This window comes from Leifsonia xyli subsp. xyli str. CTCB07, assembly GCF_000007665.1.
GTDB lineage: Bacteria > Actinomycetota > Actinomycetes > Actinomycetales > Microbacteriaceae > Leifsonia > Leifsonia xyli_C.
The window spans coordinates 795,535-1,023,082 of the sequence record NC_006087.1 but is presented as its reverse complement, the minus strand read 5'-3'; the positions used below and the strand labels follow the sequence as shown (position 1 = coordinate 1,023,082).

Sequence of the window (227,548 nt, the reverse complement as noted above, 5' to 3'; positions counted from 1 at the left end):
CATGAGCGAGAAGGCGAGGTAGGGGTTCGCGGCGGAGTCGATCGCGCGGTACTCTACGCGCGAGCTCTGGCCTTTGTTCGGCTTGTACAGCGGGACGCGAACCAGCGCGGAGCGGTTGTTGTGGCCCCAGCAGACGAAGCTCGGCGCCTCGTCGCCGCCCCAGAGCCGCTTGTACGAGTTCACGAACTGATTGGTGACCGCTGTGATCTCCGGAGCGTGCTTGAGCAGGCCCGCGATGAACTGCCGCCCGACCTTCGAGAGCTGGTACTGGGCGCCGGCCTCGAAGAAGGCGTTGGTGTCGCCCTCGAAGAGCGACATGTGCGTGTGCATCCCCGATCCCGGGTGCCCGGAGAGCGGCTTCGGCATGAACGTCGCGTAGACGCCCTGCTCGATCGCGACCTCCTTGACGACCGTGCGGAAGGTCATGATGTTGTCCGCCGTCGTGAGCGCGTCCGCGTAGCGGAGGTCGATCTCGTTCTGGCCGGGGCCCGCCTCGTGGTGGCTGAACTCGACCGAGATGCCGAGGTCTTCCAGCATCCGCACCGAACGCCGCCGGAAGTCGTGGGCCGTTCCGCCGGGAACGTTGTCGAAGTACCCGGCGGAGTCGACCGGTTCCGGGCCGTTCTCGCCGAACCTCGACGACGTGAGCAGGTAGAACTCGATCTCGGGATGGGTGTAGAACGTGAACCCGCGGTCGGCCGCCTTCTCCAGCGTGCGCTTCAGCACATTGCGGGGGTCGGAGACGGCGGGCTGCCCGTCCGGCGTGGTGATGTCGCAGAACATCCGGGCGGTCGGGTCGATCTCCCCCCGCCACGGCAGGATCTGGAACGTGGTGGGGTCGGGATGCGCTAGCAGATCGGACTCGTACGCCCGGGTGAGCCCCTCGATCGCCGAGCCGTCGAAGCCCAACCCCTCGTAGAACGCCCCCTCGACCTCGGCCGGGGCTATGGCGACGGACTTGAGCGTGCCCACGACATCGGTGAACCACAGCCTCACGAATTTGATCCCGCGTTCCTCGATCGTGCGAAGGACGAAGTCGCGCTGCTTGTCCATCCTGCCCCTTTCGTCTCCCCACCCAGACTAGTGGCAGACTGTGCCCCATGAGCGAGCAGCCCTCCGTGCCCTCCGTCCCTTCCGAAGCCCCGGCGTCGCCGTCGCCGAAACGCGTGCGGACCCGTCATTTCCAGGCGGCGAAGGAAGAAGGCTCCCGTTTCACGGGGCTCACCAGCTACGACACGCTGACGGCACAGATCTTCGACGAGGCCGGGATCGATTTTCTCCTCGTCGGCGACTCGGCCGCGAACACGGTGCTCGGCTACGACACCACCCTCCCCATGACGGTCGACGAGCTAATCCCCCTCACACGCGCCGTGGCACGGGCGGCGAAACGCGCGTTCGTCGTGGCGGACCTGCCGTTCGGATCGTACGAGACCGGCCCCCAGGAGGCGCTGCGCACAGCCGTGCGCTTCATGAAGGAGACCGGTGCGCACGCCGTCAAATTGGAAGGCGGCGAGCGCAGCGCCGAGCAGATCCGCCGCATCGTGGACGCGGGCGTTCCGGTCATGGGGCACATCGGCTTCACACCGCAGAGCGAGCATGGGCTCGGCGGGCACCTCGTGCAGGGCCGCGGCCAGGGAGCCGAGCAGGTGGTCGACGACGCGCACGCGGTCGAGGAGGCCGGGGCGTTCGCCGTCGTGCTGGAGATGGTGCCCGCGGACGTCGCACAGCGCGTGACACAGGAGCTGCGCATCCCGACGATCGGTGTGGGCGCGGGGCCGCACGTCGATGGCCAGCTGCTGGTTTGGACGGACTGGGCCGGGTTCACGACGGGACGCGTCCCGCGCTTCGCCAAACAGTACGCCGATCTGAAGGACGTGCTCACGGAGGCGGCACGGATGTACAGAGACGAGGTGGGCTCCGGGGTGTTCCCCGGTCCCGAGCACAGTTTCTAATGGGCGCCACCTGGACCGAATAATTGCCCAGGTGATTTTCATCACATCACGAAAAGAATGGAGTGATCATGCTCATTCGCAAGTGTGTAGCCGCGGCTATCGCCCTCGTCAGCGGCGTCGCCCTCTCTGCCGGAGTCGCCCTTTCCGCGCAAGCCGCAACGCCGTCATCCCTCCGCACTTTCCAGACGGAACCTGCGGAGGTCGGCGCCCCGGTTCCCCGCACCCCGCTTCCCGCACCCACGCGAGCGGACGCAGGAACGGAAACCTTCACAATCAGCGGTTCGCAGGCTCCGAGATGCGCGGGAACGCTGAAGTGCATCTCCTTCAACGGCACCGGAGTAGCGAGGCATTATGTGACGATCACCTACACGCTGATACCGGGCACACCATCGATCCTGAAGCGCGGTGTCGCCGGCATCGCCTATGTCGGTGACAACGGCAAGTGGCGGATAGACGCGAAGTTCCCCAACGTTCTCATCACGCAAGACCCTAAGACGGGTAAAATCGAGGTCGCTTACCACGCGGTCGAGTTCGACACGGACACATCTCTGGTTGAAAACGGCCGCTATGAGGGAGCTATCCCGCTCAGCTTCGGCGGCTGTCCGAACCACGTCTGAACACCACTGAGCGCCCCCGGTTCACACCGTTTCGCTCGTGGAGCGATGTGAACCGGAGCGTCGGCCTCTGCGCAGCCGGCCGGGTCACTGCCCTGACGGTGGAGGGCGTCTAGCGGTCGTCCTCCGCGTCCTCCTCCGCCCACTTGGCGCTGTTCTCGCGCAGCTTCTCCAGGGCGCGCTCCGCCTCGGCGTGGGTGTCGAACGGCCCGACGCGGTCGGGGGCGGGAGAGAGGAAACCCCGCTCAACCTGACCGGTCTTCAGGTTGTACCAGTACTTGTGCTCGGCGTCGTGCTCGATGCCGTCGGTGTCATCGGCCGTCATAGGCTTGATCCTATGCCCAAGGATTCCACCGGTCACCTGATTCCGGGTCGCGTCAGTGCGTCCCGTCCCGTCCCGTCCCACATCCCACAGCCCGAATACGTAGGGAAAGCGGGCCCGGCGCCATCGGACCGCGGGGATGTCTACTCGGCGGAGGAGATCGCTCTCATCCGCGAGTCAGCCCGGATCGCTGCGCAGGCGATCGCGCTGGTGGGCGAGGCCGCCCGTCCGGGGGTCACAACCGAGGAGCTGGACGCGATCGGGCACCAGTTCCTGATCGAGCACGACGCCTACCCGTCCACGCTCGGCTACCGCGGCTATCCGAAATCGCTGTGCTCCTCGGTGAACGAAGTCGTCTGCCACGGCATACCGGACGATACAGCGCTCGACGACGGCGACATCGTCAACATCGACATCACCGCGTACAAGAACGGATTCCACGGAGACAGCAACCAGACCTTCGTCGTGGGCACAGCGACCGAGGACGTGTCGCTGCTGGTCGAGCGGACGCGCGAGGCACTGAACCGCGGGATCAAGGCAGTCGCGCCGGGCCGGCAGGTCAACGTGATCGGCCGGGCGATCGAGTCCTACGCGAAACGCTTCGGCTACGGGGTCGTGCGCGACTTCACCGGGCACGGCGTGGGAGCGTCCTTCCACTCGGGGCTGATCATCCCGCACTACGACTCGGCGCCGCAGCACGACGACGTCATGGAGCCCGGGATGGTGTTCACCATCGAGCCGATGCTCACGCTCGGGACGCACGAGTGGGACATGTGGGCCGACGACTGGACGGTGGTCACCCGAGACCGAAGCGTCACCGCCCAGTTCGAGCACACGACCGTGGTCACCGAGCGGGGAGCGGAGATCCTGACGCTGCCATGACTGGGGCGGCTCCGGCGGGATGCTCGGTCAGGGCCGGGTCGAGGACGCTGAGAGGTCAGCGCGCCACATCGGCGGCAGGGTAGATTCGTGGGCATGAGCTCGAACCACGCAATCGGAATCGACATCGGCGGCACCGGCATCAAGGGGGGGCTGGTCGACCTCGTCAGCGGCGAACTCGTGAGCGACCGCGTCAAGCTGCCCACCCCCCAGGGCGGCGGTCCCGAGGACATCGTCGAGACGACCAGAGAGATCGTGCAGCAGCTCGCGGCCGAAGAGCCCCACGCCCCCGTCGGTGTCTGCTTCCCCGCGATCGTCAGCCGCGGCGTGACGCTCTCGGCGTCCAACATCAGCAAGAAGTGGATCGGCCTGGCGGCCGAGAAGCTGTTCGAGACGGCCCTCGGCCGCGACATCCACTTCGTCAACGACGCCGACGCCGCCGGCTACGCCGAAACCCGCTTCGGGGCCGCCAAGGGCCGCGACGGCCTCGTCATCATGACCACCCTCGGCACCGGCATCGGCTCGGCGCTCATCTATGACGGCGTCCTCATCCCGAACGCCGAGATCGGGCACCTGGAGATCGACGGCAAGAACGCCGAATCGCGCGCCGCCTTCTCCGCGAAGGAGCGTGAGGACCTGTCGTGGGAGAAGTGGGCCAAGCGCCTGCAGAAGTACTACTCGACCGTGGAGTTCCTGTTCACGCCGGATCTGTTCATCGTCGGCGGCGGCGTCTCGAAGAACCACACGGAGTTCCTTCCGCTGCTGGATCTGAAGACGGAGATCGTGCCCGCGGTCCACCGGAACAACGCGGGCATCCTCGGCGCGGCGGCACTGGCTGCGAACCCCTAGCGATCGGTTCCTCGCTCTTCCCGCACAGTCCGGTGGAAAAAATGAGGACGGACACCCCGCGGGGCGGGGAATGGGCCGGCTGATACGCCGGGTTCTGTCACGGCGCTTGCGCGCCGTGGACGGCCATCTCTCTCGGGACGACGTCGCCGCCGCCCTCTAGCGGTCTACCCGGGAACGGAGCGAGCCACCCCATCGTTCCCTGTCTGACCTTGCTCCGGGCGAGGTTTACCCAGCCGGCCGGGTCGCCCCGGCCGCTGGTGGTCTCTTACACCACCGTTTCACCCTTACCGCGGGCCGGAGCCCGTGGCGGTCTGCTCTCTGTTGCACTTTCTCGCGGGTTGCCCCGGGTGGGTGTTACCCACCGCCCTGCTCTGCGGAGCCCGGACGTTCCTCGGCGGCCCGCTGACGCAGACCGACGCGACCGTCTTGCCGACCCATTCCGGGCTCGATTCTAGCGCAGCGTTCCCGGGTCCCGCCGCCAGACGGGCGGCAGAGGTGGGCTACAGCCCGGACTCCTCGGTGCGGATGAGGATGGCCCCGCTGTCGGGGCAGAGCACGACATCGTCGACCGCCGCCCGGCGGATCTCGGCGAGATCGGACTCGGTGAGCGTCACATTCGAGCCCATCGACACCCCGCGCAGGAGCAGTGCGGCGCCGATGCCGTAGCGGGTGCGCTGCCGCTCGTAGAGCTCGATGAGGTCGGGCGGGAGCGCACCGGCGATCGCCGCCCGGTCGCGCGCCAGCCCCTCGCGCTGCGCCGCGATCCTGGCGGCTTCCTCGTCGCGAGCCGCCTCAAGCGCCTCGACGCGCGCGGTCAGCTCGGCGCGCTCGGCGTCGACGGCAGCGAGCGCCTGCTCGAGTCCGTCCACGCGCTCCATGACCGTCAGCTGGATCTCCTCAAGGTCGCTTTGACGCTTGGCGAGCGAGGCCAGCTCGGCCTCGAGCGCCTGGACGTCCTTGACGGAGGAGGTCCGCTGCACACGGTCGGTGTCTCGCTTGATCCGCGCTTCCACGAGCTCCACATCCGACTCGACGCGCTTCAGCTCTGCTCGCGCGTCCTCCAGCTCGCCGGTCGCCGCGATCCAACTGGCGCGTTTTACTTCGACGTCGGGCTGCAACGCCGCCCGTTCGGCGCTCTGCGGCAGCGTTCCCGCGACGTGGTCGAGCTGCGCGATGCGGGTGTCCGCGGTCTGGAGCCGCAGGAGTTCGTTCTGGTCGGCGGGACTGGCTTTCACGGTGCTCTGCTCTCTCGGAAAGGGATGGTCACGGCAGGATGGCGAAATCCCACGGATCGGTGCGCAGTTCGCTGACAACGACCTCGAGGCCGGGAAGGGCGGCACGCAGCTGCCCGGCGGCTGTCTCCAGCCAGAGCCACTCGCTGGCCCAGTGCGACACGTCAAGAAGCGCGGGGCCGCCGCCGGCCAGCGCCTGCTCTCGGGCTTCGGAGGCGGGATGGTGCCGGAGGTCGGCGGTGATGTAGACATCGGCGCCGAGCACGGCCGCCGAACCTAGCAGCGAGTCCCCGGCGCCGCCGCACAGGGCAACGCGGGAGACCGGCTGGTGGAAGTCGCCCGCAGCACGGACACCGCCCGCGGTGGGCGGAAGGAGGCCGGCCAGCGAGCGGGCGAGCGCACCGAGCGTCGAGGGCCGGGACAGTGTCCCGACCCGGCCGATGCCGGTGACGCCGTCGGCGGCGGGGACGATCGGCGTCGTTCCGGTCAGCCCGAGCCGCGCGGCGAGCACCGCACTGGTCCCCTGCGCGACGACATCGACATTGGTGTGCGCGGCGAGGAGCGCGCAGCCGCCCCGGATGAGCTTCGCGAGCAGCGCGCCTTTGTAGCGGTCCTCGGCGATCGAGGTCACACCGCGCAGCAGCAGCGGATGGTGGGCGATCAGCAGATCGCTTCGGGTTTCGATGGCCTCCTCGACGGTCGCGGCCACAGCGTCCACCGCCAGCAGAATGCGTTCGACGCTCGCGGCCGGGTCCCCGCAGACCAGTCCGGGCGCGTCCCAGCTCTCCGCCCCCGAGAGCGGCCAGAGCGTCTCGGCGGCCTCGCGGACGGTGAGAAGCGTGAGGATGGCGTTCGGCACCCCCTCAGCCTACCCGCCGGCGAGCCGCCCGCACTCGGGCCTGCGCGTCCCGGCTCCACGCCGGCGGCCACCGCGTCCCGCGGGTCAGCGGCCGTCCCGGCCTCGTGGGAAGTACCATCGTCTCGATGACCACGCCGATCCCGACCCCGTACGAAGACCTGCTGCGCGACGTCCTCGCGAACGGCAGCCACAAATCCGACCGCACCGGGACGGGCACGCGCAGCGTCTTCGGACGCCAGCTCCGGTTCGACCTCGCGGACGGCTTCCCGCTGATCACGACCAAGCGGGTCCACTTCAAGTCGATCGCGTACGAACTGCTCTGGTTCCTCCGCGGCGACAGCAATGTCGGCTGGCTGCGCGAGAATGGCGTGAGCATCTGGGACGAGTGGGCCGACGAGCGGGGCGAACTCGGCCCTGTCTACGGGGTTCAGTGGCGCTCCTGGCCGTCCCCGGACGGCACGCACATCGACCAAATCCAGCAGGTCGTCGACACGCTCCGCCGCGACCCGGACTCGCGCCGCATCATCGTCTCCGCCTGGAACGTCGCGGACATCCCGGATATGGCGCTCGCGCCCTGCCACGCCTTCTTCCAGTTCTATGTCGCCGACGGCAAGCTCTCCTGCCAGCTGTACCAGCGCAGCGCCGACATGTTCCTCGGCGTTCCGTTCAACATTGCGAGCTACGCGCTCCTCACGCTCATGGTCGCCCAGCAGGTGGGACTCGAACCGGGCGAGTTCGTCTGGACGGGCGGGGACGTCCACATCTACGACAACCACATCGAGCAGGTGAACGAGCAGCTGAGCCGTAACCCGTTCCCAGCTCCTGCGCTTCGCTTCGCGCGCAGACCGGAAAGCGTCTTCGACTACCGCTACGAGGACTTCGTGCTCGAGGGCTACCGGCACCACCCGGCCATCCGCGCCGCCGTCGCGGTATGAGCATCGCCCTCATCTGGGCGCAGGCCCGCAACCGCGTCATCGGCGCCGGCGGGACGATGCCCTGGCGCCTCCCCGAGGATCTGAGGCACTTCCGCGAGCTGACCGGCGGCGAGCCAGTCGTGATGGGACGCCGCACCTGGGAGTCGCTCCCCGACCGCTTCCGGCCGCTCCCCGGCCGGCGCAACATCGTTGTCACCCGCCAGGAGGGGTGGAACGCGCCGGGCGCGGAGGTCGCGCACGCCCTGCCCGGAGCTCTCTCCGCCGCCAGCGACGACACGGTGTGGGTCATAGGCGGCGGGGAGCTCTATCGTCAGGCGCTCCCTCTCGCCGACCGCGTCGAGGTCACCGAGATCGACCTCGCTGTCGCGGGCGACACGCCCGCGCCCGCGCTGGGACCCGAATGGCACGCGCAGCCCACCCCCTGGCTGACGGCGGAGAACGGGATGCGCTACCGCTTCCTCCGCTACCTCAGGTGAGCCCGGCCACCAGGTTCACCGACGCTGCGACGATCACCGTCCCAAACACGTACGAGAGCAGTGTGTGCCGCAAAACCGTCCGGCGAATGTGCGAGTTCGAGATGTTCGTGTCCGACACCTGGAAGGTCATCCCAAGGGTGAAGGAGAAGTAGGCGAAGTCGCTATAGCGCGGAAGCGCCTGCTGGTTGAAGTCGATGCCGCCACCCCGACGGTAGTACATGCGCGCGTAGCGCAACGCGAAGAGCGTGTGGACGAGTAGCCACGACAGCGCGACGCTCACGATGGCGAGCAGCGCGACGCCGAGCTGAGCGCCGCCCTTCAGCGTACGGGCGTCCATGAGCACGAACACGACCGCGAAGATGCTCGCCGTCGAGGCCAGGATGAGGACGAGGTCGGAGATCCGCCGTCCCGGATCCTCCAGCGTCACATTGGCTTGCGTCTGCGGGCCGTCCAACCGCCAGACGACCAGCCACACCCACACCACGTAGACGGCGCACGCCGCTGCCCAGCCGGCGAGGAGGGCATAGCGGACGACGGGGACGAAACTCATGCCGACTGCCACGATCGCCCCGACCGCCAGCGCGACGTAGATCCTCAAGCGGGTCCTGCCACGCTGTCGGTTCGCTTCACCGGTCACACTGTGAATGTTCGCACAGCCTGGCCGGGCGAGCACCCCCGCACGCCGGTACGATCGAAATGTGACCACCTCCCCCGCCCCCCTCGCCGACCTCGACACCGCAGGGCTCCGCGCCACGCACGCGGAGTTCGCCCGCGCCTACGATGAGCTGAAGGCCGCCGGACTCGCCCTGGACATCACCCGCGGCAAACCCTCCGCCGAACAGCTCGACCTCTCAGACGCCCTCCTCCGCCTCCCCGGCGGCGAATACCGGGACGCCGCCGGAACCGACCTGCGGAACTACGGCGGTCCGAACGGCCTCCCCGAGCTGCGATCGATCTTCGCCGGCGCACTCCGGGTGCCGGCGGCGCAGTTGCTCGCGCTCGGCAATTCGAGCCTCACGATCATGCACGACGCCATCGCCCAGGCGCTCCTGCACGGCGTCCCCGGCGGCGAGCTGCCGTGGGGCCGTCAGGCGATCAGCTTCCTGACACCGGTGCCCGGCTACGACCGGCACTTCACCATCCTGGAACGCTTCGGAATCCGCATGATCCCCGTCCCCATGAACGAGGACGGTCCCGACATCGAGACAATCGCCTCGCTGCTCGCCACCGATGACAGCGTCAAGGGGATGTGGTGCGTCCCGGTGTACTCCAACCCGACCGGGGCCGTGTACAGCGACGAAGTCGTCCGCCAGCTGGTCTCGCTGCCGGCCGCTGGCGACTTCCGCCTGTTCTGGGACAACGCCTACGCCGTCCATCACCTCAGCGATGACGTTCCGGAGCCGATCGACGTCCTCGCCCTGGCCGCCGAGGCGGGCAACCCGGACCGTCCGCTCGTCTTCACCTCCACCTCCAAGGTCACCTACCCCGGCGCCGGCGTCGCATTCATCGGCGGCTCCGAGGCGAACATCGCCTGGTTCCAGCGCAACAGCGCCGCGCAGAGCATCGGCCCGGACAAGCTCAACCAGCTCCGTCACGCGCAGCTGCTGCGGGACGAGGACGGCCTGACCGCGCACATGGCGAAGCACCGCGCTCTCCTGGAACCGAAGTTCGCCGCGGTGGACGAGGTGTTCCGGGCGCGACTGGAGCCGTGGGGCGCCGGGTCGTGGAACGCCCCGAAGGGGGGCTACTTCGTCAGCCTCGACGTGCTGAACCGCTGTGCCAAGCGCGCGGTGCTGCTCGCCAAAGAGGCCGGCATCGCGGTCACTCCGGCCGGCGCGACCTTTCCCCACGGCGAGGACCCGCGCGACGCGAACATCCGCATCGCGCCGACCTTCCCGCCCTTGAGCGAACTGCGCACCGCCCTCGACGGGCTCTGCACCGCGATCCTGCTGGCCGAGACCGAGGCACTGCTCGCCGAACGGAACTGACATGCCGGAATGACCGGAATGAACTGCCCCGCCGAAATGGGCTGACGGGCCGCGTGACACGACGCCGCGCTGGGCCGCCCCGACCGCCCGCTGAAACGGAGGACATTCCGCCCCCCGGCCTTTCCCGCGTCTCGCCTTTTCTCCGCTCCGATCCTCTCCCTTTCGGCTACACCTCGCCGAACCCGCTCTCGACCAGCTCCGCCAGCGCGTCGACGGCTTGCGCGCCACCGCGGTCCTGGGAGGAGATCGTCGCCGTCGCCCCGGCCGTCAGCCCGAGCGACATGACACAGAGCAGGCTCTTCGCGTCCTTGCCGTTCACGGTCACCTTCGCAGAGAACGTGCTCGCCAGCTTCACGAAATCGGCCGCGGGACGAGCGTGCAGCCCCTGGGGGTTGCGCACGAGCACCTCCCGCGAATAGCCGCCGTCCGGCTCGGGCGCGTTCGGGTGGGCGTCGTGGGAGGCCGGGACGGCATCCCACGCGGAACGCGCACTCTCGGCCGCAGCCGCCACCGCGTCCAGCCCGGCCCCGGTCTCCGCGACCACAGCCGCGGCGACGCCACCCTCGATGTAGGGGCCGTCGACGACGCGGACTCGCTCTCGCTCGTCCTTCGGCAGCAGGTCGAGCACAGTCTCGGCCGTGAGGAGAGCGGAGCCGAGGTCACTGACGACGACGGCCCCCGATCCGGTGTCCGCCTCACCCACTGCGGTCATCACCTTCGTGAAGCTGGTCCCGATCCCCTGGTCGTCCGTCCCCCCGGCCGCAACGAGAGGGACGGAGGGGGCCATCTGCGCCGCGACGGCCACGGCGCCCACCGCCAGCTGCGCGCTGTGCGAGACGAAGACGATCCCGACCCTGCTCTCCGGCACGGCCATCACGCCGCTGTCTCGCTCGCGGCGCGCAGGATCAGCGCCGTGGACTGGGCGCCGGGGTCGCGGTGCCCCGTCGACCGTCCGCCGAGGTAACTGGCACGGCCTTTCCGGGCGACCAGCGGCTCAGTGGCCTCCGCGCCCTTCTCCGCCGCGTCGGCCGCTGCGGCCAGGATCGCCGACGGAGACTCCCCCGCCGCCTGCGCGGCCGCAGCCGCGTCGACGGCGGGGGTCCACGCGTCGATCATGGTCTTGTCGCCCGGTTCGGCTCGGCCGCGGGACAGGATGCCGTCCCGCGCTGCGGTGAGCAGCGCGACCAGCGTCTCCCCGTCGATCGCGGCCTGGTCGACCACCGGCTCGGCCGCCTTGAGGAAAGCCGTACCGTAGAGCGGCCCGGAGGCTCCGCCGACCGTCGAGATGAGAGTCATCGCCACCGAGCGCAGAGCCGCGTTCGGCGTCGCGTCGTCCGGCAGCTTCCTCAGCGCCTCCAGCGCGGCGCGGACCCCGCGGTCCATGTTCTCGCCGTGGTCGCCGTCACCGATCTCCCGGTCGAGCGTGTTCAGCTCGGCCTTGCGCTCCCCGATCGACGCCGCGGCGGCCCCGATCCAGGCCTCGACCCATTTCGTGTCCAGCGTCATCGACGCTTCCTCTCTCCTCGGTCCCTGACCCTACAGACCCCAGCGCAGCGCGGCCGTGTAGACGGGCGCGTCCCAGAGGACCGTCAGCTCGCCGTCCAGCTTCAGCAGCGAGAGGGAGGCACCCTGCATCTCCAGCGAGGTGACATAGTCGCCGATGAGCGAGCGGGAGAGCACGATCCCGCGCTCGTCCAGGATCTCGGCCGCACGCCGGAACAGGATGTACAGCTCCAAGAGCGGCGTTCCGCCCATCCCGTTCACGAAAAGCAGCACCGAGTCACCGGAGGAGAAGGGCAGATCCGCCAGAATCGCGTCCATCATCCGGTCGACCAGCCGGTCCGCCGGTTCGATCGCGATCCGTTCGCGACCGGGCTCGCCGTGGATGCCGACGCCGAACTCGATCTGATCCTCCGGCAGCACGAACCCGGGCTCTCCCGCGTGCGGCACAGTGCTGTCGGTGAAGGCCAGCCCGATGGAGTGGACATTCGCGTTCACTTTCTCGGCGACCGCCGCGACCGCGTCCAAATCGTCGCCCCGCTCGGCCGCAGCGCCCGCGATCTTCTCGACCAGCACCGTTCCCGCCACGCCGCGACGGCCCGCCGTGTAGAGCGAGTCCTGCACGGCGACATCGTCGTTCGTGACGACGGCCCGAACCGAGATGCCCTCCGCAGCAGCCAGCTCGGCCGCCGTCTCGAAGTTCAGAACGTCTCCGGTGTAGTTCTTGACGATGTGGAGGACTCCCGCGCCACCGTCCGCGGCCTTGGTGGCCTCGACGATCGGCATCGGCGTCGGCGAGGTGAACACTTCGCCCGGCACGGCCGCGTCCAGCATCCCCTTTCCGACGAATCCGGCGTGGAGCGGCTCGTGGCCGCTGACCAGTCCGACCTTCCCCCTCACGGGGCCGTCGGCCCGGGAGACGAAACGAGGATCGTGCGACACTCTGACGAGGTCCGCGTGGGCTCGGCCGAATCCTTCAAGGGAATCGGCCACGACGTCGGGTACGTCGTTGATGAGCTTCTTCATTGAACGCCCTTCCTTTCACTTGCTAATCGGTGTGAGACACCTCAGCGCGTCGCCGCCACCCACTCCTCGAGCTTCGAGACCGCGGCCCCGGAGTCGATCGCTTCGGCAGCGACCGCCATATGCGAACGGAACCGGTCCAGAATGGGCTCCTGGACCCTCGACGGGTCGGCCGCGAGCTCGTAGGAGACGAGCCCGGCCGCCGCGTTGAGCACCACAATGTCGCGCACGGGGCCCTCCTGGCCCGCGAGCACAGCACGCACGACCGCCGCGTTGTGAGCGGCGTCCTTCCCGAGCAGATCCTCGATCTGAGCGGTGGGGAGCCCCAGGTCGCGGGGGTCGATGTCGTGCTCGGTGACGAGGCCGCGGGAGACCTCCCAGACATGGCTATGGCCGGTGGTCGAGAGCTCGTCCAATCCGTCGTCGCCCCGGAAGACCAGCGCGGTCGCGCCGCGGGTCTGGAAGACACCGACGATGAGAGGAACGCGGTCGAGCGGTGCGACGCCCACCGCGGACGCTTCGGGCCTGGCCGGGTTGCACAGCGGGCCGAGGATGTTGAAGACCGTCGGCACTCCGAGTTGCGAGCGCACCGCGGCCGCGTTGGCGAAGCCCGGGTGGAACGCGCTCGCGAACGCGAAGGTGATGCCGGTCGCCCGGAGCACCTCTGCCACGCGCTCCGGCGGCAGGGTGAGGTCGATGCCGAGAGCGGCCAGCACGTCCGAGGAGCCAGAGGAGGAGCTCGCGGCGCGGTTCCCGTGCTTGATGACGGGGACGCCCGCCCCCGCGGCGACGATGGCGGCCGTGGTGGAGATGTTCACCGTGCCGAACCGGTCGCCGCCGGTGCCGACGATGTCGAGCGCCATCGAGTTCACCGGCAGCCCCACGGCGTGGTCCAGAACGGCGTCGCGGAAGCCGACAATCTCGTCCACCGTCTCGCCCTTCGCACGGAGTGCGATGAGGAAAGCGGCGATCTGGGCGTCCGTCGCCTCGCCGGTCATGACCTGCCGCATGGCCCAGGACGCGTCCGCCACGCTGAGATCCTCTCGGGCGAGGAGCGCGATGAGCACGGACGACCAGGACTGCGTTTCGGACATAAAACGATCCTATTGCAGGGCGACACGCCACGGGAGCCGCATCTTCCACCACCACCTCAGGCTGCCCTCACCCTGGACCGGGCGAATTCACGCCACTCATGGTGAGAAAACCACGGTTTCTTTTCAGCCATAATAGGTTACGTGACGAGCACTTCCCTTATCCCTTCCACGAGCGCGCCGGCGATCAACCGGCCGAACGTCGTGGCCGTCGGCACCATCGTCTGGCTCGGCTCCGAAGTGATGTTCTTCGCGGGACTCTTCGCGATCTACTTCACACTCAAGTCGACCTCTGGCCCGTTGTGGGCCGCCGAGACGGCGCACCTCAACATCCCGTACGCGGCGGCCAACACCACGATCCTCGTGCTGAGCTCGGTGACGTGCCAGTTCGGCGTGTTCGCCGCTGAGCGTCTGCAAGCGCACCGGACCGGCGGTGTGCTGCAGTTCTGGAAGTGGGGCATGGTCGAGTGGTTCGTGCTGTCCTACATCCTGGGCGCGGTCTTCGTCTCGGGTCAGATCCTGGAGTACGCGACGCTCGTCAGCGAGGGGACCTCGCTCAGCTCCAACGCCTACGGCTCCGCCTTCTACCTGACGACGGGCTTCCACGGCCTCCACGTCACAGGCGGCCTCATCGCCTTCCTGCTCGTCGTCGGCCGCGCCTACGCAGTCAAGAGCTTCGGCCACAAGGAGGCCACGAGCGCCATCGTCGTGTCGTACTACTGGCACTTCGTGGACGTCGTGTGGCTCGGACTGTTCGCGGTCATCTACATCATCAGATAGAAATCAGGAGCTGACCTCACCTCATGCGTCCCCGCGTATCCGGTAACACCCCGTCTCACAACACGGCGAAGGCGCCCCGAAAGAGCGGTCGCCGTCATCCGCTCGCCACCGTCGCTCTGCTGGCGATCGGCCTCGGCCTCACTGGCGGCGCCTACGCCGCCTTCACCACCACCACCACCACCGCCGCGGAGCAGACAACCGTTCAGGCCGCGTCGCAGGAGTCGATCAAACAGGGTGAGAAGCTGTTCAATGACAACTGCGCCACCTGCCACAACTTCGACGCGCAGGGCACGGTCAACGCCCCGTCGCTCATCGGCGTCGGCGCCGCCTCGGTCGACTTCCAGGTCGGCACCGGCCGCATGCCGATGCAGATGCAGGGACCGCAGGCCGAGCAGAAGCCGGTGCAGTTCACCGACGAGGAGATCGCACAGCTGGCCGACTACGTCGCTTCCCTCGCTCCCGGCCCCTCGATCCCTGAGCAGAAGTACCTCGCTGCCGACGGCGACGCCGCCAAGGGCGCCAAATTCTTCCGGCTCAACTGCGCGATGTGCCACAACGTCGCCGGCGCCGGGGGCGCGCTCACCGAGGGCAAGTTCGCCCCGCCGCTGACCGGTGTGAGCGCCAAGCACATCTATGAGGCCATGATCACGGGCCCGCAGAACATGCCGGTGTTCAACGACCTCAACGTCGACCCGCAGGGCAAGGCCGACATCATCACGTACCTCAAGCACATCCAGAACAACCCGTCCCCGGGCGGCTTCGAGCTCGGCTCGCTCGGCCCCGTGGCTGAGGGACTCTTCCTGTGGATCTTCGGTCTCGGCGCGATCGTCGCTCTGACCGTGTGGATCACGGCGAAGTCCAACTGACGGACCATCTGGCGTACTTGTAGAAGCACAGCGGTAAGAAGGAGAACAATGGCACAGGACGAGAACGGCGGTCACGAGCTGACGCCAGCCAGTTCATCGGCCGTCGACGTGCATCGGACCGGCGACCCCGGAACGGCGGTGATCGTCCGCGACGCCGTCGCGAACCCGGGCTTCCCACCCCACAGGCCCCGCGTCACCGACCTCGACCCCACGAAGGAGCGCCGAGCCGAGCGGACGGTCTACACACTGTTCTACCTGTCGATCGCGGGCTCCGTCTGGGCCGTCGCCGCCTACATGGCCTTCCCAATCAACGACAGCGACCCTGGCTCGGTCCGGCTGAACAACCTCTTCATCGGTCTCGGGATCTCCCTCGCGCTCCTCGCCATCGGCATTGGCGCTGTGCATTGGGGCAAAGCCCTCATGCACGAGAAGGAGGGGGTCGACCTCCGTCACCCCGTCCGCGGCTCCGAAAGCACCACGGAGCGCGCAACGGAGGTCTTCCGTCAGGCCGATGAAGAGTCGGGCTTCAACCGCCGCACCCTGGTGCGCAACAGCCTCATCGGCGCACTGATCGCCTTCCCGCTGCCCGCGGTGGTCCTGTTCCGCGGCCTCGCGCCGCAGAACCTCGATCCTGTCGAGGAGCTCAGCCACACCATGTGGGCCAAGGGCATCCGCCTCACGCGCGATCCCTCCGGCACCCCGATCAAGGCGTCCGACGTCACTCTGGGCAGCGTTTTCCACGTCATCCCCGAAGGGCTCAACGACGTCGAGGACATGCTGGAACAGAAAGCGAAAGCCGTCGTCCTCCTCATGCGCCTCAAACCGGAAGACCTGCACGTCTCCGAGGGCCGCGAGACCTGGAACTATGACGGCATCGTCGCCTATTCCAAGGTCTGCACGCACGTCGGGTGCCCCGTCGCACTCTACGAGCAGCAGACCCACCACCTGCTCTGCCCGTGCCACCAGTCGCAGTTCGACATCACGCACGAGGCCGAGGTCATCTTCGGACCGGCGAAGCGGCCCTTGCCGCAGCTGCCGATCACCGTCGACGCCGATGGCTATCTGGTCGCCCGCAGCGACTTCCACGAGCCCGTCGGCCCGAGCTTCTGGGAGCGCCATTGAGCACCACGACCGCCGCAGCACCAGCGGCATCCGCACCGGTCAAGAAGGGTGGCTTCACGGCGGCGGCCGCGAACTACCTCGAAGACCGCACCAGCGTCTCGGGAGCCGTCAAAGAGTTTGGACGCAAGATCTTCCCGGATCACTGGTCGTTCCTCCTCGGTGAGGTCGCGCTCTACAGCTTCGTCGTCATCCTGCTGTCGGGCACGTTCCTGACCTTCTTCTTCCAGGCGTCGATGGCCGAGGTCGTGTACCACGGCTCGTACGTTCCGCTCAAGGGCATCCACATGTCTGCGGCCATGGAGTCCACCCTCAACATCTCCTTCGAGGTCCGCGGCGGGCTGCTCGTGCGCCAGATACACCACTGGGCGGCCCTGCTCTTCGTGGCCGCCATCGGGCTGCACATGCTGCGCGTCTTCTTCACGGGCGCCTTCCGCAAGCCGCGCGAGCTCAACTGGGTGATCGGCTTCACGCTGTTCATCCTCGCAATGGCCGAGGGCTTCACCGGCTACTCGCTCCCGGACGACCTCCTCTCGGGCAACGGCCTCCGCATCATCGACGGACTGATCAAGGGTCTTCCGGTGGTGGGCACCTGGATCTCGTTCCTGCTGTTCGGCGGCGAGTTCCCGGGCACCGCGATCGTCGGACGCCTCTACACGCTGCACATCCTGCTGCTCCCGGCGATGGTGCTCGCGTTCATCGCGCTGCACCTGGTGTTCGTGGTCGTCCACAAGCACACCCAGTACGCCGGCCCAGGCCGCACGCAGGGCAACGTGGTCGGCTACCCGGTGCTCCCGGTGTACGCGGCCAAGGCCGGCGGCTTCTTCTTCATCGTCTTCGGCGTCGTGGCGCTCATGGCATCGCTGTTCACCATCAACCCGGTGTGGAACTACGGACCGTATGACCCCTCCCCCGTCTCCGCGGGGACTCAGCCAGACTGGTACATCGGCTTCGCGGACGGTGCGCTTCGTCTCGTGCCGCCGGGCTGGGAGTTTGTGTGGCTGGAGCGCACCTGGTCGTGGAACATCATCGTCCCGGTCGCCATCCTCGGCCTGTTCATCGTGACCGTCATGATTTACCCGTTCATCGAAGCGTGGATCACCGGCGACAAGCGCGAGCACCACATCCTGGACCGTCCGCGCAATCAGGCCACCCGCACTGCCATCGGCGCCGCCGGTGTCACGTTCTACGCGGTGTTCTGGGCGGCGGCAAGCTCCGACCTGATCGCGACGCACTTCAAGGTCACGATGGAGGGGGTCATCCACTCTCTCCAAGCGCTGCTCATCGTCGGCCCGATCATCGCCTACTTCATCACGAAGCGCATCTGTCTCGCGCTCCAGAAGAAGGACCGGTCGATCGCGCTGCACGGGTTCGAGACCGGCCGGATCGTGAAGCTTCCGGGTGGCGAGTTCATCGAGGTCCACGAGCAGCTGAGCGACTACGAGCGCTGGCTTCTGGTCAGCTTCGAGGCGTACGAACCCCTAATGATCCGCCCGAACAAGCAGGGCAAGATCACCTTCGGCAGCCGGATGCGCTCAAGTCTGTCCCGCTGGTTCTTCGAGGACCGCATCGTGCCGCCCACCCGCGGTGAACTCGAGTCGGGCCACAGCGACCATTGAGCCGCACAACCGCCTCCGCGAAAGCGCCGGCCGTCCCCGACGGTCCGGCGCTTTCGCGCGTGGCGGGCCAGAGCACCCGGCGGATGACGCCAGCTCTCCGGCTCCTGCCCTCCGCCACGCCCCGATTGCGCCCATGACCGGTCTAGGTGTGATGTCCAGGGAGGTTGTTGTCGATTCTGCTAATGGGTGGGGCTCTGATGGCGGAGTGGTGCTGGTGATGATTGTAGAAGTGGGGCCAGCCGGGGAGTGCTTCTCGTCGTTCGGCCTCTGAACCATAGAACTGGGCGTAGGCCCAGCCGTCGGCGAGTGTGCGGTGGAAGCGTTTGATCTTCCCGTTGGTCTGTGGTCGGTATGGTCGGGTCTTCTTCGCCCTGATCCCGAGCTCTGTGCAGGCGTCTCGCCAGGCGTAGGACTTGTAGGCGGAGCCGTTGTCCGAGAGGACGAGTTCGACGCTGACATCCCGGTCGGCGAACCAGGCGACAGCACGCCGCAGGACACCGATCGCGGTGTCCGCCTTCTCGTCGGAGCAGATCTCGGCGTAGGCGACGCGGGAGTGGTCGTCGATGATCGTGTAGACGAACGCGGTGCCCAACCGTGGCTCGTAGCGGTGGTTCCTGCTCTTCGTGCGGGTGGCGGTCGCTTCCCGGTTGCGTTCGCCCTGGACGCGGCCGACGAATCGTCAGCCGCCGCCGTTGGGGATGTTGCCGAACTTCGTCACGTCGACATGGATCAGCGATCCAGGGTGGTCGTGCTCGTAGCGACGGATCGGCTCGCCCGTGACCCGATCAATGGTGCAGAGCCGGTTGATGCGGCAGCACACCAGGACGGCGTGGACGGTCGAGGCGGGAAGGCCAAGCTCGCCGGCGATCTGCACCGGCCCCAGGCGTCGTCGCCACCTCGCCCGCACGATCCGCTTGAGCACGGGCAACGGCGTCCGCGTTGGCATCGATCGTGGGCGGCTAGACCGGTCGGTCATCCCTCCCGTGCCTTACAAGCATTTGTGACCGCCTCGCCGATGTAGATTTACACAATCGAAATCAAAACGATCAATCGGCTTTACAAACATTCGTGATGTACTCGATCGCGACGCCGCTCCAGGAGGTTCCCGGGGCGCATCCACCGGTTCGCGCTGGCAGCGGGGTTTCCCTCCTCACTCACGGCCTCCCTTCGCGCGGTCAAAGACCGTCGGGGCCGGGGCGGGTCAGCGGGGGCGCTGGCAACGGGGGCAGAGATGGGAGCCGCGGTTCATGAACCGCTCGCGGACGAGGGGGCCGCCGCAGGGGGGCACGGCTTGCCCTGCTGACCGTAGACATTGAGACTGTGGGAGAAGTAGCCCGGCTACCGCAGTAACTCGCATTCATACGAAAACCTTGTCCGGACATGTCCGAGATAGCTCCAGATTGCAGGACCGGGACCATAGATGCCTACGAGTGGTCGGATACTGCTCAACGAGGCCTGCGTCGTTGGGCGCTCTCGCCACTCGGGGCACGGCTCTTTGTCACTGCAATCATGCAGTCCCATCCAGCCCTGAGACCGACTTGCGAGGCATGAGCCTGCGTTGTTGCGATCTCATTGCTCATCTGGGCGCTGGCACGACCGCACCGCCAACACCAGAGTCTCGACTGCGGCCAACGCTTCACGATGCACGTCAAGTTGGTAGACGCGCTGTTCTCCATTGCGGGTAACGCTGACGATTCCCGCATCCAGGAGCACGCGTAGATGCCGGGAGACGGTAGATTGCGGCATTTCGACAGTTTCCTGAAGGTCGCCGACGGTTGCCGCACCCTTACGTTCGATGAGCGCTGCCACGATACGAGCGCGGCTCAGTTCCACTAAGGCGCGGAAGATTAGCATCGCCGCGTCCAACGTTTGGGTGCTCATCGGCCACTTCTCTCGTTTCGAACGCTACCTTTCGATTCTATCGAGCGAAGGATTCTCCGTTCGGATCATGTACCTTTATCCGCATATCCGGATGAAAGGGCATAATGAGTCAACCAACCCGAAACACCACAGACCCGCATCGGGCATGGTCGCTAGACACTGGAAGGGTCAGGCCACAAGCAACTTCGGTGGCATTTTGGGCGCTCCTCGTATTGATCAATGGCCTCGGCCTGTGGTTGCGCTTCGCCTCGCATGACGTTGGCCCGCTTGATATGAGGGCAGATTTTTCGCCGGAGTATGTTCAGGCGTCGCTCGAGACATACGGAGAATCGAGATCGATCGACATTTACCGATTCTTCTTCATCCCCGCGGACTTCCTCTTCATCCTCAGCTACGCGAGGGTCAGCTCTTGCGAAACGATTGCAACCCAACGTCGCGTTTCTCATTTGGCTCCCGTAGGGGTCGGGATCGCAGACGCACTCGAGAACCTCACAGTGCTCTGGATGTTGAACAACGGGACGTCAGGGTGGTCGTTCGAAGCGCTCACGGTATTCATGCTGGTAAAGGACGCTGGCTTGGTCACTTACCTAGGCTGGCTATCCGTGAGTTGGAATCCGGACCATCATTGCCAAATCATCCGCGAGGAGAGCGCAATCCCCCCGTGACTCACAAACCGTGAGCCTAACGTCGATCACATCCGCTGGCACCTCGGGCAGAAGTGCGAACCCCGGTTCATGAAGCTCTCGCGCACGATCGCGGTGCCGCAGCGGTCACAGGGCTGGCCTTGCCGCCCATAAACGTGAAGGGATCGGGAAAAATACCCGGAGGCGCCGTTCACGTTGACGTACTGGGCGTCGAAGCTCGTGCCGCCCTCCGCGAGAGCCCTTCCGAGCACGCGGCGCAGCTCGGCGAGCAGCGTGCGCACCCTCGGACGGCTGAGGGCGGTCGCAGGGTGGTCGTAATGGATGCGCGCCGCCCAGAGCGATTCATCGGCATAGATATTGCCGATGCCGCTGATGAGTGTCTGGTCAAGGAGGACACGTTTGATGCCACTGCGGCGGCGCGCAAGAACGGCGGCGAACGCGGCATCGTCGAAGACGGGGTCGAGCGGGTCACGGGCGATGTGACTGACCTGAGCCGGGAGGAGCGCTTCGTCCGTCCCGAGCCCGGCGGGAGCGCCGTCCACCGTCGGGACGAGGGCGTCGACGGCCATCGAGCCGAAGAGGCGCTGGTCTACGAAGTGTACCCAGAGCTCACCGTGCTCAGGATGCTCGATGTACAGCCGGATGCGCAGCAGGCCATTCTCGACAGTGCCGGGGTCGCGAAGCAGAATCTGGCCGCTCATCCCGAGGTGGGCCACGATCGCACTCCTCGGTGAGCTGTCGAGGGGAATCCAGAGGAATTTCCCACGACGGGCCGGTGTCTGCATACTGCGGCCGGTGAGGAGCGACTCGAACGAGCCGGCCAGCGGGTCGTGGCGTTTCAGGGAGCGTAGCTCGAACACCTCGACGCCGAGGATGGTCGCGCCGGTGACCGCGGGGGCGAGGCCCGCGCGGACGACCTCAACCTCGGGGAGTTCGGGCACGGTGGTTCGTGAGCGCGGTCCAAGCGCTGAGGGCGGCGGCCATCTCGGCCTGCTTCTTGCTGGTCCCCTCACCGCTCGCGGTGACCAGACCGCCGACATCCACGGTGGCGTGGAAGGTCTTCGAGTGGTCCGGACCGGTGTTGATGACGGTGTAGACCGGCTGGCCCGCGCCGTGGTGGGCGGCGGCCTCCTGCAAGCTGGTCTTGGGATCCATCGCGGCCCCGAAACGATCGGGGTCGGCCAGGAGCGGACCGATCAGGCGGAGCACGAGAGCGGTCGCCTCATCGCCACCGGCGTCCAGATACACAGCGCCGATCACCGCCTCGACGGTGTCGGCGAGGATGGACGCCTTCTCGCGCCCGCCGCTCTGGTTCTCGCCGCGGCCGAGCAGCAGGTACTCCCCCAGCCCGATACCGCGGGCGACCTCCGCCAGTGCGACGGAGGAGACGAGGCTGGCCCGGCGTTTGGCGAGCTCTCCCTCGTCGAGGCCGGGGTTCTCCCGGAAGAGCTTGACCGTAACGGCCTGCCCGAGGATCGAGTCTCCGAGGAATTCCAGACGCTCGTTATTCGGGATGCCCCCGTTTTCGTACGCATAGGACCGGTGCGTGAGCGCAAGCTCGAGAAGCTCGGGGTCGATGTCGACCCCGAGCTTCTCGAGAAGTGCGCTGCGGTCAGTGTTCTCGCCGACCATTCGAGCGCCAATCAGACGTCGGCGACCTTGCGGCCCTTGTACTCGAGGAAGAGCGCGGTGCCCGCGGAGTCCTCGACGACCTTGGCGCGGTGCGGCAGGCTGTAGGTGACCTTGCCGTTCTCGACGGTCTTGACGAGCGTGGGGACCTCGGCCTTCCACTGCGAACGACGGGCGTGGGTGTTGGCGCGAGACTGCTTCCGCTTCGGAACGGCCATGACTATCTCTCTTCTCCGGCCCCGGCGTCCGGGGCATTACTCGTGTGCTCTGTCGATGTGACAGCGGTGTCGGAAGCCTGAAAACCGGCGAGCGCGGACCAGCGCGGATCGATGGCCTGCCCGGGTTCCCGGTCCGGTACATCCGCCAGGCGCTCGCCGGTCTCGGGATCGAGACCAGGGCAATCCGGCCGGCACACCGGCTGGAACGGCAGTGACAGCACCACCGCATCCCTGATCATAGGTTCAAGATCCACGTGGTCGTCGTGAACCTCATAATCGAAAGCTTCCTCAGCAGGATACGCGAAAAGTTCCTGGAAATCGACTCCGACCGGCTGCTCGATGTCTTTCAGGCAGCGCCCGCAGACGCCGGTCACCGTGGCTTCCGCCTCGCCGGAGACGAGGATTCCTTCGTGCATGGACTCCAGCCAGAGGTCCAGCTCCACGGTGCCACCCTCGGGCACCGAGAGCAATCCCTCGCCCAGTCGCTCGGTCACCGGGACGCTCAGCCGCCGCTCGCGCATCTCGCCTGGACGACGCAGCAGTTCGTACACATTGACCGTATACGGGTTCGTTCTTATCCTGGTCACAGTCTGCCATTTTACGCTGTCCGCCCCGTGTTCGCGGCCGACGGCCAGCCGTCTGGCAGGAGAGACACAGGGAGCAGTGCCACCTCGCTCCGGACGTCGGTCGATGGCCGCAAACGCGCGCTTCACGCCGCTGGACAGCCCGACTGGAATAAGGGACGGGTCCAGCCCGATCTTGTTCTCTTACCCGGTCAAGCTCCCGGCGCGGTCATGACGAGGACAGCAGCTCGGAGACGGCGGCGGGGACGTACGGGCTGACGTCGCCACCCAGAGACGCAACCTGGCGGACGAGCGAGCTGGAGACGTGCGCGTTGGCCGGATTCGGCAGCAGGAAAACTGTCTCCACCTCAGCGAGGTGACGGTTGACGATGGCCATCGGCGTCTCGTAGGCGACATCCACCTGCGAACGGATGCCCTTCACAAGAACGTGCGCGCCGATATCCGTGCAATAGTCGACCAGCAGGCCGACCGACCAGGACGCGACGATGTTCCCAGCGATGCCGGCGTCCTCGATCGACCGGTCCAGCAGCGCCACGCGCTGCGCGATGGGCAGCAGCGCGCTCTTGTCCGGGTTGTGGACCACCAAGACGTGGACCTCGTCCCACATCCTCGCGGCACGCTCGATCACGTCGAGGTGCCCGAGAGTGACCGGGTCGAACGATCCAGGTACTACGGCGATCCTGTGCATAGGACCTCACCCTATCCCGGAACCCCCGGCTCTCCGGGGTCCCTGCATTTCGTTGTCAATCCGTCATGCTCGCGGCCGCGGCGGGATCACGACTTTCCGAGGAAGGCCCGCTCGGTCTCGTCCAACCGACGCGCGAGAGCGGCAGCGAGCGCGGGCTGCGCGGCCAGCCCGTCCGGAGCGGAGAGCGTCTCCTCGGCCGCGACCCGCGCCTCGGCGATCAGTTCGCCGTCGCTGGCGACGCGCAGCAACCGGAGCGAGGAGCGTCCGCCCGACTGACGGCTGCCGAGCACATCGCCCTCGCGCCGCAGTTCGAGATCGATGTTCGCGAGCTCGAAGCCGTCCAGGGTGGCCGCGACGGCCTCCACCCGCTCGCGCGCCAGTGTGTCCTGCCCAGCCGCCGTGACAAGAAGGCAGAGGCCGGGGACGCCGCCCCGGCCTACCCGGCCGCGCAACTGATGCAGCTGCGAGACGCCGAACCGGTCGGCATCGAGGACGATCATGACGGACGCGTTCGGAACGTCGACGCCGACCTCGATGACGGTCGTGGCGATCAGCAGGTCGATGTCGCCGACGGCGAACGAGCGCATGGTCTCGTCTTTGGCCTCGGAGGGCAGCCCGCCGTGCAGGACGCCGATGCGAGCGGAGGCGAAAAGAAGGTCGGCGCGCACCTGCGCGGCGACAGACTCGACGTTCGCGATCGGGCGGGCGGGGGCGTCGGGCGAGAAAGCCGCCTCCGTCTCCTGCTCCGGCTGGCCTGTATCCTCCTCGGTCTCCTTCCCGGTGATAGCCGGGCAGACCACGAAAACCTGACGGCCTTTCGCGATCTCCTCCGAGGCGCGCTCCCAGATGCGACGCTCCCAGCCGGGCCGGTCTACGAGTGGGACAACAAAACTCTCGATCACCTGCCGTCCGGCCGGCAGGTGAGCGATGGTCGAGACGTCCAGGTCGCCGAAGACGGTCATGGCGACCGTGCGCGGGATGGGCGTCGCCGTGAGCACGAGCACATGCGGCGGCGTCCCGCCCTTGGCCCGCAGCTCCTCCCGTTGCTCGACCCCGAACCGGTGCTGCTCATCGACCACGACGAGCCCGAGGTCGTAGAACGTCACGGCATCGCCGAGCAGAGCGTGGGTGCCGACGACGAGGCGCGACTGGCCCGAGACCGTGCGCAGCAGAGCGCGCTTACGTTCCGCGGCGGAGAGCTGACCGGTCAGAAGCGTCGGCATCAGCTCGATGGAGAGGCCGGGGCCGAGCATGGCGGCGATCGAGCGGAGGTGCTGGGCAGCGAGCACCTCCGTCGGCGCGAGCAGAGCGGACTGCCCGCCCGAGTCCGCGACAGCGAGCATCGCGCGGAGCGCCACAAGGGTCTTGCCGGAGCCGACCTCGCCCTGCACCAGCCGGTGCATCGCGGCGTCCGCATCCAGATCCCGCGCGATCTCGCCACCGACCAGGGCCTGATCATCGGTCAGGGCGAACGGCAGCCCGGCGTCGAAACGCTCCAGGAGACCGCCGGGCACGGCGCGGCGAGGGGTGGCGGCGACGGCACGCGCGGCGGCCCGCTGCTGCAGCAGGGCCGCTTGCAGCACGAACGCCTCCTGGAAGCGCAGAGCGTCACGAGCGCGCTGCCACTGGGAGTCCTTCTGCGGCCGGTGGACGCCCTCCAGGGCGTCCCGGAATGAGATGAGCCCGCGCTCGGCGACAATGCCCGCGGGAACCGGGTCCTCGATGCGCCCGAGCGCATCCAGCGCCAGGCCAACCGCTTTCTGCACCTGCCAGCTGGCGACGGCGCCGGTGGCCGGGTAGATCGGGATCGGGGTCTGCGCCCACTCCTTCGCCGTTGCACTGCCCGAGTCCACCGTGTTGCCGGCGTCCGGCTCGAACAGCTCGTAGTCGGGATGCGCCAGCTGCAGAGCACCCCGATAGGCCGAGACCTTGCCCGCGAATATGCCGCGCGCACCGGGCGTCAGGTCCTTCGCCCGCCAGGACTGGTTGAAGAAAGTGAGGGTCAGGATGCCCTCGCCGTCGGAGATCTTGACTTCCAGGATGCTGCCGCGCCGCGCCCGCATCGACCGCTCCTGCACGCGCAGCACCTCGGCGATGATCGTCACGTTCTCGTCCAGCGGCAGGTTCGCCAGCGCGGTCAGCTCACCGCGGCGCGCGTAGCGGCGCGGGTAGTGGCTGAGGAGATCGGCGACGGTGCGCGTCCCGAACGCCTTCTCGAACGCGGCGGCAGTGCGTCCGCCGAGCACGCCCGTGAGCTTCGCGTCGAGGGAGACGACGCCGGCGGCCGGAGCGGGGACGGAGGTCATGGTTCGATCGTAGGCGTTCGTCCCTCCCCCTCGCCTTTGCCGGGCGGGAGGGCGGCGCGGCTAGGCTTTCGAGGGTTATGACTCGCATCGTCTCCGGTTTCGCCGGCTCGCTCGCCCTCCAGGTGCCGAAAAGCGGCACCCGTCCGACCAGCGACCGGGTGCGCGAAGCCGTGTTCTCCGCGTTGGAGTCGCGGGATGCCGTGCGCGGCGCGCGCGTGCTCGACCTGTACGCGGGTTCGGGCGCCCTCGGGCTGGAGGCGGCCAGCCGCGGATCGGGGGCCGTCGTGCTGGTCGAGAAAAGCGCTGCTGCGGCGAGTGTGTGCAAGAGGAACGCGGCGGCCGTCGTGCGGTCGGCGGGTCCCGGGGAACAGCCGAGCGTGGACGTGCGGACGACCTCCGCCCTAGCCTACCTCACGACCGCGACAGGCCGCTTCGACCTGGTGTTCCTCGACCCGCCCTACGATGCGCCGGACGCGGAGCTGCTGGCGGTGCTCACAGCGCTCGTCCCCCTGCTCGCGCCGGACGCCCTGGTCTGCGTCGAGCGGAGCGCGCGCGAGGGGGAGCCGAGCGTCCCCGACGGTCTGGAGCGGGTGTACTCGCGAACCTACGGCGAGACAGCGCTGCACTACCTGGAGCCGGCGGCCGGTTAGACGAAGAGCCCAGTCAGCCGGCGGAGCCGTCCCACTCGAGGTACGGGTCCCACCCCCCGCGCTCGCCGAACGGCCGGCCGCCGACGAAGAGCCCCTCACCTTCGAGGACCGCCCCGACGCGGCGGAAGCCGCCGGGCAGAGCGGCGTCCGGGGGGAAGGAGGCGAGCAGACTGTGGTCCTCTCCCCCGGTGAGCGCCAAGCGCGGGTCGGGACCGAGCGCGTCCGGATCGAGGTCGATCGCCACGCCACTCGCCTCCCCGACGCGGCGCGCGTCGATGGTCAGACCGTCGCTGAGGTCGAGCATGGCGGTGGCCCCGGCCTCGGCCGCGAGAGGCCCGTCCGCGATCGGAGGCGCCGGACGCAGCTGGGCGGCGACGAGGTCGGGATGATCGGCCGCGACACGCTCGAAGGCGGCACGGTCGGGCGCGCCCGCGGCATCCACCGCGTGCCGGAAAAGCAGACGGAGTCCCGCGGCAGCCGCGCCAAGCCGGCCGGAGACCGCGAGGATGTCGCCGGGCCGGGCGCCGCTGCGGAGAACCGGAGACCGGCCCCGGAGGTCGCCGAACGCGGTGACGGCGAGCGTGAGCGTCTCGGAGGCGGAGAGGTCGCCGCCGACGACCCCGCATCCCAGCGCGAGCGCCTCGCACGCGGCGCGGAGCCCTTCGGCAATCTCTTCGAGGGCGACGACGGGCAGAGCCGGCGGCGCGGCGATCGCGACCACGAGCGCCGTCGGCACCGCGCCCATCGCCGCGACATCGGAGAGATTCGTCGCGGCGGCCTTCCAGCCGAGATCCGCGGGACTCGACCAGGCGAGGCGGAAATCCGGCCCGTGAACCATCAGGTCGGTCGTCACGACATAGCGGCCGTCTGGCGCGACGAGCACGGCAGCGTCGTCGCCCGGGCCGACCAGCGCGGCCGCGGACCGGGGCAGCCGCGGGACGATACGCCGCAGCGCCTCCCGTTCGGACGTCTCGCCGATGGCCAGGCCGGTGCTCCCAGAGATTCCCATGAGTCAAAACGGTAGCCTGAAACCGATGTCCGCTCGACGCACCATCCTCGCCACCTTCCTCACCGCGGCCGTATTCGCCCTCACCGGCTGCGCGACCACGGTCTCCCTCGATCCCGCCGCCGACGCGAACGATCCCGGCTGCGCGGAGATCAGCGTCCGGCTGCCGGACGCGGTCGCCGGCAAGGCGCGACGCCAGACGGACGCACAGGCGACCGGGGCGTGGGGCGAGCCCGCCGCCGTCCTGCTCCGCTGCGGCGTCCCTCCGATCGGTCCGACCACCAGGCCGTGCGTCACCGTGAACGGCATCGACTGGGTGCTCATGTCAAAGCCGGCGGCCAAGACGGTCGTCTATCAAACGTTCGGCCGGAACCCGGCGACCGAGGTGATCATCGACCATGTCTCGGGCGCATCGGATTCGTCGGTGCTGCCGGAGTTCGCCTCCGCGGTCGCGAGTGTCGAGCAGAGCGAGAAGTGCCTGTCGACGCTGGACACGGAAGTGGCGCCAACATCCGCGCCGGCGAAGTAGGGGGGCGAGCTCAGGCCCGCGCCAGCGCCACCTGGATCAGCTCGCCGATCAGCTCCGGATAGCTCAGTCCGGTCTCCTGCCAGCAGCGCGGGAACATCGATATCGGCGTGAAACCGGGCATCGTGTTGATCTCGTTGACCACAAAACCCTCCGCCGTGAGAAAGAAGTCCACGCGCGCGAGCCCCTCGCCGCCGATCGCGTCGAACGCGCGCACGCCAAGCGCGCGCATCTGCACCAGCTCCGCGTCCGTGAGCTTCGCCGGGCACACCAGGTCGATGCCGGGCGCGTCCAGGTACTTCGCGGCGTAATCGTAGAAATCGCGGCCGGAGACGACGATCTCGCCCGCCACCGACGCACGCGCGGACTCGCCCGGGCGACCGCCAAGCACCGCGATCTCGACCTCGCGGCCGACGACACCCGACTCGATCAGGACGCGGTCGTCCTCGGCGAACGCGATGTCCATGGCCGCGTCTAGCTCGGGCCATTCCCTCACCTTGCCAACGCCCACGCTCGAACCGGCGCGCGCGGGCTTCACGAAGACGGGAAGGCCAAGTTCGCGCGCGGCGGCGCGGACGGCGTCCGCGCCGGTGCGCCACTCGTACGCGGTCACGGTCGTCCACGGGGCGACAGGGATGCCGGCCTGCTGGAGGACAGTCTTGGTGAAATGCTTGTCCATCCCGAGCGCGCTCGCGAGCACCCCGCTGCCGACGTAGGGCAGACCGACGAGTTCCAGCATCCCCTGCAGCGTCCCGTCCTCGCCCCAGGGGCCGTGCAGGATGGGGAACACCAGATCAAGATCCCCCAGCGAGGAGCGCGTGCCGTCCACGGCCACGACCGTGAGTTCCCGCGTCGCCGCGGACTCCGGCCACAGGACGCGGCTGCCGTTGTCCTCGACCTCCGGCATCCGCTCCGGGTTCAGTTCGAACGCCGCCGCGTCGTCCGGCTGAAGCGTGAAAGCGCCCTCGTGCGTGATGCCGATGGGGAGGACCTCGTAGGTGTCACGGTCGATCGCGGCGAGAACTCCCGCCGCCGTCGCGCAGCTGATCGAATGCTCGCTTGAGCGACCCCCAAACAGAAGTGCGACCCTGACCTTGTCCGTCATCCGTAGTCCTTTCGCCCCGTGTTCTTTCGCCCTGCGGCTCGTCATCGGTGGTGAGGTGCGGCGCGATATCCTTCGGAGCGAGTGTGCCCGCGAGCACCTGGCTCACCTGACGCACGATCGGCATCTCGACACCGCGAGCCTCCGCGAGGCTCAGGATGGGCGTCACCGAGGCCAGCCCCTCCGCCGCCTGATCCATCTGCTTCACCACGTCGGTGAAGCTGTAGCCCTGGCCGAGCAGCCGTCCGGCCGTGTTGTTGCGGCTGAGCGGCGACTCGCAGGTCGCGATCAGATCGCCGAGGCCGGCCAGCCCGGAGAGCGTCTGGGGATCCGCTCCGTAGGCGACCGCGAAATCGGTCATCTCGACCAGACCGCGCGTGATGATCGAAGCTTTCGTGTTCTCGCCGTAGCCGACGCCATCCACGATGCCGATCGCGACCGCGATGAGGTTCTTGAGCACGCCGCCGAACTCGGTGCCGATGACATCGGTGTTCACGAAGCTGCGGAAGTACCGGTTGGTGGCTGAGGTCGCCACGGCCACCGCTGTCGCCGGGCTCACCGAGGAGACGACAGCGGCCGTCGGCTGCTCACGAGCGATCTCGAGAGCCAGATTCGGCCCTGACACCACGGCGATCTGCTCCGGATCGATCGGCAGACCCTGGGCGATGACCTCGCTCATGCGCAGGCCCGTGCCCTTCTCCACACCCTTCATGAGGCTGATGACGACCGTCGCCGGGCCGAGGTACGGGATCATCGCGTCGAGATTCGAGCGCAGCGTCTGGCTCGGCAGAGAGACGAAAACCTGCTCCGCACCGCGCATCGCCTCACCGAGGTGCGAGGTCGCGCGCAAGCTGCGCGGGAGGTTGATGCCCTGCAAATAGTCGCTGTTGCGCTTCCCCTCGTCGATCTCGCGCGCCAGCTCGGGCCGGCGCGCCCAGACGACGACGTCGTTGCCCCCGTCTGCGAGGATCTTCGCAAACGTGGTTCCCCAGCTTCCGGCGCCGATCACGGCAATCCGACGGGACGGTGTGGTCGATCGGGCTCGTGCGTTAGCCATCGAAGCGGCCGGTCTCCTTCTGATTGTGCTGGGACGGGTCCCACCGGGTCTCGGGCGCCTTCTCTCCGCGGAGGTCCGCGAGCAGGGCGGTGATCGCAGCCATGATCACATCGGTGACCTCGTTCAGCGTCGCTGCATCCAGACTACGCCCCGTGAACGCCGACAGGTCGACCGGGTCCCCCACCTTCACCGCGATCGTCTTCCGGGGGAAGACGCTGATCTTCTTCGCATAGCGCGCCATCACCTGCTGGGCACCCCAGTGGGCAATCGGGACAACCGGGATGCCGTGCTCCAGCGCCATCCGGGCGGCCCCGGTCTTACCGCGCATCGGCCACATGCCCGGGTCGCGCGTGAGCGAGCCCTCCGGGTAGATGACGACCACACGACCGTCCTCCACGATCCTCTGCGCCGCGTCGAGCGGCGCGAACCCACGACCCGAACCGCCGCGCGCGACCGGAATCTGGCCGGACTTCCGCAGAAAGCAGCCCAGCACGGGTACCCTGAACAGACTCTCCTTCGCCAGGAACCGGGGCAGCCGCCCCAGCTTCCAGAGGACGAGACCCACCATCACCGGGTCGATCTCGCTGTAGTGGTTCGGCGAGACGATGAACGCACCGTGCCGCGGCAGCTTGTGCCCGTCCACGATCCGGAACCGCGCCAGCGGAGCCACGATGAGCGTGAGCACCCAGAAAATCAACGGACGGCTCTTCTCGGAGCGCGGGCGGGCGGGGGTCATGGGTTCGTCGGGCTGGGGCACCGTCCTATTATCCCGGACCTCAGCTCCCGAGGATGAAATCGGCCCCGAGCAGCTCCAGCTTGGCGATGAACTTCTCATATCCGCGGCTGATGATGCCGACGTTGCTCACGGTCGAGCGGCCCTCGGCGGTCAGGGCGGCGATGAGGTGGCTGAAGCCCCCGCGAAGATCCGGGATCTCCACATCGGCGCCCTTCAAATCGACCGGGCCCATGATGACCGCCGAGTGTTTGAAGTTGCGCTGACCGAAGCGGCAAGCGTGGCCGCCGAGACACTCCTTGTGGACCTGGATCTTCGCACCCATGTCCATGAGGGCGTCCACGAAGCCGAAACGCTGCTCGTAGACGGTCTCGTGGACGATGGAGACACCGTTCGCCTTGGTGAGCGCCACGACGAGCGGCTGCTGCCAGTCGGTCATGAAGCCGGGGTGGACATCGGTCTCGATGACGACCGGCTTGAGGTCGCCGCCCGGGTGGAAGAAGCGGATGCCGTCGTCCTGGATCTCGAACGCACCGCCGACCTTGCGGAAGACGTTGAGGAACGTCAGCATCTCGGGCTGACGCGCCCCCCCCACGTAGATGTCGCCGCCGGTGGCGAGCGCCGCGGCGGCCCAGGAGGCGGCCTCGTTGCGGTCGAACAGCGCGGTGTGGCTGTAGCCGACGAGCTTGTCGACCCCCTCGATGCGAATCACCCGGTCGGTGTCGACCGAGATGATCGCCCCCATCTTCTGGAGGACGTTGATGAGATCCATGATCTCCGGTTCGATCGCCGCGCCTTTGAGCTCGGTGATGCCCTCGGCGCGGACGGCGGTGAGCAACACCTGCTCGGTCGCACCGACGCTCGGGTACGGCAGTTCGAGCTTCGCGCCGTGCAGACCGTTCGGGGCGCTCATCCGGATGCCGCTGGGGAGCTTGTCGACGACGGCGCCGAACTGGCGCAGCACCTCGAGGTGGTAGTCGATCGGACGGTCGCCGATGCGGCAGCCGCCGAGGTCGGGGATGAACGCCTCGCCCAGGCGGTGCAGCAGCGGGCCGCAGAACAGGATCGGGATGCGGCTGGAGCCGGCGTGCGCGTCGATGTCGGCCATGTGCGCCTGCTCGACCGCGCTCTGGTCGAGCAGCAGCTCACCCTCCTCGGTGCCGTCCGTCGCTTTGACGCCGTGGACTTCGAGGAGCCCGCGGACGACGCGGACATCGCTGATGTCCGGGACGTTCCGCAGCACGCTCGGCCCCTCGCCCAGGAGCGCGGCGACCATAGCCTTCGTGACGAAGTTCTTCGCACCCCGCACCTCGATGCGACCCCGGAGCGGGATGCCGCCGTTGATGGTGATGCGGTCGCCTTTGAGGCCGACGTGGGCACCGGAGGCGGCAGCGTCCTGAAGGAGTGAGTTCACAGTTTCACCGGGAGGGTCTTGGGCCGCCAGCGGGCGCGGGCGGCTTCGTATTCGGAGATTCGCACCTCGTCGCGCAGGGTCAGAGCGATGTCGTCCAACCCTTCGAGCAAACGCCAGCGAGTGTAGTGGTCGATGTCGAAAGACACCTGGACCTCGCCGACGGTCGCAGTCTTGGCAACCAGATCGACGGTAGCTGTTATTCCCGGCTGGGCCTCGATGGCCCCCCAGAGCCGCTCCGCGTCCTCCTCGGAGATCACGCCGGTCAGCAGTCCCTGCTTGCCGGAATTGCCACGGAAGATGTCGGCGAACCGGGGGCTCAGCACCACGCGGAAACCATAGTCCCGCAGCGCCCACACGGCGTGCTCGCGCGAGGAGCCGGTGCCGAAGTCCGGGCCAGCGATCAGCACCGTCGCCCCCTGGTAGGCCTCCTGGTTGAGGATGAAGCCGGGGTCCTGACGCCAGGCGTGAAAGAGCGCGTCGTCGAAGCCGGTCTTGGTGACCCGCTTGAGGAAGACGGCGGGGATGATCTGGTCGGTGTCGACGTTCGACCGCCGGAACGGAACGGCGACCCCGTTCACAGTCTCGAACTTCTCCATCAGATGCCCACCTTCTCCCCGGTCCGGGTGTCAGCGTCCTCGTGTTCGAGGTCCCAGGGGCTCGACAGTGTGCCACGGATGGCCGTCGCCGCCGCGACGAGCGGCGAAACCAGGTGCGTACGGCCGCCCTTGCCCTGCCGGCCCTCGAAGTTGCGGTTGGAGGTGGAGGCGCAGCGCTCCCCCGGCGCAAGCTGATCGGGGTTCATGCCGAGGCACATGGAGCAGCCGGCGAACCGCCACTCCGCACCGAACTCCTCGACGATCTTGTCGATGCCCTCGGCCTCGGCCTCGAGACGCACCCGGGCGCTGCCGGGCACCACCATGACGCGCACCCCCTCGGCCTTCTTCCTGCCCTTGATCACGGAGGCGAAGGCGCGCAGGTCCTCAATGCGGCTGTTAGTGCAGGAGCCCATGAAGACGGCGTCCACGGGGACGCTCTTCATCGGCGTTCCCGACTTCAAGTCCATGTACTCCAGCGCGCGCTCAGCGGCCGCGCGGGCGTTCGGCTCCTCGATGTCGGCGGGGTCCGGAACGTCCTGGCTGAGCGAGACGCCCTGACCGGGGTTGGTGCCCCAGGTGACGAACGGCTCGATCTCGCCGGCGTCGAGGAAGACCTCGGCGTCGAACACGGCAGCGTCGTCCGTCTGGAGCGTGGTCCAATAGGCGACAGCCTCGTCCCAGTCCTCGCCCTCCGGCGCGTGAGGGCGGCCCTTCAGGTAGGCGAACGTGGTCTCATCGGGCGCGACCATCCCAGCACGCGCGCCGGCCTCGATCGACATATTGCAGACGGTCATGCGGCCCTCCATCGAGAGGGCGCGGATGGCGCTGCCGCGGTACTCCAGCACATACCCCTGCCCGCCGCCGGTGCCGATCTTGGCGATGACGGCCAGGATGATGTCCTTCGCCGTCACACCGGGGCGCAGCTCACCCTCCACGGTGATCCCCATCGTCTTGAACGGCTTCAGCGGCAGGGTCTGCGTGGCGAGCACATGCTCGACCTCGGAGGTGCCGATACCGAACGCCATCGCGCCGAACGCGCCGTGGGTCGAGGTGTGCGAGTCGCCGCACACCACAGTGATGCCCGGCATGGTGAGGCCCAGCTGGGGGCCGACGACATGGACGATGCCCTGCTCGATGTCGCCCAGCGAGTGCAGGCGGACGCCGAATTCCTCGGCGTTGCGGCGCAGCGTCTCGATCTGGGTGCGGCTCGTGAGGTCGGCGATCGGCTTGTCGATGCCGATGGTCGGGGTGTTGTGGTCTTCCGTGGCGATGGTGAGGTCCGGCCGGCGGACCGGTCGGCCCGCCACCCGGAGGCCGTCAAACGCCTGCGGACTGGTCACCTCGTGGACGAGGTGCAGGTCAATGTAGATGAGGTCGGGAGAACCGTCCTCGCCCTTGACGACCAGATGATCCTGCCACACCTTCTCGGCCAGTGTCAGCGGGAGGGCTTCGGTGGTCATTGCTTTCGAACTCCTTGAGCTTCGTACGCGAATCAGCCGTCGACGGACTCCGCGGCGAGAGTGGCCTGGGGTGAGGACTCGCCGCTGCGGCTAAGGAGATTCGGACCCGCGAACACGTTTGCCAGAGTACCACCTGAGTGGGCCTCGAACGGCCAGGCGGGCGCCCCGGTCAGGAGCGCGCCGCCGCCGATTCGAGAACGATCGCCGTGATGTTGTCGTGGCCGCCCGCTTCGACGGCCGCTGTCACCAGAACAGCGGCCGGGTCGGGGTGACCCTGCGCGAGGATCTCGGCAATGCGCGCGTCGGAGAGTTCGCGGCTCAGACCGTCGGAGCAGATCAGGAACGCCTGGCTCCCCTCCTCCTCGGGCAGCACCTCGACATCGGGGGCCACGGTGTCCTCCGCGCCCAGCGCGCGCGTGATGACGTTACGCTCGGGATGCACGGGCCTGCTCGGCGGTGATCAGTCCGGCGTCCACCAGCTCCTGCACAGCCGAGTGGTCGACCGTCAGCTGATGGAGGTCGCGACCATCCCAGGAATACACCCGGGAATCGCCCACGTTGACGATCATCCACCGCTCCCCGGAACGCTCCGGAACACGCACGCGGACGACACCGGCGAGCGTCGTGCCCGCCACCGCCGCACCCGACTCGTCCGCGCTGGAGAGAGCGCGGACAGCCGCGTTGGCCTCATCGATCGCGGTGACCACGTCATCCGCTGTCGGCGCGCTGCCCGCCGGGAGGGCGCGGGCGAGGCTCTCAACCGCGGTCCGGCTGGCCAGGTCGCCGCGGGCGTGGCCGCCCATTCCGTCCGCCACCACGAAAACGGGGTCTTGCGCGAGCAGACTGTCCTCGTTGACGTGCCGGACCGCACCGGTGTCGCTGCGGGCGCTCACGCCGACGAAAGGGATTATGTGCGGGGTTCCTCCGGGGATTAGGGGGCCGGGGCGGCCTCGATGGTCTGCTCCTCGCCGCCCTCGTTATCGCCGTGGATGGCGTGGGCGACCGTCTCGCCGCTCATACGCAGCTTCACCAGACTAGCGACCGTCGCGACCCCCATCGCACCGACGATCACGGCGAGCGAGGTCCAGGTGCTGATATCGGGCGCCCATTCGATGTGCCCGCCGCCGTTGATGAACGGCAGTTCGTTCTCGTGCATCGCATGGAAGACGAGCTTCACGCCGATGAACGCGAGGATGAACGCGATGCCGTACTTGAGGTAGACGAGCTTGTCGAGCAGGTGCCCGAGCAGGAAGTAGAGCTGGCGGAGGCCCATCAGCGCGAAGACGTTGGCGGTGAACACGATGAACGGGCTCTGCGTGATGCCGAAGATCGCGGGGATGGAGTCGAGCGCGAACAGCAGGTCCGTGGTGCCGAGCGCGAGGAACACAATGATGAGCGGGGTGAACATCCGCTTGCCCATCACCGTGGTGCGGAGCTTGCTGCCCTCGTACTGGTCGGAGACCTTGAGGCGCTTGCGCGCGAAGCGAATGAACCAGCTGTCGTCCTTTCCCTCGTCGTCGTGGTTGCCGAACGCCTGGTTGAAGGCCGTCCAGAGCAGGAACGCGCCGAAGAGGTAGAAGATCCACGAGAAGCTCGCGATGAGACCGGCGCCGAGGACGATGAAGACCCCGCGGAACACCAGCGCCAGGATGATGCCCACCATGAGCACTTCCTGCTGGTATTTCCGTGGGACAGCAAAGCGGCCCATGATGATGACGAACACGAAGAGGTTGTCGATGCTCAGGCTGTATTCCGTCAGCCAGCCGGCGAGGAACTGCCCGACGTGCTCGGCATCCCCGAACACCAGCATCAGCAGCGCGAAGAGCAGCGCGAGCGCCACATAGAACGACACCCACAGCGCCGATTCCTTCGGGCTCGGGATGTGCGGCCGCTTGAAGACGATCAGCAAGTCGAATGCGAGGATCAGCAGCAGGATGACGAAGCTGCCGATCTCGAACCAGAGCGGGAGGGCCAATTCCAATGAGCGGAGACCTTTCGAGAGCTGTGGGCGAGGGACCCGAAAGTCTCTCCCGCACCCTCACGGTGCCGCTGTGCCCGGGTCCGGAGCGGACCGTGATGACGTACACAACGCGGGCGGCCGGCTCGGCGGCCCTTCGGGATACTCCCCTTCGCGATCCTTCATCCTACCGGAGCGGCCGGGGTGCCGCGCCGGGCACCGGCGATGCGAGCGCGGACCGGCCGACGTGCCCGGCAACCGCGGGGCGCCGAGCGCGGCCGGCGAGCGGGACGAACCCGCTCGCCGGCCATGTCGATCAGCGCAGCAGACCGTCGGCCACTCGTCCGGCCATCTCGTTCGGTGCGCTGCTTTCCGCTTCGGCGCGGTGGCGCTCACGCCCACGCAAGAACGGCGGGCGCTGGCCCCAGGTGCCCCAGCGCCACAGCCACTCCAACGGCCCCTGGGCGAACGCGCGCAGCCAGAGCGCCGACCAGATCCACTGCACCGCCAGGACCGTCGCAGCGATGATCAGCAGAAGCGTCCACGAGTCGGAGCGCCGCAGGTCGAGCAGAGCCCCGGCGAGAAGCATGAGCGGGGCCGAGGCGACGTAGTTCGTCAGGGCCATCCTGCCGAGCGGGACGAAGACGGTCTCCAACGCTACGGCGGCCCGGGTCGTCATCAGCAGAGAAAGCAGCGACAGGTAGGCCCCGGCCAGGGTGAACCCGGCAACGGCGGAGGACACCGTGAACCCGGACGCCTCAAAGCCGTCGCTCAGCTGCCACAGCAGCGCCGGGAGGGAGGCGGCCGCGAAGGCCAGGAAGGCGAGGGCGGAACCCGTACGGGACGCACCGAGCCGCAAGACGACGCCGTAGCGGGTGAGAGCGGCCCCCACCAGGAACAGACCGGGGATGAGGAACAGTCCGCCGTCGAACGCCAGGGCGCCGGCCGCGAAAGCGACCCCGGCCACGGCCACCAGCCAGCGCGGGAGCCAGGTGCTCGGCAGCAGCACGGCCAGGCCGACGACCGCGTACGGAAGCAACGCCGAGCCGGGCATGAGAATCGCGAAGGGGACGCCGATCGCCAGCAGGAGGAGCAGCCTGCGCAGCAGAGCGAGCCGGGGCCGTTCCGTCCGGCTCTGCGCCGATGAGAAGAACAGCGCGAAGCCGATGCCGAACAGGAGCGAGAAGAGCACGAAGAAGCGTTGATGGACGACCAGCTCCATCCAGCCGGAGGCGTCGTTCAGGCTGACCGGACTCCGCTCGGCGAACTCGCCGAAGCGGGTGAGCGGTCCGATGTTGACGAAGATGATGCCGCAGAGGGAGAAGCCCCGGATGACATCCAGAGCGGGAAGGCGGCGCGGCGCGGCTGTTCCGTTCGCAGCGGGTGGGATCGGTGTGGAGGTCTGATACACGGGTGCTGTTCCTTTCCGGGGGCCGATGAGGACCGTAGAACCAGCGTCGCCAAGCGCGCCAGACTGTCGCATCAGCCGAATGGCCGGTCTTCGGCAGGCGCAGCGGTTCACCACGTTTTCGGCGGTTCACCGGGTTTCAGGGGGTCAGAAGCGGTTCAGCGGCTCAGCAGCCCGTTGCGCCAGGCCCACGCCGCGATCTCCACCCGATTGCGCACGCCGAGCTTGAGCTGGAGCGAGGACAGGTGCGATTTCACCGTCCCCAGCGCGATGACGAGCTCCACGCAGATCTCGGCATTGGTCAGTCCGCGCCCGACCAGGGCCGCCGTCTCCCGCTCGCGGGGTGTCAGCTGCGGCCCCGCGGCGGTCGTGACCTCCGGTCGTGGGCTGAGATGCCGCAGGAGACGCACCGTGACGGAGGGGCTGATGAGCTGGTCGCCGGAGACGGCCGCACGCACCGCCTCGACGAGCAGGATGGGCCCCGCGTCTTTTGAGCAGGAATCCGGACGCCCCGCCTCCAGTGCGCCGTAGACGTATTCGTCGAGATCGAAGGTGGTCGCCACCACCACCTTCACCGGAACGGAAGCGCTGGCTCCGGCGAGCTGCCGGGTGAGTTCCAGGCCGTCCATCCGCGGCATCCGGATGTCGACGATGGCCACGTCCGGTGCGAGCTCCCGCGCACAGACCAGGGCCGCCAGACCGTCCGCGCACTCCGCCACCACCTCGATGTCGGGCTCGGCCGACAGGATGCGCGCGACGCTGGCCCGCACGGCGGGGGGTCGTCGGCGATCAGCACACGGATCATCGGGCCGCTCCCTTCAGCGGCAGCAGGGCCTCGACGCACCAGGTGCCGGCCGGGGAGGGTCCCGCGGTCACATGCCCGCCCAGCAGCGCCGCCCGCTCCGTCATGCCTCGCAGTCCCAGCCCGCTGGCTCCCGCAACGGGGACGGCCGTCGCGCCGGAGTCGAGCGGGCTCACCACCCGCACCCCCAGAGCGGAGCCGCTGACCTCGATCGAGACCTCCACCCAGCGGGCCTGGGGCGCGTGGCGCTGGACATTGGTGAGCCCCTCCTGCACGATGCGGTAGGCCGCGGCCTGCACCCCCGCCGCCACCGGGCGGTCGACCGTCTGATGGACCCGGAGGGTGTCCACACCGGAGGCGGCCGTGAGGCGTTCCAGGAGACGCGGGATCTCCGCCAAGGTGTGCCCGCCGAGCTCCCGGTTCTGTTCGATGTCGTGGGCCCGCAAGGCGGAGGCCCACCGGCGCATCCGGCGGAGGGCTTCGGCGCCGGCGGCCTCTATCGCCTCCAGGTCCGCGTCCAGCCCACCGTCCCCCGGCGGACGGTCACGCCGGACGGCTTGCGTCGTCAGCACGATGCCGGCGATCTGGTTGGTGATCTCATCGTGCAGCTCCCGCGCCAGCTGGTCCCGCTGCTCCTGCGTCGCTGCGGCCACCGCGAGCCGTCGGCGCGCGTCCAGATTGCGGAGCACGACGCCGAGGCCGGCCGCGAACGTGACGACCGCGACCATCAGAACCGCCAAATTCACGTCGCCGCCGACCCGGAACGGGAGCACGAGCGCGGCGAGCGCGACCACGGCGACGGAGAGCCAGCGACGGACACCGGTCGCCTCTTTCACGCCGAGCGCGAGGACGACCAGCAAGACGAGCGCTTCGCCCAGAGCGAACGAGGAGACGAAGCCCGCGCCGACGAAGGTCGCCGAGAGGGCGAGCGAGAGAAGTCCGGCGAGGCCGATGTCCCCTCGTCGCCAGAGGAGGAGGGCCCCGATCGCCGGGACGATGAGGAAGACGGCAGCCCGCCAGGAGGGCACGGCCACCAGCAGGTCCAAGGCGGTCAGCACAGCGGTGGGAACCAGGAAGAGTGTCCACTCCAGACGGAGGTGGCCGCTGCCGTTCGGTGTTCTCATTCCGTCTCGTCCTTCGTCACCGGATTCTCCCAGAGCGAGACTATCGAGTTCCGCGGAAACCGGTGCCCGCCGCCGGCCGGAGCCAACGGCGGGATCGGACCGGTTCCGCCCGGGGGCGGTGTAGCGCAGCGGCAACGACATCTCGTTTTCCGCGGTCCGGAATCCTTCTCCGTAGGTGTCGACGTCGCGCGCGATGACGGACCCGTCGCTGCCGTTGATGAGGTTCCCGTTGTCGAGGAACCACCATCCCCAGACCGGACGGCCGCTCGCTGAGACGTTGATGGCCGGGCTCACGCTGACGCTGTTCGCGTTGAGGCGAATATAGGCGAGCGAGCCATCGCGCATAAGCATCGGCAGCCCTCGCTCGCCAGTCGCCCAGTCGGCTCCCTGGCCGACTTCCGCAACGCCGGAGGCCAGTGTCCGACCGGTCTGGCCCTCGACCACGTCCCCCCGAGGACGTCAGGAAGCAGGAGCCCCAGAGCGGCGTCGAGCCCGCGGGGACGTTGACCGGCGCCTGGACGCTCGGAATGTTCTGCCGGATCACGATGTACTCGCAGTTGCCATCGGCGTGACGGAGCGGGAAAATCATCTCCGACGCATCGGTGGCACTGTGACCGAGCCCGGTCTCTGCCACGTCGGTGGCCCACACTCCTCCACCGCTCCCTTCGAGAATCCGGCCGTCCTCGGTCAGGAACCACGAGCCCCAGAGCGGACGGGAGCCGTTCGGAACGCCGGAGGTGGGAACGATCGTCCGTTCCGCCCCCAGGAAGAATGCGTAGCCGGATGTTCCGTCCTTGCGCGTGAAGCCCATCCGCAGCTCATTCGTGCCCCAGAGGAAGCCGCTGCTCACCGCCGCGACATCCGAGATCACGACGGCGCCGCTGGCCCCGTCGACGACGTCAGCGTCCGGAGTCAGGAACCACCGGCCCCAGACCGGAGTCGACCCGGCGGGCACCCCTACGGCGGAGACGATGGACTGTGAGCCGTTGCGCACAGCGAGGTAGGCGTTCCCGCCTCCGGGCTGGACGGTGAGCTTCACGCTCGCCGTCAGGCCGAGCGCTGCGGCGACGGCCTGGATCGTCATCTCTCCCGGAGTCGCAGGGACCGCGATCTCGGGAACAACGATCGCTCCGGCAGCGTCCTGCCGTCTGTGAAGCTGGCGGCTCCCCCGCGGAAGGTGAATCCGCTCGGCAGGGTGACGGTCACGCTCACGTTCGACGCCGCTGCACCATTCGTCGTGACGTGGACGGTCACGTTCTGGAGCCGTCCGCAGGCGGACGCGGTGTGGGCGGAGTTACCGAACGCGAGTGCGTGCCGTGTCGACGAGGCGACGGCGGGCAGAGCCGTGGAAGCGACGATGGCGGGGGTCGCCCAGGCCGCGGCCCTCACGATCCCGCGACGTCCCACGCTCACGGATGAGACTCTGTCGAGAATATTTTCGTTCAACTGAATACCCTGTGAATCCTTCTGCTGAGAATCAAACTCTTTGCAAGAGAACATTGCATGACGCGCGGGGGGGGTCGAAGGGGATTGTGCGGCACAGCATCGCCCATCTCAGTGCGGCGGGGAGGTGATTGAGTGCCGGAAAACGCATCGACCGAGAGGAGGAACGGCACAACCGCCGGGCGTCTCGGCGGCTTGTGAGGTCAAAAGAGGCCCGACACGGCAGCTGCGAGGGGACGCGACCGAGGCAAGGGGTCCAGCCGACACCCATCGAGGCTGCCGGCGGCCTGCCGTCAGCAGCCGGTCGCGCCGGCGGCTCGCAGCTGGGAGGCGATGGCGCCGAAGCCCAGGCGGGTGGCGTTGCAGAGCGAGGTGCGTCCGCGGGAGTCGCGGATGTCCGGATTGGCGCCAGCGGCGAGCAGCTGGCGGACGACATCCTGCGCCCCCGCGCCGCCGTTGCCCAGCACGATCGCCTCTTGCATCGCCGTCCAGCCGGGGGTGTTCACGTGGTCGAGGTCGACGCCCGCAGCGATGAGCATCCGCACCACTTCCGTGTGCGCATGCTCGGACGCCGGGATGAGCGCGGTGCCATTGAAACGGTTCTTCGCATTCACGTCCGCGCCGGTGGTGAGGGTCATCCGCAGGATCTCCAGGTAGCCCTCCGCCCCGGCGTACAGGTAGGCGGAGTCCTGGATGTCGTCCTTCGCATTCACATCGGCGCCCGCCTCGATGAGGGCCCGAGCGGCCTCGACATGGTTGCCTTTGGCCGCTTCCACCAGAGGTGTTCTGCCCCCCTCGCCCCGGTCCTCGATGGCCGCGCCCGCGGCGAGAGCGCTGCGGACCGCCTCCGCGTCCCCCGACCGGGCGGCCGCGTGCAGGCTCGCGGTCGCAGCCGGGTTCACGGTCGGCGGAACGACGGGAGTGGCCGTCGGGGTCGCCGCTGCGCTCGGGGTCGCCGAGCGGACCGGCGTCGTCGGAACCGCGCTTGAGCAGCCCGCCAGCAGAACGCTGGATGCCAGAACGAGGGTCAGCAATCTGACATATCGAATCTCAGTCATGCTACCACTCTAGGCAGGCTCCCCTGGGCATCTCCTCATGGAACGCCGACATATCGTGCGCCTCTGCGCCACGAACGCTTCGAGAGCACGATAATCGCGTCCCGGCCACGATCCCAGCCGGAACGCGCTCGGGATCCGGCTCGCCTCCGGAGAGCGCTACCGCTACGTCCCGGCGCCGCCGAACGTGTGGCGGAGACCCCGACCGGCCGTGTCGGCCGGGCGTTCCCCGAAGAAGAGGTCAGGGATGCAGGAGCGGAGACGGCGAAGTGAAGGCGGCGATTCGCCAGGCCGAACGAGGGCCCACGTTCCCCTCCACCGCTGACGGAAAAGCCTTCCCGGCACGCGTGCCCGGGAAGGCTTCCCTATGTTGTGACCCCAGCGGGATTTGAACCCGCGTTACCGCCGTGAGAGGGCGACGTCCTAGGCCGCTAGACGATGGGGCCGGATTTGCAACTCGTCAATCATGACACAGGGGACTTCGCCGCACCAAAACGGGACATCCCGCCCGGGTGTGTCGCGCGAGTGCCGCGATTCCACACCTGTCTCCCCGATTCGGCAAAGGGCTGGACCGCAGGGAGGAGGAAGATACAGAGCATGAGACTCACGAAGTTCGAACACGCCGCGCTGCTCCTCGAAGACTCGGGAAGGAAGCTCTTCCTGGACCCGGGCTCCTTCACCTCACCGCTCACCGAGACGGTGAACACGGCCGCCGTCGTCATTACTCACGAGCACGCCGACCACTGGACCCCCGAACATCTGGGCCGCATCCTCGACCTCAATCCCGAAGCGCCGATCTTCGCGCCGGAGGGGGTCGCCACAGCGGCGAGGGACTTCACGATCACGGTGGTGCATGCGGGCGACACCGTGACGGCGGGCCTGTTCACGCTGCGGTTCTTCGGCGGAAAGCACGCGATCATCCACGAGAGCATCCCGGTGGTCGACAATCTCGGTGTGCTCGTCAACGGCGAGCTGTACTACGGCGGCGACTCCTTCGCCGTCCCGAAAGGATGTCGAGGTGGATGTGCTGGCGGCGCCCGCGGGCGCGCCCTGGCTGAAGCTGGCCGAGACGATGGACTACGTGCTCGCGGTGAAACCCAAACGAAGCTTCCCGACTCACGAGATGGTGCTCTCCCGCGCGGGCAAAGACCTCGCGAACGCGCGGATCGGCTGGGCGACGGAACAGAACGGCGGCGAGTTCTTCCCGCTCGAGCCCGGCGACACCCTCGACCTGTGAGCAGGACGACACCGCAGGGAAGGCGAACACAGTGAGGAAGACGAACGCCGACGACCGTCCCGCCGTCGTCTGGTTCCGCGACGATCTGCGCCTCGCAGACAACCCGGCCCTGCACGCGGCGGCGGAGTCGGGGCGGCCGGTGATCTGCCTGTACGTCTGGGACGAGGACTCTCCCGGCCTTCGCTCCCCCGGCGAGGCAGCACGGTGGTGGCTGCACCACTCGCTGACCTCGCTCGAGGAGTCCATCGGCCGCGCCGGTTCCGCCCTGGCGATCCGAACCGGACCAGCCGAACGGGTGCTGGCCGAGGTGCTGGCCGAGGTGGATGCCGGGGCCGTCTTCTGGAACCGGCGCTATGGCGAGGGCGAGCGGCGGGTGGACGAGCGCGTGAAGTCCGCCGCGCGGGACACCGGGCTCGTGGCGAACAGCTTCGGCGCGAATCTGCTCTTCGAACCGTGGACGGTACGGACCGGATCGGGGACGGCGTTCTCCGTCTACACACCGTTCTGGCGGGCCTGTCTGGCGAGGCCGGAGCCGCGGAGGCCGCTGCCGGCGCTGCGGAGGCTGCGGCCCGGACCGAGCCTGCCGTCACTGGAGCTGGACGAGCTCAAACTGCTGCCGGTGCATCCAGACTGGGCGGACGGTCTGCGCGAGACCTGGAAGCCGGGCGAGCGCGCGGCGCACCGCGAACTGTCGGCTTTTCTCGGCGAGGGTCTTGCCCGTTACCGGGCCGAACGGGACGTGCCCGGCATCGCGGCCACCTCGCGGCTCTCGCCGCGCCTGCGCTGGGGCGAGCTCAGCCCCTTCCAGGTCTGGCACGCGACGGCGGCGGCGCGCGACCGGTCGACAGCGGAGGGGGCGGCGACCTTCCTGAGCGAGCTCGGCTGGCGCGAGTTCGCTTATCACACGTATTTCGAGCGTCCGGCGCTGGCAACGGTCAACATCCACCGTGAATACGACTCCTTTCCGTGGCCCCGGCTCCACCCGAGCGCGCTGAGGGCCTGGCAGCAGGGTCGCACCGGCGTCCCGCTCGTGGACGCCGGAATGCGCGAACTGTGGAGAACCGGCGTCATGCACAACCGCGTGCGCATGGTCGCCGCGTCCTTTCTGACGAAGAACCTGCTGATCGACTGGCGCCGGGGCGAACAGTGGTTCTGGGACACCCTGGTCGACGCCGACCCCGCGAGCAACCCGTTCAACTGGCAGTGGGTGGCCGGGTCGGGTGCGGACACGGCGCCCTACTTCCGGGTGTTCAACCCCGAGGTACAGCGCGAGAAGTTCGATCCGCACGGCGACTACGTGCGGCGCTGGGTGCCGGAGTGGGACACGGCGGACTATCCGGAGCCGCTGGTCGACCTTGCGGAGACCCGGCGCGCGGCGCTGGCGGCGTGGGAGACGGTGAAGGCGGCACGGGGCACGGCGGAGCGGTCGTAGAGCCCGGAGCCGGCGCAGGCGACGCCGGCATCCGGGCTGGCCGCCGCTGGAGACGAGCGCCCCTCGGGGCAGGTGACGATCATGTCCGTGCGGGGCAGAGCAGCCCTCTCAGAGGAAGACTCGCCGGCGGAGGCCCCCGTCATCCGGCGAAGCGGGGCGGGAGAAGGCGCTGTCAGCCGGTCAGCGACTCCACATAGTCCGTGTGCTTGGACATCCATTTCTCCACAATCCGGTCGTAGTCCTGAGAGCCGGAGCCGCTGTTGAAGAGCGCATTCTCCAGGGAGTAGAGCAGTTCGGAGTTCAGCCGGAATCCCCTGACCCAACCGGCGACCTCGGGGAACTCCTCGACGAAGCCCTTCGAGGCGATCGAGTGGATGGACTCGGCCGTCCCGAGCGCGCCGCGCGGATCCTTGAGGTCTTTGAGGTCGAACTCGTCGTAGGTCCAGTGGGGCCGCCACAGGGTGACGGCGATGTCATCGCCGCTCTTCATGGCCGCCGTCAGCTCGGCGAGCATGGCCGGCGTCGACGAGGTCACAAAGTCCAGCTTCTGCAGCCCGTAGGCCGGGATGACGGTGTTCTCGGTCAGATCGGTGAGGCCCGCCCCCGGCTCGACGCCGACGAGCCGGCCGCCGAAGTCGCTCGCGTGGGCAGCGAGCTGGTCGAGGGAGTCGATGGGCGCGTCCTTGTTGACCGCGATGGTCAGCTTGGCCTCGTCGTTCCAGGAACCGAGATCGGTCAGCGACGCTCCGTACTTCGTCAGATACTGCGCGTGCGTCGTCGGCAGCCAGCCATCGAAGGCCACATCGTAGTCGCCGGTGCTGAGGCCGGCGAAGGCCGGACCGGCGTCAGCGTACTCGAAGTCGACGTCGTAGCCCTTCCGCTGGAGCACATGCTTCCAGAGATAGGAGGCGGCCTCACCCTCCGGCCAGCCGTTGAAGACGGCGACCTTCACGGTGCCTTTGCCGCCGCCCGCCGTGGAGGCCGCGGTCACCGCGGTGCCGGCGATCACGACGAGAAGAGCGGCGCCGAGCACGGCGAGTGCCCGCTTCGGCATACGCCGCCGCGCGTTGCCCATGGCGGCGGTGAGCCGGTCGAGGACGATCGCGAGGATGACCACGGCCACCCCGGCCTCGAATCCCAGCCCGACATCCACCCGGCTGAGCGCCTGGACGATATCGCGGCCGAGACCGCCGGCGCCGACCATACCGGCGATGACCACCATCGAGAGCGAGAGCATGATGACCTGGTTCACACCGGCCAGGATGGACGGCAGAGCCAGCGGCAGCTGAATCTGCCGCAGGATGCGGCTGGGCGAGGAGCCGAAGGCGCGCCCGGCCTCCACGAGTTCGTGGTCCACACCGCGGATGCCGAGTTCGGTGAGCCGCACGCCCGGCGCCATCGCGAACACGATCGTCGCGACCATGCCGGGAACCACGCCGATGCGAAACAGGATGAGCGCGGGGATCAGATACACGAACGCGGACATCGTCTGCATGAGGTCGAGCACCGGCCGGATGATCGCCGAAGCGGTTTTCGACCGGGCCGCCAGGATACCGAGCGGCAGGCTCAGAGCGATGGCGGCCGCGGCGGAGACGAGGACGAGTGCGAGGGTGTCCATCGCGTTCGCCCACTGGCCGACACTGGCGATGAGGAGCAACCTGGCCGTCGTCCCCGCACCGAAGACCGAGCCACGCAGCCACACGCCAAGGATCGCGAAGAGGAGGATGACGCCCCAGAAAGGCGGGGTCTGGAGCACCCAGTCCACCCCGGCGTAGAGGCCGCCGAAGACGGCACGGACCGCGTCGAACTCCCCCAAGCCGCCGAGGGCGACGGTCACGACATCGACGGCGTGGGAGGCCACGTCGCCGAGCGGGAGACGGAAGCTCATGCGCTCGTCCTCACAGTCTCGACGGACTCTCTCAGAGCCAGGGTCATCGCGTGCGCGGAGACGGTCGCGGGCGGTTCGACCACGACCGGGATCTCGGCGGTGTCACTCGTCACATTGCCGAGGGCCGCGAGCAGGGTGACGCGCGGGATGACGCCGAGCAGGCGATGGCGCTCGTCCACCACAGCCAGGGGCAGAGCGCTGCCGGCGGACGGCTCGACCAGCTCGCTGAGCACCTCGTCGCGGAAGACCGAGGCGATGTCGCTGTCGATCACCTCGGTGAGGTCCCCGCGTCCTTCGCGAACCTGGCGCATCACGTCGTGGTCGCGGACGGCCCCGAGCAGGGTGCGGCCCTGGCCGACGACGAACGCGGCCGAGGTCTGCAGGTCGCGCATGGTGCGCATGGCCGCGCGGGGTCCGCCTGCGACGGTAACGAGAGAGCGTGCGGGCTCCATGACACTCGCGGCGGTGAGCACACGGGCACGGTCGACATCCTGGACGAAGCTGGCGACGTAATCGTTCGCCGGATCGGTCAGGATTTCCTCCGGCGTCCCGGTCTGAACGATGCGGCCGTCGCGCATGACGGCGATGCGATCGCCGAGGAGCATCGCCTCGTTGAGATCGTGGGTGATGAAGACGATCGTCTTGCCGAGCTTGGCCTGGAGTTCGAGTAACTGCTCCTGCATCTCGCGCCGGATGAGCGGGTCGAGCGCCGAGAACGCCTCGTCCATCAGCAGGACGTCGGTGTCGGCGGCGAGCGCGCGCCCTAGGTGTGATGTCCAGGGGGGTTGTTTCGGCGATACGGTCGTGAGGAGTTGAGGGGCGAGGGCCTCCGGTTGTGAAGTGGAGCTGTTCAGTTCAACCGCTTCACGATCCAGGAGGCCTTCGTGTCCCACGTTAACGCTGCTCTCACACCGCGCGCTCGTCTGCGCCTTGCCAGGCTCATCGTCGAGGACCATTGGCTGGTCTCCGTCGCAGCGAAGATGTTTATGGTCTCGCCCGTTACCGCGCGGAAATGGGCGGCGAGGTTCCGCGCCGAAGGCACGGGAGGGATGACCGACCGGTCTAGCCGCCCACGATCGATGCCAACGCGGACGCCGTTGCCCGTGCTCAAGCGGATCGTGCGGGCGAGGTGGCGACGACGCCTGGGGCCGGTGCAGATCGCCGGCGAGCTTGGCCTTCCCGCCTCGACCGTCCACGCCGTCCTGGTGTGCTGCCGCATCAACCGGCTCTGCACCATTGATCGGGTCACGGGCGAGCCGATCCGTCGCTACGAGCACGACCACCCTGGATCGCTGATCCATGTCGACGTGACGAAGTTCGGCAACATCCCCGACGGCGGCGGCTGACGATTCGTCGGCCGCGTCCAGGGCGAACGCAACCGGGAAGCGACCGCCACCCGCACGAAGAGCAGGAACCACCGCTACGAGCCACGGTTGGGCACCGTGTTCGTCTACACGATCATCGACGACCACTCCCGCGTCGCCTACGCCGAGATCTGCTCCGACGAGAAGGCGGACACCGCGATCGGTGTCCTGCGGCGTGCTGTCGCCTGGTTCGCCGACCGGGATGTCAGCGTCGAACTCGTCCTCTCGGACAACGGCTCCGCCTACAAGTCCTACGCCTGGCGAGACGCCTGCACAGAGCTCGGGATCAGGGCGAAGAAGACCCGACCATACCGACCACAGACCAACGGGAAGATCAAACGCTTCCACCGCACACTCGCCGACGGCTGGGCCTACGCCCAGTTCTATGGTTCAGAGGCCGAACGACGAGAAGCACTCCCCGGCTGGCCCCACTTCTACAATCATCACCAGCACCACTCCGCCATCAGAGCCCCACCCATTAGCAGAATCGACAACAACCTCCCTGGACATCACACCTAGGCCGACACGCTGCTGCATCCCGCCGGAGAGCTCACCGGTGAGCTTGCCGCCCCAGCCGCCGAGGCCGACGAGGTCGAGGACCTCCGCGGCCTTCTCACGGCGGACGGCGGCGGGCACGCCCTTGTCGAGGCCGAAGGCGATGTTGTCGAGCACGGTACGGTGCGGCAGCAGGGCGAAGTGCTGGAAGACACATCGAGATGTGACGCTGCCGCACCTCCCGGAGCCGCTTGCCGGTCAGCCCGGTGATCGTGGCGCCCATGACCGCCACCTCGCCCGCTGTCGGCTCCAGCAGACCGTTCAGCAGGCGGATGAGGGTGGACTTGCCCGACCCGGACAGGCCCATGACGACGAAGATCTCCCCACGCCGGACGGCCAGCGACGCGTCAATGACGGCGGCCGTTCCGAGCGCGGTCACTTCCGTCCCCTCGCGCGGGCGGCGGAGGGCTTCCCCGGGCTTGCGTCCGAACACCTTGAAGACATTCTTCGCCTCGACGGCGATGGATTCGCTCACTAGTTCTCCGCGGCGAGCACACCCGGCGGCGGCACGCGCTCAGTGGTTGTGCCCGGGTCGGCGGCGTGCGGCGGAGAAATCAGGACTCCAGCACGGGCTCTCCGCACGAATCCCTCCGCGGGCGCGACCATCGGGGTGCGCCCACGCCGGCAGACCATACGCTCCAGGCCGGACCACAGGTGCGGCCGCACGGCCCGGGTCGCGGGCTGGGTTCACGGCCCCGGACACTGCCAGGCGGCATCCGAGGACGCCTTCGACGCTATCAGCCCGCTCGCAGCGATGGCGAATCGAGGGGGCGTCAGAGGCCGGCTTTCGTGAGGGCGTCCTCCAGCGCAACCCACGGCAACATCGCGCACTTAACGCGCGTCACATACTTCGAGACGCCGGCGAGCGCCACGGCGTCCCCGAGCACGTCCTCGTCGCCGTCCAGCGTGCCCTTCGACTGCATCAGCTCGCGGAACGCGGCGACCGCCCTGCGCAGCTCGGCCGGGGCGGCGTCCTGGACGAGGTCGCTCAGCAGAGACGCCGAAGCGGTGGAGATGGAGCAGCCGTGACCTTCCCAGCTGATCGCCTGGACGCGTCCGCCGACCCCCCGATGCACGGCGAGCGTGACCTCGTCGCCGCAGGTCGGGTTGTGCTGGTGCGACCGCGCGGCATCGCCCTCGCGGAGACCGAACCCGTGCTTCTCGCGGGCGTGGTCGAGGATGACCTGCTGGTAGAGGCTCCGCAGATCGCTCATGACTCGATCACTCCGAAGAAAGCACGGGCGTCGGCGACGGCAGCGACCGCGGCGTCCACCTCATCCGCCGTGTTGTAAAGGTAGGTGCTGATGCGGGTGGAGGCGGTGACGGCGAACCGGCGGTGCAGAGGCTGCGCGCAGTGATGGCCGACGCGCACCGCGATGCCTCGGTCGTCGAGGAACTGCCCGACATCGTGCGCGTGGATGCCGTCCACGACGAAACTCGCGAGCCCGACGCGGGGGGTCCCCGGACCGGGACCGAGGACGCGCACGCCGTCGAGGGCCCCGAGCCCGGCGAGCAGGCGGGCTCCGAGCGCTTCTTCGTGGGAGGCTATGGCCGCCATCCCGACCGTGCCGAGGTAGTCGACGGCGCTGGCGAGGCCGACCGCCTGGGAGACGGGCTGCGTGCCCGCCTCGAAGCGCTGCGGCGCGGGAAGGTACTCGGCCCCGTCCAGTGTCACGGTCGTGATCATGGAGCCCCCGGTGAGGAACGGCGGGAGGGCGTCGAGGAGCTCCTGTCGCCCGTAGAGCGCGCCGATCCCGGTGGGGCCCAGCATCTTGTGGCCAGAGAAGACGGCGAAATCGACCCCCAGGGCCGGAAAGTCGACGGCGAAGTGCGGAACGGACTGGCAGGCGTCCAGGACAGCGAGCGCTCCGTGCTCGTGGGCGAGAGCGACCAGCTCGGCCACCGGCGCGACCGTGCCGAGGACGTTCGAGACGTGGGCGAAAGCGACGACGCGGGTGCGTGGACCGATCAGCTCGGCGGCCTGATCGAGGCGGAGGCGGCCGTCGTCGGTGAGGCCGATGACGCGGAGGGTCGCGCCCGTGCGGGCGGCGAGCTCCTGCCAAGGGATGAGGTTGGCGTGGTGCTCGGCCTCGGTCACGACCAGGTCGTCGCCCGGACCGAGACGGAAGCGCCCGGCGGCGGGACCGCCCCGCCCGAGAGAGGCGTTCGACATCCCGTACGCGAGGAGGTTGATGCCCTCAGTGGCTTTGGCGGTCCAGACGAGTTCCTCCGGGCGCGCCCCGACGAAGCCGGTAACGCGCGCGCGGGCCTCCTCGAACATCTCGGTCGCCTCGCCCGCAACGGTGTGGGCGCCGCGATGCACGGCCGAGGTGTGCCTTTCGGCGAAGGTGCGTTCGGCCTCCAGCACCTGCCGCGGCTTCTGCGCCGTGGCACCGGAGTCTAGGTAGACGAAAGGATGCCCGTTCACCTCGCGGTCGAAGGCAGGGAAGTCCGCGCGGATCCGTAGCGGGTCGAGAGTGTCGGTGCGCATACGACCCCTAACACTACTCGAGCCTCCTGCGATACCGCCGTGTGCTGAGGTCTCCGTGTTCTTGCAGGCCTTCGCGACCGTATCCCAGTGCGCGGGTCCGTCTTCGCCGCTGTACGACCAGGTGGACGGTGTCGGGATGGGTGTGGAGATGCCCGAAGCGCCGACGCAGCCGGCGAGACCGATCGCGACGGTGGCGGCGGTGGCAAAAGCAGCGAGACGACGGACAGGATGAGTATGCATGGATCGTGCTCCCATTAGTTCATTGATGTTTAAATACAAACTTAAAGTACCTTTATATTTTGGATGTAATTCACATGAATTAACAAATGGCAGCGAAGCGGCGTCGAGCGCGATCCGCACCGCTCGGAGACTCCACACAGGGTCAGCCACGCATCCGGCCAGCCTCGGCGAAGGCTGGGGATGCATCGACAGCGATGCATCCCCGAGAACGGTCAGAAAGGGCGTTTCAACAGCCACCAGCCGGGCCTCTTCCTGAGCGGTCCCCACTGCCCCCCTTCGGCGGGTGGACCGCTCACAGGAAGCCGACGACGCAGAACTCTGTTGACCTTCGTCAAGGTTCAGTTCCCCTGCTTCGCCGTTACCGCTATCCTTCCATCTAGCGCGAGCCGGAAACGACCGGCGACGCGACGAAAATCACACCCGAGTACGCGTAGGTCCCCACAGAAGGCGGCGCGTGGTCTCCCCAGAACACGACGGTTGAGGAAAGCCTCGGTCCGTCCACACCACCACTCCAATCCCCTTATACCTGCACCGCCTATATGAAGGAGAAGACGCGGCATGAGCCTGTACCGCATCCTGATTCGCGGGAGCTTGGCCCTCTCCGTGCTCGGGGCCACCGTCGTGAGCGGAAACGTCGCCGCCGACGCCGCCGCGGCCCCACCTTACACTGTGACCTCCGCCGGCGTGACTCTCACAGACGGGAGCACTTTTCAGGCGGGAGGGCACGTGAACTACCGCACAACGCTCCGCAGCGGCGGCGTCCACTTCGACCCGAACAACAATCAGCCGGGCGGTGTCTACATCGGCAAGACATTCCTGCCCATCGACCTGGCCCCCGGCGAGTGCATCGTGTGGGTGCAGTACGGTGGCACTAACTACCACTACGGCGAGGGCGGTGAGCCCCCGGTATGCAAATCCAATTCCGACGGCTCCAACACACCCACGCCAAGCACGCCTCAGAAGCCGGACAACACCTCGAAGCCGGGTAACGACCCGAGACGGAACAACACCCCGAGTTCGAACAACATCCCGAACCCGGGTATCGCAGCACCCCCCGTGACGAAAAACACCCCGGAATCGGACAGCGTCCCCACCGTAACCGGCATGCTGAGATCGAACAGCGCCCCCTTCGTGAGAATCGCGCCGAAGGCGAAGAGGATCCCGATGGCCAGGAAAGCCCCACTGGCGGTGAGCCCACCGACCGGCCAGAGCAACCACACCGCCTTCGCCTCCACCCAGGCCTGCTCGCAATCGCCAACGATGAAAGGGCTGAACATAGCGGCCCTCTCGTCCCCAAACCGCGCGACAACCCCCGGTATCGGCCTGCCTTTCACCGGGCTCAACGTTATGCTCCCCGTTGTGGTGCTGGCGGCCGCGCTCGTGACGTTCGGTGTGGTGTTCATGAACGTGAACGGCGCCGGCCGAACCGGTCGCCGTGTCGCCCGTCACCTCCCCGGTTCCCCCTATGATCCAGGGCTGCGACACCGCGTGGGGTCGCGTCCTGGCCCCGTGCCGAGTCTGGCCGGGGGGAACGCCCAGAAAAGCACGCAGCTGCTCCCCGCGGGGCGCAGGAACCGCGTGGCCACTGGCCGCAACAACCGCGTAGCGATCGGTTCCGTGAGCGTCAGAGCTCCTGAGCTGCTCGGATCCACGTCGAAGGGCGATACGCCAAAATCGGGCGGCGAGGCGATGCGCTCCATCCCGAGGGCACAGAATGGTCCTTGGCGAGGGTAGCCGTCTCAACCGAGGTCAGTACGACCGCCGTCTCGATCGTCCTGACCGCTCTCGTGCGGGAAGGCGAGGTCATCTCGGCCCGGACGCTTCAGGCCCGGCGACCCGCACCGCGATGAGCGACGCGGACCGCCGGGCCAGGCAGCGCCGCGCCCGGTCCGGCCGGGAGTTCTGCGACGGGACAGTGACACGGCGTTCCTCGCCGAAGACGGAGGGACGGTGGCGACGCGGCCGTCACCGACGGTGGCAAGCACCGCAGCCGCCCAAGCCTTCGTGACGCTCATGCGCGAATAGAGCGGACCCGGACTCACTCACGGTGCTGGCAGCGGTCGCGTGCGCCGGCGTCATGCCGAGCGCAACGAGACCCGCTGCCGTGACTATGGACGCGAACGCTCTACGTTGAGTCGTTCGTTTTGCCTTCCCTGCGGGAGCCCACGCGAGTCGCGGACTCGACCAATCACGAGGTTCTTCGTCAGACGCTGATCAGTGCCGGCAATCCGAATCCCGAAGACCACGAATCCGATGAGCGTGACGACAGCGCCACCGACAGCGATCGCAGCCTGAAGCCCCTAGTCCGGCAAGGGCAGGCCGGATAGACCAGGGGCTCAGCAAACCGGAACGTGGCAATCCAGGCAGTTCGCTTCGTCAGGAAACCTCCCCACCCAGCTGCAGTTCGAATCACCGTAGCCGATCGAACGACTGGCCGTGGGTCTCGAACACCTGACCCAGCCACTCCTGCGAGGAGACGCGATGGCCGGGGTGATCGCACATGCGTGGTCGCATTGAATCTGGCACCCGTCGACGGAAAGACCGCGAACCGCTGGCCATCGTTCGCCAGCAACGCGTCAGCAACGCTACGTTTCCGAATTGTACAAACTGAACGGTGAAGGACTGTCCGTAGGCACGAGGGCGGACGCTGCCTGCGCGGAGTCCTGGTTTCGGGTCTGGGTACGGTGGGTCGCGCGCACGTGGAACCAGAGCAGGGTCGCGCCGAGTACCGCCCGGCCGGTGAGGACCAGGATGGGGCGGATGGCGTCGCTGCCGAGGTAGGCGTCGGCGCGGGTGAGGATGATGAACTGGGCGAAGGGGTGCCAGTCGCCGATGGCGGCGAGCCAGGTCGGGAGCATGTCGCTGCTGACGGTGGCGCCGGAGGTGGGGATGCCCAGGAGGAGCACGAAGGTCATGGCGATCGGCATGAAGAAGTGCTTGACGTGCAGGGCGGCGACGGTGGTGAGCCATTCGATCGCCTGGGTCAGCAGGAACACGTAGCCGAGGAGGGCGAAGTCGGGTGGGATCACGTCGAGGCTGGTGGCGAAGGCGAAGGTGAAGACGGAGGAGAAAGCGCCGGTGAGGGCGATGGTGGCGAGTTTCGCGCGCATCCGCCAGGCCTCGAACTGCAGGAGCACGATCGAGGTGATCAGTCCGACCAGAAGGTTCGGGAGGGCGTAGAAGAACAGACCGACTCCGGAGACGTCGCCGGCGGCGAGAGGCTGGACATCGATGAGCTCCAGGCCTGGGCGGGCAGTGGTGAAGACCGCGGTCAGGTAGTCGGCTCGGGTGGCGCTGGCGGCGGATGACACGAGCAGCTGATTGCCGTCGATGGCCGCGGCGAGGTCCCCGGATGCGACCGCGGCGCGCGCGTCCGGGGCGGTGGCGGCATCGACAAGGGTGATCCCGTCCGGGAGCTCAGACTGGAGCGTCTGCGTGTCGGCGGCCTGGACGATGCCGATGTCCAGGCCGTGGGGTGCAGGGGGCGCAAACGCGAGCAGGCCGAGCAGGGAACGCGGCGGCGAAGAAAAACGGGAACCAGAGCAGGGAGAACGCTCGGCGGGCCGAGGGGGCGGTCGCATTCATATCGATGATCCTCCACCGAAGTTGACGCGTCAAGTCAGTATGCCTCGAGCGACTTGATGTGTCAACTTTTCGCCTGAGAGGATAGGGGCCATGGCTGAGAAATTGTCGCCGGAAGACGTGTCTGCGTGGCGGGGCTTTCTCCGCTGGTCCGAGACTGTGGTTGCTGCAGTCGCGGCGGATCTCGCGTCGCGGTCGTCGATGTCGGTGAGTGACTTCGAGGTGGCGGCGCGGCTGGCCGAGGCCGACGGTCTGCCACAGGGCGAGTTGGCGAGTTCGCTGGAGTGGTCTGCCTCTCGGCTGTCCCATCAGCTCAAGCGGATGGAGCAGCGGCAACTCATCATGCGGGAGGCAACGGGCCACGGACGCGCGCTCACGGTCACGTTGACCCCCGTGGGGCGAAGCGAGTTCGTCGCGGCCGCACACGTCCATGCCGAGTCGGTGCGCGCCCACTTCTTGGATCGACTCGAGGACGCCGACCGCGCGGTCATCCGGCGTGGGGCGGCGGCCGGCTCGGCAGAAGCGACGCCGAATGCCGGGCCTGTCGAGGGAGTCTGAGGTCAGCTGGCGAGCAGCCAGACCAGTGCGACGAGGTTGGCGACCGCGGTGACCGCGGGGCCGATCGTCTTCGTCCGGTCGCGGATGACCACGCCGATCACGGCGTCGACGCCTTGCACGATGATCATGGCGATCGCGATGGCGACGACGAATGGCACTGCTCCGGTGAACAATGCGATCACAGCAACCACGACCAGCGCGAGGCTGCGCGCGAAGGCATACATCGCCGTCGGCTCCGCGCAGCGCGGCGATAGAGTAGCCGAAGCTCACCGCCGCGCTGACAGCGGTGATCCCTGCGCAGATCCAGAGTGCGACAGTCATTGGTTTCCTCCTGGATGGGTGATGGCCGACACTGTCTCGGCGGGCGCGGAGACGTCGAAGTTCTGAGTGAAGACCCGGTCTGAGTCCCATTGCTGCTTGATCGCGCGGAGGCGGCGGAGAGTGTCGGGAGGGAAGGCTCGCTCGATGTCGCCAAGGAGATGGTCGGACTCGAAGCTGAGGTAAATGCCGTCCATCCGCGCCGGGAGAGGTGCCCACCCGGCGTCGAACACGGCCGAGGGGTGCCCGGCGATCGCGGTGACGGAGAAGTTCTGGTGCCGGTGCGCGTACGCAGTCGCGTCGGTGGGAACGTCGTTCATCGCACCCCCGGCGGAGCGAATGTGGACCATGTCGGCAGCACGGCCGGTGAGCAGCTGTTCGACCAGTCCGGTCAGATCGGAGTCGAGGTGGTCGGCGAGGCCGGTGTGAGAGACAGCGGTCTGCTGTCCCGTGTGCGGGGCATCGGCGGCGACCAGGACGGCGGCGTAGGGGACGATCGCCGCACGCTGCCCAACGACACCAGGAAGGGTCAGGAACGGTCGAGCGCTCGCGTGGCCGGTGCGGGGCCGTCGCCGGCGTACACGACGGTCGCCTGCGCGAACGGGGCGGCGCCGGCGCCCACGTAGAGGAAAGCGGAGATCTCGCGGGGCGCATGCTCGACGGTCTCTCCCCACTGCTGCAGGAATGAGGCGACCTGGCGGACCTGGTAGGCGATGGTCGCCTGCGCGACGACGGGGGTGGGCGAGGCATCGAACGCGAACGAGGTGACGATCCCGACATTGGCGCCCGCACCACGGATCGCCCAGAACAGGTCCGGATTCTCCGTCGCCGAGGCGTGCAGCTTCCGCCCGTCGGCGGTGACGATATCGGCGGCGGTGAGCCGATCGATTGTCAGACCGTGCGCGCGGCCCATGAGACCCAGCCCGCCGGTGGTCGCAAGTCCCCCGACGCCGACATCCCCGGAGTCACCGGAACTGATCGCGAACCCCCACGGATACAGGACCCGGGCGACATGCCCCCAGTGCATGCCAGGCCCGAGCCGGACGACCCGTTCACCCACACGCTCGATCGTCGCGAGGGCACCGAGGTCGATGACGGTGCCGCCCGTGTTGGTGGAGATGCTGCTGATGCCGCGCCCGCCGCTACGGATCGACAACGGCCCCGCCTGGCTCCGGGCGTAGGCAAGGGCCTCGGGCACCTCCCCGCAGTGGCCGGGCGGATGATCGCGGCGGGTGTGCCGGTAGCGCCATAGACATGCTGCAGCCGCCCGTATCGGGGGTCGCCGGGGCGGACAATGTCCAGCTTCGTCATGCGAGCACCGGTGCGGTCGACTGTGGACCGGCGGCCTTGTCGACGTAGTAATGCACGACGTCCCCTCTCAGCGGGCTGGTCCGGCGGCGAGGGCGGCGATGTGCTCTCCAATCTGCTCCCCCTCCAGCCAGCGATGGTCATCGATGCCCGCCAGCTGCCGCGCCCGGGTGCGGACGACGCCGAGGATGACCTCGTAGAGACGCGCGGGCCGCGTCCGCAGAGCTCGGCGGCGAGGGTGCGAGTGAGGGACTTCGTCGCCGCGGAACCCGCGGCCACGACAGAGGCGCCAGGGAACGGAATCTCCGCGCTCATCCCGTTCAGCTGCACCAGGATCCCGCCCGGCTGGATCCAAGGTGTCAACGCCCGGTAGAGGCGGAACACCGCGGTCTGATTCCCCGCGACCAGCGCATCCCACTCGTCATCAGTGAACTCCAGCAACGGTTTGCGACCCGGAGCACCGGAGGCGGCGACGCTCACCACCACGATGTCCAGACGGCCATAGGCGTCGACCAGAGCCGCGACGCGGGAGTCCAGGTCGGGCGCGAGCCCCTCGAGAGCGACCGTGTGCAATCGCCCGCGCGAGACCTCGTCCGCGTCGACGAGGGCGGCGAGATCCACCAGCCGCTCGGGGTCTCGGCCGGTCGCGATGACGAAAGCTCCGGCGCCGAGGAGAGCACGGGTGACGCCTTCCCCGACTCCGCCGGAGCCTCCGACCACCACGGCGGCCTTTCCCGTCAGGTCGGCGACGGACGTCTGAGTTGGGTTCATTGTCGTGCTCCGGGGAGTGTGGCGGAGGCGTCTGCCTCGGTGAGAGTGGCGGCGTGGGCGAGGAGGGCGTCGAGGGCGTCGCCCAGCGCGACCATCTGCTGGTTGGTGAGAGCGTCCGCGAACCACTTCTTCGCCGCACGCAAATGCGGGCCGAGGGCACACCGATGCATGCTGCGCCCTTCCTCGGTCAGAGCGATCCGCGTCGAGCGCCGATCGGCGTCACCAGGAACGGACTGAACAAGGCCCCGCTTCTCTAGCCGCCTCAGCTGGTGAGCCAGGCGACTCGAGTCCCAGCCGATGCTGCGGGCGCACTCCGTCGGACGACCCCCACCCGACTGAGCAAGGTGGGCCAGCACCGTGAACTCGGCATCGGAGAGCTGCGCGTCGCTCCAGAGACCACGACCGACCTCGCGGCGCAGGATCTCCGTCGCATCCTGCAGCTGCTCCCAGACCCGCAACTGCTCCACACTCAAATTACCTGACACGTCAGCTAGTTTAGCGTCCCCGCGACGACCGAGCGCGCCGAATACGCGTATCGTGACCCACCGCCGCACCCGGAGCCCAACACCGTGGACCGGACCGATTGCCTTCCTCAACATCAGCCAGGCAGAGCCCGCTCTCCAGCATCGCTTCGCTGACACCGAAGTCGACCGCGATCCGCTTGATCGTCACACCACTCTCACGACATCTTGCGACCGCGACAACACCCTCCCGGAACTCTCCGGAGTATAGGCCGGGCATAATGACATCCTCCCCGTCAACACCCCCCGGCACTAACGACCAGTTATCACCAATTCACTCCTCACGCCCTCATCACGGAACCCCCTGGGATACGGCTTCGCCATAACAACATCCTTCCAGCGAGGACAAATCCTCACCGATCAGGCGTCAACCAAACCCAGGGCAAACCCCCTAAGCACAACATCTAGTATTCGCATAGAGCATGAGGTGATATATCTGTCACAAACCTCAGGGTCGGGGAGATGTTGTGGGTGCCGACTCGGCACCCACAACAAATTCATCGTGAAGGCACGGTGGAATCAACTTGGGGCCACCGCAACCCACAGTAACGAGTAATGCGCCTCGGATTCCCAGGCGCATTACCGTGTCGTTTTCCTACTTCAAATCAGACTGTGGTTCCCTCTGCCGTCTGGCGGTGGAGACTTGATAGGACAACACGATTCCGGCACCCAAAAAGGCCGCCCCAATAGGGGTAACCAATACGCCGAGCACACGTCCCACTGTTTCGAACGCAAGGAGGATGCCTTGGTCAACACCGGTGGCCGCGTCCGCCGTACTGTTGGCTACCGCGAAGCCGATATTGGGCAGGAAGAGCTGCAGTACAGCTCCCACCAGGAGAAAGGCAATCCCGCAAACAAGGATTGCTTTGGGAGTTACTTTGAGATCCTGCATGTTGACCTCCAATAGGGGGTAGAAGGTTATGCTCGCCATACGTTGCGCCCGTCACACCAGACATGGCGATACCCTGCATCTGCGTGTAAGCGAGGACATTACCCCACGGCACAGAATATGTTCCGCCACCACATCTCGTCGAGTACCAGGTGGCGGCATTGGAACCGTTGAACCCTTTACCCTTGGTGCAAACGGTGACATCCGAGGTGACTTCCCACTTGTACTCCCGTTTGTAGCCGTTGTAGCCTATCACGGCGCAGCCCTGCACGCTGGTAGAGTATCCAGTCGGGTGGGCCATCGAGCGCACGCTAACCCCACACCCCGCAGATCAGGGCGAACGGATAGCTTTACCCGCCAAAGAGCCGTCCTCGTCGGCAGCCCGGATTTCCGCTGCCTTGGTCTCCGCTTCTCCGGCTTTTACGCTCATCGTCACCTCGGCACCCGATGGCACGGTCACGATCATCTTCCAGTGGTTGTTGCAACACGACGATTAGCTGGCGAGTAGTTTAGCGAGGCGTTCGGCTGGGGTTTCCCAGCCGAGCGTTTTGCGTGGGCGGGTGTTGAGCTCGTGGGCGACGTTCGTCAGGTCGGTTGCGGTGAATCGGGCGAGGTCTGTTCCCTTTCCCTTGGGGAAGTATTGGCGAAGGAGTCCGTTGGTGTTCTCGTTGCTGCCGCGTTGCCAGGGACTCGCGGGGTCGCAGAAGTAGACCGGGATGTCGGTGGCTATCGTGAACGACTTGTGAGCTGCCATTTCCGAGCCCTGGTCCCAGGTGATCGAGCGACGGAGTTCGCGTGGGAGTGTCTTGACGGCGCTGATCAGTCCGTCCCGGACGGATTCTGCGGTGCGATCGATGGGGAGATGGATCAGCATCACGAACCGGGTGGAGCGTTCCACGAGGGTGCCGATGGCGCTGTTGCGGTGTCCGCCGATGATGAGGTCGCCTTCCCAATGTCCGGGAACGGCGCGGTCCTCGATTTCGGCGGGACGGTCGGAGATCATTACCATCGGATCCGCGAAACGATGTCTGCGAGCGGCGCCAGAACGATGCGGTTTCCGCTTGGCCCGGCCGGTCCGCAGCACCATCGTGAGCTCGCGGCGGAGTTGTCCACGGCCCTGCACGTAGAAGGCTTGATAGATCGTCTCGTGCGCCACGCGCATCTCCGCATCGCCGGGGAACTCGCGGATCAGCGACCGGCTGATCTGCTCCGGCGACCAACGTAGCGTCAGCTTCCGTTGAACGTAACTGCGCAGCTGCGGATTGCGGACCAGCCTCGTGGCTTTCGGTCGCGGTCGGCGGCTGGCCGCTTTCCGATGCGCCACGTATGGATGGTAGCCGCCCTCTCCAGGAAGCTGATTCCGGCGAATCTCTCGACTGATCGTCGACACCGAGCGACCAAGCTTGGCCGCGACCCGACACAACGAAAGGCCGGCCCTGGTCAGGTCCCGGATCAGCTCACGCTCCTGCAGGGAGAGGAATCGTGGGTGGAGTGCGGCTTCGAGCGAACGCATCGACGCCCGCTGAACAGGATCAACAACGACAGGCACCCTGTCTTTGTAATCGACCACGCGACCATCTGGATAAATGCGTCGCCCGTTCGACTGTCCCAGAGGTATCCCGTGTTCGGGCTGATTCCGACTCGTCCCACCGCTTCGCGGCGCGAGAGCCCGCTGCTCCGCAGCTCCAGGTACTCGTCCTTGCATGGGTGCGCGCTCATGCCGCCGCCGGTGTAGCCGTGACTAGCCAGGCCCGCCTTGCGAACCCATTGCGCGCACGTCGCGGGGTTGAACCCTAGCTCCCTCGCCGCGATCGTCGTACTCCTGGACTCCTTGAAAATGACGAAGAAGGCTTCACGCTCCGCCTGGGTGTACTTCCTCTTCCCCGCACTGCGCCTTAAACGGGACACGGTCCTTGCAACTCCTAGAAACTCCAGATGTTGCAACAACCGCTAGAACCCAAGACCTCGCTGAGGAGCCCCACCTTCGCGTTCGCCGCGACCGGTCCGGAGGACTCCACCGAGGCTGCGACGACGGCCGAGAGCTCGGCCTCCTTGAGGCTGATGGGGAAGTGACCGGACTCGACCTGCGCCGTGAACAGCAGATCCCCCACGAGCCGCAGCAGCCGGTGCGCGTTGCGCTCGGCGACGCTCAGGTATTGCAGATGCTTGTCCGACAGCGGCGCCTCTTCGTCGTCGCGCATCAGCTCCAGATAACCCCAGGATGCTGCTGAGCGGCGTCCGCAATTCGTGCGAGATGAGCCCGACGAACTCGTCTTTCAGCCGCGCGAACTCACAAGCCTGTGTCATATCCGTCGCCACGAAGATGAAGCCGACGCGGTGGCCGTTCTCATCCAGGAGTGGCGTGGCCGCGACCTGCACCGGCACATGCCTGCCGTCGGCGCGCACGTACGTCCAGTCCCGGATATCGGCGTAGCCCGCACGGACCGCGTCGATGAGGGCCGAGAAGTCATCGACGCTGGGAACCGCTATGAACTGTGCGTCCATATCGCGCAGCCGGCTTTCGAGCTCGCTGGCGAGGTGGAACTCAATGATGTGGCGGCGTCCCTCGATGACCTGCTTCTCGGTGAGGCCGAGCATCTTCTCGGCGCCGGGGTTCCACACATCGATGAGTCCGTTGAGATCCGAGATGACTGACTGCTCGGTGACGGCGTTCCAGACGCTCTGGATGAGCCGATTGGCCGTCTTGAGCCGCGCTTCGTTGAGCACCAGCTCGTCCTGCGCTTTGACCGCCCGGGCGAGAGCGGCCTCCTGCTCAAGCGCGGCCGTCCGGGCCGCCGCCAGATGGACCCGCATCCGGTGCGCCACTTCGTTGACGACGAGTGCCACAATCGCGTAAATGGACGGGGAGAAGACGAGGCGCACGATGTCCCCGTCGTTCGTCGGGATGTCCCCGACCACCAGCGGCTCCAGCAGCACCAGGAAAGTACCGGCTCCGGCGTACAGCACATTGATCCGTCCCGCTTCCGTCGCGATCCAAACGAACGGCAGCAGCGTCAGCACGACGAACGGCGACGCCGAGGCGTCTGTCGCGAGCCGCAGCGCACCGACCGCGAACATCGAGACGATCGGGACGATGACCGCCCAGCGGGTGCCCAGCCGGTTCCACGGCAGCACCGCAGCGAGAACCGTCGCCAGCACGATGAGCCCGAGCGCGAGGAACAAGTACAGCGGCAGCATCGTAGTGACCACTTGGGGGAAGAACGACAGCATGACCGCCAGGCCGAACCCGATGAGTGTCGGCAGCTGCTTCATCAGTGGCGAAGGGGAGTCGATGGGTATCCGGCTCAGCAAGCGTTCGAAAGTCATGCCGGTTCTCCGATCGCCAGCATCTCGCGGATGCGCTGCGAGAGCAGCCTCAGGCTGAAAGGCTTGATGATGAAGCTGTCCGAGCGGTCGGCAACGACACCGTGATCGGTCAGGAGCTGCACGGAGGCCGACACCATGAGGATGAGCGTGTTGCGCATCCCTGTGTCGCCGCGGATCGCCCCCGCGACTTCGACCTCGTTGAGCCCGGGCATGGAGATGTCGAGGACGGCCAGGTCGATGTCAACGGCGCGGACCTCGGCGAGAGCAGCCAGCCCGTTGTCGACGGCGGCGACGATCTCGACGCCAGCACGGCCCGCGGCGATCATCATCAGGGCTCGGATATCGTCGTCGTCATCAGCGATGACGACGCGCTTCAGAGGCTCGCTCACGAAAAGAACACCACCCGCACGACAATGATCGCCGCGAGGACGGAGAAGGCCATCAGCGCATACAGCGGCAGGTGGCGCTCCCAGCGCCGGTCCGCGTCGATCTCGCGCTGGAGAATCGCGCTCTGTTTGCGATTCGGTTCGACAGGACTCATCGGTCTCCCTTCGGCTGCCGGATGACGGCAGCCGCATCGAGGATGGCGCTCACGCGCTCATACCGGCCGACATCGCCGGCCTGGTGGCTATCGGTGGAGGCGACGATACGCGCTCCAACGCTCTGGAGCGCAGCGACGGCAGCGGGTCCCGGGCAGTCCCACTTCTCGTTGACCTCGACGATCGTGCCGGTCGCGGTCGCGGCGGTGGCCCAAGCGAGCAGCCGGTCGTCGCCGAGCTGATCCTCGCTGAGACCCACCTTGGGCAGGATCGAGAACCAGTGCGCGAGCTGCGCGTTCGGCGTGCGCTGCATCGCCCGGACGCTGGCAGTCACCAGCAGGTCGAGCGCGTCGTCCGGGGAGAGTCCGGCAGCGATCCGGGCGCGCGTCGTCTCTGGCGACCAGGGTCCGTCTGGGCCGAGGAACTGGTGGTCGCCGATGACCACAGCGCCGACGCCGCCCGGTCCGACGACGAGATCGGCCGGGACGTCGCCCGCCCCGGACACATCCAGCAGCTTCGCCTCGACACCGGTGAGGACGGTGAGCCCTTCCGGCACGGACTCCGCGGCTACCGCCGCGAGGAACTCGGGCACCCACGTCGTGGACGCTCGGACGTGATCGGTCAGCCGCAGCCGCTCCAGGCCGGCCGCTTGTGCCGCAGCGATGTTCTCCGTGAGCGTGCTCCGCGCGTCGTCCGAGAAGATGGAGTGGACGTGAAAGTCGCCACGGAGCGGATCTGTCATTTGCCGGGACCTTCCGAGTGCGCGGCGTTCTCGGAGACGAGCACCTCCGCTGGGTCCAGGAAGACGTCTTCAAGGAAGCGCACATTGGCGAGCTCCACGAAGTCCACCGTGGACCGCACGGGACGGCCGAGGACGAGGTCCAACAACAGAGCCGGCATATCGACCCCCGCCGCGATGGTCAGCGGCATCGTCCCCGGGAAGCGCGGGTTGACCTCCAGAAGAGCTGGCACCCCGTCCGCGCTGTAGCGCAGCTAGACGTTCGCGACGCCGGTCAGGCCGATGGCGCGGGCGACAGCGGCGGCCGTTTCCTCCAGCTCCGCACGGCGCAGCGTCCGTCCTGCGATCGACACACCGGAATCGACGCTCTCGCGCGAGCGGGGAACGGCGGCGATGACCGAACCGTCGAGACCGGCCAGCACATCCACCGAGAACTCCTCACCGGGCAGGTTCTCCTGGATCAGGATGCTGTCATCGTCGTCCAGCGCCTCCAGCCGCACACGATCGGCGATCAGGCGCACCCCGCGTGAGCCGGCGCCGCTGCGCGGTTTGACGATGACCGGGAAGGTCCAGTCCTCGCTCTTCCCGGCACGGTTCAGCAGCCGCGTGAGCGGGATGCGGGCCCAGCCGTCGACGGCCGTCGCCAGCCGGTGCTTGTCGAGGCAGGTGACGAGCGTCTCGTGGCTCGGGGCGGCGAGGGCGGTGCCGACGGCGGCGAGATCGGTCGCGGCGCGCGGCGAGGCCCGGCAGCTCGACATCGACGGTCGAGAAGAGGACGTCGACGAAGTCGTCGCGGCACATCCCGATCACCTCGTCCACGAACGATTCGGAGCGCCCGGCGGGCACGATACGGCGATCACCGCCGGGAACCAGGTACAGTCCGCTGGCCCAGCCGTCCATATCGGCGGCGAGGACCTCGACATCCTCTCGCTTCAGCAGCGAGCGGATCACCGCGATCCCCGCGGGACCTCCCGCTCCGGTCACGAGCACGCGGGTCGGGGGGACTGTCATTCGTGGGTCCTTCTGAGTCGGGCGCCGGTCTGCATCGTTGAGGTGGGCACGGAGATGTCCGCGGTGTCACACATCACTTCCAGGGGCTCGCAGCTCGTGCCACCGCCGAAACGCGACCAGTAGCGGGCCGTCGCGAGCACGAAGTCGGGTTCGAGGTAGGCGCGCACCTCGGTCTGCGAGCGGAAGCAGTCGATGAGCCGCAGCTTCATCTCGGTGAAGTCGTCGATCGGGACGAACCGGGTCGGCCGGAAGTCGCTCGTCGCAGAAGGGCTCTGGTAGCAGCACACCGTGCGCACCGAGCGGGTGGCCACGTTCGTCGCGGCATGCACGGCGCGATGGTCCTGATGGCGGTCGTGCTCGGAGTGCGTGTAGACGATGTCCGGCTGCACCTCGTTCACCACTCGCTCGATGATGCTCACCGTCGGATCGGCGGCCGAGACCTGCGTGTCCTCGATGTCTTCGAGGAAGAGGCGCGCACCGAGCAGCTCCGCGGCCGCGAGGGATTCGTGCTGACGGTCGTCGGCGTCGCCGCCGCGCGCACCGCGTGAGAGGGTGAGCATAACGACTTGGTTGCCGGCATCCCGGTGCGCGGCCAGGAGGCCGCCGATGCCGATCTCGATATCGTCGGGATGCGCGCCGATCGCGAGGACGACCTGCTGATTCTGCGCCGAGCGGTTCGCCCGGCCCTCCTCGGCGAGCCGCCGCACAATCGACACCAGTTCGGTCGAGTTGATGGGCTTCGTGACAAAATAGTCAGCCTGCGAACGCAGCGCCGAGACCGCGTAGTCGATCGAGACGTGCGCCGTCATGATGACGACCGGCATCCCGGGATGGGTCACGCGCAGTTCGCGCAGCAGTTCCAGTCCGGAGACGCCCGGCATCTCGATGTCCGTCAGAACGAGATCCGGCTCGAACGCCGCGATGGTCTCCAGCGCAATGGACGGATCGGTGACCGCCTCCACCTGGGCGTCCGCGCGCTTCTCGAGCACGGTCTTCATGTAGAAGGCGACATCCGGATCGTCCTCGATCACACAAACACGATACTTCTCAAAGGCATTCGCCATTCCGTATCCCTTTCTCGCGATGAGCATACTGGGACGAGCGTTCTACCGATACAGAGACGCGCCCGGTCGGTGACCCCGATTTCGAGGGTCACGGAAGCCGTGCTAGAGTCATTATTGTGACGCGGGGTGGAGCAGCTCGGTAGCTCGCTGGGCTCATAACCCAGAGGTCGTAGGTTCAAATCCTGCCCCCGCAACCAAAAAAGCCCCTGATCTGTATCCCCAGATCAGGGGCTTTTTCTCTCCCCAGCCCGAGTCCCCTCCTCAGCCATCGATCCTCGCTCCTTCCGGGCGCACGCCAGTGCGCCCGGAAGGAGCGAGGATCGATGGCTGAGGAGGGAGGGCCCGTGCGGGGCTATCTTCCTTCTGCGGCGATGGCGGCTTGCAGGGCCTGCTGCAAGCGGGAGTCCGCCGCGCCGTAGGCGGCCCAATCGCCGGCCTTCAGCGCCGCTTCCCGGTCGGAGAGCGCCTGCTTGGCCTGCTGAAGCGCCCTTTGCAGGGCGGCGTTGCTCTGCGTCCCCGAGGAACCCGAGCCGCTGCTCGACCCACCGGCACTCGATCCGCCCCCACCGCTCGATCCACCCCCGGCACTGGAGCCAGCGTCGCCACTCGATCCGCCGCCGGAGCCACCGGGCGTGGCCGGGACATTGTTGTCGCCGGCCGTCGCGCCCGAGTCGCCGCCGAACAGCGAGTCGAGCGCCTGGTCCAGGGTGTCCTCGAACGCGATCTTGTCGCCGAAGGCGACGAGAACCTTCTGCAGGATCGGGTAGCTGGTCTCACCGGTCGATTTGACGTAGACCGGCTGCACATACAACAGGCCACCTCCCACCGGCAATGTGAGGAGGTTGCCGTTGGTCACATCCGTCTTGCCCTGTCTCAGCAGGTTAAGTTCCTGAGACACGGTCGGATCGGAGTTGAAGTTGTTCTGCACCTGCCCCGGCCCCGGGATGGTGTCGCTGGAGGGAAGCGAAAGGAGTCTGAGCTTGCCGTAGCCAGGGGCCACTTTTCCCTTGGTCGAGCCGGCGTCCGCGTCCACCGCCAGATAGCCTTTCAGGATCGACCGGCTGGAGTCGCTCGCGGCCTGCGGGATGAACGTGGTGTAGAGCGAGAACGTCGGAGCTTTCTGTCCCGGCATCTGCATCGTCAGGTAGTACGGCGGTTGCAGTGTCGGGTCCGTCGGTGACGAGGTGGGGTCGTTCGGCGTCGTCCAGGCGTCGTCTCGCGAGTAGAAGGAACCCGCGTCGGTGACGTGATACTGGCCCAGCACCGAGCGCTGCACCTTGAACAGATCAGACGGGTAGCGCACATGCTGAAGCAGCTGGGCGCTCATAGCACTGATCGGCTTGATGGTCGACGGGAAGATCTTCTGCCAGGTCTTCAGCACCGGGTCCTTGGCATCCCAGGCGTAAAGCGTGACCGAGCCGTCGTAAGCGTCCACGGTCGCCTTCACCGAGTTTCGGATGTAGTTGATGTCGTCGAAGGCATAGGCCGACTTCGGCGTCTCGGTGTCTGCGATGGCATCGCTCAGGCTGCCGACGTGCGAATAGGGGAACTGATTGCTCGTGGTGTACCCGTCGACGACCCATTTGATGCGGCCGTCGATGACGGCGGGGTAGGCCTGCGAGTCCATCGTCAGGTAGGGGGCCGCCTTCTTCACGCGCTTGATCGGGTCGCGATCATAGAGGATCTGCGAGTCCTTGTTGACGGCGGTGGAGAGGACGATCTGCTCGTCCTGGAACTTCAGCGCATAGACCAGACGATTGAAGATGTTGTCGAGCTTTGGACCGCCGTCGCCACTGAAGGTGGTGTATGTCTGCTGGGCGTCGTTGTCGCCACCGGGGTAGTCGAGTTCGATGGATTTGGCGCTCTTCTGCGCTCCCACGATGGAGTAGGTCGGCGACTGCTGGCCGAAGTAGACGCGCGGTTCGTATGCGCCGAACGTCCCCTGGGTCGGGATGCCGTACTCCATGAACACGGGCTGGCCGTCGCTGGAGCGCTGGTTGCCGTACGCGGCGACCATCCCGTAGCCGTGGGTGTAGACGACCGTGTCGTTGTACCAGCTGCGGCTGGTGAGGCCCGACTGGTTCAGCTCGCGCACCGAGACCACGGCGTCCTGTTGGCTGCCATTGAGAGTGTAGCGGTCGACATTGAGGTTCCGCGGGAACGAGTAGTACTGGCGGAACTGCTGCAGCTGCTGGAACGACGGGCTGATGACGGCCGGGTCCATGATCCGGATCTGCGCGGTGGTCTGAGCGTCCTGCCGCAGAGCGCCCGCTTCGGCGCTCGTCGTGGCGTTGTACGGAACAACGTCGATATCGCTCAGGCCGTAGGCGTCCCGGGTGGCTTCGATGGAGTCCTGGATGTACGGCGTCTCGAGTGTCTTCTGGCTCGGCTCCACCTGGAAGCGCTGGATCGCCCACGGGTAGATCGCGCCAATGACGAGAGCGGCCACGATAAGCAGCGCGGTTCCGACGACCGGGAACCGCCAGCGGCCGGTGAACGCGGTGACAGCGAAGAGGAGGGCCACGAACACGGCGGCGACGGCCAGCACGGCCTGGCCCGGGATCGTCGCGCTCACGTCGGTGTAGGCCGCGCCGTTGATCATATTGTTGACATTGGCATCGGTCACGGTGGCATAGCGATCCAGCCAGACGCTCACACCCTGGAGCAGCAGGTAGACGGCGGCAATGACCGAGATCTGCACCCGGGCCGCCCGGGCGATGCGCACCTCACGGCCACTGAGCCGGATCGAGCCGTACAGATAGCAGGTCGCGAGCGTGGCAAGCAGCGAAATGAGGACGACCGCCGAGGCGAAGCCGACCGCACTGCGGTAGAACGGCAGCGCGAACAAGTAGAAGCCGATGTCGAGGTGGAAGAGCGGGTCCGTTTTGCCGTACGGCGTGCCGTTGATCCACATCGCGGCCGTCTGCCAGCGGCTGGCCGCCGAGACACCCGCGAAAATCCCGAAAACGATCGGGATGCCGTACATCGCGAGCCGCCGCAGCGGCTCGATCACCTGCTGGTAACGGTCCAGCTGACTGTTGAGCTTCGCGTAGACAGGGCGCAGCCGGTACGCCAGCTGGATGACGACCCAGAGCGGCAGGGCCATCCCCAGGAATCCGACGAAGAACATCGCGATGGCCGCGAACCACTGCGTTGTCAACACGCTGAGGAAGCCGAACTGCTGATACCAGAGGATGTCAGCGTACAGTCCGGCGAAGATGAAGAACAGGATCACCAGCGCCACGATCACCCCGAGAGTGGTCCAGACGGCCGCCCGACGGCGTCCTGGGGATCGAACTGCAGCTGCTGACGTCACCTATGGGCCCTCTTGCTCTCGCCTGACATGGATCGGAACCCATCCTAGGCGAGCATCGCTGGAAAAGCCTCCCTCCGCCCGCGGCCGGGAACCGGACGGTCTGGGAAGGCTCAGGAGGCCGGGCAGCGTGGCAGGCCGTCTGTGCTCGCCCCCGCGCTCACGGCCTTCAGCACCTTCAGCGAGTCGACGAGCTTCGTGACCGCAAACACTTGCAGACCGGAGGGGATGTGACCGGTCACCTCATCGCAATTGGACCGCGGCGCGAGGAAGTACTGCGCACCGCCGGTGTCGCGAGCGGCATACATCTTCTGCCGGATGCCGCCGATAGGGCCGATCGTTCCCACGTTGTCGATCGTCCCGGTGCCGGCAATCTTCTTGCCGCCGGTGAGCTCGTCCGGCGTCAGCTTGTCCATGATGCCGAGCGCGAACATCTGGCCGGCGCTCGGGCCGCCCACATCGTCCAGCTGGATCTTCACCTCGAACGGGAAGGTGTAGTCCATGCCCGCACCGATCCCGAGCACGGCACGACCCCCGCTCTCCACGGGGGTCAGCTGGACGGTGCTCGCCGCGCCGTCCCGCACGATCCCGAGTTCAGCCGGCTTCGAGGTGCCGTTCTTCTCGACGAGGCCGCGGAGGCCCTGGACGCTCTGCACCGTCGCGCCGTTGACGCTCATGATCTCATCCCCGTCCTTCAGCACGGTCGCCGCAGGCGTGCCCTTGATGAGCTGTTTGACGGAGACGGCCTGGGGGAACTCGTAGCCGAGCTGAGTGAGCGCGGCGGCGACGGCATCCTGCTGCGAGTCCACCATCAACGCCGCGTTCTCGGCGTTCGACTGCTGCGTCGTGGTCCCGGGCGGGAACACGGCGTCGATCGGCAGAACCGCGCGGCTCGGGTCGAACCACGCACCCAGGATGTCGAGCCAGCTCGGCCGCTCGTCGGGGTTCCCGTCGACCGAGACTGTCAGCAGGTCGAGGGAGCCCGAGGTCGGGTAAGTCTTCTGTCCGGGGATGCTGATCAGCTCTTTCGCATCCTTGGACGGTGCGGCGCCGACGCGCTGGTCGGTCCCGAGCGTATTGAAAACGGGCCCGGGCCGCTCGATGACGAACGGAGCGGGCACGAGCGCGAGCACCAGTGTGAGAACGACGGCGAGGGCGACCGCGACCCAGCCAGCGACGACGCGCCGGGAGGGAGCGACGCTCCCGGGCTGACGGAGGTCGCCGTCTTCGCCGCCCTGCGCTCGGCGGTATGGGTCACCGTCGTCGAGGAGGATCACGTCCAGCTGGTCCCTTCGGTTATGTTCGCCACAGGCGCACGCCGGGCCAGGCGGGCATGGGCCGATTTTCACCCGGCTCTTGGGTGTCACGGGCTAGCGTAGAGGGCAAGCCTGGAAAGCCGTAACCAGACGGCCGGGAAAGATTCGAGACGAAGGGCGCGCTCATGGGCGAGGAACCGGACAAGGACCCGGAGAACGAGTTCCGGGACATGCTGCGCGAGTTCCTCTCCGGCGGCTCCGCGATCGACCCCGGTCAGCTCGCCGGCGCCGCCAGGCTCCCGAACGACCCGGCCAGCATCCAGCAGCTGCTCGGACAGCTGCAGAACGCCCTGCTGAACCCCGGCGGCGGCGTCAACTGGGACCTCGCGACCCAGCAGGCACGCACGCTGGCGAGCCAGGGCGCCCATTCCGCTGCCCCGGCGGAGCACGCGACGCTCGACCAGGCCTTCCATATCGCCGAGCTCTGGCTCGATGGGGCCACGACCGTCGCGGGACTCCCCGGCGCCCCCGAGCTGATCGGCCGCGCGGAGTGGGCGCGCCAGACGATGCCGCTGTGGACTCAGCTCGCCGAGCCCGTCGCCCTCAGCATCTCCGACGCCCTCACCCGTGTGCTGACCGAACACGCTCCCGAGGAGATGCAGGGGATGATCCAGAACGCGGGCGCCCTGATGCGATCGGTCGGCGGCGCCCTCTTCGCGATGCAGCTCGGCCAGGTGGTCGGACAGCTCTCCAAGGAAGTCGTCTCCGGGGGCGACATCGGCATTCCGCTCCTGGCGGAAGGCACGGCGGCGCTCGTCCCCCAGAACGTCGCGGAGTTCGGCGAGGGACTCGACATCCCGGCCGACCAGGTCCAGCTCTACCTCGCGGTGCGTGAGCTCGCCCACGCGCGGCTGTTCCGGCACGCCAAGTGGCTGCGCCTGCAGCTCATCACCCAGATCACCGCTTTCGCGAAAGGCATCGCGATCGAAACCGCGCGTCTGGAGTCGCTGGCAGAGAACTTCGACCCGGCGAACCCCGAAGAGCTGCGCAAGGCGATGGTCTCCGGCGCCCTCATCCCGCCGAAGAGCGAGGACCAGCTGGAGACGCTCGGGCGTCTCGAGACGATGCTCGCGCTCATCGAGGGCTGGGTGGATGTCGTGACCACCAGCGCGACCGGCCTCCTGCCGCGGGCCGACGCGATCGCGGAGACAGTGCGCCGACGCCGCGCGTCCGGTGGGCCGGCCGAGTCCGCCTTCGCGACGCTCGTGGGCCTGGAGCTCCGGCCGCGCCGCCTGCGCGAGGCCGCAGCGATGTGGCGAGCGGTGACGGAAGCCATCGGCCAGGAGGGACGTGACGCCCTCTGGTCGCACCCGGACCTGCTCCCCCAGCCGAGCGACCTGGACGATCCTTCCCCGCTCGTCGCGCGGCTGACCGCGTTGGCGTCGGGAGAGGAACCGGAACGAGACGCGGTCGACCAGGCGATCGAGGACCTGCTGCGCGAGGACGGGGAGCGACCCGCCGAGGGGTGACCGGAACAGCGCCACTTCTCTTTTTTGCCCAAACATTATCCTGTGGATAACCGCCGGGAAGCGTCCGCTGCTGGCAGGGTGGCGAGATGGCACTGGCACTCGCCCCTCGCATCCAGCGCGTCTGGCGCTCCCCGAACGCCCTCCAATTCGGCATCGACGCGCCTGTGCTCGTTCTCGATCCGTTCGGGACCGTCGAGGAGCGGATGCTCGCCGCGCTCGCGAGCGGGGTGTCGCTCGGGGTGCTCGAGGTGGTGGCACGGACAGCGGGCGGAGCGCCGGGAGCCGCCGCGCAGCTGCTCGGGCTTCTGGGACCGCTGATCGTCGAGAGAAACGCGGGCGGGGTCAGCGAATCCGGGAGTCCGCCGCGCAGACCGCCGATGGTCGTGGTGGACGGCGGCAGGCGCACCGCTGAGAAGCTGGGCGGGATGCTCCGGGAGGGCGGCGTCGCCGTCCGGGAAGCCGGCTGGCCGGAGCCGCCTCGGGAAGGACCGAGCGCCGGAGCCCCGCTCGGCCCCGCTGCGCCCGTTGCCGCGCCCGATGGGGTCACCGCACCCGAAACGCCGATCGCCACAGCCGATCACCGCCGGGACGCGGACCCGGCGTAGCCGGCGATGGCCGCGCAATTGCATGTCGCGCCGCTGCCCGCGGAGTCGAAACTCGTGAGCGCTTCGGTGGCGTCGACCGCAGCGGGACTGGTCTTGGGGGTCCTCGACGGGGCACGCCCGAAGCGGCACGGCCAGCGCTATCTACGATCGGGCTTCAGCGCACTGGGCCGAAGTGGAGCGGCCAGCGCATCCCGAGTGCGGGTGCGTCCGGCCCGATGCGGCACGGCCGGTGCGGCCGTGGTGAGGGGATGCGGGGCGTCAGGCGCGCCGCTGGTCGACCGCGGGCGCCGCGAGCTCCGCCAGGAAACGCGACGCCTGGCGCAGAACCGGGCGTCCCGGCTGAGCGCTCCGCTGCGCCCAGCTCAGGCGGAGGCGCTTGCGGGCGCGGGTGATGCCGACGTAGAGAAGGCGACGCTCCTCGTCGATCTGCTCGAACGAGCTCGCGTAGCTGATGGGGACGAGCCCCTCGCTGAGGCCGATGAGATAGACCGAGTCCCACTCGAGGCCCTTGGCGGCGTGCAGGGTGCCGAGGGTGACGGCGGCGAGGATCGGCTCGTGCTGGCCCGCCTGACGGGCGAGGAGTTCGTCGGTGAAACGGCGGAAGGAGGTGCCGGCGGGGACGTCGTCGACGAGACCCATGATCGCGTTGAGCGACTCCCAGCGGTCGCGGACGGCTCCGCGGGCCTCCGGAGGCTGCACGGACCAGCCGAGAGTGCGGAGGACATCGCTGACAGACTTGAACAACGGCTCGTCGGTGGCGGCCATGCTCGCGGCGCGCAGCGTCATGATCGCCTGACGGACCTCGGGCAGGTCGAAGAAGCGCCGGGCCCCGCGCACGGTGTAGCTGATGCCCCGGTCGCCGAGGGCTTGTTCGAGGGCGGCGGACTGAACGTTGACCCGGTACAGGATGGCGATGCCCTCCGGGCGGGCCCCGGCGGCCAGCTCGGCGGCGATCGCTTCGACGACGGCGCGGGCCTCGGCGCGGTCGTCCTCGAACTCGGCGGACGGGGGGACGTCGTCGCCGGGGCGGGGTTCGGCGACAGCGTGCAGGGTCAGCGCTCCCGCACGTCCGCGCATGAGGTTGTTGGCGGTGCGGATCACGGCCGGTGTCGAACGGTAGTTCTGCTCCAGCCGGACGACCGTCGCGCCCTGGTGCTCGCGACCGAAATCGAGGAGATAGTCGCTGCGGGCGCCAGCGAACGAGTAGATGGTCTGGCTGGCGTCGCCGACCACGCAGAGGTCCTTGCGGGGACCGAGCCACAACCGGAGGAGCTGGTGCTGAAGGGGGGAGACATCCTGATACTCGTCGACGACGAAGAAGCGGTACTGCTCGCGCACCTGCATGGCCACGGAGGGCTCGACCTCGATCATGCCGGCGCAGGCGAGGAGGACATCCTCGAAATCGAGCTGCTTGCGCTCATCCTTGAGCTCTTCGTAGGTCCGGTGGAGGTCAACCAGCTGCTCCGGGCGGAGCGCGCCGGGGATCGAGCGTTCGGTCAGCCGCTCCGCGTACTGGTCGATGCTGAGGCCGGTAACCTTGCGCCACTCGATCTCCGCGGCGACATCCCGGAGCGTCGCCGTGTCCACGCGCGCACCGAGCTTCTCCGCGGCGTGGCCGAGAACGCGGCCCTTGCCGTCCAGAACGCTCGGGAGCTGGCCACCGACCACCTGGGGCCAGAAGTAGTTGAGCTGAGCCAGCGCAGCGGAGTGGAAGGTCCGCGCCGCGACCCCTCCGGCCCCGAGCTGGCGGAGGCGTCCGCGCAGCTCGGCGGCGGAACGGGTGGTGAAAGTGAGGGCCATCACGCGGTTCGGCGTGAACGCCCCGGACGCGACGCCGTAGGCGATGCGGTGGGTGATCGCGCGGGTCTTGCCGGTTCCAGCGCCGGCGAGAACGCAGACGGGACCGAACAGCGCTTCGGCCGCGACGCGCTGCTGATCGTCCAGGCCGGAGAGGAGCCGCTCGGGGGTCACGGGCGGACCGGAGGCTCGTCCAGAGGACCGCCATACCAGTCCTCGATCAGCGCGCGGGCGATCGAGGAGCGGCCGGGCAGAATGACCCGCTCACGGGACTCCCACAACTGCGACCGGCTGAACCAGCGAAGGCTGAGGATCTCCTCGCCATCCGGTTCGAGGGCAGCGGCAGGCTGGTCGTCGGCGAGCCGCGCGGTCATCCCGACCATGATGGAGGCCGGGAAAGGCCAGGGCTGCGAGCCCTTGTACCGGGCGTCCACCACGCGCACACCGGCCTCTTCGAAGATCTCCCGCTCGACAGCCGCTTCGAAGGACTCGCCGGGCTCCACGAAACCGGCGAGCAGTGAGTAACGCGAGTGCTCCCAGAGCGCGTTCGAGCCGAGCAGCAGACGGTCGTCGGCGTCCAGAACGGTCACGATCACGGCGGGGTCGGTGCGCGGGAAGACCTCGGATCGGTCTTCGGCGCAGCGGCGCACCCAGCCGCCCTGTTCCACAACGGTGGGCGTCCCGCAGCGCGGGCAGTGCGTGTGCGAAGCGTGCCAGCTGGCGATGGCGAGCGCCTCGGTGAAGAGCCCGGCGTCCCGATCGTCCAGAGCCGTCGCGACGGCGCGGAGACTCCCCCAGCGCGCCTCATCGGGCTCGAGCTCGCGCGCAGCGGCATCGGTGAGCACTTCGAGGACGACCGGGGTCCCGGCAGGCTCCGGGGACGTGTCCGCCCGTGTGCGGCCGAGGTAGACGCGCAGCAGAGCGGCGGGCACGCGCTCGACCGGCAGCAGAGCGACGGCGGCGGTCCCGGCGTCCGGGACGCTCCAGCCGTCGCCCGGCGGCGTCGCGTCCGGAACGCTCTCGGGGGTGAGCAAAGCGCGTCCCTGCCACAGGGCGAGCACGCGGGTCACCGGCTCCGCCCAGAGCTCGTCGAACAGCGCCGGACGCGAGCGCGCTGTGTGGTCCCGATCCACAGCGTGCCGCGACAGCGGAAGCGCAGCGAGCGGCAGAGCGACGGGGGCGGACGACATCGAGATCCTTTCAAGGCGTGGCGGAACTCCTCGCGCGAGGATGGCCGTTTAGCCTGGAAGCATGGCCAGATCCCCTCTCACTCTAGCCGCGCTGGCCGCCTCGGCCGTGCCCGGCCTCGCCGTCTCCGGGGCACGCCCGCACAGCGGCGACGGAGCCGGTGAGTTCGACTCCGCGCTGCTGACCGCGCGGGACGGCAGCACCCTCATCGTCCGCGTCCCGCTCAGCCAGGTCGCCGAGACCGAGCAGAGCGCAGATCTGGTCGCCCTGCGCGCCCTCACCGCCGGTATCCGCAGCCGGCTGCCGTTCGACGTGCCGCGCTACCTCGGCCAGGCGCCCGTCGGCGGCACCCGCGCCATCGTCTACGACTACCTCCCGGGGCACCACATCGACGTGGAGGACATCCCGCCCGGAGACGGCCTCGCCGGGTCCATCGGGAACGCGATCGCGACGATCCACGCCCTCCCCACCAGCTTCGTCGGCGAGGCCGGCCTCCCGGCCCTCACCTCCGCCGAATGTCTCGCCTCGACCGTCCAGGTCATCGAGTCGGCGACCGCGACCAGCCTGGTTCCGGCCGCGCTCCGGGACCGGTGGCGGGACGCGGTGGCCGACCACTCGGTGTGGCAGTTCCAGCCGAGCGTCATCAACGGAGCCCTCGGCGTCGAATCCTTCCTCGTGGAGGACGACACCGTCTCAGCCGTGCTCGGCTGGTCGACCCTCCGCGTCGGCGACCCTGCCCGCGACCTCCACTGGCTGCTCGCTCTGAACCCGGACGCCACCGACGGCGCGCTCGGCGCGTACGCCGCCACCCGGCAAGTGGCGACCGACCGCCAGTTCACGCAGCGGGCCATGCTCTACGCGGAGCTGGAAGTCGCGCGCTGGCTCCTGCACGGCCGCGGGCTCCGCGACCAGAGCATCGTGGATGACGCGGTGCAAATGCTCGACGGCCTCGTCGACCGCGTACACAGCAATACCGCGACCCCACTCTCGATGGCGACCGGCCCGATCCTCGCGGTCGGCGATGTCGAGGCGCTGCTGGACCGCACGCCCGGCGACCGTTCGGGGGCGCGCAGCGACGGGATGCGGCCGGTCGCGGAGCAGGACGCGGGCTGATCCACGGCCTGAGCACGCTCGGCCCGATCGTTGGCGGCAAAGGATGACATGGCGATCGCGCGACAGCGCGCGCATCGATCGGTACGACGATTCATTCGTCATAGAGCAGCCAGTTTCGTTCGCGGCGCTTCCAAGCCGAACTGGACCGCCACGGGTTGGTTGGATCGATGGGCCGGGTCGGCGCCGCCGGGACAACGCCGCCATGGAATCATTCTTCGCCCTGCTCCAGAAGAACGTGCTCAACACCCGCCGGTCGGTCACCCAGGACAACCTCCGCCTCGCGATCGTGACATGGATCGAACGGATCCACCACCGACACCGACGGCAACGCGTCCTGGGCACATTAACGCCCGTCAAGGCCAGATCGGCCGCGCCGAAGATGTGCAGTCCGCTACGATCCGGTCCCCTTCACCGAACGGAAAAGGGTGCCCCCGCCAAAAGACGAGGGCACCCAGACAGCTCCCGGCCGGATCAAGCCCCGCCACCAGCCGTGAAAATATCCTGCGAGATGCGGTCGAGCTGAGTCCTCAGCTCCTCAAGCTCCTGCTTAGCCTTATCCAACGCAGCCTTGGTCTCCGGCCACGTCGACCCCCGGAACGTCGACGCCAACGGCCCATCCCACACATTCGAATCGGACAGAATACGACCCTGAGCATCCAACTGGGCGATCTGATCGGTGAACCCCCATTGACAATCGACTGGATCTGACGAATAGCCGTCTTCGCCTTTTCGGTCGAAAGCACACGCGACATAATTACTTCCCCTCAAAACGGCCCACACGGACCAATTGGATTATCACTTTGATCTTTCCAATACAGAATCTCTCATGTCAAGTTCCAGACGGGCTGACCGGCGGAACCGACACCGTGACACCCCATTTATTTTGAAGGAGCACCGCATCGGAGACCGAGCGTTCAGCCACCGCCGCCTGCCACCGTTCGGCCAGCTCCCGCTCCGAGTACAGCCGAGACGGCCGCACCACCGCGTCATCCGCCACGAAGTAGAACACAGCGTCGATTCGCTCCGGCTCGATCCCCGCGTACTGCGCGAACGCGAGGCGGTACAGCGCCAGCTGAAGCTGCTTACGGTCCAGATCGCCGACGTCATGAGGCGCCCTGCCCGTCTTCCAGTCCACGATCTGGTAGTCGTGGCGGCCGTCCGCGATCCGGTAGACGGCATCCAGTTTGCAGACCACGACCTGACCGGCGAGTGCGATGTGGATCTCCAGCTCAACCTCGTCCGGCGCCCGAGCCGCCCACTCGCTGGCGGCGAAGGTCGCCTGAAGGTCGGCCAGGCGCTCCGCCTCGAGGATCTCACCGGCCGGATCGTCGAGTTCGTGAGCAGTCGCGTCGAGTTCATCGGCCCTCCCGGCGACGGTGCCATAGCGCTCCTCCACCCAGCGGTGGAAGAGCGTGCCGAGGCGGGTCTGGCGGTAGGGCCGCTCCGGCATCGGGCGACGCAAAGCCGAAGCGACCCCGGCCGGATCGCTGACGTAGTCCTTGAAACGAGAGGCCGGGATGCGCGCGGGCAGCTCCACCAGCCCGGACTCGGACGGGCGGCGGGCGCGCTCGGCGAGGAGCAGATCGAGGTCCCGGGCGTACACTCCGCCGTCCCCCGCACCCCGCGCGCGGGCCGAGCGCACGGCTTCGGCTGCGGTCTCGACGGAGCGGCGGCGCGCGCCGAGGGGATCGAGGGGCCAGCTGACCGTCCGAGAAGCGGGGGCAAGCGGGTTGTCTTCGGGGTCGTCGCAGGGCGGGAACGCGTCCCCGGCGATGAGGCCAGCCCCCTGCAGCTCGCGCAGATAGGCGCCCGGGCCGCGCGGGCGCGACTGCGTCGACCAGTACGAGCCGGTGAGGAGCAGGCTCTCGCGGGCACGAGTCACGGCAACGTAGACGAGACGCCGCTGCTCGTCCCGGTGGCGGGCGAGGTTCTCGGCCTCGAAGTCCGCAATGGCGCCGTCGAGGGCCTTCTGGTCCTCGACGGTCCGCCAGGGCAGCACCGGGAGTTCGGCGGAGTCGCCCCGGAACTCGTTCGGGAGCTGCCCGAACGCGAGCCAGCCCCGTCTGCTCTGCGGCGGTACGGGGAGCTCGCCCTCGACCAGGCGCGGCACGGCCACGACATCCCACTCCAACCCTTTGGAACCGTGAATGGTGAGGATCTGGACCGTTCCGGGTTCCGGGTCCTCGCTGCGCGGCGCCAGGTTGTCGCGCTTTTCGGCCTCGGCGAGCCAGGAGAGGAAGGAGCCGAGCGTCGCGCGGTCGTCGCTGGCGAGATAGGACGCGACCTGTTCGGCGAACGCATCGAGGCTGGCCTGACCCAGCTGAGCGGTCTCGTTGGCGGCGACTTCGATGTCGAGGCGCAGTTCCTGCTGGACGATGGTGACGAGGTCGAGCAGATCGAGACCGGCGCGGGAGCGCAGCTGGTCGAGCTGGCGGCCGGCGGCGCGCATCCGCTCGACGCCGGACCCGCTGAACGCGGAGAGCTGACGGTGGCCCTCGGGAGCCTCCACCACGAAATCGAGAGCGTCGACGAGAGAGGCCGACTCCTCCCCCGCGACCGAGCGCCGCAGCCGGTCGCGCACATCGGGTTCGAGTTCCTGGAAGCGGTGGTCGCACCCGGCGAGCCAGGATGCGACGCGGCGGAGCGCCGCGATGTCCTTCGGCCCGACCCGCCAGCGCGCACCGGTGAGCAGGCGGATCAGCTCCGAACCGGCCGTCGGGTCGTGCATCACCCGCAGCGCGCTCACGAGATCGGCGATGACCGGCTGTTCCAGCAGCCCGCCGAGGCCGAGGACGTGGAACGGAACGCGGTGCCGGCTCAACGCGGCCGTGAACACCTCGATCTTCTTGATGGAGCGGCAGAGCATCGCGGCCGAGGGCAGCGTGCCCTCGGCATCCCGCCGCGCGATCCGCTCCGCGAACCAGGCCGCGATCGCCTCCGCCTCCTCCTCGACGGTCTGCCCGAACGTACACGCCAGCTCGCCGGCGACCGCGCCCGGCCGGGCCCGGAGCCGCTCGACACGCACAGGCGAGACCGCGCCCAGCGGAGCGACGAGGATGTTGGCCGCGTCGAGCACACGGGTCGGGTTCCGCCAGCTGGTGCTGAGCACATACTCGTCCGCGCGCCGGGGACGCCCGGTGAAGTCGGTCGCGAACCGGCTGAGGTTCGCCGCACTCGCTCCCCGCCAGCCGTAGATCGACTGGTGCGGATCACCGACCGCCATCACCGCCTCCCCGGAGAAGAGGGTGGAGAGCAGCCGGGTCTGGACGACGGACGTGTCCTGGTATTCGTCGAGCAACACCACACGGTAGCGGCGGCGGTAGTCGTCCACGACGTCCGGCAGTCGCTCGCAGACGGCAAGGGCGAGGGCGACCTGGTCGGAGTACTCCACGAAGCCGCGTCGGCGCTTCTCCTCCGCGAAGCGTTCAGCGAGGCCGAGCAGCGACGGCAGCGCGCCGACGGTCTCGACGGCCGCCTTCACGGTGGCGTACGGCCCCGCCTTGCGGGCGCTGCCGGTGGGGAGGTCGATCACCCGGCCGAAGCCCTCGGCCATCCGGCCGACCTCGGCTGCGCCGGCGATGTTCTCGCTGAGCGCGCGGCTGAGGTTCAGAACGGCGGTGGTGACGGCGTCCACGTTCCGGTCGAGATCGGCCAGGCGGTCATCGGCGCTGTCGACCACCACACGCCGCGCGAGCTGCCAGGCAGATGCCTCGCTGAGGACGGCCGCCTCCGGCTCGCGCCCGATGAAAAGGGCGTTCTCGCGGAAGATCGCGTTCGCGAACGCGTTGTAGGTCGCCACGTCCGGCGCCTCGAACGGGTCGAACTCGATTTCCGTCAGACCTGAGGCGGCCAACTGCTCGATGCGCTTCCGGACACGCTCCGCGAGTTCGCCAGCCGCCTTGCGCGTGAAAGTGAGACCGAGCACCTCCGGGACGCGGACCTCCCCGTTCGCGAGCAGCCAGACCACACGATTCGCCATCGTCTCGGTCTTGCCGCTGCCCGCGCCGGCGACGACGATGGCGGGGCTCAGCGGCGCCTCGACCACAGCCTGCTGCTGCCCGGTCGGTCGCGGGAGACCGAGCGCGTCCGCGATCTCGAGGGCGGAGACCCTCCGGCACGGTCGAGGCGGCCGGGACTCCGGCTCCGAGAGCGCGAAGCCGCCCTCGACCAGGTCGGGGCCGGTCCGTTCGGCATCGACCCCAAGCACATCGCCGAGGATGTCGTTGCCGTCGTTCACGCGCTCACCGCCGGGACCAGGTGAAGGCGGTACTGGTACGCCGCGTGTGGGTCGCGGTCGCCCAGATCGACCACCGCCGCGAACGTGGCTGCGGCCATGCCCTCCGCCGCGGTCGCGACGCGCTGCTTCAGCCGTTCCAGACCCTCGGCATCCACCCGGTCCTGGACCAGCTCGCGGTAGGGCTTGCCGCGAACCCCCTTCGCGACGAAGAGCAGCTTCGCGCCGCCGGGCGGCCGTTCCCCCGCCTCCTCGATCGCGCCGTGCTCGAGGGCGAGCTGGTAAGCGCCGAGCTGCGCGTGGGACGCGGTCTCGGCCGCGCTCGGCACAGTGCGCCCGGTCTTGAGATCGACGAGGACGACCGTCCCGTCTGGCGTCGCCTCGACGCGGTCGATCTTGCCGCCGATGCGCGCCCGGCCGAGCCGCAGTTCGAACTCTCCCTCCGATCCGAGCAACCGGCCGCCCGCCCGCTCGAAGTCGCGCAGGTAGTCGGAGACTCCGCCCACCAGTCCGCGAGTGCGGCGGCGCTCGCGCTCCTCGACCCACGGGGACTCGAAAGCGAGTTCCGCCCAGCGCTGCTCGATGCCCGCCCACAGCGCATCGACACCGAACTCGCCGGTCGCGCTGGCCTCCTCCATCACAGCGTGTACGACGGTGCCGATACCGGCCGTGAGACTGCTGGGCGAAGCGGCCATCTCCTCCACGAACCAGGCCAGCGGCGATTTCTCGAAGGTCCCGAGCCGCGAGGGCGAGAGGCGCACCCCGGCCTCCGGGTCCGTCAGATCGACCAGCGGCTCCTCCGTGGTCGGCTCCGCGAGCCCGTACCAGTCGGCGGGGTCGGCGCCCTCCACCCCGGCGTCAGCGAGACGCGCGAGCGCAGCCGCCGCCTCCGGCGCACCTGTGGTGACCAGGCGGCGACGCAACCGGCCCACCATGCCACGGAGCGAGAGGGGGTGGATGCTGTCCTCGGTGTCCGGTGCCGCCAGCTCCCCCGCAAGGCGCAGGAACGGCGACGGCTGCTCGTCATCGTTCACGGTCGCTGTGAGCAGCACCTGGCCGCGGGCCCGGGAGACGGCGAGCGCGAACATCCGGAGCTCATCGCCGAGCACCTGCGCGCGCTGGTCCTCGGTCTCGGTCTTGCGTCCGTCGAGTGCGCTGCCGAGTTCCTGGGGATGCAGCAGCGAGCCGCGCAGGCGCAGGTTCGGCCAGACGCTCTCCTGCAGCCGGGCGACCGCGACGACCTCGAACTCCCGGCCGATGGTGGCGCTGGACGTGCAGACGAGGACGGCGTCGCCCGCGGTCTGGGCGGCGAGTGTGTCTTCGGGGACGTCGGCGCCCAGCAGTTCCACGACGAAGTCGGAGGCGGGGCGTTCCGGGAAGCGCTCGACGAAACGGCGAGCGGCGGTGAAGAGCGCGACCACGCCGTCGAGGTGCCGGTTCGCCTCGTCGGCGACGATGCCGCTGCGCTCGGACTGCTCCATCCAGCGCCGGGCGAGGCCGCTGCGCTCCCAGGCGTGCCAGAGCAGTTCTTCGATGGTGGAACCCGTGGCCGCCTTCTCGCGCCCGCTGCGCAGCGTCTCCGCCAACCGGGCGGCGCGCCGGGCCGGCGACGAGTCGATGGTGGCCAGCCGGGCGGGATCGGCCAGCGCCTCCACAAGCAGATCGTCGGCGGCGCGGTTGCCGTCGCTGGCGAGTTCCTCCTGGCGGAGGGCCAGGCGCAGGCGCCGCAGGCTGATGCTGTCGAGGCCGCCGAACGGACCCAGCAGCAGTTCGGCCGCCCGCTCCGGGGTGAGTTCGAGCGCGCCGACCTCGATGCCCGCCAGCGTGATGAGCTGCCGCGCCGCGAAGACGTCGCGGAGGGCCCGGCCCGCGATGCTCGTCTTGGTGGGGACCTCGGCCACGGCCAGGGCGCGGGCGAGGCCGGGGATGTGCGCACCCGAGCGCACCACGACGGCCATCTCACCCCACGGCACGCCGTCGAGCAGCCGCCGCTCGCGCAGTCTCCTGGCCAGCCGGGCGGCTTCGGACGGAGTGGAAACGGCGGAGATGATGACGACCTCGGGGCGGGTCCCGCCGGTCCTCTCCGGTTCGCCGCGGCCGGCCGACGCGACACGCTGCACACCGGCTGCTGCCGTGCCGATCCGCTCGGTCATACGCGCGGTCAGCTCCCGCAGGACCGGTGTCTGACGGTGCGCGGTCGCGAGCACGAACCGGGTCACCGGGACGCCCAGGCGCGCTCCCAGCTGGCCCAGCGCGGTCGCCTCGGCGCCGCGGAACGCAGTGGAGGCGACATCCGGGTCCCCGAAGGCGATGATGGCGACCCCGCGCGACGCGAGCGCCCGCAGCAGAGCGACGGTCGCGACGGTCGCCTCTTGGAGGTCGTCGACGAACACGGCGCGGAGGCAGTCGAGCGGGCTGCCGTCGCGCACGATGGCGACAGCCGACGCGATGAGTTCCGCGGCGTCCACGAAACGGCCGCGGTAGCTGTCGAGAACGCTCTGGTACTCGGCGATGAACCCGGCGGCGGCCCGCCACCCTTCGCGGCCAGTGATCGTGCCTAGCTCGGAGAGCCGGGCGGGGCTCACACCGCGTTCGGCGCACCGGGCGATCAGCTCGCGGAGCTCGGTGCGGAAACCGCGCAGCGACCGGACCTCCGGGCCGAGGACGTCAGGCCAGAGCGGTCCCGTGCCGTCCTCGAGCTGACCGGCGAGGAGCTCGGCGATGATCCGATCCTGCTCGCCGCCGGTGAGCAGCCGTGGCGGTTCCTCCCCCGTGCGACGGGCCCGCTCACGGGCGAGCTGGAAAGCGAGCGAGGTGGCCGTCCGCGCGAGTGGGCCCGGGGTCGGGACGCCGAGGCGCAGCGCGAGCCGGTCTCGCAGCGCCGTCGCGGCGGCGCGGGATGCGCTCAGCGCGAGCACCTCGCCCGGCGCGTAGCCGCGGCCGAGCACGCGCTCGGCAAGCGCCTCCACCAGCGCCGTCGTCTTGCCCGTGCCCGGTGCGCCGAACACAGCGGCGGAGACCCCGTCCGGCAGCGCCGCGACCTCGCGCTGGGCGGGATCGAGGCTGAATTCGGCGTCGGCGGCGCGGGCCGACTCGCGCGCGCAGAAGCCCCGGGTGGTCATGGCATCCACGCTAACGGCGTCCGCCGACAGAGAACGCGACCCGGGCCGCGCGCCGCCAACCGGTAGTCTGAACTCACCTCAGCCGGTCACCTTGGAAAGGCATGTCAGTGGAGATCCGAATCGGAATCGTCAACGCCCCCCGCGAGCTCAGCTTCGAGTCCGCGCAGCCGGCCGAGGAGCTCGCCGAGCAGGTGCAGGCCGGCATCGCGAGCGGAACCGGCATCCTCCGCCTGACCGACGACAAGGGCCGCGTTTACCTCGTCCCCACCGACGGCATCGCCTACGTCGAGGTCGGCGCCGAAGAATCGCGCCGCATCGGCTTCGTCGGCTAGGTTCCCGTCTGTGGAACTCCTCTTCGTCGCCCTCGCCGGCGCCATCCTCGGCCTCGGCGCCCGCTACCTTCTGCCCAACCGCCACACACACGGCTCGGCGCTCATCCCCGCCGTCGGCGTCAGCGTCGCGTGCGTCCTGTGGGTCGCCCTCACCTGGGCCGGGCTCGCCTGGTCCGGCGGCTGGATCTGGTGGCTCACTCTGCTCGGCACGGCCGCCATCGCCGCCGCCGCCGACCTGGTCATCGGCCGCGTCCGCGCCGCCCACGACGAGAAGCTGTTCCACACCCTCAACCGCGGCGCCGCCACCCGCTGACCGCGCCCCTCCACCGAAAAGGGAGGAGATCTGCGGACGGAGGGCGGACGGCAGCTGCTTTTCCGGCAGCGGGAGGAGGAGGCGCGGCGGGGTCGGGGAGCGGGTTAGGCCGTCAGGCCGAGGGCGTCCATGCGGCGAGTGTGGGCGGCGATGAGTTCGGTGAAGATGGGCTCGATGCGTTCTTCGTCGGTCGACGGATTGCCCGAGAGGTGGAGAGCGGAGCGGGCGACGAGGAGGGTGTCGCCGACCAGCCGGCGGCCCCACAGGGCGAGGCGGCTGGCGAGACGGGGGTCGGTCTCGATCTCGCTGCGGAGGACGCTCAGAAGGGCGTCTTGTCCGGAGTCAGAGCCGAGGAGCTGGGCGAGGCGGGGGCCGGCGTCTCCGGGGAGGCCAGCAGCGAGACGGATGAAGAAGTCGTCGAGCAGGCCACCTGTCATCAGCGCCGCCAGCAGCGTCTCCCGCCAGTCGGAGCCGACGAGCAGAGCTCGGAAGCCCTCGACCTCCTCGGCGAAAGGGGCCATGACCTCCGCGGGATCGTCTGCGCGCCGGCGGATCTCGGCGACGATGCCCTGGTGCTTGGAGATGGCGAGGCCGGCAGCGGCGGCGGCGGCGACCTTGGCGCGCAGCGAATCGGTGTCCGCGACGACGCGCGCGAGGGTCTGGAACTGCTCCAGCTGGAGGTAGGCGGCCTGGGCGAGGTAGGGCAGCAGGTCGGGCATCACCTCGTGCAGATCGACGCGCGCGGAAGGCGCTTTCGAGGCTCGGGGCGCGAGGCGCGGCAGTTCGGCGGAGGGCGGGCGTCGCGTAAACCAGGTTGACACGTACAGCAGTGTAACGGGGACGTCCAGTAGGCTTGGCGTACCGATCGGCGTTGGATCGACGGCCCTACGCCTGCGAGAGGATCAGGGCGTAGCACCCCACACTCGAAAACGACAGGCATTCTGTGACTTTCTCCGAACTGAACATCGACCAGGACATGGTGGACGCCCTCGCGGCCAAGGGCATCACCGAGCCGTTCCCCATCCAGACGCAGACGATCCCGCTCGCCCTCACCGGCCAGGACATCATCGGCCAGGCGAAGACCGGAACCGGCAAGACCTTCGGTTTCGGCCTGCCGATCATCCAGCGGCTCGGCGCCGACCCGGAGCCCGGTGTGCAGGCTCTGGTGGTCGTGCCGACCCGTGAGCTCGCCGTCCAGGTGTACGAGGACCTCGAGCAGGCCGCCTCCAACCGTCCCACCTCGATCGCAGCGATCTACGGCGGCAAAGCGTACGAGGGGCAGATCGCCCAGCTGAAGGCGGGCGCGCAGGTCGTGGTCGGCACCCCCGGCCGTCTGCTCGACCTCGCCGGCCAGCGTCTGCTGAACCTCAGCACGGTGCGGGAGATGGTGCTCGACGAGGCCGACAAGATGCTCGACCTCGGCTTCCTGTCCGATATCGAGAAACTGTTCGCGCAGACTCCCGCCACCCGTCACACCATGCTGTTCTCGGCGACCATGCCGGGCCCGATCGTCGCCCTGGCGCGCCGTTTCATGACCCGGCCCATCCACATCCGGGCGACCGACCCCGACGAGGGCCAGATCCAGGCGAACATCAAGCACCTCGTCTACCGGGCGCACTCGCTCGACAAGGACGAGGTCGTCGCGCGCATCCTGCAGTCCGAGGGCCGTGGCAAGACGGTGATCTTCACGCGCACCAAGCGCAGCGCCGCCAAACTCATGGAAGAGTTGAACGACCGAGGCTTCAACGCCGCCGCCGTTCACGGCGACCTCAACCAGGAGCAGCGGGAGCGCGCGATGGCCGCATTCAAGGCGGGCAAGAAGGACGTGCTCATCGCCACCGATGTCGCCGCCCGCGGCATCGACGTGGACGACGTCACTCATGTGATCAACCACACCATCCCGGACGACGAGAAAACCTACCTGCACCGCGCCGGACGCACCGGCCGCGCGGGCAAGTCCGGTATCGCCGTGACGTTCGTGGACTGGGAGGACCTGCACAAGTGGGCGCTGATCAACCGCGCCCTCGAGTTCGGCCAGCCCGAGCCCACGGAGACGTACTCGTCGTCGCCGCACCTCTTCATCGATCTGGGTATCCCCGAGGGAGCCAAAGGCCGGCTCAAGTCCACACCGGCTGTCAAAGCGCCGGAGAGCCGGCCGAACGACCGCGGTCCGGCCGGCGGAGGCAGCGACCGGCAGCGCCGGCGCACACGCGGCGGGCAAGGGGCCCGGGCCGCCGCGAAAAGCTCGGGAACCGTGGACAAAGAGCCCGCGGGCGACGAAGCGATGTCCGCGTCGGGCACGCACGACGGCGGTGGCTCCCAGCACCGCGACGGAAACAGCACGCCGCGACGCCGACGCCTTCGTTCGCACGGTGGCAGCGGAGGCGGGGCGTCCGCCCCGCAGGCGACGGGCAACTGATCACGGCCGCTCGGGCAGCACGAGAGTCAGTACCACTTGTACGCGATCTCGTGCGACCACGCGGCACACGGTGATCCATACCGGCCGCTGATATAGCCGAGTCCCCAGTCGATCTGGGTTTTGCCGTTCGTCATCCAGTCGGAGCCAGCGGTGGCCATCTTGCTGCCCGGGAGGGACTGCGGGATGCCGTAGGAGCCGGACGACGTGTTGTACGCGTCTGCGCGCCAGCCGGACTCCTGGTTCCAGAGCTTGATGAGGCATGCCATCTGGGTACCTCCCCAGCCGTAGGCGGGGAGACGGCTCTGCGCGTACGCCTGGGCTCCGGCGGGGTCCACGACGACGCCCGGGGGCGGGGCGAAGCCGTCGGCGTCGCCGCCGCTGTTCGCGGCCGCCGCCGCGACCGCCCGGGCCGCCACGCCCTCTGCGTACGATCTCTCGACCGATGCCTCGGTGTTCTTGAGCGAGGCGAGCTGTGCGTACAAGGTGTTCGCCCGGGTCTGCTGATCGGAGAGCGCCGCGTCCGCAGCCGCTTTGGCCGCTTGGGCGGCCTGCAACGCCGTCTGCGCGTCCTGAGCAAGCCGATCGCGTATCCTCTGAGCGACGGCGGCCTGGGCGCTGAGCGCGTCCGCGATGTTCCTCTGCGCGGTCGCCTGAGCGAACAGATTGCTGGCCTGATCGGCGAGTCTCGACATCGCGCCGAGCTGATAGAGCAGCGACGAGTCGGCCGGCGAGCGATCGCTTGCGCTCAGGAAGACCCGGAGGGAGACATCCGATATCCCGGAGCGGGTCAGCTGGGCGGCGAGTTTGCCGCTCTGCGTCTTGAGCCGGTCGGCTTTCGCGGCGGCTGCGGCTAACTGCTGCGCGAGGCCGTCGGATTTCGCTGTCGCCGCCTGGAGGCTCGTCTCGGCGGTCCCGTATTCGCCGGCGCGCTTGATCGCGAGATCGCCCGCCGCGTTCGCCGTGGACTGGAGCTGGGTGAGAAGACCGCTGATCTTGTCGACCTCGGCCTGCGCCGACGAAGCGTTCGCCTTCGCGGCCTGGACATCGTCCCACGAGGGATAGTCGTCGGCTGCGGCCGGCGCGATACCGGCGGTCAGGATCAGAGCGCCGGCGAGCGCTGCGGCCACGGTCGCGGACACCCCGTACCGTCGCATCACATGAACACCTCGCTTTCCGGATCCCCGATCGTCGTACACCGGAACACCAGGGTAGCCGCGTGTGCTCACGCGAAGAAAGGTGCCGCGCCTGTCGCTTCTTCGATCATCCGGTCCACGACGGCCGGATCGGTGGTGTTCTCTCCGAGACGATTGGGTTTCCCAAAACCGTGATAGTCGCTGGAGCCGGTGACCGCGAGGCCGTATTTCGCAGCCAGTTCGCGGAGGAGCGCAACGCCGGCCGGCCGGTTCTCGCGATGGTCGAGTTCGAGGCCGAAGAGCCCGGCGTCGACCAGGCGGCGCAGCCGCTCCTCCGGGATGACAGTGCCGCGGCCGCACGTCGCGGGGTGCGCAAGCACCGGGACGCCCCCGGCCTCCCGGATCAGCCGCACACCCGTCAGCGGCTCGGGAGCGTAGTGCGGCCAGACATAGCCGCTCCGCCAGTGGAGGACTCCGGCGAACGCCGCGCTCCTGCTCTCGACCAGTCCGCGGGCGACCAGCGCGTCCGCGATGTGCGGCCTGCCCACGGTCGCGCCCTCCGCGACCTGGGCGAGCACATCGTCCCACGTGATGTCGTAGTCCTCCGCGATGCGGCGCACCATGTCCTCCGCCCGGCAGCGTCGGCCGTCGCGGACGCGCTGCGTCTCGGCCGCGAGCGCGGCGTCCTCGGGGTCAAACAGGTAGCCCAGCAGGTGGACGCTCGCGAAATCGAGGCGGGTGGAGAGCTCCATGCCGGGGAGGACGGTGACGGCGGCCTCGGCTCCGGCGGCGGCCGCGTCCAGCCAGCCGGCGGTGGAGTCGTGATCGGTGAGCGCGACCGTGCCGAGACCGGCCGCCGCAGCGGCGCGGACGAGCTCGCCCGGAGTGTCCGTGCCGTCCGACACGGTGGAGTGCGTGTGCAGATCGGCCGGAGCGCGGAAGCGTCGCTCAGCTGCCATACAGTCCATCCTAGGAGTGGGAGAATGGTCGGCATGTCCTCCCAGAACCCCACTGTCTCGCCGTCCGATGCCTCGCCCGCCGAGGAAGCCCCCCGCGCCACGGCGAACCGGTCCACCACGCCCGGGTCAGCGGCTTTCAAGGAGTACATCGGCCGCGACTGGGCCGAGCGCCCCGAGGCTCTCCCCGGCGTCCGCGAGCAAGCCGGTTTCGCGGCCGCCCGCCGTGCGCGCGTGTCGAAGCTCTTCCGCGGCAAGCGCCTCATCGTCCCGGCCGGGCGGCTGAAACAGCGCTCGAACGACACCGACTACGCTTTCCGGGCCCACTCGGCGTTCGCGCACCTCACCGGCTGGGAGTCGGACTCCGAGCCGGGCAGCGTGCTGGTGCTGGAGCCGACCGCCGCCGGGCACGAGGCGACCCTCTACTTCCGCGAGCGCGCCGGCCGAGACTCCGACGAGTTCTACGCGAACCCGGAGATCGGCGAGTTCTGGATCGGTCCGCGCCCCTCACTCGCCCAGGTCGAGAGCGACCTGGGCCTGCCGACCCGCGGGATCGCCGCCGTGGAGGCCGTGCTGGACGCCGTGGACGCGGACACGCTCGTGCTGCGCGAAGCCGACCCGGCGCTCACCGACCGGGTGGACGGCGCCCGGCTGCTCCTCGCCGCGGGGGACGGTGCCGAATTCGACCCCGAGGACCGCGCCGGCGACGACCGCCTCGCGCGCAAGCTCTCCGAGCTGCGCCTCGTCAAAGACGCCTTCGAGATCGGCGAGCTGCGCGCCGCTGTCGCAGCCACCGCGCGCGGCTTCGACGACGTGATCGCCGACCTGCCGCGCATTGTCGCGCACCCGCGCGGCGAGCGCCTCGTCGAGGGGGTCTTCAACGGCCGGGCGCGCGCCGACGGCAACGCGGTCGGCTACGACACGATCGCCGCAAGCGGTCCGCATGCCTGCATCCTGCACTGGACGCGCAACGATGGGCCGGTCATCCCGGGCGATCTCATCCTTCTCGACGCTGGCGTCGAGGTCGACAGCTACTACACCGCGGACATCACGCGCACCTTCCCGATCAACGGCACTTTCACCGAGACTCAGCGGCTGGTGTACGAGGCGGTGCGGGAGGCCGCAGACGCGGCGTTCGCGATCGTGAAGCCCAGCATCCGATTCCGCGAGATCCACGCGACCGCGATGGCCGTGATCGCCCGCCGCACGGCAGAGTGGGGCCTGCTGCCGGTGACTGCCGAGCAGGCGCTCGAAGCCGACAACCAGCACCACCGGCGCTATATGGTTCACGGCACGAGTCACCACCTGGGGCTCGATATACACGACTGCGCGCAGGCTCGCCGCGAGCTCTACCTCGACGGCGTGCTGGAGGCGGGGATGACGTTCACGATCGAGCCAGGGCTGTACTTCCAGCCGGACGATCTGACCGTGCCGGAGAGCTTCCGCGGGATCGGCGTGCGCATCGAAGACAACATTCTGGTCACCGGGGACGGCGCCGAGAACCTGTCGATCGGCATCCCGCGCACCGCGAACGACGTGGAGGCGTGGGTGCGGCGGCTCAACGCGAACTGAACGCCGTGTCGGGCGGCGCTACGCGGACGGCGCGGGCGGGCGCTCATCGCCCGTCTGCGCCGGAGGCGGCCCAGGCTGCGCGGCCGGCGGCAGCGGCTGCGCGGGAGGCGGGTCGCTCGGGTGCGCGGGCTGCGCCCAAGCGGCCGGTTCGGCCGCAACCCCGCTAAGCAGGTTCCGCGCCCGGTTCAGCAGCTCGCCGTCCACGAGCACGGAGTAGCTGGTGGCGATCACCTGCATGACGGAGGTGTAGTCGCGACGGCGGCGGTTGATCGCGTAGGAGACGATTCCGAACAGCATCCCGAAGCCAGCGCCGATCAGCACAGCGGCGATGACGAAAGCGTAGCTGAGGGTCGGCGAGAAGATGAGCAGCAGCAGTCCGAAGAAGATTCCCATCCAGGCGCCGGAGGCCGCGCCCGCCAGCGCCACCCGCCCCCAGGTGAGTTTGCCGGTGACCCGCTCGACGCTCTTCAGATCGCTGCCGACGATGGAGACCTTGTCCACGGGGAAATCGGCGCGCGCGAGCGCGTCGACGGCCTGCTGGGCCTCGGGGTAGGTCTCGTACGTGGCCACGATCTCGCCGCGAGGGAGGGTCGGGAAGGGTATCCGGTTGCGTCCGCCCAGCGGGCTCGGTGTGGTCATCGCCCCATTGTTCCATTGCTCCGCCTCAACGAGTGGGAAGGGCATAGATTTATCTTTGTGAGCGCTTCCCGTATCTTCGTCGCCCGGCTGGCCGGGACCAGCGTGTTCGACCCGGTCGGCGACCGGGTGGGCCGGGTCAGGGATGTACTGGTCGTCTACCGGAAGAGGGACCCGCCGAGTGTCGTGGGCCTGATCGTCGAGATCCCGGGAAAGCGGCGGGTGTTCGTGTCGATCGGCCGGGTGACCAGCATCTCCAGCGGCCAGATCATCACGACCGGGCTCATCAACGTACGCCGGTTCGAGCAGCGGGGCGGCGAAGTTCGAGTGATCGCGGAGCTGCTCGGCCGCAAAGTGGACTTTGCGGACGGCAGCGGCGAAGCGACGATCGAGGATGTCGCGATCGAGGAGTCCGCGACCGGCGAGTGGGCGGTCGGCCCGCTGTTCGTGCGCCGCCCGAAGAGCGGCGCGTCGCCGTTCGGCAAGGGGCCGACCACGTTCGCCGCCTGGAACGACGTGCGCGAGAGGCTGGCACGTGGCGAGGCGCAGTCCGCCGAGCAGCTGATCGCCACCTACTCCGAGTTGCAGCCCGCCGATCTCGCGAACGCCTTGCTCGACCTGCCGGCGCAGCGGATGCTGGAGGTGACGGAAGAGCTGCCGGACGACCGCCTCGCCGATGTGCTCGAGGAGATGCCCGAGAGCGAGCAGGTGGAGATCCTCGCGAGCCTCGACGACCACCGTGCCGCCGACGTCCTCGACCAAATGCAGCCGGACGACGCCGCCGACCTGATCGCCCAGCTCTCCGACGAGCGCGGCGAGCACCTCCTGGAGCTGATGGATCCCGAAGAGGCCGAGGACGTCCGAATGCTGCTCAGCTACGCCCCGGACACCGCCGGGGGCCTCATGACCACCGAGCCGATTATCGTCTCCGCCGACACGACCGTCGCGGAGGGCCTGGCGCTCATCCGCCGGCACGAGCTCGCCCCCGCTCTCGGGGCGGCCGTGTGCGTGACGCTGCCGCCCTACGAGCCGCCGACCGGGCGCTTTCTCGGCGTCGTCCACTTCCAGCGGATGCTGCGCTATCCCCCGCATGTCCGGCTCGGCACGCTGCTCGATCCGAGCCTGGAACCGGTCACCGCCGGCACCTCCGCCGCCGAGGTTTCGCGCATCCTGGCGTCCTACAACCTCGTCTCCGTTCCCGTCGTGGACGAGAAGCACCGACTCGTCGGGGTGGTGACCATCGACGACATCCTGGACTATCTGCTCCCCGACGACTGGCGCAGCCAAGACGAGGATGAGCCCGTCAAGCAGGCCCCATCCGATAAGACCGGCAGCGCCCCGGCGCTGAGTGGAAGGAGGGGCAGACGTGGCACGACGTAGGCAGGAGACCAGCCTGGACGCGCCGAAGGGCCTGCGCTCGACGGTGATCCCGCGCCGCCGCGACATCGTCGAGCAAAGCGACAGGTTCGGCCGCTTCACCGAGTGGATCGCGCGAGCGATGGGCACGCCCTGGTTCGTGCTCGGGCTCACGGCCTTCGTCGCCGCGTGGATGGTCTGGAACACGCTGCTGCCGCCGGCCTGGCGGTTCGATTCGGCCTCGCTCGGCTTCATCGCCCTGACTCTCGTGCTCTCGCTCCAGGCTTCGTACGCCGCCCCGCTGATCCTGCTGGCGCAGAATCGGCAGGACGACCGCGACCGGGTGCAGATCGAGCAGGACCGCCAGCGCGCCGAGCGCACTCTCGCCGACACCGAGTATCTGGCGCGCGAGGTGGTCGCTCTGCGGCTGGCCGTGAAGGACATAGCGACCAAGGACTTCATCCGTGCCGAACTCCGCGCGCTGCTGGAAGACCTGGACGAGCGCAGCGACGACAAGCGCGACGGGGAAAGCGAACCGGCCCGTGCCTGAGCTGCAAGAGGAGATCCGGCGCGCCCTCGGCGGGGTGCTCGACCCCGAAATCCGCAAGCCCATGACCGAGCTGGACATGATCGGCGGGGTCGAGGTGGCCCCCGACGGACATGCGACCGTCGAGGTGAAGCTGACCATCGCCGGCTGTCCCGCCGCCGATGCGATCGAGCGGGATGTCCGCGCGGCGACCGCGAATGTCCCCGGCGTGACCGGGGTGACGGTGGACATCTCCGTCATGACCCCGGCCGAGCGCAAGACCCTCACTGCGAAGCTCCGCGGCGGACGCGCCGAGCGCGTCCCGCCGTTCGGCCCCGGCTCGCTCACGCGCGTCTACGCCGTGACCAGCGGCAAGGGCGGCGTCGGGAAATCCACCATCACCGCGAACCTCGCCGTGGCTCTCGCCCAACGAGGGCTGAGGGTTGGGATCGTGGACGCGGACATCCACGGGTTCTCCCTCCCCGGCATCCTCGGCCTGACCGATGAGAACGGTGCCGCACAGCGCCCGACGCGCGTGAACGACATGATCCTGCCGCCGATCGCCTACGGTGTGAAGGTGGTCTCGATCGGCATGTTCGTGGACTCGCCCTCCGCCGCGGTCGCCTGGCGGGGGCCGATGCTGCACCGCACCATCCAGCAGTTCCTCGGGGATGTGTTCTTCGGCGACCTCGACATCCTGCTCCTCGACCTTCCACCGGGAACCGGGGACGTCGCCCTCTCGGTGGGGCAGCTCCTGCCTCAGGCCGAGGTCCTCGTGGTGACCACCCCGCAGCCGGCGGCGGCGGATGTCGCCGAGCGCAGCGGTGTCGTCGCCCGTCAGACCGGTCAGAGAGTGGTCGGCGTCATCGAGAACATGGCCGGTCTCGTGCAAGCGGACGGCAGCGTCCTCGAACTCTTCGGCTCCGGCGGTGGCGAGGAGGTCGCTCGGCGGCTCTCCGCAGGCCAGGACCAAACGGTTCCGCTGCTCGCGAGCGTCCCGCTCAGCGTCCCGCTGCGGGCCGGCGGCGACGCGGGGGCCCCCCTGGTCGTGACGGACCCGCAGGATGCCGCCGCCGCAGCGATCAGTGCGGTCGCCGACCGGCTCGCAACACGCGGACGGGGGCTCGCCGGCCGGAAGCTCGGGCTCTCGGTGCGCTAGAGCGAGAGGTTCGCCAGCGTGGAGGCGCGGTCGGCCCTGGTGGCCTGCTCTGCCCCGGTGAGACGCTCGTCTCATCGCGCGAGCGCCCGGTCGATCCCGCGCACGCCCAGGAAGAGCACAACCACTCCGCCCACCAGGTAGGCGAAGAAGTAGTACATGAAGAACCGGGCTGGAGCCGTCGCGAACACGATCGCGGCGCGGGTCAGCAGAATGCCCAGCAGACCCGCGGAAACCCACTGCCGCCGCACGACGGACCCGGCGAAGAAGAGCAGCAGCAGTCCCAGCACCGGAACGGCGTTCCAGACCATCGCTCCGAGCGGCAGGTCCTCGTTGTCCGCGTCGAGCAGCAGCAGCGCACGGATCGCCTGTTCCTGGAACTCCCGGTCGAACGGCACGATCGACGGATTGCGTTCCTCGAACGCCGTCCGGGCGTCGTCCAGCGAGCGCCCGGCGTCGATCGCCTCCAAACCACGCTCGTAGGCGCGGGGGAAATCGCCCATCGAGTTCGTAGCGAGGAAGGTCTGCGTCCGCGCGTCCAGGAAGGCGCCCGGGTTCTCCGCGACGAGGGAGAGGTAGGCGCGCTGGAATCCGCTCATGTGTGCTTTGTAGTCGGGGCGCAGCAGCCGATCGGTCCAGTACGAGGGGATGTCGTACGCGCTCGGCATCTCACGCACGAGGTCGAGGTCGATCGCGCGGTCAATGGCCACCAGGTTCTCCTCAAGATGCGGCCCCGAGAGCGGCTTCTGGAGCATGACCGAGAGCGGGTTGACGACCGCTGTGACGGTGTACTTCGCGTTCGAGAGCACAGCGGCCGCACCGATGTTGACAACCACGACAGCCGCCACCGCCCCCACAGCGACGACGATCGTGCGACGACGCACGCCCGTCTCCGAGCGGCGGAAGACACGCAACACGACGGCCAGCATCGGGATCAGCAGCAGGTAGAACACGCACTCGGTGCGCCAGAACGCCAGCAGGGTGATCGCCGTGGAGAGGAACACGAACTCGCGGTAGCGATCGGCGACGAGTTCCGGACGCACCCGGATGATCAGGATGCGGAAGACCACAGCCAGTTCGATGTAAGCGTGGATCGTGGCGCGCAGCGGGTACTGGTCGAACAGCAGCACCGGCAGCGTCAGGAACGGCAAGAGCAGAGCGTAGCCCAGCCACGGACGCCGCAGTGTGTCCACGGTGCGCGCGACGACATAGCCGGCGACGATGGAGCCGAAGATCAGCTGGACGGCCACCGGGCCGATAGCCGCCGGCACAAGGACCATGCTCACCGGAAAGTAGATTGCGGTGAAGATGCTCTGCCAGGTCGATATCCAGTTCTGCTGCGCCTTGGCCATGACGAAAGTAGGAGTCATTCGTCCAGAATCCGGGCCAGACGACGATCAGGACAACCAGATTGACGACCAGCACGCCGAGACTCACCCACGCCCAGCGGCGATAGACCGGGTCGCCCTCGCGAAGGCGCTGTGCGAAGCGAATGCCGAAGAAGGCCGCGGCGTAGATGAGCCCGGCGAGGACACGCACACCGAGCCACATCGCGATCTTCCCGATGCCGACCGGCGGCGCATCGAATCCGAAGCCGGCCGTGTCGAGCTCACCGACCGATGCGGTGTCGAAGGGGTTGTCGAAGGCACTGAACGACGAAATCGTCACCAGGATGAGGAGGAGGGCCGCAGCGATGAGGAATGCGGCTCGATGGGCTTTTGCGAACATGGCGGCGTCTACTCTGACAAGTCTATACACGTTTTCCCGGCGTGTTAAGAGGTGGAATCCCGAACACGCGAGAGGAACGGCGCAGAGTGCAGTCCCCAGAGGCACACTGAACTGGCCAGGGACGGCCGACGACGTGACCGCCACGCCCTGTCTTTCAGCGCTTCAGCTGCCGCCATCGCGCCCGAGCGGACCGCGGGGTCAAGCGCTCAGGTGGCCTCCGCGTCGAAGGGCGGCAGCGTTCCCGGAGGGAGCGCCGGGCGCCGCTGCTCGGAGACCGGCTGTGTCACCGGCTTGATCGAGGACGCCGGAGCGGGCATGTCATCGAGCAGAGCCTCGCGGATGATGCGGCGCGGGTCGTATTGGCGGGGGTCGAGCTTCTTCCAGTCGACATCGTCGAACTCCGAACCCATCTCCTCGCGCATGCGCAATTTCGCACCGTCGGCGAACCCGCGGAGGGAGCGGACGAACTCGCCCAGTTTCGCCGCGTATCCGGGCAGACGCTCAGGACCGATCAGGAAGACGGCGATCACCGCCACGATCAGGAGCTTGTCGAATGTCAGGCCGAACACACATAAAGAGTATCGCGCCGTGGCTGCGGAAAAGCTGGATCGGTGGGCCCTATCCTGGTATGAGGACTCGACGGGAGCGCTGTGTCAGACAAGGAATCGAACTGGAGATTCGCCGATGACGCGATCGTCGAGGGCGAGGTGATCACCCGGGCCCGGCAGCAGTCGCTCGAACTCGGGGTCGAGCCGATTGCGCCGAGCACCGGTGCGCAGGCGGCCGTCGTGGTCGCCGCGACAGCGGCCGAGAACATTGTCGAGATCGGCACCGGAGTCGGCGTCTCGGGGCTCTGGCTGCTGCGCGGCGGCACCAGCGCCCAGCTGACCTCCATCGACATGGAAGTGGACCACCAGCAGCACGCGCGCGGCTTCTTCACCGAAGCGGGCGTCCCGGCCAACCGTGTGCGCCTCATCACCGGGCGAGCGCTGGACGTGCTGCCCCGGATGAACGAGAGCTCCTACGACATCGTCTTCGTCGACGCCGACCCGGCCTCGGTGATCGAGTACGTCGAACACGGCCTGCGCCTGGTGCGTCCGGGAGGCGCCGTGCTGGTTCCGCACGCGCTCTGGCGTGGCCGTGTCGCAGACCCCGCGGCGCGCGACGAGGTGGCGACCGGGTTCCGGACGCTGGTAACCGAGACCGCGGCATCCGGGGCTGTCATCAGCGCTCTCTCTCCCGCCGCTGACGGTCTGCTGCAGATCGCGAAGCTGACGCCGTAGCCCCCGGCTCGACACGCCGAGGCCCCGATGAACTGACGCCCAGCCCAGCACACCACCTTCAGCAACGAACTCCTCACCCCCAAACAACTGACCCCCGAGAGCCGGAACCGATTTCTCAGTCCAAACCCACGGGGGTCAGTTCACGAGCGCCGGGAACCTCTTCGTGTGGCGCTCGTGCCGTTTGCGATCAGGAAGGGCCCACGACACTCGCGAGCGCATCGTGGAGTTCTTTGGCCTCCGCATCGTTGACGGAGACGACGAGACGCCCACCTCCTTCGAGCGGGACCCGCACGATGATGAGCCGCCCCTCCTTCACAGCCTCCATGGGCCCGTCCCCAGTCCTCGGCTTCATGGCCGCCATGCAGCTCCCCTTTCGTGAATGTCCTTCTATTATCGGCCATTCACATCAAGCGAACGAAATCCAGGCATCACGGCGGGGACCAGTCAGCGCCGTCGACGCCCCAGCAGATCGCTATCCAGCCGATCTGCAGTGCGAGCAGAAGCAGCACCATCCCGACTCGGTAGACGCGACTCGCTGGGAGGGCGATGGCTCCGAGCAGCGGGAACAGCGGCATCAGCAGACGGAAGGTGCTCGACTGCGGAAAGAACACCGCCAACAGGTAGAGCGAGTAGGCGATGACCCAGAACCGGAGGTCGACGCCCAACCTCCGCACGACCGGGGAGAACAGCAAGACGGCGAAGAAAGCGACGAGGACGACCAGCACCATCCCGCCGATCCAGCCCGGGACACCGAGGATGGCCTGGAACCACCAATCCGCGCCCTGGAACCACGCGGCGAACGGGACGAGATGTGTGAAGCCGATGTAGGGTGCCCGCCAGGCCAGCTCGGTGTCAGTGTACGCCGTCAGGGACCCCGTCGTGACAGCGGCGATCGCGGGCCAGGCGAGACCGGCCAGCCCGCTGAACAGAGCGAGACCGCCACTCAGGATGCGCTCCCGCGCGGAGAACGGGTCCTCCCGCCGTTTGGCCCAGCGATACACGACATGCAGCCCCACAGCGAGGGCGAACGCCAATCCGCTCGGGCGCGTGAACGCCATCGCGAGCACAAGCGGGAACAGCCAGCCGTAGCGCCTCTCCACGAGCAGCAGCAGTGCCGTCGCGAGCAGCAGGAGATAGAGCGACTCGGCGTAGGCGAGCTGGAAGAGCGGGGAGACCGGCACGACGCAGAACAGCACGACGGCGAACAGGCTGGTGGCGTTCCCGAGGCCGACACGGAGCATCAGGCGGAAGAAGACCAGGGTCGCAGCGGCAGCGCAGACGAACGACACAAGCACGCCGGCGGGGGCCCAGGGCAGCCGCGTGACGAACATGACGACATCCACGAGACCCGGATAGCCCGGCAGGAACGCCCAGGCGTTCTCGGCGATATGCACACCGTCCGACGTCGGCAGCGTGACCGGGTAGCCCGAGACAGCGACGATGTTGTACCAGAAGCCGTCCCAGATGGTCGCGTAGGAGAAGTAGTCCGGCCGCGGGCCCGTCCACGGCGTCTGCCCCTGATTCGCCGCGAAGATCAGCAGGACGACGGTGGTGACGACCCGGCTGGCGAGAAAGATCGCGAGTACGCGCACCCACCACCGCGTCCACCAGGGCGCGGTGGCGACGGCTCCCGGAGCCGTCCCGTCAGCGCGCGCCGGAACCAGTGAGCCAGGCATGGAGTCCGGCCTCCACGGCCGCGATCTGGTCGACGTCCACCCGCTCGTCGTCGGCGTGCGCCCGCAGCGGATCGCCTGGGCCGTAATTCACAGCGGGGATGCCGAGGGCGCTGAAGCGGGCGACATCGGTCCAGCCGTACTTCGGCTTGGCGGCGCCGCCGACCGCGGCGACGAACTCTTGCGCGAGCGGCGCGTCCAGGCCCGGCCGGGCGCCGTCGGCACAGTCGACCACGGTGAGCTCGTAATCCCCGAACAGCTCGCGCAGGTGCTCGATAGCCTCCTCCGAACTGTGTGAAGGGGCAAAACGGTAGTTGAGGTGGACCATGCACTCGTCCGGGATCACGTTACCCGCAACGCCCCCGTTGATGCCAACTGCGTTGAGCCCTTCGCGGTAGACCAGCCCCTCCACCTCCACCTCGCGCGGCTGATAGGCGGCGAGGGTGTCCAGGATGGGCGCGACCTTGTGGATGGCATTCTCTCCCACCCAGCCGCGCGCCGAGTGCGAGCGCCGCCCGAACGCTCGCACCTCCACGCGCAAGTTGCCGTTGCAGCCGCCCTCGATCACGCCGTTGCTCGGCTCGCCCAGGATGGCGAAGTCGCCCGTGAACAGATCGGGCCGATTGCGCGCGAGCCGGCCGAGACCGTTCAGCTCGGCGTTGACCTCTTCGTGGTCGTACCACATCCAGGTCACATCGACCGCGGGGGCGGTGAGTTCGGCGGCGAGCTTAAGCTGCACGGCGACGCCCGCCTTCATATCGACCGTCCCGCGGCCCCACAGGAAGCGGATGCCGTCTTCCTCCGCGAACCGCGTGGGCAGGTTGCCGTTCAGCGGCACTGTGTCGATGTGCCCGGCGATGATCGCGCGACGCTCGCGGCCGAGGTCTGTGCGGGCGACGACGGTGTCGCCATCGCGGATCAGCTCCAGATGCGGCAGCGGAGCGAGAGCGGCTTCGATGGCGTCGGCCAGAGGCTTCTCATTCCCGGAGACGGTCTCGATGTCGCAGATCTGGCGGGTGAGGTCGGTGGAGGTGGCGGTGAGGTCCAGAGGCACCCTACTAATCTAGAGCCATGCCTTCCGATGTCTCCCGTGAATTCGCCGCACCCGCCGTCACCGCCGCCCCGAGGACGGCCTGGGGCTACGGGCTCGCGACGGTCGCCGGCAACGGCGCCGTCCTCGACACCTGGTTCCCCGAGCCGCAGCTCGGCGGCATACCGGCCGGGCGCGAGAAGTGGATCGTGCCCGCCGAGCTGGAGGCGCTCGCCGCGCCGGACCCGCGCCGGAACGTCACAGTGGACATCGTCACGGTCGAGATCGACCTGGACGCCGCTCCCGCGTCCACGCCCGACGCCTACCTCCGCCTCCACATCCTCTCGCACCTCCTCGCCCGCCCGAACACGGTGAATCTGGAGGGCGTCTTCGGGCACCTCCCGATCGTCGCGTGGACGGACGGCGGGCCCGTGCTGCCGGACGACCTCGACCGGCTGCGCCCGGCGCTGCAGCGCGACGGCCTCCACGTCACCGCCATCGACAAGTTCCCTCGCCTGCTGGACTATGTCACCCCCGACCGCGTCCGCATCGCCGACGCCTCCCGCGTCCGGCTCGGCGCCCACCTCGCACCCGGCACCACCGTCATGCACGAGGGGTTCGTCAACTTCAACGCCGGAACCCTCGGCGCCTCGATGGTCGAGGGCCGTGTCTCACAGGGCGTCGTGGTCGGCGACGGCTCGGACATCGGGGGCGGCGCGTCCATCATGGGGACGCTCTCTGGCGGCGGGGTCCAGCGGGTGTCCATCGGAGAGCGGGCTCTGCTCGGCGCGAACTCCGGCATCGGCATCTCGATCGGAGACGACACGGTGGTCGAGGCCGGGCTGTACGTGACCGCCGGGACGAAGGTCGTCGTGGTCGACGGGCCGGTGGATGCGAGCGGACGCCCGCAGACAGTGAAGGCCGTCGAGCTGTCCGGCGCACACGGGCTGCTGTTCCGGCGCAACTCGGTGACCGGGGCCGTCGAAGTCCTGCGCCGCGACGGCGCCGGCGTCCGCCTCAACACCGCCCTCCACGCCTAACCCCCGCTCCCTCTCTCTCAGAGAGAAAGGGCGGGGATGACGAAAGGCCGCGCGACCCGGGGGTCGCGCGGCCTTTCTGTGTGAGGTCAGCCTTCGGTGGGACCCTCGCTGGCGGCGTCGTGGCCGTGAGTCTCGGCCTCGTCGGCAAGCACCGGGGCGAGCGAAAGCTTGCCGCGGTCGTCGATCTTGGTGATCTCCACCAGAATCTTCTGACCGATGCTGAGGACGTCGTCGACGCTCTCCACCCGCTTGCCGCCGGCCAGCTTGCGCACCTCGGAGATGTGCAGCAAGCCGTCCTTGCCCGGCAGGAGCGAGACGAACGCACCGAACGCGGCGTTCTTGACGACGGTTCCGAGGAACTGCTCGCCGACCTCCGGGTTGGTGGGGTTGGCGATCACGTTCACCTGGGCGCGGGCCGCCTCGGCCGAAGGGCCGTCGACAGCGCCGATGTAGACGGTGCCGTCCTCATCGATGGAGATGTCGGCGCCGGTCTCGTCCTGGATGGCGTTGATCGTCTTGCCTTTCGGGCCGATCAGCTCGCCGATCTTGTCGACCGGGATCTGAACCGAGATCACACGCGGCGCAGTCGGGGCCATCTCGTCCGGGGCGTCGATCGCGGCGTCGAGCACGCTCAGAATCGTGGTGCGGGCGTCCTTCGCCTGCTTCAAGGCGCTGGCGAGCACCGACGACGGGATGCCGTCGAGCTTCGTGTCGAGCTGGATGGCGGTGACGAACTCGCTGGTTCCGGCGACCTTGAAGTCCATGTCGCCGAGCGCGTCCTCCGCGCCCAGGATGTCGGTCAGCGCCGCGTAGCGGGTCTCACCGTCGATGACATCGGAGATCAGCCCCATAGCGATGCCGGCGACCGGGGCGCGCAGCGGCACACCGGCGTTCAGCAGCGACAGGGTGGACGCGCAAACCGAGCCCATCGAGGTCGAGCCGTTGGAGCTCAGCGCCTCGGAGACCTGGCGGATCGCGTACGGGAACTCCTCGCGGCTCGGCAGCACCGGAACGAGCGCACGCTCGGCGAGGAAGCCGTGCCCGATCTCGCGACGCTTCGGGGAGCCGACGCGACCGGTCTCGCCGGTCGAGTACGGCGGGAAGTTGTAGTGGTGCAGGTAGCGCTTCTTGGTGACTGGCGAGAGCGAGTCGATCTGCTGCTCCATCTTGAGCATGTTCAGCGTGGTGACGCCCAGGATCTGGGTCTCGCCGCGCTGGAAGACCGCCGAGCCGTGGACACGCGGGATGATCTGCACCTCGGCGTCGAGCGGGCGGATGTCGGTCAGGCCGCGGCCGTCGATGCGGACGCCCTCGCGGAGGACGCGGCCGCGCATGACGACCTTCGAGACGGACTTGTACGCCGCCGAGAACTGCGTGAGCGCCTCGGCGTCGAGAGCGCCGGCCTGCGCCTTCTCGGCGAGGGCGGCCTTGACGCGCTCCTTGAGGGCATCGTCGGCGTTCTGGCGCTCGACCTTGTCGGCGATCTGGTAGACGTTCACGAGTTCGTCGTAGGCCAGGGCGGCGACGCTGTCGTAGGTCTCCTGCGAGTAGGGCAGGAACACCGGGTAGTCGGCGATCGCCTTCGCGGACTGTTTGGCGAGGGCCGCCTGGGCGCCGACGAGCTGGCGGATGAACGGCTTGGCCGCCTCCAGCCCCTGGGCGACGACCTCTTCGTTCGGCTTCACCGCACCGCCCTGGATGAGGTTCCAGGAGCCCTCGGTGGCCTCCGCCTCGACCATCATGATCGCGACGTCGCCCTCGGTGCCGTCCTCGTTGGTGAGCACGCGGCCCACCACGATGAGATCGAACACGGCCTCCTCCAGCTGCGAAGCCTTCGGGAACGCGACCCATTGGTCCTCGTGCGCGCCGTTGCCCGGGATGAGCGCCAGGCGCACACCCGCTATGGGTCCGGAGAACGGCAGACCGGAGATCTGCGTGGAGGCGCTGGCCGCGTTGATCGCCAGCGCGTCGTAGAACTCGTCCGGAGCGATGCTGAGGACGGTGACGACGATCTGGACCTCGTTGCGCAGGCCGTCGACGAACGACGGGCGCAGCGGGCGGTCGATCAGGCGGCAGACCAGGATGGCTTCGGTCGACGGCCGGCCCTCACGGCGGAAGAACGAGCCGGGGATCTTGCCGGCGGCGTAGGAGCGCTCCTCAACGTCGACGGTCAGCGGGAAGAAGTCGAAGTTGTCCTTCGGGTGCTTGCTGGCGCTGGTGGCGCTCAGCAGCATGGTTTCCTCGTCGAGGTAGGCGGCGACAGCGCCCTGGGCCTGCTGAGCGATGCGCCCGGTCTCGAACCGGACGGTGCGGGCGCCGAAGCGGCCGTTGTCGAGCATGGCTTCGGCGAATGTGATTTCGGGACCTTCCAAGAGGTCTTTCTCCTTATGTTTAACGTCGCGGCCCCGTTTGGGCGCGACTCTCCTTTGCTCTTCGTATGGAGCGGTGGAGCGAGCAGGCAGTTCGACACGCGAGTGCGTGTACGCGCGGCATCCCAGGCAGGTGCGTGGGCTGAGCCCGTCTGGCCATCAGTAGAAATACACGGCTGCCGATTGCCTGACGGCGAACGCATCCGGATACCACCACCGAGGACCAGCTGCTGCCAGCCTGCTCCGGCGGCCGGCACGCGGCCGACCACCAGAATCCTACCAGGGGACGCTGCATTCCGCCGCGAGGACGGCTGCGTATGACGACAGAGCCCCCGTGTGCTCGTCGATCGGCGCGCATGACGAGACTCCGAGCAGGAGCGGCCCCGGCGCGGCAGGGGACGTTCTCTATTCGCTAGAAACGGGCGCGGTCTCTTCGGCGCATTCCGCAAGCCGTTCACTCCGGCCCCTTCCCCTTTTACAACGCTAGAAATTCTGGCAAGATGTCCGGATGACCAGCACTGTCGCCGATGCCTCCCTGCCCGTCGCGAGCCGCCAGGACGGCAGCCATCCTCGCCCGCAGGCGCTTCGCTCCGCGTGGGCCGAGCTCGACGGCGAGTGGGAATTCGCCTTCGACGACGCCGACAGCGGGCTCAGCGAACGCTGGCAGGAGTCATGCGCCTTCCCGCTGAGCATCCGCGTCCCCTTCCCCTTCGAGTCGGAGCTCTCCGGGATCGGCGACCCCGGCTACCACCCGGTCGTCTGGTACGCCCGGGACCTCACGCCGGGAGAGCTGACCCGCGCCGGGCACAAGTCCGGTCGCCGGCTGATGCTGCGCTTCGGAGCGGTCGACTATCGCTGCCGGGTCTGGGTCGACGGTCACCTCCTCGGCGAGCACGAGGGCGGGCACACTCCGTTCGCCTTCGACGCCACGGACGCGCTCGACACCGGCCGCCCGGTCCATCGCATCGTCCTCCGCGTCGAAGACGACCCGCTGGACGTCGCGCAGCCGCGCGGCAAACAGGAGTGGCTGCCCGAACCGCACGCCATCTGGTACCAGCGCACCAGCGGGATCTGGCAGCCGGTGTGGCTGGAGGCCGTGGACGAACTGCACCTCCGCACCCTGCACTGGACGCCCGACGTCCCCCGCGGCGAGGTGCGGCTGGAACTGGAGCTCAGCCGTCGCCCGACCGGTCCCGCCGAGGTCTCCGTCGCGATCGGACGCGACGGAGACGCGCTCGCCCGGGTCAGCGCGACCTTGACCGACCAGCGCGCCGAGATCGTCATCCCGATCCCCGCGCAGCGCAACGGCCAGGCCCACGAGGAACTGCTCTGGCGCCCCGGCTCCCCCGTGCTGCTCGACGCGACCGTGACCCTGGCAGCCGGCGGCGGAACGCCGTGGCGTCCTACTTCGGAATGCGCTCCACCGCCGTGCGCGGCGGAGAGTTCGTGCTGAACGATCGCCAGCTCTACCTCCGCAGCGTGCTCTACCAGGGCTACTGGACCGAATCCCACCTCGCAAGCCCGAGCGCGGCTGCCCTCCGCGCCGATGTCGAGCTGATCGCAAAGCTCGGTTTCAATGCGGTTCGCATCCACCAGAAGATCGAAGACCCGCGCTTCCTCCACTGGACCGACCGTCTCGGCATCTTCGTCTGGGGCGAAGCGCCCGGGGCGTACGAGTTCGGGCCGCGCGCGCTCGAGCGTACGACCAGCGAGTGGCTGGCCACCCTCGACCGCGACCACTCGCATCCTTCGATCGTGACCTGGGTTCCGCTCAACGAGAGCTGGGGCATGCAGCACATCGCCGCCAGCCGCGCCCAGCGCGAGTTCGCCCGCGGGCTCGCGGCGCTCACCCGGGCGGTCGACCCCACCCGTCCCGTCATCTCGAACGACGGCTGGGAGCACGTCGACTCCGACATGCTGACGCTGCACGACTACGAGGCCGACCCCGCCGTCGTCTGCGCCCGCTACCGCGACGCCGCAGCCCGCGAGCGTCTGCTCTCGGGAGCCGGACCGGCCGGCCGCGCAGTCACGCTGGACGATCAGGGGATCGGTGAGCGCCCGTTCCTGCTGACCGAATTCGGCGGCATCTCGTTCACGACGACATACACGGGCGAGGACGCCTGGGGCTACTCCACCGCCGCCAACGCCGACGAGTTCGCCGACCGCATCGCCGCCCTCGTGGGCGCCGTGCGCGAGAGCGACTTCCTCGCCAGATTCTGCTAAACCCAGTTCAGCGACGCCCGCACCCCCAAGGCGCCGATCGAGCGGCTGCGGGCGGCGATTCTCACGGGCGAGCGGAGTCGCTGAGCCGGTTCCGCCTGGTCCGGCGACCGCGCCGGAGCCTCGCGGCGACAGCAACGGCCGCGATGCCGAACGCGGTGCCGAGCGTGTTCGCCAGCAGGTCGCGCAGGTCACTGACCCGGTCGGGGATGAACAGCTGCGCGAACTCGATCGTCAGCGTCGTGGCCGCCCCGAGCGCGAGAACGAGCCACCACCGCCGGAGGCCGAGCCAGAGCGTCAAGAGCACACCCAAGGGGACGAACAGGAAGATATTGGCCACGAACTCTAGGACAGCAGCATCGATCCAGCTCAGCAGCGACGACTCGGCTAACGCCATCAGAAGCCCCTTGAACAGACTGTTGCGATGCGGGTCCGGCGGGGACGGTTTCAGCGTGATCCACGCGACAGCGAGGAGGTAGAGTGCGGTCACGGCGAAGAGGAGACGGGAGAACATGCGACCATCTTCTCGCATACTGTTATCCAAACACACGGGGAAAATCCACTGAGTCCGCCGTACGCTGGAACAGCTTCGAGACAATGCCCGGACACGGAAACGGGCCGCCATCCTCGGATGGCGGCCCGTTTCCGGAGACGTTCGCGGCGTCGATCGGCCTCCTGGGCCACCGCAAGGATGTGTGACTAGCGGCGAAGGCCAAGGCGCTCGATGAGAGCGCGGTAGCGGCTGATGTCGATGTCCGCGAGGTAGCCGAGGAGACGGCGACGCTGACCGACCAGGAGGAGCAAGCCCCGACGGGAGTGGTGGTCGTGCTTGTGCTCCTTGAGGTGCTCGGTGAGATCCCTGATCCGCTGGGTCAGGATAGCAACCTGGACCTCGGGGGATCCGGTGTCACCAGGGTGGGTAGCGTACTCGTCGATGATCGACTTCTTGGTCTCAGCATCCAGTGCCATTAAAGGAGATCCCCTTTCGTTCATTGCGCGGTGCCCGGGGCCTTCTGCCTGGGCTCTCTTTCTCCGCGGCCGTTGGACGGCAACCGGAAGAGTCTACCAGACAGGCAGATGCGTCCCACCCAGAACCCGGCCGTGTCTCAGCCTTCCACACCGCGCAGCACCGCGTCCACGGCCTCCACGGCGGCGCGGGACGGCGCACCGTCGTCATTGTCCGCCCACCAGAGCAGCGCGGAGAAAGGGGCGGAGCTGAGGGCGTCGGCAAGCACCCGGGCGCGGAGTCCATCGCTCGGGATACCGAGGCGGCGGGCGAGGAAGCCGGCCAGCAGGTCCCGATTGGCGCCCAGGCGGGCGACGCCGAACGCGATCAGCTCAGGATCGGACGCCATCAGGCGCAGGCGCAGACGAGCCGCTTCCCGGGCGCCGGGCTCGAAGTCGAGGGAGTGCGCGAACGCCCGGGCGAGCGTGTCGCGGACCGGCTCGCCCTCCGGCGGCGCGTCGAGGACGGCTCGCATCCGCTCGACGACCGGCTCCAAACCGCCCCAGACGAGTTCGGGCTTGCTCGGAAAGTAACGGAACAACGTTCGCCGGCCGACGCCGGCGAGGGTGGCGATGTCATCCATCGTCGTCGCGTCGTACCCGTGCACGGCGAAGCGGTGGAGCGCGAGGAGGGCGATGCGCTCCGGGTCCACACCGTAGGGACGGCCCCGGCGGCGCGGCGCGGATTCGGCGGCGGGTGAGCTCACCTCCACATTATGGCGGGCGAAGTCGCCTCCACATTATGGCACCGAGTGCTATAACTAGAGAAACGCCCGATCAGACACCGCCGATGTCATCGACCCCACCAGAAGCACAAAAGACCATCGCCCCGTTCGTGGAGGCGGCGGGCGGGCGAGTGGATGCGCTCGCCAACATCGCGGGCATCATGGATGGCTTTCTGCCGTCCGCCGAGATCGACGACGCCCTCTGGGACCACGTGTCCAGCGTGAACGTCTCGAGTGAGCGGGCCTGCGCGGCTCGGCCGTCGGCGCAGCCTACACCGCTTCCAAACACACGGTCATCGGCCTCACCAAGAGCACGAGCGTCCTCTCCGCGCCGAAGGGCGTCCGCGCCAACGCAGTCGCCCCGGCGGCGTTGCGACGAACATCGAGGCGCCGATCCAGTCGGCGTGGGCGGGCGAGCGGCTCGGGCCGATCATGCAGACCACGATTCCCCAGGTCACGCAGCCGGAGCAGTTCGCCGCGGCGATCGGCTGGCTGCTCAGCGACGACTCGGCCAACGTGACCGGTGTCGTGCTGGCGTCGGACGGCGGCTGGTCGGCGGTCTGAGCGGGAGCTCAGCTGACGCCGAGCAGGTCGATCACGAAGATGAGAGTCTTTCCGGAGAGCGGATGACCGCCCCCGGCCGGGCCGTAGGCGAGCGCCGGCGGGACGGTCAGCTTGCGACGGCCGCCGACCTTCATGCCGGGGATGCCGTCCTGCCAGCCTTTGATCAGATTGTTGAGCGGGAAGTCAATGGACTGCCCGCGGCTCCAGGAGGAGTCGAACTCCTCGCCGGAGTCGTACTCGACGCCGAGGTAGTGTACGTCGACCCTGGAACCGGGGGCCGCCTCGGGGCCGGAGCCCTCGACAATGTCGACGATCTCCAGCGTCTCGGGGGCCGGGCCCTCGGGAGCGTCGACCTCAGGCTTCTCGTTGGTGTTCTCTGCCATGACCCCCATCCAACCCGTCCACCCCCGCCGGCGTCAAAAGGTCTTGCGCTCCGGGCGCGCCAGGGGCATCCTGGAAACAGAGCTCGACGCTCCGGGAGAGTTGCAGGAATCGCCGCACCACCGGGCGTCGAGTCTTTTCATGCAACACGCGCGAGGCGCTCCCCCGGCCGAGCGACCCGGCTCAGCCGAACACCTTTCCCGGGTTCAGGATGCCAAGCGGGTCGAACACCGACTTCAGCCTCTGTTGCAGATCGTAGGAGTCCGGCCCGAGTTCCTCGGCCAACCAGCGGCGCTTCAACACGCCGACACCGTGCTCGCCGGTCAGCGTGCCTCCCAGTTGCACGGCCGTGCGGAACAGTTCGCTGGCCGCGTCCCACACCGCCGGCGCCGCCGCCGCGCCCGAGTACACGAAATTGGGGTGCAGATTGCCGTCGCCCGCGTGCGCGACGGTGGGGATCGGAATGCTGTACCGCACCGAGATCCGCTCGATCGCAGCGAACATCTCGGGCATCCGCGACCGCGGCACCGCGACATCCTCGATCAGCACCGACCCCGAAGCGGCGAGCGCGGGGTGGAACGCGCGCCGGATCGCCAGCAACCGCTCCCCCTCCGCTTCGCCGGCGGCCAGGCGGACCGTTCCGCCTGCCTCCTCGACGATGCCGGCGGCCCGCACCCCGTCCGTGTGAGCGGAGGGCCCGTCGAACCTCAGCAGGAGAAAGCTGGAGCACTCGGCGGCGCCGAACGCCGCATGGATCGCCGCTTCCCCCAGGTGCGCTGCGATGCGCTCCAGCGCGGCCGCGTCCAGCAAATCCATGATGGCCGGGCGCAGACGCGAGGTGGTCACCCGCGTGGCCGCGCCGGAGGCGGAAGACATGTCGGGGAAGAGCGCGGCGAGCGTCGTCGGTGGACCCTCCGGGGAGGGCAGCAGGCCCACCGTTGCGCCGACGATCACCCCGAGCGTGCCCTCCGAGCCGACGAGCAGCGAGGTGATGTCGTACCCCGTCACGCCTTTGACGGTGCGGCACCCGGTGTGGATGAGACGCCCGTCCGCAAGCACCACGTCGAGCCCGAGCACCGCCTCCCTCGTGACCCCGTACTTCGCGCACAGCAGCCCGCCCGCGTTCGTGGCGATGTTGCCCCCGACAGTGGAGACCGCCCTGCTGGCGGGGTCCGGCGCGAAGAACAGTCCGTACGGTTCCAGCGCCGTGTTCAGATCGGCGTTGATCACTCCCGGCTCCACGACGGCCAGCTGGTCTTCGGCCGAGATCTCCAGAATGCGGTCCATCCGCTCCAGGCTCAGCACGATCGACCCGGCGGACCCGTTCGCGCCACCGGCGAGCCCGGTTCCCGCCCCGCGCGGGACCACCGGAACGCGGAATTCGCTCGCCGCCCCCATCGTCGCCCGCACATGCTCTACGCGGGTCGCCTCCACCACGGCAAGGGGCAGGCCGTCGGCCGCCCATCCGGAACGATCGGCCCGTTCGGCGTCCAGCCGGGCGGGATCGGTCGTGAGCACTCCCGAGGCGACAGCGGCCTCCCCGAGAGCGGCCGTGAGCCAGTCGATGACGTTCATGATGAGTATCGTACGGCGAACCGGTGATACCGAAGACGGAGCCGCGAGGGGTACGAGCACGGCAAGCGGAAGCGCACAGGCGCCCGATTTCCGCTCCCTCCTGTCCACGCCAGGGCGCTGCCGACGGCGACCTGGCCTGACCGCACGTTTCGCGCCCTGGCGGTTTTCCCCGATAATCTTGGACCGTGAGATTCTCGCACTTGAGCAGAACACCCGACTCGAAACCGCGGCTGGCTGCCGTCATCGGAGACGGAGCTCTGTTCCTCGACGAGATGATGGCGCAGGCGCCCCGAGACCTGCAAGAGCTGATCGAACGCGGAGAGGAAGCACTCACCGACGTCCGAGCACTCGTGAACGAAGCCGTCACAGCCAAGACACCGCTGACGCTGGTGCAGGAACTGCGCCACGCCTCCGCCGTCCTCCGCCCCCCGCAGGTGATCGCCATCGGCGCGAACTACGCGGCTCACGCCTCGGAGCTCAAACTGCGCAGCGAGAAGGCCGCGACCGTGTTCTCGCTCTGGCCGAACTCGCTCGCCGGTCACGGGGGGACCACCTCCTGGCCCGGCGACCTCGCCACACAGGTCGACTACGAGGCCGAACTGGGCGTGATCATCGGCAAACCCGCTCGGGATGTGCTGGCGCAGGATGCCCTAGACTACGTCTGGGGCTACACCGTCGTGAACGACATAACGGCCCGCGACCTGCAATTCTCCGAAGCGCAGTGGTCGCGCTGCAAGTCCTTCGACGGCTTCACGCCCAACGGCCCGGTCGCAGTGACAGCCGACGAGGTGCCGGACCCGCAGGATCTGTGGCTCACCACCAATGTGGACGGCGCCATCCTGCAGGACGCTTCCACCGCCGACATGGTGCGCTCGGTGGCAGAGATCATCGAATTCCTTTCGCGCTCGGCGACCATCCCGGCCGGCACGCTCATCTCGACCGGCAGCCCCGGCGGCGCCGGCTACTCGCGCACCCCTCCCGTCTTCCTCCACGACCGTTCCACGGTGACCGTCTCCATCGGTGGGATCGGCTACCTGACGACACACTGCCGGGTCACCTGACCTCGAGGCCGGCTTGCCCGCAGTCCGGCATCGGCAAGCGTGAGCGCACACTCACCGAGGAGCGAAGCCTCTCCGCGCCGCGGACGCGAGGGCCCTGGGACACGGGGCGGTCTGCCGGGGCGGGCGCAGCCCTGAGCGACGGCCACACACCGAGTGCGAGACACGATCGCGCCGTTCCGGTCTGGCGCGCAATGGCGGGGACCGAGCTGAGCCCGTCCCCGCCAAGACGCCTCACGCCTGCTGGTCGATCACCGGGATGGCTGTCGTGATCGCTTCCAGCCCCGACAGGCGCGCCGGGGACAGCAGGCGCATGACCTCCACACGGCTCATGAGGTTCGCCTCGACCACGAGGTCGGCCACGTTCCGGCCGGTCAGCAGCGCCGATTTCGCGAGCGCGGCCGCGGCCGCGTAGCCGATGTGCGGAGTGAGCGCGGTGATGACGCCGACCGAGGAACCGACCATCCCGCCGAGTCGCTCCTCATTGGCAGTGATGCCGTCCACGCAGTTGACGCGGAGAGTGTGGAACGCCTGAGCCATCCAGGTGATGCTCTGGAGCAGCGAATGGGCGATCACCGGCTCGAAGGCGTTCAGCTGGAGCTGGCCGCCCTCCGCCGCCATCGTGACGGTGACGTCAGCCCCGGCCACCGAGAAGGCGACCTGGTTGACGACCTCGGGGATGACGGGGTTGACTTTGCCCGGCATGATGCTCGAACCGGCCTGACGCGGCGGGAGGTTGATCTCGCCGAGTCCGGCCTGCGGTCCGGAGGAGAGCAGGCGCAGGTCGTTGCAGATCTTCGAGAGTTTGATCGCGCTGCGCTTCAGCGATCCGGAGAACGACATGAAAGCGCCCGCGTCGCTGGTCGATTCGATGAGGTCGGGGGCGGTCTCGAGGCTGAGGCCGGTGATGAGGTTGAGGTGTTTGACCGCCGCAGCGGCATAGCCGGCGTCCGCGGTGATCCCGGTGCCGATCGCTGTGGCGCCAAGGTTGATCTCGGCGAGGAGGGACTTCGTCTCTGTGAGGCGGGCGTGGTCCTCGGTGAGCGTGGTGGCGAAACCGCTGAACTCCTGGCCGAGCGCCATCGGCACGGCATCCTGGAGCTGCGTCCGGCCGACCTTGAGAATGTGCCGGAACTCCGCACCTTTGCTCGCGAATGAGTCGCGGAGCAGCGCCAGCTCGTCCAGGAGATGGCCGAGCGCGAAGGTCAGTCCGATCTTGATCGCCGTCGGGTAGGTGTCATTGGTGCTCTGGCTGCGGTTGACATCGTCGATCGGGCTGAGACGCTGGTACTCGGCCTTGGCGTGGCCGTCGAGTTCCAGGGCGATGTTGGCGATGACCTCATTGGCGTTCATGTTCGTCGAGGTGCCCGCCCCGCCTTGCATGACGCCCACCACGAACTGATCGTGGAACCGGCCGTCGATGATCAGCTGGCAGGCGCGGTCGATGAGGCCGGCCTTGTGCGCGTCCAGCACACCGATCTCGAGGTTGGCGCGCGCGGCGGCCTGCTTGACGCTCGCGAGGGCCACGATGAGGTCGGGGTACACGGAGATCGGGCGCTTGGCGATCGGGAAATTCTCGAGCGCCCGGGAGGTGTGAACACCCCAATAGGCGTCGGCGGGGATGTCGCGGGCGCCCAGCGAATCGGTCTCGACCCGCACGTCACGGCCCTCGACGACCGGGGCTGGGACATCGGGGACGTTCTCCGATGCGTCGATCGCGGGCGGGTGCTGGGTGTGGTGTTCATCCATCGTCGTTGCGGGGTCCACGCTTGGCTCCGTTGCCTCTCGTTGTGCGGTGGCATGCTGTCTGTGCCAGCGGTTTCGTGCCCGCCTGCACTGCTACTCTACCGCTCGATCACGGCGGTGGCTTCGACACCGCGTATGGTATTCCAGACAATGTTCGACATGCTGTACAGAATCCCACCCTCCAGTGCGAACGCAGCACGTCCCCGGCTTCGACAGCGGCACGCACCTCCGTTCCCTGGCATTCATGGCGGGTCAGGACAGCGGCTCCTCTCTTTCCTGCGGTGGGGAGCGGGAGGCTGTGGGTTAGGGAAGGGGGCGGTATTCGAGGTCGAAGATGGAGTGGCCGAGCTTTTCGCCGCGGCGCTCGAACTTGGTGACCGGGCGCGCCTCGGGGCGTGGGATGAAGGCGCCCGGCCCGGCGACGTTCACGAGGACAGGCTCGGCGTCCAGGACCGCGAGCATGTGATCGGCGTACGGCTCCCAATCGGTCGCGAGGCGGAGCACGCCATCGGCGGCGAGCGCGCGGGCGAGCAGCCGGACGACATCCGGCTGAACGAGCCGGCGCCGATGGTGCCTGGCCTTCGGCCACGGGTCTGGGAAGAAGAGAAGCGCCTCGGCCACGCTTCCAGCCGAGAGCCCGGTCTCGAAGACCTCGACCGCATCGTGCCTGATCACCCGGATGTTGGACAGCCCGCGCTCGCGCATCGCCGCGAACACACGCCCGACGCCCGCGCCGTGAACCTCGACCCCGAGGAAGTCCCGCTCGGGGTGCCGTTCGGCGAGGGCGAGCAGGTTCTCGCCGTTCCCGAAGCCGATCTCGACCGTGCGGGGCGCGGTGCGGCCGAAGAGCGCGTCGAGGTCGAGCAAGCCGCCGGCGAAGTCCACGCCGAACGCCGGCCAGAACTCCGCGATGGCCCGCTGCTGCGCGTCGGTCTTCCGCCCACGCACAACGTAGCTGCGCGGACGGACGAGAGGGGCGGGTTCCATCCCTCCATTGTCGCAGGCGCGGAAATGTCGGTGGAACGCGAACGACCGGCGGGGTCGCCGGGGATGGGGCGGGCTACCCGAGCAGCGCCTCGATCGGCCCGCGCGCGAAGTACACGAGGAACCCGGCCGCGACGATCCACAGCAGCGGGCTGATCTCCCGTGCTTTGCCCGAGAGCGAGCGGACAAGGACCCAGCTGAGAAAACCGACGCCGATGCCATTGGCGATGGAGTAGGTCAGCGGCATCACAATGATGGTCAGGAACACCGGGAGCGTGCTCGAGAATTCGCCGAAGTCGATGTGGCGGATCTGCACAACCATCAGGGCGCCGACGATGACGAGCGCCGCGGCGGCGACCTCGGAGGGGACAACGTTCGTGAGGGGCGTGAAGAACATCGCGAGGAGGAACAACACACCGGTGACGACGCTGGCGAACCCGGTACGGGCGCCCTCGCCGATGCCGGAGGCGGACTCCACGAAGACCGTGTTGGAAGACGAGGAGGTGCCGCCGCCGACCACGGCTCCGACACCTTCCACGATGAGGGCAGACTGAAGCCGGGGGAAGGCGCCGTCCTCGCCGGCCAGGCCGGCGCTGCGGGCGAGGCCGGTCATGGAGCCCATCGCGTCGAAGAAATTGGTGAAGACGAGCGTGAAGACGAGCATGGTCACCGAGAGCGCACCGATGCGGCCGAGGGAACCGAAGAGGTCGAACTGGCCGACGAGGCTGAGGTCGGGAAGGCTGACGAGCGAGGTCGGCGGCTGCGGGACGGTGAGATTCCACCCACCCGGGTTCTTGCCGCCGAGGGACGGGCCGAGTTGCCAGACGGCCTCGACCACGATGGCGATCGCGGTGGCCGCCACGATGCCGATGAGGAGCACACCCTTGACCTTCCGGGCCATCAGCACGCCCATGACGATGAGCGCGATCAGGAAGACGACGGTCGGCAGCGTGGCGATGGAGCCGGACTCGCCCAGCTGAACGGGCGGGGAGGCGCTATCGGTGCTGCGCACGAAGGCGCTGTCCACGAAGCCGATGAAGGCGATGAAGAGGCCGATGCCGACGGTGATGGCGGTCTTCAGCTGCGGCGGGACCGCGTTGAAGATGAGGCGGCGCAGACCCGTGGCGGCGAGCAGCACGATGAGAAGCCCGTTGATGACGACGAGGCCCATCGCCTCCTGCCAGGTGAGCACCTCGACCACGTTGACCGCGAGGAACGAGTTGATGCCGAGTCCGGCCGCGAAGGCGAAGGGCAGCCGGGCAACGAGGCCAAACAGCACGGTCATCGCGCCGGCGCTCAGTGCGGTGACGGCGGCGACCTGCTGGCTCTGCAGCGAGTGGCCGGTGACATCGGGGTTACCGCTCAGGATGAGGGGGTTCAGAATGACGATGTACGCCATCGTCACAAACGTCAGCACACCGCCGCTCACCTCAGTCGCCCAGGTGGTGCCGCGCGCACTGATCTCGAAGAACCGGTCGAAGCGGCCGCGAGTCATCGGCTCGGGCGCGGAGGTCGGTGCGGAAATGGTCGTCTCCCGTAGTATCTCGTAGGGCTGGTGGCTGAACGCAGGACAGCCGCAGCGCGATGCGCTCGCGACAAGCTTAAATGCCTCAAGCCCATTCCCAGACGACGAAGGACGAGTATGGCCCTGCCCTGGAAGCTGCACGGAGACGGCCGCGCCGTCGACGCCCACGAGATCGTCTTGCCGGGCGAGCGTCTGACGTGGCCGCGCACGATCGGCCTGGGCGCGCAACACGTCGTCGCGATGTTCGGCGCGACGTTCCTGGTGCCGCTGCTGACGGGCTTCCCGCCGAGCACGACACTGCTGTTCTCAGGGGTGGGCACCATCCTGTTCCTCCTGATCACGCGCAACAAGCTCCCCAGCTACCTGGGCTCCTCGTTCGCGTTCATCGTTCCGATCGTCGCCGCGACCAAGGGCCACGGGATGCCGTCCGCCCTGTTCGGGATCGTCGCTACCGGTGTGCTGCTCGCGCTCGTCGGCCTCATCGTCGTCGCGACCGGCACGAAGTGGATCGACGCGCTCATGCCGCCGGTGGTCGCGGGTGCGATCGTCGCGCTGATCGGGTTCAACCTCGCGCCAGCCGCGAAGAACAACTTCGTGCAGGCGCCGGTGACCGCGCTCGTCACGCTGACCGCCGTCATCCTGTGTACGGTGCTGTTCCGCGGGATGCTGGGGCGCCTGTCGATCTTCCTCGGCGTCGCGGTCGGATACGTCTTCGCGATCATCGTCGGCGAGGTGAACTTCGGCAAGGTCGCCTCAGCGCAGTGGATCGGACTGCCGCAGTTCGCGCTCCCGGCGAACCCGTTCGCGGAAACGGCTGCGACCTGGGGCGTCCTGCCGGCCTTCCTCCCCGTCGTACTCGTGCTGATCGCCGAGAACGTCGGCCACATCCGCGGAGTGGCGCAGCTGACGGATCCGTCGGTCAACCGGCTCACCGGCCGCGCGCTGATGGCCGACGGCATCGCCACCACGGTCGCGGGACTCTTCGGCGGCTCGGGGACGACCACCTACGGCGAGAACATCGGCGTCATGGCGGCCACCCGCGTCTACTCCACCGCGGCGTACTGGGTGGCGGGCATCGTGGCGGTGCTGCTGGGCCTCTCCCCCAAGGTCGGTGCGGTGATCAACACCATCCCGGCAGGCGTGCTCGGCGGCGTGACCACAGCGCTCTACGGCCTGATCGGCATCATCGGCGTGAAGATCTGTCTGGACAACAAAGTGGACTTCTCCCGCCCGGTCAACCAGTTCACCGCCGCGACCGCACTCATCATCGGCATCGGCGACTTCACTCTGAACCTCGGCCAGCTGACCTTCAACGGCATCGCACTCGGCGCTCTCGCGGCGATCGTCGTCTACCACGTCATGAACGCGATCGCGCGTGTGCGCGAGACGGCGTGAGCGCGGTCAGCCCTGGAAGTACGGGATGATCAGATACAGCCCATACAGCACCGCGAGGCCACAGACCGGGAAGCAGGCGTAAGCCCCGCTCAGGGCGGCGCGTTTCTGACCGTCGCTGAGCGGATTCTTGCGCCGGGCCTTGTCCGCCTTCTTCTGGGCCTTAGCGGCCTCCTCCGGGGTGATCACGGTGATCGCGTCGGTGAACTCGGCAGGCTCCACGAAGAGCCCGCGGCCAGCGACGGCGAGCAGCCGGGTCCCGAGTGAGTAGAAGCCGACGACGACGCACGATCCGAGGAGGGAGGCAGCGAAGACAGCGAGGAACTGGATGGCGGCGCTCATGCGCTCTTCCTCCCGCTGGTGTCCTTCTTGAGCGGTTTGACCTTCTTGATCTTGACGATCCGGCCGGAGGCGGCGACCTCGCTCTGCCCCTGCACGGGCGCAAGCTCGACAGCGGTCTCGCTGGAGACCCTGCTGCGGCGCGAACGCCAGAAGATGAAGACCACCACGGCGGTGCCGGCGACGGCGTCGATCAGGACACCGGCCGGGCCGGCCGAACCGATCAGCGCAGCGACGGCACCGACGATTCCGGCGGTGGGAAGCGTCATGACCCAGCCGATGGCGATCCGCCCGGCGGTACCCCAGCCCACCGAGGCGCCGCGGCGGCCGAGGCCGGACCCGATGACCGAGCCGGAGGCGACCTGCGTGGTCGAGAGGGCGAAGCCGAGATGGCTGGACGCGAGGATCGTAGCCGCCGTGCTCGTCTCGGCGGCGAAGCCCTGCGCCGGTTTGACCTCGGTGAGGCCCCGGCCGAGGGTGCGGATGATGCGCCAGCCGCCGGAGTACGTTCCGATGGCGATGGCGAGGGCGCAGGCGACGACGACCCACAGCTCTGGCCCGCTGTCGGTGGGCTGGAGACCGGCCGCGATGAGCGTCAGGGTGATGACACCCATCGTCTTCTGGGCGTCGTTCGTGCCGTGTGAGAGAGCGACCAGGGAGGAGGAGAAGATCTGACCGTAGCGGAAGCCGCCGCGGCCGTCCGGGCGGCCGTCGTAGCGGCGAGTGACCGCGTAGGCGAGCCTGGTGGCCGCGTAGGCGACGACGCCCGCCGTGAGCGGGGCGATCAGAGCGGGCAGGATGACCTTCTCGACCACGACCAGGACGTTGATGGAGGCGAGACCGGCGCCGACGATCGCAGCTCCGATCAGGCCGCCGAACAGCGCATGGCTGGACGAGGACGGCAGGCCGAAGAGCCAGGTCACCATGTTCCAGACGATGGCGCCGACCAAACCGGCGAAGATCAGCTCCGGTGTGATCAGGACACCGACCGGGCCCTCGTTGATCATGCCGGCGGAGATCGTCTTCGCGACCTCCGTGGAGAGGAAGGCGCCGATCAGGTTGAGCACCGCGGCGAGCGCGACTGCGACTTTCGGCCGCATCGCGCCGGTGGCGATCGGCGTGGCCATCGCATTGGCCGTGTCGTGGAAACCGTTGGTGAAGTCGAAGAAGAGAGCCAGCGCAATGACCAGCACGACGATGAGGGTGAGATCCACCGTTTTCTTTCTCGCGTGGAGGACGGACGCCCCGGCGGGAGTTCACCGGGGTTTCATGCAGGGAGGCTGGCTTGGTGAAGCAACCGTTTCGATACTCACACGGCGATGGGCGTGCGTCAAACCGTCACAGCCGGTTCACACCGGTGACCCGGAGCACCGCGCTCCCGGCGGCCGCCGAGGCCGGAAGGAGCACCTCGGCGGAGATGCCCCAATCGTGGTCGCCGGCCGGGTCCGCGAGAATCTGCCGGACCCGCCAGACACCCTCGGCGGAAGCGGCCGTCTCATCCACGACGAGCATCGCGGCCGAGCGCGCGGCGGCGTCGGTGCCGATGTCGTCGTGGTCGGCGTAGTAGTCCCCGAGGGCAGCGTCCCAGTCCTGTTCGGTGAAGGACGGCGCGGATGCCCCGGCGAGGGCTGCCGCCTCGGCCTCGAGCGCGGCGAGCTCGCTGACGCGGTCGAGGGCGGCGAGCTGGACGCGGCGGAACAGTTCGTTGCGGGCCAGGACGAAGAAAGCGCGCCGGTTCGCGGTGACAGTGCGCGGCGCGGGCGGGACGAGCTCGCCGGCCTCGGCGCTGTGACGGACGGCATCGGGATGGACGAGCTCCTCCCATTCGTCGAGCAGGCTCGAGTCGACCTGGCGCACCAGCTCGCCGAGCCACTCGATGATGTCACGAAGCTCCTCCGTGCGGAGGTCGAGCGGGACGGTCTGCCCGAGCGCGCGGTAGGCGTCGGAGAGGTAACGCAGCACGACGCCCTCCGAGCGGGCGAGCTTGTAGAACGAGACGAACTCGCCGAAAGTCATCGCGCGCTCGTAAAGGTCGCGGACGACCGATTTGGGGCGCAGCTCGAAGTCGGCGACCCAGGGCTGGCTGGAAGCGTAGGTGAGGAAGGCTTCGTCCAGGAGCCCAGCGAGCGGCCGGGGATGGGTGACCTCTTCCAGCGCCTCCATCCGCTCCTGGTAGTCCACCCCGTCTGCCTTCATCTCCGCAACCGCCTCGCCGCGCGCCTGGAACTGCTGGGCGGAGAGCACCGGCCGGGGATCGTCCAGCGTCGCCTCGACCACCGAGACCAGGTCCAGCGCGAACGTCGGGCTCTCCGAATCGAACAGCTCGAACGCGGCGAGAGCGAACGGCGAGAGCGGCTGGTTGAGCGCGAAATTGGGTTGCAGATCGACGGTCAGCCGAATGCGCCCGGCCACGACCTCCACAACGCCCGCGGTCACGAGCGAGCGGTACAGGCCGAGCGCGCGCCGGGCGAGGGCGAGCTGCCGCTTCCGCGGCTCGTGGTTGTCGAACACCAGCGCACGGACGTGCTCGAAGACGTCGCCACCGCGCGCGATCACATTGATCAGCATCGCACTGGTGATCTGCATCGAGGAGGTGAGCGTCTCCGGCTCCGCCTCGATCAGCTTCCGGAACGACGGCTCGCCCCAGGAGACGAAACCCTCCGGCGCTTTCTTGCGGACGATCTTGCGCCGCTTCTTCGGGTCGTCGCCGGCCTTCTCCAGCGCTTTGAGGTTCTCGCTCTCGTGCTCGGGAGCCTGGGCGACGACAGTTCCGGCCGTGTCATAGCCGGCCCGGCCCGCCCGGCCAGCGATCTGGTGGAACTCGCGGGCGTTGAGCTGCCGCGTCCGGGCGCCGTCGAACTTGGTGAGCGCGGTGAGGAGCACCGTGCGGATCGGGACGTTGATGCCGACGCCCAGCGTGTCGGTGCCGCAGATGACGTGCAGCATCCCGCGCTGGGCGAGCTGCTCGACCAGGCGGCGGTACTTCGGCAGCATCCCCGCATGATGCACACCGACGCCCTGACGCAGCAGCCGCGAGAGGGTGCGGCCGAACGCCGTCGTGAAACGGAAGCCGCCGATCGCCTCGGCGATCGCAGCCCGGTGCTCGCGGCTGGCGATCGTGGCGCTGGAGAGCGACTGCGCACGCTCCAGCGCGGCGAGCTGCGAGAAGTGGACGACGTAGACCGGCGCCTGCCCGGTGTGCAGCAGGTCGTCGATGGTCTCGTGGAGAGGGGCCGTCTCGTAGAAGTAGTGCAGCGGGACCGGCCGCTCGACGCCGGTCACCGTGGCGGTCTCGCGCCCGGTGCGGCGGCTGAGATCCTCGGCGAGCGCGGTCACATCGCCGAGGGTGGCGGACATGAGCACGAACTGGGCACGGCTCAGGATGAGCAGCGGAACCTGCCACGCCCAGCCGCGCCCGGGATCGGCGTAGAAGTGGAACTCGTCCATGACGACCTGGCCGACCGGCGTCTCCGCGCCGTGGCGGAGGGCGAGGTTCGCGAGGATCTCGGCGGTGCAGCAGATGATCGGCGCGTCCGGGTTGACCGCGGAGTCGCCCGTCATCATACCGACGTTCTCAGCGCCGAAGATGTCGACGAGCGCGAAGAACTTCTCCGAGACCAGCGCCTTGAATCGGAGCGGTGTAGAAGCTGCGTTCGCCGCGGGCGAGGGCGGCGAAGTGCGCAGCGACGGCGACAAGCGACTTCCCGGTGCCGGTGGGGGTCGAGAGGATCAGGTTCGCTCCGCCGACGACCTCAATCGCCGACTCGTCCTGCGCGGGATACAGCGCGAACCCACCCGCCTCCGCCCACGCGACGAACGCCTCATAGACCGCATCCTCGCCGACGCTGCCGGGACCGCTCCAACCGGGGAGGGCGCTGGGGTGGAGGGTCATGGTCCCCCAAGGACAACATCCAAGGAGGCCTCCTTGAACATTGATTCAACGGGAAAAATAGGCATTCGTGAATGTCTAAGCAAGGCGCTTTGCCCACGTTTTGCCCACACTCGCTAGACGCACTGCTTCCTCCATCCGGTTCGATACTGAGTCGAGGTCGTCGTCGAAGAGGTCCGTGTAGGTGTCCAGTGTCATCGACGCGGATGCGTGGCCAAGCATCTTTTGGACCGCTTTCACGTTCGCTCCGGCGCTGACGGCGAGGGATGCGGCTGTGTGCCGCAGATCGTGAGGGGTGACCCGCGGCATCGTCTCATCGAGGCTTTGAACACGTCTCACGGCCGTCGCGAACCAGCCAGTAATATAGTCCCCGCGCTTCATGTGGGTGCGCCCCTTTCCGAAGACGAGATCATTTGGCCCTTTGCCTTCGCAGAGTTCGGCGAGCATGGGCGAGAGGAAGGCCGGAAACGGGACGGAGCGCTGCTCCCACGTTTTTGGGGTGCCTACGTGGATATCCGAGCCGACGAGCACAGCATTCTCCTCGATGTGTAGGCGGCGACGTAGCTGGTTGACGTTACGGACCCGAAGAGCGGTCGCTTCGCCCCAGCGGAGGCCACAATAGCCGAGCGTGAGCACGAGCGCTGGATGGGCGGACTTCTCGGCAAGGGTCTGCAACTGGTCGTGGGTGAGGTAGGCGCGGCCGACCTTCCGGGACTTCCGTGGGAGGTTCGTGAGGGATCTGGCCGGGTTCCGAGAGATGCGGCGGTCGGCGATGGCCATATCGAGAATGCCGGCCAGCACTCCGAGTGCGCGCAGCACGACCGTGGCGGACTTATCTCCACCGCCGGAGATGACGGGCTGACCGAGCCGTGTGACCCATCCCTGAACCTCCGAAGGGAGAATCGAGCGGATCTCGCGGTGTCCCCACGTCGGCTCTACATGGACGTTCCACGACGTGAGGAGAGGCTTGAAGGATGACGGCTTCAGTGTCGGCGGTCGCTTCCCGGCCAGCCATGTCTCAGCGAGATCCGCGACCGTGACTCGAGCCAGCGCCGGGTCAATGTAGTCGCCTGTGGCTTTGGAGACGGTGACGGAGGCGAGGAACAGCTCGGCTTCCTTTTTCGTGTGGAAGCCGCGTTTGTCGGTCTGCGACTTGTCGGGCTTCCGATACCGCACACGGTAACGCTTGCCCGCCACCGTGTCATAGGGAGTGATGGTGCCCGCCACGTCAAGAGTCCTTGGTGTTGTGGGGGTAGGCGGTGTGACGGGTTTGGGTGAGGAGGGCGGTTTCGGCCTGTTCGAGGACTCTGGGGGATTCGTTTTGTAGGACTGCTTCTTGCCCGTGGCGAAGGATTTTGTCGTTGATGTCCACGATCATGCGAGTGAGTCTTTGATGCAAGGTTGCGTCGTCGGGGATAGGGGGTGTTTCGAGCCGTTGATGGATGGGCTTGAGTGATTCGATGTTGCGGTGGATCACACGGTCAGCATTTTGGTTAGAGAGCCAGGCGGCAGCAGGCGGGAGCGCCATACCGATGGCGAGTAAGACGATGGACAGCGGGCGCGTGAAGTTATACACGATGTTTCCAAATTTCACGGCACTGGATGCGTTGAAGAACATCCCGAAGTTGAGGAAGAAGGTCGATACGGTCAAGACGACGACCGAGACACATCCGGCAACAATGAACGCGACACCGATGCGGGACGTGAGGGCGGTGAGCGAGGAGAACTCGCGGAGACAGACGATAGCGGTTCCTGAGAACGCGAGTACCATGACCAGGGCCAGAAACGAGGTATGGACGAGCGTGAGCGGCTGATCTCGGTAACTGATGTTGAACGTTGTCGTTGTTGATTGCGGAGTGAGCAGGAGGAATAGAACGGTAAGGATGACGCCCGAGAGGACCATGCAGATGACGATCCACGTTGGGGTTGTGGTCTCTTCTGCGACGGCACGGGCGATCCCGCTCGTGAGGACGAAGATCCCTGCCAGGAGCACAAGGTTGGAGACCAGCGTGAGGTAGTTGTGTCCGCCGATCAAGGGGTCCAGGCGCAGGTAGACGGGGTCGAGCTTCATTGTGAAGCAGATGGCGATGAGTAGAAGCGCCCAGAACATGGCATGGTTGGCGGTGTTACGCCAAAGGATGGCGTTGATGAGGACTGCGGCCCAGAGACCGACTGCGGCGAGTGCGTTGATCATACGAGGAACCTTTCCAGGCCGGTGAAGTTGCGGGTCGGCATCAGGACGCGGAGCGCGCAGAAGGAGAAACGCTCAGCGTCCAGCTCGTCAGGCGAGTCGAGGACCTCTTGGGCCAAAGGACGGCACCTGAGCGCGTGCCCTATGACGCCGATGGTAGGCGGTGAGACATGTCCAAGGAGAACGTGGCCGAGCTCGTGTCCGACGATGACAGTCTGGGTGAGTTCGCTTCCGGTAGGGCCGTGTCCGACGAGGAACATCTTCGACATGGGAATCACGATCCCATTGGGTTTGCTCCCTTTGAGCGAGGGAAACCGTCGTACGTGTATTGCCGTACCTGTCTTGTCAGACACAGCGGCCACGAGATCATCAAGAGATGGGCGATCAGGGAGGACGAGATCGTAGCCCCCAAGAGGATGGGTCATTGATGATGATCTTCTGAGTGGATCTCCTCAATGGCTGCGGCGATCTCAAGCAGCGCGTCGTCGGTCAGAGAATCGACCTCTCCGCCGCGCGCAGCAATCTGCCCCTCGAAACCGTACTTCTCCAACGTCCTATTGAACCGCTCACGGGCATCCAGGGACCGAGCCTGCGTTTCTTCTTGATCTCGCCGCTTCTCAAACGGCGAGAGGTTGGCGGCGCGCCTCACCTTGCCTGCAAGGAGTGAGACCACGTCTGCCTGCGCTTCGTCCTTCACGGCATTGGGTAGCTCCTCAAATATTGGTGCAGTACTGAAAATGAACGCCCGCGTGCGTTCTCCAAAGGAGTCGAAGTCTCCTACTTGAGGGACGTTGAGGGCCTCCAGGATGGCGCGCAGCTTCGCCGGCTGACCTGCCCTGGAGCCTCTCTCGATCGTACGGATCGTCTTACGGTCAACTCCTGATGCTTCTGAAAGCTCCAGGGCTGTCATGTTCTGCGCAGCCCGCCACGCTGCGACTCGGACGCCTATGCGGGTGCGCTCTTCCGCTGTCATCGAATCAACATCGACGGGTGTCGAGCTGGTTTCTTCCCCACGCATCCCTGCCTCCATAAGACCTATATTACTAGATGTTCCCCAGTCTGCAAGTTTTAATGGGTAACTTTCAAGAAAACTTCTTGACTTTTTGGGTAAAACAGATAACTTATTACCCATGAGGAACGAGGTGGCAAGAGCAGCGGGACAGAGTATCCGCGCTGTGCGAGAGCTAGCCGGGCTCACTCTCACGGAGGCGGCATCGATCATAGGCCGGTCCGTCAGCTACCTCTCCCAAGTGGAGACGGGCAAGGCCCTGAATGTCTCGGAAAAGTACGTCGCGAACACGATCGGTGCGCTCAGCGCTCACATTGCCAACTCGGCACCTCTCAAGGCAAATAACGAGAAGAAGCCCGCTGCCTAGCAGACCGCGGGCTTTGAGGAACACGAACGGATACTGCATGTATAAGACGATCATGCGGCCCACGTACAGCGACCGCGAGATGCGCACGGTCACCATCGACAGTGAGCCATGGTTCGTGGCCGCAGATGTGACTAACACGGGGCAAACCGGAATGCAGGACGCTCGGATCATCGACGACTTCTACGACGCGCACGCCTACTCTAATGCGGAGCGTGCGGCGTGATGGCGGTAACAGCGACATGACTGCCACAGTTCGCGCTCTTCATGCGCACCCGCAGACGTGGCTGTCACCTGATCAGGTCGCCGAGATGGTCCCCGGCGTGACCGTTCGCCTACTCGAAACGCTTCGTGGCGAGGGAAAGGGGCCTGCTTTTTATAAACCAACACCGAAGGTTGTGGTCTACGCCGAGGCCGACATCAACACCTGGGTCAACTCCACCAAGAACGAGACGAGGGAGTCACGATGACTGAGGCAACCGACCGATGTTCGTCCCAGCACATTGGCCTGACCCTCACCCGTTCTGTCTCACCCTGTCACATCAGTCGCCCCGGCCTGTTGGGCCGGCTCAGGAAGGAGCGCGTTATGAATCACATCCCATTTGGTTTCTCAGCGAGCGGCGGTGTTCCATTCATCGGAAGCGGTAAGAGCGTGGTCGGCTCGCGCGTCTCGAACGAACTGATAGGGACTCACGTTGAAGACTTCCGCAGCGATCGCTATGTCATTGGTGTTCATCGCTACCTCGCCGGCGATGATCGATGCCCAGTAACCCTTACCGCGGTCTGTGCGTGCGGCGAGCCACCGTCCGGACGAATCACCTCCGGCGCGCAGCACCAGGAGCTCGAGGTGTTCACTGAGTTCACGCGCGAAGGCACCAGCGGGTCGGTTCACACTTGCGGACACAACATCAGAGTACACAAGTGTGGTCATGTTGCAAGAACCGACTTGACACTGACCTCAACTATGGACACCATGGGGGTATGACCGCAGTTATGGACACATATAGCTCCACTATTGCCGGAGCGGTTCGGGCCGTGCTTGGTCACTCTAAGAAGAGCATCTCTGGGCTGGCGATGTTCCTCGACTTGAGCCGAGAGACAGCATCGTCTCGCGTAAACGGGTCGTCAGTGTTCAACGTCAACGAACTGGAGATGACGGCGCGTTTTCTCGGAATCACCGTTGACGACCTGAATGAGCTCGCCGATCTGTTCCACCGCATTGAATGCCGCAATGAGAAGAGGGGGGCCGCGTGAGTGTGTTGGTGGGTGCTGTTTGTCTAGGTGTGGTGTCTTTTGTGTTTTCGTTTGTGGTTGGTCGTTTTATGCCGTCTTGGGCGGAATGGCGGTCTTTGCTGTCTGGTCACCGTTCGGGGGGGACCAAGTGATGGTCAACCGAACCCCTCGGGCATCCCAGGTCTCTGTATCGAGCTACGGCCCGGCTTCTCCCGGGTGGGACTCCTTCGTGTTCGCTTTAGCGGACTTCGAGCTGGAAGGTTTTGGCTCCTGGGTTTCCGAGCGGGGTGAGCCACTGCAGGAACACGTCAATGCTGGCGTGATAGTCACCCCGAACAGCATCACCTCCGCCCATACCGAAAACGAGGATGGGTTGAAGGCTCTCGTTAGCGCGGTTCTCGATCACCTGATCGAGCGCGACAGACCGGTGCTGTCCGCCAACGGGTCCGTCATCCCACCATTCACGCTTGCTGATGTGCTCACCCGTGACAACGACGGTCACATTGTTCGGCGCGTCTGCGCCGTGATTGGTGATGATAAGCAGGGGCCGACTCGCAATCCCACTCGACGGCCCACTTGATGGAAACCTGTTCGCTCTTCTGCGCACGCTCCCGCTGGTGGAGCGTGTGCGCATTCTCACTGAGTTTGTTCGCGTGCTCGGCAATCTTGTTCGCTCTCTCGGCCAGGTGGCGGGCATTCTTCGCGCTGACATTGCCCATCGAGCCGATCACGACCCCGCTGACACCGGTTAGCACGGCGACAACGTTAGTGACCCACTGGGCCGTGTCAGCCACCTACACCCCCTACCAAAAAGAAGAAACACCCCCCGGTGGCACCGGGGCGGTTCAGGAAGGAATCGCAATGAATTCCACAGACACCGTACCCGAGGGCAACGCGCTCGTGCAGGCTATGGCCGCATCCAAGCACCAGCCTGTCAACCGCCGAGCAGCGCCGACAGTTGCATCATCGCGTCCGTGAGGCGTTTCTGATTCCCGCGAGCCTTGTATCCTCTGGTGGTGGAGCGGGTGGAGTGACCGACAATTTCCATGATGACATCTTCCGGGATTTCTGCTTCGTAGAGCAGATCGACGGTGGTATGCCGTAGGTCATGGAGTCGAACCTTCAGGTCCGAGATGCCTGTCTCAGTGAGCGCTTTCGGCCACCTCTGTGATTCCTGGTGTGGATCGATCGGTCTGCCATCTTCGCGCGCGAAGATAAGATCGTGGACTCCGCCACCCATCCTCGCCATGTGCGTGGCCAGGATGGTCTTCAGAGGCTCCACTAGGGGAATCACACGCCACCCCGCCTTCGATTTCGGTCGGGTCAGATACAGAGATGACACCAGCCACCTGTATTCGTAGTCAGCCGGCGCAGTGGAATACGTCCCCGATTCGCTGTAGCTGCCACGACAGGTCCAGGTACTCGCCGACCCGATCACGTTCTAGGCCGAGGATCTCGCCGCGTCGGGCACCAGTGAGCAGGTAGGTCGCCCACCGTGCAGGTTCGGGATCGTATACATCAGCGGCGAAGGCATCGACGCACAACGCGATCACCTGGATAGCCTCTTGGACGGTGAGTGCGTTCAGTTCGGTTCGGCCTCGTCGTGGCGCGTCCAGGAGCTTGGCGACGTTCCGTGTCACCCGGCCTTCACGCTCCGCATCAGTGAGTGCCTTCGCTAGCACTCGGTGCGCATTCAGGGCATAGCTTGATGACGCCGCCTCAATCACTGACGCCTGCATTCGGCGGACATGCTCGGCGGACAGCTTGTCCAGCTTAACCCTGCCGATGTTTGGAATGATGTGGCGGTCCACGATGGACCGGTAGCCGGCGAGTGTGTTGGGCCGGACACGCTTGGATGCGACGTTTTCGATCCAGTAGCGCATCCACTGGTCGAGCGTCTGAGATGAGGTGGGGAGGTCGCCCACTCGTTCGAGGTCTGCCCGCAGTTCGCTGAGCTTGCGGACGACGACAGCCTTGTCTTTGGATCGGATCACTTTTCGTCGGCGCCGACCGTCACGAAGCGGCAATTCGACCGTGGCCGTCCAGAGTCCACGACCGTCTTTGTAGATCGCGCCTTCGCCTTTCCCACGCATAGTGTGCCCCGATCAGTTTTTTAGGTAGGTGTAGCCATTACATGGTGTCACATGTGCCGACCGTGACCGACAATCCTTATGACTACAGCGATATACCACGTACATTCTACCAAAAACTTATTCTTCCAAACTGATTACGCGGGTTCGATTCCCGTCATCCCCTCCGTTGGAAACACTGGGCGAGCGGCCCGTCGAGCGAAACGCTCCGGAACGCGATCCCCGTCAAAACCCCGTCTGTCTCTAGGATCTGGCCATGGCGATTGAATCCATCAACTTCGGCGACAGCGTCGCGGGCCTGCTAATCGACGGCGTACACGAAAATCCATACACGGGAGCGACACTGGAGATCGTCTCGCCCGGAGGGGTGCATGTCGAGGTTCCCTACATGAGCCACGACGATACCGAGCAATTTCGACACGTTCAGGAGTGGTTCGACTCCCAGACACCGCCGCCAAACATGCTCCTTTTCACTGAAGATGGCGCAATCTCCCTTTTCAATACCAGGTGGCAGGGTCATTCAGAACGTCTAGGTCGCAACACATCGCTGGGCACGTTAGCCCCAGAGGAAACCGTATTGGCTGCGCGTGACGGGTCGCTGGGTGACCCGCTGTGCGTGTCAAAGGTCCAAAGCAAGCTTGACGGTCTGAACACCGGGCTCGGCGCAACAGCGATCACGACGGAGAGGGAGACCGACAAGGCTGGTCGGCTCAAGAAATACCGAATTGATGTTGAAGGTAACGACGTTGCCTCGTGGACCCAAGGCGACGCCAGAATGTGGCTGCGATCCGACTGGCGCATCCGACACCATGACGACGGTTACTCAAGACTTCGCGAGGTCTACGACGACTTTGTCATCGACAGCAAGTTCCGCGACGGTCCACACCCGTTCTTCGACCACTTTGTGGAACATAAGAAAGTCGCCAACCCGTTGGTGTTTCTCTATTCCCGAACAATCCCCTTCCGCGAGCACAAGGTTCGCGACCAGAGGTTTGTCGCCCGACTGAACGGAGGGCGTATCTACAACGCTCCGTACGTTGAGCTGATCAGCCATCGGTCTGTGCGAGAGCGTGAGCAACCCCTGCCGACCACGGGTGAGTTAGGTAGGCCGCTCGCCTACTTCAGCCAGATCGGTACGCCGGGGCTGGAATCCTGGTCGGCGAACTATGACAAATGGCAGCGTTTCATCCTTCCGGCCGCGGCCGAGGCCGCTTTGGTGCGGAGGGGTGCATATCTGGAGGACAACGTCGTCTCGACATCGCTAGCTCTTGAGGCTGCGGGCCAGCTCATCGGCAACCGCGACGGCGAGGGCGGAACCTACTACCGAGGGCGGCCCACGACAGCAACGTGGATCTATCGGTGCCTCCACCTGCTAGCGGTCTCCTGGGGCGACTATGTGGCCAGCACGATCGGTCTCGCACGAGCGATCGCGAGTACTTACAACGACGTGAAGCACTTTGATCGTGGAGAGTTTCCAAGTCTTGAGGAGGCCGACCTCGTCGCCACGGTGAACCGACTTGTTGTGAGGCTTCTCGCCCTCCACCTGACCGGCAAAGGCGACGAGTTGCTGAAGCCGTATCGTGACGATCAAAGGGAGCTGTGGCGAGTAAAGCAACGATTCGAAGGGTACAACCGCCGCATTGCAGACGACGGTGGCACTTGGATTGTCACTCCGTAAGGGGACTCGTCCGACACGCCGCATTGGTCCTCCGAATGGTGTGGGCGGGTCTGCCTCGGGTCTTATTGACAGTCGGGGTATGGTGTGGTCAGATCGCTTCTGGGTCCTTGTAGATCATCTCAAACTCGACAGGGGAGAGTTTGCCGAGGTCGCGTTGTTGGCGTCGGCGGTTGTACTTCGTTTCGGTCCAGGGGACGATCGTGAGGCGGAGATCGGTGCGGCAGTCCCCGTCCCGCGGGGAGACGGGGTCTTCGAGCCACTGGTAGCGCCCCTGCCTGCACAGGCCGAGAACCCGCAACACCACCGCGACCGGCACCCTCACGGGAGCGCCGCCCACAGCCCTCTCGCGGACGAGCGGGAACACTCTTTTCCCGGCAGGTTCACCTGCAACAGATACGCCGCCGCCCGCCGTAGCACCTCGTTCCCTTGCTCCAGCAACCGGATCCACTTGTTCGCCTCACGCAGTTGCTTGCGCTCGTCCCCGGCCAGCCCGGAACGCTTGCCGTCCTCAATGTCGACCTGCTTCAACCAGTTACTCAACGAACCTTCCGAGACACCGAAGCCCCTTCGCGATCTGCGCCAACAGCACCTGACCCTTCCGAGCCACGACCACGACCACGACATCATCGCGGAACACTCAGGGATACGGCTTCAGGACAACAACATCCCTCCAACCAAGACGAATCCCCACAGTCCAGATATCAACCAAACCCAGGGCAAACCCATGCGCTGACTCAACGCTAAACTCCAGGTGCTGTCATTCCCCGACAAGGAGAAGTCTCGCCATCGGTCAGCTCCGGAATCAGGATTTCACGAAGTCCGCAAGCTGCTCCGACGCCCCTTTCACATCGTGGTGAGAGCCACGATGCTACGCCCGCGGCCCCTCCCTGACCGTCGGCAGCGGCATCGTCCGTGTGTCGATGAGCGGGTCGTGCTTTTGGCGTTCCACGAGCGCTTCCGCCTCCTGCGGAGTCTCGACCGCGGGGACCGAGCCCAGGAGGGGGCGCTTGGCGGATTCGGGCATGGTGAGCAGGGCAAGGCCACCGAGGGCGGAGAAGAACATGATGTAGAACGCGGGCATGTCGGTATTGCCCGTGAGTTCGATGAGGGACTGAGAGAAAAAGGGGGTGGTCCCGCCGAAGAGGGAGACAGCGACGTTGTAGGCGATCGCCATCGCCCCGAAACGGGAGGCCGTCGGGAAGAGAGCGGGGAGCGCGGAGGCGGCGATGGCGACATAGAAGCCGACGGGGACGGCGACGAGTGTGAGGGCGATCATGACGGCCCAGACCTGGCCGATCCGCATGATGGCGAAGGCCGGCAGCATGAGCGCAAGAGTGGAGACGACGGCGATGGCGTAGACCGGACGGCGGCCGATGCGGTCGCTCAGAGCGCCAACGAGCGGGAGACAGGCGGACATGACGAGCAGAACAGGGACGGTCGCCACGGCGGAGAGGAGGTTCCCCACACCGACCTCGGTCTGCAGATAGGTCGGCATGTAGCTGGTCAAGGCGTACCCGGCCGTGTTGGTCGCCGCGACCAGGGCGATCGCGATGAAGATCTCCTTCCCGTTGTAGCGGAGAATGCCGAGGATGCCGTGACGCTCGAAGCGTGCGTCGTCATGGTACTGGACCGCGCCGGCCGCCTCCTCGAAAGCCGGTGTCTCGGGGATGCGCAACCGGAAGAAGATCGCGACGGCGCCGAGCGGGATGGCGAGGAGGAAGGGTATGCGCCAGCCGCCGTCGACCATCGCGTGGGGACCCCACACCGACTCGGCGACGACAGTGGTCACCGCGACGGCGGAAGCCCCGGCCGCGAAACCGACATACGAGCCGACATCCAGCCAGGAGGAGAAGAATCCGCGCCGGCTGTCCGGAGAGAACTCGGAGACGTAGGTTGTCGCCCCGGCGTATTCGCCGCCGGTGGAGAAGCCCTGGATCATCTTGAGAAGGTAGAGCGGGACGACCGCCCACAGCCCAATCGCCGCAGAGCCAGGCAGCAGGCCGATCAGCGCCGTGGCGGTCGCCATCATCGACATGGTCAGGAACAGGACGCGCTGCCGCCCGATGCGATCGCCGAGCGGACCGAGGACGAAACCGCCCAGCGGTCGCACAAGAAAGCTCACGGAGAACCCGAACAGGGTCACGAGCAACCCGGCGCCGGAGGGAAGGCCCGCCGTGAAGACCGACGCGAGGGTCACGGCGAGGTAGCCGTAGATCCCGAAGTCGAACCACTCCATGAAGTTGCCGACGACGGTTCCCCCGATGGCGCGTTTGACGGCGCTCCGCTCGACGACGAGCACGTCGTCCACGCGCAGCCGACGGCGCAGGGGCTGTTCCGGACGCCTCGAGGCGTACGAGCGAGCCGGTTGGCCGGAAGCGGGGCGGCTCTGGGATGTTTCAGGATTCGAGCTCACGGGGGCGGGCTCCTTTCGAGTCGGCCCGCCACGGTAGACCGAAATCGGGGAAAGTCCAGGTCGGTGGCCCGCCCCTCACCATGATCGACGCCGGAACCGTCCAGAACGAGTCCCGATGCGGGATGCGCCACGCTCAGCGGATCGCCGGCGGAAGGCCTGTCATGCCGACGCTGACTTAGCGCAGGCTCAGCTTCGTTGCGCAATCCCACGGCCCGAGTAGCGTTGAGGCAGACATCAAGAAAGGACGCCCATCCATGACAGACATCGCTGCAACCCAGAGTGTCTCCAACCCGGACGTCGCCGCCGGGGTCGCGCAGTTCTTCGCCCCGGTCGTGATCGACCTCACGGCCCTCGTCGTCAACGGCAAACAAGCGCACTGGCATGTGCGTGGCGCGAACTTCATCGGCGTACACGAGCTCCTCGACGTGATCGTCGCCCACGCTCAGGAGTGGGCCGATCTCGCCGCCGAGCGGATCGTCGCCCTCGGTCTTCCGGTCGATGCGCGGCTCGCGACGGTCGCGGCCAAGACATCGACCGGTGAGCTGACCGCGGGGTTCCGGCCCTCGAACGACGCGATCGCCGAGGTCATCGCGCAGATCGACGCGGCGCTCGCGAGCGTCAACGCCGCGGTGAAGGAGCTCGACCAGCTCGACCAGACCAGCCAGGATGTCGCGATCGAGATCGCACGCGGCCTCGACAAGGACCGCTGGTTCCTGTTCGCGCACATCAGCGAGTAGACCGGCCCGCGGCCCTCCGCCGGCTCGGCTTCAAACACGTCCCGCACCGGCTCCAGCAATCGCAGCCGAGCCGGTGCTGCTCACGAATGTCGCCCACGGATTCTCGCGGAAGAGTCGTTGGGCCTCATCTGTGCCGGTCAGCGCGAAACGGGGCTATGCCGCACGGCCGGTTCCTCACGCCTGGTCCCTCGGGCACCAGTACAGCTTGCGCCCCCCGAAGACCTCCATCACGATATGGGTTCCACACACACGACAGGGCAAGCCCTCGCGTTTGTAGACCCAGTGCCGGTCTTCCCGTTTCGCCATCGCCCGGCGGTACGCCTCCTCGTCGAGGTCGTCCATCGTCATCATCTGACCGGTCTCGACACCGATGCGGTGCAGCTGCACCCAGTCGCGCCAGAGTGCCCGGACGATGTCCTCCGCGACGAGTTTACCGGGCGTGTGCGGATTCTGGCGGGCCCGGAAGAGGAGTTCGGCCCGATAGACATTGCCGATCCCGCTGACCACGCTCTGATCCATGAGAAGCAGGGCGATTGCGGTGGGCTTCTTCCTCACCGCAGCGACGAAGGTCTCCTCGGCGACAGGGCCGCTGTCGAGCATCGGGTCCGGTCCGAGCCGGGCGATCACAGCAGCCACCTCCTGAGGGTCGAGCACCGCACAGACGGTCGGGCCGCGGAGGTCGGCCACGGCGCTGGCGGTCAGCAGACGCACGCGCACCTGGCCCACGGGCTCCGGCGGAAACGACTCGATCTCCGGCTGCGCTTTCTCGGTCTCAGACATCCGGACCCGTGTCCGCCGCGGCGCCCCGATGGAGTGGAGAGAGTTCTCACCGTCCCCGTCGAAGATGGTTCCCCTCTGAGCGGCCGTGCCTTTCTGCTGGGTTTGGCCCATCCGGCCGTTGGCGCTCGCGATCGTCGGGTCGACACCGATGTCGCCCGCGAAGTCCCACGCTCCGTAGATGCCCAAATGGACGCGCAGCCACAGCCCGTTGTCGAACTCCAGGAACATCTGCTTGCCCACCGCTTTCGCGGCGATCATCGTGCGGCCGTCGATGCGTTTGGCGTCCTCGGCGAAGCGGCCCTGCGGCGACGACACTGCCGCTGGATGCCCGACGAAGGTGGCCGCGAACTGCCGCGCGATCCGATGGACGGAGTGGCCCTCGGGCATCAGCGATCCACGTTCTTGCCGGCGATGTCGCCGGTCGCCTCGAACTCGGCCAGCTGCGCGATGCGGCGGAGGTGCCGTTCTTCGAGCGAGAACGGCTCGGCGATGAACAGTTCGATGAAGCGCGTCGCCTCCGCCACCGTGTGCTGGCGAGCGCCGATCGAGATGACGTTGGCGTCGTTGTGCTGGCGAGCGAGCAGGGCAGTGCTCTCGTTCCAGACGAGGGCTGCGCGCGCGCCGATGACCTTGTTCGCAGCGATCTGCTCGCCATTGCCGGAGCCGCCGAACACGACGCCGAGGGCCTCGATGCCCGCCTGCTGGTCGCGCACGACCCCCTTGGCCGCGTTGACGCAGAACGCCGGGTAGTCGTCGATCGGGTCGTACTCGGCCGGACCGTGGTCGATGACCTCGTGCCCGGCCTGCGCCAGGTGCGCCTGGAGGTGCTTGCTGAAATCGAGACCGGCGTGATCGGTGGCGATGTGGATGCGCATGCGACCAGTCTAGGGAAGGCCGCCAACGGCCCCGGGCGCCGTTTCACTAAAGTGGACCCGGTGGACACGAACCACAACAGAGCCCCTACCTCCAGAGGAGTCAGCGTTGCCCGGAGAAAACCTCACCCGCATTGAAGCACAGGAGCGTGCGGCGATCGTCCGCGTTCACGCCTATGACATCGCCCTCGACCTGACGACCGGATCGGAGACGTTCCGGAGCACCACGACCGTCCGTTTCGATGCAGCTCACGGCTCGTCCACGTTCATCGACGCGATCACCCGCACGGTCCGCTCCGTGACGCTCAACGGTGTGCGGCTCGACCCGGCCATCGTCTCCGACGGCGTTCGCATCCAGCTCGACGGGCTCCAGGCGGAGAACGTGCTGACGGTGGACGCCGACGCGATCTACACGAACACGGGAGAGGGCCTGCACCGCTTTGTGGACCCGGTGGATGGCGAGGTCTACCTGTACTCCCAGTTCGAGGTCCCGGACTCACGTCGCATGTTCGCCGTGTTCGAGCAGCCCGATCTGAAGGCGGAGTTCACGTTCACGGTGACCGCCCCCTCCCACTGGGCCGTCGTCAGCAACTCCCCCACCCCGAAGCCGGTCGACGTCGGCGAAGGCAAAAAGACTTGGTCTTTCGCGCCTACCTTGGTCATCTCCTCCTACATCACGGCGCTCATCGCAGGCCCGTACGTCTCTGAGCACAGTGAGCTGACCAGCAGCGACAGCCGCGCGATTCCACTCGGCGTGTACGCGCGCAAGAGCCTCGCCGAGTTCCTGGACGCGGACTACATCTTCGAGAAGACCCGCCAGGGCTTCGCTTTCTACGAGGAGAAGTTCGACTACGCCTACCCGTTCGAGAAGTACGACCAGCTCTTCGTCCCGGAGTTCAACGCCGGAGCGATGGAGAACGCGGGCGCGGTCACCTTCACGGAGACCTATGTGTTCCGCTCAAAGGTCACGGACGCGATCAAAGAGCGCCGCGTCGTCACCATCCTGCACGAGCTCGCGCACATGTGGTTCGGCGATCTGGTGACGATGAAGTGGTGGAACGACCTGTGGCTCAACGAGTCGTTCGCGGAGTACGCCTCCACCCTGGCCACCGCCGAGGCGACCGAGTGGACGGAGGCGTGGACGACCTTCGCCGCGTTGGAGAAGAGCTGGGCGTACCGGCAGGATCAGCTGCCTTCGACCCACCCGATCGTGGCGACGATCAACGACCTGGAGGACGTACAGGTCAACTTCGACGGCATTACCTACGCGAAGGGCGCCTCCGTGCTCAAGCAGCTGGTGGCCTGGGTCGGCCAAGAGGATTTCCTGGCCGGGGTCGCGCAGTACTTCAAGAAGCACGCGCATGGCAACACTGAGCTGAAGGACCTGCTGGTCGAGCTGGAGGCCACGAGCGGCCGTGACCTGACCGGCTGGTCGGAGAAGTGGCTGGAGACCGCCGGGGTGAACACTCTGCGTCCCGAGATCACGGTCGATGCCGACGGCACGATCACCGGCTTCGCGGTGCTGCAGTCGGCGCCCGCCGACTATCCGACCATCCGCCCGCACCGGCTCGCGATCGGGTTCTACATCCTGCGCGACGGCCACCTCGTGCGCGAGGAGCGGATCGAACTGGATGTCGACGGCGTCCGCACCGAAGTGGCCGAGCTGATCGGGAAGAAACGCCCGGATCTCGTGCTGCTCAACGACGACGACCTCGCCTACGCGAAGATCCGCCTGGACCGGGAATCGCACCGGGTCGCGATCGAGCACCTCTCCAAGATCGAGAGCCCGCTCGCCCGTTCCATCGTCTGGGGCGCTGTCTGGGATGCGACCCGCGACACGGAGACCCCGGCGAGCGACTATGTGCGCCTGGTCCTCGGCAACATCGCCCCGGAGACCGAATCCACCACCATCCGCACCACACTCAGCCAGCTGGCGCTTGCCGTAGGCAGTTACGTCGCCCCCGAGCGGCAGAAGGAGACGGCCGAGACCGCAGCGTCGGCGCTCTGGGAGCTCGCTCAGCAGGCCGACGCCGGCAGCGACGCGCAGTTCCAGTTCGTCAAGTTCTTCGCCGCGCTCGCCGCGACCGGCGAGCAGCTGGCGACGATCGGCGCCCTCCGCGACGGCTCGGTCGCCCTGCCCGGCCTCACGATCGACGCCGATCTCTCATGGGAGCTGCTCATCGCCCTCGTCGCGGGCGGCGAAGCGGGCGACGCCGAGGTGGACGCCGCGCTCGCCGCGGACAACACCGCGAACGGAGCGCAGTTCGCCGCTCAGGCACGCGCCAGCGTCCCGGCCATCGCCGGTAAGCAGGCGGCGTGGGACTCGGTGTTCGGCTCGGACGCGCTGCCGAACACGATCGTCCGGTTCACCGGCCTCGGGTTCCAGCGCGCGGACGACAAGAGCGTGCTCGCGACGTTCGTCGAGCCGTACTTCGCGGCCTTGCAGGATATCTGGGCCTCACGCACGTACAAGATCGCAGAGTACCTGGTCGCGGGCATGTACCCGGCGCCGCTCGCGAACGCAGAGCTGCGCGATGCGACGCGCGCGTGGCTCGACGCGAACCCCGAGCCCGCCGCCCTCCGCCGGCTGGTGATCGAGAACCTCGCCGGGGTCGAGCGGGCGCTCGCCGCCCAGGAGCGCGACGCGCGGTAGCGCACAGCACGCGAGGGCAGAGATTCTGGTCCGCAGCCTGAACCCTCTGCCCTCGCGGATCGTACCCAGGGCTGATGACGCGCTCGTCCGCTGTCCGTAGGTTGGACACATGATCCATCTCGACCGCCTCACCAAGACGTTCGACCAGAAGACGGCCGTCGACGACATCACGGCGACCATCCAGCCCGGCAAGGTCACGGGCTTCCTCGGTCCGAACGGTGCCGGAAAGTCTACGACCATGCGCATGATCATGGGCCTCGACCGCCCCACCAAGGGCGCTGCCACCATCAACGGCAAACGGTACGCGGAGTTGCGCTCACCGCTGACCGAGGTCGGCGCGCTGCTCGATGCGAAAGCCGTACACACCGACCGCACCGCCTACAATCACCTGCTCGCGCTGGCCGCGACCCACGGCATCCCGAAGCGCCGCGTGGAGGAGGTGGTCGGCCTCACCGGTCTGGAGTCCGTGGCGGGCAAGCGCGTCGGCGGATTCTCGCTCGGGATGGGGCAGCGCCTCGGCATCGCCGCCGCGATGCTCGGCGATCCGGCGACGCTCATCCTCGACGAGCCGGTCAACGGCCTCGACCCGGAGGGAGTGCTCTGGGTGCGCCAGTTCGCACGGCACCTCGCCGGGCAGGGCCGGACGGTGTTCCTTTCCTCGCACCTCATGAGCGAGATGGCGCAGACGGCCGATCACATCATCGTCCTCGGCCGTGGCCGCATCCTGGCCGACGCCCCGGTCGGCGATATCCTCGCCGGAGCGACTCGCAACGCGGTCCGCGTGCGCACGCCGCAGGTCGACCAGCTCGCACACGCAATCGCCGCGCCGGACGTCACGATCACGGGAGTTGAAGCTCAGCTCATCGAGGTCACCGGCCTCTCGTCCGCCCAGATCGGCGACCTGGCCGCCGCCACCGGCGTCGTGCTCCACGAACTCACCCCCATCAGCGCCTCCCTGGAGGAGGCGTACCTCGAACTCACGCAGGACGAGGTCGAATACCACTCGGAGATCTCCCGATGACCACCACCACCGCACCCGTCCACTCCTCGCTCGGCCGTCTAAGCTTCCCGCGCGTGATCGGCTCGGAGTGGATCAAACTGCGCTCCCTCCGCTCCACGTTCTGGACCCTGGCCAGCGTCATCGTCATCGTCATCGGGTTCTCGGCGCTCCTAAGCGTCACGATCCCGTCCGCCGAGACGCTGCGCCAGCAGTTGCCGGGCACACGGCTCGACGGTTTCGTCTCGGCGGCGGCGACCACAGGCCTCACATTCGCACAGCTCGTCGTCGCCGTGCTCGGCGTGCTCGTCATCAGCGGCGAGTTCTCCACCGGGATGATCCGGTCGTCGTTCGCAGCCGTGCCCCGCCGCTTCCCGACGATCGCCGCCAAGGCGATCACGCTGTTCCTGGTCTCGTTCATCGTCGGCCTGGTGAGCTTCGCCGCCTCCTGGGCGATCGCCGCTGTGGTGATGTCGGCCAAGGGCTACCAGGCGGACCTGTTCGCCGGTTCGACGCTCTGGTCGATCCTCGGCGCGGCTGTTTACCTGGGGCTCGTCGCCGTGTTCTCCATGGGGCTCGGAACGATCCTCAAAGCCAGCGGCGGCGGGATCGCAGCGGCGGTCGGTGCCCTGTTCGTGCTACCGATCATAGCCAGCATCGTCGTCGGTCTCCTCCCGGACGCCAAGTGGCTCACCGACGCGCAGCACTACCTGATCAGCAACGCGGGGAGCGGTATGGCGGGCCTCGCCAACGATGCCCTCGAACCGTGGGCGAACGCTGTCACCGTCCTCGTCTGGACGGCCGTCTCCTTCGCCGGCGGCGCTCTCCTCCTCCAACGTCGCGACGCGTGACCCAGCCCGTGCCCGCCGAGGACACGGCCCCGGGCGGCCTCGAACTCCCGAGGCCGCCCGGGGCCGTGCGACGCTCCCTCGCGGCGCACCCGATCGCGGTCGATGCCTTCGTCGCCGCGGTCTACCTCGTCCCCGCGCTGACGATCGGCGCCGTCGCGATGATCGCGAACCCGAGCTGGCCGCTCGCCCTGCGCTTCGCCCTGGCCGCAATCGTGGGCTGCGCCCTGATCGCGCGCCGTCAGCGTCCCCGCGCCGTGTTCGCCATCGCGGCCACAGCGCTCGGCCTCAGCGTCTTCCTGGGGCGGGACGTGGGCTTCGTCCCGGCGGTGTTCGCGCTGTACGCGCTCGCGGTTTTCCGGTCGGTGCGCTCGGCGTGGATCGGCTACGCCATCACCGCAGCCATCACCCTCCTGTCGCTCACCACGACCTCCCTCCTGGCCAACGCTCTCGTCTTCTACATCCCGCTGGCAGCGGATGCGACACCCTCCGCCTTCTTCGTCCTCGCGGTCTGCCTGGTCGCCGTACTCATCGGCAGCAACGTCGGCAACCGCAGGCGCTATCTGGACGCGCTCATCGACCGGGCGCGCCAGCTCGCGCACGAGCGCGACCAGCAGGCGGAGACCGCGACCGCCGCCGAACGCAGCCGCATCGCCCGGGAGATGCACGACATCGTCTCGCACAGCCTGACGGTCATGATCGCTCTCGCGGACGGCTCGGCAAGGCTCGCGGACAAGGCCCCCGCACGCTCAGCGGAGACGATGCGGATGGTCGCGGAGACCGGCCGCAGCGCGCTCGCCGATATGCGCCGCCTGCTCGGTGTGCTCCGGACTGATAGCGACGAGGATGACGCCATCGAGCCGCAGCCCGGTGTAAGTGAGCTGAACGAGCTGGTCGAGCGGTTCCGGGCCGCGGGGCTGCCGGTCCGGATCACGATCACCGGAACACCGCCCGAAGACACCGGACAGCAGCTGACCGTCTTCCGCATCGTGCAGGAAGCGCTCACGAATGCGCTGCGCTATGCGTCGCTGGCCACCTCCGTGACGGTGGTCATCGACATCGGCGACCGCATCCGCATCACCATCGAGGACGATGCGACGGTCCACGACAGCGACGGCCGCGGCTCGGGCAGCGGACTACTCGGCCTCCGCGAGCGCGTCGCGCTCTACGGCGGCACTCTGGAGGCCGGCCCCCGCCGGGGCGGGGGCTGGCGTCTCAGCGCGAGCTTCGACACCATTCCCGTACGACCCCGCACCGAGGAGACAGCTCCGTGACCGATCAGCGCCCGCTGCGCATCCTGCTCGCCGACGACCAGGCGCTGGTGCGCCTGGGTTTCCGCATGGTGCTGGAGGCGGAACCCGGCCTCTGCGTCGTCGGTGAGGCCATCGACGGCGTCGAGGCGGTGCGGCTGGCCGTGGAGACCCGGCCCGATGTCATCCTGATGGATGTGCGGATGCCCGCGCTGGACGGGATCGAGGCCACACGGCGCATCGTGGCTGCCAACCCGGAAGCGCGGATCATCATTCTGACGACCTTCGACCTCGACGAGTACGCCTTCGGCGGACTGCGCGCCGGCGCGAGCGGTTTCCTCCTGAAAGACGCCCGGCCAGACGATTTGACGGCGGCGATCCGCGCCGTGGCCGCGGGCGACGCGGCCGTCTCCGGCCGCGTGACCCGGGCCATGCTGGAGCTGTTCGCCGACCGGCTGCCCACGACGACGGAGAGCGCCGCGCCCGGCGGCGACCCAGCAGCGGCCCTCACACCCCGGGAGCGCGAGATCTTGCTGGCGATCGCGGACGGGCTGACCAATGGCGAGATCGGCGCGACATTCCACCTGACCGAGTCGACCGTGAAGACGCATGTCGGGCGTGTGCTGTCGAAACTGCACCTGCGCGACCGTGTGCATGCCGTGATCTTCGCGTATGACAACGGTCTCATCGACTGCTGAGACCCAGCGAGCGTCACAGCGGAGGCGACTAGGATTCTTCGGGTATGAGTGAGAATCTCTGGACGGAATTGGGAAACTGGGCCGCTGCTGCCGGCGGGAACATCCTGCACGCTGTGCTGATCGTCGTCGGTGCGTTCCTGCTCAGCTGGGTGCTTCGCGTGGTGATCCGCCGTGTCGTCAAGCAGATCGTGAGCGGGGTGAAGAAGGGCCAGAACGTCACCGACACGCAGGCTCTCGTGGCGTCGCCGCTGGCCACCGTGCGGCTCGTCCAGCGGACTCGGACCCTGGGTTCGGTGCTCAGCAACATCGTGAACGTCACCATCGGGATCGTCACCATCATCCTGGTCGTGCAGGTCTTCGCCTCCGAAATCCTCACCTCTTTCGCCCTCCTCACCGCCGCGATCGGCGCCGGCCTCGGTTTCGGGGCGCAGAACATCGTCAAGGACGTGCTGAACGGCCTGTTCATGGTCATGGAGGATCAGCTCGGCGTCGGAGATGTGGTCGACCTCGGAAGCGCCACCGGCGTGGTCGAGGCGGTCGGCGTCCGCATCACACAGGTGCGCGATGTTAACGGCACCCTCTGGTTCGTCCGGAACGGCGAGATCCTGCGCGTGGGCAACATGTCGCAGGGCTGGTCGCGCGTGATCGTGGATGTCGCAGTGCCTTACGACACGGATATCGAAGCGGTGCAGAGCAAACTGATGGAAGCGGCGACCGCCCTGACGGCCAGCCCGCGCTGGCGCTCCCGCGTTCTCGATAAGCCCGAGCTCTGGGGGCTGGAGTCGATCTCCGCCGACGCGATGGTGGTCCGCATCGTGCTCAAGACACGCACCACCGCGAAAGACGATGTCTCGAGAGAGCTTCGCTCGCGGCTGAAGCGTGCTGTGGACGAACTCGGCGTCAAACTGCCGTCGCTCTCCGCCGTCGTGCTGAGCGGGTTCGACGGAGCGGGCAGCGTCGACGGCGCCAAGCCGCCCAGAACGCGGCCGACCCCGACTGTCCAGCCCCCGCCGCTCAAGGGGCGGAAGTCTCGCGCAGCCGCCAAACGCGGGGCAGGATCGGTGCCGGACCCGGGCGCGATCCGCATCCGGCCAGCAGCCGAGAATCCGCCAGCCGCGAAACCGGCTACACCGAAACCCGCCGACAAGCCCGCCATCCCACCGCGCGCACCGCAGGCTCCCCCGTCCGGCCCCGGAACCGACCATCCCACGGAGTGATATGACTGGCATCCCCGTCGGGCCGCCTGCCGGCCCGACGTTCTTCGAGCAGGCCGGCGGTCACGACACCTTCCGCCGTCTGGTCGATGCGTTCTACCGCGGCGTCGCCGCCGACCCGGTGCTGAGGCCGATGTATCCGGAGGAGGATCTCGAACCGGCCGCCGAACGACTGACACTGTTTCTGGAGCAGTACTGGGGCGGTCCCGCCGCATACAGCGAACAACGCGGCCATCCGCGTCTGCGGATGCGCCATCTGCCCTTCCGGGTGAATCCTGACGCACGCGACCGCTGGCTCATGAACATGCGCGCCGCCGTCCTCGAACTTGCCCTTCCGCCGCTCCAGGAGGAGACCCTCTGGAGCTATCTGGAGCGCGCGGCGTTCGCCATGGTCAACACCTTCGAGGAGTAGACCCCGCGGCACCCGGCTGCCTCGTCGCCGGCGACGGACTCGCCGGTTCCGGCACGCTGGAAGGGGAGGGCAATCGGCACGACATCCCGCGATGTGACGGGAAACAAAGGGGATCCTGCCCAAGCATGGGGACTGTCAGAAGAACGGTGTGGGGGGTCCGGCGGTTTTCATGAGTGGCGGTTCTTGCGAGCTGTCCGGCGAGGGTGGTCGCGAACGCGTTGAGCGCGGGCTTCTCTCTCATTACCCAGCGTGCCCGGCCACCGCCGGTGGGGTCATGATCTCCCCGGTCACAGGGTCAAAAGTCCCGTCATCCAACAGCTCGGTCGTATCAGCCACAGCCGTCTCCTCTCGGATCAGACCGAACCTCACACACCGTTCTCCTGACGGACCCTTCGTTCACCGCAAGCGGGCGGCGTGTGCCGGGCCCGCCGCGGGAGTTTTGCGTCAGCCCACTTTGTGCAGCCAGATGACGGAGGTATCGTCGTGCGCGTGCCGGAAAGGCTCTAGCTCGTCGTCCCACGCCTGCCCGAGCGCCAGCCGCAGTTCGCGGTGCAGCTCGAGCGGGTTGCTGCCGGCGATCTCCATCGCAGAGCGGACTCGGTCTTCGGGGACGACGGTATTGCCTGCCGTATCGGTCTGAGCGAAGAAGACGCCGAGATCGGGCGTGTGCATCCAGCGTCCACCGTCGGCGCCGAGACCGGCATCCTCGGTCACCTCGTAGCGGAGGTGTTCCCAGCCTCGGAGCGCCGTCGCGAGAAGCGCGCCTGTTCCGGAGGGGCCATCCCAGAAGAACTCGGTCCGCTGGCTGCCCTTCAACACCGGTTGCTGCTCCCAGGTGAAATTGACGGCACGACCGAGAGAGCGACCCACCGCCCATTCGATATGGGGGCAGAGCGCACTGGGAGAGGAATGCACGTAAAGAATTCCTCGGGATGCACGAGCTGTCATGATTTCCTCCGTTCGTCGGTGCGTCTTCCCCTACGACCAGGAACGGGAGCCATGACAGGTATGAAGTTGGCTACGCCCATTGTGCCGGAAAACGCAGGCGAGTTACAAGAATGTGTTTCGGCGATCCCACCGACGCTGTGGAAAGCGAATAACATACCGAGTATGTCGGTGCAGTTCGGCTTTCTCGCGATCCTGACCCAGGGCCCCGCCTACGGCTCGCAGCTCCAGAGTGAGTTCCTGCTCCGCGCGGCTCATCGCCGCCAGCTGAACGCCGGGCAGGTGTACTCGACCCTCGAGCGGATGGTGCGCCAGGGTCTCGTCCGGCCGGACGGGAAGACAGAAGACGGTCTTCCGCTCTACGCCCTGACGGACGCAGGCAGCGCCCAAGCCCATACCTGGCTGACCGGAGGGTCCCTCAATGCGCGGCCGGACTGGGAGGAGATGCAGGACCAAGTGCTCATCGCCTCCTCCATCGCCGGTGCGAAACCAGCGGCCGTGGTGGGCGGCTACCGGGCGGTGCTCGCCGAACGCATCCGCGGACTGAGCCATGATGCCGACTCGCGCGCGCTCCTCACGGCGAATCGGGCGGCGGAACTGGGCGCGAAGGCCGCCCTCGCCTGGCTGGACGAAGTCGCGGCCACGCTGGCCGCACACCCGGACGCGCTTGTCCAGCCGCGCAGCCCGGAGCGCCCACGGCGGGGACGCCGGCCCTCCGCTGCCACCGCGGAGCGATCGTTCCCAGCAGCCCTGCGGTAAGCGCCCGGATTGTCAGTGCAGCAGTCCGCCAGCCTTGTTCAGGACGTTCTTCTCCCCCGCCTCGATCGGCACCGCGAACCGGTTCTGCGCCGGTGGCAGCGGGCAGTTGAAGTTGTAGCTGAACGCGCAGGGCGGCAGCACCGCCAGGTTGAAGTCGAGCGTAACGGTTCCGTCGGAGTTCGGCGCGACGAAGAGGAAACGGCCGACGGCGTATGTGCTGTCGCCATTGGTGCTGTCGGCGAAGACGAGCTGGAGGGCGCGTCCCGCCTGGAAGGCGGCGAGGCTGTAATCGACGCCGTATTTGGCGAAGGCGATCTCGCCGGGGATCACCATATCGCGCGTCGCGCCGTCGTCTTTGAGGTGCTCGAAGCCGACGATCTTGCCGCCCTCGATCGGGCGGAACGCCGCTTGGACGATCCACTCGGTGTTGAAGGGGAAGGCGTCGATGGAACCGAAATCCCGGATCGCCTCGGAGTTCGCGTCCCACACCCGCAGCGCATACTCCCCCGTTTCGCTGGCGATCACGAACCCGGTGACCGTGTCACTGAAGACGATCTCTGAGGGGTTCGGGTCGTCTTTTCCGCGCACGATCGCCGAGCCGTCGACGAGTGCGCCGTCCACCGTGATGCCGTCGGCGGCCGCGGCGGTGACCCTGAGACCGGAGTGCCCGGCCGGCAGCGGAGCCCACCGTCCTGGAACGCCCCAGATCGTCTGCTCGCCGCCGGGCGCGCCGGTGATCCACTGCGTGTTCACCAGTGCCAGGTTGCCCTTCGGCGCGACGACGGCCTGCTCGCGGCGCCGACGGTAGCGGGCCAGGGTATCGCGGGGATCGGAAGCGGGGGCGGTGTCGGTCATGGTCTCCATCTTCGGGCCGATCGCGGAGTGCCACCGCCACCGACACTCGCGAATTCCGGTCGCGGCGTCATTTGGCCTCCGCGTAGCTGTCGACCACGGCCGCGGTGACGGGGAACTCGACGGGAAAACCGCCGAAGAGCAGGGTGCCGGCCCGAGCAGCGGCGGCCGACACGGCTTCGCCCACTGCTTCAGCGAGAGCGTCCGGCGTATGAACGATGACTTCGTCGTGCAAGAAGTAGACGAGGTGGGGCGCTTCGGTCAGCGGCCGTCCGGGCGCGAGCGCGGTCAGGCGGTTCCGCAGCTCGGCCATCCAGCACAGCGCCCACTCGGCCGCGCTCGCCTGCACCACGAAGTTGCGCGTGAAGCGGCCCCAGTCGCGAGCCTGCGCGCGTGCGCGGCGTTCGTCGGCGGGAGTCGACTCGGCCGTGCTGGCAGCCGACTGCGTCTCCTGCCAGGAGCCGCCCGGTCGCGGCGAACTGCGACCCAGGTGGGAAGTAACGGCTTCGCCTCTCTCCCCCGCCCGTGCAGCTTCTTCTACGAGCCGCACGGCTCGCGGGAAGGCCCGGGCGAGGCGCGGCATCAACCGGCCGCTCTCCCCCGTCGTCGCGCCGTACATCGCACCAAGCATCGCGACCTTGGCCTGTGCGCGCTCGGTCACCGCACCCGCGGAGACGATGCCCGTGTACAGGTCCTGCCCGCGGCCGGCGGCGGCCATCCTCTGATCCTGCGCGAGGCCGGTCAGGATGCGTGGTTCAAGTTGTGCGGCGTCGGCGACGACCAGCTTCCAGCCGGGATCGGCGACCACGGCGCCGCGTAATTGCTTCGGCAGTTGGAGGGCGCTGCCACCGCGCGTCGCCCAGCGTCCCGTCACCACCCCGCCCGGAACATAGTCGGGCCGGAACCGGCCATCCTGCACCCAGGATTCGAGCCAGGACCAGCCGTTCGCTGTCAGCAGCCTGGCGAGCTTCTTATAGTGCAGTAGCGGCTCGATGACTGGGTGGTCGAGCTCACGGAGCTCCCAGGAACTGGTGGAGCTCACACGGAGACCCGCGCGTTGCAGAGCCCGCAGCAGCGCGGGCGGGCTGTCGGGGTTGAGGTCGGGCGAGTCGAGGGCGGCCCGGATCTGCGCGGCCAGGTCCTCGAGCACCACGGGCCCGCCATAGGCGGGGCGAGGTCCGAGCAGATCGGTCAGAAGGGCGTCGTGCCGCTCAGCGCTGTAGGGCAGGCCGGCGAAGCGCATCTCCGCCGCGATCAGTGCGCCGACGGACTCGGCGGCCAGCAGCAGACGCAGGCGTCCGGGATTGGCGGAGGCGGCCACGGCATCCTGCTGGGCGGCGAACTCGGCGGCGGATGGTGGCTCCCGAGGGGTGGGCTGGTCCAGCTCGAAGAGCGCGGTGTGCGCGGCGGACGGCGGCTCCTCGGCTTCGATCGTGGCATCCCACGGCCCAGGTGGGGCGGTCGCGATCGCTGAGGCCGCGCTCAGTGCGCTGTGGCGGAGGATGACGTGACTCAGCCGCAGATCGGCGCAGCGTTCGACGCGGACGCCGGCGGCGAGCAGCGCAGGATACCAGGCGCGCGTTTCGCTCCAGACCCAGCGCGGGTGGTCATCCCCCCGTTCGTGGAGCCGGACGAACTCCCTCAGACCGCCGGTGTCGAGCCGCTCGGCCGGGCCGTCCTCCGGCATCGCGGCGACCAAGCCATCGGATGACCGGTCGAGGATGATGTGCATTCTCTCATTCTCACGGGTGCCGCCGACATCGGCTGGACCGCCGACGTTCACGGAGAGGAATTCGGCGCACGGCGTTGCCGGCCCCGCCGTCCGGGCGAGTCCGGTCTCCTGAGGGCTCAGCCGGTCAGCGCCATCAGCCGTGCGTGGAGCTCTGGCCACGCTGCGCCGAACCGGGGATGCAAGGGCAGCTCGGCCACCTCGGCGAGCGGCGCCCAGCGCAGTTCGATGCTTTCGACGTCCGCTATCCGCGCCTCGAACGGGCGCACGACCTCAGCCACGACCGTGGTGTACGACCAGAAACCGAGATCCAGCACACAGGTGAACAGCAGTTCAAGGGCATCCGCTGGAACAGCAGTCTCCTCTGCGGCTTCGCGCAGGGCTCCCTCCACGGCGGACTCCCCCTCGTGCCGCGCTCCTCCCGGCAAGCCCCAGGTTCCGCCGAAGTGGCTCCACTCGGCCCGGTGTTGCAGAAGCACCCCTCGGCGGGCGTCGTGAACCAGCAACCCGGCGGCGCCGAACCGGCCCCAGAACCGCTCGCCGTTCGGGCCTTCCACCCACCCATCGCCGAAGTTCACCTTCCCCACATTAGTCGGCATAGGGTGTCGACATGACGATCGAACACCGCCGCAACCTTCTCGGAAGGTGGCGCTGATGGCGGTCCGCAGCGCCGGAATCCTGCTCTATCGGCGGGGCGAGACCAGTGTCGAGGTGTGGATCGCCCACATGGGCGGGCCGTTCTGGGCGCAGAAGGACGAGGGCGGCTGGACCATCCCGAAAGGCCTTGTCGAAGACGGTGAAGACGATCTGGCAGCGGCCCGGCGGGAGTTCGCCGAGGAGATGGGCTCACCTGCGCCGGAGGCAGACTATGAACGGCTCGGCGAGTTCAAGACCTCCGGCAAGACGATCGTCGTGTTCGCGGCCGAGGCCGCGTTCGACCCGGTCGAGATCCACAGCGACACGTTCGAACTCGAGTGGCCGCCGCGCTCGGGACGTGTCCAGCGGTTCGCCGAGGTGGATGCCGCAGGATGGCACCCTGTCGAAGACGCCCGCCTCAAGCTCGCGAGGGGGCAGCGGCCGGTGCTCGACGCGCTGCTGAGGACGGGTGGCGACGCGGACCGGCTAACGCCGTCCTCGTAAATGACGAGACGGATAAAGCCAATGACCGGCTGCCATGCCTGGTGTGATCTCCGCCTCTGAACCCGATGGCCGAACATCCTCTAACCAGGAGGAAGCCGTGGAGCGCGAGGACAGGCGTCCCAGCGCCGGTCCGCGAACTCTGGCCTCCCAGTGCATCACTGGACGGTAGGGCGGACGGGATTTGAACCCGTGACCGGCGGATTATGAGTCCGATGCTCTGACCAGCTGAGCTACCGCCCCGTGCCCGCCGCTTTCGGATCGCTCCGCGCAGCGGGTTCGGAGGCCGTCTCCGTCACCGGGTCGGCCACCGGCTCTCCACGATACAGGCTTTCGAAGGTGCTGATCGTCGTTTGGACGTCGTGGGAGGCCACGATGCGCAGGGAGGCGTTCTTCAGCTCGTCGAGCTCTTCCTGCGGGAGGGTGAGGACGCTCGCCAGCTTGTCGGCGAGATCTTGCGCATCGCCGGGGCGGAACAGGTGGCCGTTTTCGCCGTCATGCACCAGATGCGGGAGCGCCATCGCGTCGGCGGCGACGACGGGAAGCCCGGAGGCCATCGCTTCCATTGTCGCGATGGACTGGAGCTCGGCGATCGAAGGCATGGCGAAAACGGTGGCTCGCGTGTAAGCCGCCCGCAGTTCCTCATCGGTGACATAACCGAGGAAAGCGACCCGATCGGCGATGCCGAGGGTCTCCGCGAGGGCTTGCAGATTCTTGAACTGGTCGCCGCCGCCGACAATCTCGAGCTTCGTGTCGAGGGCATCGGGCAGGAGCTTCACCGCTTTGAGCAGCACGTCGATCTGCTTCTCGCCGGTCACCCGGCCGACGAAGAGGATGCGGTTGGCCGTGCGCGGTGCGAAATCGGGAGTGTAGTTATGGGCGTCGATTCCGCAGGAGATCGCGTGGACGCCGCGCAGCCCCGTCGCCTTTTCGAGGAACTCGGCGGCGCGGCGGGTCGGGGTCGTGATCGACTCAGCGCGGTCGAAGCTTTTGCGGGCGTCCTTCCACGCCAGCGAGACGAACGTGTGGTGCAGGAACGTCGGCAGGCGAGTGAACTCGATGATGTTCTCGGGCATGACATGGTTGGTGGCGACGATGCGGATACCGCGCTTCTGCGCCTCATAGGCGAGCCCACGGCCGATGACGATGTGCGATTGCAGATGCACGACATCGGGTTTCACTTCGTCCAGCACGCGCCGCGCATTGGCCTTGCTGGTCCAGGGCAGAGCGAAGCGCAGCCAGTCGTGCGGGTACCAGCGCCAGCTGCGCAGCCGATGGGCGGTCAGTTTGCGGCCGACGTGCTCCTCCACCCAGGTCCCGTGGCGGCGGGAGGCCGCGGGGGCGACGATGTGGACGTCGTGACCGCGCTCGACCAGCCCGGCGGCCAGGCGCTCGGCGAAGCGGGCGGCGCCGTTGACATCCGGGGAAAAGGTATCGCAGCCCATGACGATGGTCAGCGGCTGGGGAGGCGGTCCGCTCGGTTCAGGCACGGTTGTGGTTCCTTGGGTCGTGGGCCGGGAGGGCGTCTTCGGCGATGGCCGGAGCGTTCCATCTTTCGTGGTCCCGGCCGGTTCAAGGGTCTATTCTAGGCGGCTTTCCCCGACGCCAGCCGCAGCGGCGTCGGGGATAGGCGCTTCGCCGCCCGACTGCGGATGGTGCCGCGCGAGCTGGAAGACGCCGAAGATGGCGACCGCGCCGGTGATCGCGAATCCGAGCATCGCCCACCACGGCGCCCCCGCTGTCTCGTTCAGGACGACGATGCCGATGGTGACGGCAATCATCGGGTCGATGACGGTAAGGCCGGCGATCACGAGGTCCGGCGGTCCGGAGGAGTAGGCGTTCTGCACGAAGTAGGCCCCGAGCCCGGCGGCCGCGAGCAGCGCGACGATGCAGGCGACGAGCAGCCAGTCCCACTCCCTGTTCGAGATGCGGTCGATGGCGACCTTCGCGAGCGTGGCGACGAAACCGTAGAGCACACCGGCGCCCACGATGTACATGATCGCCTTGAACCGGTACCGCAGGAACCAGAACGCGAACCCGAACAGGAGGAGCACGACGGCCAGGATGATGAGGATGACGATCAACGCTTGGCCCGTCACCGGCAGATCCTTCGCGAAGACCGCTGCGATGAGGACGAACGCGCCGACGCCCCCCACGCACAGGCCGACCGCGATGATCGACTGCTTGTTGAGCTTCACCCCGCTCACGCGAGCGTTCAGAACGCTGGTGATCACGAGCCCAACCACGCCGAGCGGCTGCACGAGGATGAGCGGTGAAAGTTTGAGGCTGACCAGCTGGAAAACGATGGCGAGTCCCAGCAGCAGCGTCCCGATCACCCAGGAGGGGCGGGCCAGCAGCAGCCCGATCTGCTTGAGAGTGAGGCCGTCGCCGGCGTTCTGCGTCTGTGCCTCCACTTTGGCCACACCGTGATGCTGCAGCTGCGCGCCGACGGAGAGGAAACACGCGCCGATGAGCGCGACCGGGATGCCCAGGAGCTGGCTGGGTTGATAGGCCAAGTCGAGCGCGTCCATCAGTTCCATACCCACCCCCCGACCCTACCGAACAGTGGGCCGATAGTCTTGCTGACATGGCTGTCCTTCCGATCCGGATCACCGGAGACCGCGTTCTCCACACCCGCGCGGACGAGGTGACCGCCTTCGACCGCGAACTGCGAACGCTTGTCGCGGAGATGTTCGACACGATGGACGAGGCCCCCGGCGTCGGTCTGGCCGGCCCCCAGGTCGGCGTGCCATTGCGCCTGTTCGTCTACGGGTGGACGGACGACGACGAGGTGCTGCACCGTGGCGTCGCGATCAACCCGGTGCTCTGGCAGAGCCCGCTCGAGACCGGCCCGCTGGATGAGGACGCGGAGTGCGAAGGCTGTCTCTCCTTTCCCGGCGAGCGTTTCCCGCTTCGGCGCGCCGAGCGTGTGATTCTGCAGGCGGTGGATCTGGAGGGTGCGCCGTTCGAGGTGCGCACCGAAGGCTGGCTGGCTCGGATCTTCCAGCACGAGTGTGACCACCTCGAGGGCGTGCTCTACGTGGATCGCCTCGGCCATCCCTTCGGCAAGCAGGCGCTGAAGACGCAGCGGAAGAACTCGTGGGGCGTCCCCGGCCTCAGCTGGCTGCCCGGGCGGGACCACCTGGAAGACTGAGCCAGCGGACCCAGGAGGTCAGCGAAGCCGGACGCCGTGAACCCCGTTGTGGTGGCGCAGCGCCGGAAACACGACGGACAGTGAGAAGCCGAACCCCGGCACCGTCTTCGCCGTGAGCACGCCGCCGAACAGCGACGCTCGCTCTCGCAGCTCGGTCAGGTCTGCGCCCTCGGGCGGCTCGGTGATCGCGTGGAGGTCGTCCTCCATCGTGTAGGCGGTCGCGCGGTCGACACCGTCGCGGTCGAGTCCGCTGCGGCGCGCTGCGGCCCGGATGCCGTCGTCGTCCACGCTCACCTGCAGACCATCGCCGGTCCACGCGAACGAGACCGTGGCCTTCGTTCCCGGACCGCCGTGTTTCAGCGCGTTTCCGAGACTGGTTTGCAGGATGCGGAAGACGGCGAGCTCCGCCCCTGGACGCAGCTCGAACGGTTTGCCGCTCTCGGTGAAGCCGACCGTGAGGCCGGCGTCGCGCAGGACGCGGAAGAGGCCATCCGCCGAGTGGAGGTCGGGGCTCGGGAGGGCGGCATTGCGACCCTCCGCGACGATGTCCTGCAGCCGGCGCAGATCGGCCGCCGCGGCCGTCTCGAGAGCTCCGGCGGAGAGGGCGGTCGCTTCGGGATCGGAGCCGGCGGCATACCGCAGTCCTTCCGCCTGGCTGGCGATCCGGCTAATGGCCGCCACAGCGACATCTGCGAGTTCACCGGCGATGCGGAACCGGCCATTTTGCTCGGCCAGGTCGAGTTCGCGGTCGATGCGGTCCCATTCGGACTCCTCCCGTGTCGCGGCCAGCCGGCGGCGGCGGACCCGCTCGGCGAGCCAGAGCGCGAGGAAGACGACCGCCCCAGCCCCGAGGGCTGCGGCGATGGCGATCATGGGTGGGGTCATACGGGTCCTTCCGGAGGCCGGCTGCGGTTCGCCCAGGCAGGATGTGGGGGTCGTCCTGCCGACGGCGCGACCGCTCCCACGGGGTTCGGCGGGTGAGGTTCAGGGTATGCCCCATGCTAACGCCGGGGACAGCGCTCATCCTGAGCCCGGAGGCATCGCGCGGCTCTTCTTGCGAGAAAGGCCGGCTCTTCTTCCGAGGTGTACACGGGGGATGTGAGTGCTGATGCTCGTGGAAAGGGGCTGCACACCTCTCTCGGCATGAGAGGGTCCCCGACTTGGACTCGAACCAAGAACCTGCCGGTTAACAGCCGGCTGCTCTGCCAATTGAGCTATCGAGGAATGCTTGGTCAGCGAAGCCACTCTAGCAAGGATTCCGCTACCGGGAGAAATCGGCGGCGCATTCCGCGCGCGTCACCATCAGTACCCCGCGCCAGGGTCGACCAGGCCAACGAAGCGGCCGCTGCCGAGGAACGCTTGGACGTTCAGCCGGATCCGCTCGGCGAGCAGTGGAGCGACCATCTCCGCTGTGTCGGCCTGGTGCGGGGTGACGATGCAGTTCTTCTCCGCCCAGAGCGGGTGGCCGTCCGGCAGCGGCTCGGGGTCGGTGACATCGACCCCGGCTCCGGCGATGGCCCCGGTGCGGAGAGCCGTCACGAGCGCATCGCTGTCGACGAGGCCGCCGCGGGCGATGTTCACGAGGACAGCGGTGCTCTTCATCGCGGCGAACTCCCGGGCGCCGATGAGCCGCCGCGTGCCGCCCGTGAGCGCGGCCGCGAGGACCACCACATCCGCGGAGGGCAGGACCTCGACCAGCCGTTCGGCGGTGGTCGTCACCGCCGAACCGGGGACGGGTTCGGCGCTGCGCCGGACGATCGTCGCGCGGACTCCGAACGGTTCGAGCAGCCGCAGGAGCTCGCGCGCGATGCCGCCCGCCCCGACGATCGCGACATCCAGGCCGTAGAGGGAGGTGCCCTCCTGCACCGTGCCCCAACTCATCGCTCGAACCCGCTGGGGAAGGACGCGCAGCAGCACGAGCGTGAGTGCGAGAGCGTGTTCGGCAACGGGCTGGGCGTAGGCGCCCTTTGCGCTCGTCCAGATCAGCCGGGACCGGTCCTCCTTCGCCAGGATGTCGCCAAAGGCGTCGACGCCCGCGAACGGCAGCTGCACCCAGCCGATGCCGGGGTGCGCTTCAAGCACCGGCGGGAAGTCCTTCGCATCCCGGTTCGACAGCCACACCACTCCGCGTGTCCGATCGGAGAGCGGCTCGACCGTGCCGCCCCCGGCCTCCACAGCAGCGACGAAGGCCGGTTCTGCGGTCGGCAGCACCGCGATCGGGCCCGGCTCGGGACGGTGGCCGACGGGAAGGGGGACCGCGTCCACCGCCAGGACGGCGTGGTGCTGGGCGGGGTGCTCGGCGGTCATCGACGCGTGTCCTTCCGGTGGTGGGGGTGGGTCAGCTCGCGCGCTGCGGTCGCCGCTCGGTGCGCCGCTGCGTCCGGCCGAGCGCCCTGGCCAGTCTCTGAACGAAGGGATGCGCGGGGTCGGCGAGCACCCCCTCGATCGGGCCGTAGCCGACCGGGCGACCGCCCTGCAGCACGAGGGAGACATCCGTCGCCCGGCGCAGGACGGCGAGGTCGTGGCTGACGATCACGGCGGTGAACTCGGCCTGCTCACGCAGCTGGCCGAGCAGATCGATCACGGCATCCCGCACGGTCGCGTCGATGCCCGCTGTTGGCTCGTCGGCGACCAGGATGCGCGGCCCTAGCACCAGCGCGCGCGCGAGCGCTACGCGCTGCCGCTGGCCGGAGCTGAGCTCGTAGGGGTACTTCGAGAGCACACTGAGCGGCAGGTGAACCGTGTCGAGCGTGGTCGCCGCTCGCTCCCCCGCTGCGCGGCGCGAGAAATGCCTGTCGCGCTCGAGGATCGGCAGCGATACGTTGTCCTGCACGGTGAGCGACGGCTCCAGGGTGTTCCCGGCGTCTTGCGGCAGGTAGCCGACATGGAAGGTGACCTCCGCGATGTCCCGCTTCTTCGCTTTCCGGAGAGGGCGACCGAGGACGGTCGCCTGTCCCCCGGCGATCCGGGGTCCGGGATCGCACGACTTCAGCGGCAGTCCGTGGCCGGAGAGCACAGCGGCGAGCGTGCTCTTGCCGGAGCCCGTCTCTCCCAGGACGCCGAGGGACTGACCCGATTCCAGCCGGAAATCGACTCCGCGCAGGGCGACGCAGGAGGCGCTGGCGCCCCGCGCCGGATATTCGACGGACAGGTCGCTGACGACGATAGCGGGTTCGGAGCTCACAGACCGACTTTAGGCGCTCCCGCCGCGCAACGCTTGCAAGGCAGCCCGCCGGTCGACCTGTTCGGCCGGGTCCGGGACGGGGAGGGACGCGAGCAGGCGCTGCGTGTACTCCTCGCGCGGGCTGCCCAGCACCTGGTCACCGGTCCCCTCCTCCACGAGTGTCCCGCGGTGCAGCACCGCGATCCGGTCGGCGAGCAGGTCGACAACCGCCAAGTCGTGACTGATGAACAGGGAGGCGAACCCGAATTCGCGCTGCAGCTCGGCGAACAGCTCCAGGACGCGTGCCTGCACCGACACGTCCAGCGCGGAGGTCGGCTCGTCCGCGATCAGGAGCGCGGGCTCCAGCGCGAGCGCACGGGCGAGACTCGCGCGCTGCCGCTGACCGCCGGAGAGCTCGTGCGGGAACCGGTCGCCGTAGCCGCGCGGCAGCTGCACCGCCTCCAGCAGATCGTCCACCCGCGCCCGCGCGTCTGCCGGCGACGAAGCCTTGCCGTGGACGACGAGCGGTTCGGCGACGCAGTCCGCAATGCTCAGCAGCGGGTTGAAGCTCGAAGCCGGGTCCTGGAACACGAAGCCGATCTCGCTGCGGACCCGGCGGAACTCCCGTTCCCGGACGCCGTTCATCTCGATCCCGAGCACCTGCAGCGACCCGCCGGTGACCCGGTTCAGCCCGCCGATGGCCCGCCCGATGGTCGTTTTGCCCGAGCCCGACTCGCCCACCAGCCCGAGCACTTCGCCCGGACGGATATCGAAACTCACACCGTCCACCGCCACATACCCGGGTCGGCCGAGTCGCCCCGGGTAGCGGACGCGGAGGTCGCGCGCTTGCACCACCGGCGCCACCCCGGGCTGTTCCGCCCGCGCGCGAGCCCGCTCCTGCGTCGCGATGCGGCCCTGCCCGATCGTCGGGACGGCTGCCAGCAGCCTCCGTGTGTAGTCGGCTTGTGGAGCGGAGAACAGCGTGTACACATCCGCTTCTTCGACGAGTTTGCCCTGGTACATCACAGCCACACGGTCGGCGAGGTCGGCCACCACACCCATGCTGTGGGTGATGAGCACGATCGCAACGCCGAATTCGTCGCGGCAGCGGCGGAGCAGGTCGAGGATTTCGGCTTGCACGGTCACATCCAGCGCGGTTGTCGGCTCGTCGGCGACGATCAGCCCCGGGTTCAGGACCATCGCCATGGCGATGACGATGCGCTGCTTCTGCCCGCCCGAGAACTGGTGCGGGTAGTGCTTGACGCGCTTCTCCGGGTCCGGGATGCCGACGCGGCGCAGGATGTCGACCGCCTTCTCCCGCGCGGCCTTCTTCGATAGCTTGCCGTGGGCACGAAGACCTTCGGCGATCTGCCAGCCCACGGTGTACACGGGGTTAAGAGCGGTGGAGGGTTCCTGGAAGACCATCGCAACGTCCGTGCCGCGGATCTCCCGCAGCTCCCGCTTGCTCAGCGAGAGGATGGCCGCCTCGCTCTGCCGGTCCTTGCTGCGCAGGATCACCGCGCCCGAAGCCGTCGCCGTCGCCGGAAGCAGGCCGAGGATCGTCTTGGCGGTGACCGTCTTGCCGCTGCCGGACTCGCCGACGATCGCGAGCACCTCGCCGGGGGACACAGACAGCGAGACACCGTCGACAGCCTTCACGGGGCCGGCGTCGGTGGCGAACGTCACTTGCAGATTGTCGAGCTGGACGACATCGTTCATGGCTTGACCTCGATTCCGTGTCGGTCGATGCTCTCTCTGCCGTCGAGTCCCTCGATCCCGCCAGGCGCCGAGAGCGGCCCACCCGGGACCACCGAGGTCTCGGCGACTTCGCCCGAGGCCTCCGCCGCGCGCCGGCGCCCGCGCAGGCGCGGGTCGGCCAGATCGTTGAGGCTCTCGCCGACCAGTGTGATGCCGAGAACGACCAGCACGATTGCGAGGCCGGGGAAGACCGCCGTCCACCAGATGCCGCTCGTGACATCGGCTACGGCCTTGTTAAGGTCGTAGCCCCATTCGGCGGCCGCGGTCGGTTCGATCCCGAAGCCGAGGAAGCCGAGCGCCGCAAGCGTCAGGATCGCTTCCGAGGAGTTGAGCGTGAAGATCAGCGGCAGGGTGCGGGTCGAGTTCCGCAGGACGTGCCGGAACATGATCCGGACGTCGCTCGCCCCGATCACCCTGGCCGATTCGACGTACGCCTCGGCCTTGATCCGCACGGCCTCCGCACGGATGACGCGGAAATACTGCGGGATGTAGACGACGGTGATCGAGATCGCCGCAGCGAGGATGCCGCCCCACAGGCTCGACTGGCCGCCCGAGATGACGATCGCCATCACGATCGCGAGGAGCAGCGAGGGGAACGCGTAGATCGCGTCCGCGATCACGACGAGCACCCGGTCCACCCAGCCGCCGAAGTATCCCGAGACCAGCCCGAGGATGACACCGGCGAAGATCGACAGAAGGACGGCAATGACGATGACCACGACAGCCGTCTGGGCGCCCCAGACCACCCGCGAGAACACATCGTATCCGCCGACGGTCGTGCCCCAGATGTGCGCGACGCTCGGCGGCTCTTGCGATCCGAACTGCCGCCCATCGGCCCCTTTCAGCTGAGCGAAGCCGTAGGGGGCGATCACCGGTGCGAACGCGGCGATGACGAGGAAGAGCCCGGTCAGGACGAGACCGGCGACCAGCATCCCGCGCTGCAGTCCCACGGACTGGCGCAGCTGGCGGACGACGGGCAGCCGGCTCCACCGGGAGTGTCTTCGCTCGGCCATCTCAATACCTCACTCTCGGGTCGATGAGCGCCGCGATGATGTCGACAATGAAGTTCGTGACGGCGACGATCACAGCCAGCAGCACCACGAGGCCCTGGACAGCGACGAAGTCGCGCGCCTGGAGGTAGTGCGAGAGCTGGAAGCCGAGCCCCTTCCATTCGAAGGTCGTCTCGGTCAGGATCGCTCCGCCCAGCAGCAACGCAATCTGTAGCCCGATCACGGTGATGATCGGGATGAGCGCCGGACGGTAGGCGTGCTTGCGCACAAGCCGGTACTCCCCCACACCCCGCGAGCGTGCCGCGTCCACGTAGTCGGTGGACAGCGTCCCGATGACGTTCGTGCGCACCAGGCGCAGGAAGATCCCGGCGGTCAGCAGGCCCAGCGTGACGGCGGGGAGGACCGCGTGCAGCAGGACATCGCCCACGACCGCCGGATCGCCGGTCTGGAGAGCGTCGATCAGGTAGATGCCCGTTTTGCTGTCGAGTGTCTGCATCTCGATCTCGGAGCCAGTGGAGGCGCGGCCGGCGACCGGGAGCCAGTCGAGCCAGATCGAGAAGACGAGCTTCATCACGAGACCGGCGAAGAAGACCGGTGTGGCGTAGCAGAGGATCGCGAACACACGGAGGGAGGCGTCTCCCCACCGGTCGCGGAAGGCAGCGGACAGCAGACCGAGCGGGATGCCGACGACGAAGGCGACGATGAGGGCGTAGAACGCCAGTTCGAGCGTCGCCGCGCTGTAGGTCAGCAGCACCTGCGTGACCGGCAGGTGATCGGTGAACGTCGTGCCGAAGTCTCCGCGCAGCAGCTGCCCGAGGTACTCGACGTACTGGATGAGGAGGGGCCGGTCGTACCCGGCCTGGTGGATGCGCTCCTGCAATTGTGCGGGTGGCAGCTTGCCACCGAGCGCGGCCGTGAGGGGGTCGCCCGTCGAGCGCATCAGGAAGAAGACGACTGTGACGAGGATGAAGATCGTCGGGACGATGAGGAGCGCGCGGATCAGAATATAGCGGCCGAGACCGCCTCCCGGCCGCCGGCGTCTCCGGGTGCGTTCGGGACCGGGCGCAGTGGGCGCCGCGGGTCCTCTGACCGTCGTTGTCATAGAAGCCAATCGTGGGTGGTTCGTGGAGGGGGCGGTCCTCGGGACTGCGGGCCGCCCCCTCGGGTCCCGGGCCGGCTGCCCGGGATCGGGGTCTTATTTCGACAGCACCGCGTAGCGGAACTTGAACGAGGCGTCGAGCGTTTTGTCGGTGCCCTTCACATCCTTGCCCACCACGGCGACCTGCGCGCCCTGCAGCAGCGGCAGAGTGGGGAGGTCCGCGCCGGCCTTGGCCTGGATCTCCTCGATGAGCTTGGTGCGCTCGACCTTGTCAGCCGTGCCCACCTGCTGGGTGATCAGCTGCTGTATCTCGGGGCTGTCGTAGTGGTTCGCCAGGAAGTTGTCCTTGGTGAAGAACGGCGACAGGTAGTTGTCCGCGTCGGAGTAGTCCGGGAACCAGCCCAGCTGGTAGGCCGGGTAGAGGTCCTTCACCCGGTCCTTGGAGTATTGCACCCACTCGGTCGACTGCAGGTTGACGGTGAACAGCCCGCCGTTCTCCAGCTGCTCCTTGACGAGAGCGTATTCGTCGCCGGAAGACGGGCCGTAGTGGTCGGGGTTGTACTGGAGGTTCAGTGTGATCGGTGTGGTGACTCCTGCCGCTTGCAGGGTCGCCTTCGCTTTGTCGAGACTCGGCCCGCCGTTGCCATCGCCGTAGCGATCCTTCAGCACGGTGGTTGCCCCAGTCAGGCCCTCGGGGACGAACGAGTACAGCGGCGTGTAGGTGTTCTTGTAGACCTGTTTGGCGATGGTCGGCCGGTCGATGAGGTCGGCGGCCGCCTGGCGCACGGCCAGGGCCTTCGCGGCGTCGGCAGCCGGCTGGGTCGCGCCGTACGGCATCGTGTTGATGTTCCACACGATGTAGCGGGTCTCACCGCCCGGGCCCTTGACGACCTTGACGCTCTTGTTTGAGCTCAGGCTGTCGATGTCGGTCGCCGAGAGGCTCCGGAACGCCACGTCGATGGCGTCCTTCTGGATGTCCAGCTTCAGGTTCGAGGACTCGGCGTAGTACTTCACGTTCACCTTCGAGGTCACCGGCTTCCCCAGGAGACCCTGATAGTCCGGATTCGCCGTGTACGCGATCAGGTTGTTGAAGTCGTAGTTCGCGATGTCGTACTGGCCGGCGAAGGCGTGGCCCTTGACGATGGTGCTGTCCGGGGTGACCTTGTCGGCCGAGAAGACCTGCTCATCCACGATCGGACCGGCCGGGCTCGAAAGCACCTGGGGGAAGGTCTGGTCGTTCGCGACCTTCAGCGTGAACACGACGGTCGTCTTGTCCGGGGCGCTGACACTGTCCAAATTGCCCAGCAGCGAGGCCGGACCGTTCGGGTCGTTGATCTTCAGCTGACGGTCGAAGGTGAACTTCACGTCGGACGAAGTCAGGTCGTGACCGTTCGCGAATCTCAGGTTCGGCTTCAGTTTGACGGTGTACTGGGTGGGCGAGGTGAACGAAGCGCTCTCGGCGATGTCCGGCTTCACATCCGGGCTGCCGTACGGCGTGTTCACCAGGAAGGGATAGACCTGGTTCATAACGGCGAACGAGCCGTTGTCGTAGGAGCCGGCCGGGTCGATCGACGTGACTTTGTCCGTCGTCCCGACGGTCAGCGTGCCGCCGCCGCTACCGCTCCCGGAGCAGCCGGCGAGCAGCAGCACCGTGGCTGCGAAAGCGGCCGACGCGGCGAACAGCCGCCGTCCGCCATTGTGTGCGGATCTCATATCCGATTACCTCATTCCTGGTGAGTGGGGTCATCGAGACGGCACGACGCACACGAGTGCTCCATCGCCGAATCGGGTATGCACTGTCCTAGCATGAAAGGCGGACCTGCCGCTCCTCCGCCGCCCGATTGAGCCGAAATCTTTACATCTATGCAACAAACGGCGCTGATTCGCGCACGGAGGCAAGCCCCCGCGTCATCGGCTAATCGCTGCGGAGGCGCATCCGCTCGCTGTCGATCGACGCCAGGGCGATCTGCAGAGAGCGCCGGTGCTCCGCGTCCTGTGCGTCCGTCCGCGCCAGCCGTGCGGTGAGCACGGCCTTCTCGCGCAGCAGATCGCGGTCGATCAGGCCGTCCAGAACAGACCGGGCGTACCGTCCCGGGTCGGACCCCGCGTGCAGGACACCCACCGCCAGAGCGTTGACCGTCGGTGCGTACGCCGTCGGCACTTCGGCCTGAACGCGGTCCACCCAGCCCGGTTGCCCGAGCGTCGCGAGCTGGCTGGCCATCGCATCCCGGATGACCGCGTGCGTCGGGTTCGCGAACGGCACCTGCAACGCCCGGGCCGCGCGCTCGGAGCCGACCTCCCCGGGCAGCTGGAGAAGCACCATGAGGCTCTCCCTCTCGGTGCGCTGCGTCGGGTCGGCCGGGGCGGTGCCGGCCACCACGATAGGCGCTGCTGGAGCGGACTCCCGCACGGCCGTCATCCCTGCGGACTGGTCGCTCTGCTGCTCGCCGCGGCCGGAGAGCTGCGCGGAGCGGACCGCGCGGAGTGCGTCCTCCAGCTCAGCGCCGGACAGCCGGGCGAGTTCCCGCGCATAGCCGTTCTGCGAAGCAGGGTCGCGGATGGTCGCCACGATCGGCGCGCCCGCTCGGAGCGCCGCCGTCCTCCCTTCGACCGAATCCAGGTCGTACCGCTCGACAACCTGCCGAATCATGAACTCGAACATGGGCTTCTTGCCGTCGATCATCCGCCGCACCGCGTCGTCGCCTTTCGCGAGCCTCAGATCGCACGGGTCGAGTCCATCCGGCCCGACCGCGACGTAGGTCTGTGCCGAGAAACGCCGCTCTTCGCCGAATGCCCGCGCGGCGGCCTTCTGCCCGGCAGCGTCCGGGTCGAAGGTGAAGATCACCGACCCGCTACTGGAGTCGTCCACCATCACACGGCGGATCGTCTTGATGTGGTCCACACCGAACGCAGTGCCGCACGTCGCCACCGCCGTCGTGATCCCAGCCAGATGGCAGGCCATCACATCCGTGTACCCCTCAACCACCACTACCTGATCGTCCCGGGCGATGTCTCGCTTGGCGAGATCCAGCCCGTACAGCACCTGGGTCTTCTTGTAAACTGGTGTCTCGGGCGTGTTCAGGTACTTCGGGCCGTTGTCGTCTTCCAGAAGCCGGCGCGCGCCGAAGCCGATGGTCTGGCCGGTCACATCCCGGATCGGCCAGACCAGACGGCCGCGGAACCGGTCGTAGACGCCGCGGTCGCGCTGCGAGACGAGCCCGGCCGCGAGCAGTTCGTCGGGGGTGAAGCCCTTGCCGCGCAGATGGTTCGTCAGTTCGTCCCAGCTCTTCGGTGCGTACCCCACTCCGAAGCGTTGCGCGGCGATCGCATCGAACCCGCGCTCCCCCAGGAACCGGCGGCCCGGGTCCGCTTCCGGCACGCCGAGCGTCCCAGCGAAGAACTCTTCGGCGGCCGTGTTGGCCGCCAGGATGCGCGCACGGTTCCCGCTGGACTCGCGCGGTCCGCCGCTGCCCTCCTCATAGTGCAGCTGGAAACCGATCCGGGCCGCGAGCCGCTCGACCGCCTCCGCGAAGGAGACGTGGTCGAGCTTCACGAGGAACTCGTACACATCCCCGCCCTCGCCGCAGCCGAAGCAGTGGTAGCGCCCGACCCCGGGACGCACGTTGAAGCTGGGGCTCCTCTCATCGTGGAACGGGCACAGCCCCTTCAGCGAACCGACACCGCCGGGTTTCAGGCTGACGTAATCGCCGATGATGTCGGCGATATTGGTGCGAGCCTTGACCTCTTCGATGTCGCTCTGTCGAATCCGGCCGGCCATAAGACGATCCTAATGAGCCCCGCCGACCTCACTCGCGCGGAGGGCGGTGGCGTGGCCTCGTGTTCTGCGCGATCTCGATGATCGCGCAGAAGACTTCGATCGTCACCCGCAGCAGGAGCACGCTCAGGACGGCCGCGACGAGCGTCACGAGCACGCCCAGCAGGAAGACGAAGGCTCCTACCGGCGAGGAGGTCGCGATCGCGATGCCCAGGCTGTTCGCGAACCCGACCACGATCCCGAGGCCGATGAGCATGAGGCCGACGACATAGACCGGACCGGCGAGCTTGCGGGTGACATAGGACGTGAAGGTGAAATCGAACAGGGACGAGAAGAAGCGCGAATCGTCCAGCCGCTCGGCGAAGTCGTTCACAGTGCGACCGTAGCCGGGCTGTCCGGGAGCCGCCTGCGGCGGATCCGCCCGAGCCGCGCCTGCGCCGCTAGGCAAGCCGGGGGCGTCAGCGGTGAAGACGGCTGTCTCGCTGGCGGCGCTTCGGTCTTCCGCCGCCGTCGCGGTCCCCGCCACCGCGGTGCTGTCTGCGGGCGGGGCCGCTGTCGCGAGCATGGCGTCCAGGATCTCTGGGGCTTCGCCGTCGGTGTTCCTCGCCTTCTCCGACGGTGTCGTGCGCGGCGGGCGTTTGCGGGGTGCGGGCGTCCGTTTCGCGGGCACGACCGCCGCAGGCTTCCCCGCGGGTGCGCCGGCCTTGGCCGCCGGTTCCTTGTCCGGCGTGCCAGCCGTGTGCTTTTCGGGGGCGGGTGTTACGGTCTCGTCCGCCTCCGCGGCGTCGGTCGCGGGGCTGGGCTGGTGGTCGTCGTCCGACGGTGGCTGTGGCGTGCTCATTCGTCTCCCTCGATGCGCATGCTCCCAGCATTCTGCACCGGGAGCGGGGTTTCAAGCCTGTGGCTCGCGCGCCGCGCTCTCAGCGCTGCGCGAGACGGTCGAACCAGCTCAGAGCGGACTGATCGGTGAGGCTCGCGACCTGGTCGACCACGACGCGCTTCTGCTCAGCGTCCGTCGTGGCGAGCCGCCAGTCTTCCTGGAATCCGGAATCGAGGGCCGTAAGGCCCCGAGCATACAGCAGATCGGCGAGCGTCGACAGGATCTCGCGCTGCTGCGCATAGATCGGCTGCCGAGTGTTGTGCGACATGACGAACGTCGCCACGATCCCCTTGAGTACCGCGATCTCCGCACAGATGTCCCGCGGCACCACCACATCGGCCCCGAACCGGAGGAGGTCGGCGCTGCCGGCCGTCGCCCTCGTCGCGTGGACGGCAGCGTGGGCGAAGCGCCCGATGAGCTGGCTGGTCAGATTCTTGAGGCGAGCTTGCGAGCGGCGGCTGCCGTCCCAGCTGTCCAGCCAGATATCGAGGTTGTCGAGCCGGTCGAAGGCGTCGATGAGCTCGTCGTGGCTGAACTCCCCGCCGATCCACTCGTACATCGAGCGGACGAGATCGTCGTGGTCCACCCTGCTGCCGAGCGCGGCGACGTCGATGTAGCCGTTGACAACGGCGTCCTCGAAATCATGCACGGAGTATGCGATGTCGTCGGAGAGGTCCATGACCTGCGCTTCGATGCATCGCTGCCGGTCGGGAGCGCCGTCGCGCAGCCACGCGAACACCGCGCGGTCATCGGTGTAGAAACCGAACTTGGCGCGCCCGCTCGGATCTGCCACCGACGAGGTCGCCGGCCACGGATACTTGCAACTCGCGTCGAGGCTCGCGCGCGTCAGGTTGAGGCCGAAGGGATGGCCGTCCCGGCCGAACGTCTTGGGTTCCAGCCGGGTGAGCAGACGCAGGGTTTGGGCGTTGCCCTCGAAGCCGCCGATATCCGCCGCCCACGCGTTGAGCGCCCGTTCACCATTGTGGCCGAAGGGAGGATGCCCGATGTCGTGCGCGAGGCAGGCGGTGTCGACGATATCGGGGTCGAGGCCGAGGCTGGTTGCGAGCTCGCGGCCGACCTGCGCCACTTCGAGCGAGTGCGTGAGCCGGTTCCGGGCGAAGTCGAGGCCAGCGGTCGGGCTGAGCACTTGCGTTTTGGCCGCGAGTCGCCGCAGCGCGCTCGAGTGCAGCAGCCGGGCGCGATCGCGGGCGAAGTCGCTGCGACGGCTGGAGTGCTGCTCCGGGAGCCAGCGCTCCCGATCGTGCTCGCGGTACCCCGCCATTGCCTTCCGGCTATCCACCACTGTTGTGTGCCTCCGCCTCGGAGAGTTCGAATCGGCCTTCGACGTCGAGCTCCCGGCTCTTCAGCCAGCACTCCGGCAGCGCCGGACGCTTGGGGGATCCGGCGCGCCCGCGCTGGCCTTCCGCTGCCGCCCCCGGATACTCCTGGTCTGCGTCCAGTGTCGCGAGAAGGTCATCGAGATGCGCCAGCGTTTCCACGGTGGCGAGGCTGGCCCGCAGGTCGCCGCCGACCGGATAGCCCTTGAAGTACCAGGCGACATGTTTCCGGATGTCGCGGCAGCCGCGCTCCTCGCTGTCGAAGAACTCGACCAGCAGCTCGGCGTGCCGCCGGAAGGTGGCCGCGACCTCTCCGAGGGCCGGATGCGCCTGCGCCGCGGCCGCTTCGTCCGCGCTCAGCTCACCGGCCCGGGCTTTGAAAGCGGCAGCCAGGTCTCCGAACAGCCAGGGCCGGCCGAGGCAGCCGCGGCCGACCACCACGCCGTCGCATCCCGTCTCCTCGACCATGCGGACGGCGTCTGCCGCCGACCAGATATCGCCGTTGCCGATCACCGGCGTGCCGGTGATCGTCTCCTTGAGCGTGCGGATCGCCGGCCAGTCCGCGTGCCCCGAGTAGAACTCGGCCGCTGTGCGGGCGTGCAACGCGATCGAGGCCACGCCCGCGCCCTCGGCGGCCCTCGCCGCTTCGAGGTAGGTCAGGTGGTCGCTGTCGATGCCCTTGCGCATCTTGACGGTGAGGGGGATGTCCCCCGCGGCCGCGACCGCGCCCTCCACGATCTCGCGGAACAGCCCGAGCTTCCACGGCAGCGCCGCTCCCCCGCCCTTGCGCGTGACTTTGGGGACCGGGCAGCCGAAGTTGAGGTCGATGTGGTCGGCGCGGTCTTCCGCAACCAGCAGCGTGACCGCCTCGCGCACCGTTTTTGGGTCCACCCCGTAGAGCTGGATGCTGCGCGGCGTCTCCGACTCGTGATGGGCGATCAGCCGCAGCGATTCAGGGGTGCGCTCCACGAGCGCCCGCGAGGTGATCATCTCGCTCACATACAGACCGGCGCCGAACTCGCGACACAGCCGCCGGAATGCGGTGTTCGTTATCCCGGCCATGGGCGCGAGCACGACCGGCACGTCGAGCGCGAGCGGTCCGATGGCCAGCTTCGCCGCAGTGCCAGCCGAGGGTGTGTCGCCGCGGAGAGTGGCGCGGGGAGTGAGAGTAGTGGTGAGCATCTGTTTCGATTCTCCCAGAAAGCGTGCTGAACTCTGGCCGAGAGCCCGGAATCTGTGGACAACCCGCGGGATGCGGAATCAGTGGAGGAAGTTGCCGCGAGCAAGGGCCGCCGCCGCGCCGTTCGGGAGCATTACGGAGTGGCCGGCCGTCGCGGACGCCAGCATCCGGGCCGCACAGTGTCGATGGGCGCTGGGGCCCACGGCTACTCGTTCTTCGCGGACTCCGACGCGCTGCTGACGGCATTCGGCGCGACCGTCGCGGACATCACCGATCCGGAGTGGCGCGGGATCTCGCAGCCGCCGCCGTCGCCGCCGCGCGCTCGGTCCAGGCCTGCTCGAGCGCTTGGGCGAACGCCGCAGCGCCCTGCGAGCCCGACAGGCCGTACTTGCCATCGATCACGAAGAACGGCACGCCGGCGATGCCGTACTCTCTCGCGACCGCCTGGTCGGCCCGCACCGCCTCCCGGAACTCGCCCGACTCCAGCGCGGCCAGAGCCGCGGCACGGTCGAGCCCGACCTCGGCGGCGAGCGCGGCGAGGTCCTCAGCGCGGCCGACATGACGGCCCTCGGTGAAGTAGGCGCGGAACAGCCGCTCCACCAGTTCCAGCTGCTTGCCCTGCGCCTTCCCGAAGTGCAGCAGTTCATGCGCCCGGACGGTGTTCGTGTGCTTCAGAGCGTCGAAGTCTTAGTCCAGCCCGACCGAGGCCGCGACACCGGTCACCCGCTCCAACATCTGCTGGACCTGAGCAGCCGGGATGCCTTTGTGGCCCGCCAGGAAGTCGGCTTCGCTGCCGTCGAAGTCCACCGGCGTGTCGGGCGAGAGCTCGAAGGAACGGTACTCCACGTCGGTTCCGCGGCCCCCGCCCGAAGCAGAGAATAGGTCGCTGCCCGCCTCGAACATCCGTTTGCCGATGTAGCACCACGGGCAGGAAACATCGGACCATACGGACACTTTGATTGGTTCTGACTCAGTTGATAGAACCGCCGAAATGCCCCTGTATTCCCGCTCTGTGGCCGAGTTCAACATCGATTTGTGAGGCGGAGTTGGAGGGTGTTTCGACTGTGCGCTCTGTTTTCTGTTTCTTGATATTCAATCGCTGTGTCTGGAAAAAGGAAGTGATCACGAGGATCGGCAGGTGCCCAACGGTTCTGGTAGACACCGTGTTCAGGGGTTCGGAAAGGTGTTGGGCTGCCCAGCGCTGGTGAGAGCTTGCAGTCGTCCGAGAGCGAGCGCCCACGTACCATCGAGCGTGAGCCGGCGCTGCCATCCCAACACGGTCCGCCATGTCCCGAATACCATCGGAAGTTCTCTCCAGGTGATTCCCGCCCGATGACGGTAGAGCATGCCATCGATCATGAGACGGGCCTCCGCAGACGGCCGTCCCCGCCGGCCAGACGGAACGGGTAGTAGGTCGGAGATCGCGGCCCATTGGGTATTATTCAGCACCGGGAACGGTGAGCCACGAAGTGCAGCTCGGATAGCGAAGCGATCTGCATCCATGTCTCGCCCAGTCTTGACGATTGCAGCTTCGTCAGGCTTGTGATTCGCTGGGGTCTCTAGGTGTGATGTCCAGGGGGGTTGTTTCGGCGATACGGTCGTGAGGAGTTGAGGGGCGAGGGCCTCCGGTTGTGAAGTGGAGCTGTTCAGTTCAACCGCTTCACGATCCAGGAGGCCTTCGTGTCCCACGTTAACGCTGCTCTCACACCGCGCGCTCGTCTGCGCCTTGCCAGGCTCATCGTCGAGGACCATTGGCTGGTCTCCGTCGCAGCGAAGATGTTTATGGTCTCGCCCGTTACCGCGCGGAAATGGGCGGCGAGGTTCCGCGCCGAAGGCACGGGAGGGATGACCGACCGGTCTAGCCGCCCACGATCGATGCCAACGCGGACGCCGTTGCCCGTGCTCAAGCGGATCGTGCGGGCGAGGTGGCGACGACGCCTGGGGCCGGTGCAGATCGCCGGCGAGCTTGGCCTTCCCGCCTCGACCGTCCACGCCGTCCTGGTGTGCTGCCGCATCAACCGGCTCTGCACCATTGATCGGGTCACGGGCGAGCCGATCCGTCGCTACGAGCACGACCACCCTGGATCGCTGATCCATGTCGACGTGACGAAGTTCGGCAACATCCCCAACGGCGGCGGCTGACGATTCGTCGGCCGCGTCCAGGGCGAACGCAACCGGGAAGCGACCGCCACCCGCACGAAGAGCAGGAACCACCGCTACGAGCCACGGTTGGGCACCGTGTTCGTCTACACGATCATCGACGACCACTCCCGCGTCGCCTACGCCGAGATCTGCTCCGACGAGAAGGCGGACACCGCGATCGGTGTCCTGCGGCGTGCTGTCGCCTGGTTCGCCGACCGGGATGTCAGCGTCGAACTCGTCCTCTCGGACAACGGCTCCGCCTACAAGTCCTACGCCTGGCGAGACGCCTGCACAGAGCTCGGGATCAGGGCGAAGAAGACCCGACCATACCGACCACAGACCAACGGGAAGATCGAACGCTTCCACCGCACACTCGCCGACGGCTGGGCCTACGCCCAGTTCTATGGTTCAGAGGCCGAACGACGAGAAGCACTCCCCGGCTGGCCCCACTTCTACAATCATCACCAGCACCACTCCGCCATCAGAGCCCCACCCATTAGCAGAATCGACAACAACCTCCCTGGACATCACACCTAGGGAGGGCTTGACAACCAGAGTGAGCCGAGCGGCCAGTTGGTCGTTGCCACCCTTGACGAAGTCTTGAGAGCATGTCGCGGAGCCTGAGAGGACCGGGCCCTGGGGGGAAAGAGCGAGACATTTGAACAGGATCTCGGAGAAGCCCAGATCGTTCCCCCCAGCGGAGACGAGAACCACATCTGTAGAATTATTCAACGAATCGATTTGGGATTGAGACGGGTCTTCGTCCCGTCACTCGCCTCGATCACTTGGCCAGTGACCATATCATTGGCGGTCGCACCATTGCAGCTGACATCGGTGACGAAGTACCCGACATCGCGACCGACGCTCCGGCCTACGCTGGAATTGGACTGGGCGCATTCAGGGGCAGGCCCTCCCACATCTTTTCCCACACCAAGAGCGGCAGAGAACGAGTCGCCGATGCTGACGAGATCATGCCGGTGATAGGGACGACGCTACGCCCTGACGGCACAGGATTGAGACGGTCGGCGTTTGCGCCCGGAACAGCGCCCGCAACGACCAGGGAGACTCCGAAGATGGTGCCGATGAGACATCTAACAGATTTTTTGATAATATCTGCAGTAATATACTCCCTAATCCCAGCCAGCGCAAGAGGCTCTGTACGCGATCGCACGGTCGGCAATACACCTCTCGTGAACATCGATGACGTGTTCAGCGCACCGCGACGGCAGCGCCCAGGATTCGGATGACGGTGCGTTGCGGTCCCACTCCCCGTGGTGTCACCCTCCGGCGATGAGGAGGCTGCTGCTCCTCATCGTCCTTCGCGCCGGCTGGGAGATGGGGCCCCCAAGCCTCTCTCCCCCTCGGTCCCGTGCTCCCCAGGTCCACCGACCACAGAGAAAACCTGAAATTAATACAGATTTTTCTTTACTATTGCGAGATGACCGCTCATGCCGCCACCGTCACACACGCCGCAGCGATGGCCCGATTCGGCCATGCGCTCTCCGACACGACCCGTGTCGGCGTCTTGCTCACGCTTCGAGAAGCGCCGGCGTTCCCCTCAGACCTCGCCGAAGCGCTGGGGGTCTCTCGACAGGTGATGTCCAATCAGCTGGCCTGTTTGCGCGGGTGCGGACTGGTCGAGGCGATCCCAGAGGGTCGGCGCACCTGGTATCGGCTGGCCGACAGCCACATCTCCCCCGCACTGGATGAGCTGCTTCGAGTGACGCTGTTCATCGAGCCGGGATGCTGCGCCGGGGAGGAATGCCACTGCGCGTGAGCACCGCCACCGCCACCGCGACCGATCGCCACACCGTGCAGCGCCGGGTCCGGAGAACCAATGCTGTACCCCTGGGCGGCGCCCTCATTCATCGAGGCCGTTGTTGCGATCGCCACCGGCAGGGCCGCATCTTCATCGCACAGACTGCCGAGGGCAGTGCCTTGGGCGCCTCACGGGTTCGGCCTGATCGGTCCGACGACGTGGTCCTGCGGCGCCGCCCAGGGCGTCGACCAGAACTCGGCCTCCTCTCTGTACCCGATCGTTTTCCAGCCACTGTCCGGTCCGCCGCTGAACGGTACCTTGACAGCGATGTCGGCACGGCACGAGTTTCGGATGTGGGCCACCCGGAATGTCGTGAGCAAGCCCCAGGGCACCCAGTAGGTTCCCTGGTGGAGACATCCCTCGATGGTCGCGAGGACATCGAACGTGCCGACCGCGACCGTCGCACCGCCGTCTGCGATGGTCAGCTGGCCGCTGTAAGTGCGGGTCGGACGTGCGTCGGCGTCGAAGGCAACGGTGATCGGCAAACGGTATCCTGTTCCGCCGAAAGTGTTGCGTGAGATGGTCGCCTGCCGGCGGTCATCTCTGTAGGTGACGGTCGCGTAGCCGCTCTGCACGCTCTTGAAGGTCATTCCGCGGGGCGCATCGAGGGTCATCGTCCCGGTCACTGCGGTCGCGGCGTCGTAGACGACGAACGAGAAAGTCCCGCCCGGTCCCGCTTGCCCACGAGTGTGCGGCAGCTCTGCGATGACAGCTTTGTACGCCAGAGCTGTCTTCGCTCCGTCCGGCACGATCTTGCCGGGGGCGATGCGGAAGACCCCGTCTGCGAGCAGACCGCCGCCGCTGGTCTGTGCGGTGAGCTCCGTGCTCAGGTCGACCCAGCTGGTGGCGTTGACCGTGAACTCGGCACTGGAGTACGTCAGCGTCCGTTTGTCCGCCGACAGCTTTCCGGTGTTCGTTCCACCGGAGAGCGTGCTGTTCCGCCAGGTGAGGTCGGGGCTGGCGAAGACGGAGCCAGACGGAGCCGTGAACTCGATATCTATTCCGGACGCCCCGGACTGCGCGTGGTTCTCGATCCGGACGGTCGCCGATCCGTTCTGGCCGAGGCGCAGCGCCGGGACCGACGTCTGCGAGACGGTCACAGGGTAGGTGCTGACGATGATCGGCCCGGATGCGACGGGCACTCCCCCCGCGGCGACCACGACGCGCCCATCAGCGAGGAGCGCGTCCCGTTTCGACGAATCGACCACATGGAACCGGATCAGAACGGTCACTTTGCCCCCACCGAAAGCACCATCGATCGTCGCCGAACGCCGATCGTCGCTGAGGTGTACGGTCGTGCTGTCGCTCACGCGGATCGAGTCGATGCGTGTACCCGTCGGGGCTGTGACCGTCATCGTTCCGACGGCGGTCGCACGAGGGTCGTCGATGGCCACCTCATTGGTGACACGGCCGGACTCGGCGAAACCGTGCGCAGCGGGAATCGTGTCTCGCACGACGATGTCGAGGCTTCCGCGGGCCGCAACCGCGCCCGCGGCCTCGATGGAGAACCCGCCGCCACCGATCGTGGACCCGGGAACCGCGCTGCGGGGACTCTTCAACCGGACCAGCACGCCCGCACCTGCTCCCCCGAAAAGTATTGGCTCACCGCTCGCCCCGACGGTCGCTGTCGTCTTATCGGCCGAGACGACGATCGCCGGCTGATTCTCCAGCGAGGTTCGGATACTCTCGATCGTGGACCCGTCCGGAGCCGTGATCGTCATCGCCCCCGAAACGCTCCGCCGCGGATCTTTGATAGTGATCTCGGATGTCACACCGCCGGGGACGCTGTCACCCCAGCTGGGGAGATGGACGAGCACCTTCGCCGAAGGCTCTCCCGACAGGAGGCGATGATTCTCCGCATCGTCGTTCGGCACGACGACGCCGACGGAAGCCCCGATCCGGGCGAATTCCGCTTCGTAGGCGGTGAGCTTCTCCTGCTGGAGCCGACTCCGGAAAGCCAGGTCGTCTCGGTCGGGATAGGCGATCGGCGCGTTCTGGTAGCGAGAGTACTGATTCATCAGCGATTCGGCCGCCTGCACCGCGGGCGATGCGACGGCCGCATCTAACGTCAGCCGAATGTGCTCGAAGGGTGTGCTTCCGGGAACGAAGTCCGCTGCGAACCGGTCGGCGACAGCCTGGACCTGCTCCCCTAGCGCCTTCGCGTAGGCGGCCTGCCGCGTGTCCCACTGGGCACGGAACGCGCGGCTGATCACGCGAAGCATCTGCTCCTCGTGCGGACGGACCTTCTCCCAGGCTGGTCCGGTGAACGCCCCACCGGCCGCCTTGACCGCGAGGCGGTGGGCTTCGCGCATGTAGGTGGCGTGCATCTTCCTCAGAGCCAGCTTGTCCGCAGCGAACCGCGCTCTCATCGCCGGGACGATCCGCTCGCCCATCACTGTCTCCGTCGCACTGACGATCTGATCCTTGGTCGCCCCCAGACGAAGCTGTGCGAGCGTGGAGGGAAGCTTCTGCCACAGCTCGAAGTCACGCTGTGCGTTCGCTCGCTGCCACGCGCTCATGACCGGTGGCGGGGCGTGGTCCGCCCGGTATTTGTCGACCACCCATTGCGCCGCGATGAGAACGAGAAGAGCCGGCTCAGTGACCACCAGCAGTTCCGGCTGAATCGTGCCGACGGCGATCAGCCCGATCGCTGCTCCGTCGAATCCGGCGTCCACCCAGTTTCCCGAGGCGATGTCCTCCGACAGCGCATAGCCGGTCGCGGCGATTGCCACATACGGGAGAAGCTCCGAGGAACGCGAAGCTTGTTTGCCCACGGCCTTCAGCGATTTCAGCACCGTCTGGGAGTGCGACGACACCTTTTCGACGAGGGCGAGATCTCCTTGGAGTGCCTTGTCGAGCGCGGGCGCCAGTTCACGCAGTCCAGCGACGCCCTGTTCGGCATGGAAGTCCCTGAGCAGCTTGTTGGCGGAGGGCAGGGGCGTCAAAAGCCGCCCGGCCGCATCCGCCACCTGCTCATCGCGCACGACGAAGCGAATTTCAGCGGAATCGCCGCTCAGGTTCTCCCGGTGAATGCCAGACAGCTCCTCTTCGTTCGTGGGGAGACGCCCGCAGTGCCCGCTCGCAAGCGCCGACCGGGCACGAGCGGGCCCGGATCGGGTGAGGACGGGGCTGCAGCTAACCCCCTCGCCGAAGGACACCTCGGTGATCGCGTAGGGTTCGCTCGAAGCGATGCCCTCGGGATCGTCGAAGCTCCCATTGAACTCTTTGTCATCGTCGCTGTACAGATGCTCCAGCCACGCATACTCCGAGGGGAAGTCCTCTTCCAGCAGGGGGAACTCGTCGTAGTACTTCTCCATCGACATACCCCACAGGATCTGCTCGCTGTTGATGCCGCCGACAGTGAACCATTCGGACTGGTCGCCGACGACATCCTTGGCCGAGACCGCCCTCTGCCGGATGTGGGCTGTTGGCGATGGCATGATCCAGGGAGAGGTCCAGCGAGTATGTGCTCGGCTCTGTCTTCACCTTGTACAGCCACTGCTTGACGCCCACGCCTTTGCTGTAATAAGCGTAGAACGGGTCGCTCGTCGCCGAGACGAAGGCCGACGGCGGCGACGTCTCGAAATCGGTGCTGAAATGGGCGTGGTCCAGCAGGTTGTTGTTGAACTCGCCCGTCGTGCTGTGCCCCAGTGCGAATCCCTCCTCGAAGATCTCCTCGGGGCTGCGGTCATCGAGCCGGTACACCCACTGCGGAACGGTCGGAGAAGCCGAGGCTCCGCTCCCTCCGGAAGACGTGACGATGCCGTCGAGCAGTGCACCGAGGATCACGGTGGCCACGGCTACCCGTGCCCCGCCCCTTCGCTGCCGCTTCCACCCAGACCACCGCATCATGCTCTTCCTCCGATCGGACGATGAGACCCGATGCTGCCAACGGGTTCGCCGGCAGAGTGGAGGCGGAGAGCGATCTGAGTGCTGCCTGGGGCACAGGACCGACGCGATCGCCGGGGCCGCAGAGTCGGCCCGATGCACGGAGAGCGAACACCCCCGGACATTGCCGCGCTTTCGGCAGCGCTCGCCTCAGCCCCGGCCCACCGCTGTCGGCCCCGTCTTAACGCTCCGGTAACACTTGCACTGCTCTCCTGGACGCAGGGTGCCCAGGAACATGCACGCGAACGCTCAAAGGAGGCAACGGTGAGCTCAGCAGAGAACACCCCGACAACAGTGGACAGGAACGATATCCCGCAGCGCGAGGCAGGCACACAGAGACCGGCGCGTCCCCCGCGCACGGCGCGGCTCGTCGGAGTGGACCTGGCTCGGTTCCTCGCGGTCGTCGGAATGGTGTTCGCTGTCCTGTGCGGGGTGAGTGTGACGCTTGCCTATCGAAAGTACCTGGAAGCCGGGGACATCCTCGCCGCACAGATCGCCCTGCTCACTCGCGGGGCGCTCCTCGTTCTGATCGGGCTCGTGTTGACGATACCCCTGCAGCTCGCGGCCATCGTCCTGGTCTATCTCGGCGTCGCGATGTGGCTGTCGGTGCCGTTCCTGCGTGTCCGGGGCTGGGTAGTCGCCCTCGTCGCGGGCCTGCTCACGATGATCGTGCCGCCGGTGAACTGGCTGGTGAGACAGCAGCTCCAACTGGCCGGCCCGCAACCAATGGAGCAAGGGACGGCGGTGGATCTGAGTCGCGGCACGATGAGCCTCTTCGACGTCGCCGCCCATCCGGTCGAGGCCGTTCGAGATGTCCTCCTCACCGGCACGTACCCGGTCAGCACCTGGCTGGTCTATCTCCTTGTGGGGATACTCATCGGACGCGCCCTCCTCTCTGCCGTGGCGACCGGCCGGGGAAAGCGTTTCGCCGCGATCCTCGCCGGTGGCGGGGCTGCTCTCGCGGCCTTTTCCATCGCCGTCTCCTGGTGCGTGTACTACGGTTTCGCCCGCGCGCAGCAGATCCAGGCGCTCGGCTCCGAGACCTTCTCAGCCACCGGGCTCACCGTCGATGAGATCATCCTCGGTTCCAGCCAAGGCGGCCCCTCCGGCGCGTGGAGCAGCCTGCTCCTCGACGCGCCGCACAGCGGCACGGTGCTCGATGTCACGCGAGGCGTCGGGATCGCCGGGGCGATCATCGGGCTCTGCCTCCTCGCCTGCTGGGCGCTTCCCCGTATCCCGTGGGCGCTCCGCCCGGTCCTTGCCGCGGGTGCGGCCGTTGACCGTGTACTGCATCCACATCCTCCTCAACGCCGCCCTGTTCCACCTGGTCGGCGTTGTCACCGTCCTGACTTTCGACAGCGAGCCGGAACCCCTCAGTCCGTGGCAGGAGTGGGGCGTGCTGAGCATTCATCTCGGTGCCATCCTCGCGGTCGGGACACTGCTGGCAGCGCTCCGGAAGAGAGGACCGTTGGAAGCGCTCGTCGGCGGCAGCGCGACAGCTGCCGCTCGCCTGGCACGGCGCCTCGCCGTCCGGCATCAGCGGGCATAGCCCTCAGCCGTGCTCCCCCACGGGCAGGTGCCGCCCCCACCACTCCAGGATGATCTCGAAGCGCTCGCGCCGGTGCCGCGGCCGGCCGCTACGGCTGAGTTCGTGGTCCTCGCCGGGAAGATCACCAGCTCCGCGTCCACACCGTTGCGTTTGAGGGCGGCGTAGTAGCGTTCGGCCTGCCCCAGCGGGCAGCGCAGGTCGGCCGCGGAGTGCATCACGAGTGTGGGCGTCTTCACCCGGGCGACCGCGGCCTGCGGGCTCTGGGAGCGGATACGGTCGGGATCGGCGCCGATGTACTCGTCGCTGAAGAAGCTGCCGATGTCTCTGGTTCCGACGAACCCCTCGGGGTCGAGGTAGCCCGCTCCACGATCGCCGCGGCGAAGCGGTGGTCGTGTGCGATCGTCCGGGCGTTGAGGTAGCCGCCATAGGACCCCGTCCATCACCCCGACACGGCCGGCGTCGAGACCGGGGACAGCGGCCACAGCGCCGTCGAGGAAATCGAGCACATCGCTCCGATCGACGGTGCCCATCCGCTGGCGGATGACGCGCCCGTTTCCCTGACCGTAGCCGGCCGAACCGCGGGGGTTGCACATCGCGACGGCATAGCCCGCGGAAGCGTACACCTGCGCCTCGTCGAACAGCGCCGGTCCATAAGAGGCAAACGGCCCGCCGTGGATGCTCAAGAGCACCGGATGCGGCCCGACGCCCTCGGGAACGACCACCCAGCCGTGGATGGGGTACCCGTCCCGCCCGGTGACTGTCAGCTCACGCGGCACGATCACACCGGCGGCCCGCAGCTCGCGGGAGAAGTCCGTCAGCTGGCGCGGTCCGTCCACACCGAGCACGGCCACCTCCCCCGCTGTGCGCGCATCGGACACGCTCACGACGATGGTCTCACCCGCCGTCCCCACACCGCCGACCACCGCGAACTCATCGGTGAGGCGCTCGGCTTTCCCCGCGGCCGAGACTGCGGTCAGCACGAGAGCGCCGCGGCGGCGGTCGCGCACGAGGACGCAGTCGTCCCGGAAGGCCACGATGTCCGACTCGGTGAGGTCCACCGTCTCGGAATCGGTGAGGCGGCGGGGCGGCGGGGCGGCGTCCCCGGCGCATCCACGGCGTACAGGGCGGTGTTGCGAGCGACGAAGTCGCGGCCGCTCTCCCCCACCTCCTGCGCCGAGAAGAAGAGGGTGCCGTTCAGCCCGAACGCGACCGCCACGACCGAGAAGTCCCCGTGTGTTCCGGTCGCGTCGACAGGCTCGCCCAAGCCGTCCGCCGGGACGAGGAAGACATTCGAGCGCAGGTCGCGATCGCGCGTGCCGTGCCGTGCCGTGCCGTGCCGAGACGAAAGCCAGGGTCGCCCCATCTGGCGAGAAGGCGATCGTGGTGTCGTCCCCGTCCCCGTCGGTCAGCTGCCAGGCCTCCGGCACAGCGAGCGGCGGTCCGGCGGAACCGTCCGGCTCCGGCGCAGGCTGCACGCCCGGTTCAGCCCACACATCCGGGACCTCGGCCACGAAGACGTGCGCACGGCGGTCGTTCGTGTAACCGAGACCGTTGGCCTGGTAGTTCTGCGTGACGATACGCCGGGCCGGTTCCGCGTCCGGGCCGATCCCCTCCACGGTGCCATAGCGGCCCTGCTCGGGCTGGCGGCTCACGAACGCGAGGGTACGGCCGTCCGGCGCCCATACGAACTCGGAAACGCCCAGTCTGCGGTCGGTGACCGCCACGGGCTCTCCCCCGGCGGCGTCCACGACATGCAGCTGCGGTGGGGCGTTCGGGCCCGCTCGCAGGAACGCGAGCAGCCGGCCGGCCGGCGAGAACCGCGGCACGCTGTCGCGGAATCCGCGCGTGAGACGGCGCGGCGCCGCGTGACCGGCGAGCGGGATGGTCCAGAGCTGGCCGACCTCGGCGTCCGCTTCGAGCGAAGGATGCGTCACCGACACCACCGCGCGCTCCCCTCCCGGGTGTACGGCCGGCGCGGAGACGCTGGTCAGGAGGCCGAGGTCCGCCGGTCTCATCCGGCGATCGGCTCGAAGCTCGAAACGTCGCCGACCAGGCGGGTGTGGTCGGCTGGCACCGGTTCGACGACGGCCTCAGCCACCTCGGCGGCGAACTCGCTGACATTGTAGAGCTTGCCGGCGGCCTCCTTCCGGGCGTCGATTGCGCCGGGGTTCAGACGGTTGAGCAGCGTGGCGGTGATCGTGCCCTCGATCATGTCCCCGGAGACCACGACGAACTCGACACCCTTCGCGGTCAGCTCCGGCAGTAGCGCACGGAGTGCGTCCTCGCCCGCCCGCTTGCTCAGTGCGACTGCCTCGTACTCGGGCATCGTGGGTGTGGTCCGGATGAAGTGCGCCTGATGGCTCGTCACGAACACGACGCGCGAACCCGGGCCGAGCAGCGGGAGTGCCGCGTTCAGGACGCTGACTTGGGCGTCGCGGTTCAGCCGCATCGCGTAATCCTCTGCCATCCCGGACTCCATGCCGCCCGAGGCGTTGAGGACCAGGATGTCCAGGCCGCCCCACTCCCCTGCCACGGCGCTGAACATCGCGGCGATCGAGGCCGGGTCGGTGAGGTCGGCCCCGACGGTCAGCGCCGACGCCCCCCGCTCGCGCAGCGCCTCGGCCAGCTTGACCGCTCGAGCCTCCTTGTTGCGGTAGTTGATGGCCACGGAGGCGCCGGCTTCGGCGAGGTACTGAACGGTTTCGGCGCCGATTCCGCGCGAGGAACCGGTGACGAGGGCGCGCTTGCCAGCGAGGCTGCCGTCAGCGAGGGGATTGGACACGAGAACTCCATCGACGGGGTTTAAGGACTGCTCCCGAGACTACCAAGCGGGCTCGGATCGGCCGAGCCGGAAACTGATAGCGTCATAACGAAAGAAAGGGGTCGCTGTGGACATCGCATCCTTCGCTTGGATCGCCTGGCTCGTTCTGATCCTCATCTTCATCATCATCGAAATGCTGACACTGGACTTCGTGTTCCTCATGATCGCCATCGGCAGCCTCGGCGGGCTCGTCTCCGGTCTGTGCGGCGCGCCCTGGTTGTTGCAGCTGATCGTCACGGCCACGATCTCAGTGCTGCTGATTTTTTCCTGCGCCCACCGCTGCTGCACCGTCTGAAGCGTGGCGGCGACCCGGCCAAGAGCAACGTGGAGGCGCTCATCGGCATGGGGGCCACAGTCGTCTCGACGGTCTCGGCCACCGCCGGCCAGGTCCGACTTGCAGTCGGCGAGATATGGACGGCACTGCTCGGCGCTGAGGCTGTTCGTCCCGAGGCGCCCGGCCTCGTACCCGGCGAGCGCGTCGTGGTCGTCAGAATCGAGGGCGCCACCGCCGTGGTCGCGCCCGCACCGGCGTCGGCGGGAGCCGACGACCTCACCGAAAGGAGCGCGCCGTGACAAACACCACCGGACTCGCTGTGACTGTCGTGATATCGGTCATCGTGGTGGTGATCACGATCTTCGTGCTGGTCACGCTTTTCCGCGCGATCCGCATCATCCCGCAGGCGAGGGCGGGTGTGGTGGAGAGGCTGGGCCGATACCACAAGACGCTCACCCCGGGCCTCAACGTGGTCGTTCCGTTCATCGACAAAGTGCGTCCGCTGATCGACATGCGCGAGCAGGTCGTCTCGTTCCCGCCACAGCCGGTCATCACCGAGGACAACCTCGTCGTCTCGATCGACACCGTCGTCTACTTCCAGGTGAATGACGCACGAGCGGCAACCTACGAGATCGCCAACTATCTCGGCGCGGTCGAGAAGCTTACGACCACCACGCTGCGCAACGTGGTGGGCGGCCTCAATCTGGAAGAGGCTCTGACCAGCCGGGACAACATCAACGGCCAGCTGCGTGTCATGCTCGACGAGGCCACCGGGAAATGGGGAATCCGCGTTGCGCGCGTGGAGCTGAAAGCGATCGAGCCGCCGCTGTCCATCCAGGACTCGATGGAGAAGCAGATGCGCGCCGAGGGCGAGGCGAAGGCCATCGAAACCGTGTTCGGGGCCATCCACGAAGGCAACCCGGACAACCTGCTGGCTTACCAGTACCTGCAGACGCTTCCGAAGCTCGCCGAGGGTCAAGCGAACAAGCTGTGGATCATCCCCAGCGAACTCACCGAGGCCCTCAAAGGCATCGGGACGGCGTTCGCACCGAAGCCGGGAGGCGAGGTCTCCACGGGAGCGGCGACACCCCCGGAAACGCCCGTCCCGTGACGTTCCTCGCGGGGCCGCGACCGCGCATCATCGCGCGCTGCGGCCCCGCACTCGAAGCGACCAGGAACACGCTGCTTGCCTTCCTCCACACGGTGAACACGGGAGCGACCCACCGGGAGAGCGACGTCCACACCTGCGCGAACGGTGTCGCAGTGATCAGCCACGACCCGGCCTGAGGGGGGCGAGGGCCGTTCGGTGCGGGTCGAGCAGCTCACAGGAATGGGACTCCGCCGCTGTGCCCCGGCCAGTCGTTCGCGGCGCTCCGCAAGGTGCGTTTCACCATCGATGTCAAAGACGAACGCACGGCCCTTCCCGCCGCCGCAGCGATCCGCGCCACCGTGGACGTGCTTTTCGCAAGTGGCGTCCTCCCCCTCCGTCCGTGAGTCCGTCCCCACCCTGGCGCGAAACCCGGGCTCCGGCCGCTTCTGCCGCGCGCACCGCGCGGATTCACCGCAGTGCAAGTCCCCGAACGCCAGAGCTCTTCGAAGATCCTCACTCAGCAAAAAATCAGCGTCATTCGGGCTATTGTCGCTGAGTTTTTCGTCTGGACAGTGAACGGGCGCGAGGCCACGCCCCGCTTACTGGAGCGAGGATTCGACGGAATCGTCACCGACCGCTGCGATGTCCTCACGTCTTTGGCCGAGGCGCGAATCCCGCCACTGAGCCACCGGGGCGGCTGTGACTTCATTGAGAGGATCTCCGCCACGGAAAGAGAACACCCAGCTTGGTGGTTTATAAATGTGAAGATTCGCGCGAAGAGGAGACCACCCCATGGCTGATCGCAGTCTGCGCGGAATGAGACTTGGCGCCCAAAGCCTCCAGAGCGAAGCAGGCGTCGTTTACTCTCCGCGGTCCCGTTACACCTACCAGTGCCCGTCTTGCGGCAAAGAGACCGAGGTCGTGTTCGCGGCCGAGGCCGAAGCCCCCGACGCCTGGGAGTGCCGTCACTGCGGCCACGAGGCTCTGCGCCTGGTCGACGACAAGCCCGTCGAGATCGACCACGCGGATGTCAAAGTCCCCCGCAGCCACTGGGACATGCTCTTGGAGCGCCGCACGCGCGCCGAGCTGGAGGAGCTGCTGGAGGAGCGCCTGCACTACCTGCGCTCCCGCCGTGGCACCGGGGAGCACAAGCACAGCGCCTGACGCCGGGGTTCCCGGAGGCCGCTCTCACCGCATCGGCGGGAGCGGCCTCCTCGCCTCCGGCGCCGTGTTGTTCCGGCCGCCGAACGCCACCAGAAGCCCGAACAGCCCGAGCCCCGCCGCGAGGAACTCGATCCCCCTGCTCAGCAGTGCCGCGGGCGTCGTCGTGGTCCCCAGCGGCACATCCGCCACCATGTGCCCGGCTGTGAACGGCGGAATCTCGCTGATCGTGCGCCCATCCGGGCCGATGATCTGGCTGCTGCCGACGGTCGAGATATTCACGAGCGACCGGCCGGACTCGATGGCTCGGAGCCGGGCGATGGCCAGCTGTTGCTGGTTCTCGTCGGTCTGGCCGAAATCCGCGTTGTTGCTCTGAGCCAGGATGACCTGCGCACCGTCCCGCATCATATCGGTCAGCAACTGGTCGTCGACAATGTCGAAGCAGATCGAAACGCCGACGCGCACACCGTCGATGTCGATGGTATTGGCCCGTGTGCCCGGTGTGTAGTCGCGGGCGATGAGTTCGATGAGCGAGGGCGCGAACAGCCTCCAGAACGCCCGATCGGGGACGTACTCGCCGAACGGAATCGGATGCTTCTTGTCGTAGTGGTCGACGGCTCCTTTTCCCGCCTCCCACTTGAGCGACGAGTTGAAGTACTCGCCGTCGCGGTCCGTGATGGTGCCGACGAGGAACGGCGCGCCGTAACGACGGCTCAGTGCGTCGAGAACGGTGGCCGCATCCGGGTCCCGGGTCGGGTCGGGCAGTGCGGAGCCCTCGGGCCAGACGACCAGATCGACACGCTCGGCGGGGGAGATCCGCTGAGTCTCCTCGATCTGTGTGGCCAGCACGGCGCCGGCCGGCGCGGTGTCGAAGTAGCCCGCGGGGCCGTTGCCCTGGACTGCGGCGATGCGGATGGTTCCGTGCGTGGGCATCGGCCAGGCCGGAATGGCGAGCACGAGGGCGACGGCGGTGCCGGCCAGAGCCGCGCGCTGGACACGGCGCACCTCCGCTGCGAACCTGAGCTCGATCAGTAATGCCACCAGCCACACCATCGCGAATCCGAGGCCCGAGATGCCGAGCCAGGCGACAAGCGGCGCGAGAGGGCTCTCCGACTGCGACTCGGCGACACGCCCCCAGGAGAAGCCACCATAAGGCCAGTTCCCGGTCGCGTACTCGCGCAGGACCCAGAGACCCGAGACGACCACCGGCACGAGGCCCAGCCGTCCCCACCGCGTCGGGAAAGCGCGCGGAACCCAGCGGAGGGCGAGCGCGATCAGGATGCCGCCGACTCCCCATAACAGCGCTTCCAGCGTGGAGAGCGCAACCCAGGGAACCGGACCGAGGTAGAGAGCGCTCCAGGAGACATGGACCAGATAGAACGTCTCCCCCGTCAGCCAGCCGATGAGGAACGCCGAACCGGCGCGACGGCCGGGCAGCGCGAGCAGCGCCATCGCGATGCCGGCGAAGGTGAGCGGCCACCAGTCGCGATCGGGGAAACCCGCGTCCAGCACTGGTCCCGCAGTGGCGGCGAGGAGTATCGCGAGCCAGAGCGGGAGTGGAGCGCGAGGCGATCGGGTCACGAGTCGAGAGCCTAAGGCATCGCGCTCGGTGCGTCGTTCAGGCAACGGAGGAGTACGCCACGATGCCGCGGCGGATGGCCTCCAGTGCCTGCCGTGCGGTGCGCCCCAGGTTCCCCTGAGCGACCAGCGAGAGCTGATCGAGCAGATCGATGGTCTGTTTCGTCCAGCGGACGAAGTCGCCCGCGGCCATATCCGCCTCGCGGAGCACGGCGTCCAGCCCCGAGCCCCGAGCCCACTGGTGCATCGCGAGCGCCAGAGCGGTGGAAGGCGGCTCGCTGCCGGGCAGGCGGTTCTCCCGCTCCCGATCGTCCAGGCGCGCCCACAGGTCGGTCGTCTTGTCGAGCGCGGGAAGGAAAGCCCCCCGCGGCAGTGCCCGGTCGTGCCCCAGCCCGTCGTCGCGGCGGGGCTCGAAGACGAGGGCGCAGGCCATCGCGGCGAGACTCGGAGCGTCCAGCTCCTTCCAGGTGCCACGGCGCAGGCACTCGGCGACGAGCAGGTCGCGCTCCCCATAGATACGCTTCAGGGTGCGGCCGTGGACCGTCAGCTTCGTCACGCCGTCTTCCACGACAAGGTAGCCGAGCTCATCCAGGACATCCGAGACTCGGTCGAAGACCTTCGCGACGGCGCCGGTGCGGGACTGGATCTGCGCGCTGAGCAGGTCGGTCTCGCGTTTCAGCTTCCACCAGCGCTCGGCCCACCGGGCGTGCTGTTCACGGTCGGAGCACCGGTGGCAGGGGTGCTCGCGCATCCGCTTCCGCAGTTCGGTCAGCTGTCGCTGACGGCGGTCCCGATCAGCGCGCGAGGCGCTGTCGAGGCGCTGGCCCTTGCGTTCCAGATCGGTGAGCTCGCGGCGGACACCGGAGTACTCGCGGAAATCGCCCAGGTGGCAGGTCATCGCTTTCTCGTAGCCGGCGAGCGACTCCTCCTGCTGCCGGACCTTGCGCGCAAGATCGACCACCGCGCGGTCGGCCTGGAACTGCGCAAACGACGACTCCAGGATCTCGCGCGTGCGCTGTCGGCCGAACTGGTCGATCAGATTGACCGCCATGTTGTACGTCGGCCGGAAGCTGGAGTTCAGGGGGTAACTGCGCCGCGAGGCGAGCGATGCGACCGACTGCGGATCAAGGCCGTCCTCCCATTGGATGACCGAGTTCCCTTCTACGTCGATGCCGCGACGCCCGGCGCGCCCGGTCAGCTGCGTGTACTCCCCTGGTGTGATCGGAACGCGGGACTCGCCGTTGAACTTCTCCAGCTTTTCGAGAACGACGGTCCGCGCCGGCATGTTGATGCCGAGCGCCAGCGTCTCCGTCGCGAAGACGACCTTGACGAGCTTGCGCCGGAACAGCTCTTCCACGACCTCTTTGAAGGCCGGCAGCATCCCGGCGTGGTGGGCGGCGACACCGTGCTCCAGCCCTTCCAGCCACTCCCAGTAGCCGAGCACGGCGAGGTCCTCGTCCATCAGCGTCCGGCAGCGCTCCTCCACGATCGAGCGAATATCGTCGCGCTCGCGCTGTTCGGTCAGCCGGACACCAGCCCGCAGAGTCTGCCGTACGGCGGCGTCGCAACCGTTGCGGCTGAAGAGGAAGAAGATGGCGGGAAGCAGGTTGTGCTCGTCCAGCAGCCGCACGATCTCGGCGCGATTCATCCGGAACGAGTCCGGCCGTCCGCCTCGCGAATGATACCGTCCGATATCCCGCCGCTGCCGGCTGCTGAGCACGCGGCCCCCGGAGCGTGCCATCTGAACGAGCTCCGGGTTCACTCGGTTGGCCGCCGCCAGCCCCGACGAGTCGAACAGGTCGATCAGCTTGGAGCGCATCAGGATGTGCTGTTCCAGCGGCACCGGACGCTCCTCGGAGACGACGACATCGGTGTCGCCGCGGACCGCCTGCAGCCAGTCGCCGAACTCCTCCGCGTTGGACACCGTCGCGCTGAGCGACACCATCCGCACCGCCGGGGGGAGATGGATGATGACCTCTTCCCACACAGCGCCGCGGAACCGGTCGGCGAGGTAATGCACCTCGTCCATGACCACGTACGCCAGATCGCCGAGCAGATCGGAGTCCGCGTACAGCATGTTGCGCAGCACCTCGGTCGTCATAACGACGATCCGGGCATGCGAGTTGATGTTCGTGTCGCCGGTGAGCAGACCGACCGACTCGGGACCGTAAGTGTCCTGGAACTCCTGGAACTTCTGGTTGCTCAGGGCTTTCATTGGAGTGGTGTAGAACACCTTCGCGTTCGCCTGGCGCATGGCGAGGAACACGGCGAACTCCGCGACGATCGTCTTGCCCGCGCCGGTGGGCGCGGCCACGAGCACGCTCCGGCCGTTCTCCAGGCACGTACATGCCTCCCGCTGGAACGGATCGAGGTCGAAGCCCAGCCCCGTCAGGAACGTCTCGAGCAGGGGCTGCCGGGCACGCTGGTGCGAAGCGGCGAAGCGCTCGGCCGGGGAGAGCTGCTGCTGATCGGTCACCGCACCAGCCTATGCTCTCCCCCAGCGCTCACAGCCGCCCCCAACGGCCGGTCTCCCTAGACGGGGAGGTTAGCTTCCAGCCGCTCGGCAGCTTTGACGGCCCGGCGATCGTGCAGCCACGACACCCCGTAAGCCCCGAAGTAGAGGACGACCATCGGGATCGCCAGCAGGAACATCGAAAGCACATCGGCCGCGGGCGTCGCGATTGCTGTGAAGAGGACGATCGCGATCATCGCCCAGCGCCACGACGCGATGATCGTTTTGGCGCTCAGCACCCCCACGAAGTTGAGCAGCACCAAGAACACGGGAAGCACGAACGCGACCCCGACGGCGATAACCAGCTTCATGATGAAGTCGAAGTAGGTCTTGGCGCCGATGATCGCTGAGTCCTGCTCGGGGGCGAAACTTGTCAGCAGGCTCACGATGTGCGGCACCAGCAACCAGCCGACGAAACCTCCCGCGATGAACAGCGGCACAGCGGTGAAGAAGAACCCGAAGGCGTACTTCAGCTCCCGGCGCGTCAGCGCGGGGACGAAGAAGGCCCAGATCTGCCAGAGCCACACGGGACTCGAGATGATGGCGCCGATGGTGATCGCCATCTGCATCTTGAGGTCGAACGCCCCCGTGATGCTGTCATAGTTGAGCATGGCCTCACGGCCCTGCTGCGCGGCGATGTCGGTGACAGGTCCACGCATCGCGTTCATGACAGGTGAGGCGAGAAACCAGCCGATGATGGCTCCGGCGAACAGAGCGATCGCCGAGCGGAAGAGGCGTTTGCGAAGCTCGATGAAGTGCTCGGCAAGCGACATCCTGCCTTCGCTGTTCTTGCCTCGTTTCTTCGAGGCCACGGCGTTACTTGGAGTTCTGCTCGGACGAGGCGCCTGTGTCGGTCGCCGGGGCGGTGCTGCCGCCTTCGCCCTTGTCCTTATCGCCGTCCTTCTTCATCTCGTTGACTTCGCCCTTGAAGATCCGCATGGACTGCCCGACGCTCTTGGCCAGAGCGGGAAGCTTCGGCGCGCCGAACAAGAGCAGGATGACTGCGAGAATGATGAGCAGATGCCATCCGGTGAGGCCACCGAGCATGATCAGGTCCTTTGGGTGAGGTGGGTTTGACGAAACGGGTCCGCGTTAACCAGGAGTTTACCTCGCCTAACTCGGGAATCCCTGCGAGCTTGCCGAACAAAGGCGCGGTCCGCGAGCGCTTGCGTACGCCGATCGCGAAGCTGCGTGGCGTCCAGGAGCACAGCAGGGTGAAAGGGGCCCTCCCGCACCTCCTGCGCGCGTCGTGTCAGTATTTCAGTGCTGTCGAGGAGAGCCGCCGCCTCGGAGGCGGCTGCCATGAGCTTGCGGAACAGCCACCAGGCGAAGAACGCGAGCATCCCGAGGAGACCGAACACAAGTACGGTCCAGATCAAGAGCCACGACCACCAAACCATGTACCCATTTTACCGGTATCGGCGAGCGCCCGCACGGCCCCATTCCGCGACGACACGACGCGCCTCGGGCGGATCGAGAACGGTGAGCACACCGGAGAGGCCCGCGACCAGCCGCTTGAGGCCGTGGAAGTGGGCGACGCGCATACTCGTGCGCAGCCGCCCGTCGCGCTCCTCGCGAAACGCGTTCTTGGGGATGTAGTCCTCGATCAGGGGCACAGCGGAGGCGGAGACCTCGATCGTGACCAGTAAGTCATCCGGGGCGCCCTCGAACAGACTCTCCGGGAGCGTGACATCGCCCGGCCGGTACGCGATCGGCTCATCGGTGACAACGAGGTCGTCGATGCGGTCGAGGCGGAACGTGCGGATCGCGGTCCGAAGATGGTCCCAGCCGCGCAGATACCAGTCCTGGTCGATGGATTCGACGCGCAGCGGATCGACACGGCGCCGCTCCCGTTCGCCGCGCGAATTCCGGTAGGCGAACTGGAGCTGGGCGCCGGCGACCACGGCATCCCGGATGGTCGCCAGAGCCTCGTCCGACTCCGACCGGGCGACGGCCACCTGACTGGGGGCCGCGGAGGCTCCTCGGGCTAGCTTAGCCATGAGCGAGCCAACGACATCGCGGTCGGCGTTCTCGGGCAGGGCCGTGAGGTACTGGAGGCCTGCGATGAGCGCGGCGGCCTCCCGGGAGGAGAAGCGCGGCGAGTCGTCGATCGCGACCTGGTGGGTGAGGACGATCTGGTCGTTGTCCTCGAAATCGTCCCAGGCGATGTCGAACAGGTCACCCGGCTGATAGGCGGTGGTCTCCCCCGGGATGCCAGAGACCGCGATGAGCCGGACGGCGTCGCGCACACTCTCCTGATCGACGCCGAAGTGCTGAGCTGCCTCGGCGACGCTCACCCTGTCCCTGTCCATCAGGTAGGGCACGAGTGCGAGCAGGAAGGCCAATTTGTCCTGTGCCTGCATCGGGCGCCTCCGCTCAGCCATGCACGCTCCCCTCGTGCGCCGCCGCTGTCGTGCGCAGCCGTCCGAGCACCTTCTCACGCAGCTCCTCAGGGGCTATCACGAGCACCTCTGGGCCGAAGCTCGCGAGCTGATCGGCGAGAATGTTGATGTCGGAGAAGTTGACCGCGAGCCGGAGCGCTTCCCCGTCACCTGCGATCGGGACCGCATCACCGGAACGTTTGCCCAGACGGGTCGCCGCGTCCGTGCCGGCTGTGACCTCGATCTCCGCGACATTGGCCGCCCAGATCGCATCCAGCTCCGCAAGCGCCTGAGCGGCGAAGTCGCGCTCCTCCTGCCGGAACCCGAGCGCGGTCAGCTTGACCGGGCCCACGATCCGGGAGAGGAGGAAAGTGCGCGCCTCCCCAGCCTCCTGATCCATGCCACGCATATGCCAGCGCCCCTGGTGCTGAACCAGAGCGAGCGGAGCGACAGTGCGCACCCGGGACGCGCTCTCGCCGGGCTTCAGGTAGGGGAACTGGACGAGGACATGCCGCTCGAGCGCCTGACCAAGCGGCTCGAACGCGCTCTCCCGGGCGCGCAGACGGGGCGCGTAGCCGACGACCGGATCGTCCGCCTCCACCCCGAGGGAACGCAGCTTCAGGAGCGCACGCCGGGACTCGCCGGAGAGCGAGCCCTCGCGCCAGACCGTGGCCGCGAGGCCAAGCAGGGTGATCTCCTCGGGCGAGAACACGACATCCTGAGGCAGGTCGTAGGCGCCCTTCGGGATGCGGTAGCGCAGCAACTGGTTGTTGCCGGCCGCCTCGGGCGACTCCACCGTCTCCAAGGGCACGCCGAGCTCCCGGATGTCATCTTTGTCGCGCTCGAACTGGCGCTCCAGGGAAGCGTTGCCGCCGCGGGCGTCGAAACGCTGGCGGTAGCCCTGGACCGTGGACAAGATCTCGCTTTTGGTCAGCCCGTTCTCAGTCGCGAGCAGCGCCAGCACGAGGCTGAACAGACGTTCCTCGACCGGGACACGCGGGGGCGAGGACGAGGATCGAGGCACCCGCTCATTCTAGTCCGCCGACGAGTCCGGGCAGCCGAGGCGGGTCAGCGGATGCCGAGGATGTCCACGACCCAGGCCGAAGCCGGGAAGCCGCCCGACTCGGGCGTTTCGATGACCAGCTGCGAGCCGGTCTTCTGGCCGACCAGTTCCTTCAGCATGCTCTGCGGGAGCACGCTCTGGTTCCGGCTCTGGATGGTGCTCTGGCCGGTCGCCAGACTCGCGAGGTCCGGAGCCCCGGTGGCCCACGAGCTGGTGACGATGTTCTTGTTCTCCCAGCCGACGGCCGTGTAGTTCAGGACGATCTCGCTGTCCTTCTTGACGGTCGCGCCGTCACCGGCCTTGAGCAGTTCGCTGCGCACGCTCTGGGGCGCGGAGCCCGACGAGGGGATGGTGATGCCGGGCTGGCCGGTCGGCGCGAGCACCACGGTCGGGAAACCCGAAGCGGCCGGACGTACCGCGCCGTTCGCGGCCGAGGGGTAGGACTTGACGATGTCGATCACGTAGATCGGCGAGGTGCTGTTGTCCTGCGCGCCGGCGTCCGAGGGCGACAGCACGATCGCGACGCGAGAGCCGACGGCCGCGCACTGCAAACCCTTGCTGATCGGGTCGGAGCCGAGCGGGAACCACTGTTTGCCGCGGCTCTGCCCGGCGACCTGGCCTGTGCTGCCGTTGACCACAGTGTAGGTCAGCTCGATCGAGTCGCCCTTGTGGACGCGGTCTCCGCTGCCGGCGGTGAGGACGCTGCGCTGCGAGGCGGTGGTATAGATCGGGGACGGCGCCGTCACCGTCGGCTGGCTGCCGAACGCGCCGGTAGCCGACACCAGACCGGAGGCCTTGCCTGCGGTCAGCTCGGTGCCACAATCGGCGTTGCGGTCCGAGGAGCATCCGCTGAGCGCGGCGGCCACGACGGCGGCGGCCAGGACGACGGCGGACGTTCTTCCGAGTGCGGTTGCTCTGCGCACGGGTCCTCTTTCGATCCGATCGGTGGTGAGCGGTCGCTGCTTTCGCGACGGCCTCCCTCATGTTAGTCGACGCCCGGAGCGTCCCCGTCCCGGTCGCGGGCGAGGCCGGCACTCGCCGCCGCCTCGCGCATCCGCTTGCGGAGGCTCTTCGGGCTGGACTGGCGCTCGCCCAGCGCTCCGGGCGTCCAGGCCTCGACATCCGCGTCCGAGTAGTCGCTCTTGGAGAGACGTCGCTTCAGCTCGGGAAGCACTGTGCCCGGCGCCAGCCGGCGGGCGGTGAGAAGGAAACCGGTGTGCGCGATCATGCGGTGGTCGGGGCGGACGGCCAGCCCTTCGACATGCCAGCCACGAACCATCGTCTCGCTGGACTGGGGATGTGCGTAGTGGCCGGTCGACCGGATCGCCTCGGCCACGCGCGAGAGCTGGGTCACGGTCGCGATGTAGCAGAGGACGACACCGCCAGGTTTGAGCGCGGCGGACACCGCCTCCAGCGTCTCCCAGGGCGCGAGCATGTCCAGCACCACGCGGTCGACGGAACCGGGCTCGACAGCGGCGGGCAGGGCTTCCTGCACGTCGCCGACAGCGACGGTCCAGTTCTCCGGATCGCGGCCGAGGAAGGAAGCCGCGTTGTCGCGCGCGACCTCCGCGAACTCCTCGCGGCGCTCGAACGAAAGCAGCCTGCCCTCCGGTCCGATCGCGCGCAGCAGCCACAGCGAGAGGGCGCCGGAGCCCACGCCCGCTTCCACGACCGTGGCGCCGGGGAAGATGTCGGCGAGAGCGAGGATCTGCGCGGCGTCCTTCGGATAGACGATGGCCGCGCCACGGGGCATGGACATCACGAAGTCGTTCAGCAGCGGACGGAGCGCGAGATGCTCGACGCCCGCATTGTTGACGACCACCGAACCGTCGTGCTGGCCGATCACGACGTCGTGCTCGAGCACGCCGCGGTGGCTGTGGAACAGCGCGCCTGGGACGAGGGTGATCGTGTTCATCCGGCCTTTGGGACCGGTGAGCTGCACACGGTCACCCGCGCGGAACGGTCCGGAGCTGCGCGGGGCGCGCTCGGGCCTGACGCCGGTCACAGGGCCGCCCTCCTGGCCGCGGCGACCGCGGCGACATCCTCGGCCGAGCGGCCGTCGAGGGTCGGCCACAGCGTGTGCTCCTCCGACTCGGGCAAGGGCACGATGTGGGGCACGCCGATCGCGACGGCGCCCGAGGCGACCGCGGAGGCGAGGCCGACCAGCGAATCCTCGATGGCCACGGCTTCGCGCACCTCCACGCCCAGCAGCCGCGCTGCCCGCAGGTACGGCTCGGGATGCGGCTTCGGCTCGTCCACCTCGTCGCCGCTGACGATGGCGTCGAACGCGGCGAACGGGATGCGATCGACGATCTGCTCCGCCATGCTGCGCAGTGACATGGTCACGAGGGCCGTCGGAACATGCCGCTCGCGCAGGCTCGCGAGGAGTTCGCGGGCTCCCGGACGCCACGGCACACCATCGTCCGCGAGACGCTCGCGGACCCGACCGGTCAGCCAAGCGACGATCGCATCCGCCTCCATGTGGACGCCGCGGCTGCGGAGAATCTCGGCCGAGTTCCAGAGCCCGAGACCGACCATGAGGAGGGCATCGTCGTGGGTCCAGACGCCGCCGAACGAGGCCACCAGCTCGCGCTCCGCATCCATCCAGTAGGGTTCGGTGTCGACGAGCGTGCCGTCCATATCCCAGAAGACGGCGGCCGGCATCGCGTGCGGAGTCAGTTCGGTCACGGCTGACAAGTCTATCCCGGCGGCCCCGGGCCTATTCTTGAGGGACGGCGTCCTGACCGGTCGCCGGATGAAAGGACCAGAACGCCCCGTGACTGACGCGAACAGCATCCTCGGAGGGCGCATCCTCGTGGTGGCCTTCGAAGGGTGGAACGACGCTGGCGAGGCCGCCAGCGGGGCCGTCAAGACGCTCAAGGACCAGCTGGATGTCGTCCCGGTCGCCGAGGTCGATCCCGAGCTGTACTTCGACTTCCAGTTCAACCGGCCGGTCGTCGCGGACGACGACGGCCGCCGGCGCCTCATCTGGCCGTCCGCGGAGATCCTGGGCCCAGCTCGCCCCGGCGACACCGGCGATGCGCGCCTGGACGCCACCGGCGCCAACGCGGGCAATATCTTCCTTCTCCTCGGCACCGAGCCGTCGCGCAGCTGGCGCAGCTTCACCGCGGAGATCATGGATGCGGCCCTGGCCTCCGACATCGGCGCCATCGTCTTCCTCGGTGCGATGCTGGCGGACGTACCGCACACCCGCCCCATCTCCATCTTCGCTTCGAGCGAGAACGCGGCCGTCCGTGCGGAGCTCGGCATCGAACGCTCTTCGTACGAGGGGCCGGTCGGTATCCTGAGCGCGCTCGCCGAAGGGGCGGAGGACGTGGGCATTCCGACCATCTCCATCTGGGCGTCGGTTCCGCACTATGTCCACAATGCGCCCAGCCCGAAGGCGGTGCTCGCACTGATCGACAAGCTCGAAGAGCTGGTGAATGTCACCATCCCGCGTGGCTCGCTGGTGGAGGAGGCCACGGCCTGGGAAGCCGGGATCGACGCGCTGGCTCTGGACGACGACGAGATGGCTACGTACATCCAGCAGCTGGAGCAGGCACGCGACACCGTGGACTCCCCTGAGGCCAGCGGCGAGGCGATCGCCCAGGAGTTCGAGCGCTACCTCCGCCGCCGCGACGGCCGCGCCGGCGATGACCCCCGCCGTGGCTGACGTCACCCCCTCTCTGCGTCCGCCGTCCTCTGTTCCCCCCGCTCGGCCTCCCCTGAGGCCGAGGAGTCGCGCCCACATGCCGGAAACTCCTCCTTTCCTGACTTTCTGGAGAGAGTCGCCCGACTTCCCTTCCCTTTCCGGCGATGGCGCAAGAAAAGAGGAGATGTCTGGGGTTGCGGCGGGGCGACCGGAGCAGGAGCGCCGGGAGGAGGCCAGGGCTCCGGAGAAAGAAGGTCAGGGTGCGAGGACGCCGGTGCTCAGCAGGATGATCAGCAGCGCACCGAGGGCGATGCGGTAGACGACGAACGGCAGGAAGCTGCGGCGGGAGATATAGCCCATGAAGAAGGCGATCACCAGGAGGCCGACCACGAAAGCGACCACGGTCGCCGCAGCGGTCTCGACCGGTCCGAAGACTTCGGGGGTGCAGTGTCCGGCCTTCGCGAGCGCTTCGGCGCAGGGCTACTTGAACGCCTTGTAGAGCTGGTACAAGCCGCTGCCGAAAACTGCGGGGATGGCGAGCAGGAAGGAGTACCGAGCGGCGGCGCGACGCTGGTACCCCATGAACAGCCCGGCGGTGATGGTTCCGCCGGAACGGGACACACCCGGGATGAGCGCCTGCGCGAAGCCGAAGACGATGCCGTTCCCCGAGGTCAGCTCGCGGAGGCGGCGTGTCTTCGCGCCCACCCAATCAGCGACGCCCAGCAGGATGCCGAAGACGATGAGCGTGACGGCGACGATCCAGAGCGAGCGGAAAGTGGTCTCGATGGCGTTCTGGAATACCAGGCCGAGGACAACGATCGGAACGCTGCCCAGGATGACCAGCCAGCCCATCCGGGCGTCCGGATCGCTGCGCGGCACGCTGCCGGACAGCGATCGGACCCAGCGTGAGACGATCCGCGCGATGTCGCGCCAGAAGTACAGCAGCACGGCCGCCTCCGTGCCGAGCTGGATGATCGCGGTGAAGCGGGCGCCGGGGTCCACGCCCGTGCCCAGCAGCTCACCGATGATGCGGATGTGTGTGCTCGAGGAGATGGGCAGAAACTCGGTGAGTCCCTGGACGAGGCCCAGGATGAGGGCGTTGAGGAAATCCATGCATCCTTTCAGTAGCTACGCAACAGGTCGCGCAGGACGGTTCTCCCGAACACTAACGCCTCAAGGGGGACACGTTCGTCGACACCGTGGAACATTGCGGGGAAGTCGAGCTCCTTGGGGAGTCGCAGCGGCGCGAAGCCGTACCCGGTGATCCCGAGCTTGCTGAGCGCTTTGTTGTCCGTGCCGCCGGAGAGGAGGTACGGGAGCACGGGCGCACCGGGGTCGTGGCGTTCGAGCGTCGCGGCGATCGCTTCGACCAGTTCACCGCCGAAGTCCGCTTCCAGCCCGATGTCGCGGTGCAGGACCTGGATCTCCACTTCGTCGCCGATCAGATCGCGGATCTCGGCGAGCACGCGGTCTTCGTCGCCGGGGAGGGTGCGGATGTCGATCAGCGCCTCCGCGGTGTCCGGGATGACGTTGTGCTTGTAGCCCGCCTTCAGCAGCGACGGGTTGCTCGTCGCGCGCAGGGTGGCCAGGATGAAGCCCGCCGCCGTACCGGTGCGCAGCACGACCTCGTCGGGGCCGATCCGCTGGGGGTCGACGTTCAGGAGGCGACCCAGCTCCGCGACCAGCCGGGTGGTGGTCGCCGTGAGCTGGAGCGGCCATTCGCGACGGCCGATCGCGACGACAGCCTCCCCGAGGCGGGTGATCGCATTGTCCCGGATGAGGCGGGAGCCGTGTGCGGCGGGACCCCGGGCGATGAGCTTGATCCAGACCAGGGATTTCTCTCCCGTCTGCAGCAGGTAGGCACGGCGGCCGTCGAGGTCGATCGAGTAGCCACCGACCTCGCTGATCGCCTCGGTGGCTCCGGCGAACAGCTCGGGGTGGCTGTCCACCAGAAAGTGAGAGCCGCGCCGTCCGCCGTCTTCCTCATCGGCGAAGAAGGCCAGGACGAGGTCGCGTTCCGGCCGCTCCCCTGTGCTCAGGATGTCCCCGACCGCGGTCAGGATCATCGCATCCATCATCCATGTTCTTCATATCGACGGCCCCGCGCCCCCAGAGCATTCCCTCTTTGATCTCGCCCCCGAACGGGTCGACCGTCCAGGTGCGCGGGTCGGCGGGGACGACGTCGAGGTGGCCGTGGACCACCAGCGCAGGCTTGCCGGGGTTCCTGCCCTCGACCCGGGCGACGCCGCTCGTGCGGCCGGGCTCCGAGTCGAACAGCTTCGGCGCGAGCCCGAGCGCGCTCAACCGCGCCTCGACGTACTCCGCGGCGGCGATCTCGCCGTTGGATGTCCCCTCTCCGTAATTGGTGGTGTCGAAACGGATCAGGTCCCGCGCGATGATCGCGGTGTCGTCGAGCTCAGGGGGTGTGGTGGCGTCGGACAGAGCATCGGTCATACGGCAACGCTACCGGGACCCCCGCCACGCCCGGGTTGCACGACGGAATGAAGCCGTCGTTCGCATTCGTGCTAATGTCTTTCTTCGGCAGCCGGAAAGATCGGCGGCTATGTACACCTCGTCCGGGTGGCGGAAATGGCAGACGCGCTAGCTTGAGGTGCTAGTGCCCGTATAGGGCGTGGGGGTTCAAGTCCCCCCTCGGACACCGGTTCTCGTTTGTATAGATGACGTGAAATCCTTTGTGCGGATGACCTCGAAGGTCCGTGTTCGGAACGGAAATCGTTCGGATCGCGGGCCTTCGGCGTTCCCGCCGTCGCTGAGCGGCGCTGGTGGCAACACGGATCGGCAGAGGCAGGAATTGGGCGGGAGATGCTTCGTCCTAGTGTGAATTCGGGGCCGGTGCCGTGTGATTCCCATCTTGCGTCGTAAACAGCACGGACCACCCCGCGCTCGCCCATCGCCTAGGCTTGCACACTGATGGTCACCACGTCCCACACCCCCTCCGACATCAAGCGCTGGCGGCGCTATCTGGCCAACGAGCGTGCGGAAGCCGCCGTCTACCGCGATCTGGCAGGACGCCGCGAGGGCAAGGAGCGCGAGATCCTGCTCGCGCTAGCCGAAGCCGAGGGCCGCCACGAGCAGCACTGGCTTGACCTGCTCGGCGACCAGGCCGGGCGGGCTCTGCGCGGTGACATCCGGACCCGGGCGCTGAGCGTCCTCGCCCGTCGGTTCGGTTCCGTCTTCGTGCTCGCGCTCGCCCAGCGGGCGGAGGCGCGCTCACCGTATGCGACGGACGCAGACGCCACCGCGCAGATGGTGGCCGACGAACAAGTACACGAGGAAGTCGTGCGCGCGCTCGCCGCTCGCGGACGGCAGCGACTGTCGGGGACATTCCGCGCGGCGGTGTTCGGAGCGAACGACGGACTCGTCAGCAATCTCGCATTCGTGCTCGGCGTGAGCGCGAGCGGCGTCGCCACAGAGATCGTGCTCCTCACCGGTGTATCGGGGCTACTCGCGGGGGCGCTGTCGATGGGCGCCGGCGAGTATGTTTCGGTGCGCTCGCAGCGGGAACTGCTGGAGGCGTCCACCCCCAATCCGGCGACCCGTTCTGCGCTGCCGGACCTGGATGTGGATGCGAACGAACTCACACTCGTCTACCGGGCTCGTGGGATGTCACCGGAGGAGGCGACCGCGCACGCGCACCAGGTGCTCAGCACCCTCGGCGCTCATTCCTCCCCCCTGCCAGGCCCGGGTGTGAGGGACGAGGAGCACGAGGAGATCGGCACCGGCTGGAACGCGGCGCTGTCGAGTTTCTGCTTCTTCGCGTCGGGTGCGCTCATCCCGATCCTGCCCTACCTCTTCGGACTCACCGGGACGACCGCCGTCATCGTCGCCTCGGCGCTCGTCGGGCTGGTGCTGCTCGGGACCGGCGCGATCGTTGGGCTGCTTTCGGGCGGATCCCCGTGGAAGGGCGCGCTGCGCCAGCTCGGCATCGGGTTCGGCGCCGCCGCCGCGACCTACTTTCTCGGTCTGCTCTTCGGCGCGACCGGGTGACCGGGTGACCGCTGCGCTGTCACGCACTCCGTCCGGATGCGTGGGAGCGCGCATGGCGCACGGCTTTCGGTTCGAGCGCAAAGCTCGGAATCGGCACCCTGAGGAGGGACCCGCCGCCACCGAGCTGCCCGCGTGACGCCGACCAGCGTTGCGAGAACGAGCGGGCGGGCGATTAGGTGGGGTTCCACGTCGGGCGCACGACGGTGCGCCTCGGCCACCGCTCCCACGGCATCCCCTAGCCTCCTCATGTGATGGACGACCGCTACGGAACCGATGTGCTCGCTGGCGACTGGCGGAAGGCCGGGCGCCGGCCCGTCCCCGAAGCGGAGGCTGTGCGCGACCTCGTCGTGGAGGAGGCCGCCAGCGGCTTCTGCGGTGCGATCACCCGGCTCGAAGCACAGACGGTCGAACTGGAGGACTACTTCGGGAAGAGACGGGTCTTCCCTCTCAGGGGCTCCTTTCTGATCGACGGAGCGCCGGTGCGGCTGGTCGCGCCGAAGCGCGCGGCGGGCGGACGAGCGCGAACCGCGTCCGGGTCGTTTCCGGCCGGTGAGGCGAAGGCTCGGGTGGCGCGCGCCTCCCGGATCTTCGTCGAGGGCCGGCACGATGCCGAACTGGTGGAGCGCGTCTGGGGCGACGATCTGCGCGTCGAAGGCGTCGTGGTGGAGCATCTGGACGGTGTGGACGATCTGGATGCGATCGTGCGCGATTTCGCGCCGGGTCGCAGCCGGCGGATCGGCGTGCTGGTCGACCACCTCGTTCCCGGATCGAAGGAGAGCCGGATCGCCGAGCAGGTCGCGCGGGGGCAGCACGGCGAGCACGTCCTGATCGCCGGGCATCCGTACATCGACATCTGGCAGGCGGTGAAGCCCGAGCGGATGGGACTGACGGCGTGGCCGAGCGTCCCGCGCTCGATCCCGTGGAAGCAGGGGATCTGCCAGACGCTCGGGATGCCGCACGCGACCCAGGCCGACATCGCACGAGCGTGGAAACGCATCCTCGGCCGAGTGCGGACATATGCGGACCTGGAACCGGACCTGCTCGGCCCAGTGGAGCGCCTCATCGACTTCGTGACCGAACCCGCTTAGCCCTGCCCCACCACCCCGCAGCCGGGGAGGAACGGCGTCCCGGTCCCAGTCGTGCTTTGCGGCTTCTGACTTCTCGGTGCGGCTGTAGCCGCCTCTCCGCCGTTCTGAGCGGGGATCGGCAAGCGCCCCGGTCCTAAGCCTCTTTCGGAGTGGGGCCGGGGCGCTTGCCGAGAGGGCCGGCTCAGCCCTTCTGCAGCACCGCCTGGAATTCCAGCGTGATCGTCACATCGTCGCCGAGCAGCATGCCGCCCATCTCCAGCGCCGCGTTGTAGGTGAGGCCGAAGTCCTCGCGGTTGATCGTGGTCTTGGCCGTTGCTCCGGCTTTGTCGTTTCCGTACAGATCGTGGACGAAACCGCCGAAGTCGAACTCGAAGGTGACCGGTTTCGTGACACCTTTGATGGTCAGGTCGCCATCGACCAGGAACTCGCCGTCCTCCTGGCGCACGCCGGTGGAGACGAAGTCGATGGTCGGATGCTCCTCGGCGAGGAAGAAGTCGCCGGTGCGGAGGTGAGCGTCGCGGTCGGCGTTCTTGGTGTTGACGCTGGCGACCCGGACCTGGGCACTGACGCTCGACTCGAGCGGATTCTCGGCTGTGACGAAGGTGGCGTCGAATTCTTCGAAGATGCCCTTCACCTTGCTGATCATGAGGTGACGGATGCTGAAGCCGACCTCGCTGTGCGCAGGGTCGATGGTCCAGGTGCCGACCTTGTAGCCCGGAATCTCGATGGTCATTCAATTTCTCCTTGATCGGAAGCTATCGCTGAAGATCAGCTGTCAAAGCCCATGCAACGGCCGGCACCGGACGACTATTCCAGAGAACCCGAAAAAAGCGCCTCCCCACCCCGCTCCCAGCGCCCGAAAGCTTACGATGGGCCCATGCCGGCCCGGAGCGCTCCCCTCTCGCTGCTCCTTTCCAGCCACCCCGGCCCCAGCCTCGTCGTCACCGTCGTCGCCACAGGGCTCGGACTCGCACTCGGCTACCCTCCCGGGCGGCTGGCGCTGCTCGCTCTCGCCGTCCTGCTCGGCCAGCTCTCGATCGGCTGGTCGAACGACTGGATGGATGCCGCCCGCGAACGCGAAGTCGCACGCCGCGACAAACCCGCCGCCCGCGGCGACATCCCCATTCCGGTCGTCCGCACGGCCGCGTTCGCCGCCCTGGCGCTCGCGCTCGCCACAACCGCCCTGCTCGGACCGGGCGCGCTCCTCGTCCACACCATCGCGATCGCGGGCGGCTGGAGCTACAACGCCGGACTCAAGCGCAGCGCCATTTCTTTCCTCCCGTTCGCAGTAAGCTTCGGGCTCCTCCCCGCCATCGCCGCACTCGGCCGGGCAGCGCCCGTGTGGCCCGCATCGTGGGTCATCGCAGCCGGCGCTCTGCTCGGGGTCGCCGCGCACCTCACGAACGTCCTCCCCGATCTGGCCGACGACGCCCGCACCGGCATCCGGGGCTTCGCCCACCGCATCGGCCCGCTCGTGAGCGGCGTCATCGCTTTCGTCTGCCTGATCGCCGCGACGGCGCTCATCGCTCTCGGCCCCGGCCTCCCTGTCCCTCCGCTTCTCATCGCCGGCTTGGCCCTCGGCCTCGCCGCCGCCGTCGCCGGCATCGTGCTGCTCCTCCGGCGCAGCCCCACCCGCCTGCTCATGCAGCTCATCATGACGTGCGCGGTCGTGGATGCCGGGATGCTGGTCCTCGCCGGTCAGTCGGTCGTGGCCTGAATCGGCTCGGCCGCCGGCTCGTGATTGCGAACCCCGATTGCGGACACCACGCCGCCCACGATCAGGAGTCCCGCGGTCACGATCATCGCACGCTGCATCCCGGCGGTGTCTAGCCGCTGTCCGATCACGATCCCTGCCATCGCGACCGCGACCAGGCCCGCGATGCGCGCCACCGCGTTGTTCACCGCCGAGCCGATGCCCGCTTGCCCCGGGTGGACGCTGCCTAGGATGGCGCTCGTGAGCGGCGCCACCGTCATCGAGAGTCCGACGCCGAACAGCAGCACGCCCAGCAGCAGGTTCAGCCCAGAGGCGACGCTGTCTCCCCTCAGCAAGAGCCACAGGAAACCGGTCGAGGCCAGCAGCGGCCCGGCAGCCATGAAGAACCGCGGCCCGTACCGACCCGCCAGGCTGCCGAAGTATCCCGAGAGCAGCAGCATGCACACCGTCGAGGGGATGAAGACGAGGCCTGCCGCAGTCGCCGAGAATCCGGCCGTCTGCTGCAGATACAGCGTCACCATCAGCGGCCCGAACGACAGAGCGCCGTACACGAAGGCCGTCGCCAGGTTTCCCACCCAGAAATTGTGGACCGCGAACAGTCCCAGCGGGAGCATCGGCTGCTTGGCCCGGGTCTCGGCGATGAAGAACCCGGCCAGCGCGAGCACACCGACGACGAACGGAACCCACACCCGCGGGCTCCCCGAGCCGTAGGATCCCTGCACGATGAGGGCGAAGACGGTCCCTGCCAGCCCGGCCGAGCCGAGAACCGCACCCAGCGCATCCACCCGGACCCCGGTTCCCCGGCTAGTCTCCCCGAGGGTCGGCATCAGGATGAGCGTCACGGCGATCGGGATCACAGTGATCACGAACACCCACCGCCAGGAGAGAGTGTCCACGAACACCCCGCCGAGGACGGGACCGGCGATCATGGCGATGCCCGTCCACGCCGTCCAGCGCCCGATCGCCTTCGCCTGGGCCTGCCCGTCGAACCGGAAGACGATGATCGCCAGCGGGCTCGGCACGAGGAGCGCGCCCGCCACGCCCTGCAACGCCCGGGAGACGACCAGGAAGACACCGTCCGGAGCGAAGGCGCACAGCAGCGAGGTGACTCCGAATCCAATGAGGCCCATGTACAGCACGCGCTTGCGGCCGAGCACATCGGAGAGCGAGCCCGCGATGAGGATGAGGGAGCCCAGCGTCACGAGGTACGCGTCCACCACCCACTGCTGCAGAGGCAGTCCGCCGCCGAACTCCCGGTCGATCGCGGGCAGCGTCACGGTGATGACCGCGCCGTCGAGGAAAGTCACGAAACTCGCGAAGATCGCGCCGAGAAGCACCCGCACCTGCACCGGTGTCATGGCCGCCGAGGTCTTCCGGCGCCCTTCCCGATCGGCTTTTCGGCGGGCATGGGCTCATTGAACAGCTCGGTGCGCGCCGCCGCAAGCCGCTGTGGCTCCCGCGATTCGGAACTTTCTCGATGCTGTGCTGGCCGCACGCGTGGCACGGCTCACCGTCCTGCCGTTCCTGCGCTGGTGGTGGGTGGGGCTTTCTGGTCGCGCCGTCCCCGCCGTGACGTCTGGGCTCTCGCCGGCGGGCGGTGTCAGTTGTTGCCTCTCGTGCAGGTCTGCTGTGCTGCGGTCTGCCCAGTGACGTTCGAGGGCAGTTCGACAGACCCCCCGCCGGTCGGCGTCGACGTGGCCGGTTGCTGCGTCGCCGCCCCGGTGGCAGCCGGAGCCGGCGTGGGCGTGGGATTCGGGTCCTCCGCCCCACGGCCGGTCGTCCCGGTCAGCTTCACCGGTTGATCCTGCACGAGGGCCTGATTGACCGCCTTCGCGGCCGAACTCTGCGGAACCACCCGATTCGCGTTGTCCGGATCGGCGACCGTCGGGTACTGCAGAAACACCATGTTCTCAAGACCGGTGTCCTTCAGCGCCAGTGCGATCTGGACCAGGGTCATCGGGTTCGTCAGCGTCTGCGACGGTGTCACATTCGCGACGACAGCCTTCGCGAGCGTGTACAGCTGCACAGGATTCGATAGAACTCCGCCGCTCACGATCTTGCGTGCGAGCGCCGAGAGAAAGACCTGCTGGTTCGAGATGCGGCCGAGATCGCTGCCGTCGCCGACGCCGTGGCGGCTGCGCAGGAAGGAGAGCGCCTGGTCCCCGACCAGCGTGTTCTTCCCCGCCGGCAGATGGAGCGGCGGGTTCGTGTAGCCGTCGCTCACCGGTGTGGCCAGGCAGACCTCCACCCCACCGACGGCGTTCGACATGGCGCTGACGCCGTTGAAGTTCACCGTCGCTGCGAACGGGATCTGCACACCGGTCAGTTTCTCGACCGTCAGCACCACGCACGGCAGCCCGCCGCGTGAGAGGGCCGTGTTGAACATCGCAAAGGAAGAACCGGATGTTCCACCCCCTTTGAGCCCAGGGCACTCCGGTATGGACACCATCAGGTCACGCGGGAAACTGACGACCATCATGCTCTTATGATCCTGGGCGATATGCAGAAGCATCGTCACATCGTTGTTCCCTTGGCCGGTGGACGCGTCTTGCTCAGCGGGATTGTTGTAGACGCCGCCGAGTCCGCTCCGGCTGTCCGTGCCCACGAGGAGCAGGTTGACGCCGCCGTCGATGGCACCAACATCCGGGATGTCCTGCGGCGCGGCCGTGTGCCCCGGGAGCGCAGACAGCTGGACGCCCTTCTTCACCGAGCGCGACACATCCCACACCGCGTAAGCGGAGACGAACGTCGTGCTGATGAGGGCGACCACGATCACACCGGACACCAGCTTCAGTGCGGAGATCGCTGTCCGTCGGCGCGGCAACCGCCCATGCCGAACAACAGTCGGACCGCGGGTTACGCGGACATGTCGGTGCGGAAGATCGATCATGGATATCCTCACGGGGATTCACTCGTCGAGGTCGAGCTGGGCAGAATCCTACCGACCGTGGCATTCAAGTGCCGGCGAAACGAGCACTGACGCTGAGAAGGATTTCACACGCCGAACCCCCGTCCCGGAAGAAACCAGGAAATCATGGTGGATCTGAGGGGACTCGAACCCCTGACCCCCTGCATGCCATGCAGGTGCGCTACCAGCTGCGCCACAGACCCGTGATTTACGTTTCCCTGGCTTCCCAGGACAACTCATTCAGCGTACTACACCCGGGCAGCCCGGCGAAAATCGGTGCCCCATCCCGGGCGTGTGCTGCTTGCGACCTCAGTCGAAGAGCTCGCTGAGCCAGTTCTCGCGACGCTTCTTCTGCGGATAAGGGTTGTGAGGGTGCAAACGCCGCTCATCGTACCGAGCAGGGATCGGCTCAGCCGCAGGCGCTGCGGAGCGCTCGATGATCTTGTCGAGCTCACCGCGATCGAGCCACACGCCGCGGCACTCCGGGCAGTAGTCGATCTCGATGCCGGTGCGCTCGCTCATGATGAGGGTGCTGTTGTCGGTGGGGCACTTCACGGCTCCATCCAAACCAGCTTTCATGAGAGAACTCCCAGACAAAGCCGGGAACCAGCCGAGATTACTCGGCGCGCTCAGGGACGGGCAGCGGGAGAGCCGGGCAGTCTTTCCAGAGGCGCTCAAGGCTGTAGTACATCCTGTCCTCTTCGTGGAATACGTGGACGACGAGGTCGCCGAAATCAAGGAGAACCCAGCGCCCCTCAGACGTGCCTTCGCGGCGCAGCGTGCGGATGCCGGCCTCGTTGAGGCGGTCTTCCACTTCGGAGGCGATGGCGATGACCGTGCGCTCGACCCGGCCGCTCACCAGGAGAAAAACGTCCGTCAGTGGCAAGGGGCCTGAGACGTCCAGCGCGACGATATCTGTCCCGCTCCTCGCGTCGGCGGCGGCCGCTGCGATGAGCAGGATGTCCCTGGCGTGCTGGGTGGCGGTCACGGGTGGCGGTCCTTCGTACGGAGTCGGCGGAGGCGGTGAAGCAGCGTCATCAGAACATGTTCAGCGCATAAGCGGTGATGAGAAGGCCGAGGACGCCGACGGCGAGGACGCCCGCGGTGATCATCAAGACGACGGGCAGAGCGTTCCCGCGCTTCTTCGGCGGCGGGATCACGCTCCGCGTGGACGTGTGCGAACTGATCGCACGCGACGCGAGAATAGGAGCGGAATCGGAGGTGTTGAACTCGTTCTCCTCGCCGTCGAGCAGCCGGTCGATGTCCGAGGAGTCGATGCGGTCGGGCATAGCTCCGGTCGCACCGAGCGCGCGCGGCAGGTCGATCGAGCCGGTAACAAGGATCTCACCGGTGCTGGTCAGAGGCAGTGTCGCATCTGGCTTCGGCAGCGAAGGCAGGATCAGTGCGTTGGTCGTCGTCGCAGCTGCCGAGTGCGCGACGTTGCGCGTGGTGACCGGCTCGTTCTTCTCGTCGAACTCGGTCCCGGCCGACCAGTGCCCCGTGGGCGGTGTGAACGGCCGGCGCTCCTCAGCAGCTGCCGGGCCGCCGTCCCCGCTCTCCGGTGCAGTCAGTTTCCCGGGTGAGGGAAACGTCTGCGCGGGCGCCGCGGGCGCCACCGGGCGGGATGCCCCCGGGTCGACCTGCGCGCCGAAAGCGGTGAACGGCGAGACCGGCGACGCTGTGACGCTCGTCTCCGCTTCCGGGGCCGCGAACGGCCACGCCGCCTTCTGGCCACTGGGCATCGCGCCGCCGGAGGCCGCGGGAGCGGACGGCGGCACACCCGCTGCCGGCTCTATGGGACGCACCGCGTCCAGATCGGGGGTGAACGTCACCGGGAACGCTGGGGCGACGCTCGGCGCGACGCCGGTCGTGTGCTGGTTGGCTTCCTGAGCCTGAAGCATCGCGCGCAGCTCGCGGCGGGTGAGCCGCCGCTCACCGGAGCTGCCACCCTCGTTCGCTGGCGGCATGACGGGCACGGGCCGGGTGGACGATGCACTCTCTTCCGGGGCGGACGCCTGCCGGAACAGCCCGAAGCTGTTCTCGACCGGTTTCTCCGACTCCGCGGCGGCCTCAGCCCTGAACAGCAGACTTTCGAAACCACCCGCCGCGAAGGCCGTGGGTGGGATGGTGGGCTGCTCGTCCGCGGCGAAAGGAGCCTCGGCGGCCCCTGCCCCGGTATCGCGCGACTGCGACCTGGCGGCAGCCGCGGACTCCCCCGCCGGGGTCGACGCGCCGGCCCGGTGGGTCGCCGTGCGCTCGTTCTCCCGGACCTGTCGCCGTGTGCGTGGCGGGGTATCCGCATCTGCCTGGTGATCAGGCCACAAAGTCATGCCACGCTCCGATACAAATGGTGTTTGGAGATGTACTGGACAACCCCGTCTGGGACGAGATACCAGACCGGCATTCCCCTGTTCACCCGATCCCGGCAGTCGGTCGAAGAGATCGCGAGGGCCGGAACTTCCAACAAGCTTACGTCCTGTTGTGGGAGTCCAGAAATACTCAAGTCATGTCCCGGGCGACTCACAGCCACGAAGTGCGCGAGCTTCCACAGTTCCTCGACGTCGCGCCAGCTGAGAATCTGCGCGATGGCGTCGGCTCCGGTGATAAAAAACAGTTCGGCCTCGGGCCGCTCCTCGTGGAGGTCGCGCAGAGTGTCGATCGTGTAGGTCGGGCCGATGCGGTCCACATCCACCCGGCTCACCGTGAAGCGCGGATTCGAGGCGGTGGCGATCACCGTCATCAAGTACCGGTGCTCGGCCGGGGTCACCGCGCCCTTCTGCCAAGGGCGGCCGGTCGGCACGAAGACGACCTCGTCCAAATCGAAGGATTGCGCGACTTCGCTCGCAGCCACGAGGTGACCGTGATGGATGGGATCGAAGGTTCCGCCCATCACGCCGATGCGTGGCCGGCTCTTCTCCGTCAGCTCCATGCCGAAGCGGCTCAGTGCCCCTGGGTCGGATGGCCGCTGCCGTGGTGGGCCGCGCCCGGGGCGCCGGCGTGCGCGGCCGCATCCGGGTCCGAGCGGTGGCTGTGGCGATTCGCGACGTCGCGGTAGCTGAGCGTGACAATCAGGAGCGCAGCGAAAATCACGGCCGCGATGGCGCCGTACGCCCAGGCGGGCATTGGCAACTCGATGTGGGCCTCCGCAGCAGCGAGTACGGTTGTCAGGTGAGACATCGGTTGGTGATCCTTTCGAAGCGCATGGCCCGGGGCCGTTACAGAGTCTAGCGAACGGTCAGCTGCGGACCTGACCGGCCCCGCGGACGATCCATTTCGTGCTGGTGAGCTCCGGCAGCCCCATCGGGCCGCGGGCATGAAGCTTCTGGGTGGAGATCCCGACTTCGGCGCCGAAGCCGAACTCGCCGCCGTCGGTGAAGCGCGTGGAGGCGTTGACCATGACGACCGCGGAGTCCACTTCGTTCAGGAAACGCTCCGCATTGGCGAGGTCGTTCGTCACGATCGCCTCGGTGTGCTGGGTGGAGTGGGTGCGGATGTGCTCGATCGCAGCATCCAGATCGTCCACGACCCGCACCGAGACGTCGAGGCTCATGTGCTCGGTCGCGTAGTCCTCCGCGGTCACGGCGATCGCGCCCGGCGAGTGCGGCAGAGCGATCTCATCGGCGTGGATGGTGACCCCGGCTTCGGTCAGCGCGCCCAGGACCGGAGACAGCAACCGCTCCGCGGCCGCCCGAAGCACGAGCACCGTCTCCACCGCATTGCATGCGCTGGGACGCTGCGCCTTGGCGTTGCGCACGATATCGACCGCCCAGTCTTCGCGCGCGCTCTCGTCCAGAACGATGTGGACCACACCCGCGCCGGTCTCGATGACCGGGACCGCCGACTGGGTGACCACGATCTGGATGAGGCCGGCGCTGCCGCGCGGGATGAGCACGTCGACGAACCCGCGTGCCTGCATGAGCCCATTCGCGCCCTCTCGCCCAAAGTCGTCGATCGTCTGCACCGCGTCCGCGGGGAGTCCCGCGGCGGCCAGAGCCTCCTGGATCACGCCGACGAGCACGCCGTTGGTGGCGATCGCAGCGCTGCCGCCGCGTAGCACCGCTGCGTTGCCGCTCTTCAGCGCGAGCGCCGCAATGTCGATGGTCACATTGGGTCTGGCCTCGTAGATCGCTCCCACCACGCCGAACGGGACGCGGATCTGGGTGATCTTCACTCCGTTCGGGAGGGCGCTCCCGCGCACCGTCTGGCCGACGGGATCGGTGAGCGCGACGATCTCGAGCACGGCGTCCGCCAGTCCCTGCAGCCGCGCGGGGGTGAGCGTGAGACGGTCGAGCAGGCCGGTCGAGAGCCCGTTCTCCCGCCCGGTGGCAAGGTCGACCGCGTTGGCCGCCAGAATGCTGTCCGCCGCAGCGAGGACGCCCTCGGCGATACCGCGCAGGGCGGCGTCCTTCTCGGCGTTGGAGGCGATGGCCAGAGCGATCGAAGCGCGTTTGGCGGCGGAGAACCGGTCGGTCAGCGAGGTGGCGGTGGAGGTCGGTGACATATTCCTCATCCTAGGACGCCGGAGCGCTTTCCACGGCCGTCTCCTGCGCCGGCGCGAACCAGGTGCCGACCGGCTCCCCGCGAAGCGCATCCACCACGAGCGAGGTCGCGGTGAGCACCACCGCTGTGCCGTGCTCGGCGGCCTGACGAGCCGCCGAGACCTTCGTCAGTGCGCCGCCGGTGCCGACGCCGGAGGGACCGGCCGAGCCGATCTCGACGCCCTCCAGCTGGTCGTTCCAGCCGACGTGGGCGATCCGCTCGGCGCCGGATTCCTGCGGGGGTTTGGTGTAGAGCGCGTCCACATCGGAGAGGAGTACCAGCAGATCGGCCTCGACCAGCTTCGCCACGAGCGCGGCGAGGCGGTCGTTGTCGCCGAAGCGGATCTCATGCGTCGCAACGGTGTCGTTCTCGTTGACGATCGGCAGAATGCGCAGATCGAGCAGCCGCTCCATCGCGCGTTTCGCATTGCTCCGATGCGTCGGATTCTCCACGTCGCGCGCGGTCAGCAACACCTGACCGGCGACGATGCCGTACCGGTCGAGGCTGTCCTGGTAACGGTAGATGAGCACATTCTGCCCGACTGCGGCGGCAGCCTGCTGAGTGGCGAGATCCTTCGGACGCTCCGTGAGGGCGAGATACGGGATGCCCGTCGCGATCGCGCCCGAGGAGACGAGGACGACCTGCGAACCGCGGCCGTGGGCTTCGGCCAGGGCGTCCACCAACGGGCCGATCTGGCCTGCGTTCTCGCCGCTGATGGAGGAGGAGCCCACCTTCACAACGATGCGCCGGGCGGAGCGGATCTGGCCGCGGTCGTCGATGGTCATTCCCTTCCTGTCTCCTCGCTCCCACCCTGAACGGCCGCGTCGTCGTCCTTCCAGAGGCCAGCCTCGCGCTCGCGGAGGAGTTCCGCACGGGCTTCGGCCTTCGCGTCCATGCGATCGAAGTAGTCTTCCCGCCGCTGAGCGCGCGTCGGACGGGCGTTCACACCGATGCGTGCATCGGTGCCGCGCGGGGAGGAGATCAGCTCCGCCGCGGAGGTCAGCGTCGGCTCCCAGTCGAACACGACGCCGTTCTCGCGCCCGATGACGACCGTCGAACCGGCGACGGCGCCGACCCGCACCAGCTGATCCTCGACGCCCAGCTTCGCCAGCCGAGCGGCGAGGTAGCCGATCGCCTCGTCGTTCTGGAAGTCGGTCTGGGCCACCCAGCGCTCGGGTTTGGCGCCCAGAACACGGTAGACCGGGCCCTCCGAGCCACCTTCGACCTTGACGACGAAGCCCGAGTCGTCCACGGTCTTCGGGCGCACGATGATTCGCGGACGGGTCTCGTCGAGAACAGCCTGCTCCTTGCGCGCCCGCTCCACAAGCTCCGCGAGGGCGAACGACAGCGGCCTCAGCCCCTCGTGGCTCACCGTGGAGATCTCGAACACGCGGTAGCCGCGCGCTTCCAGGTCCGGGCGCAGGAAATCGGCCAATTCCCGGGCATCTGGCACGTCGATCTTGTTGAGCGCGATCAGCTGCGGACGCTCGAGCAGGGGCAGCTGGCCCTCCGGAACGGGGTAGGCGGCGAGTTCGGCCAGGATGACATCCAGGTCGCTCAGCGGATCGCGGCCCGGCTCGAGGGTCGCGCAGTCGAGGACGTGCAGCAGAGCCGAGCAGCGCTCGACGTGGCGCAGGAATTCGAAGCCGAGCCCCCTGCCCTCGCTCGCGCCTTCGATCAATCCGGGCACGTCGGCGACCGTGTAACGGACGTCGCCCACCTGTACGACGCCGAGGTTGGGATGGAGGGTGGTGAACGGATAGTCCGCGATCTTCGGCTTCGCCGCCGAGAGCGCAGCGATCAGGCTCGATTTGCCTGCGGAGGGGTAGCCCACCAGCGCGATGTCCGCGACAGTCTTCAGTTCGAGGAGGATATCGCCCTCCCAGCCCGGAGTGCCGAGCAGTGCGAACCCGGGAGCCTTGCGCTTCGGGTTCGACAGCGCCGCATTGCCGAGGCCGCCGATGCCACCGGGCGCGGCCACGATGCGCATGCCCGGCTCGGTCAGATCGGCCAGCTCCGCACCCTCAGACGACTTCACGACCGTGCCGACCGGAACCGGCAGTTCCAGGTCCTCGCCCGTGTGGCCGCTGCGGTGGTCGCCCATCCCGAAGCCGCCGTTGCCGCTCGAGCGGTGCGGGCGCCGGTGGTAGCCGAGCAGCGTGGTCACCTGCGGGTCGGCCACGAGAACGATGTCCCCGCCGTTTCCGCCGTTTCCGCCGTCCGGTCCTGCCAACGGCTTGAACTTCTCCCGGCGGACGGACACGCACCCGTTTCCGCCGTTTCCGGCGCGCAGATGCACCGTCACGCGATCCACGAACGTCGCCATGTGGTGCTCCTCGGTCTGATCAGGGGTGGAACGACGAATGGGCGGGCCGAAGCCCGCCCATTCTCAGGTGTGAACCGTGATCGCGGCTCAGGCCTCGACGGCGACGATGTTGACGACCTTGCGGCCGCCCTTGGCGCCGAACTCAACCGAGCCCGCCGCCAGGGCGAACAGGGTGTCGTCGCCGCCGCGGCCGACATTGGCGCCCGGGTGGAAGTGGGTGCCGCGCTGGCGGACCAGGATCTCACCGGCATTGACAGTCTGGCCGCCGAAGCGCTTCACGCCGAGGCGCTGAGCGTTCGAGTCACGACCGTTGCGAGTGGAACTCGCTCCCTTTTTGTGTGCCATGTCTTCTTCTCCTCGAAAGGTTCTCTCGGCTACTTGATGCCGATGATCTTGACGCGCGTGAGCTCCTGACGGTGGCCCTGGCGCTTCTTGTAGCCGGTCTTGTTCTTGAACTTCTGAATGACGATCTTCGGGCCGCGCAGGTCCTCCAGCACGGTGGCTGTGACCGTGACTTTCGAGAGCGATTTCGCGTCCGAGGTGATCTTGTCACCGTCGACAAGCAGCACAGCGGCCAACTCGATGGTGCCGTTCTCGCCGTCCTTCACGCGGTCCATCGTCACGATGGTGCCGACCTCGACCTTCTCCTGCCGGCCACCGGCGCGCACAACTGCGTAAACCACTTTCACGTACCTTTTTCGTCGGGGAGCAGGTCGCGGCGTGACCGCAGACCTGATCCTGCTCTTTCTGATGTTCAGGAAGTTACTGGCGAGTCCGTCCCCGTCGCTTCGCACGCCGGGGGACTCTCAGAAAACCGTGTGGATGGCCGGGATTCACCCGACGCACACCATTGATCAAATTTACTCGACACCACACAACCCGTCAATCTGACGAAGGGCACCGAGACCGCCGGCGCCGTCGATCGGGCCGGTTCCTAGAATCATTCTATGACGGTCCTGATCGATCCCCCGGCATGGCACGCGCACGGCATGTTGTGGTCCCACCTGGTCAGCGATTCCTCGATCGACGAACTGCACGCTTTCGCCGCCGCCGGCGTCCCAGCGCGAGCGTTCGACCTCGACCACTACGACATCCCCGACAAGCGCTACGACGAGCTGATCGCGGCGGGAGCGCGTCCCGTGCCTGGGAGGGAACTCGTCGCACGCCTCATCGCCAGCGGACTGCGGGTGCGCGCACGCGGCCTCCGCGGGCACTGAGCCGGCGGCGGTCGCGGAGGACGCCGATCAGGGCTGCTGGTCGCCGTCCGCAGGAGCGAGCTCGCCCCCGGCGATGACCGCAGTGGATTCGCGGCGGCTGCGCTTGCGCCCCGCGTCCGGCGCCTTCGGCTGCGGCAGCGAGTCAAGGACCGAGTCGAGCAGCAGTTCGGTTTCGACGGTCGATGTCTTCGCTGTGGGAGCAGGAGCGGCGTCCAGCAGGTCGACGACCGGCAGGACGACGCGGTCCGGACCTGCGGCGGCCGGGACGTCCTCGCCGGAAGTCCCGGCCGCCGCGGTCTTCTGCTCGTCGCGCTGCGCGCTCTTGCCCTTGCGGCGACGCTTCTTCGGAGCGGGCGTCTCCTGAGCCTCCGCGACGGAGGCAGCGCCCTCCACGGGCTTCGCCCCCTCGTCGACGGCGTGGGCGTGGATGGTGGAGGCCGCGATCTGCGCGAGCGCGTTCTTCGCGTCATCGGTGATGGCATGAGTGCCGGAGCCGCTGTGTGCCGGAGCAGAAGAGCCGCTGCCGTTGCCACCTCGGCCGCGGCGGCGCTCATTCTGCGGCTGCTGAGGCTGGCGGCTCTTCACAACCGGATCGTGATGCACGATCACACCGCGGCCGGCGCAGACCTCGCACGCCTCGCTGAAGGTCTCCAGCAGGCCGAGGCTGAGCTTCTTGCGGGTCATCTGCACGAGGCCGAGCGAGGTGACTTCGGCCACCTGGTGCTTCGTGCGGTCGCGACTCAGGCACTCGATCAGGCGGCGCAACACGAGATCGCGGTTCGACTCGAGCACCATATCGATGAAGTCCACGACGATGATGCCGCCGATGTCGCGCAGCCGGAGCTGGCGCACGATCTCCTCGGCCGCCTCCAGATTGTTCTTGGTGACGGTCTCTTCGAGGTTGCCGCCCGAGCCCACGAACTTGCCGGTGTTGACGTCGACCACGGTCATCGCCTCGGTGCGGTCGATGACAAGCGAGCCGCCGGAAGGCAGCCAGACCTTGCGCTCCAGCGCCTTCTCGATCTGCTCGGTGATGCGGTGCTCGTCGAACGCATCGCGCTCGCCGGTGTAGGCCTCGACGCGGTCGAGCAGATCGGGTGCGACCTGACGCAAGTAGCTCTCGATCGTCTGGCGCGCGTCGTCCCCGGCGATGACGAGCTTCTGGAAGTCCTCGTTGAAGACATCCCGGATGATCTTGATCAGGAGGTCGGGCTCGCTATGGAGGAGCGCGGGCGCCTGCTGGGTCTCGTTCTGCCTCGAGATGTCCGCCCACTGCGCGGTGAGGCGGGTCACATCGAGCGTCAGCTGCTCCTCGGTCGCCCCCTCTGCGGCCGTGCGCACGATCACGCCGGCGCTCTCCGGGAGCACCTCTTTGAGGATCTTCTTGAGACGCGAACGCTCGGTGTCCGGGAGCTTGCGGCTGATGCCGTTCATGGAGCCGTTCGGTACGTAGACGAGGTAGTGGCCCGGGAGCGAAATCTGGCTGGTGAGCCGGGCGCCTTTGTGGCCGACCGGGTCCTTCGTGACCTGGACGAGCACACGATCTCCGGGCTTCAGCGCCAGCTCGATGCGGCGCGGCTGGTTGCCGGTCTCCACTGCATCCCAGTCGACCTCGCCGGAGTAGAGAACCGCGTTGCGGCCGCGGCCGCGGCCGATGTCGACGAACGCCGCTTCCATGCTCGGCAGCACGTTCTGTACCCGGCCCAGGTAAACGTTGCCGATCAGCGACGCCTCCTGCGAACGGGCGACGTAATGCTCGACCAGGACCTTATCCTCCAGGACGCCGATCTGGATGCGGCCACCTTTAGAGCGGACGACCATCTGCCGGTCGACGGACTCGCGCCGGGCGAGGAACTCGGCCTCGGTGATGACAGGCCGGCGGCGGCCGGCGGCGCGGCCGTCGCGGCGACGCTGCTTCTTGGCCTCCAGGCGCGTGGAGCCCTTGACCTTCTGCGGCTCGGTGATGAGCTCCGGCTCCCGCGGCGCGCGCACCTTCACAACAGTGCTGGCGGGGTCGTTCGTGTCGGAGCGGCCCGGCTCGCCGGCACGGCGGCGCAAGCGGCGGCGGACGGTGGCCGAGGGCTCCTCCTCGCCGTCAGGGAGCGGCGGCAGCGGAATGATCTCTGGCGCCTGGAAGAGGAGCGCCGTCGGCGGCAGGCCCGGAACGGCCGGGAAGAGCGTCGCGTCGGCGTCCGGCTGCTCGCCGTGGGGCTCCGGCAAGGCGGGCGGCTCATGGGCGGCGACAGGAGCGGACGGCGCAGAGCCCGGTTCTGCCGCGACCTTCTCGGTGGTTGCCCTCTCCGCTGCCGGGCCGGCGCCGTCTCCGGGAGCGGGCAGCGTCTCGGCGCGCCGATCGACCGCCACTGCGGCGGTCTCGACCGGTTCAGCGGTGATTGCCGCCGGCTCGGCCGCACCCGTGGACAGAGCAGATCGTCCGGCGCGGCGGGTTCCGAAGATCCCGCGGCGCTTGCGTCCGGTGCCCTCCCCTTCCGTGCTCGTAGCGTTCGTGTTGTCGATATTCTCGTTTTCCACCATTGCTGATGCACTCCTCGACCGGCGGCGGTCGCCCACTCGCCGGGTACTCTCCGTCGGGGCGGCTCAGGCGCTCCCCGTAATCCTTGTCGGACGCGGTCGGCTCGTGGCGCGGCCCGCATCCGGCTCACTGTCTTCGCCGGCCAGCGTGGCCAGCCATTGTCACGGGCGCACCGTGCGCCTGTTCAAGCCTTCAATCGGCGTCTCCTGGTGCTTCCCAGGACGACTACCCAACGATTATCGTACGGCAACGGCTCCGGCACCGTTAGCGCCGGGCCGCCTGTCTCAGTCGGCCCCTCGGCGCGCATGCCATAATCCGACTTGTGTCAGATTCGACTGCCCCGGCGGCTTATCGCCGCCCGAACGCCCTCGCCATCCTTCTCGTCGCAGCCGGAGCCATCGGCCTCTGGGGAGCCTTCATGCTCATGCTGGACAAAGTGCATCTGATGGAGAATCCCGACGCGCATCTCTCCTGCAACTTCAACGTCCTGATCGGGTGCAGCAAGAACCTGAACTCCTGGCAGGGATCCCTGCTCGGCTTCCCCAACCCGATCATCGGCCTGGGCGGCTGGACCGCCGTGATCGCCGTCGGCATCGGCCTCCTCGCCGTGAAGTCGCGCTTCGCCCGCTGGTATTGGCTCGCCTTCAACGCGGGCATGGCGCTGGCGCTGGCGCTGGTCGTCTTCCTCATCACCGAATCGCTGACCACGCTCAACGTGCTCTGCCCCTGGTGCATGGTCACCTGGGCCGTGACCATCCCGATCTTCTGGTCGGTTACTCTCTACAACCTGAAAGAGGGCACCATCCCGCTGCCCGAGCGCGGACGCCGAATCTTCGAGATCCTTTACGGCTGGGTACCGCTCATCACTGTGCTCTCCTACGCGCTCGTCGCCATCCTGGCCCAGATTCAGCTCGACTGGATCAACCGCGCTTTCGTCTAAACCCCTGTCCAGAGCCTCTCGGCTCCGAAAGAGGCGAAATGCGGCAAAGGGAGGAGATCTCGGCCAGCTTGGCCGTGATCTCCTCCCTTTTGTGCATGGCCTTTGCCAGCGTGAGGCTGCCGAGAGCGGAGCGGGGAGAGGAGGGGCTCAGCCGAACCAGAGAGCGAGCTCGCGGGCTGCGGATGTGGGTGAGTCGGAGCCGTGGACGAGGTTCTGCTGCACCTTGAGGCCCCAATCGCGGGCGAGGTCTCCGCGGATGGTGCCAGGGAGCGCCGTAGTCGGGTCGGTCGCTCCCGCCAAGGAGCGGAAGCCTTCGATGACCCGGTTGCCGGCGAGCCGGATGGCCACGAGGGGACCCGACTCCATGAACTCCACCAGCGGCTCGTAGAAGGGTTTGCCCTCGTGCTCGGCATAGTGCTTGGCGAGGAGTACGCGGTCGGCCTGCACCATCCGGATATCGACGAGGGAGTAGCCTTTGGCCTCGATGCGGCGGAGGATCTCGCCGGTGAGGTTGCGGGCGACTCCATCGGGCTTGACGAGGACGAGGGTCTCTTCGACGGCGGTGGTCATGGGGTCTCCGTTTCAGTTGGTGATCGGTCGAGGCGGGCGGAAACGATCATGCAGTAGGTCCACATGGCCGTGAAGATCGCACCCACAATGAAGAAGGCGGGGACGAGGAAACCGGCAGCGATGACGATCAGCTGGACGACCCAGCCCAGCCACACACCGACGGAGGCCCGGAGGAGGCCTATCGCGACGATCGTGAGCAGGACGACACCGGCTCCCCCGCCGAGAGCGACGGCGGGGGAGAGCGCACCGAGGCCGGAGACGACGAGCGCGCCCAGGAAGACGATGATGAGTTCGAAACCGAGGACGATCGAGCCGAGGCTCTCGCGGAGGGAGCGGCGGCGACTGGGGCGACCGGCCGGGGACTCCGGCCGCTGCCTCTCCGGACGCTCCTGCTCTCCGGCCGGGCTCACGAGGCGGCTTCCTTCCAGCCTCGCTCCTCGGCGTACGCCATGGCAGCGCCGACGAGAAGGATGGAGCCGGTGACCACGACGGCGCGGCGCGCTCGCTCACCGGCCCACTCGCGGGCCGTTTCCAGCGCGTCGAGCGCGTCGGAGAAGACGAGGGCGGCTTCCTCACCGGCCTCGTCGCGCACGATGTCGCCGAGCTCCTCCGCGGGGAGTGCGCGGTCGGAAGCCGGCTCCGTCACGAAGTACTGCGTCGCTCGCGGGGCGAGCGCGTGGATGACGCCGCGTGCGTCCTTGTCGCCAAGGCTGCCGACGACGAAGGCGATCTCCTCGAAGTCGAAATACCGCCCGAGCGCCTCCGCGAGCGCCTCGGCGCCCGCAGGGTTGTGAGCCGCATCGACCAGGACGCTCGGCTCGATGCCGATGAGTTGCAGCCGGCCCGGCGACGTGGCCGTGGCGAAGCCTTCCTCCACCAGCTCGGCCTTGAGCGGCGGTACGCCGCGGCCGAGGAACGTCTCGACGGCCACCACCGCTACCGCCGCGTTCTGAGCCTGGTGGTCTCCGTACAGCGGCAGAAAGACATCCTCGTAGGTCGCAGCGCGCCCGCGCACCGTCACGAGCTGCCCGCCGACGGCGACACGCGTCCTGACGACATCGAAATCCCGCGGCTGCCGCATGAGGCTGGACTCTGTGAGCCGCGCCGTCTCCTCCAGCTCGAACAGGGCTTCGGGAGGCTGCGCGGAGGTCACGACATCCGCCGTCGGTTTGATGATCCCCGATTTCGTGCGGGCAATCTCCCGCACGGTGCTGCCGAGTTGCTTGGTGTGCTCGAGCGAGATCGGGGTGAAGACCGCCACCTGGCCGTCGCCGACGTTGGTGGAGTCCCACTCCCCGCCCATCCCGACTTCGATGATCGCGACATCCACGGGGGCGTCCGCGAACGCCGCGAACGCGAGCGCTGACAGCGCCTCGAAGAAGGTCAGAGGGGCTTTGCCCTGCTGCTCCAGTTCCGCGTCCACAAGCTCCAGGAACGGGTGGATGTCCTCCCAGGTGCGCACCAGCGCCCCATCTCCGATCGGCTCGCCATCGATCACGATGCGCTCATTGAAGCGCACGAGGTGCGGGCTCGTCATCAGTCCGGTGCGCAGACCGTAGGCGCGCAGAATGCTCTCCGTGACGCGGCCGGTCGAGGTCTTCCCGTTGGTGCCGGTGATATGGATGATCGGGTACGCCCGCTGCGGGTCGCCCAGCAGTTCCATGGCACGACGGGTCGCGTCTAGACGGCGCTCGGGGGCCGCTTCGCCGATGCGGCCGAGCAGGGCCTGGTAGACGGCCTCCGCTTCGTCCCTCAGCCTCTCGTCGTCGCTCACTCGTCCGCCTCCTCGATCTTCGTGATGCCCACCGTGAAGTCCCCCACGTTGGCGAACTGCCCGGCTCCGAACGTCTTCACGAACGCGCCGGCCGCCGCCGCGACCTGGACGGTCCGTGCGAGCGTCTCACTCGCGATGTCGACCTCCGTCGCGAGGCCGAGCACGCGGGCATCGCCGCCGTTCTCGAACGCGAGAGTGAGGGCGATGCGGTCGCTGACGCCCAGGCCGGCCGCCTTGCGGGTGTCCTGCACGGCGCGGATGATGTCGCGGGCCAGACCCTCGGCCTCCAGCTCCGGTGTGAGCGCGGTGTCCAGTTCGATGTACACGCCGTTCTCGAACCGTGCGGTCGGCGCGGAGATCACGACAGCGAGCTCGTACTCGCCCGGCTCCAGCTCGACGCCGCCGGCGGTCACGACACCGTCTGCCTCCGACCAGTCGCCACTCTTGGCGGCACGGATGACCTCTTGGACCCGCTTGCCAATGCGCGGGCCGAGCTGGCGGGCTTTGACGGTCAGCGCCCGGTCGACCCCGCTGTGCTCGCCCTCGACCAAGCAAACGGCTTTGACGTTGAGCTCATCGCGCAGGATGGCCTCGAACGGCGCCAGAGCGGCGGCGCCCTCCGCCACGACCGTGAGAGAGGCGAGCGGGAGCCGCACCCGGAGCCCCGCCTGTTTGCGCAGCGACAGCGCAGTGGAGCTGATCGCGCGCACCCGGTCCATCGCGGCCACCAGGGCGTCGTCGGCCGGGAGCTCGGCGGCGTCCGGCCAGTCGGTGAGATGGACGCTGCGCCCGCCGGTCAGATCCTTCCAGATCCGCTCGGTGACGAGCGGCAGCAGCGGTGCGGCCACGCGCGTCAAGGTCTCGAGGACCGTGTACAGCGTGTCGAACGCCTCAGCGCCGGCGCCCTCCCCATCGACACCCGCCCAGAACCGGTCGCGCGAGCGGCGCACATACCAATTGGTGAGCAGATCGGCGAAGTCTCGCAGCTTCGCCGAGGCGAGCGTCGAGTCGAGCGCGTCGAGGTCGGCCGTCACAGCCTCCACGAGATCACGGGTCTTGGCCAGCAGGTAGCGGTCGAGCACAGCGGCGGATGCCGTGGACCGCTTCGCCTCGTACCCCGTCGCATTGGCGTACAGCGAGAAGAAGTACCACGTATTCCACAGCGGCAGCAGCACCTGGCGGACGCCCTCGCGGACGCCCTCTTCGGTCACAACGAGGTTGCCGCCGCGCAGCACCGGGCTCGACATGAGGAACCAGCGCATAGCATCCGATCCGTCGCGGTCGAACACATCGTTGACGTCCGGGTAGTTCCGCAGCGACTTCGACACCTTCTGGCCGTCGTTGCCGAGCACGATGCCGTGGCTGATGACGTTCGTGAACGCGGGCCGGTCGAACAGCGCCGTCGAGAGCGCATGCAGCAGGTAGAACCAGCCGCGCGCCTGCCCGATGTACTCGACGATGAAGTCGGCGGGATTGTGGGAGTCGAACCAGTCGCTGTTCTCGAAGGGGTAGTGAACTTGCGCGAACGGCATCGAGCCGGAGTCGAACCACACATCGAGCACGTCCGGGATGCGGCGCATGGTCGAGCGCCCGGTCGGATCGTCCGGATTCGGCCGGGTGAGGTCGTCAACGAACGGCCGGTGCAGATCCGGCTCGCCTGCGGCATTCAGCGGCAGGCGGCCGAAGTCGCGCTCCAGCTCGGCCAGCGAGCCGTAGACATCCACTCGCGGATAGTCCGGATCGTCGCTTTTCCACACCGGGATCGGCGAGCCGAAGTAGCGGTTGCGGGAGATCGACCAGTCCCGTGCCCCCGCGAGCCACTTGCCGAATTGGCCGTCCTTGACGTTCTCGGGCACCCAGGTGATCTCCTGGTTGAGAGCCACCATCCGGTCGCGGAAATCGGTGACACGAACGAACCAGCTCGAGACCGCCTTGTAGATCAGCGGATTGCGGCAGCGCCAGCAGTGCGGGTACGAGTGCTCGTAGCTCGCCTGGCGCAGCAGGCGGCCTTCTTCGCGCAGCAGCTTGATGAGCGGTTTGCCGGCCTCGAAGACCTGCAGGCCCGCGACATCCTGAACGGCCGGCAGGAACCGTGCGCCGTCGTCCACCGAGATGATGACCGGGATGCCCGCGGCCTCGCAGACCCGCTGGTCGTCCTCGCCGTAGGCCGGGGCCTGGTGGACGATGCCGGTGCCGTCCTCGGTGGTGACGTAGCCGTCCACGAGAATCTGCCACGCGTTCTGCGTGCCCCAGGTCGCAGCGTCCGCGTAGTAGTCCCAGAGGCGGTCGTAGGTGACCCCCTCCAGCTCACGGCCCGGGATGGTTCGGGTGACGGCGGCGCGCGCGGCCTCGGGCGAGCCATAGCCCAAGTCTTTGGCGTAGTTCCCGACCAGGTCGATGGCGAGCAGGTACTCGCCGCTCAGCACCTCGTCGTCCGGCCGCCCGTGCGCGTCGGCCGCACCGTTCGGGCCGGCGGGCACCACGGCGTACTGGATATCGGGGCCGACCACCAGCGCCAGGTTTGTGGGCAGCGTCCACGGTGTCGTCGTCCAGGCGAGCACACGCACACCGGTGAGCCCGAGCGACTCGGCCTTCGCCCCGGTCAGCGGGAAGGTGACCGTGACGGTCTGATCCTGCCGCATCTTGTAGACGTCGTCGTCCATCCGCAGCTCGTGGTTGGACAGCGGCGTCTGATCGCGCCAGCAGTACGGCAGGACGCGATAGCCCTCGTAGGCGAGCCCCTTCTCGTGCAGCTGCTTGAACGCCCAGATCACCGACTCCATGTAGGTCGTGTCGAGCGTCTTGTAGCCGTTGTCGAAATCGACCCAGCGCGCCTGGCGGGTGACGTACTGCTGCCACTCGCGTGTGTACTTGAGCACGGAGTCCTTCGCGGCCTGATTGAAGGCGGCGAGGCCCATCTCCTCGATCTGGCTCTTGTCGGTGATGCCCAGCTGCCGCTCGGCCTCCAGCTCGGCAGGGAGACCGTGGGTGTCCCAGCCGAAGCGGCGCTCGACCTTCTTGCCGCGCATGGTCTGGTAGCGCGGGAAGACATCTTTGGCGTACCCCGTCATCAGGTGGCCGTAGTGCGGCAGGCCGTTGGCGAAGGGCGGGCCGTCGTAGAAGACCCACTCGGGAGCGCCGTCGCGGTTGTCGATGGAGGCGTGGAAAGTGCCGTCCCGGTCCCAGAACGCGAGCACATCCTCCTCGATCTCCGGGAACACCGGCGAGGGGGTCACAGGCTGAGCCTCGGGCTCCTGGCCGTCCGGCGCGGGCAAAGGGTACGGCATTTCTCTCCTGGCAGTTTTCGCTGTTCTGCACGAGGACGCCGGACGCTGTCGCGACCGTCGCGGTACCACCCCGCTTGCCCCTTCCGGCCACGACACCGGATGAGGCCACTCATTCACCGGCTGTGACGGGCCGCACCCGTTCGGTTCTACTGAGCGGGCCGCCCCACTGTTCTTCCGAAGACTCGCCGGTGATGGCCGGGTCGATGTCTGTGCCGTCCATTCTAGCCCGTTCCGCGGGGCCGGCCGTCGCGGAGAGGAGCGCGGTCGTGTAGCCCCGGCACACCGGCTCGACGGCCTCCCGCACCAAAGGTTTCAGCGGCCCTCGTCCGACCCCCGCTCGGGCCCACACCCCCACTGCGGCGACACCGGCGCCCACGACGGCCGCCGCCGCGCCGCGGGGCAGCGGCCCCTCCGCGTCGTCCCCCGTCCGCGCGGCTATCGCCGCCGCGATCTGTCTCACCACCGCCAGAAAGCGCGGCAGCGCAGACGCCTGAAGTTCAGCGTCCGTCTCCATCAGTTCGACCTGGGTGACGGCCAGCGGAAGCCGGCCGGGGCCGAATCCCTCCGCGAGCCGGAGCACGGCGATCAGCACGGCGTCCATCGGCAGGATGCCCGCGCCTGGCGCGACGAGTAGCTCGGGGAAGCCCTTGAGCGCCTCGTCGACCTCCAGCCAAAGCAAATCGCTCTTCGACGCTAAGTAGTTGAAGAAGGTCGCCCGGCTCACGCCCGCCCGACGTGCGATGTCGTCGACTGTCGTTCCCGCGTAGGTCTGTTCCAGGAACAGCTCGGCCGCGGCCTCGGCCAGCGTCTCGCGCGAGGAGGCGCGCGGACGGCCGGACCCGGAATTTCTGGAGTTCATGCGCTGTCTCCTCCTTGCTTTATTATGAGACCCGGTTCCCTATCCCCGCCAGAAGGGCGACTGTGACTTCCACCGCCACACCCGTCGCCGACGACGCCGAGCGCCCAGGCATCCCCCGTGGCACGGCCCGCCGCGTCACCATCGCGTCATTCGTTGGCACTGCCCTCGAATCGTACGACTTCTCCCTCTACGCCTTCTTCGCGGCCTTCTTCGCCGGGCCGCTGTTCTTCGCGCCGCTCGGGCCGTTCGGCGGTGTGCTCGCGGGCTTCCTCGCCATCGCGGCAGGGTACGTCATCCGCCCGGTCGGTGCGATCCTCTTCGGCCATCTGGGCGACCGGATCGGGCGGCGGCCGGTGCTACTGACGACGATCCTGCTGATGGGCGTGAGCACCGGCCTGGTCGGCGTGCTGCCCGACTATGCGGCCGCGGGATGGTTCGGCGGCGTGGCCTTCGTCGCCCTGCGGCTCGTGCAGGGGCTCTCGCTGGGCGGCGAATGGGGCGGCTCCATCCTCCTTGCGACCGAGTACGCGAGCCCGAAGCGCCGCGGGTTCTCCGCGGCCCTCCCCCAGCTCGGCTCGCCGGCGGGGAGCATCCTGAGCGCTGCCGTGTTCATCGTGCTGACGGTCGAATTGCCGAGCGCCGACCTCGCAGCCTGGGGCTGGCGCATCCCGTTCCTGACGGCGTTCCCGCTGCTGCTCGTCTCCCTCTACCTGCGCTGGTCGATCGACGAGACGCCAGTGTATCAGTAAACTGCTGGAGGCCGGCCGGCGCGAGCGCTTCCCGCTGATCGAGATGTTCCGCAAAGCGCCCGCCGGCTTCGCGCTCGCGGTCGGCGCGGGAGTGCTGGGCATCGGGTCGTACTCTCTCATGAACACCTACATGGTCGACTACGGCACGTCCGTCCTGAAGTTCTCCTTTCGGGATCTGCTCATCGCCACTACGATCGGCGGCCTGCTCCAGCTGGTCACCATCCCGCTGTTCGGCCTCTGGGCCACCCGGATCGGCTCAGCGCGCATCGTCGCCATCGGAGCGGCCGGGACGCTGCTCATCGCCTTCCCGATGTACTTCGTGCTCCAATCGGCGACTTTCGGGGTGCTCGTCGGCTCGATGGTCGTCGGCGGCATCCTGCCCACGCTCGCCTGGGCGGGGCTCGGCGGGCTGATGGCGGATCTGTTCCCGAGCGAGGTGCGCTACAGCGCGCTCTCGGTCGCGTACAGCATCGCGGCGCTCCTGACCGCGTTCGTGCCCCCGCTGACGCTGATGCTCGGCAACGCGACCGGCAACGCGTGGTGGCATCCGGGCATCGTCCTGACGGTCATGTCGGTGATCTCCCTGCTCTCGGCGTGGGTCGCATCTCGGCGTCAGCCCCTGATCGACGCCTGAGGCGGCCCACCGTGCCAGAGACGGGTGTGCGCTAATCTTGACGACGGACAACGACACTCAGGCACCCCGTGGACACGGTGCCGCATATATCGCGATCGGAGACACCATGAGCGCTGTCAACTCCGTGCCCGAGAAACCCGCACTGGAGGGGCTGGAAGGCAAGTGGGGCAGCCGCTGGCAGGAAGACGGAACCTATCTGTTCGACCGCGCCGCGGCCATCGCCGCCGGCCGTGACGCCGTCTACTCGATCGACACCCCGCCGCCCACCGCCTCCGGCTCCCTGCACATCGGCCACGTGTTCAGCTACACGCACACAGACGTCGTGGCGCGGTTCCAGCGGATGCTCGGCAAGCGCGTCTTCTATCCGATGGGCTGGGACGACAACGGCCTGCCCACCGAGCGGCGCGTCCAGAACTACTACGGCGTCCGCTGCGACCCGACGCTCCCCTACGAGCCCGGACTCACACCGCCCTTCGAGGGCGGCGACAACAAATCCAGCAAGGCCGCCGACCAGAAGCCCATCTCACGGCGCAACTTCATCGAACTGTGCGAGCGGCTGACGGTCGAGGACGAAAAACAGTTCGAGGCGCTGTGGCGCTCACTTGGGCTCTCCGTGGACTGGTCGCAGACCTACCGGACCATCGGCGAGGAGTCGCTGCGCACCTCGCAGCTCGCCTTCCTGCGCAATGTGAAGCGCGGCGAGGCCTACCAGGCGCTCGCGCCGACGCTGTGGGACATCACGTTCCGCACCGCCGTCGCGCAGGCGGAGCTGGAGGACCGCGATCAGCCGAGCGCCTACCACCGCGTCGCCTTCCATGGCGAGGCCGGACCGGTGTTCATCGAGACCACCCGGCCCGAACTGCTGCCGGCCTGCGTGGCGCTGGTGGCGCATCCCGACGACGAGCGCTACCAGCCGCTCCTCGGCACGACCGTCCGCACGCCGGTGTTCGGCGTGGAGGTGCCGGTGGTCGCCCACCACCTCGCCCAGCCGGACAAGGGATCAGGCATCGCCATGATCTGCACCTTCGGCGACATCACCGACGTCACGTGGTGGCGCGAACTCGACCTGCCGAACCGCGCGATCATCGGCTTCGACGGCCGCATCGTCAGCGACGCCCCGGAGGCGATCGACACCGAAGCGGGACGGGAAGCCTACGCCCAGCTCGCCGGCAAGACCGTGTTCTCGGCCAAGCAGACCGTCGTGGAGCTGCTGCGCGCCTCCGGTGATCTGGTTGGCGAGCCCAAGCCCATCCAGCACCCGGTCAAGTTCTTCGAGAAGGGCGACAAGCCGCTGGAGATCGTCTCCACCCGCCAGTGGTATGTGAAGAACGGAGCCCGCGACGAGGAGCTGCGCGAACGGCTGATCGAACTCGGCCGCGGCATCGACTGGCACCCGGACTTCATGCGGGTGCGCTACGAGAACTGGGTGAACGGGCTGACCGGCGACTGGCTGATCTCGCGCCAGCGCTTCTTCGGCGTGCCGATCCCGGTCTGGTATCCGCTCGACGCGGGCGGCAATCCCGTGTTCGACGCGCCCATCCTGCCGTTGGAGGAGTCTCTGCCGATCGACCCGTCCTCGGCTGCGGCCCCCGGCTACACAGAGCAGCAGCGCGGACAGGCGGGCGGCTTCGTCGGCGAGCACGACGTGATGGACACCTGGATGACCTCGTCGCTCACCCCGCAGCTCGCGGGCGGCTGGCACCGCGACGATGAGCTGTTCGCCGCGGTGTCCCCGTACGATCTGCGACCGCAGGGCCAGGACATCATCCGCACCTGGTTGTTCTCCACTCTGCTGCGCTCTCAGCTGGAGGACGGCGTCGCTCCGTGGACGCACGCCGCCCTCTCCGGATTCATCGTGGACCCCGACCGCAAGAAGATGTCGAAGTCCAAGGGCAACGTCGTCACCCCCGCCGACGTCCTGGAGCGTCACGGCTCGGACGCGGTGCGCTATTGGGCCGCCTCCTCGCGACTCGGCACCGACGCCGCCTTCGACCCGCAGAACCCGACGCAGATCAAGATCGGCAGACGGCTCGCGATCAAGCTGCTCAACGCGGCCAAGTTCATCCTCGGCTTCGACGCCCCGGCCTCGCTCGACCTCGCTCAGGTCACCGTCCCGCTGGACCGCAGCATGCTGCAGCAGCTCACGGACGTGATCACGGACGCGACCGCAGCGCTCGACGCCTACGACCACGCCCGTGCGCTGGAGACGACGGAGACATTCTTCTGGACGTTCTGCGACGATTACCTTGAGCTCGTGAAGGAGCGCGCCTACGGCGAGGCTTCCACCGGACAGGTGTCGGCCGTCGTGGCGCTGCGGATGGCGCTCTCGGCCTTCCTGCGCCTGTTCGCTCCGGTGCTTCCGTTCGCGGCGGAGGAAGCGTGGAGGTGGTGGAACGAAGGCTCCGTCCACCTCGCCGCCTGGCCGGCAGCGGCCGAGACCTCCGTGGGCGGGAACGACGCCCGCGCCGTCCTCAACGTGCTCGGCCGCGCTCTGACCGGCATCCGCGGGGCCAAGACCGCCGCCAAGGCCTCGCAGCGCACGCCCGTCGACTCGGCCGTCATCGCCGGTCCTGCGGGCGACCTCGCCGTCATCGAGTCGGCCGCTGACGACCTCCGTTCGGTGGGCAGAATCGTGGAACTGCGTTTCACGGCGGGAGCAGACCTGGCGGTCGCGGATATCGTTCTCACGCAGGCGCCCGAGGAGGAGCGATGACGGCAACTGTCCGGCGCGTGGAGGACAGCGAGTTCTTCGCCTGGCTCGACCTCTACACCGGGTACGGGGAGTTCTACGAGACCCCGGTCACCGATGAGAAAGCGCTCCTGGTCTGGAGCTGGATCACCGACGCGGGCAACCCGCTGGAAGCCTACTTCGCTGTGGACGAGAAGGACACTCCGATCGGCCTCGCGCACGCCCGCGAGTTCGTCCGCCCCCTCGACGGGAACAGGGGCCTGTACCTCGACGACCTCTTCGTGCGCCCCGGAGCGCGCGGCGCGGGCGCGGGCGCCGCACTGCTGGAGCGGTTGCGCGAGACCGCCAGGGAGCGTGGCCTCTCCGTGGTCCGCTGGATCACCGCGAAGGACAACGAGACCGCCCGCGAACTCTACGACAGGGTCGCGGAGAAGACGAAGTGGGTCACCTACGACCTCGTCCCTTGAGACCAGCCGAACGGTGTCCGGAGACGAGAGGAGGAACCGATGTCGATCGACGTGCGGCCGATTCGGGAAGGCGATTTCTTCGCCTGGCTCGATCTGTATGCGAAGTACGCGGAGTTCTGTGAGAGCGAGCTGACCGATCAGAAAGCGCTGACGCTCTGGTCCTGGCTCACCGATGCCCAGCACGAAGAGTCGGGCTACCTCGCCGTGGACGACGGCCGCATCGTCGGTCTCGCCCATGTCCGCGAGTTCGCACGCCCGCTGGAAGGCGACCGCGGACTGTTCCTCGACGATCTGTTCGTGCTCGACACTGAGCGCGGGCACGGCGTCGGCCACGACCTCATCCAGGCGATCCGTTCCCTCGCTGAAGAGAGCTGCCTCGGCGTGGTGCAGTGGATCGCCGACCACGACAACGCCCACGCCCAGCGCGTCTACGATTCGGTGGCGAGCCGCACTTCCTGGGTCACCTACGAGATCGACCTGGTCGCCCCGGAGAAGGGAGAGAAGACCTGATGCAACTGGGAACCCGCTGGGCCGTCGGAGAACAGGCTTCCGCTTCCCTCCCCGCTGCCGTCTCCGATGCGGTCACGGCTGTCGAGCGGGAACTGGCCGCCACCGGTGTGGAGACCGACGGCTGGCGCTGGACGCTGACCTGGCTGGAGGGCCGTCCCATCGTCGAACTCGACGACGGGACGGTCATCCACTACGACCCCGCCGAGGAGTCCGCGGCCATCGCCCAGCCGGCCGAGACCGATCCGGGCGACGCCGAGGAGCGCTGAGGCTTCCGTCTGCGACTCAACGCAGCGGCGGGGTCAGGACGGCGGCAGTGTCCCAGGCAGCCTCCACCGCATCCGCCTTTCGGCAGGACACTCGGCGCGGAGAATTCGGGATGGCCCGGCCCGCGTGCGGGAGACCGATGCTCTTAGAGTGGAGGAATGGCCGACACCTCCAATCCGTTCTTCGCGCTCAGTCCCCTCCCCTATCAGCTGCCGCCCTTCGCCGAGATCCGCGATGAGCACTACCGGCCCGCTTTCGAGCGCGGGTTCGCCGACGTGGCCGCGATCGCCGACGTGGCCGCGCCGGCGACCTTCGAGAACACGATGCTGCCGCTGGAACGCTCCGGGCAGACACTGCTGCGCGTCGCCGAAGTGTTCTTCAACAAGTCTTCTGCCGACAGCACAGACTTCACCAACGCGCTGGAAGAGGAGATCGCGCCGCTGGTCTCCGCACACTAAGACGCCATCCGGCTCAACCCCGACCTCTCGGCTCGCATCTCAACGCTCTACGATCAGCGCGACTCGCTCGGGCTCGACGCCGAATCGCGCTACCTCATCGAGCGCTACCACACCGAGTTCCTGCTCGCCGGCGCCGGGCTGAACGAGGAGGACAAGGAGAAGCTGCGCGACCTCAATCAGCGCCTGTCTATCTTGACCACCCGCTTCGAGAAGAACCTGCTCACCGACACCAACGAACTCGCTGTCGTCTTCGACACCGCCGCAGAGCTCGACGGACTCGGCCACGGCGAGCTCTCCGCCGCAGAGGCGGCCCGCGACCGTGGACTCGATGGCAAGTACGTGGTGACGCTGGTGCTCCCAACCGGACACCCGTGGCTCGCGAATCTGAGGAACCGGGCGACCCGGGAGCGGATCATGGCCGCCTCCCACGCCCGCGTCACCCGCGGCGGGAAGCACGACAACCGCGATCTCATCCTCGAAATCACCCGCCTGCGCGCCGAACGTGCCCGCCTACTCGGCTTCGACACGCACGCTGCCCTCGTGATCGCCGACGAGACTGCGAAGAACCCGGAGGCCGTCGCCGACCTGCTCGGCCGCCTGGCGCTCCCGGCTGCCCGCAACGCACGCGCCGAACAGGCCGACCTCGCAGAGCAGTCCGGCGGCGAGCCCGTCGCCAGCTGGGACTTGGCGTACCTCACCGGCAAAGTGCGTCAGGCCAAGTACGACGTCGATTTCGCCGCGATGCGTCCCTACTTCGAGGCGGAGCGGGTCCTACGAGACGGCGTCTTCTTCGCCGCGAACCAGCTCTACGGCCTGAGCTTCGAGGAGCGGCCGGATCTGCTGGCCTACCACCCGGAAGCACGCGTCTTCGAGGTTCGCAACGAAGACGGCTCCGGCCTCGGCCTCTACATCCTGGACCTCTACACGCGCGACTCGAAGCGCGGTGGGGCCTGGATGAACCCGCTCATCTCGCAGTCGGCCCTGCTCGGCACCCCGACCGTCGGGGTGAACAACCTCAACGTCCCGAAGCCGGCCGCGGGCGAGCCCACGCTCCTCACCTACGACGAGACCAACACGCTCTTCCACGAGTTCGGTCACGCGCTGCACGGTCTGTTCGCGCATGTCACCTACCCGAAGTTCACCGGAACGAACGTCTTTCGCGACTTCGTCGAGTTCCCGAGCCAGGTGAACGAGATGTGGATGCTGTGGCCCGAGATCCTGGCCAACTACGCCGTCCACCACTTCACCGGCGAACGGATTCCGCAGGAACTCGTCGACAGGCTCCACTCCTCGCAGAGCTTCAACGAGGGCTTTGCGACCAACAAGTACCTCGCCGCCGCCCTGCTCGACCAGGCCTGGCACACGATCGCCGCCGGCGACACCGTCGCCGATGTCGCCGCGTTCGAGGAGGCCGCCCTGGCAAAAGCGGGTCTCGACAACCCGGCTATCCCACCGCGGTACGCCAGCACCTCCTTCGCGCACACGTTCTCCGGCGGCTACGACGCCGGATATTACTCCTACATCTGGAGCGAAGTGCTCGACGCCGACACCGTGGAGTGGTTCAAGGAGAACGGTGGCCTGAGCCGTGAGAACGGCGAACGCTTCCGGCAACGCCTTCTGAGCGTCGGCGGCTCCAAGGACCCGTTGGAGGCCTACCGCGATTTCCGCGGCCGGGATGCCGTGATCGAGCCGCTGCTGAAGCGGCGCGGGCTGGGCGGCTGACGAACTGAACGAGAGCGGCCTGCGCGCACGGGAGCAGCCGCAGGGCCTCTCGCCGCGCCGGGGCGCTCGTCTCCCGCTCCGCCGCCGAACGAACCGGCTCTACGCCGACTTCTCCTCGCGGCGCGGGCGGTGCGGGACGATCGTCGGGGCCGCGTTCTCGAGCACGGCCTCCTTCGTGACGACGACCCGGGCGACCTCCGAGCTAGACGGGACTTCGAACATGATCGGCCCGAGCACCTCTTCCATGATCGCGCGGAGACCGCGGGCGCCGGTCTTGCGCAGCACGGCGAGGTCGGCGATGGCCTCCAGAGCCGCGTGGTCAAATTCGAGCTGCACGCCATCCAGCTCGAACATCCGCTGATACTGGCGGACGAGCGCGTTCTTCGGCTCGGTCAGGATCTGCATCAGCGCGTCCTGATCGAGCTGGGTCACGGTGGTCACCACCGGGAGGCGGCCGATGAACTCCGGGATGAGCCCGAACTTGTGCAAGTCCTCGGGCAGCACCTCGCTGAAGAGGTTGATGTCATCGCCCTTCGAGTGCAGCGGGGCGCCGAAGCCGATGCCCTTTTTGCCCGCGCGGTTGGAGATGATGTCCTCCAGCCCGGCGAAGGCCCCGGCCACGATGAACAGCACGTTTGTGGTGTCGATCTGGATGAACTCCTGGTGGGGATGCTTGCGTCCACCCTGCGGCGGGACCGAGGCGACCGTGCCCTCCAGGATCTTCAGCAGTGCCTGCTGCACGCCCTCGCCCGACACATCCCGTGTGATCGAGGGGTTCTCAGCCTTGCGGGCGATCTTATCGACCTCGTCGATGTAGATGATGCCCGTCTCCGCACGCTTGA

205 protein-coding genes, 6 tRNA genes, 1 other RNA gene and 19 pseudogenes (2 of these 231 running past the window's edge) are annotated in these 227,548 nt (G+C 67.7%); 78 read left to right on the top strand and 153 right to left on the bottom strand.

Going from position 1 to position 227,548, the window contains the following annotated elements; translation table 11 throughout:
• Positions 1–1,053, bottom strand: the 5' portion of a protein-coding gene (locus tag LXX_RS04975; protein WP_011185869.1) for a glutamine synthetase family protein. The gene continues 285 nt to the left of window position 1, outside the view; the window shows 1,053 of its 1,338 coding nt (coding positions 1–1,053); the start codon lies at positions 1,051–1,053; the stop codon falls past the left edge of the window.
• A gap of 47 nt (positions 1,054–1,100) precedes the next feature.
• Here LXX_RS04975 and panB point away from each other — a divergent pair, with 47 nt between their 5' ends.
• Positions 1,101–1,952, top strand: coding sequence for a 3-methyl-2-oxobutanoate hydroxymethyltransferase (gene panB / locus LXX_RS04970; RefSeq protein WP_041767414.1), 852 nt, complete (start codon positions 1,101–1,103; stop codon positions 1,950–1,952).
• A gap of 68 nt (positions 1,953–2,020) precedes the next feature.
• Positions 2,021–2,569 carry a hypothetical protein gene (locus tag LXX_RS15465; RefSeq protein ID WP_223227727.1) on the top strand — a complete coding sequence of 183 codons (549 nt, stop codon included), beginning with the start codon at positions 2,021–2,023 and terminating at the stop codon, positions 2,567–2,569.
• A 109-nt stretch (positions 2,570–2,678) separates the two neighbouring features.
• On the opposite strand, the gene LXX_RS04960 is transcribed toward LXX_RS15465, so the two are convergent.
• Positions 2,679–2,891: an SPOR domain-containing protein gene (locus tag LXX_RS04960; RefSeq protein WP_041767409.1), complete on the bottom strand. Its 213-nt coding sequence runs from the start codon at positions 2,889–2,891 to the stop codon at positions 2,679–2,681.
• Between the two features lie 12 nt (positions 2,892–2,903).
• On the opposite strand from LXX_RS04960, the gene map reads away from it, so the two are divergent.
• Both map and ppgK read left to right on the top strand, forming a co-directional pair.
• On the top strand, positions 2,904–3,770 hold the full coding sequence (gene map, locus LXX_RS04955) for a type I methionyl aminopeptidase (RefSeq protein WP_011185866.1): 867 nt from the start codon (positions 2,904–2,906) through the stop codon (positions 3,768–3,770).
• Between the two features lie 93 nt (positions 3,771–3,863).
• Positions 3,864–4,616, top strand: coding sequence for a polyphosphate--glucose phosphotransferase (gene ppgK, locus LXX_RS04950; RefSeq protein WP_011185865.1), 753 nt, complete (start codon positions 3,864–3,866; stop codon positions 4,614–4,616).
• 67 nt (positions 4,617–4,683) lie between these two features.
• Here the strand turns inward: ppgK and rnpB are convergent.
• The 3 genes from rnpB to LXX_RS04940 all read right to left on the bottom strand — a co-directional run bounded on the left by rnpB (position 4,684) and on the right by LXX_RS04940 (position 6,707).
• Positions 4,684–5,053: RNase P RNA component class A (gene rnpB / locus LXX_RS13045), an RNA gene on the bottom strand.
• A gap of 63 nt (positions 5,054–5,116) precedes the next feature.
• The gene (locus LXX_RS04945) at positions 5,117–5,851 is read right to left on the bottom strand and encodes a zinc ribbon domain-containing protein (protein WP_011185864.1); all 735 of its coding nucleotides are present in this window, start codon (positions 5,849–5,851) and stop codon (positions 5,117–5,119) included.
• Positions 5,852–5,879: 28 nt separating this feature from the next.
• Entirely contained in the window at positions 5,880–6,707 is an 828-nt protein-coding gene (locus LXX_RS04940) for a Nif3-like dinuclear metal center hexameric protein (RefSeq protein WP_011185863.1), read from the bottom strand.
• A 125-nt stretch (positions 6,708–6,832) separates the two neighbouring features.
• Here LXX_RS04940 and LXX_RS04935 point away from each other — a divergent pair, with 125 nt between their 5' ends.
• Both LXX_RS04935 and LXX_RS04930 read left to right on the top strand, forming a co-directional pair.
• The gene (locus LXX_RS04935; protein ID WP_011185862.1) at positions 6,833–7,642 is read left to right on the top strand and encodes a thymidylate synthase; all 810 of its coding nucleotides are present in this window, start codon (positions 6,833–6,835) and stop codon (positions 7,640–7,642) included.
• Positions 7,639–8,118, top strand: coding sequence for a dihydrofolate reductase (locus tag LXX_RS04930; protein WP_011185861.1), 480 nt, complete (start codon positions 7,639–7,641; stop codon positions 8,116–8,118). Before LXX_RS04935 ends, LXX_RS04930 begins: the two co-directional genes overlap by 4 nt.
• Here LXX_RS04930 and LXX_RS04925 read toward each other — a convergent pair.
• A complete protein-coding gene (locus tag LXX_RS04925) occupies positions 8,111–8,716 on the bottom strand; it encodes a DUF1345 domain-containing protein (RefSeq protein ID WP_223227726.1) in 606 nt (201 codons plus the stop codon). The genes LXX_RS04930 and LXX_RS04925 overlap by 8 nt on opposite strands.
• Before the next feature lie 100 nt (positions 8,717–8,816).
• On the opposite strand from LXX_RS04925, the gene LXX_RS04920 reads away from it, so the two are divergent.
• The gene (locus LXX_RS04920; RefSeq protein WP_011185859.1) at positions 8,817–10,106 is read left to right on the top strand and encodes an aminotransferase class I/II-fold pyridoxal phosphate-dependent enzyme; all 1,290 of its coding nucleotides are present in this window, start codon (positions 8,817–8,819) and stop codon (positions 10,104–10,106) included.
• Between the two features lie 166 nt (positions 10,107–10,272).
• Here the strand turns inward: LXX_RS04920 and dhaM are convergent, their stop codons facing one another.
• Genes dhaM through trpD form a run of 4 tightly spaced genes read right to left on the bottom strand, consistent with a single transcriptional unit; the run spans position 10,273 to position 13,723 of the window.
• On the bottom strand, positions 10,273–10,980 hold the full coding sequence (gene dhaM / locus LXX_RS04915) for a dihydroxyacetone kinase phosphoryl donor subunit DhaM (RefSeq protein ID WP_041767405.1): 708 nt from the start codon (positions 10,978–10,980) through the stop codon (positions 10,273–10,275).
• Positions 10,980–11,612: a dihydroxyacetone kinase subunit DhaL gene (gene dhaL / locus LXX_RS04910; RefSeq protein ID WP_011185857.1), complete on the bottom strand. Its 633-nt coding sequence runs from the start codon at positions 11,610–11,612 to the stop codon at positions 10,980–10,982. Before dhaL ends, dhaM begins: the two co-directional genes overlap by 1 nt.
• A 30-nt stretch (positions 11,613–11,642) precedes the next feature.
• Entirely contained in the window at positions 11,643–12,632 is a 990-nt protein-coding gene (gene dhaK / locus LXX_RS04905; RefSeq protein WP_011185856.1) for a dihydroxyacetone kinase subunit DhaK, read from the bottom strand.
• 41 nt (positions 12,633–12,673) lie between these two features.
• Entirely contained in the window at positions 12,674–13,723 is a 1,050-nt protein-coding gene (gene trpD / locus LXX_RS04900) for an anthranilate phosphoribosyltransferase (protein ID WP_011185855.1), read from the bottom strand.
• Between the two features lie 141 nt (positions 13,724–13,864).
• Between trpD and LXX_RS04895 the strand changes: the two genes are divergently transcribed.
• The 4 genes from LXX_RS04895 to LXX_RS04880 are packed head-to-tail and all read left to right on the top strand — an operon-like array spanning position 13,865 to position 18,104.
• A complete protein-coding gene (locus LXX_RS04895) occupies positions 13,865–14,500 on the top strand; it encodes an aa3-type cytochrome oxidase subunit III (RefSeq protein ID WP_011185854.1) in 636 nt (211 codons plus the stop codon).
• A gap of 23 nt (positions 14,501–14,523) precedes the next feature.
• Complete coding sequence (locus LXX_RS04890; protein ID WP_011185853.1) at positions 14,524–15,366, top strand: cytochrome bc1 complex diheme cytochrome c subunit; 843 nt, start codon at positions 14,524–14,526, stop codon at positions 15,364–15,366.
• A 48-nt stretch (positions 15,367–15,414) separates the two neighbouring features.
• On the top strand, positions 15,415–16,488 hold the full coding sequence (locus LXX_RS04885) for a cytochrome bc1 complex Rieske iron-sulfur subunit (protein ID WP_041767399.1): 1,074 nt from the start codon (positions 15,415–15,417) through the stop codon (positions 16,486–16,488).
• Positions 16,485–18,104: a cytochrome bc1 complex cytochrome b subunit gene (locus LXX_RS04880; RefSeq protein ID WP_011185851.1), complete on the top strand. Its 1,620-nt coding sequence runs from the start codon at positions 16,485–16,487 to the stop codon at positions 18,102–18,104. Before LXX_RS04885 ends, LXX_RS04880 begins: the two co-directional genes overlap by 4 nt.
• A gap of 142 nt (positions 18,105–18,246) precedes the next feature.
• Here LXX_RS04880 and LXX_RS04875 read toward each other — a convergent pair.
• From LXX_RS04875 to LXX_RS04835, 9 genes and pseudogenes are all read right to left on the bottom strand, one after another.
• Positions 18,247–19,080 (bottom strand): annotated as a pseudogene (locus LXX_RS04875) (IS481-like element ISLxx4 family transposase); the annotation flags it as partial.
• Between the two features lie 225 nt (positions 19,081–19,305).
• Positions 19,306–19,439 (bottom strand): annotated as a pseudogene (locus LXX_RS13515) (zinc finger domain-containing protein); the annotation flags it as partial.
• 234 nt (positions 19,440–19,673) lie between these two features.
• Entirely contained in the window at positions 19,674–19,985 is a 312-nt protein-coding gene (locus LXX_RS04870; RefSeq protein WP_011185850.1) for an ArsR/SmtB family transcription factor, read from the bottom strand.
• 691 nt (positions 19,986–20,676) lie between these two features.
• Entirely contained in the window at positions 20,677–21,570 is an 894-nt protein-coding gene (gene mutM / locus LXX_RS04860) for a bifunctional DNA-formamidopyrimidine glycosylase/DNA-(apurinic or apyrimidinic site) lyase (RefSeq protein ID WP_011185849.1), read from the bottom strand.
• Positions 21,548–22,261, bottom strand: coding sequence for a ribonuclease III (gene rnc / locus LXX_RS04855; RefSeq protein ID WP_011185848.1), 714 nt, complete (start codon positions 22,259–22,261; stop codon positions 21,548–21,550). The genes mutM and rnc overlap by 23 nt, the downstream gene beginning before the upstream one ends.
• 11 nt (positions 22,262–22,272) lie before the next feature.
• A complete protein-coding gene (rpmF, locus tag LXX_RS04850; protein WP_011185847.1) occupies positions 22,273–22,476 on the bottom strand; it encodes a 50S ribosomal protein L32 in 204 nt (67 codons plus the stop codon).
• 2 nt (positions 22,477–22,478) lie between these two features.
• On the bottom strand, positions 22,479–22,997 hold the full coding sequence (locus LXX_RS04845) for a YceD family protein (protein ID WP_081423196.1): 519 nt from the start codon (positions 22,995–22,997) through the stop codon (positions 22,479–22,481).
• A gap of 271 nt (positions 22,998–23,268) precedes the next feature.
• On the bottom strand, positions 23,269–23,748 hold the full coding sequence (coaD, locus tag LXX_RS04840; protein WP_011185845.1) for a pantetheine-phosphate adenylyltransferase: 480 nt from the start codon (positions 23,746–23,748) through the stop codon (positions 23,269–23,271).
• Between the two features lie 86 nt (positions 23,749–23,834).
• Entirely contained in the window at positions 23,835–26,054 is a 2,220-nt protein-coding gene (locus tag LXX_RS04835) for an ATP-dependent DNA helicase RecG (protein WP_011185844.1), read from the bottom strand.
• Positions 26,055–26,131: 77 nt separating this feature from the next.
• Between LXX_RS04835 and rsmD the strand changes: the two genes are divergently transcribed.
• Positions 26,132–26,704 carry a 16S rRNA (guanine(966)-N(2))-methyltransferase RsmD gene (rsmD, locus tag LXX_RS04830; protein ID WP_011185843.1) on the top strand — a complete coding sequence of 191 codons (573 nt, stop codon included), beginning with the start codon at positions 26,132–26,134 and terminating at the stop codon, positions 26,702–26,704.
• A 13-nt stretch (positions 26,705–26,717) separates the two neighbouring features.
• Here the strand turns inward: rsmD and thiL are convergent, their stop codons facing one another.
• Positions 26,718–27,713: a thiamine-phosphate kinase gene (gene thiL / locus LXX_RS04825; RefSeq protein ID WP_011185842.1), complete on the bottom strand. Its 996-nt coding sequence runs from the start codon at positions 27,711–27,713 to the stop codon at positions 26,718–26,720.
• A gap of 25 nt (positions 27,714–27,738) precedes the next feature.
• Between thiL and LXX_RS04820 the strand changes: the two genes are divergently transcribed.
• Positions 27,739–28,239, top strand: coding sequence for a DUF3515 family protein (locus LXX_RS04820; protein ID WP_011185841.1), 501 nt, complete (start codon positions 27,739–27,741; stop codon positions 28,237–28,239).
• A 10-nt stretch (positions 28,240–28,249) separates the two neighbouring features.
• On the opposite strand, the gene LXX_RS04815 is transcribed toward LXX_RS04820, so the two are convergent.
• The 12 genes from LXX_RS04815 to LXX_RS12625 form a co-directional block, all read right to left on the bottom strand.
• Positions 28,250–29,341, bottom strand: a complete 1,092-nt coding sequence (locus LXX_RS04815; protein ID WP_041767393.1) for a D-alanine--D-alanine ligase family protein — start codon at positions 29,339–29,341, stop codon at positions 28,250–28,252.
• Positions 29,238–30,395: an NAD(P)H-dependent glycerol-3-phosphate dehydrogenase gene (locus LXX_RS04810; protein WP_041767390.1), complete on the bottom strand. Its 1,158-nt coding sequence runs from the start codon at positions 30,393–30,395 to the stop codon at positions 29,238–29,240. Before LXX_RS04810 ends, LXX_RS04815 begins: the two co-directional genes overlap by 104 nt.
• Positions 30,388–31,131, bottom strand: a complete 744-nt coding sequence (locus LXX_RS04805) for a lysophospholipid acyltransferase family protein (RefSeq protein WP_041767388.1) — start codon at positions 31,129–31,131, stop codon at positions 30,388–30,390. Before LXX_RS04805 ends, LXX_RS04810 begins: the two co-directional genes overlap by 8 nt.
• A 40-nt stretch (positions 31,132–31,171) precedes the next feature.
• A complete protein-coding gene (murA, locus tag LXX_RS04800; protein ID WP_011185837.1) occupies positions 31,172–32,542 on the bottom strand; it encodes a UDP-N-acetylglucosamine 1-carboxyvinyltransferase in 1,371 nt (456 codons plus the stop codon).
• On the bottom strand, positions 32,539–33,138 hold the full coding sequence (leuD, locus tag LXX_RS04795; protein WP_011185836.1) for a 3-isopropylmalate dehydratase small subunit: 600 nt from the start codon (positions 33,136–33,138) through the stop codon (positions 32,539–32,541). The genes murA and leuD overlap by 4 nt, the downstream gene beginning before the upstream one ends.
• On the bottom strand, positions 33,138–34,598 hold the full coding sequence (gene leuC, locus LXX_RS04790) for a 3-isopropylmalate dehydratase large subunit (protein WP_011185835.1): 1,461 nt from the start codon (positions 34,596–34,598) through the stop codon (positions 33,138–33,140). The genes leuD and leuC overlap by 1 nt, the downstream gene beginning before the upstream one ends.
• Positions 34,599–34,767: 169 nt before the next feature.
• Complete coding sequence (locus tag LXX_RS15460) at positions 34,768–35,040, bottom strand: PP2C family protein-serine/threonine phosphatase (protein WP_223227724.1); 273 nt, start codon at positions 35,038–35,040, stop codon at positions 34,768–34,770.
• Positions 35,024–35,491, bottom strand: coding sequence for a PP2C family protein-serine/threonine phosphatase (locus LXX_RS15455; protein WP_223227723.1), 468 nt, complete (start codon positions 35,489–35,491; stop codon positions 35,024–35,026). The genes LXX_RS15460 and LXX_RS15455 overlap by 17 nt, the downstream gene beginning before the upstream one ends.
• Positions 35,492–35,529: 38 nt before the next feature.
• Entirely contained in the window at positions 35,530–36,579 is a 1,050-nt protein-coding gene (locus LXX_RS04780) for a TerC family protein (RefSeq protein WP_011185834.1), read from the bottom strand.
• Positions 36,580–36,871: 292 nt separating this feature from the next.
• Positions 36,872–37,966 carry a DUF418 domain-containing protein gene (locus LXX_RS04775; protein ID WP_218060905.1) on the bottom strand — a complete coding sequence of 365 codons (1,095 nt, stop codon included), beginning with the start codon at positions 37,964–37,966 and terminating at the stop codon, positions 36,872–36,874.
• A 155-nt stretch (positions 37,967–38,121) separates the two neighbouring features.
• Positions 38,122–38,733 carry a response regulator gene (locus LXX_RS04770; protein ID WP_011185832.1) on the bottom strand — a complete coding sequence of 204 codons (612 nt, stop codon included), beginning with the start codon at positions 38,731–38,733 and terminating at the stop codon, positions 38,122–38,124.
• A 31-nt stretch (positions 38,734–38,764) separates the two neighbouring features.
• Positions 38,765–40,333 (bottom strand): sensor histidine kinase, encoded by a 1,569-nt coding sequence (locus LXX_RS12625; protein ID WP_050737851.1) that lies wholly within the window; start codon positions 40,331–40,333, stop codon positions 38,765–38,767.
• 751 nt (positions 40,334–41,084) lie between these two features.
• On the opposite strand from LXX_RS12625, the gene LXX_RS14215 reads away from it, so the two are divergent.
• Entirely contained in the window at positions 41,085–41,339 is a 255-nt protein-coding gene (locus LXX_RS14215; protein ID WP_141692844.1) for a hypothetical protein, read from the top strand.
• A gap of 286 nt (positions 41,340–41,625) precedes the next feature.
• Here LXX_RS14215 and LXX_RS04750 read toward each other — a convergent pair whose 3' ends face one another.
• Both LXX_RS04750 and LXX_RS04745 read right to left on the bottom strand, forming a co-directional pair.
• Complete coding sequence (locus LXX_RS04750) at positions 41,626–42,390, bottom strand: ankyrin repeat domain-containing protein (protein ID WP_041767377.1); 765 nt, start codon at positions 42,388–42,390, stop codon at positions 41,626–41,628.
• Positions 42,391–42,760: 370 nt separating this feature from the next.
• Positions 42,761–42,833, bottom strand: a tRNA-Glu gene (locus LXX_RS04745).
• Between the two features lie 151 nt (positions 42,834–42,984).
• Here LXX_RS04745 and LXX_RS04740 point away from each other — a divergent pair.
• Both LXX_RS04740 and LXX_RS04735 read left to right on the top strand, forming a co-directional pair.
• Positions 42,985–43,624, top strand: a pseudogene (locus tag LXX_RS04740) (MBL fold metallo-hydrolase).
• Between the two features lie 31 nt (positions 43,625–43,655).
• Complete coding sequence (locus LXX_RS04735) at positions 43,656–45,056, top strand: cryptochrome/photolyase family protein (RefSeq protein WP_011185829.1); 1,401 nt, start codon at positions 43,656–43,658, stop codon at positions 45,054–45,056.
• A gap of 172 nt (positions 45,057–45,228) precedes the next feature.
• Here LXX_RS04735 and LXX_RS04730 read toward each other — a convergent pair whose 3' ends face one another.
• Together LXX_RS04730 and LXX_RS04725 are read right to left on the bottom strand one after the other, a co-directional pair.
• Positions 45,229–46,944: an ABC transporter permease/substrate binding protein gene (locus LXX_RS04730; protein WP_011185828.1), complete on the bottom strand. Its 1,716-nt coding sequence runs from the start codon at positions 46,942–46,944 to the stop codon at positions 45,229–45,231.
• A pseudogene (locus tag LXX_RS04725) lies at positions 46,941–47,711 on the bottom strand (glycine betaine ABC transporter ATP-binding protein); the annotation flags it as partial. The gene LXX_RS04730 and the pseudogene LXX_RS04725, both read right to left, overlap by 4 nt.
• A gap of 117 nt (positions 47,712–47,828) precedes the next feature.
• Between LXX_RS04725 and LXX_RS04720 the strand changes: the two are divergent.
• Positions 47,829–48,827, top strand: a pseudogene (locus LXX_RS04720) (IS481-like element ISLxx4 family transposase).
• Here the strand turns inward: LXX_RS04720 and LXX_RS04715 are convergent.
• The 3 genes and pseudogenes from LXX_RS04715 to LXX_RS04705 all read right to left on the bottom strand — a co-directional run.
• Positions 48,825–49,338 (bottom strand): annotated as a pseudogene (locus tag LXX_RS04715) (ATP-binding cassette domain-containing protein); the annotation flags it as partial. The pseudogenes LXX_RS04720 and LXX_RS04715 overlap by 3 nt on opposite strands.
• Before the next feature lie 298 nt (positions 49,339–49,636).
• A complete protein-coding gene (gene sufU, locus LXX_RS04710; protein ID WP_011185827.1) occupies positions 49,637–50,077 on the bottom strand; it encodes a Fe-S cluster assembly sulfur transfer protein SufU in 441 nt (146 codons plus the stop codon).
• On the bottom strand, positions 50,074–51,354 hold the full coding sequence (locus tag LXX_RS04705) for a SufS family cysteine desulfurase (protein ID WP_011185826.1): 1,281 nt from the start codon (positions 51,352–51,354) through the stop codon (positions 50,074–50,076). The genes sufU and LXX_RS04705 overlap by 4 nt, the downstream gene beginning before the upstream one ends.
• 798 nt (positions 51,355–52,152) lie before the next feature.
• On the opposite strand from LXX_RS04705, the gene LXX_RS04700 reads away from it, so the two are divergent.
• Positions 52,153–53,328 (top strand): hypothetical protein, encoded by a 1,176-nt coding sequence (locus LXX_RS04700; protein ID WP_041767372.1) that lies wholly within the window; start codon positions 52,153–52,155, stop codon positions 53,326–53,328.
• Positions 53,329–54,179: 851 nt separating this feature from the next.
• Here LXX_RS04700 and LXX_RS04695 read toward each other — a convergent pair.
• Positions 54,180–55,175, bottom strand: coding sequence for a hypothetical protein (locus LXX_RS04695; protein ID WP_011185824.1), 996 nt, complete (start codon positions 55,173–55,175; stop codon positions 54,180–54,182).
• 94 nt (positions 55,176–55,269) lie between these two features.
• Here LXX_RS04695 and LXX_RS04690 point away from each other — a divergent pair, with 94 nt between their 5' ends.
• Positions 55,270–55,734 carry a MarR family winged helix-turn-helix transcriptional regulator gene (locus tag LXX_RS04690; protein WP_011185823.1) on the top strand — a complete coding sequence of 155 codons (465 nt, stop codon included), beginning with the start codon at positions 55,270–55,272 and terminating at the stop codon, positions 55,732–55,734.
• A gap of 2 nt (positions 55,735–55,736) precedes the next feature.
• On the opposite strand, the gene LXX_RS04685 is transcribed toward LXX_RS04690, so the two are convergent.
• The 16 genes and pseudogenes from LXX_RS04685 to LXX_RS04640 all read right to left on the bottom strand — a co-directional run bounded on the left by LXX_RS04685 (position 55,737) and on the right by LXX_RS04640 (position 66,188).
• Positions 55,737–55,958: a hypothetical protein gene (locus tag LXX_RS04685; protein WP_011185822.1), complete on the bottom strand. Its 222-nt coding sequence runs from the start codon at positions 55,956–55,958 to the stop codon at positions 55,737–55,739.
• A 93-nt stretch (positions 55,959–56,051) separates the two neighbouring features.
• Entirely contained in the window at positions 56,052–56,402 is a 351-nt protein-coding gene (locus tag LXX_RS15450; protein ID WP_218060915.1) for a hypothetical protein, read from the bottom strand.
• A 179-nt stretch (positions 56,403–56,581) separates the two neighbouring features.
• A complete protein-coding gene (locus LXX_RS15445) occupies positions 56,582–57,325 on the bottom strand; it encodes an FAD-binding oxidoreductase (RefSeq protein WP_223227751.1) in 744 nt (247 codons plus the stop codon).
• A 245-nt stretch (positions 57,326–57,570) separates the two neighbouring features.
• Positions 57,571–58,131, bottom strand: a pseudogene (locus LXX_RS16640) (SDR family NAD(P)-dependent oxidoreductase); the annotation flags it as partial.
• Positions 58,128–58,616, bottom strand: a complete 489-nt coding sequence (locus LXX_RS04675) for a MarR family winged helix-turn-helix transcriptional regulator (RefSeq protein WP_011185821.1) — start codon at positions 58,614–58,616, stop codon at positions 58,128–58,130. The pseudogene LXX_RS16640 and the gene LXX_RS04675, both read right to left, overlap by 4 nt.
• Positions 58,617–59,247: 631 nt before the next feature.
• Entirely contained in the window at positions 59,248–59,544 is a 297-nt protein-coding gene (locus LXX_RS04670; protein WP_155806788.1) for a hypothetical protein, read from the bottom strand.
• Between the two features lie 328 nt (positions 59,545–59,872).
• Positions 59,873–60,007 (bottom strand): hypothetical protein, encoded by a 135-nt coding sequence (locus tag LXX_RS16160; RefSeq protein WP_256030898.1) that lies wholly within the window; start codon positions 60,005–60,007, stop codon positions 59,873–59,875.
• 27 nt (positions 60,008–60,034) lie between these two features.
• Positions 60,035–61,054, bottom strand: coding sequence for an IS30 family transposase (locus tag LXX_RS04665; protein WP_223227743.1), 1,020 nt, complete (start codon positions 61,052–61,054; stop codon positions 60,035–60,037).
• Positions 60,994–61,449: a transposase gene (locus LXX_RS16635; RefSeq protein ID WP_223227607.1), complete on the bottom strand. Its 456-nt coding sequence runs from the start codon at positions 61,447–61,449 to the stop codon at positions 60,994–60,996. The genes LXX_RS04665 and LXX_RS16635 overlap by 61 nt, the downstream gene beginning before the upstream one ends.
• Positions 61,450–61,463: 14 nt before the next feature.
• A complete protein-coding gene (locus LXX_RS16630; protein ID WP_370558465.1) occupies positions 61,464–61,742 on the bottom strand; it encodes a hypothetical protein in 279 nt (92 codons plus the stop codon).
• Between the two features lie 157 nt (positions 61,743–61,899).
• Positions 61,900–62,355, bottom strand: a pseudogene (locus tag LXX_RS16625) (PAS domain-containing sensor histidine kinase); the annotation flags it as partial.
• A gap of 509 nt (positions 62,356–62,864) precedes the next feature.
• A complete protein-coding gene (locus LXX_RS04655) occupies positions 62,865–63,257 on the bottom strand; it encodes a response regulator (protein WP_011185820.1) in 393 nt (130 codons plus the stop codon).
• Positions 63,254–63,409: a hypothetical protein gene (locus tag LXX_RS14200; protein WP_155806787.1), complete on the bottom strand. Its 156-nt coding sequence runs from the start codon at positions 63,407–63,409 to the stop codon at positions 63,254–63,256. The genes LXX_RS04655 and LXX_RS14200 overlap by 4 nt, the downstream gene beginning before the upstream one ends.
• Positions 63,406–64,149, bottom strand: coding sequence for a PHP domain-containing protein (locus LXX_RS04650; protein WP_011185819.1), 744 nt, complete (start codon positions 64,147–64,149; stop codon positions 63,406–63,408). Before LXX_RS04650 ends, LXX_RS14200 begins: the two co-directional genes overlap by 4 nt.
• Positions 64,146–65,157: pseudogene (locus LXX_RS04645) on the bottom strand (ATP-grasp domain-containing protein). The gene LXX_RS04650 and the pseudogene LXX_RS04645 overlap by 4 nt, the downstream one beginning before the upstream one ends.
• Entirely contained in the window at positions 65,154–66,188 is a 1,035-nt protein-coding gene (locus tag LXX_RS04640) for a response regulator (protein WP_256031038.1), read from the bottom strand. Before LXX_RS04640 ends, LXX_RS04645 begins: the two are co-directional and overlap by 4 nt.
• A 153-nt stretch (positions 66,189–66,341) precedes the next feature.
• On the opposite strand from LXX_RS04640, the gene LXX_RS04635 reads away from it, so the two are divergent.
• Positions 66,342–66,418, top strand: a tRNA-Met gene (locus LXX_RS04635).
• 155 nt (positions 66,419–66,573) lie between these two features.
• Here the strand turns inward: LXX_RS04635 and LXX_RS04630 are convergent.
• Positions 66,574–69,537 carry a UPF0182 family membrane protein gene (locus LXX_RS04630; RefSeq protein ID WP_011185817.1) on the bottom strand — a complete coding sequence of 988 codons (2,964 nt, stop codon included), beginning with the start codon at positions 69,535–69,537 and terminating at the stop codon, positions 66,574–66,576.
• Between the two features lie 110 nt (positions 69,538–69,647).
• Complete coding sequence (locus LXX_RS04625; protein WP_011185816.1) at positions 69,648–70,811, bottom strand: YlbL family protein; 1,164 nt, start codon at positions 70,809–70,811, stop codon at positions 69,648–69,650.
• A gap of 164 nt (positions 70,812–70,975) precedes the next feature.
• On the opposite strand from LXX_RS04625, the gene LXX_RS04620 reads away from it, so the two are divergent.
• Entirely contained in the window at positions 70,976–72,319 is a 1,344-nt protein-coding gene (locus LXX_RS04620; RefSeq protein ID WP_011185815.1) for a zinc-dependent metalloprotease, read from the top strand.
• Between the two features lie 86 nt (positions 72,320–72,405).
• Positions 72,406–72,924 (top strand): hypothetical protein, encoded by a 519-nt coding sequence (locus LXX_RS04615; protein WP_011185814.1) that lies wholly within the window; start codon positions 72,406–72,408, stop codon positions 72,922–72,924.
• A gap of 258 nt (positions 72,925–73,182) precedes the next feature.
• Here LXX_RS04615 and LXX_RS04610 read toward each other — a convergent pair whose 3' ends face one another.
• Complete coding sequence (locus LXX_RS04610) at positions 73,183–74,895, bottom strand: ATP-dependent helicase (protein WP_011185813.1); 1,713 nt, start codon at positions 74,893–74,895, stop codon at positions 73,183–73,185.
• Positions 74,892–75,911, bottom strand: a complete 1,020-nt coding sequence (nudC, locus tag LXX_RS04605; RefSeq protein WP_011185812.1) for an NAD(+) diphosphatase — start codon at positions 75,909–75,911, stop codon at positions 74,892–74,894. Before nudC ends, LXX_RS04610 begins: the two co-directional genes overlap by 4 nt.
• Positions 75,912–75,972: 61 nt before the next feature.
• Here nudC and LXX_RS04600 point away from each other — a divergent pair, with 61 nt between their 5' ends.
• Both LXX_RS04600 and LXX_RS15435 read left to right on the top strand, forming a co-directional pair.
• Complete coding sequence (locus LXX_RS04600; RefSeq protein ID WP_011185811.1) at positions 75,973–77,022, top strand: phosphotransferase; 1,050 nt, start codon at positions 75,973–75,975, stop codon at positions 77,020–77,022.
• A gap of 107 nt (positions 77,023–77,129) precedes the next feature.
• Positions 77,130–77,380, top strand: a pseudogene (locus tag LXX_RS15435) (IS3 family transposase); the annotation flags it as partial.
• 471 nt (positions 77,381–77,851) lie between these two features.
• Here LXX_RS15435 and LXX_RS04590 read toward each other — a convergent pair.
• Entirely contained in the window at positions 77,852–81,259 is a 3,408-nt protein-coding gene (locus tag LXX_RS04590) for a UvrD-helicase domain-containing protein (RefSeq protein ID WP_141692919.1), read from the bottom strand.
• On the bottom strand, positions 81,256–84,378 hold the full coding sequence (locus LXX_RS04585) for an ATP-dependent DNA helicase (protein WP_041767360.1): 3,123 nt from the start codon (positions 84,376–84,378) through the stop codon (positions 81,256–81,258). Before LXX_RS04585 ends, LXX_RS04590 begins: the two co-directional genes overlap by 4 nt.
• A 107-nt stretch (positions 84,379–84,485) precedes the next feature.
• On the opposite strand from LXX_RS04585, the gene LXX_RS04580 reads away from it, so the two are divergent.
• Entirely contained in the window at positions 84,486–84,710 is a 225-nt protein-coding gene (locus tag LXX_RS04580; protein ID WP_041767357.1) for a DUF3107 domain-containing protein, read from the top strand.
• Between the two features lie 10 nt (positions 84,711–84,720).
• Positions 84,721–85,023 carry a hypothetical protein gene (locus LXX_RS04575; RefSeq protein WP_011185807.1) on the top strand — a complete coding sequence of 101 codons (303 nt, stop codon included), beginning with the start codon at positions 84,721–84,723 and terminating at the stop codon, positions 85,021–85,023.
• 104 nt (positions 85,024–85,127) lie between these two features.
• On the opposite strand, the gene LXX_RS04570 is transcribed toward LXX_RS04575, so the two are convergent.
• Positions 85,128–85,844 (bottom strand): ferritin-like fold-containing protein, encoded by a 717-nt coding sequence (locus LXX_RS04570; RefSeq protein WP_011185806.1) that lies wholly within the window; start codon positions 85,842–85,844, stop codon positions 85,128–85,130.
• 122 nt (positions 85,845–85,966) lie between these two features.
• On the opposite strand from LXX_RS04570, the gene LXX_RS04565 reads away from it, so the two are divergent.
• Positions 85,967–87,442, top strand: a complete 1,476-nt coding sequence (locus tag LXX_RS04565; RefSeq protein ID WP_011185805.1) for a DEAD/DEAH box helicase — start codon at positions 85,967–85,969, stop codon at positions 87,440–87,442.
• Between the two features lie 26 nt (positions 87,443–87,468).
• Here the strand turns inward: LXX_RS04565 and LXX_RS04560 are convergent, their stop codons facing one another.
• Both LXX_RS04560 and LXX_RS04555 read right to left on the bottom strand, forming a co-directional pair.
• On the bottom strand, positions 87,469–88,581 hold the full coding sequence (locus tag LXX_RS04560; protein WP_223227721.1) for a hypothetical protein: 1,113 nt from the start codon (positions 88,579–88,581) through the stop codon (positions 87,469–87,471).
• Positions 88,582–88,664: 83 nt separating this feature from the next.
• Positions 88,665–89,534 (bottom strand): PHP domain-containing protein, encoded by an 870-nt coding sequence (locus tag LXX_RS04555; RefSeq protein WP_041768221.1) that lies wholly within the window; start codon positions 89,532–89,534, stop codon positions 88,665–88,667.
• A 24-nt stretch (positions 89,535–89,558) separates the two neighbouring features.
• Here LXX_RS04555 and LXX_RS04550 point away from each other — a divergent pair, with 24 nt between their 5' ends.
• Positions 89,559–91,103 carry an aminopeptidase P family protein gene (locus LXX_RS04550; protein WP_081423089.1) on the top strand — a complete coding sequence of 515 codons (1,545 nt, stop codon included), beginning with the start codon at positions 89,559–89,561 and terminating at the stop codon, positions 91,101–91,103.
• 18 nt (positions 91,104–91,121) lie between these two features.
• Here the strand turns inward: LXX_RS04550 and LXX_RS04545 are convergent, their stop codons facing one another.
• The gene (locus tag LXX_RS04545) at positions 91,122–91,742 is read right to left on the bottom strand and encodes a general stress protein (protein WP_041767354.1); all 621 of its coding nucleotides are present in this window, start codon (positions 91,740–91,742) and stop codon (positions 91,122–91,124) included.
• A 57-nt stretch (positions 91,743–91,799) separates the two neighbouring features.
• Here LXX_RS04545 and LXX_RS04540 point away from each other — a divergent pair, with 57 nt between their 5' ends.
• From LXX_RS04540 to LXX_RS04530, 3 genes are read left to right on the top strand one after another with little or no spacing between them, the layout of a single operon-like run.
• Positions 91,800–93,119 carry a magnesium transporter MgtE N-terminal domain-containing protein gene (locus tag LXX_RS04540; protein WP_011185800.1) on the top strand — a complete coding sequence of 440 codons (1,320 nt, stop codon included), beginning with the start codon at positions 91,800–91,802 and terminating at the stop codon, positions 93,117–93,119.
• On the top strand, positions 93,106–93,645 hold the full coding sequence (locus LXX_RS04535) for a DUF1003 domain-containing protein (protein WP_011185799.1): 540 nt from the start codon (positions 93,106–93,108) through the stop codon (positions 93,643–93,645). The genes LXX_RS04540 and LXX_RS04535 overlap by 14 nt, the downstream gene beginning before the upstream one ends.
• Positions 93,638–94,780 (top strand): Mrp/NBP35 family ATP-binding protein, encoded by a 1,143-nt coding sequence (locus LXX_RS04530; RefSeq protein ID WP_011185798.1) that lies wholly within the window; start codon positions 93,638–93,640, stop codon positions 94,778–94,780. Before LXX_RS04535 ends, LXX_RS04530 begins: the two co-directional genes overlap by 8 nt.
• Before the next feature lie 71 nt (positions 94,781–94,851).
• Here the strand turns inward: LXX_RS04530 and LXX_RS04525 are convergent, their stop codons facing one another.
• Complete coding sequence (locus LXX_RS04525) at positions 94,852–96,147, bottom strand: hypothetical protein (protein ID WP_011185797.1); 1,296 nt, start codon at positions 96,145–96,147, stop codon at positions 94,852–94,854.
• On the opposite strand from LXX_RS04525, the gene LXX_RS14195 reads away from it, so the two are divergent.
• Positions 96,128–96,553 carry a hypothetical protein gene (locus LXX_RS14195; protein ID WP_155806785.1) on the top strand — a complete coding sequence of 142 codons (426 nt, stop codon included), beginning with the start codon at positions 96,128–96,130 and terminating at the stop codon, positions 96,551–96,553. The two genes, LXX_RS04525 and LXX_RS14195, sit on opposite strands and share 20 nt — an antisense overlap.
• 158 nt (positions 96,554–96,711) lie before the next feature.
• Here the strand turns inward: LXX_RS14195 and LXX_RS04520 are convergent, their stop codons facing one another.
• Positions 96,712–97,074, bottom strand: coding sequence for a twin-arginine translocase TatA/TatE family subunit (locus LXX_RS04520; RefSeq protein ID WP_041767349.1), 363 nt, complete (start codon positions 97,072–97,074; stop codon positions 96,712–96,714).
• Between the two features lie 81 nt (positions 97,075–97,155).
• Between LXX_RS04520 and LXX_RS04515 the strand changes: the two genes are divergently transcribed.
• On the top strand, positions 97,156–97,788 hold the full coding sequence (locus LXX_RS04515) for an O-methyltransferase (RefSeq protein WP_011185796.1): 633 nt from the start codon (positions 97,156–97,158) through the stop codon (positions 97,786–97,788).
• Between the two features lie 187 nt (positions 97,789–97,975).
• Here the strand turns inward: LXX_RS04515 and LXX_RS13500 are convergent, their stop codons facing one another.
• The 3 genes from LXX_RS13500 to dapE all read right to left on the bottom strand — a co-directional run bounded on the left by LXX_RS13500 (position 97,976) and on the right by dapE (position 100,515).
• Entirely contained in the window at positions 97,976–98,149 is a 174-nt protein-coding gene (locus tag LXX_RS13500) for a DUF3117 domain-containing protein (RefSeq protein WP_011185795.1), read from the bottom strand.
• Positions 98,150–98,216: 67 nt separating this feature from the next.
• On the bottom strand, positions 98,217–99,464 hold the full coding sequence (locus LXX_RS04510) for a hypothetical protein (protein WP_041767346.1): 1,248 nt from the start codon (positions 99,462–99,464) through the stop codon (positions 98,217–98,219).
• A complete protein-coding gene (gene dapE, locus LXX_RS04505; protein WP_011185793.1) occupies positions 99,433–100,515 on the bottom strand; it encodes a succinyl-diaminopimelate desuccinylase in 1,083 nt (360 codons plus the stop codon). The genes LXX_RS04510 and dapE overlap by 32 nt, the downstream gene beginning before the upstream one ends.
• 17 nt (positions 100,516–100,532) lie before the next feature.
• Between dapE and dapD the strand changes: the two genes are divergently transcribed.
• Positions 100,533–101,531, top strand: coding sequence for a 2,3,4,5-tetrahydropyridine-2,6-dicarboxylate N-succinyltransferase (dapD, locus tag LXX_RS04500; RefSeq protein ID WP_011185792.1), 999 nt, complete (start codon positions 100,533–100,535; stop codon positions 101,529–101,531).
• A gap of 86 nt (positions 101,532–101,617) precedes the next feature.
• Here the strand turns inward: dapD and LXX_RS04495 are convergent, their stop codons facing one another.
• Positions 101,618–103,903: a polyribonucleotide nucleotidyltransferase gene (locus tag LXX_RS04495; RefSeq protein WP_011185791.1), complete on the bottom strand. Its 2,286-nt coding sequence runs from the start codon at positions 103,901–103,903 to the stop codon at positions 101,618–101,620.
• Positions 103,904–104,408: 505 nt separating this feature from the next.
• Here LXX_RS04495 and LXX_RS15430 point away from each other — a divergent pair.
• Both LXX_RS15430 and LXX_RS15425 read left to right on the top strand, forming a co-directional pair.
• On the top strand, positions 104,409–105,353 hold the full coding sequence (locus LXX_RS15430; RefSeq protein ID WP_223227720.1) for a sugar-binding domain-containing protein: 945 nt from the start codon (positions 104,409–104,411) through the stop codon (positions 105,351–105,353).
• Entirely contained in the window at positions 105,314–106,123 is an 810-nt protein-coding gene (locus LXX_RS15425) for a glycoside hydrolase family 2 TIM barrel-domain containing protein (RefSeq protein WP_223227719.1), read from the top strand. Before LXX_RS15430 ends, LXX_RS15425 begins: the two co-directional genes overlap by 40 nt.
• 61 nt (positions 106,124–106,184) lie before the next feature.
• Here LXX_RS15425 and LXX_RS04485 read toward each other — a convergent pair whose 3' ends face one another.
• The 3 genes from LXX_RS04485 to LXX_RS04475 all read right to left on the bottom strand — a co-directional run bounded on the left by LXX_RS04485 (position 106,185) and on the right by LXX_RS04475 (position 107,832).
• On the bottom strand, positions 106,185–106,634 hold the full coding sequence (locus LXX_RS04485; protein ID WP_176714821.1) for a VanZ family protein: 450 nt from the start codon (positions 106,632–106,634) through the stop codon (positions 106,185–106,187).
• A gap of 185 nt (positions 106,635–106,819) precedes the next feature.
• Positions 106,820–107,089 (bottom strand): 30S ribosomal protein S15, encoded by a 270-nt coding sequence (gene rpsO, locus LXX_RS04480; protein WP_011185789.1) that lies wholly within the window; start codon positions 107,087–107,089, stop codon positions 106,820–106,822.
• Positions 107,090–107,226: 137 nt separating this feature from the next.
• Positions 107,227–107,832 carry a TetR family transcriptional regulator gene (locus LXX_RS04475; protein WP_011185788.1) on the bottom strand — a complete coding sequence of 202 codons (606 nt, stop codon included), beginning with the start codon at positions 107,830–107,832 and terminating at the stop codon, positions 107,227–107,229.
• A gap of 262 nt (positions 107,833–108,094) precedes the next feature.
• Between LXX_RS04475 and LXX_RS16620 the strand changes: the two are divergent.
• Both LXX_RS16620 and LXX_RS16615 read left to right on the top strand, forming a co-directional pair.
• Positions 108,095–108,196 (top strand): annotated as a pseudogene (locus LXX_RS16620) (short-chain dehydrogenase); the annotation flags it as partial.
• Positions 108,197–108,282: 86 nt separating this feature from the next.
• Positions 108,283–108,414 carry a hypothetical protein gene (locus tag LXX_RS16615; RefSeq protein ID WP_370558464.1) on the top strand — a complete coding sequence of 44 codons (132 nt, stop codon included), beginning with the start codon at positions 108,283–108,285 and terminating at the stop codon, positions 108,412–108,414.
• An 8-nt stretch (positions 108,415–108,422) separates the two neighbouring features.
• On the opposite strand, the gene LXX_RS04465 is transcribed toward LXX_RS16615, so the two are convergent.
• Both LXX_RS04465 and LXX_RS04460 read right to left on the bottom strand, forming a co-directional pair.
• Positions 108,423–108,797: an FKBP-type peptidyl-prolyl cis-trans isomerase gene (locus LXX_RS04465; RefSeq protein WP_041767344.1), complete on the bottom strand. Its 375-nt coding sequence runs from the start codon at positions 108,795–108,797 to the stop codon at positions 108,423–108,425.
• 181 nt (positions 108,798–108,978) lie between these two features.
• Complete coding sequence (locus LXX_RS04460; RefSeq protein WP_041767342.1) at positions 108,979–110,370, bottom strand: FAD-binding oxidoreductase; 1,392 nt, start codon at positions 110,368–110,370, stop codon at positions 108,979–108,981.
• Positions 110,371–110,555: 185 nt separating this feature from the next.
• Between LXX_RS04460 and LXX_RS04455 the strand changes: the two genes are divergently transcribed.
• Positions 110,556–111,431: a fumarylacetoacetate hydrolase family protein gene (locus tag LXX_RS04455; protein WP_011185785.1), complete on the top strand. Its 876-nt coding sequence runs from the start codon at positions 110,556–110,558 to the stop codon at positions 111,429–111,431.
• Positions 111,432–111,662: 231 nt separating this feature from the next.
• Here the strand turns inward: LXX_RS04455 and LXX_RS04450 are convergent, their stop codons facing one another.
• The 3 genes from LXX_RS04450 to LXX_RS04440 all read right to left on the bottom strand — a co-directional run bounded on the left by LXX_RS04450 (position 111,663) and on the right by LXX_RS04440 (position 115,653).
• Positions 111,663–113,177: an aspartate ammonia-lyase gene (locus tag LXX_RS04450; protein ID WP_050737848.1), complete on the bottom strand. Its 1,515-nt coding sequence runs from the start codon at positions 113,175–113,177 to the stop codon at positions 111,663–111,665.
• Positions 113,178–113,477: 300 nt separating this feature from the next.
• Positions 113,478–114,161 carry a tRNA (guanosine(46)-N7)-methyltransferase TrmB gene (gene trmB / locus LXX_RS04445; protein ID WP_011185783.1) on the bottom strand — a complete coding sequence of 228 codons (684 nt, stop codon included), beginning with the start codon at positions 114,159–114,161 and terminating at the stop codon, positions 113,478–113,480.
• A 73-nt stretch (positions 114,162–114,234) separates the two neighbouring features.
• Complete coding sequence (locus LXX_RS04440) at positions 114,235–115,653, bottom strand: NCS2 family permease (protein ID WP_011185782.1); 1,419 nt, start codon at positions 115,651–115,653, stop codon at positions 114,235–114,237.
• A 147-nt stretch (positions 115,654–115,800) separates the two neighbouring features.
• Between LXX_RS04440 and LXX_RS04435 the strand changes: the two genes are divergently transcribed.
• A complete protein-coding gene (locus LXX_RS04435) occupies positions 115,801–117,078 on the top strand; it encodes a uracil-xanthine permease family protein (RefSeq protein WP_011185781.1) in 1,278 nt (425 codons plus the stop codon).
• A 6-nt stretch (positions 117,079–117,084) separates the two neighbouring features.
• Here the strand turns inward: LXX_RS04435 and LXX_RS04430 are convergent, their stop codons facing one another.
• From LXX_RS04430 to LXX_RS04400, 7 genes and pseudogenes are all read right to left on the bottom strand, one after another.
• Entirely contained in the window at positions 117,085–117,417 is a 333-nt protein-coding gene (locus LXX_RS04430; RefSeq protein WP_011185780.1) for a hypothetical protein, read from the bottom strand.
• The gene (locus LXX_RS04425; protein ID WP_011185779.1) at positions 117,414–118,628 is read right to left on the bottom strand and encodes an inorganic phosphate transporter; all 1,215 of its coding nucleotides are present in this window, start codon (positions 118,626–118,628) and stop codon (positions 117,414–117,416) included. Before LXX_RS04425 ends, LXX_RS04430 begins: the two co-directional genes overlap by 4 nt.
• A 124-nt stretch (positions 118,629–118,752) precedes the next feature.
• Positions 118,753–121,306 (bottom strand): annotated as a pseudogene (locus LXX_RS04420) (DEAD/DEAH box helicase).
• Between the two features lie 75 nt (positions 121,307–121,381).
• Complete coding sequence (locus LXX_RS04415) at positions 121,382–122,530, bottom strand: site-specific integrase (RefSeq protein WP_011185778.1); 1,149 nt, start codon at positions 122,528–122,530, stop codon at positions 121,382–121,384.
• 1 nt (position 122,531) lies between these two features.
• Entirely contained in the window at positions 122,532–123,497 is a 966-nt protein-coding gene (locus tag LXX_RS04410; protein WP_011185777.1) for a hypothetical protein, read from the bottom strand.
• A complete protein-coding gene (locus LXX_RS15420; protein ID WP_218060930.1) occupies positions 123,494–123,919 on the bottom strand; it encodes a hypothetical protein in 426 nt (141 codons plus the stop codon). Before LXX_RS15420 ends, LXX_RS04410 begins: the two co-directional genes overlap by 4 nt.
• Entirely contained in the window at positions 123,916–124,716 is an 801-nt protein-coding gene (locus tag LXX_RS04400; RefSeq protein WP_081423195.1) for a helix-turn-helix domain-containing protein, read from the bottom strand. Before LXX_RS04400 ends, LXX_RS15420 begins: the two co-directional genes overlap by 4 nt.
• On the opposite strand from LXX_RS04400, the gene LXX_RS16610 reads away from it, so the two are divergent.
• Complete coding sequence (locus LXX_RS16610) at positions 124,625–124,870, top strand: helix-turn-helix domain-containing protein (protein ID WP_081423088.1); 246 nt, start codon at positions 124,625–124,627, stop codon at positions 124,868–124,870. The genes LXX_RS04400 and LXX_RS16610 overlap by 92 nt on opposite strands.
• Before the next feature lie 37 nt (positions 124,871–124,907).
• The gene (locus LXX_RS04390; RefSeq protein ID WP_041767335.1) at positions 124,908–125,093 is read left to right on the top strand and encodes a hypothetical protein; all 186 of its coding nucleotides are present in this window, start codon (positions 124,908–124,910) and stop codon (positions 125,091–125,093) included.
• A gap of 384 nt (positions 125,094–125,477) precedes the next feature.
• Here LXX_RS04390 and LXX_RS04385 read toward each other — a convergent pair whose 3' ends face one another.
• Positions 125,478–125,798 (bottom strand): hypothetical protein, encoded by a 321-nt coding sequence (locus LXX_RS04385; protein ID WP_068981881.1) that lies wholly within the window; start codon positions 125,796–125,798, stop codon positions 125,478–125,480.
• Between the two features lie 197 nt (positions 125,799–125,995).
• Between LXX_RS04385 and LXX_RS16155 the strand changes: the two genes are divergently transcribed.
• A complete protein-coding gene (locus LXX_RS16155) occupies positions 125,996–126,121 on the top strand; it encodes a hypothetical protein (protein ID WP_262967460.1) in 126 nt (41 codons plus the stop codon).
• A gap of 217 nt (positions 126,122–126,338) precedes the next feature.
• Here LXX_RS16155 and LXX_RS04375 read toward each other — a convergent pair whose 3' ends face one another.
• From LXX_RS04375 to xerC, 4 genes are all read right to left on the bottom strand, one after another.
• Positions 126,339–126,602, bottom strand: coding sequence for a hypothetical protein (locus tag LXX_RS04375; RefSeq protein ID WP_041767331.1), 264 nt, complete (start codon positions 126,600–126,602; stop codon positions 126,339–126,341).
• On the bottom strand, positions 126,580–126,894 hold the full coding sequence (locus LXX_RS14185; RefSeq protein WP_141692864.1) for a hypothetical protein: 315 nt from the start codon (positions 126,892–126,894) through the stop codon (positions 126,580–126,582). Before LXX_RS14185 ends, LXX_RS04375 begins: the two co-directional genes overlap by 23 nt.
• Before the next feature lie 140 nt (positions 126,895–127,034).
• Entirely contained in the window at positions 127,035–127,442 is a 408-nt protein-coding gene (locus tag LXX_RS04370; protein ID WP_176714819.1) for a tyrosine-type recombinase/integrase, read from the bottom strand.
• A gap of 19 nt (positions 127,443–127,461) precedes the next feature.
• Positions 127,462–128,193, bottom strand: coding sequence for a site-specific integrase (gene xerC, locus LXX_RS04365; RefSeq protein ID WP_011185774.1), 732 nt, complete (start codon positions 128,191–128,193; stop codon positions 127,462–127,464).
• Between the two features lie 253 nt (positions 128,194–128,446).
• Between xerC and LXX_RS04360 the strand changes: the two genes are divergently transcribed.
• A complete protein-coding gene (locus LXX_RS04360) occupies positions 128,447–129,868 on the top strand; it encodes a hypothetical protein (protein ID WP_041767326.1) in 1,422 nt (473 codons plus the stop codon).
• Positions 129,869–129,956: 88 nt separating this feature from the next.
• On the opposite strand, the pseudogene LXX_RS16605 reads toward LXX_RS04360, so the two are convergent.
• Positions 129,957–130,505 (bottom strand): annotated as a pseudogene (locus LXX_RS16605) (transposase).
• Between the two features lie 231 nt (positions 130,506–130,736).
• On the bottom strand, positions 130,737–132,176 hold the full coding sequence (locus LXX_RS04345) for an MFS transporter (RefSeq protein WP_041767323.1): 1,440 nt from the start codon (positions 132,174–132,176) through the stop codon (positions 130,737–130,739).
• A 359-nt stretch (positions 132,177–132,535) separates the two neighbouring features.
• Here LXX_RS04345 and LXX_RS04340 point away from each other — a divergent pair, with 359 nt between their 5' ends.
• Positions 132,536–133,018, top strand: coding sequence for a Dps family protein (locus LXX_RS04340; RefSeq protein ID WP_011185772.1), 483 nt, complete (start codon positions 132,536–132,538; stop codon positions 133,016–133,018).
• 174 nt (positions 133,019–133,192) lie between these two features.
• Here the strand turns inward: LXX_RS04340 and LXX_RS04335 are convergent, their stop codons facing one another.
• Together LXX_RS04335 and LXX_RS04330 are read right to left on the bottom strand one after the other, a co-directional pair.
• A complete protein-coding gene (locus LXX_RS04335) occupies positions 133,193–134,185 on the bottom strand; it encodes an Fpg/Nei family DNA glycosylase (RefSeq protein ID WP_011185771.1) in 993 nt (330 codons plus the stop codon).
• Entirely contained in the window at positions 134,185–134,673 is a 489-nt protein-coding gene (locus tag LXX_RS04330; protein WP_011185770.1) for a ribose-5-phosphate isomerase, read from the bottom strand. Before LXX_RS04330 ends, LXX_RS04335 begins: the two co-directional genes overlap by 1 nt.
• 106 nt (positions 134,674–134,779) lie before the next feature.
• Between LXX_RS04330 and pepN the strand changes: the two genes are divergently transcribed.
• The 7 genes from pepN (at position 134,780) to LXX_RS04295 (ending at position 142,742) form a co-directional block, all read left to right on the top strand.
• Positions 134,780–137,323, top strand: a complete 2,544-nt coding sequence (gene pepN, locus LXX_RS04325) for an aminopeptidase N (RefSeq protein WP_011185769.1) — start codon at positions 134,780–134,782, stop codon at positions 137,321–137,323.
• Between the two features lie 109 nt (positions 137,324–137,432).
• A complete protein-coding gene (locus LXX_RS04320; RefSeq protein WP_011185768.1) occupies positions 137,433–138,344 on the top strand; it encodes an ATP-binding cassette domain-containing protein in 912 nt (303 codons plus the stop codon).
• A complete protein-coding gene (locus LXX_RS04315; RefSeq protein ID WP_011185767.1) occupies positions 138,341–139,171 on the top strand; it encodes an ABC transporter permease subunit in 831 nt (276 codons plus the stop codon). The genes LXX_RS04320 and LXX_RS04315 overlap by 4 nt, the downstream gene beginning before the upstream one ends.
• Entirely contained in the window at positions 139,168–140,442 is a 1,275-nt protein-coding gene (locus LXX_RS04310) for a sensor histidine kinase (protein ID WP_081423086.1), read from the top strand. Before LXX_RS04315 ends, LXX_RS04310 begins: the two co-directional genes overlap by 4 nt.
• Complete coding sequence (locus LXX_RS04305) at positions 140,439–141,116, top strand: response regulator (RefSeq protein WP_011185765.1); 678 nt, start codon at positions 140,439–140,441, stop codon at positions 141,114–141,116. Before LXX_RS04310 ends, LXX_RS04305 begins: the two co-directional genes overlap by 4 nt.
• A 44-nt stretch (positions 141,117–141,160) precedes the next feature.
• Positions 141,161–142,333, top strand: coding sequence for a mechanosensitive ion channel family protein (locus LXX_RS04300; RefSeq protein WP_011185764.1), 1,173 nt, complete (start codon positions 141,161–141,163; stop codon positions 142,331–142,333).
• Position 142,334: 1 nt separating this feature from the next.
• Entirely contained in the window at positions 142,335–142,742 is a 408-nt protein-coding gene (locus LXX_RS04295; protein WP_011185763.1) for a globin, read from the top strand.
• Between the two features lie 444 nt (positions 142,743–143,186).
• Here LXX_RS04295 and LXX_RS04290 read toward each other — a convergent pair whose 3' ends face one another.
• A complete protein-coding gene (locus tag LXX_RS04290) occupies positions 143,187–143,690 on the bottom strand; it encodes a DUF3145 domain-containing protein (RefSeq protein ID WP_011185762.1) in 504 nt (167 codons plus the stop codon).
• Positions 143,691–143,852: 162 nt separating this feature from the next.
• Between LXX_RS04290 and LXX_RS04285 the strand changes: the two genes are divergently transcribed.
• Positions 143,853–144,446: a PadR family transcriptional regulator gene (locus LXX_RS04285; RefSeq protein ID WP_041767320.1), complete on the top strand. Its 594-nt coding sequence runs from the start codon at positions 143,853–143,855 to the stop codon at positions 144,444–144,446.
• A 12-nt stretch (positions 144,447–144,458) separates the two neighbouring features.
• On the opposite strand, the gene LXX_RS04280 is transcribed toward LXX_RS04285, so the two are convergent.
• The 3 genes from LXX_RS04280 to LXX_RS04270 all read right to left on the bottom strand — a co-directional run bounded on the left by LXX_RS04280 (position 144,459) and on the right by LXX_RS04270 (position 147,584).
• The gene (locus LXX_RS04280) at positions 144,459–145,301 is read right to left on the bottom strand and encodes a DUF1684 domain-containing protein (protein ID WP_041768209.1); all 843 of its coding nucleotides are present in this window, start codon (positions 145,299–145,301) and stop codon (positions 144,459–144,461) included.
• A gap of 67 nt (positions 145,302–145,368) precedes the next feature.
• Positions 145,369–147,030, bottom strand: a complete 1,662-nt coding sequence (locus LXX_RS04275) for a bifunctional 3'-5' exonuclease/DNA polymerase (RefSeq protein WP_041768208.1) — start codon at positions 147,028–147,030, stop codon at positions 145,369–145,371.
• Between the two features lie 116 nt (positions 147,031–147,146).
• Complete coding sequence (locus LXX_RS04270) at positions 147,147–147,584, bottom strand: NUDIX domain-containing protein (RefSeq protein WP_223227718.1); 438 nt, start codon at positions 147,582–147,584, stop codon at positions 147,147–147,149.
• A gap of 97 nt (positions 147,585–147,681) precedes the next feature.
• Here LXX_RS04270 and LXX_RS04265 point away from each other — a divergent pair, with 97 nt between their 5' ends.
• Positions 147,682–148,167 (top strand): NUDIX domain-containing protein, encoded by a 486-nt coding sequence (locus tag LXX_RS04265; RefSeq protein WP_011185757.1) that lies wholly within the window; start codon positions 147,682–147,684, stop codon positions 148,165–148,167.
• A gap of 166 nt (positions 148,168–148,333) precedes the next feature.
• Here the strand turns inward: LXX_RS04265 and LXX_RS04260 are convergent.
• The 3 genes from LXX_RS04260 to LXX_RS04250 form a co-directional block, all read right to left on the bottom strand.
• Positions 148,334–148,407: transfer RNA gene (locus tag LXX_RS04260), tRNA-Ile, on the bottom strand.
• A complete protein-coding gene (locus LXX_RS12615) occupies positions 148,398–149,609 on the bottom strand; it encodes a glycosyltransferase (RefSeq protein WP_050737990.1) in 1,212 nt (403 codons plus the stop codon). Before LXX_RS12615 ends, LXX_RS04260 begins: the two co-directional genes overlap by 10 nt.
• Before the next feature lie 135 nt (positions 149,610–149,744).
• Entirely contained in the window at positions 149,745–150,704 is a 960-nt protein-coding gene (locus LXX_RS04250) for a DMT family transporter (protein ID WP_176714822.1), read from the bottom strand.
• 47 nt (positions 150,705–150,751) lie between these two features.
• On the opposite strand from LXX_RS04250, the gene def reads away from it, so the two are divergent.
• A complete protein-coding gene (def, locus tag LXX_RS04245; RefSeq protein ID WP_011185754.1) occupies positions 150,752–151,318 on the top strand; it encodes a peptide deformylase in 567 nt (188 codons plus the stop codon).
• Positions 151,319–151,336: 18 nt separating this feature from the next.
• Here def and LXX_RS04240 read toward each other — a convergent pair whose 3' ends face one another.
• The 14 genes and pseudogenes from LXX_RS04240 to LXX_RS16600 form a co-directional block, all read right to left on the bottom strand.
• Complete coding sequence (locus LXX_RS04240) at positions 151,337–152,203, bottom strand: sensor histidine kinase (protein WP_223227717.1); 867 nt, start codon at positions 152,201–152,203, stop codon at positions 151,337–151,339.
• Between the two features lie 266 nt (positions 152,204–152,469).
• Positions 152,470–152,542, bottom strand: a tRNA-Asn gene (locus LXX_RS04235).
• A 78-nt stretch (positions 152,543–152,620) separates the two neighbouring features.
• On the bottom strand, positions 152,621–153,625 hold the full coding sequence (locus LXX_RS04230) for a D-isomer specific 2-hydroxyacid dehydrogenase family protein (RefSeq protein WP_081423085.1): 1,005 nt from the start codon (positions 153,623–153,625) through the stop codon (positions 152,621–152,623).
• Positions 153,626–153,656: 31 nt separating this feature from the next.
• The gene (locus LXX_RS04225) at positions 153,657–154,502 is read right to left on the bottom strand and encodes an ATP-binding cassette domain-containing protein (RefSeq protein ID WP_011185752.1); all 846 of its coding nucleotides are present in this window, start codon (positions 154,500–154,502) and stop codon (positions 153,657–153,659) included.
• Between the two features lie 9 nt (positions 154,503–154,511).
• Positions 154,512–156,200, bottom strand: a complete 1,689-nt coding sequence (locus LXX_RS04220; RefSeq protein WP_011185751.1) for a dipeptide ABC transporter ATP-binding protein — start codon at positions 156,198–156,200, stop codon at positions 154,512–154,514.
• A complete protein-coding gene (locus LXX_RS04215; RefSeq protein WP_041767311.1) occupies positions 156,197–157,252 on the bottom strand; it encodes an ABC transporter permease in 1,056 nt (351 codons plus the stop codon). The genes LXX_RS04220 and LXX_RS04215 overlap by 4 nt, the downstream gene beginning before the upstream one ends.
• Before the next feature lies 1 nt (position 157,253).
• Positions 157,254–158,351: an ABC transporter permease gene (locus tag LXX_RS04210; RefSeq protein ID WP_011185749.1), complete on the bottom strand. Its 1,098-nt coding sequence runs from the start codon at positions 158,349–158,351 to the stop codon at positions 157,254–157,256.
• A gap of 93 nt (positions 158,352–158,444) precedes the next feature.
• Positions 158,445–160,061 carry an ABC transporter substrate-binding protein gene (locus LXX_RS04205; protein WP_011185748.1) on the bottom strand — a complete coding sequence of 539 codons (1,617 nt, stop codon included), beginning with the start codon at positions 160,059–160,061 and terminating at the stop codon, positions 158,445–158,447.
• Positions 160,062–160,263: 202 nt separating this feature from the next.
• Positions 160,264–162,126 carry a DNA primase gene (gene dnaG, locus LXX_RS04200; RefSeq protein ID WP_011185747.1) on the bottom strand — a complete coding sequence of 621 codons (1,863 nt, stop codon included), beginning with the start codon at positions 162,124–162,126 and terminating at the stop codon, positions 160,264–160,266.
• Between the two features lie 28 nt (positions 162,127–162,154).
• Positions 162,155–162,964, bottom strand: coding sequence for a DUF4282 domain-containing protein (locus LXX_RS12610; RefSeq protein WP_011185746.1), 810 nt, complete (start codon positions 162,962–162,964; stop codon positions 162,155–162,157).
• Positions 162,965–163,043: 79 nt separating this feature from the next.
• Positions 163,044–164,285 carry a deoxyguanosinetriphosphate triphosphohydrolase gene (locus LXX_RS04190; protein ID WP_041767309.1) on the bottom strand — a complete coding sequence of 414 codons (1,242 nt, stop codon included), beginning with the start codon at positions 164,283–164,285 and terminating at the stop codon, positions 163,044–163,046.
• Between the two features lie 10 nt (positions 164,286–164,295).
• Positions 164,296–165,522: a tRNA dihydrouridine synthase DusB gene (dusB, locus tag LXX_RS04185; RefSeq protein ID WP_011185744.1), complete on the bottom strand. Its 1,227-nt coding sequence runs from the start codon at positions 165,520–165,522 to the stop codon at positions 164,296–164,298.
• 265 nt (positions 165,523–165,787) lie between these two features.
• A pseudogene (locus LXX_RS04180) lies at positions 165,788–166,549 on the bottom strand (DsbA family protein).
• 138 nt (positions 166,550–166,687) lie between these two features.
• Positions 166,688–167,023, bottom strand: coding sequence for a transposase (locus LXX_RS16600; RefSeq protein WP_081423084.1), 336 nt, complete (start codon positions 167,021–167,023; stop codon positions 166,688–166,690).
• Between the two features lie 177 nt (positions 167,024–167,200).
• On the opposite strand from LXX_RS16600, the pseudogene LXX_RS04175 reads away from it, so the two are divergent.
• Together LXX_RS04175 and LXX_RS04170 are read left to right on the top strand one after the other, a co-directional pair.
• Positions 167,201–168,199, top strand: a pseudogene (locus LXX_RS04175) (IS481-like element ISLxx4 family transposase).
• Positions 168,200–169,100: 901 nt separating this feature from the next.
• Positions 169,101–169,439, top strand: a complete 339-nt coding sequence (locus tag LXX_RS04170) for an ArsR/SmtB family transcription factor (protein WP_011185742.1) — start codon at positions 169,101–169,103, stop codon at positions 169,437–169,439.
• Positions 169,440–169,609: 170 nt separating this feature from the next.
• Here the strand turns inward: LXX_RS04170 and LXX_RS04165 are convergent, their stop codons facing one another.
• Both LXX_RS04165 and LXX_RS16595 read right to left on the bottom strand, forming a co-directional pair.
• Positions 169,610–172,921, bottom strand: coding sequence for a hypothetical protein (locus LXX_RS04165; RefSeq protein WP_041767307.1), 3,312 nt, complete (start codon positions 172,919–172,921; stop codon positions 169,610–169,612).
• 91 nt (positions 172,922–173,012) lie between these two features.
• Positions 173,013–173,330: pseudogene (locus LXX_RS16595) on the bottom strand (hypothetical protein); the annotation flags it as partial.
• A gap of 303 nt (positions 173,331–173,633) precedes the next feature.
• On the opposite strand from LXX_RS16595, the gene LXX_RS13480 reads away from it, so the two are divergent.
• A complete protein-coding gene (locus LXX_RS13480) occupies positions 173,634–174,971 on the top strand; it encodes a hypothetical protein (RefSeq protein ID WP_068981808.1) in 1,338 nt (445 codons plus the stop codon).
• On the opposite strand, the gene LXX_RS04145 is transcribed toward LXX_RS13480, so the two are convergent.
• Together LXX_RS04145 and LXX_RS04140 are read right to left on the bottom strand one after the other, a co-directional pair.
• Positions 174,906–176,933, bottom strand: coding sequence for a S9 family peptidase (locus LXX_RS04145; protein WP_011185740.1), 2,028 nt, complete (start codon positions 176,931–176,933; stop codon positions 174,906–174,908). The two genes, LXX_RS13480 and LXX_RS04145, sit on opposite strands and share 66 nt — an antisense overlap.
• A complete protein-coding gene (locus tag LXX_RS04140; RefSeq protein ID WP_011185739.1) occupies positions 176,930–177,700 on the bottom strand; it encodes an SDR family oxidoreductase in 771 nt (256 codons plus the stop codon). The genes LXX_RS04145 and LXX_RS04140 overlap by 4 nt, the downstream gene beginning before the upstream one ends.
• A gap of 106 nt (positions 177,701–177,806) precedes the next feature.
• On the opposite strand from LXX_RS04140, the gene LXX_RS15410 reads away from it, so the two are divergent.
• The 6 genes from LXX_RS15410 (at position 177,807) to LXX_RS04120 (ending at position 180,267) form a co-directional block, all read left to right on the top strand.
• The gene (locus LXX_RS15410; protein ID WP_223227716.1) at positions 177,807–178,034 is read left to right on the top strand and encodes an NfeD family protein; all 228 of its coding nucleotides are present in this window, start codon (positions 177,807–177,809) and stop codon (positions 178,032–178,034) included.
• On the top strand, positions 177,941–178,312 hold the full coding sequence (locus LXX_RS04135) for an NfeD family protein (protein ID WP_223227715.1): 372 nt from the start codon (positions 177,941–177,943) through the stop codon (positions 178,310–178,312). Before LXX_RS15410 ends, LXX_RS04135 begins: the two co-directional genes overlap by 94 nt.
• A complete protein-coding gene (locus tag LXX_RS04130; RefSeq protein ID WP_041767299.1) occupies positions 178,309–179,124 on the top strand; it encodes an SPFH domain-containing protein in 816 nt (271 codons plus the stop codon). The genes LXX_RS04135 and LXX_RS04130 overlap by 4 nt, the downstream gene beginning before the upstream one ends.
• On the top strand, positions 179,121–179,300 hold the full coding sequence (locus LXX_RS14835) for a hypothetical protein (RefSeq protein ID WP_050737846.1): 180 nt from the start codon (positions 179,121–179,123) through the stop codon (positions 179,298–179,300). The genes LXX_RS04130 and LXX_RS14835 overlap by 4 nt, the downstream gene beginning before the upstream one ends.
• Before the next feature lie 279 nt (positions 179,301–179,579).
• Positions 179,580–179,903, top strand: coding sequence for a hypothetical protein (locus LXX_RS16590; RefSeq protein WP_370558463.1), 324 nt, complete (start codon positions 179,580–179,582; stop codon positions 179,901–179,903).
• On the top strand, positions 179,896–180,267 hold the full coding sequence (locus tag LXX_RS04120; protein ID WP_011185736.1) for an RNA polymerase-binding protein RbpA: 372 nt from the start codon (positions 179,896–179,898) through the stop codon (positions 180,265–180,267). The genes LXX_RS16590 and LXX_RS04120 overlap by 8 nt, the downstream gene beginning before the upstream one ends.
• A gap of 24 nt (positions 180,268–180,291) precedes the next feature.
• On the opposite strand, the gene lnt is transcribed toward LXX_RS04120, so the two are convergent.
• The 9 genes from lnt to LXX_RS04070 form a co-directional block, all read right to left on the bottom strand.
• Entirely contained in the window at positions 180,292–181,845 is a 1,554-nt protein-coding gene (gene lnt / locus LXX_RS04115) for an apolipoprotein N-acyltransferase (protein ID WP_041767297.1), read from the bottom strand.
• 37 nt (positions 181,846–181,882) lie between these two features.
• Complete coding sequence (locus LXX_RS04110; protein WP_011185734.1) at positions 181,883–184,318, bottom strand: DEAD/DEAH box helicase; 2,436 nt, start codon at positions 184,316–184,318, stop codon at positions 181,883–181,885.
• 56 nt (positions 184,319–184,374) lie between these two features.
• A complete protein-coding gene (gene tatC / locus LXX_RS04105) occupies positions 184,375–185,127 on the bottom strand; it encodes a twin-arginine translocase subunit TatC (protein ID WP_011185733.1) in 753 nt (250 codons plus the stop codon).
• 43 nt (positions 185,128–185,170) lie between these two features.
• Positions 185,171–185,401, bottom strand: a complete 231-nt coding sequence (tatA, locus tag LXX_RS04100; RefSeq protein ID WP_011185732.1) for a Sec-independent protein translocase subunit TatA — start codon at positions 185,399–185,401, stop codon at positions 185,171–185,173.
• A 362-nt stretch (positions 185,402–185,763) separates the two neighbouring features.
• A complete protein-coding gene (locus LXX_RS04090) occupies positions 185,764–186,738 on the bottom strand; it encodes a helix-turn-helix transcriptional regulator (RefSeq protein ID WP_041767293.1) in 975 nt (324 codons plus the stop codon).
• The gene (locus LXX_RS04085) at positions 186,731–187,759 is read right to left on the bottom strand and encodes a helix-turn-helix transcriptional regulator (RefSeq protein WP_011185730.1); all 1,029 of its coding nucleotides are present in this window, start codon (positions 187,757–187,759) and stop codon (positions 186,731–186,733) included. The genes LXX_RS04090 and LXX_RS04085 overlap by 8 nt, the downstream gene beginning before the upstream one ends.
• A 44-nt stretch (positions 187,760–187,803) precedes the next feature.
• Positions 187,804–188,721 carry an FKBP-type peptidyl-prolyl cis-trans isomerase gene (locus LXX_RS04080; protein ID WP_011185729.1) on the bottom strand — a complete coding sequence of 306 codons (918 nt, stop codon included), beginning with the start codon at positions 188,719–188,721 and terminating at the stop codon, positions 187,804–187,806.
• A gap of 62 nt (positions 188,722–188,783) precedes the next feature.
• Complete coding sequence (locus LXX_RS04075; RefSeq protein WP_011185728.1) at positions 188,784–189,803, bottom strand: tRNA (adenine-N1)-methyltransferase; 1,020 nt, start codon at positions 189,801–189,803, stop codon at positions 188,784–188,786.
• The gene (locus LXX_RS04070; protein WP_041768200.1) at positions 189,800–190,462 is read right to left on the bottom strand and encodes an HAD family hydrolase; all 663 of its coding nucleotides are present in this window, start codon (positions 190,460–190,462) and stop codon (positions 189,800–189,802) included. Before LXX_RS04070 ends, LXX_RS04075 begins: the two co-directional genes overlap by 4 nt.
• 112 nt (positions 190,463–190,574) lie before the next feature.
• On the opposite strand from LXX_RS04070, the gene LXX_RS04065 reads away from it, so the two are divergent.
• A complete protein-coding gene (locus tag LXX_RS04065) occupies positions 190,575–191,471 on the top strand; it encodes a PAC2 family protein (protein ID WP_011185726.1) in 897 nt (298 codons plus the stop codon).
• A 234-nt stretch (positions 191,472–191,705) separates the two neighbouring features.
• Here the strand turns inward: LXX_RS04065 and LXX_RS04060 are convergent.
• Together LXX_RS04060 and LXX_RS04055 are read right to left on the bottom strand one after the other, a co-directional pair.
• Positions 191,706–192,563: pseudogene (locus tag LXX_RS04060) on the bottom strand (undecaprenyl-diphosphate phosphatase).
• 8 nt (positions 192,564–192,571) lie between these two features.
• Positions 192,572–193,904, bottom strand: a pseudogene (locus tag LXX_RS04055) (M20/M25/M40 family metallo-hydrolase).
• 120 nt (positions 193,905–194,024) lie between these two features.
• On the opposite strand from LXX_RS04055, the gene LXX_RS04050 reads away from it, so the two are divergent.
• The 3 genes from LXX_RS04050 (at position 194,025) to LXX_RS04040 (ending at position 196,546) form a co-directional block, all read left to right on the top strand.
• A tRNA-Leu gene (locus LXX_RS04050) sits at positions 194,025–194,109 on the top strand.
• A 272-nt stretch (positions 194,110–194,381) separates the two neighbouring features.
• Positions 194,382–195,458: a VIT1/CCC1 transporter family protein gene (locus LXX_RS04045; protein WP_011185725.1), complete on the top strand. Its 1,077-nt coding sequence runs from the start codon at positions 194,382–194,384 to the stop codon at positions 195,456–195,458.
• Between the two features lie 251 nt (positions 195,459–195,709).
• On the top strand, positions 195,710–196,546 hold the full coding sequence (locus LXX_RS04040; protein ID WP_011185724.1) for a DUF3097 domain-containing protein: 837 nt from the start codon (positions 195,710–195,712) through the stop codon (positions 196,544–196,546).
• A gap of 181 nt (positions 196,547–196,727) precedes the next feature.
• Here LXX_RS04040 and LXX_RS04035 read toward each other — a convergent pair whose 3' ends face one another.
• Positions 196,728–197,279 (bottom strand): YceI family protein, encoded by a 552-nt coding sequence (locus LXX_RS04035; protein ID WP_011185723.1) that lies wholly within the window; start codon positions 197,277–197,279, stop codon positions 196,728–196,730.
• Positions 197,280–197,423: 144 nt separating this feature from the next.
• On the opposite strand from LXX_RS04035, the gene LXX_RS04030 reads away from it, so the two are divergent.
• Positions 197,424–198,263 (top strand): UbiA family prenyltransferase, encoded by an 840-nt coding sequence (locus LXX_RS04030; RefSeq protein WP_011185722.1) that lies wholly within the window; start codon positions 197,424–197,426, stop codon positions 198,261–198,263.
• Here the strand turns inward: LXX_RS04030 and LXX_RS04025 are convergent.
• The 13 genes from LXX_RS04025 to rplU form a co-directional block, all read right to left on the bottom strand.
• On the bottom strand, positions 198,245–199,618 hold the full coding sequence (locus LXX_RS04025; protein ID WP_011185721.1) for an MFS transporter: 1,374 nt from the start codon (positions 199,616–199,618) through the stop codon (positions 198,245–198,247). The genes LXX_RS04030 and LXX_RS04025 overlap by 19 nt on opposite strands.
• 242 nt (positions 199,619–199,860) lie before the next feature.
• Positions 199,861–201,084: an LCP family protein gene (locus LXX_RS04020; protein WP_223227713.1), complete on the bottom strand. Its 1,224-nt coding sequence runs from the start codon at positions 201,082–201,084 to the stop codon at positions 199,861–199,863.
• A 211-nt stretch (positions 201,085–201,295) separates the two neighbouring features.
• Positions 201,296–201,371: transfer RNA gene (locus LXX_RS04015), tRNA-Ala, on the bottom strand.
• Between the two features lie 106 nt (positions 201,372–201,477).
• On the bottom strand, positions 201,478–201,723 hold the full coding sequence (locus LXX_RS04010) for a zf-TFIIB domain-containing protein (RefSeq protein ID WP_011185719.1): 246 nt from the start codon (positions 201,721–201,723) through the stop codon (positions 201,478–201,480).
• 61 nt (positions 201,724–201,784) lie between these two features.
• A complete protein-coding gene (gene rsfS / locus LXX_RS04005) occupies positions 201,785–202,156 on the bottom strand; it encodes a ribosome silencing factor (RefSeq protein ID WP_011185718.1) in 372 nt (123 codons plus the stop codon).
• A 49-nt stretch (positions 202,157–202,205) separates the two neighbouring features.
• On the bottom strand, positions 202,206–203,498 hold the full coding sequence (locus LXX_RS04000) for a hypothetical protein (RefSeq protein WP_011185717.1): 1,293 nt from the start codon (positions 203,496–203,498) through the stop codon (positions 202,206–202,208).
• Positions 203,495–204,097, bottom strand: a complete 603-nt coding sequence (nadD, locus tag LXX_RS03995) for a nicotinate-nucleotide adenylyltransferase (protein WP_011185716.1) — start codon at positions 204,095–204,097, stop codon at positions 203,495–203,497. The genes LXX_RS04000 and nadD overlap by 4 nt, the downstream gene beginning before the upstream one ends.
• 11 nt (positions 204,098–204,108) lie before the next feature.
• Entirely contained in the window at positions 204,109–204,345 is a 237-nt protein-coding gene (locus LXX_RS03990; protein ID WP_011185715.1) for a hypothetical protein, read from the bottom strand.
• A gap of 58 nt (positions 204,346–204,403) precedes the next feature.
• Positions 204,404–205,669: a glutamate-5-semialdehyde dehydrogenase gene (locus LXX_RS03985; RefSeq protein ID WP_011185714.1), complete on the bottom strand. Its 1,266-nt coding sequence runs from the start codon at positions 205,667–205,669 to the stop codon at positions 204,404–204,406.
• A 10-nt stretch (positions 205,670–205,679) separates the two neighbouring features.
• On the bottom strand, positions 205,680–206,492 hold the full coding sequence (proB, locus tag LXX_RS03980) for a glutamate 5-kinase (protein WP_011185713.1): 813 nt from the start codon (positions 206,490–206,492) through the stop codon (positions 205,680–205,682).
• On the bottom strand, positions 206,489–208,033 hold the full coding sequence (gene obgE, locus LXX_RS03975) for a GTPase ObgE (protein WP_011185712.1): 1,545 nt from the start codon (positions 208,031–208,033) through the stop codon (positions 206,489–206,491). The genes proB and obgE overlap by 4 nt, the downstream gene beginning before the upstream one ends.
• A gap of 87 nt (positions 208,034–208,120) precedes the next feature.
• Positions 208,121–208,378 carry a 50S ribosomal protein L27 gene (gene rpmA, locus LXX_RS03970; protein WP_011185711.1) on the bottom strand — a complete coding sequence of 86 codons (258 nt, stop codon included), beginning with the start codon at positions 208,376–208,378 and terminating at the stop codon, positions 208,121–208,123.
• Between the two features lie 29 nt (positions 208,379–208,407).
• Positions 208,408–208,716 carry a 50S ribosomal protein L21 gene (rplU, locus tag LXX_RS03965; protein WP_011185710.1) on the bottom strand — a complete coding sequence of 103 codons (309 nt, stop codon included), beginning with the start codon at positions 208,714–208,716 and terminating at the stop codon, positions 208,408–208,410.
• A 264-nt stretch (positions 208,717–208,980) separates the two neighbouring features.
• On the opposite strand from rplU, the gene LXX_RS03960 reads away from it, so the two are divergent.
• Entirely contained in the window at positions 208,981–209,250 is a 270-nt protein-coding gene (locus LXX_RS03960) for a DUF4031 domain-containing protein (RefSeq protein WP_011185709.1), read from the top strand.
• Positions 209,251–209,277: 27 nt separating this feature from the next.
• Here LXX_RS03960 and LXX_RS03955 read toward each other — a convergent pair whose 3' ends face one another.
• A complete protein-coding gene (locus tag LXX_RS03955) occupies positions 209,278–211,785 on the bottom strand; it encodes an Rne/Rng family ribonuclease (protein ID WP_041767290.1) in 2,508 nt (835 codons plus the stop codon).
• Between the two features lie 320 nt (positions 211,786–212,105).
• Here LXX_RS03955 and LXX_RS03950 point away from each other — a divergent pair, with 320 nt between their 5' ends.
• Positions 212,106–212,723: a vitamin K epoxide reductase family protein gene (locus LXX_RS03950; protein ID WP_011185707.1), complete on the top strand. Its 618-nt coding sequence runs from the start codon at positions 212,106–212,108 to the stop codon at positions 212,721–212,723.
• Positions 212,724–212,870: 147 nt separating this feature from the next.
• Here LXX_RS03950 and ndk read toward each other — a convergent pair whose 3' ends face one another.
• The 5 genes from ndk to LXX_RS03925 all read right to left on the bottom strand — a co-directional run bounded on the left by ndk (position 212,871) and on the right by LXX_RS03925 (position 219,213).
• Positions 212,871–213,293: a nucleoside-diphosphate kinase gene (gene ndk / locus LXX_RS03945; RefSeq protein ID WP_011185706.1), complete on the bottom strand. Its 423-nt coding sequence runs from the start codon at positions 213,291–213,293 to the stop codon at positions 212,871–212,873.
• A complete protein-coding gene (locus LXX_RS03940) occupies positions 213,290–213,703 on the bottom strand; it encodes a DUF4233 domain-containing protein (RefSeq protein WP_011185705.1) in 414 nt (137 codons plus the stop codon). The genes ndk and LXX_RS03940 overlap by 4 nt, the downstream gene beginning before the upstream one ends.
• Positions 213,700–215,067 carry a bifunctional folylpolyglutamate synthase/dihydrofolate synthase gene (locus LXX_RS03935; RefSeq protein ID WP_011185704.1) on the bottom strand — a complete coding sequence of 456 codons (1,368 nt, stop codon included), beginning with the start codon at positions 215,065–215,067 and terminating at the stop codon, positions 213,700–213,702. Before LXX_RS03935 ends, LXX_RS03940 begins: the two co-directional genes overlap by 4 nt.
• Positions 215,064–218,354: an isoleucine--tRNA ligase gene (gene ileS, locus LXX_RS03930; RefSeq protein ID WP_041767288.1), complete on the bottom strand. Its 3,291-nt coding sequence runs from the start codon at positions 218,352–218,354 to the stop codon at positions 215,064–215,066. The genes LXX_RS03935 and ileS overlap by 4 nt, the downstream gene beginning before the upstream one ends.
• Before the next feature lie 109 nt (positions 218,355–218,463).
• Positions 218,464–219,213, bottom strand: coding sequence for a TetR/AcrR family transcriptional regulator (locus LXX_RS03925; RefSeq protein ID WP_011185702.1), 750 nt, complete (start codon positions 219,211–219,213; stop codon positions 218,464–218,466).
• Between the two features lie 62 nt (positions 219,214–219,275).
• On the opposite strand from LXX_RS03925, the gene LXX_RS15405 reads away from it, so the two are divergent.
• The 7 genes and pseudogenes from LXX_RS15405 (at position 219,276) to LXX_RS03895 (ending at position 226,706) form a co-directional block, all read left to right on the top strand.
• Positions 219,276–219,962: an MFS transporter gene (locus tag LXX_RS15405; protein WP_223227712.1), complete on the top strand. Its 687-nt coding sequence runs from the start codon at positions 219,276–219,278 to the stop codon at positions 219,960–219,962.
• A 43-nt stretch (positions 219,963–220,005) separates the two neighbouring features.
• Positions 220,006–220,596 (top strand): MFS transporter, encoded by a 591-nt coding sequence (locus LXX_RS15400; RefSeq protein WP_223227711.1) that lies wholly within the window; start codon positions 220,006–220,008, stop codon positions 220,594–220,596.
• Positions 220,597–220,702: 106 nt separating this feature from the next.
• The gene (gene valS, locus LXX_RS03915) at positions 220,703–223,309 is read left to right on the top strand and encodes a valine--tRNA ligase (RefSeq protein ID WP_041767286.1); all 2,607 of its coding nucleotides are present in this window, start codon (positions 220,703–220,705) and stop codon (positions 223,307–223,309) included.
• The gene (locus LXX_RS03910) at positions 223,306–223,752 is read left to right on the top strand and encodes a GNAT family N-acetyltransferase (protein ID WP_041767284.1); all 447 of its coding nucleotides are present in this window, start codon (positions 223,306–223,308) and stop codon (positions 223,750–223,752) included. The genes valS and LXX_RS03910 overlap by 4 nt, the downstream gene beginning before the upstream one ends.
• 39 nt (positions 223,753–223,791) lie before the next feature.
• Complete coding sequence (locus LXX_RS03905; protein ID WP_011185699.1) at positions 223,792–224,262, top strand: GNAT family N-acetyltransferase; 471 nt, start codon at positions 223,792–223,794, stop codon at positions 224,260–224,262.
• Complete coding sequence (locus LXX_RS03900) at positions 224,262–224,528, top strand: hypothetical protein (RefSeq protein WP_011185698.1); 267 nt, start codon at positions 224,262–224,264, stop codon at positions 224,526–224,528. The genes LXX_RS03905 and LXX_RS03900 overlap by 1 nt, the downstream gene beginning before the upstream one ends.
• Positions 224,529–224,684: 156 nt before the next feature.
• A pseudogene (locus tag LXX_RS03895) lies at positions 224,685–226,706 on the top strand (M3 family metallopeptidase).
• 99 nt (positions 226,707–226,805) lie between these two features.
• Here LXX_RS03895 and clpX read toward each other — a convergent pair.
• A protein-coding gene (gene clpX / locus LXX_RS03890) for an ATP-dependent Clp protease ATP-binding subunit ClpX (protein WP_011185697.1) crosses the window boundary here: on the bottom strand, positions 226,806–227,548 show its 3' portion. Its footprint extends 532 nt past the window's final position; only the last 743 of its 1,275 coding nucleotides appear in the window; its start codon lies beyond the right edge, outside the window; it ends in the stop codon at positions 226,806–226,808.

What these genes read in the sequence shown, in the direction of transcription:
- LXX_RS04275 (WP_041768208.1), bottom strand. Translation starts at nt 147,030, where the DNA reads ATGCACATCATCCTCGACCGGTCATCCGATGGCTTGGTCGCCGCGATG.
- LXX_RS03900 (WP_011185698.1), top strand. Translation starts at nt 224,262, where the DNA reads ATGCAACTGGGAACCCGCTGGGCCGTCGGAGAACAGGCTTCCGCTTCC.
- LXX_RS04440 (WP_011185782.1), bottom strand. Translation starts at nt 115,653, where the DNA reads ATGACTCGCGGCCGCTTCGACCGGTTCTTCGAGATCAGTGCGCGCGGC.
- LXX_RS04390 (WP_041767335.1), top strand. Translation starts at nt 124,908, where the DNA reads ATGTATAAGACGATCATGCGGCCCACGTACAGCGACCGCGAGATGCGC.
- LXX_RS04690 (WP_011185823.1), top strand. Translation starts at nt 55,270, where the DNA reads ATGGCTGAGAAATTGTCGCCGGAAGACGTGTCTGCGTGGCGGGGCTTT.
- LXX_RS16630 (WP_370558465.1), bottom strand. Translation starts at nt 61,742, where the DNA reads ATGCGCGACGACGAAGAGGCGCCGCTGTCGGACAAGCATCTGCAATAC.
- nadD (WP_011185716.1), bottom strand. Translation starts at nt 204,097, where the DNA reads ATGGAGCTGACGGAGAAGAGCCGGCCACGCATCGGCGTGATGGGCGGA.
- LXX_RS04465 (WP_041767344.1), bottom strand. Translation starts at nt 108,797, where the DNA reads ATGGCAGAGAACACCAACGAGAAGCCTGAGGTCGACGCTCCCGAGGGC.
- LXX_RS04215 (WP_041767311.1), bottom strand. Translation starts at nt 157,252, where the DNA reads ATGGCCGAGCGAAGACACTCCCGGTGGAGCCGGCTGCCCGTCGTCCGC.
- map (WP_011185866.1), top strand. Translation starts at nt 2,904, where the DNA reads ATGCCCAAGGATTCCACCGGTCACCTGATTCCGGGTCGCGTCAGTGCG.
- dapD (WP_011185792.1), top strand. Translation starts at nt 100,533, where the DNA reads ATGCCTTCCGATGTCTCCCGTGAATTCGCCGCACCCGCCGTCACCGCC.
- LXX_RS04510 (WP_041767346.1), bottom strand. Translation starts at nt 99,464, where the DNA reads ATGCCTGGCTCACTGGTTCCGGCGCGCGCTGACGGGACGGCTCCGGGA.
- LXX_RS04285 (WP_041767320.1), top strand. Translation starts at nt 143,853, where the DNA reads ATGTCGGTGCAGTTCGGCTTTCTCGCGATCCTGACCCAGGGCCCCGCC.
- LXX_RS04890 (WP_011185853.1), top strand. Translation starts at nt 14,524, where the DNA reads ATGCGTCCCCGCGTATCCGGTAACACCCCGTCTCACAACACGGCGAAG.
- rpmA (WP_011185711.1), bottom strand. Translation starts at nt 208,378, where the DNA reads ATGGCACACAAAAAGGGAGCGAGTTCCACTCGCAACGGTCGTGACTCG.
- LXX_RS03955 (WP_041767290.1), bottom strand. Translation starts at nt 211,785, where the DNA reads ATGGTGGAAAACGAGAATATCGACAACACGAACGCTACGAGCACGGAA.
- LXX_RS04035 (WP_011185723.1), bottom strand. Translation starts at nt 197,279, where the DNA reads ATGACCATCGAGATTCCGGGCTACAAGGTCGGCACCTGGACCATCGAC.
- LXX_RS04585 (WP_041767360.1), bottom strand. Translation starts at nt 84,378, where the DNA reads ATGACCACCCGGGGCTTCTGCGCGCGCGAGTCGGCCCGCGCCGCCGAC.
- LXX_RS04205 (WP_011185748.1), bottom strand. Translation starts at nt 160,061, where the DNA reads ATGAGATCCGCACACAATGGCGGACGGCGGCTGTTCGCCGCGTCGGCC.
- LXX_RS04045 (WP_011185725.1), top strand. Translation starts at nt 194,382, where the DNA reads ATGGTCACCACGTCCCACACCCCCTCCGACATCAAGCGCTGGCGGCGC.
- LXX_RS04400 (WP_081423195.1), bottom strand. Translation starts at nt 124,716, where the DNA reads ATGATCGATGCCGCCTCCGTGAGAGTGAGCCCGGCTAGCTCTCGCACA.
- LXX_RS04815 (WP_041767393.1), bottom strand. Translation starts at nt 29,341, where the DNA reads ATGACGGACAAGGTCAGGGTCGCACTTCTGTTTGGGGGTCGCTCAAGC.
- LXX_RS04230 (WP_081423085.1), bottom strand. Translation starts at nt 153,625, where the DNA reads ATGACCGCCGAGCACCCCGCCCAGCACCACGCCGTCCTGGCGGTGGAC.
- LXX_RS13500 (WP_011185795.1), bottom strand. Translation starts at nt 98,149, where the DNA reads ATGGCGGCCATGAAGCCGAGGACTGGGGACGGGCCCATGGAGGCTGTG.
- dusB (WP_011185744.1), bottom strand. Translation starts at nt 165,522, where the DNA reads ATGCTCACCACTACTCTCACTCCCCGCGCCACTCTCCGCGGCGACACA.
- LXX_RS04885 (WP_041767399.1), top strand. Translation starts at nt 15,415, where the DNA reads ATGGCACAGGACGAGAACGGCGGTCACGAGCTGACGCCAGCCAGTTCA.
- LXX_RS04330 (WP_011185770.1), bottom strand. Translation starts at nt 134,673, where the DNA reads ATGCGCATCCACATCGCCACCGATCACGCCGGTCTCGATTTCAGCAAG.
- proB (WP_011185713.1), bottom strand. Translation starts at nt 206,492, where the DNA reads ATGACCATCGACGACCGCGGCCAGATCCGCTCCGCCCGGCGCATCGTT.
- LXX_RS04360 (WP_041767326.1), top strand. Translation starts at nt 128,447, where the DNA reads ATGGCGATTGAATCCATCAACTTCGGCGACAGCGTCGCGGGCCTGCTA.
- LXX_RS04935 (WP_011185862.1), top strand. Translation starts at nt 6,833, where the DNA reads ATGACCACGCCGATCCCGACCCCGTACGAAGACCTGCTGCGCGACGTC.
- LXX_RS12610 (WP_011185746.1), bottom strand. Translation starts at nt 162,964, where the DNA reads ATGAGCACGCCACAGCCACCGTCGGACGACGACCACCAGCCCAGCCCC.
- LXX_RS14195 (WP_155806785.1), top strand. Translation starts at nt 96,128, where the DNA reads ATGACGAAAGTAGGAGTCATTCGTCCAGAATCCGGGCCAGACGACGAT.
- LXX_RS04930 (WP_011185861.1), top strand. Translation starts at nt 7,639, where the DNA reads ATGAGCATCGCCCTCATCTGGGCGCAGGCCCGCAACCGCGTCATCGGC.
- dhaL (WP_011185857.1), bottom strand. Translation starts at nt 11,612, where the DNA reads ATGACGCTGGACACGAAATGGGTCGAGGCCTGGATCGGGGCCGCCGCG.
- LXX_RS04650 (WP_011185819.1), bottom strand. Translation starts at nt 64,149, where the DNA reads ATGACAGATCCGCTCCGTGGCGACTTTCACGTCCACTCCATCTTCTCG.
- LXX_RS04220 (WP_011185751.1), bottom strand. Translation starts at nt 156,200, where the DNA reads ATGAACGATGTCGTCCAGCTCGACAATCTGCAAGTGACGTTCGCCACC.
- trmB (WP_011185783.1), bottom strand. Translation starts at nt 114,161, where the DNA reads ATGGAACCCGCCCCTCTCGTCCGTCCGCGCAGCTACGTTGTGCGTGGG.
- leuC (WP_011185835.1), bottom strand. Translation starts at nt 34,598, where the DNA reads ATGACCACCGAAGCCCTCCCGCTGACACTGGCCGAGAAGGTGTGGCAG.
- LXX_RS04120 (WP_011185736.1), top strand. Translation starts at nt 179,896, where the DNA reads ATGGCTGATCGCAGTCTGCGCGGAATGAGACTTGGCGCCCAAAGCCTC.
- ileS (WP_041767288.1), bottom strand. Translation starts at nt 218,354, where the DNA reads ATGCCGTACCCTTTGCCCGCGCCGGACGGCCAGGAGCCCGAGGCTCAG.
- LXX_RS04250 (WP_176714822.1), bottom strand. Translation starts at nt 150,704, where the DNA reads ATGGAACTGATGGACGCGCTCGACTTGGCCTATCAACCCAGCCAGCTC.
- LXX_RS04290 (WP_011185762.1), bottom strand. Translation starts at nt 143,690, where the DNA reads ATGACAGCTCGTGCATCCCGAGGAATTCTTTACGTGCATTCCTCTCCC.
- LXX_RS04430 (WP_011185780.1), bottom strand. Translation starts at nt 117,417, where the DNA reads ATGAGCGCCGCCATCCAGTTCCTCGCTGTCTTCGCTGCCTCCCTCCTC.
- LXX_RS04835 (WP_011185844.1), bottom strand. Translation starts at nt 26,054, where the DNA reads ATGACCTCCGTCCCCGCTCCGGCCGCCGGCGTCGTCTCCCTCGACGCG.
- LXX_RS04000 (WP_011185717.1), bottom strand. Translation starts at nt 203,498, where the DNA reads ATGACTTTGTGGCCTGATCACCAGGCAGATGCGGATACCCCGCCACGC.
- LXX_RS04435 (WP_011185781.1), top strand. Translation starts at nt 115,801, where the DNA reads ATGGCCCTGCCCTGGAAGCTGCACGGAGACGGCCGCGCCGTCGACGCC.
- LXX_RS15450 (WP_218060915.1), bottom strand. Translation starts at nt 56,402, where the DNA reads ATGGTCCACATTCGCTCCGCCGGGGGTGCGATGAACGACGTTCCCACC.
- def (WP_011185754.1), top strand. Translation starts at nt 150,752, where the DNA reads ATGGCTGTCCTTCCGATCCGGATCACCGGAGACCGCGTTCTCCACACC.
- LXX_RS04320 (WP_011185768.1), top strand. Translation starts at nt 137,433, where the DNA reads ATGATCCATCTCGACCGCCTCACCAAGACGTTCGACCAGAAGACGGCC.
- LXX_RS04385 (WP_068981881.1), bottom strand. Translation starts at nt 125,798, where the DNA reads ATGACCACACTTGTGTACTCTGATGTTGTGTCCGCAAGTGTGAACCGA.
- leuD (WP_011185836.1), bottom strand. Translation starts at nt 33,138, where the DNA reads ATGGAGAAGTTCGAGACTGTGAACGGGGTCGCCGTTCCGTTCCGGCGG.
- LXX_RS04730 (WP_011185828.1), bottom strand. Translation starts at nt 46,944, where the DNA reads ATGAGCTTCCGTCTCCCGCTCGGCGACGTGGCCTCCCACGCCGTCGAT.
- LXX_RS12615 (WP_050737990.1), bottom strand. Translation starts at nt 149,609, where the DNA reads ATGGGCTGCGATACCTTTTCCCCGGATGTCAACGGCGCCGCCCGCTTC.
- LXX_RS04025 (WP_011185721.1), bottom strand. Translation starts at nt 199,618, where the DNA reads ATGACACCGGTGCAGGTGCGGGTGCTTCTCGGCGCGATCTTCGCGAGT.
- LXX_RS03925 (WP_011185702.1), bottom strand. Translation starts at nt 219,213, where the DNA reads ATGAACTCCAGAAATTCCGGGTCCGGCCGTCCGCGCGCCTCCTCGCGC.
- LXX_RS04295 (WP_011185763.1), top strand. Translation starts at nt 142,335, where the DNA reads ATGACTGGCATCCCCGTCGGGCCGCCTGCCGGCCCGACGTTCTTCGAG.
- LXX_RS15400 (WP_223227711.1), top strand. Translation starts at nt 220,006, where the DNA reads ATGTTCCGCAAAGCGCCCGCCGGCTTCGCGCTCGCGGTCGGCGCGGGA.
- rpmF (WP_011185847.1), bottom strand. Translation starts at nt 22,476, where the DNA reads ATGGCCGTTCCGAAGCGGAAGCAGTCTCGCGCCAACACCCACGCCCGT.
- LXX_RS04665 (WP_223227743.1), bottom strand. Translation starts at nt 61,054, where the DNA reads ATGCGTTCGCTCGAAGCCGCACTCCACCCACGATTCCTCTCCCTGCAG.
- dnaG (WP_011185747.1), bottom strand. Translation starts at nt 162,126, where the DNA reads ATGGCCGGCCGGATTCGACAGAGCGACATCGAAGAGGTCAAGGCTCGC.
- LXX_RS16600 (WP_081423084.1), bottom strand. Translation starts at nt 167,023, where the DNA reads ATGGATGCAGATCGCTTCGCTATCCGAGCTGCACTTCGTGGCTCACCG.
- valS (WP_041767286.1), top strand. Translation starts at nt 220,703, where the DNA reads ATGAGCGCTGTCAACTCCGTGCCCGAGAAACCCGCACTGGAGGGGCTG.
- thiL (WP_011185842.1), bottom strand. Translation starts at nt 27,713, where the DNA reads ATGGGAATCTCTGGGAGCACCGGCCTGGCCATCGGCGAGACGTCCGAA.
- LXX_RS16615 (WP_370558464.1), top strand. Translation starts at nt 108,283, where the DNA reads ATGCAGACCACGATTCCCCAGGTCACGCAGCCGGAGCAGTTCGCCGCG.
- LXX_RS04485 (WP_176714821.1), bottom strand. Translation starts at nt 106,634, where the DNA reads ATGTTCTCCCGTCTCCTCTTCGCCGTGACCGCACTCTACCTCCTCGCT.
- LXX_RS03960 (WP_011185709.1), top strand. Translation starts at nt 208,981, where the DNA reads ATGACGGTCCTGATCGATCCCCCGGCATGGCACGCGCACGGCATGTTG.
- dhaK (WP_011185856.1), bottom strand. Translation starts at nt 12,632, where the DNA reads ATGAAGAAGCTCATCAACGACGTACCCGACGTCGTGGCCGATTCCCTT.
- LXX_RS15420 (WP_218060930.1), bottom strand. Translation starts at nt 123,919, where the DNA reads ATGACCCATCCTCTTGGGGGCTACGATCTCGTCCTCCCTGATCGCCCA.
- LXX_RS04315 (WP_011185767.1), top strand. Translation starts at nt 138,341, where the DNA reads ATGACCACCACCACCGCACCCGTCCACTCCTCGCTCGGCCGTCTAAGC.
- LXX_RS14200 (WP_155806787.1), bottom strand. Translation starts at nt 63,409, where the DNA reads ATGAGTCCTGTCGAACCGAATCGCAAACAGAGCGCGATTCTCCAGCGC.
- LXX_RS04870 (WP_011185850.1), bottom strand. Translation starts at nt 19,985, where the DNA reads ATGAGCACCCAAACGTTGGACGCGGCGATGCTAATCTTCCGCGCCTTA.
- LXX_RS04170 (WP_011185742.1), top strand. Translation starts at nt 169,101, where the DNA reads ATGACCGCTCATGCCGCCACCGTCACACACGCCGCAGCGATGGCCCGA.
- LXX_RS04460 (WP_041767342.1), bottom strand. Translation starts at nt 110,370, where the DNA reads ATGAACGTCATCGACTGGCTCACGGCCGCTCTCGGGGAGGCCGCTGTC.
- LXX_RS04165 (WP_041767307.1), bottom strand. Translation starts at nt 172,921, where the DNA reads ATGCCATCGCCAACAGCCCACATCCGGCAGAGGGCGGTCTCGGCCAAG.
- LXX_RS04040 (WP_011185724.1), top strand. Translation starts at nt 195,710, where the DNA reads ATGGACGACCGCTACGGAACCGATGTGCTCGCTGGCGACTGGCGGAAG.
- LXX_RS04705 (WP_011185826.1), bottom strand. Translation starts at nt 51,354, where the DNA reads ATGCGCACCGACACTCTCGACCCGCTACGGATCCGCGCGGACTTCCCT.
- LXX_RS04525 (WP_011185797.1), bottom strand. Translation starts at nt 96,147, where the DNA reads ATGACTCCTACTTTCGTCATGGCCAAGGCGCAGCAGAACTGGATATCG.
- LXX_RS04090 (WP_041767293.1), bottom strand. Translation starts at nt 186,738, where the DNA reads ATGGCTGAGCGGAGGCGCCCGATGCAGGCACAGGACAAATTGGCCTTC.
- LXX_RS04670 (WP_155806788.1), bottom strand. Translation starts at nt 59,544, where the DNA reads ATGCAGGATCTCAAAGTAACTCCCAAAGCAATCCTTGTTTGCGGGATT.
- tatA (WP_011185732.1), bottom strand. Translation starts at nt 185,401, where the DNA reads ATGCTCGGTGGCCTCACCGGATGGCATCTGCTCATCATTCTCGCAGTC.
- LXX_RS04550 (WP_081423089.1), top strand. Translation starts at nt 89,559, where the DNA reads ATGGTCGGCATGTCCTCCCAGAACCCCACTGTCTCGCCGTCCGATGCC.
- LXX_RS15430 (WP_223227720.1), top strand. Translation starts at nt 104,409, where the DNA reads ATGACCAGCACTGTCGCCGATGCCTCCCTGCCCGTCGCGAGCCGCCAG.
- LXX_RS04450 (WP_050737848.1), bottom strand. Translation starts at nt 113,177, where the DNA reads ATGGATGAACACCACACCCAGCACCCGCCCGCGATCGACGCATCGGAG.
- LXX_RS04810 (WP_041767390.1), bottom strand. Translation starts at nt 30,395, where the DNA reads ATGGCTAACGCACGAGCCCGATCGACCACACCGTCCCGTCGGATTGCC.
- LXX_RS04210 (WP_011185749.1), bottom strand. Translation starts at nt 158,351, where the DNA reads ATGACAACGACGGTCAGAGGACCCGCGGCGCCCACTGCGCCCGGTCCC.
- nudC (WP_011185812.1), bottom strand. Translation starts at nt 75,911, where the DNA reads ATGTCGTCCGCCCCCGTCGCTCTGCCGCTCGCTGCGCTTCCGCTGTCG.
- LXX_RS04695 (WP_011185824.1), bottom strand. Translation starts at nt 55,175, where the DNA reads ATGCGACCGCCCCCTCGGCCCGCCGAGCGTTCTCCCTGCTCTGGTTCC.
- rpsO (WP_011185789.1), bottom strand. Translation starts at nt 107,089, where the DNA reads ATGGCACTGGATGCTGAGACCAAGAAGTCGATCATCGACGAGTACGCT.
- coaD (WP_011185845.1), bottom strand. Translation starts at nt 23,748, where the DNA reads ATGCACAGGATCGCCGTAGTACCTGGATCGTTCGACCCGGTCACTCTC.
- LXX_RS04410 (WP_011185777.1), bottom strand. Translation starts at nt 123,497, where the DNA reads ATGATCAACGCACTCGCCGCAGTCGGTCTCTGGGCCGCAGTCCTCATC.
- LXX_RS04300 (WP_011185764.1), top strand. Translation starts at nt 141,161, where the DNA reads ATGAGTGAGAATCTCTGGACGGAATTGGGAAACTGGGCCGCTGCTGCC.
- LXX_RS04845 (WP_081423196.1), bottom strand. Translation starts at nt 22,997, where the DNA reads ATGCGCGAGCGGCGGCTGAGCGTCCCGGTGACCGAGCGACTGGGCGAG.
- LXX_RS04145 (WP_011185740.1), bottom strand. Translation starts at nt 176,933, where the DNA reads ATGAGACCGGCGGACCTCGGCCTCCTGACCAGCGTCTCCGCGCCGGCC.
- LXX_RS04240 (WP_223227717.1), bottom strand. Translation starts at nt 152,203, where the DNA reads ATGACCCCACCCATGATCGCCATCGCCGCAGCCCTCGGGGCTGGGGCG.
- LXX_RS04280 (WP_041768209.1), bottom strand. Translation starts at nt 145,301, where the DNA reads ATGACCGACACCGCCCCCGCTTCCGATCCCCGCGATACCCTGGCCCGC.
- sufU (WP_011185827.1), bottom strand. Translation starts at nt 50,077, where the DNA reads ATGAGCGATCTGCGGAGCCTCTACCAGCAGGTCATCCTCGACCACGCC.
- obgE (WP_011185712.1), bottom strand. Translation starts at nt 208,033, where the DNA reads ATGGCGACGTTCGTGGATCGCGTGACGGTGCATCTGCGCGCCGGAAAC.
- LXX_RS04190 (WP_041767309.1), bottom strand. Translation starts at nt 164,285, where the DNA reads ATGGCGGGGTACCGCGAGCACGATCGGGAGCGCTGGCTCCCGGAGCAG.
- LXX_RS15425 (WP_223227719.1), top strand. Translation starts at nt 105,314, where the DNA reads ATGCGCTCCACCGCCGTGCGCGGCGGAGAGTTCGTGCTGAACGATCGC.
- LXX_RS04555 (WP_041768221.1), bottom strand. Translation starts at nt 89,534, where the DNA reads ATGGCAGCTGAGCGACGCTTCCGCGCTCCGGCCGATCTGCACACGCAC.
- ndk (WP_011185706.1), bottom strand. Translation starts at nt 213,293, where the DNA reads ATGACCACCGCCGTCGAAGAGACCCTCGTCCTCGTCAAGCCCGATGGA.
- LXX_RS04750 (WP_041767377.1), bottom strand. Translation starts at nt 42,390, where the DNA reads ATGACTGAGATTCGATATGTCAGATTGCTGACCCTCGTTCTGGCATCC.
- panB (WP_041767414.1), top strand. Translation starts at nt 1,101, where the DNA reads ATGAGCGAGCAGCCCTCCGTGCCCTCCGTCCCTTCCGAAGCCCCGGCG.
- LXX_RS04030 (WP_011185722.1), top strand. Translation starts at nt 197,424, where the DNA reads ATGCCGGCCCGGAGCGCTCCCCTCTCGCTGCTCCTTTCCAGCCACCCC.
- LXX_RS04335 (WP_011185771.1), bottom strand. Translation starts at nt 134,185, where the DNA reads ATGCCCGAGGGCCACTCCGTCCATCGGATCGCGCGGCAGTTCGCGGCC.
- LXX_RS04340 (WP_011185772.1), top strand. Translation starts at nt 132,536, where the DNA reads ATGACAGACATCGCTGCAACCCAGAGTGTCTCCAACCCGGACGTCGCC.
- LXX_RS04620 (WP_011185815.1), top strand. Translation starts at nt 70,976, where the DNA reads ATGGGCGAGGAACCGGACAAGGACCCGGAGAACGAGTTCCGGGACATG.
- rsmD (WP_011185843.1), top strand. Translation starts at nt 26,132, where the DNA reads ATGACTCGCATCGTCTCCGGTTTCGCCGGCTCGCTCGCCCTCCAGGTG.
- LXX_RS03985 (WP_011185714.1), bottom strand. Translation starts at nt 205,669, where the DNA reads ATGTCACCGACCTCCACCGCCACCTCGCTGACCGACCGGTTCTCCGCC.
- xerC (WP_011185774.1), bottom strand. Translation starts at nt 128,193, where the DNA reads ATGCGTGGGAAAGGCGAAGGCGCGATCTACAAAGACGGTCGTGGACTC.
- LXX_RS04685 (WP_011185822.1), bottom strand. Translation starts at nt 55,958, where the DNA reads ATGTATGCCTTCGCGCGCAGCCTCGCGCTGGTCGTGGTTGCTGTGATC.
- LXX_RS04700 (WP_041767372.1), top strand. Translation starts at nt 52,153, where the DNA reads ATGAGCCTGTACCGCATCCTGATTCGCGGGAGCTTGGCCCTCTCCGTG.
- tatC (WP_011185733.1), bottom strand. Translation starts at nt 185,127, where the DNA reads ATGTCGCTTGCCGAGCACTTCATCGAGCTTCGCAAACGCCTCTTCCGC.
- LXX_RS04820 (WP_011185841.1), top strand. Translation starts at nt 27,739, where the DNA reads ATGTCCGCTCGACGCACCATCCTCGCCACCTTCCTCACCGCGGCCGTA.
- LXX_RS16160 (WP_256030898.1), bottom strand. Translation starts at nt 60,007, where the DNA reads ATGATCGTGACCGTGCCATCGGGTGCCGAGGTGACGATGAGCGTAAAA.
- LXX_RS04545 (WP_041767354.1), bottom strand. Translation starts at nt 91,742, where the DNA reads ATGACCACACCGAGCCCGCTGGGCGGACGCAACCGGATACCCTTCCCG.
- trpD (WP_011185855.1), bottom strand. Translation starts at nt 13,723, where the DNA reads ATGTCCGAAACGCAGTCCTGGTCGTCCGTGCTCATCGCGCTCCTCGCC.
- LXX_RS04070 (WP_041768200.1), bottom strand. Translation starts at nt 190,462, where the DNA reads ATGCCGGCCGCCGTCTTCTGGGATATGGACGGCACGCTCGTCGACACC.
- LXX_RS04805 (WP_041767388.1), bottom strand. Translation starts at nt 31,131, where the DNA reads ATGACCCCCGCCCGCCCGCGCTCCGAGAAGAGCCGTCCGTTGATTTTC.
- LXX_RS03910 (WP_041767284.1), top strand. Translation starts at nt 223,306, where the DNA reads ATGACGGCAACTGTCCGGCGCGTGGAGGACAGCGAGTTCTTCGCCTGG.
- LXX_RS04615 (WP_011185814.1), top strand. Translation starts at nt 72,406, where the DNA reads ATGGCACTGGCACTCGCCCCTCGCATCCAGCGCGTCTGGCGCTCCCCG.
- LXX_RS03990 (WP_011185715.1), bottom strand. Translation starts at nt 204,345, where the DNA reads ATGTCTCACCTGACAACCGTACTCGCTGCTGCGGAGGCCCACATCGAG.
- LXX_RS16610 (WP_081423088.1), top strand. Translation starts at nt 124,625, where the DNA reads ATGAGGAACGAGGTGGCAAGAGCAGCGGGACAGAGTATCCGCGCTGTG.
- LXX_RS03905 (WP_011185699.1), top strand. Translation starts at nt 223,792, where the DNA reads ATGTCGATCGACGTGCGGCCGATTCGGGAAGGCGATTTCTTCGCCTGG.
- LXX_RS04960 (WP_041767409.1), bottom strand. Translation starts at nt 2,891, where the DNA reads ATGACGGCCGATGACACCGACGGCATCGAGCACGACGCCGAGCACAAG.
- LXX_RS04600 (WP_011185811.1), top strand. Translation starts at nt 75,973, where the DNA reads ATGGCCAGATCCCCTCTCACTCTAGCCGCGCTGGCCGCCTCGGCCGTG.
- rnc (WP_011185848.1), bottom strand. Translation starts at nt 22,261, where the DNA reads ATGGTCGGCGAGAACACTGACCGCAGCGCACTTCTCGAGAAGCTCGGG.
- LXX_RS04265 (WP_011185757.1), top strand. Translation starts at nt 147,682, where the DNA reads ATGGCGGTCCGCAGCGCCGGAATCCTGCTCTATCGGCGGGGCGAGACC.
- dhaM (WP_041767405.1), bottom strand. Translation starts at nt 10,980, where the DNA reads ATGGCCGTGCCGGAGAGCAGGGTCGGGATCGTCTTCGTCTCGCACAGC.
- LXX_RS15465 (WP_223227727.1), top strand. Translation starts at nt 2,021, where the DNA reads ATGCTCATTCGCAAGTGTGTAGCCGCGGCTATCGCCCTCGTCAGCGGC.
- ppgK (WP_011185865.1), top strand. Translation starts at nt 3,864, where the DNA reads ATGAGCTCGAACCACGCAATCGGAATCGACATCGGCGGCACCGGCATC.